The following is a 225,821-nucleotide window of genomic DNA, read 5'->3' as shown; positions in this document are numbered from 1 at the left end:
CGTCGTTGGGGGCGACGTAGGCGACGACGCCGTCCATGTCGCGGGGGTAGAAGCGCTCGTAGTAGGTCGCCGTCATGCCGCCCTTGGAGCCGCCGGTGGAGAGCCACTTGCGGTCGTACAGCGGCTTGAGGGCCTTGAAGATGCGGTGCTGGTCGCTGGCCGCCTGCCAGATGTCCAGCTTGGTCCAGTCGGCCGGGCTGGGCCGGGACGGGGTGAAGTAGCGGTACTCCATGGAGACCTGGTTGCCGTCCACGATCTGGGTCGGCTCGCGGCGGCTGGGCGTCGTGGAGACGTTGTAGCCGCCGGTGTAGAAGACCGTCGGGCGGGAGACGTCCTTGTGCAGCACGGTGATCCGCTGCTCGAACGTGCCCTCGGAGGGCCTGCGGTGGTCGACCGGCTGGGTGTAGTTCAGGACGAAGAAGCGGTAGCCGGGGTACGGCTTCTCCTCGATCAGACTCATGCCCGGTATGGCGAGGAGCCGGTCCTTGATGTCGGTGGCCTCCGGCTGGACGGCGGTGGCCGTCCCCGCCGTGCTCAGTGTGCCTATGAGCACCGTGAGCGCGAGCAGCCATCTGAGCGCCTTGCGCATGCACCCTCCCCTGTGAGAACAGATGTGCGCCGGAAGCTATCGGAGCAACCGGGTTCACACCAGGGGGAGTTCGGCAACGGCCGCCGGACCGGCGCCCGCCGGTTCAGCAGAGGATCCAGTCGGAGCTCACCGATCCCCGCCCCACCGAGCCCTCCACCCGCACACAGCGCTGCCCGGCGTAGACCGTCACCCCGGGCGTGTGTTTGCGGTGCTTGCCCGTGTACGGGACGGGGTTGTGGCCGCGCCGCTGCACGCTGACGGACATGGTCCGGCGGGGGCCGGGGTCCTTCGCGTAGGTGGCCGCGCAGACGTAGCCGCCGCTCTTGTACACGTGCACGGAGCCGGTGGGGAACGGCAGCGTCCTGACCTTGCGGCCGGGGCAGGGCCCGGCCGCCGCGTGGGCGTCGGCCGGCGCGGCGAGCGCGAACAGCCCGGACACGGTCAGTAGGGACAGCCCGAGCGCCAGCCGGCGTCGTATCGCACCCGAGTCCACAGTCGTCCCCTCCCCTGCCACGCCCCCCGGCGGCCTGAAGTACGGTTCGGCAGTTTGACGTACGGATGTACGGACGCGCGGCGTACGCCGGATGGTTGCGCCGGGAGCCGTCAGGCCCCGACGGGCGCGTCCTCCCCCACGAAGGTCCGCCACAGCTCCGCGTACCGTCCGCCGCGCGCCAGCAGCTCCTCGTGGGTGCCGTCCTCGGCGACCCGGCCGTGGTCCATGACGACGACCCGGTCCGCGCGGGCCGCGGTGGTCAGGCGGTGCGCGACCACGAGTGTGGTGCGGCGGCCCGCGAGGCGGTCTGTGGCCTGGTTGACCTGGGCCTCCGTGGCCAGGTCCAGGGCGGCCGTCGCCTCGTCGAGGAGCAGGATGTCCGGGTCGACCAGCTCGGCGCGGGCCAGCGCGATCAGCTGCCGCTGACCGGCGGAGAGGTTGCGGCCCCGCTCGGCGACCTCGTGGAGGTAGCCGCCCTCCAGCCCGGCGATCATCTCGTGGGCGCCGACCGCGCGGGCGGCGGCCTCCACCTCGGCGTCGGTGGCGTCGGGGCGGCCGTAGGCGATGGCATCGCGGACGGTGCCGGGGAAGAGGTACGCCTCCTGCGGGACGACGCCGAGCCGGTGCCGGTAGGAGGTGAGGTCGAGGGCGCGCAGGTCCTGGCCGTCGACGGTGACCCGGCCGCCGGTCGGGTCGTAGAACCGGGCCACCAGCTTCACCAGCGTCGACTTGCCGGCGCCGGTCTCCCCGACGAACGCCACGGTCTGCCCGGCGGGGATGCGCAGGTCGATGCCGGTCAGGGCCTCCTCCTCGTCCCCGTAGGCGAAGTTCACGTCCTCGAAGGCGATGTCGCCGCGCAGGGAGCGCACGGCGAGGGGTTCGTCGGCGCTCCGCGTGGAGGTGGGTTCGCGCAGGAGTTCCTGGATGCGGCCCAGGGAGACGGACGCCTGCTGGTAGCCGTCGAAGACCTGGGAGAGCTGCTGCACCGGTGCGAAGAACAGGTCGATGTACAGCAGGTACGCCACCAGGGCGCCGGTGGTCAGGGTGGCCGCGTCGACCCGTCCGGCGCCCACGACGAGCACGGCCGCCGCCGCGGCGGACGACAGGAGCTGCACGAACGGGAAGTACACGGAGATCAGCCACTGGCCGTGGACGCGGGCCTGCCGGTAGCCGTCGCTGCGTTCCGCGAACCGGCGTCCGCCGTCCCGCTCCCGCCCGAAGGCCTGCACGATCCGCAGCCCGGCGACGGTCTCCTGGAGGTCGGCGTTGACCCCGGAGACCCGCTCGCGGGCGAGCTCGTACGCCTTGACGCTGGCCCGGCGGAAGAAGAAGGTGGCGATGATCAGCGGCGGCAGCGTCGCGAACACGACGAGTGCCAGCTGCACGTCGAGCACCAGCAGGGCCACCATGATCCCGAAGAAGGTGACGACCGAGACGAACGCGGTGACCAGACCGGTCTGCAGGAACGTGGACAGCGCGTCGACGTCCGTGGTCATCCGGGTCATGATCCGGCCGGTCAGCTCACGCTCGTAGTAGTCCAGGCCGAGCCGCTGGAGCTGCGCGAAGATCTTCAGGCGCAGGGCGTACAGCACCCGCTCGCCGGTCCGGCCGGTCATCCGGGTCTCGCCGATCTGCGCCGCCCACTGGGCGAGCACGGCCGCCAGGGCGAGCGCGGAGGCCGCCCAGACCGCGCCGAGGGCCAGCTCGGAGACACCGCTGTCGATGCCGTGCCGGATCAGGACGGGCAGCAGCAGGCCCATGCCCGCGTCCACCGCCACCAGGGCCAGGCTGACCAGCAGCGGCAGCCCGAAGCCCTTCAGCAGGCGCCGCAGGTTGTACGACTCCTCCGGCCGCACCGCCCGCGCCTCGTCGACGTCCGGCGTGTCGGTCGCCGGGGGCAGGGCGTCGACCTGGGCCAGCAGCTCGGGCGTGGCCGGGGTGCCGGACAGGGCGGTGTCCTTCGGCTCGCGGTCGCCGGTCCACAGCCTCGGGGTGACGCCGCGCTCGGCGTCGAACTCGGCGTCCAGCTCCTCGCGGACGGAGGTGTCCTCGTCCTGCGGGGCGGCCTTCGGGGTGTGGCCCGGGGAGACGCCGCCCAGTTCTTCGGGGTCGGTGAGCAGCCGGCGGTACAGCGCCGAGCGCTTCTGCAGTTCGTCGTGGGTGCCGAGGTCGGCGAGCCGGCCGCCGTCGAGGACGGCGATGCGGTCGGCGAGGTTGAGGGTGGAGCGGCGGTGCGCGATGAGGAGGGTGGTGCGGCCCTCCATGACCTGCTTCAGCGCCTCGTGGATCTCGTGCTCCACGCGCGCGTCGACGGCGGAGGTGGCGTCGTCGAGGACCAGCAGCCGGGGGTCGGTGAGGATGGCGCGGGCGAGCGCGATGCGCTGGCGCTGGCCGCCGGAGAGGGTGAGGCCGTGTTCGCCCACGACCGTGTCGTAGCCGTCGGGCAGGTCGGCGATGAAGCCGTCGGCCTGGGCGGCGCGGGCGGCCTTCGCGATCTCCTCGTCGGTGGCGTCGGGCCGGCCGTAGGCGATGTTGGCGCGGACGGTGTCGGAGAAGAGGAAGGAGTCCTCGGGGACCAGGCCGATCGCGGCGCGCAGCGAGGCGGTGGTCAGCTCGCGCACGTCGTGGCCGCCGATCAGGACGGCGCCGCGCGTGACGTCGTAGAAGCGCGGGAGGAGCAGGGAGACGGTCGACTTGCCGGAGCCGGAGGCGCCGACGACGGCGAGGGTCTCGCCCGGGCGGATCTCGAAGGAGAGGCCGTCGAGGACGGGCCGGTCGGGGTCGTAGCCGAAGGAGACGTCGTCGAACTCGACGGTCGCGGGCGCGTCGGCGGGGAGTTCCTTGGTGCCGTCGGTGAGCGTCGGCTCGGTGTCGATCAGCTCCAGGACGCGTTCGGTGCCGGCGCGGGCCTGCTGGCCGACGGTGAGGACCATGGCGAGCATGCGGACCGGGCCGACCAGCTGGGCGAGGTAGGTGGAGAAGGCGACGAAGGTGCCGAGGGTGACGTCACCGCGCACGGCGAGCCAGCCGCCGAGGGCGAGCATGGCGACCTGGCCGAGGGCGGGGACGGCCTGGAGGGCGGGGGTGTACTTGCTGTTCAGCCGGATGGTGCGCAGCCGTCCGGCGAACAGCCGCCGCCCGACCTCGCGCAGCTTCCCGGTCTCCTGCTCCTCCTGCCCGAAGCCCTTCACCACGCGGACGCCGCTGACGGCGCCGTCGACCACGCCCGCGACGGCGGCGGCCTGCGCCTGGGCGTACCAGGTCGAGGGGTGCAGTCTGCTGCGGCTGCGCTTGGCGATCCACCACAGGGCGGGCGCCACGGCGAGGGCGACCAGGGTGAGCGGGACGGACAGCCACGCCATGATCACCAGGGAGATCAGGAAGAGCAGGAAGTTCCCGATGGTCATCGGGAGCATGAAGAGCAGGCCCTGGATGAGCTGGAGGTCGCTGGTGGCCCGGCCGACGACCTGCCCGGTGGACAGTTCGTCCTGGCGCCGCCCGTCGAGCCGGGTGATCGTCTCGTACATCTCGGTCCGCAGGTCGTGCTGGACGTCGAGGGCGAGACGGCCGCCGTAGTAGCGGCGGATGTAGGTGAGGACGTAGACGAGCAGCGCGGCGCCGATGAGGGCCCCGGCCCAGGGGGCCATGTCGCGGGTCTTGTCACCGATGACGTCGTCGATGATCACCTTGGTGATCAGCGGGACGACGGCCATGAGGGCCATCCCGCCGAGGGAGGAGCCGAGGGCGAGGACGACGTCCCGTGGGTAGCGCCAGGCGTAGCCCCACAGCCGTCGTGCCCATCCCCGTTGCGTGCTCACGCGGGTGCCCTCCGTGTTCTCGACAGGCCCGGTCGACCTGATCTTCCGGAAGGCACCAACGCGGGCGGATGCGGATTTCATCCCTCCGCAACAATTGGGCGGGGTCAGAGGCGGACGCGCAGGGAGTAGAAACGGGTCGTCTGGGCGGCGTTCTGGTTGTCGTCGCTGGCCAGCAGCACGTTCAGCCGGTTCCCGGTGCGGCCGGTGACCGTCATCGCCTCGATGTTGTCGAGGAGCGGGTTGGGCTGCGGCTGCTTGGCGGTGGCGCCGAGGTCGGGGCAGCCGGCGAGGTCGGCGAGCAGGGTCTTGCGGATCGGCCGGACGCCGTCCTGGCCGGTCAGGTACTCGATCCCGCCGGTGTCCGTGGCGTGCCGCGGGTCGGCCAGGTAGAGGCGGACGGTGTTGCCGACGCCGGCGGTGAAGCCGCGCTCCAGGACGAGGAGGCGGCCGTCGGGGGTCGCGGTGATCTCGGGGACACCGAGGCCGGGGTCGGCGCGGTAGGCGTACTGGGCGGCGAGCGCGAAGTCGCCGCCCGCGGTCCGCCGCCAGGTCTGCACGCGGACGGTGCCCGCGCTGTCCCCGGACAGGGCGTACTCCATGGCGGCGACGAGGGTACGGCCGTCACGCGCCAGGGTCAGGCCCTCGAAGGTGCCGTTGACGGCGGCGCGGCCGGCGGGGGTGACGCGCAGGGCGTCCGGCACGGGCAGCCGGCCGAGGACGCGGCCGTCGCGGGAGTAGCGGCGCACGGACGGCTCGGTCTCCGAGGAGACGAGGTAGGTGCCGTCCCCGTCGACGACCAGGCCCTCGGAGTCCAGCGCGGCGCCGTTCTCGTCGGCGAGCGGGCGCACGGCGCGCGGCTGGAGGGTCCCGCGGTCGAGGGAGAACAGGGCCGACCGGTCGGAGAGGGCCGCGAGCGAGCCGTCCCGGTCGGTGGCGAGCGCGGAGAAGTTGCCGACGAAGGTGCCGTCGTACGTCGTCTTGTCGAGGGCGTCGGAGAAGCCATCGATGGCGACGGACGGCGAACAGGCGTGCCGGGCCCCGGCGTGGGCGGGGCCCGCGGCGGTCAGACAGGCGGCCGCCGCGAGGGCGGCGCAGGCGGTGGCGATGACGGGTCTCAGGCGCATGGGCGTCACCGTAGGCCGGGCCGGTGACGGTCGGGAGACCGCGCGGTGAAGCGTCAGCCGGTGACGGAGGCAGACCGCGCGGTGAAGCGTCAGCCGGCGGCGGCCAGGTCGCGGTGGATCACCTTGGCGACGCCCTGGATGGTGGTGATGCCGTAGCTCATGGTGCTGTTCCCGTGGGTGAGGACGGTGATGGTGTAGTCGTGGCCGCCACCCTTGAAGGCGCCGATGCTGTGCACCCGCCAGCCGTTCGTGGCGCGGGAGAGCCAGCCGTTCTTGACGGCGACGGTGACTCCGGAGGGGACGCCGTACGGGGTGCCCCAGCGCTGGTCAGACACGACCTGGCTCATCAGCTTCATGATGTAGAAGCGGGACTTGTCGTTGAGGACGGGGTTCCGCCCGGTGATCAGCTTGAGCAGCTTCTGCTCGTCGGTCACCGTGATCTGGGTCAGCCCCCAGTAGCCGTCCGCGCCGGGCTTCGTCTGGGTCATGCCGGCGGCCGCGAGGAACGCGTTGATCTTCGACAGGCCGAGCTGCTTCCACAGGGTGCTGGTGGAGGCGTTGTCCGACTTGGTGATCATGGCGCGGGCGAGGGTGGCCTCCCGCTCGGTGAGATACCGGCCCTGCTTCTTCGCGTCCCACAGCAGCGCGGCCAGCACGGTCACCTTCACGACGCTGGCCGAGTCGAAGGCGGTGGTGGGGCGCAGGGTGCACGTGGTGTTCGTCGTACGGTCGTGGAGTCCGACGGCGACGGTGCCGCCGCGGCCCGCGAGGGCGGCGGTGATGTCCTGCTGGAGCTTCGCGGCGAGTGCGGCGTTCGAGGACGTGCAGCTGACGGCGGGGGCGGGCGCGGCGGCGGCCGGGGCGGCCGTCGCCACGCCGGATATGAGCACACCGCCGGCGAGGGCGGTGCCGAGCAGGCGGGTGGAACGGGATCTGCCGAAAGTCATGCTCGGTTGACTCGCGACCGGGGCGCACGGTTGTACGGGCGTTCGAGGGGCGCGGCGTCGGGGTAGGCACGGGCGGGAGGGGATGGGATGGGACAGAGCCGGCAGGACGTCGCCGAGCTGTGCGGGCGGCTGTACGCCACGCTGGAGGCACTGGAACGGATAGCCACCGGATCAGGCACCCTGGGCCGGCCGGGCGCGTGGCAGAAGGTGATATCCAACGGGCCCCGGGACAAGTTCCAGCGGCTGCTGCGCCATGTGGGCGAGCAGGTGCACGCGGCCAGGGCCTGGCACGGGGAGGCCCGGTCGGCGGCGGCCACGGAACTCTTCCGGGCGCTGCCCGGTTTCATCCCCGTCGGCGGCATCCCCACGGGCAACTTCGGCGAGGAGCAGCGCGAGGCGTTCGCCCGGGGGCACGCGGCGCAGAGGTCGGCCTACGAGGAGCAGTTCGGCGCGCTGCTGGACTGAGCGCGGTCACCCGTCGCCGCAGGCGGGCGCGGGCAGCCTGGCACCCCGGCTCTCGGCGATCCGGTGCACGTCGGTCAGCGCCTCGTGCATGCGGGCGAGCGTGAAGCGGAGCTGCGCGGGCGTCACGCGCCGGTCCGCGAGGATGTCGGCCGCGTGGTCGAGGAGTCCGAGGGCCATCTCCAGCTGTACGCGCTCGACGGTGTCGGCCAGGCGGGAGAGCGGGCCGGTCCCGTCCGTCACCAGCAGGCAGCGCTTGCCCTCCGCGCCGGTCCAGGGAAGCAGCCGCGGACTGATCGTGCCGTCGCTCATGCCGTTCCTCACTTGCCGCCCCTCACCTTCACCACGGGCATGCCGAGCGAGCCCAGGCCGACGCCGAGGACCGTGGCCGGATGTTCCGCCTGCGGAGGCTGGGATCCGGTGTGCTGGACGGTCGGCCGGCGCAGCGGCCTGCGCAGCGGCCGACGCAACGCGGCGACGAGACGGGCAATACGACGGGTCATCTCTCAGCTCCTCGTGTTCGCTCTGTGTGGCGATCCGTTCACAGAGTGAGAGGGGCTTGGCTAGGCTCGCCAGGGGGTGGAGTGTGACCGGGGTTTTGTCACAAGGGAGTTGAGGCGATGGGCACCATCTACGGCGATTGGCTCAAGCAGCAGCGCGAGGCGGCCGGTCTGACGCAGCAGGAGCTGGCGGAGATGGCGTTCATGACGCGTTCGCACATCGCGCACATCGAGGCGGGGCGGCGGGTTCCGTCCAAGGAGGATGCGCGGCGGCTGGACAGGGCGCTGAACACGGGGAATGTGCTGAGCAGCTTTCTGCCGCAGGACGATGACGTGTCGGTCGCGGAGTACTTCGAGAGGGTGCGCGTACTCGAACAACAAGCAGTGGAGATCCGCGAGTTCGCTGTGGCGTACTTCCCAGGCATCCTCCAGACGAAAAGGTACGCACGTGCGGTTCTGGGCGCGGCGTTCCCCCCGGTGAGTGAAGAGGAATGTGACAGGCGCGTTGTCACACGGCTTGAGCGCGCGAAGATCCTCGAAGATCCGGTGACGCCTGTGGTGTGGGCGGTGCTGGACGAGACGGTGTTGCGGCGCCCCATCGGCAGCGCCGACGTCATGGCGGAGCAGATCATGCACGTCGTACGCCTCACTGAGGCGGGACGTATCCGCGCGCACGTGATGCCGTTCGGCGTGGGCCATCACCCGCTGATGAGCAGCATGCTCACGCTGATGTGGTTTGAGGACCAGCCACCGCTGGCGTACACGGAAGGCGGGCATGTCGGGAGGCTGCACGACTCCCCTTCCGCAGTCCGGAAGTTGCAGCATCGCTACGATCTCGCGCTGAGCGACGCGATGCCGCTGAAGGACTCACTGGCCCTGCTCAGGGCCACCGCGAAGGAGTACGGGCACCATGACTGAGCACACCATCCCCAACGCGGCGAGGCTGAGCGGCTGGCGCAAGTCGTCGCACAGCGACGACAACGCCGGCAGCTGCCTGGAAGTCCTCGACCACCACCCCACCGGCGTCCCCGTCCGCGACTCGAAGAACCCGGACGGCCCCGCCGTGGTCTTCCCGGCCGCCGGCTGGTCCTCGTTCGTCACGGCGGTCAGGAACGGCGAACTCCCGGCGTGAGCGGACACGACAACGACGAGCCGATGTTCCTCCGCGAGCGCGGCACCGGCTTCGTCTACAACCCGAGGAACCCCATCGGGCTCGCGTTGATCGTGCTGACCGTTGTGGGAGTGATCGCGTACATGTACCACCTCCACGACAGCTCGCAGTGAGCGTCGAGGAGATCGACTCGACGCGGGCCCTGCTGATCCTGCCGGCGCGGACACGGACGTGCTCGTCACCAAAAGGCCGCGGATCCCGAGCCAGATTTTACCCAGAGACCTGAGTGCCCCCCCATCCGACGGCAGTTGAAGACCAGTCAGCTCGCATGTGAGCAGGTCCCGTCATCAACCCGACACCTCACCGTCACCCAATCGCTAACATGTCCATGACACTCTCCCTCTGCCGCCTTCATTCAACCCGCGTAGATGGGACCCCACATGCCGGCGACACCCCTCCGCCGCTGGAAGTCAGTGGCGCTCGCCACGGCCGCCGTTCTGGTCGGTCTGACCGCTCCCGCCCTCACCGCCGCCCCCGCCGCGGCGACGACCACGGCGTACGACGACACGTACTACGCCGACGCGATCGGCAAGAGCGGTACGGCGCTGAAGGACTCCCTGCACACGATCATCAGCGATCAGACGACCATCTCGTACTCGGCCGTCTGGAACGCGCTGAAGGTCACCGACGAGGACCCGCGGAACAGCGCCAACGTCATCCTGCTGTACAGCGGCATCTCCCGCAGCAAGTCCCTCAACGGGGGCAGCACCGGCAACTGGAACCGTGAGCACGTGTGGGCCCAGTCGCACGGCGACTTCGGCACCACCGCGGGGCCGGGCACCGACCTGCACCATCTGCGTGCGGAGGACGTGCAGGTCAACTCCATCCGCGGCAACAAGGACTTCGACAACGGCGGCAGCTCGTTCACCAACTCCGGTGGCAGCCTGACCGACTCCAACTCCTTCGAGCCGCGCGACGCCGTCAAGGGCGACGTGGCCCGGATGATCCTCTACATGGCCGTCCGCTACGAGGGCGACGACAGCTGGCCCGACCTGGAGGCCAACGACTCCATCAACGGCAGCGTCCCGTACCACGGCCGCCTCTCGGTGCTGCAGCAGTGGAACACCGAAGACCCGCCGGACGCCTTCGAGGAGCGCCGCAACGAGATCATCTACGACAGCTACCAGGGCAACCGCAACCCGTTCATCGACCACCCGGAGTGGGTCGAGGCGATCTGGTAGGTGCCGTAGCGCCTCAGCCCTCCAGATGCGTCGGCGCGAACATGCGCAGGACGGCGGGGAGTACGACGACGGAGGGGCCCGGTGCCGCGAGCGCCTTCGCCAGGTCGGAATCCAGTGTCTCGGGGGTCGTGCGGATCCCCGGAACGCCGAACGACTCGGCCAGCGCCACGTAGTCCGGGCGGGTCAGTTCCGTCGCCGTCGGCTGGCCGAAGGCGTCCGTCATGTACTCGCGGAGGATGCCGTAGCCGCCGTCGTCGACGATCAGCCAGGTGACGTTCAGGTCGTACTGGCGGGCCGTGGCCAGCTCGGCGATGGAGTACAGGGCGCCGCCGTCGCCGGAGACGGCGAGTACCGGGCGCGTCGGATCCGCCGCCGCCGCGCCGAGGGCGGCCGGGAAGCCGTAGCCGAGGCCGCCCGCGCCCTGTGCGGAGTGCAGGGTGTTGGGGCCCTTGGCGTCGAACGCGGACCAGGCCCAGTAGGCGAGGATCGTCATGTCCCAGAACGAGGGCGCGTTCGCGGGGAGCGCTCGGCGGATCGATGCCAGCAGGTCCTGTTCCAGGGTGAGTTCCTGCGACTCGATGCGCTCACGCACCCGGCGCAGCAGGTCCCGCACCCGTTCCGGGGCGGTGGGGTCGGTGCGTTCCGCCACCGTCTCCAGCAGTGCCTGCAACGCCAGACGCGCGTCCGCGTGGATGCCGAGCGCCGGGTGGTTGGACTCCAGCTTGCCGAGGTCGGCCTCGATCTGGATCACCCGGCCGCGCGGCTTGAACGTGTGGTAGTTGGAGGAGAGTTCGCCGAGTCCGGAGCCCACGACGAGCAGGACGTCGGCGTCCTCCAGGAAGTCCGTCGTGTACCGGTCCTCCAGCCAGGACTGGAGGGAGAGCGGGTGCTCCCAGGGGAAGGCGCCCTTGCCGCCGGGGGTGGTGACGACCGGCGCCTGGAGGCGTTCGGCCAGCTGCAGCAGCTTCCGGGAGGCGTCCGCGCGGACCACTCCGCCGCCCGCGATGATCGCCGGGCGGGCCGCCTTCGAGAGCAGATCGGCCGCCACGGCGGTCAGTTCGGGGCGCGGCGGCAGGTCCTCGGGGGTGGCGTCCACGGCGGTCACCACCGGCAGGTGCGTCCCGGCGAGGAGCACGTCCTGCGGGATCTCCACCCAGACGGGTCCGTGCGGGGCGGTCAGCGCGGACTTCCAGGCGGCGGCGATCGCGGACGGGATCTGGGACTGGGTGCGCACGGTGTGGACCGACTTCACCACGCCCCGGAAGGAGGCGGACTGGTCGGGGAGTTCGTGCAGGTAGCCGTGGCGGCCGCCGCCCAGGCCGGCCGTCGGGACCTGGCTGCTGATCGCGAGGACGGGCGCCGAGGCCGCCGCCGCCTCCTGGAGCGCGGCGAGCGAGGTCAGGGCGCCGGGGCCGGTGGACAGCAGCAGCGGGGCCGCCTCACCGGTGATCCGCCCGTACGCGTCCGCCGCGAACCCGGCGTTGTTCTCGACCCGCAGGCCGATGTACCGGAGGTCGGAGCGGCGCAGGGCGTCGAACATGCCGAGGGCGTGCTGGCCGGGCAGGCCGAAGACGGTGGTCGCGCCCAGCCCGGCCAGGGTCTCCACGACCAGGTCTCCGCCGTTGCGGCCGGGGGGAGGATTCAGCGCGGCCTCCGTCTGGGCGGCCGTCGGACGGAGCTCCAGGTCGTGGTCGTGGGTCACTTGCCCTCGTTCTCCTTGTTCGTCTCACGGGCCGCGGCGATCTGGCGGCTCATGATCGTCGTCAGTTCGTACGCCGTGTGGGACGCCGCCACCGACGTGATCTCCGCGTGGTCGTACGCGGGGGCCACCTCGACGACGTCCGCCGACACCAGGTTGCACGAGGCGAGGCCGCGCAGGATCTCCAGCAGTTCGCGGGAGGTCATGCCGCCGGCCTCGGGGGTGCCGGTGCCGGGGGCGTGGGCCGGGTCGAGGCAGTCGATGTCGATGGAGATGTACAGCGGGCGGTCGCCGATGCGCTGGCGCAGCTGGTCGGCGATCTCGTCGGCGCCGCGCCGGTAGACGTCGGCGGAGGTGACGATGCCGAAGCCCATCTTCTCGTCGTCGGTGAGGTCCTGCTTGCCGTAGAGCGGGCCGCGGGTGCCGACGTGGGACAGCGCCGAGGTGTCGAGGATGCCCTCCTCGACCGCGCGGCGGAACGGCGTGCCGTGGGTGTACTCGGCGCCGAAGTAGGTGTCCCAGGTGTCCAGGTGCGCGTCGAAGTGGAGCAGCGCGACCGGGCCGTGCTTCTTGGCGACCGACCGCAGCAGCGGCAGCGCGATGGTGTGGTCGCCGCCGAGGGTCATCAGGCGGGCGCCGGTGCCGAGCAGGTCGTCCGCGGCGGCCTCGACGGTCTCGACGGCCTCGTTGATGTTGAACGGGTTGACGGCGATGTCGCCGCCGTCCGCGACCTGGGCGAGGGCGAAGGGGGAGGCGTCCTGGGCCGGGTTGTACGGCCGCAGGAGCCGGGACGCCTCACGGATGGCGTTGCCGCCGAAGCGGGCGCCCGGCCGGTACGAGACGCCGGAGTCGAACGGCACGCCGACCACGGCGACATCGGCGGTGCCGACCTCGTCGAGGCGCGGCAGCCGGGCGAAGGTCGCGGGACCGGCGTACCGCGGGATGCGGGAGGAGTCGACCGGGCCGCGGGGCGTCTCGTTGCTGCTCATCGGGAAATGCCTTCTTTCCTGCGCTTTATCGCGTATGCACTACTACTGAGCGGTATCGACTCTACTGCTGAGCCGCCACCGGTTCTTCGGACACGGGTTCGGGGGCCCGTCCGGCGAGACGCTCGCGCCATGCGGCGAGCACCGCCTCGTCGGTCGGCTTCGTCGCCAGGGAGACGACGACGTAGGTGGCGAGGGAGGCCAGCAGGCCGTAGTAGACCGGCTCGTTGGCGAGGATGCCGTACGTCGCCATCAGGCCGATCACCGCGAGACCGCCGACGACGACGGAGGCGAGGGCGCCCGGCGCGGTGCCGCGCCGCCACAGCAGCCCGCCGAGGATCGGCACCAGCAGGCCGCCGACGAGCAGGTTGTACGCCACGGTCAGCGCCTCGACGACGTCGTTGAGCGCGATGGCGGTGAGGATCACGGCCACGCCCATGAGGAGGATGAAGGTCCGGTTGCCCTTGACCTCGTCGTGCTCCTCGCCCGAGGGGCGCACGACGCCCCGCAGCCGGGACCAGATGTCGTTGTTGGCGACGGTGGCGCAGGCGATGAGGGCGCCGGAGGAGGTGGACATCACGGCGGCCAGCGCGGCGGCGAGCACGAGTCCGCGCACGCCCATCGGCAGCTCGTCCTTGACGATGGTGGCGAAGGCGTCGTCGGCGCTGTCGAGGTTCGGGTAGAGCACCTTGGCGGCGGTGCCGATGACCGCGCCGCCCACGGCGTAGGCCAGACAGTAGGTGCCGGCGACGGTGCCGCCCCACTTGGCGGTCTTGTCGCTGCGGGCGGTGAAGACGCGCTGCCAGATGTCCTGACCGATGAGCATGCCGAAGGTGTAGATCAGCACGTAGGTGAAGATCGTCTCGCCCCCGATGCCCAGCGGGTCGAAGTACTCGGTGGGCAGCTGCGCCTTCATCTCGCTGAAGCCGCCCGCCTTGACGACCGCGATGGGCAGCAGCAGGAGCAGCACACCGATGGTCTTCACCACGAACTGCACCATGTCGGTGAGGGTGATCGACCACATGCCGCCGAGCGTGGAGTAGGCGACGACGATCGAGCCGCCGAGGACGATCGCGAGGGTGCGGTTGACGTCGAGGAGGACGTCGAAGATCGTCGCGTACGCGATGGTGGAGGTGACAGCGAGCATCAGGGTGTACGCCCACATGACGACACCGGAGATCACGCCGGCCCGGCCGCCGTATCTGAGGTCGAGCATCTCGGAGACGGTGTAGACCTTCAGCCGGGCGATCCGCGCGGAGAAGAAGACCGACAGGGCGAGCAGGCCGAGGCCGATGGTGAAGACCATCCACGCGCCGGACAGCCCGTACTGGTAGCCGAGGCCGACGCCGCCGATGGTGGACGCGCCGCCGAGCACGATCGCCGCCATGGTGCCGGAGTACATGGCCGGGCCGAGCCTGCGGCCCGCGACCAGGAACTCGCTCTTGGACTTGGCGCGGCGCATGCCCCACCAGCCCATGGCCAGCATGCCGGCCAGATAGACGACGATCACGATGTAGTCGACGGCCATGGGGGCCTCCTTCGCGCACTCTCGGTGGCGTGTCGTGCAGATGGGATGTGCGGTGGCTGGTCGCGGGGACATCCGCCCGTACCCGCGGCCACCGGTCCCGACCGACCCTAGGTGGCCGAAAAGCGACTGCGAAGTGTACGTTTCATCCATCCAGGCAGAACGGCATGGAGGAAACGCACATCATGTCCGAGACGCCGGCGGTTCCGCCCACCCCATCCGTCCCGCTGTCCGCCCTGCTGGCCCGCGAGGACCTCGCCCTGCGCCAGATCGCCGGACCGCCCGCCACCGGCATCGCGGTCCACTCGGCACACACGTCGGAGATGTCCGACCCCTATCCGTACATGCTGGGCGGCGAACTCCTCCTGACGGCCGGCGTGCACATCCCGGAGGCGGCGGGGTCGGGCACCTACTTCGACGACTACGTCGCCCGGGTCGTCGAGGCGGGCGGCGCGGCGCTCGGCTTCGGGCTGGCCCCGGTGCACGACACGGTGCCGCGCGCCCTGGTCATCGCCTGCGAGGCGTACCACCTGCCCCTGCTGGAGGTCCCTCCCCAGACCACCTTCTCCGGCGTGGCCCGCGCGGTCTGGCAGCTGATGGCACAGGCCCGCGTGGCGGAACTGCGCCGCGTCACGGAGGCCCAGCAGAGCCTCGCCGCCGCCGCGGCCCGCCCGGACCCGGTGCCGTCGGTCCTGCGGCAGCTCGCCCAGCGCGTCGGCGGCCGGACGGTGCTGTACGGCCCGGAGGGCACGGAGATCGCCGCCGCGGGCCGGGCCCCGGACGAGCCGGTGACGCGGATGCTGACGGACCTGGCGCACGTGCTGCTCACCCGGGCCTCCACCACCGCCACCGACACCGTCGCCGGCACCCATCTCTCCGCGTACGCCCTGGGAGCCGGCCACGGCTTCGTCCTCGGCGTGGCCTCCCCCCGCCGGGACCCCGGCGACCACACCATCGCCTCGGTCGCCGCCGTGCTCCTCTCCCTCCTCACCGGTGAACACCAGAGCGGCACCGGCGCGGCCCGCTCCTCGGCCCTGGTCCGCCTCCTCCTCGGCGCCCCGCCGCAGGAGGTGACTCCCCTGCTCGGCGGCACGGACCGCTGGCTGGTCGTCCACGCGGTCCCGCAGCCGCCGGGGGCGCCGGACCCGGTGACCGCGTCCGCCCTCGGCGCCGCCCTGGGCTCCCCGCTGGTCGACGCGGCCGACGACGTCGTACGCGTCCTGCTGCCCGCGGACCGCGATCCCGACCCGCAGCCCGGCTGGACCCTGGGCGTCAGCGCCCCCGTCACCCCCGACGCCCTGCCCTCCGCGGACATCCAGGCGGCCCGCGCCCTGTCCCGCGCCCGTGCCACGCGCACTCCCCTGCTCCGCCCGGCGCCCCGCCCGTCCCTCGCGGACCTGGTGCCGCCCGCCGAGGCGGAGTCCCACGCCCGCGCCCTGCTCGCCCCGCTCACCCCGCCCCTCGCCGAGACCCTGCGCACCTGGCTCTCCCTCCACGGCAGCTGGGACCGCACCGCCGTCGCCCTCTCCGTCCACCGCAACACCGTCCGGCAGCGGATCGCGCGGTGCGCCGCGCTGCTGGGAGCGGACCTCGACGATCCGGATGTGCGGATGGAGTTGTGGTTCGCGCTGCGGCAGGCGTGAGGGCGCGCACGGGCGGGCGTGATCCACATCCCAGCGCCCCTCACGGCAAGGACGGAGCCGGTCGTCAGCCCCCACAATGGGAGCCATGCCGATACCCGGGACACCCAGCCGCGCCGAACTCGTCGACCATCTCGTGAGGACCCGTATCTCGGGGAACGTCGCCACCCCGCGTGAGAACAACCTCTCGCACTACCGCCAACTGGCGAACGGCAACCGCAACTACTGGCTCGGCCTGGAACTCGGCGACCGCTGGACCGACGAGCAGGACGTGCTCGCGGTGATGGCGGAGCGGGTCGGCGTGAACGACGATCCCGAGCACCGGTTCGGCCAGGACACCATCGACCCGGAACTGACTGTCTCCGCGCTGGAGCGGATGGCCGGGCGGCTGCGCAAGGCGGCGGACGGGCAGCAGCGGGTGCTGTTCGCCACCGGTCACCCCGGCGGGCTCCTCGACGTGCACCGGGCGACGGCCGCCGCGCTGCGCGCAGCCGGCTGCGAGATCGTCGTCATCCCGGAGGGGCTGCAGACGGAGGAGGGCTACGTCATGCAGTTCGCGGACGTGGCCGTGCTGGAGCACGGCGCCACGCTGTGGCACACCCACTCCGGCGACCCGATGAAGGCGATCCTGACCGCGCTGGAACGCGCGGGCCGCCCGCTGCCCGACCTCGTCGTCGCCGACCACGGCTGGGCGGGCTACGCCGGACAACACGGCGTGGACTCCGTCGGATACGCGGACTGCAACGACCCGGCGCTGTTCGTCGCCGAGGCGGAGGGGACCGTACAGGTGACGGTGCCGCTGGACGACCACGTGGTCAGCCCGCGGTACTACGACCCCATGACGGCGTATCTGCTGGCGGAGGCGGGGCTGGCGTAGGCCGGTCCCCTCCAGGCCTGCTCCGGGGCTCCGGGGCGTTCCGGGGCACAGACGAACGGCGTGCCGTACGGTCCGGTCGGGACCGCACAGCACGCCGTTGTCGGTGTATCAGTTCCTTCAGTCGTGGCCTCCGTTGCCGCCACGTCCGTTGCCGTCGTGGTCGCCATTGCCGCCACGCCCGTTGTCGTGGTCGCCATTGCCGCCACGGCCGTTGTCGTCGTCGTGGTCGTCATGGTCGCCGTTGCCGCCACGGCCGTTGTCGTCGTCGTGGTCGTCGTAGTGGCCATTGCCGCCACGGCCGTAGTCGTCGTCATCGCAGTCGTCCCACCAGTCGTCGTCGCAGTAGCGACTGTCGTTGTACGACTTGGTGTCGGACGCCGTAGCGGTACCAGCAGTACCGACCGCGATACCACCAGCCAACATCAGGCCGGCAGCGGACGCCGCGGCGAGACGCTTCGCGCGTTGTGCTCGCATGGAAATACCTTTCGCTCCATCGTCTCCCGCTTCGCCTGGACGGCCCTGCGGGAATGGATGGCCGCAGCCGCAAGTGAACATTGCGACAGGGTCTCGGGCGTCACCGCATGTTTTCTGAAGCACGGGCGTGACCGCCGACGCCTCCAGGACACTCGCCTTGGTTCACGAGCGAGCGCTGTGGCCCTGGCTCACGCTCTCGGGGGCCAGGTCGACCGGCCGTGCCGTGCGTGCGGCTTTTCACTCGTTCAGCCTAGCTACGCGATCGCTGATCGGCACCTCGGGAGACACCGCACGCCACACCGTCACCGGGGGACGCGGACCACACCCTCCTGGATCACCGAGATGGCCAGGCGGCCGTCCTGTGTGTAGATCCGGGCCTGGCCCAGGCCACGGCCGCCGTACGCCGACGGCGACTCCTGGTCGTAGAGCAGCCATTCGTCGGCGCGGAACGGGCGGTGGAACCACATCGCGTGGTCCAGCGAGGCCCCGACCACGTCACCGACGGCCCAGCCGCCGCGACCGTGCGCGAGCAGCACCGAGTCGAGGAGGGTCATGTCGGAGACGTACGTGGCGAGGACGACGTGGAGCAGCGGGTCGTCGGCGAGTTTGCCGTTGGTGCGGAACCACACCTGGGAGTGCGGCTCGCGCGGCTCGCCGAACCTGCCGTACGGAGGCTCCTCGACGTAGCGCAGGTCGATCGCCTCGCGGGCCTCCAGGAAGCGGGCGACGACCTCCGGGTCGAGGTGGTCGTAGCCGCTGAACCGCTCACGGGAGGTGGGCAGCGCGGCCGGGTCCGGCGCGGGCGGCATGGGGGCCTGGTGGTCGAGGCCGTCCTCGTACGTCTGGAAGGACGCGGACAGCGCGAAGATCGGCCTGCCGTGCTGGACCGCGACCACCCGGCGGGTGGTGAAGGAGCGGCCGTCGCGCAGGCGCTCGACGTTGTAGACGATGGGCGCGCCGGGGTCGCCCATGCGCAGGAAGTACGCGTGGAGGGAGTGGGCGGGCCGGTCCTCGGGGACCGTCCGCCCGGCGGCGACCAGCGCCTGGGCCGCGACCTGCCCGCCGAAGACGCGCGGGACGACGGCGGACCGGGACTGGCCGCGGAAGATGTTCTCCTCGATCTGCTCGAGGTCGAGCAGATCGAGGAGATCCTGGAGTGCCTGGCTCACCCGTGTCCTTACAGGCCCATGTCCTTGGCGATGATCGTCTTCATGATCTCGCTGGTACCGCCGTAGATGCGGTTGACGCGGTTGTCCGCGTACAGGCGGGCGATCGGGTACTCGTTCATGTAGCCGTAGCCGCCGTGCAGCTGGAGGCAGCGGTCGATCACGCGGTGCGCGACCTCGGTGCAGAACAGCTTGGCGGAGGCGGCCTCGGCCGGGGTCAGCTCGCCGGCGTCCAGAGCCTCGGTCGCGCGGTCGGCGACCGCCTCGGCGGCGTCCACCTCGGCCTGGCAGGCGGCCAGTTCGAACTTGGTGTTCTGGAAGTGGGCGACCGGCTTGCCGAAGACGGTGCGCTCCTGCACGTACTGCTTGGCGAACCGGACGGCGGCCTTGGCCTGGGCGTAGGCGCCGAAGGCGATGCCCCAGCGCTCGGAGGCCAGGTTGTGGCCGAGGTAGTAGAAGCCCTTGTTCTCCTCGCCCAGCAGGTCCTCGACCGGCACCTTCACGTCGACGAACGCCAGCTCGGCGGTGTCGGAGGTGCGCAGGCCCAGCTTGTCCAGCTTGCGGCCGACGGAGTAGCCCTCGGACTTGGTGTCCACGGCGAACAGCGAGATGCCGTGACGGCGGTCCTCGGCGGTGGGCGCGGCGGTGCGGGCGCACACGATCACACGGTCGGCGTGCACGCCGCCGGTGATGAAGGTCTTGGCGCCGTTGAGGACGTAGTGGGTGCCGTCCTCGCTCAGCTTGGCGGTGGACTTCATGCCCGCGAGGTCGGAGCCGGTGCCCGGCTCGGTCATCGCGATGGCCCACATCTCCTCGCCGGAGACGAACTTCGGCAGGTAGCGCTTCTTCTGCTCGTCCGTCGCCAGCATCTTGAGGTAGGGCAGGGCGAGCAGCACGTGCACGCCGGAGCCGCCGAACTGGACGCCCGCGCGGGCCGTCTCCTCGTACAGGACGGCCTCGAACTTGTGGCTGTCGATGCCCGCGCCGCCGTACTCCTCGGGCACGCTGATGCCGAAGACACCCAGCTCACCGAGCTTGTAGTAGAACTCGCGCGGCGCCTGGCCGGCCGCGAACCACTCGTCGTACACGGGTACGACCTCGGCCTCGATGAAGGCCCGGATGGTCTCCCGGAACGCCTCGTGATCCTCGTTGAACACCGTACGGCGCACGCCGCCACCTCCACCGGTACGTATCTAAGCGCTTGCTCAGGCTCACCGTACCGGCGGGTAGGTCGGGGCGTCCAGAGTGGGGAGGCCGTAACGCTCGTCACGCCCGCGCGGCCCGGCGCGCACGGCACTCAGCCGGCGGCGGGGTCCGTCCCGGCCGCCTCGAACGCCCCCCTGGCCATCCGGTGCAGCAGCTCCGCCGTGGCGCCCCGGCCGGGCAGCGAGCCGCGGCGGCCCAGGTGCGGGGTGGAGTTCAGCAGGCCGAAGACCGAGTGGACGGCCGAGCGGGCGGCGGGTTCGGCGAGGGCCGGGTAGACCGCGCGGAGGACCTCCACCCACAGCTCGACGTACTGCCGCTGGAGCTGGCGGACCAGCTTGCGGTCGCTCTCCCGGAGGCGGTCCAGCTCGCGGTCGTGCAGGGTGATGAGGGGACGGTCGTCGAGCGCGAAGTCGATGTGCCCCTCGATGAGCGAGTCGAGGACCGTCTCCGGGGCCGCGCCGTCCACGCCCCCGGCCGCGGCGGCCTCCTTCAGCCGCTGCTTCGCGCCCGTCAGGAGCTGCCCGCTGATGCCGACCAGCAGCTCCGCCAGCATCGCGTCCTTGCCCGGGAAGTGGCGGTAGAGACCGGGACCGCTGATTCCGACGGCGGCGCCTATCTCGTCCACCCCGACACCGTGGAAGCCGCGCTCGGCGAAGAGCCGCGCGGCTTCCTTGAGGATCTGCTCGCGACGGGTGGGGGCGTCGGTTCTGGTGGCCATGAAGTCGATTCTAGACAGGGAGGTTAGCGGTCGTTAACCTGGAGGAAATGCGTTAACGCTCATTAACAAGGTGAGGGGATCGCAGGATGGACCAGGCACCGGAGCTGACGACCGCGGCGGACCCCGCGTCGGAGGCCTGGCAGGCCAACGAGGCGGCGCATCAGGCGCTGGTCGAGGAGCTGCGCGGCAAGCTGGCCGCCGCCCGGCTCGGGGGCGGTGAGAAGGCGCGCGCCCGGCACACCGCGCGCGGCAAGCTGCTGCCGAGGGACCGGGTGGACACACTGCTCGACCCGGGCTCGCCCTTCCTCGAGCTGGCCCCGCTCGCGGCCGACGGGATGTACGACGGGCAGGCCCCGGCGGCGGGCGTGATCGCCGGGATCGGCCGGGTCAGCGGGCGCGAGTGCGTCGTCGTCGCCAACGACGCCACCGTCAAGGGCGGCACCTACTACCCGATGACGGTGAAGAAGCACCTGCGGGCCCAGGAGGTCGCCCTCGAGAACCGGCTCCCCTGCCTCTACCTCGTCGACTCCGGCGGCGCCTTCCTGCCCATGCAGGACGAGGTGTTCCCGGACCGCGAGCACTTCGGCCGGATCTTCTACAACCAGGCCCGGATGTCCGGCGCGGGCATCCCGCAGATCGCCGCCGTCCTCGGCTCCTGCACGGCCGGCGGCGCCTACGTGCCCGCGATGAGCGACGAGGCCGTGATCGTGCGCGGCCAGGGGACGATCTTCCTGGGCGGGCCGCCGCTGGTGAAGGCCGCCACCGGCGAGGTCGTCACCGCCGAGGAGCTGGGCGGCGGCGAGGTGCACTCCCGCGTCTCCGGCGTGACGGACCACCTCGCGGAGGACGACGCGCACGCCCTGCGCATCGTCCGGAACATCGTCGCCACCCTCCCGGCCCGCCGGGCGCTGCCCTGGGAGGTGCGTCCCGCCGTGGAGCCGAAGGTCGACCCGTACGGGCTGTACGGGGCGGTCCCGGCCGACCCCCGCACGCCCTACGACGTCCGGGAGATCATCGCCCGCGTGGTCGACGGCTCCCGGTTCGCCGAGTTCAAGTCCGAGTTCGGGCAGACCCTGGTAACCGGCTTCGCCCGCATCCACGGCCACCCCGTCGGCATCGTCGCCAACAACGGCATCCTCTTCTCCGAGTCCGCCCAGAAGGGCGCCCACTTCATCGAGCTGTGCGACCAGCGCGGCATCCCGCTGCTGTTCCTGCAGAACATCTCGGGCTTCATGGTGGGCCGGGACTACGAGGCGGGCGGCATCGCCAAGCACGGCGCCAAGATGGTCACCGCCGTCGCCTGCACCCGCGTCCCCAAGCTGACCGTCGTGGTCGGCGGGTCGTACGGCGCGGGGAACTACTCCATGTGCGGCCGGGCGTACTCACCGCGCTTCCTGTGGATGTGGCCCAACGCCAAGATCTCCGTCATGGGCGGCGAGCAGGCCGCCTCCGTCCTCGCCACCGTCAAGCGCGACCAGCTGGAAGCGCGCGGTGAGGACTGGCCCCTGGAGGAGGAAGAGGCCTTCAAGGCCCCCGTCCGCGCCCAGTACGAGCGCCAGGGCAACGCCTACTACGCCACCGCCCGCCTCTGGGACGACGGCGTCATCGACCCGCTGGAGACCCGGCAGGTGCTGGGCCTGGCCCTGACGGCCTGCGCGAACGCCCCGCTGGGCGAGCCGCAGTTCGGCGTCTTCCGGATGTGAGGGGGTTCACGACTATGTTCGACACCGTTCTTGTGGCCAACCGCGGCGAGATCGCGGTGCGGGTCATCCGCACGCTGCGCGCGCTCGGCGTGCGCTCCGTCGCCGTCTTCTCCGACGCCGACGCCGGCGCCCGGCACGTCCGCGAGGCCGACACCGCGGTACGGATCGGTCCGGCGCCCGCCGCCGAGAGCTATCTGTCCGTGGAGCGGCTGCTTCAGGCAGCGGCCCGCACCGGCGCCCAGGCCGTCCACCCCGGGTACGGCTTCCTCGCCGAGAACGCCGGCTTCGCCCGCGCCTGCGCCGACGCCGGGCTGGTGTTCGTCGGGCCTCCGGCGGACGCCATCTCCCTGATGGGCGACAAGATCCGCGCCAAGGAGACGGTGCGGGCGGCCGGGGTGCCCGTGGTGCCCGGCGGACGCGATCCGGAGCTGGCCGAGGCCGCCCGCGAGCTGGGCGCGCCCGTGCTGCTGAAGCCGTCCGCGGGCGGCGGCGGCAAGGGCATGCGGCTGGTGCGGGACCTGGACCTGCTCGACGACGAGATCGCCGCCGCCCGCCGGGAGGCCCGCGCCTCCTTCGGCGACGACACGCTGCTCGTCGAACGCTGGATCGACCGCCCTCGGCACATCGAGATCCAGGTCCTGGCCGACGGCCACGGCAACGTCGTCCACCTGGGCGAACGCGAGTGCTCCCTCCAGCGCCGCCACCAGAAGATCATCGAGGAGGCGCCGAGCGTGCTCCTCGACGAGGAGACCCGCGCGGCGATGGGCGAGGCGGCGGTCCAGGCGGCCCGCTCCTGCGGGTACGTCGGCGCGGGCACGGTGGAGTTCATCGTCCCGGGCGGCGACCCCTCCCAGTACTACTTCATGGAGATGAACACCCGCCTCCAGGTGGAACACCCGGTCACCGAGCTGGTCACCGGCCTGGACCTGGTCGAGTGGCAGCTGCGGGTGGCCGCGGGCGAACCCCTGCCCTTCGGACAGCGGGACGTCCGGCTCACCGGGCACGCCGTCGAGGCCCGCGTCTGCGCCGAGGACCCCGCGCGCGGCTTCCTGCCCTCCGGCGGCACGGTGCTGAAGCTCCGCGAACCGCAGGGCGACGGCATCCGCACCGACTCCGGGCTCAGCGAGGGCACGGAGGTCGGCAGCCTGTACGACCCGATGCTGTCCAAGGTGATCGCGTACGGCCCGGACCGCGCCACCGCCCTGCGCAGACTGCGCGCGGCCCTCGCCGAGACGGTCACGCTGGGTGTGCCCACCAACGCCGGGTTCCTGCGCAGGCTGCTGGCCCATCCGGCGGTCGTCGCGGGCGACATGGACACCGGCCTGGTCGAGCGGGAGGCGGCGGGGCTGGTCCCGGCCGAGGTGCCGGAGGAGGTGTACGAGGCGGCGGCGGCCGTACGGCTGGACGCGCTGCGGCCGCGCGGGGACGGCTGGACGGACCCGTTCTCGGTGCCGAGCGGCTGGCGGCTCGGCGGCACGCCCAGGCCGCTCGGCTTCCCGCTGCGGGTCACCGACCCGGTGGAGCACACCCCGCGCGGCACCCACACCGTGGCCCCGGACCACGTCTCGGTCACCCTGGACGGCGTCCGCCACACCTTCCACCGCGCCGGCGACTGGCTGGGCCGCGACGGCGACGCCTGGCAGGTGCGCGACCACGACCCGGTGGCCGCCTCCCTGGACCGGGCCGCGCACGCGGGCGCCGACTCCCTCACCGCCCCCATGCCGGGGACGGTCACAGTGGTGAAGGTGGCCGTCGGCGACGAGGTGACCGCCGGTCAGAGCCTGGTCGTCGTCGAGGCGATGAAGATGGAGCACGTCATCTCCGCCCCGCACGCCGGCACGGTCGCCGAGCTGGACGTCACCCCGGGCAGCACGGTCGCCATGGACCAGGTGCTGGCGGTCATCACCCCTCACGAGGAGGCGGCGGAATGACAGTCGACGGGCTCCCCATGGCCGTCCCCGCGGCGGATCTGCCCGCCCGCGTCCGCATCCACGAGGTGGGCGCGCGCGACGGACTGCAGAACGAGAAGGCGACCGTGCCCACGGAGGTGAAGGCGGAGTTCGTCCGCCGTCTCGCCGGCGCGGGCCTGACGACGATCGAGGCGACCAGCTTCGTCCACCCGAAGTGGGTGCCCCAGCTGGCGGACGCCGAGCAGCTGTTCCCGCTCGTCGGCGACCTGCCCGGGGTGGCGCTCCCGGTGCTGGTCCCCAACGAGCGCGGCCTGGACCGCGCCCTGGCCCTGGGCGCGCGCCGGATCGCCGTGTTCGCCAGCGCCACCGAGTCCTTCGCGAAGGCCAACCTCAACCGCACGGTGGACGAGGCGCTGGCCATGTTCGAGCCGGTGGTGAGCCGGGCGAAGGCGGAGGGCGGGCATGTGCGGGGCTATCTGTCCATGTGCTTCGGCGACCCGTGGGAGGGGCCGGTGCCGATCCCCCAGGTGGTCCGCGTCTGCCGGGCCCTGCTGGACATGGGCTGCGACGAGCTGAGCCTCGGCGACACGATCGGCGTGGCCACGCCCGGACACGTGCGGGAGCTCCTCACCGCGCTGAACGCCGCGGGCGTCCCCACCGCCGCGCTCGGCGTGCACTTCCACGACACCTACGGGCAGGCGCTCGCGAACACCCTCGCGGCGCTGCAGCACGGGGTGACGACCGTCGACGCCTCCGCGGGCGGCCTGGGCGGCTGCCCGTACGCCAGGAGCGCCACCGGCAACCTCGCCACCGAGGACCTGGTGTGGATGCTGCGGGGACTCGGCATCGACACCGGCGTCGACCTCGGCCGGCTCACCGCCACCAGCGTGTGGATGGCCGAGCAACTGGGCCGCCCCAGCCCGTCCCGCACCGTCAGAGCCCTCTCCCACAAGGAGCAGTGAAGAACGATGGACCACCGTCTCTCCCCCGAGCTGGAAGAACTCCGCCGCACCGTGGAAGAGTTCGCGCACGACGTGGTGGCCCCGAAGATCGGCGACTACTACGAGCGGCACGAGTTCCCGTACGAGATCGTCCGCGAGATGGGCCGGATGGGCCTGTTCGGGCTGCCGTTCCCGGAGGAGTACGGCGGCATGGGCGGCGACTATCTCGCCCTGGGCGTGGCCCTCGAGGAGCTGGCGCGGGTGGACTCCTCCGTCGCCATCACCCTGGAGGCGGGCGTCTCGCTGGGCGCGATGCCGATCCATCTCTTCGGCACCGAGGAGCAGAAACGGCAGTGGCTGCCCCGGCTGTGCTCCGGCGAGATCCTGGGCGCCTTCGGCCTGACCGAGCCGGACGGCGGCAGCGACGCCGGGGCGACCCGGACGACGGCGCGCCGGGACCCGGCGACCGGCGAGTGGGTGATCAACGGCACCAAGTGCTTCATCACCAACTCCGGCACGGACATCACGGGCCTGGTCACGGTGACCGCGGTGACCGGCCGCAAGCCGGACGGCCGGCCGGAGATCTCCGCGATCATCGTCCCCTCCGGCGCCCCGGGCTTCACGGTGGCCGCCCCCTACTCCAAGGTCGGCTGGAACGCCTCCGACACCCGTGAGCTGTCCTTCGCGGACGTGCGGGTGCCGGCCGAGAACCTGCTGGGCGAGGAGGGCCGCGGGTACGCGCAGTTCCTGCGGATCCTCGACGAGGGCCGGATCGCCATCGCGGCGCTGGCGACGGGCCTGGCGCAGGGCTGTGTCGACGAGTCGGTCGCGTACGCGAAGGAACGGCACGCCTTCGGCCGCCCGATCGGCGCGAACCAGGCGGTCCAGTTCAAGATCGCGGACATGGAGATGAAGGCCCACACGGCCCGCCTCGCCTGGCGCGACGCGGCGTCCCGGCTGGTCGCGGGCGATCCGTTCAAGAAGGAGGCGGCGCTGGCGAAGCTGTACTCGTCCACGATCGCCGTCGACAACGCCCGGGACGCCACCCAGATCCACGGGGGCTACGGCTTCATGAACGAGTACCCGGTGGCCCGTATGTGGCGGGACTCCAAGATCCTCGAGATCGGCGAGGGCACGAGCGAGGTGCAGCGGATGCTGATCGCACGTGAGTTGGGCCTGGCGGGCTAGAGCGCTGCCTTGGGGCTTGGGAGCGCCCCCGTCGGCTCGACAGGCGATCCGGCGGGGGCGCTCCTAAGCTGGTGCTGTTCGGCTCGAGAGGTCCGCGCTCATGGCCACGGCCATCTCCCACCCGCCGGGAGCAGCTCATGACGTTCGCGTGCAGAGGACTTCGCAGGGGGGCCGTTGCCGCCGCCATGGCGGCGAGTCTTCTGGTGCCGGTGACCGCCGTGTCGGCCGTGGCGACGCCACGGGCCGTCGGCCCCGAGGCCGTCTCCGGTTCGTTCCCCGTTTCCGTCTCCGGGGCCGTCACGCAGACGGATCCGCCGAGTCCGACCACCGCGGACGGTGACTTCCGGGAGCTCACGCCGCAGGTGCGCCGGCAGCTCGACGCCGCCGTCCAGCGGGTCATGAAGGAAGCGAACGTACCGGGCGTCACCGTCGGTCTGTGGACCCCCGACAAGGGCGTCTACGAGCGCTCCTTCGGTGTGGCCGACAAGAGCACCGGGCAGCGGATGTCGCCGGATCTGTTCATGCGCATCGGCAGCGAGACGAAGACCTTCACCGTGACCGCCCTGCTCCAGCTGGTCGACCAGGGCAAGGTCGACCTGGACGACCCGATCAGCGCTTACGTGGACGGAGTTCCGAACGGCGACGAGATATCCCTGCACGAACTCGCCGGAATGCGCAGCGGTCTGTACAACTACTCGGAGGACCCGGACTTCTTCAAGGCGCTGACGTCCGATCCGGAACGCGGCTTCACCCCTCAGCAACTGCTGGACTACGCCTTCAAGCACCCGGTGCTGTTCCAGCCGAACGAGAAGTTCTCCTACTGCAACACCAATCTGATCCTGCTCGGCCTGGTCGTCGAGAAGGTGGCCGAGCAGCCCCTGCAGGACGTCATCAAGGAGAACATCCTCGACCCGGCCGGCATGCGGGACAGCTTCCTCGCGACGAACGCGGACTTCCCCGAGCCGCACGCACAGGGGTACACGAACCAGACCGCGACCGGCGAGGTCGAGAACTCGACGGACTGGGACCCGTCCTGGGGCTGGGCCGCCGGAGCGATGATCTCGACCCGGGACGACCTGCGCACCTGGGCGCGCACGGTGGCCACGGGCGAGTTCCCCGACGGCGGCACGATGGTCGAACCCGCCACGCAGAAGCAGCGCCTGGAGACGCCCCCGACCGGCATCAAGGGGGCCGGGTACGGCCTCGGCATCTTCGACGTGCAGGGCTGGATCGGGCACAACGGCTCACTGCCGGGCTACGAGTCCCTGACCATCTATCTGCCGTCGGCTCAGGCGACGCTGGTGGTGCTGCTGAACACCGACATCCTCCACGACGAGCAGGAGCCCAGCACGCTGTTCGGCGACGCGATCACGAGCATCGTCACGCCGGACCACGTCTTCAACCTCCCCGTGTCGCCGACGCCGAAGAAGTGACCTGGATCATCTTCCGGGAAGACGTTTCGGCCAACTCCGGTACTGGGTAGGCGCATTGAGGATGCGAACAGATGTGGGTCGCTCACGGTTCCGAACCTGGGGCTCCCCACCCCTGGACAAGATCTGAGGTTAGGCTAACCTACCTTCGAATTGTCCGGCGGGCATCCGCCCTGTTCGAAAGCAGCCACGCTCATGTCCAACGCCCGTGCCACCCACCTCACCCGTCGCGGGATCCTCGCCGCCGGCGGTGCCCTCGGCCTCGGTGCCGTTCTCGCCGCGTGCGGCGACGAAGACACGAAAAGCGGTGGCTCGGACTCGTCGGCGGCCGCCAAGCCGTCCGGCCCCTGGACCTTCAAGGACGACCGCGGCACGACCGTGAAGCTCGACAAGGTTCCCACGAACATCGTCGCCTTCGTCGGCGTGGCCGCCGCGCTGCACGACTACGGCATCGAGGTCAAGGGCGTCTTCGGCCCGACCAAGACCCAGGACGGCAAGCCGGACGTCCAGGCCGGCGACATGGACATCAGCAAGGTCGAGATCCTCGGCAACGTCTGGGGCCAGTTCAACGTCGAGAAGTACGCGACGCTCGCCCCCGAGGTCCTCATCACCACGATGTTCGACGACGCCGGCACCCTCTGGTACGTCCCCGAGGAGTCCAAGGACAAGATCACCAAGCTCGCCCCGAGCGTCGGCGTCTCCGTCTACGACCGCCAGCTGACCCAGTCGCTGGAGCGCATGTGGGCGCTGGCCGAGTCGCTGGGCGCGGACCTGAAGGCCGATCAGACCATCAAGGCGAAGCAGGAGTTCGAGGCGGCCGCGGAGCGGCTGCGGAAGGCCGCGAAGGCCCGGCCCGAGATCAAGGTGATGGCCGGGTCCGCGAGCGCGGAGCTGTTCTACGTCTCCGGCACCAACCTGTCGATCGACCTCGAGTACTTCAAGGCGCTCGGCGTGAACTTCATCGAGCCGTCGGAGAAGGCGAAGGCCCAGGGCGGCGGCTGGTTCGAGGCCCTCAGCTGGGAGAACGTCGACAAGTACGATGCGGACATCATCATGATGGACGACCGGGCGCAGGCGACGCAGCCGGACGCCATCACCGAGGCGACCTGGAAGAAGCTGCCGGCGGTGAAGGCCGGTCAGGTCATCCCCCGGTCGCCGGAGCCGATCCTGTCGTACGGCAAGTGCACGCCGCTGCTGACGAACCTCGCCGAGGCGATCGAGAACGCGAAGAAGGTCAGCTGAGGTTCGCCTACCGGGGTGCGGGCTCCTGAAGTCCGACGGCTGCGCGTGGTCGGCGGCCGGTCGCCCAGTTCCCCGCGCCCCCGGTCAGGGCCACTCACCCTCCGTCCACATCTCGGGAGCCTGCATGTCCACGGCCGTAGTCGACCCGTTCCGTTTCTTCTCTCTTCAGGTCGTGCGGACGGAGCGGCTCGGGCCGTCTCTGGTCCGGGTGACCTTCGCGGGGGAGGATCTCGCGGCGTTCCACTCGGACGGGTGCGATCAGTCCCTGTCCCTGTTCCTGCCGCACCCTGGGCAGGACGCGCCCGTCGTGCCCATCGAGCTGGGTGAGGACTGGTGGAAGGGGTGGCGCGAACTGCCGGACGACGTGCGGGCGGTGATGCGCTCGTACACGCTGCGCTCACTGCGCCGCGACCCCGACGAGATCGACATCGACTTCGTGCTGCACGGCGTGGAGCCGGGTTCCGCCACTCCCGCCGGACCCGCCTCCACATGGGCCGCGCGGGCCTCCGCCGGGGACAAGGTGCTGCTGCTCGGCCCGGCGATCGCGGACAACCGGGCGATCCGGTTCCGTCCGCCGGAGGACACCGATCTGGTGGTGCTCTGGGGTGACGAGACCGCGCTTCCGGCGGTCGCCGCGATCCTGGAGTCGCTGCCGGCCGGGCAGCGGGCCCGGGTATGGCTGGAGGCGCATGACGCCGGGAACGTGCTGGACCTGGCCACCGAGGCGGACGCCGAGGTGACCTGGCTGGTGCGGGAGGGCGACCGCGACGAGGGGTCCCCCATGGCCCTCGACGCGATCCGCGACACGCGACTGCCGCCGGCGGAGCGCCCGTACGTCTGGATCGCGGGCGAGTCCGGCTCGGTGAAGGCGCTGCGCCGGCATTTCGTCGGCGAGCGCGGCGTCGACCGGCGCCGGGTGACGTTCGTGGGCTACTGGCGCCGTGGACTGACGGAGGAGCAGTTGCGGGAGCAGGGCGAGTAATTCAGTTGAAAGTGACGGAAGTTACTCTCCGACCGCACGGAGATCAGCCAACTTAGGTTAGGCTTACCTAAGTAAGTCGGAGCCACCGGCTCCGCCCCGGCCCTTCCCGTCCGCTCGGCCAGTCCCCACCGGAGGACCCCCACATGCGCTCGCACCTGCTCAATGACACGACCGCGGAGCAGTACCGCCGCTCCGTGACCGAAGGAGTCGAGCGGGTGGCCGCCAAACTCGCCACCACCCGGCGCCCGTTCACCGGCGTCACGGTCGACGCCCTGGCTCCCGCCATCGAGCAGATCGACCTCGACCGGCCGCTGCACGACACCACGGCGGTCCTCGACGAGCTGGAGGACGTCTACCTCCGGGACGCGATCTACTTCCACCACCCCCGCTACCTCGCCCACCTCAACTGCCCGGTCGTCATCCCGGCCGTGCTCGGCGAGGCGATCCTGTCCGCCGTCAACTCCTCCCTGGACACCTGGGACCAGTCGGCCGGCGGCACCCTCATCGAGCGCAAACTCGTCGACTGGACCGCCGCCCGCATCGGCCTCGGCGAGAACGCCGACGGCGTGTTCACCTCCGGCGGCAGCCAGTCCAACCTCCAGGCGCTGCTGCTGGCCCGCGAGGAGGCCAAGACCGAGGACCTCGGCAAACTGCGCGTCTTCGCCTCCGAGGTCAGCCACTTCAGCGTGAAGAAGTCGGCGAAGCTGCTCGGCCTCGGCCAGGACGCCGTCGTGTCGATCCCCGTCGACCACGACAAGCGGATGCAGACCGTCGCGCTCGCCCACGAGCTGGAGCGCTGCGCAATGGACGGCCTCGTCCCCATGGCCGTCGTCGCCACCGCCGGCACCACCGACTTCGGCTCGATCGACCCGCTCCCCGAGATCGCCGAGCTGTGCGCGCAGTACGGCACCTGGATGCACGTCGACGCGGCCTACGGCTGCGGACTGCTCACCTCCCTCAAGCGCCGCGCGCTGCTGGACGGCATCGAGCGGGCCGACTCGGTCACCGTCGACTACCACAAGTCCTTCTTCCAGCCGGTGAGCTCGTCCGCTGTGCTGGTGCGGGACGCGTCGACGCTGCGCCACGCCACCTACCACGCGGAGTACCTGAACCCGCGCCGGATGGTGCAGGAACGTATCCCCAACCAGGTGGACAAGTCCCTCCAGACCACCCGCCGCTTCGACGCCCTCAAGCTCTGGGTCACCCTGCGCGTCATGGGCGCCGACGGCATCGGGCAGCTCTTCGACGAGGTCTGCGACCTGGCGCAGGAGGGCTGGCGGCTGCTGGCCGCCGACCCGCGCTACGACGTCGTCGTCGAGCCGTCGCTGTCCACCCTGGTCTTCCGCTACATCCCGGCCGCTGTCACCGACCCCGCCGAGATCGACCGCGCCAACCTCTACGCCCGCAAGGCCCTCTTCGCCTCCGGCGAGGCCATCGTCGCCGGCACCAAGGTGGGCGGCCGCCACTACCTCAAGTTCACCCTGCTCAACCCTGAGACGATGGTGTCCGACATCGCCGCCGTCCTCGACCTGATCGCCGGCCACGCCGAGCAGTACCTGGGAGACTCCCTTGACCGCGCTTCCTGAATCCGCCACCAAGACCTACGACTTCGTGGGGATCGGACTCGGGCCCTTCAACCTCGGCCTCGCCTGTCTCACCGAGCCGATCGACGAACTCGACGGCGTCTTCCTGGAGTCCAAGCCCGACTTCGAGTGGCACGCCGGCATGTTCCTCGAAGGTGCCCACCTCCAGACGCCGTTCATGTCGGACCTGGTCACCCTGGCGGACCCGACGTCGCCGTACTCCTTCCTGAACTACCTGAAGGAGAAGGGCCGCCTCTACTCGTTCTACATACGCGAGAACTTCTACCCGCTGCGCGTCGAGTACGACGACTACTGCCGCTGGGCCGCGAACAAGCTGAGCAGCATCCGCTTCGGCACGACCGTCACCGAGGTGACGTACGACGAGACGGACGAGCTGTACGTCGTGACGACCGCGGCCGGTGAGACGTACCGCGCCCGCCACCTCGTGCTCGGCACCGGCACGTCGCCGCACGTCCCGGAGCCGTGCCGGGGCCTGGGCGGCGACTTCATCCACAACTCCCGCTATGTGCAGAGCAAGGCGGAACTGCAGAAGAAGAAGTCGATCACGCTGGTCGGCAGCGGCCAGTCCGCCGCCGAGATCTACTACGACCTCCTCGGTGAGATCGACGTCCACGGCTACCGGCTGAACTGGGTCACCCGTTCCCCGCGGTTCTTCCCGCTGGAGTACACCAAGCTCACGCTGGAGATGACCTCCCCGGAGTACATCGACTACTTCCGCGCCCTGCCGGAGCAGACCCGCTACCGCCTGACCGCCCAGCAGAAGGGCCTGTTCAAGGGCATCGACGGCGACCTGATCAACGAGATCTTCGACCTGCTCTACCAGAAGAACCTCGGCGGCCCGGTCCCCACCCGGCTGCTCACCAACTCGGCACTGACCAGCGCGTCTTACGAGAACGGCACATACACCCTGGGCTTCCGCCAGGAGGAACAGGAGAAGGACTTCCAGCTCAGCTCCGACGGCCTGATCCTGGCCACCGGCTACAAGTACGTCGAGCCCGAGTTCCTGAAGCCGATCGACGACCGCCTGGTCCGCGACTCCCAGGGCAGCTTCGACGTGGGCCGCAACTACGCGATCGACGTCACCGGCAGAGGCGTCTTCCTGCAGAACGCCGGCGTCCACACCCACAGCATCACCAGCCCCGACCTGGGCATGGGCGCCTACCGCAACAGCTACATCATCCGGGAGCTGCTCGGCACCGAGTACTACCCGGTGGAGAAGACGATCGCGTTCCAGGAGTTCTCGGTATGACCTTCACGTTCCGCACCCTCGACCCGCTGAAGGACGCCGAGCTCCTGCACGGCTGGGTCACCCACCCGAAGGCCGCGTTCTGGATGATGCAGGACGCGAAGCTCGAGGACGTCGAGCGCGCGTACATGGAGATAGCCGCCGACGAGCACCACCACGCGCTCCTCGGCCTCCAGGACGGCGAGCCTGCCTTCCTCATGGAGAAGTACGACCCCGCCCACCGCGAACTGGTCGGCCTGTACGAGGCCCGGCCCGGGGACGTCGGCATGCACTTCCTCACCCCGCCCACGGACAAGCCGGTGCACGGCTTCACCAAGTCCGTCATCACCGCCGTCATGGCGTACCTCTTCGAGGACCCGGCGACCGCACGGGTGGTCGTCGAACCGGACGTCCGCAACAAGGCCGTGCACGCCCTGAACGCGGCCGTCGGCTTCGTCCCGGAGCGCGAGATCGAGAAGCCGGAGAAGAAGGCGCTGCTGAGCTTCTGCACCCGGGAGCAGTTCCTGGCCGCGACGGGGGTGTCCGCATGAGCCTCGCCGACTCCGTGGCCCACCTCTCCCCCGAGCGCTGGGAGCAGGCCAACCGCCTCCTGATACGCAAGGCCCTCGCCGAGTTCGCGCACGAGCGGCTGATCACGCCCGAGCGGGACGGCGACGTCTACGTCGTCCGCAGCGACGACGGGCTGACCGGCTACCGCTTCACCGCGGCCGTCCGCGCCCTGGACCACTGGCAGATCGACGCGGACTCCATATCCCGGCACCGCGACGGTGAAGAGCTCCCGCTCGCCGCCCTGGACTTCTTCATCGAGCTGAAGGACTCCCTCGGCCTGAGCGACGAGATCCTGCCGGTCTACCTGGAGGAGATCTCCTCCACCCTCTCCGGCACCTGCTACAAGCTCACCAAGCCGCGGATCACCGCCGCGGAGCTGGCGGCCGGCGGCTTCCAGGCCATCGAGACGGGGATGACCGAGGGCCACCCCTGCTTCGTCGCCAACAACGGCCGGCTCGGCTTCGGGATCCACGAGTACCTGTCGTACGCGCCGGAGACCGCGAGCCCCGTCCGCCTGGTCTGGCTGGCCGCGCACCGCTCGCGCGCCGCGTTCACGGCGGGTGCGGGCATCGACTACGAGTCCTTCGTCCGGCAGGAGCTGGGCGAGGACACCGTCGGCCGCTTCCACGGCGTGCTGCGCGAGCGCGGCCTGGACCCGGCCGACTACCTGCTCATCCCCGTCCACCCCTGGCAGTGGTGGAACAAGCTCTCCGTCACCTTCGCCGCCGAGGTGGCCCGGCAGCACCTGGTCTGCCTGGGCGAGGGCGACGACGAGTACCTGGCCCAGCAGTCCATCCGGACGTTCTTCAACACCAGCCACCCCGAGAAGCACTACGTGAAGACGGCCCTGTCCGTCATCAACATGGGCTTCATGCGCGGGCTGTCGGCCGCCTACATGGAGGCCACCCCGGCGATCAACGACTGGCTGGCCCAGCTGATCGAGGGCGACCCGGTGCTGAAGGCGACGGGCCTGACGATCATCCGGGAGCGGGCGGCGGTCGGCTACCGGCACCTGGAGTACGAGAAGGCCACCGACCGCTACTCGCCGTACCGCAAGATGCTCGCCGCGCTGTGGCGGGAGAGCCCGGTGCCGTCGCTGCGGGACGGCGAGTCCCTGGCGACCATGGCCTCCCTGCTGCACGTCGACCACGCGGGCGCGTCCTTCGCGGGCGCGCTGATCGCCCGCTCGGGCCTGGCCCCGGCGGAGTGGCTGCGCCGCTATCTGCGGGCCTACTACACCCCGCTGCTGCACAGCTTCTACGCCTACGACCTGGTCTACATGCCGCACGGCGAGAACGTGATCCTGGTCCTGAAGGACGGCGTGGTCGAACGCGCGATCTACAAGGACATCGCCGAGGAGATCTGCGTCATGGACCCGGACGCGGTGCTGCCGCCGGAGGTCCAGCGGATCCGCGCCGAGGTCCCCGAGGACAAGAAGCTGCTGTCCGTCTTCACGGACGTCTTCGACTGCTTCTTCCGCTTCCTCGCCGTCAACCTGGCCTCCGAGGGAGTCCTGGAGGAGGACGACTTCTGGCGCACGGTCGCCGAGGTCACCCGCGAGTACCAGGAGTCGATGCCCGAACTCGCCGACAAGTTCCGGCAGTACGACATGTTCGCCCCGGAGTTCGCGCTGTCCTGCCTCAACCGGCTCCAGCTGCGCAACAACAAGCAGATGGTCGACCTCGCGGACCCGTCCGGCGCGCTCCAGCTCGTCGGCACCCTGCGGAACCCGATCGCCGGGTTCTGACCCCCTGACCAGGCGGGCACCCCGGAGACGGTCCTCCGGGGTGCCCGTCGGCGTTCCGCTCGGCTCACTCAGCGGGCCACGGCACCTGTGGCGACCGGTGGTAGCCGATGCCGAGCGCGTCCCAGCGCGGCCCCTGCGCCGCGAGCCGCGTCCGGTAGGCCTCCCAGTCGTGCGTGGCGGCCGGCGACCAGCCCAGCTCGGCGACGCCGGGCAGCCTCGGGAAGGCCATGTACTCGATGTGCGCGGAGTTCTCGAGCGTCTCCGTCCACAGCGGCGCCTCCACCCCGCGGATCGCGGAGGCGGGCGTGTCGGGCAGATAGGCGCCGGGGTCCCAGTCGTAGGACCGCCGGACGTCGACGTATCCGGCCCAGGACAGTCCGAGCAGGGTGTTCCTGTCGTACTTCATGTCGAGGTAGACCCGGTCGGCCGGGGACAGGACGATCCCCGTCCCGCTCTGTGCCGCCTTCGCCACCTGCGCCTTCTCCTCGGCGCCGGTGCCGTCCAGGCCCCAGTACTGGGCGAGCGCGCCCGCGGCCGGGGTGGCGCCGGTCAGCTGGTGCCAGCCGACGACCGTCTTGCCGTACTCGGCGACGACCGGCTGCACCCGGTCCATGAACCGCACGTAGTCCGCGTGGCTGGTGGAGTGCGCCTCGTCGCCGCCGATGTGGAGGTAGCGGCCGGGGGTGAGGGCGGCCAGCTCGCGGACGACGTCCTCCACGAAGTCGTAGGTGACCTCCTTGCCGACGCACAGCGAGCTGAAGCCCACGTCGGTGCCGGTGTACAGCGGGGGTGTCACGCCGTCGCAGTTGAGTTCGGCGTACGAGGCGAGGGCCGCGTTGGTGTGGCCCGGCATGTCTATCTCGGGGACGACCTCCAGGTGCCGGGAGGCGGCGTAGCGGACGATCTCCGTGTAGTCCGCCTTCGTGTAGTGGCCGCCGGGGCCGCCGCCGACCTCGGTGGAGCCGCCGTGGGTGGCGAGGCGCGGCCAGGAGTCGACGGCGATCCGCCAGCCCTGGTCGTCGCTGAGGTGCAGATGGAGCTTGTTGATCTTGTAGAGGGCCAGCTGGTCGATGTACCGCTTGACTTCGGCGACGGTGAAGAAGTGCCGCGACACGTCGAGCATGGCGCCCCGCCAGGAGTAGCGCGGGGTGTCCCGGATGGTGCCGCCCGCGACCGGCCAGGGCCCGGGCTGCACGGTGTCCCTCTCGACCGCGGCGGGCAACAGCTGACGGAGGGTCTGGACGCCGTGGAAGAGCCCGGCGGGCTCGGCGGCGGTGATGGTGACACCGGTGCGGCCGCTGTCGAGGCGGTAGCCCTCGGCGCCGTACGGGCCCTTCGCGAGCCGGAGCCGGATGCCGCCCGCGCCCCGGTCGGTGACGGGCAGCCGGTAGCCGGTGGAGGGCCGCAGGACGTCTGCGAGGTAGTCGCCGACCCGGCGGACCTCCCGTGTGCCGTCGACGCGGATGCGGGTGCCGTCGGTGATGCGGTACGGGGATCCGCCCGGGGCGACCGAGGCCGGGGCCGGGACCACCTGGCCGAGGGGCCTCGCCTCGGCGGGGCCGGGCGCGGGCCGGGGTGCCGCGCCGGAGGTGAGGACGCCGGCCGCCGCGACCAGCAGCAGCGAACCGAGAAGGTGCAGTCTGTGCCGTCTCACACGTGCTCCCTTCGGAATGGGTATAGACCACTCTCCCGCAGAACGAGTGAAACAATCCCCGCATGGCGGAAATCCTTCAAAAGGACGGGACTTGGACCTTAGACGGCGACGCCCTGCGGCTGACTCCCGGACGGGACAAGAGCGTCGGCCTGCTGCGCCGGACGCTCGGTGAACTCGTCGTCCCCCTGGGCGCGCTGGCGGGCATATCGTTCGAGCAGGGCAAGAAGTCCGGGCGCCTGCGCCTCAGGCTGCGCGACGGCGCCGACCCGCTGCTCCAGGCGACCGGCGGGCGGCTGACGGAACCTCACGACCCGTACCAGCTGGTCGTCGAACCGGGCCGGTACGGCGTCGCCGAGTACTTCGTGGACGAGGTGCGCAACGCCCTGCTGCTGGACCGGGTGCCCGCGGAGCCGGCCACCGAGTACCTGCTGCCGGGCCCGGCCGTCCCGCTGTCGGCCGCCGCCGGGGACGGCAGCGCGAGCTTCGACGGCGACCGGGTCCGGCTGGAGTGGAACTGGAAGACGGAGGACGCCAAGGCCGCCGCCGGCACCCGCACCCTGGCGGTCGGCGACATCGCGGCCGTGGAGTGGTATCCGGCGGTCGGCCTGGAGAACGGCCATCTGCGGTTCACCGTGAGGAACGCCCCGACCAAGGCGCCGCCCAAGTACGACCCGAACGCCGTCGAGCTGTGGGGCTTCAAGAAGGACCCGCTGATGGCCCTGGTCGCGGCGGCCGTCCAGGCCCGCCTGCCGCACCCGTCGGCACCGGACGCCGCCCCCGCCCCCGCGTCGCCGCAGCAGCAGCCGGAGGCGACGCCCGCGCCCGCCGCCGAGGACGACCACGACGCCCTGCTGCGCCGGCTGCGGGAGCTGGGCGAGCTGCACCGCTCCGGGGTCCTCACGGACGAGGAGTTCACGATGGCCAAGCAGGCGGTCCTGAAGCGGATGCAATAAGGACGTACACGGCCTATACACAGGGTCCTGCCCGCAATCGGGCAGGATTCTTGCAAAACCCAGCCCCTTACTCCAGGATCTACCGGGTGCACGACGAACTTGTTGATCATCTGACGCGGTCCACGCCCCTCAGCCGGGGCGAGGCGCTGCGCGTGGTCCAGGACGTGCTCGCCTTCTTCGACGAGACGACCGAGGAATACGTCCGTCGCCGCCACCGCGAGCTCCAGGCCCAGGGCCTGGTCAACGCGACAATCTTCGAGCGGATCGAGGCGGATCTCAAATATCGCGCGGTGGCACCGCCGGAGCTCACGCTCCGGCAGCTGCGGCGGATCGTCTACGGCTAGATCTACGGCTAGGAACACCTGTATATGTGCGGAATCGTCGGATACATCGGCAAGCGTGACGTGGCGCCGCTGCTCCTGGAAGGCCTCCAGCGCCTGGAGTACCGGGGCTACGACTCGGCCGGCATCGTCGTGACCTCCCCCAAGGCCTCCGGCCTGAAGATGGTCAAGGCCAAGGGCCGGGTCCGTGACCTGGAGGCCAAGGTCCCGGCGCGCTTCAAGGGCACCACCGGCATCGCCCACACCCGCTGGGCCACCCACGGCGCTCCCTCCGACGTGAACGCCCACCCGCACCTGGACGCCGAGGGCAAGGTCGCCGTCGTCCACAACGGCATCATCGACAACGCCGCCGACCTGCGCCGCAAGCTGGAGGCGGACGGCGTCGAGTTCCTCTCCGAGACCGACACCGAGGTCCTCGTCCACCTGATCGCCCGCTCGCAGGCCGAGAAGCTGGAGGACAAGGTCCGCGAGACCGTGCGCCTGATCGAGGGCACCTACGGCATCGCCGTCCTGCACGCCGACTTCCCGGACCGCATCGTCGTCGCCCGCAACGGCTCCCCGGTCGTCCTCGGCATCGGTGAGAAGGAGATGTTCGTCGCCTCGGACATCGCCGCGCTGGTCACCCACACCCGGCAGATAGTGACCCTCGACGACGGCGAGATGGCCACGCTGAAGGCCGACGACTTCCGCACCTACACGACGGAGGGCACCCGCACGACGGCCGAGCCCACCACCGTCGAGTGGGAGGCCGCCTCCTACGACATGGGCGGCCACGACACCTACATGCACAAGGAGATCCACGAGCAGGCCGAGGCCGTGGACCGCGTGCTGCGCGGCCGGATCGACGACCGCTTCTCCACCGTGCACCTCGGCGGCCTCAACCTGGACGCCCGTGAGGCGCGCCGGATCCGCCGGGTGAAGATCCTCGGCTGCGGCACCTCGTACCACGCGGGCATGATCGGCGCCCAGATGATCGAGGAGCTGGCCCGCATCCCCGCCGACGCCGAGCCGGCCTCCGAGTTCCGCTACCGCAACGCGGTCGTCGACCCCGACACCCTGTACATCGCCGTCTCCCAGTCCGGTGAGACGTACGACGTGCTGGCCGCCGTGCAGGAACTGAAGCGCAAGGGCGCCCGAGTGCTGGGCATCGTGAACGTCGTGGGCTCCGCGATCGCCCGCGAGGCCGACGGCGGCATCTACGTGCACGCCGGCCCCGAGGTCTGCGTCGTCTCGACCAAGTGCTTCACCAACACCTGCGTCTCCTTCGCCCTGCTCGCCCTGCACCTCGGCCGCACCCGCGACCTCTCCGTGCGCGACGGCAAGCGGATCATCGAGGGCCTGCGCAAGCTGCCCGGCCAGATCGCCGAGATGCTGGAGCAGGAAGCGGAGATCGAGAAGCTGGCCAAGGCCTACGCCGACGCCCGCTCGATGCTCTTCATCGGCCGCGTCCGGGGCTACCCGGTGGCCCGCGAGGCCTCCCTGAAGCTCAAGGAGGTCTCCTACATCCACGCCGAGGCCTACCCGGCGTCCGAGCTGAAGCACGGCCCGCTGGCCCTCATCGAGCCGGCCCTCCCCACGGTCGCGATCGTCCCCGACGACGACCTGCTGGAGAAGAACCGCGCCGCGATGGAGGAGATCAAGGCCCGCAGCGGCAAGATCCTCGCGGTCGCCCACCAGGAGCAGGAGAAGGCCGACCAGACCATCGTCGTCCCGAAGAACGAGGACGAACTGGACCCGATCCTCATGGGCATCCCGCTCCAGCTCCTCGCCTACCACACCGCCCTGGCCCTGGGCCGGGACATCGACAAGCCGCGGAACCTCGCGAAGTCGGTGACGGTCGAGTAGCAGGCCTTCGAAGGCCAGACAAAGGCCGGATAAAAGGCCGGATAAAGGACAGACAAAGGACGGACCCCCACGTGTCGCCACCGGACACGGGGGGTCCGTTTCATGTGCCGGGGCAGCCCCGGTCCCCGGCATCGGCGGCTAGCCGGTGGCCGTCACCCCCCGGCCCGCCGCGCGCCGCGACAACGAGGTCGGCCAGTGGGCCAGCGCCGCCGTCGCCGCGTACCAGGCGACGGCCCCCGCAGCCACGGCGAACCAGCCCCCGGCCTTGCCCAGTCCGCCGCTGCCGGCGAACGCGGCGACCGCGAGAAGCAGCAGGGCCACGAAGAACAGCCCGTACGACACCTGCCCCAGCTGGTCCCCGCCCGCCAGCGTGAGCGACAGCACCACGAGGGCGAACAGCAGCAGGAACAGCCCCGCCGCGTTGGCGGAGACGTCACCGGAGACGGCCCAGGTGAACCAGAGCGCCCCGAGCACGGTGAAGGCGGTGCCGTTGCCGGCGTCACGGTCGCGGAAGGCCAGCAGGCCGGTGAGGAAGAGGGCGATCCCGCCCACGTACTGGGCCACGGTGGCGGCGTCGGAGGCCGTCACGCCGTCGATCACGCCGGTGTGCCCGACGCCGACGGCGAGGAGGGTGATCCCGAGGGCGAGTCGGCCGACGATCGTGGTGGTGCTTCCCGCAGAGACGTCGTTGTCCACGGCGGGCTCCCTTCATGCATGTGCAGTTGTGCGGTGACCGGTATATGCCCTTCACAAGAGCACAAACACATCTACGCGTGAGTAGATTCACCCGTCCCACAAAGGGAGTTGGCCGTACCCACGGCCCATGTCACCTGGAATGAAGGTGAGTTGCGGAATCACGTCAGGGAATCACGATGACCGGGCGCTTCGCCCGCTTCGCGAGCCGCCCGGCGACCGAGCCGAAGATCCGGCCGACGATGCCGTGCGTGGAGCCGACGACGATGGCGTCCGCCTCGTACTCCCGCCCGACCTCCTCGAGTTCGTGGCAGATGTCGCCGCCGCGCTCGACCAGGATCCAGGGCACCTCGGACAGATAGTCCGCGCAGGCCAGTTCCAGCCCCAGCACCTCGGTGCGGTGGTCCGGCACGTCGACGAAGACCGGCGGCTCGCAGCCCGCCCACACCGTCGTCGGAAGCCGGTTGGCCACGTGGACGATGATCAGGCCCGAACGGGAACGGTGGGCCATGCCGATCGCGTACGCGAGGGCGCGCTCACTGGACGTGGAGCCGTCGAAGCCGACGACGACCCCGTGCTTGAAAGCGGGGTCGCACGCATGGCGTGGCTCTTCCGCCGCCAGGGGCTCGGCCGCCGTGGGATCGGCGACGGGCCGCTTGCGGTCCGCGGGTTCGAAGAATTCGTGACCGGCCATGGCTGTCTCGGCGTTGTGATCCTTATTGGGTGGGACGACACTGTGCGCAGGCGGAGCTGTGTCCGGGAATCATCTTCCCAACCCCATACCCCCAAGGGTACGGCGGCACGCCTCCTTCGCCCAGATCCCGCGCACCGTCCGTGGCGGTTCCCCGGAGCATGCACGAGGGTGCGCCCGTAACGCAATGGTTGCTGCCCCGTACAGGCGGTTTGCGCAGGATTCAGGCCATGTCAAGGTGACCGACCGGCCGAACCGCCGTTGAACCCCCTGCAACACCCGCAACGACCCACGCAGCGCCGCAGCGACACAGCGACACAGCGACACAGCGACACAGCGTCACAGGGAGCACACACCACCATGTCCTCACGGTCCGGGCCGGACAGCGCCACCGAGATCGTCCGCTGGGCGGCCTTCAGCTGTGTCATCGTCCCGGTGGTCCTCCTCTGGTACGGCGCCTCGCTCGCCGGCGCGGCGGGCACCGCGCTCGGTCTCGCGGCGGTCACGGCCGTGTGCCGGCTGCTGCTGCGCCAGTCGGAGCGCGGGGCGGCCCGGCTGCTCGCCGAGGAGGGCACTCCGCACCGCGGCAGGCGCCAGCGGACGGGCACCGGGGCGCATCGCGGCGGGCGTTCCGGCGGGCGGGGAAATACACCGGTCGGCTGACCGGTTTTCGCGCACGCGCCCGCATCTTTTCAGCCAACTTCTGGATGTCGCGCATCCCCTGTCCGGAACACCCTCCACCCCCCGTTTGACCTGCATGGAAAGGGTCTCCGGCGGCTCGCACACCCTACGCGGTTTGGCCACTGCGACGAGGCGCACTTCCCTGCGCGGCCCGGGAGTGCAACGCTTCGTGATCGAATGCTTTACGCCAAGTTGCCAAGTCGACAATGAGCCCGGTGCGAACCGGCCATTGGGGCTCGGCGTGACGCAGTAGATTCGATCTTGACTGTCTTTACGGCGGGGGACTCGTGCAGGACCGAGGGGAAACGTGCAGGAGCGACACAACCGAGGAGCCGCGACCACCGAGGGGGGCTTAGCAGGATGAGCCACGACTCCACTGCCACGCCGGACGCCGCGGCCCGGAAGCTCTCCGGGCGACGCCGCAAGGAGGTCGTCGCGGTACTGCTGTTCAGCGGCGGCCCCATCTTCGAGAGTTCCATACCGCTGTCGGTGTTCGGCATCGACCGCCAGGACGCCGGAGTGCCGCGCTACCGGCTGCTGGTGTGCGCGGGCGAGGAAGGCCCACTGCGGACCACAGGGGGCCTGGAACTCACCGCACCTCATGGCCTGGAGGCGATCTCGCGGGCGGGCACGGTCGTCGTGCCGGCCTGGCGGTCGATCACCTCGCCACCACCCGAGGAAGCGCTCGACGCACTGCGCCGGGCGCACGAGGAAGGCGCCCGCATCGTCGGGCTGTGCACCGGCGCCTTCGTCCTCGCGGCGGCGGGCCTGCTGGACGGCCGTCCCGCGACCACACACTGGATGTACGCGCCGACGCTGGCGAAACGCTATCCGTCGGTGCACGTGGATCCACGCGAACTCTTCGTCGACGACGGAGACGTACTGACGTCGGCGGGCACCGCGGCCGGCATCGACCTGTGCCTGCACATCGTGCGCACCGACCACGGCAACGAGGCGGCCGGCGCGCTGGCCCGCCGCCTGGTGGTGCCGCCGCGCCGGAGCGGAGGCCAGGAACGCTACCTGGACCGCTCTTTACCGGAGGAGATCGGCGCCGACCCGCTCGCCGAGGTCGTCGCCTGGGCACTGGAGCACCTCCACGAGCAGTTCGACGTGGAGACGCTCGCGGCACGGGCGTACATGAGCCGGCGCACGTTCGACCGCCGGTTCCGCTCGCTGACCGGCAGCGCCCCGCTGCAGTGGCTGATCACCCAGCGGGTGCTCCAGGCGCAGCGCCTCCTGGAGACGTCGGACTACTCGGTGGACGAGGTGGCGGGCCGCTGCGGCTTCCGCTCCCCCGTCGCGCTGCGCGGCCACTTCCGCCGTCAGCTCGGCTCGTCCCCGGCGGCGTACCGGGCCGCGTACCGGGCCCGCCGGCCGCAGGGTGACAAGCCGGCCGACGTCGAGGCCACGCCGGCCCCGAGCCACGGCGCCCTCGGCATGGGTCCCGGGCAGCCGGGCGCCGGTCAGCCCGCCCACCCCGGGCACGCGGCCGCGCACCACCAGGACCACCCGGTCCCGCTCCAGGCCCGCCGCACGGCGGCCGCGAGCACCGTCGGCGCGGGTTCCCTGGACCACCGGGACCACCGGGACGCCTACATGGCGTCGCGCGCCAGTCTCCCGGGACAGCGCAGCGGAACGTGACCGTGTGATCGCGCCGCGGGGCCACGAGGAGCCTTCCTCGTGGCCCCGCGGCGTTCTCCGCCCCCGCAAGGCGCCGACGCGGGGGATCCGCGCGCGGCCGTCGGCCGTAATGTGGACGCATGAACGATCGCATGGTGTGGATCGACTGCGAGATGACCGGCCTCTCGCTGTCCGACGACGCTCTCATCGAGGTGGCCGCCCTCGTCACCGACTCCGAGCTGAACGTGCTCGGCGAGGGCGTGGACATCGTCATCCGTCCGCCGGACCAGGCGCTGGAGACGATGCCGGAGGTGGTGCGTCAGATGCACACCGCGTCCGGTCTGCTCGCGGAGCTGCCGAACGGCACGACGCTGGCGGACGCGGAGGAACAGGTCCTGGCGTACGTACGCGAACACGTCAAGGAGCCCGGCAAGGCCCCGCTGTGCGGCAACTCGGTCGGCACGGACCGGGGCTTCCTGCTCCGTGACATGCCGACGCTGGAGGACTACCTCCACTACCGGATCGTCGACGTCTCCTCGATCAAGGAGCTGGCCCGCCGCTGGTACCCCCGGGCCTACTTCAACAGCCCGGAGAAGAACGGCAACCACCGGGCCCTCGCCGACATCCGCGAATCCATCGCCGAGCTGCGCTACTACCGCGAGGCCGTCTTCGTGCCGCAGCCCGGCCCCGACTCGGACACCGCGAAGGCGATCGCCGCCAAGCACGTCCTGCCCGCTCAGCAGGCCTGACGGAGCCCGCCGGAAGCCCGCCGGAAGGGGCGCCGCGAAACACGTGCGCGAGCACCCCTTCGGACCCTGTACACTTTTTCTCGGCCGGTCGGGGAAACGACAAAGTCCACCGCCGGTCATGGTGGGTGTAGCTCAGCTGGTAGAGCACCTGGTTGTGGTCCAGGATGCCGCGGGTTCGAGTCCCGTCACTCACCCTGAGTAATCAGCCGGTGGCCCTCGGAAGAGGGTCACCGGCTGATTGCGTTTCACCGACGTCAGGGCCCCGTCCGGTGCCGCCTCGTGTACGACCAGCTCAGCGCCGTCATCAGGAACGGGATGGCGCACAGGGGGGCGAACGCCAGGGCCCAGACCGTCTGTGCCGTGCCGCTCGACATGTACGTCCGGCTCCCGACGGTGAACGCGACCACCAGCTGCCACAGCGCCACCAGGATCAGGACGCCCGAGGTGATCCAGGCCACGGTGCCGAGGGTCCGGGGGCGCAGCGGACGCCACCGGTCGCTGACGAGCAGCAGCGGTGCCAGGGCGGCCAGCTCGGCGAGCACGGAGAGGCCGACGACGTAGGCGACGCCCCAGCCCGGAATGCCGAAGACGTCGCGCAGGACCCGGTCGCTGTAGCCGACATATATCCCGGACGCCATGGCGATGCGCCACAGGCCGGACGGGAGCGCGCACAGGGCGATGGCGTGGGCGGCGCGGCGGGCCCACAGGGGCGCCGGCGCGGGGGCGGTCGCTGTCGTCATGCGGACATGCTGGCCCGGGCGGGCCGGCCGCACATCGTCCGCTGCGGCAGCGCGTCTCCGCCCCGCGGCGGAGACGGAACGGGATCCGCCCCTCCGCTATGACGACGCCCGCTCCACCAGCTCCGTGGCCAGCACCATCTGCCTGCGCTCCAGGCCGCGCGACGCCGCCGGGCGGCGGTCCGCGATCTCGGTGAGGAGGAGGTCGATCATGCGGCGGCCCATTTCCTCGATGGGCTGGCGGACGCTGGTCAGGGGCGGGTCCAGGTGCCGGGCGATCGCGGAGTCGTCGTAGCCGACGAGCGCCACGTCGTCGGGGATGTGGCGGCCGGCCTCGCGCAGGGCGTGCCGAGCGCCCGCCGCGGTGACGTCGGACGCCGCGAAGACCGCGTCGAGGTCGGGGTGGCGGGCCAGCAGGGCGGCCATCGCGCGGCGGCCGCCCTCCTCGGTGAAGTCGCCGGCCTCGATGAGCCCTTCGTCGACCCGGTGACCGGCGTCGGCGAGCGCGTCGCGGTAGCCGTCGACGCGGCGCTGGGCGCCGTAGACGTCGAGGCGGCCGGTGATGTGCGCGACGCGGCGGCGGCCGCGGGACAGCAGGTGTTCGACGGCCGAGCGGGCGCCGCCGTAGTTGTCGGAGTCCACCGACGGCAGGGTCTCCGCGGCCGAGCGGGGACCGCTGATCACCGCGGGGATCTCCAGCTGGGCGAGGAGGTCCGGGAGCGGGTCGTCGGCGTGGACGGAGACCAGCAGGACGCCGTCGACGCGGTGCGCGGCGAGGTACTGGGCGAGCCGCTGACGCTCGCGGTCGCTGCCCGCGAAGATCAGCAGGAGCTGCATCTCCGTCTCGCTCAGCTCCGCGCCCACACCGCGCAGCATGTCCGAGAAGTACGGCTCCGCGAAGAACCGCGTCTCCGGTTCCGGGACGACCAGCGCGATCGCGTCGGTGCGGTTGGCGGCGAGGGCGCGGGCCGCCGTGTTCGGGACGTAGCCGAGTTCCGCGACGGCCGCCTCGACGGCCGCGCGGGTCGCGTCGCTGACCCGCGGCGAGCCGTTGATCACCCGGGAGACCGTGCCCCGCCCGACTCCGGCGCGTGCGGCGACCTCTTCCAGGGTCGGCCGGCCGCCGCTGCGGCCCCGCGCTCCGTGGCTTGCCATGGGCTTCGCCCTCCCGTCGTACACCCGTTGGCCTGGAATGTAACAGTGCCCCGGCCATCTGGCGCCGACGGACCGGGGGTGATCCCGGTTCCCGGATTCCAGTTAACAGGCCGATAACTGAACGCAGTTCTCCGCGTCCGCTCCCTTGACACCCCCGCTCGAACCCACGAACCTTCAACACATCACCGATGGGAGCGCTCCCACACTACCTGGCACATACACAACCCGCACGTTCCCCGCCCGAGCCGCAGCGTCACACAGCACCACGGGACACCCACGCAGCACCACGCACCACGGGACCAACCAAGTATTTCTGGCCGGGGGGTCGGCACGTCAGGGCAACTGGAGGACCCAATGCGAGCATCTACCCGTACCCGCCGCAAGGCGGTCGTCCTCGCGGCCGTCGCGTCGCTGGGCGCCGGGCTGCTGGCCGGCTGTGCCGACGACGGCGAAAACGAGTCGGGCCAGTCGAACGGCGGCGACGGCGGCGGCAAGACGACGATCACGCTGGGACTCTTCGGGACGATGGGCTTCAAGGAAGCCGGTCTCTACGACGAGTACATGAAACTCAACCCGGACATCACCATCAAGGAGAACGTCACCGAGCGGAACGAGAACTACTACCCGGCGCTGGTCAACCACCTCACCACCAACAGCGGCCTGATGGACATCCAGGCCGTCGAGGTTGGCAACATCGCCGAGGTCGTCGCGACCCAGTCGTCCAAGCTGCTCGACCTGTCGAAGTACGGCAAGGAGGGCGACTACCTCGAGTGGAAGTGGAAGCAGGCCACCACCTCCGACGGCCAGACGATCGGCCTCGGCACCGACGTCGGCCCGATGGCCATCTGCTACCGCACCGACCTCTTCGAGAAGGCCGGGCTGCCCACCGACCGCGAGGAGGTCGGCAAGCTGTGGGCGGGCGACTGGGAGAAGTTCGTCGACGTCGGCCGCGACTACCAGAAGAAGGCGCCCAAGGGCACCTACTTCATGGACTCTCCCGGCGGTCTGATCAACGCGATCCTCAGCAGTGAGACCGAGCGGTTCTACGACTCCTCCGGCAAGGTCATCTACAAGTCCAACCCGGCCGTCAAGGACGCCTTCGACCTCACCGCGGCCGCCGCCGAGGACGGACTGCTCGGCAACCAGACCCAGTTCCAGCCGGCCTGGGACCAGACGATCGCCAACAGCAAGTTCGCGGCGGTCTCCTGCCCGCCGTGGATGCTCGGCACCATCAAGGGCAAGTCGAAGCCGGAGTCCAAGGGCAAGTGGGACGTCGCCCAGGCGCCCAAGTCCGGCAACTGGGGCGGCTCCTTCCTGGCCGTGCCGAAGTCCGGCAAGAACACCGAGGAGGCCGCCAAGCTGGCCGCCTGGCTGACCGCGCCGGAGCAGCAGGCCAAGCTGTTCAAGGTGCAGGGCGGCTTCCCGAGCACCCCGGCCGCGTACACGATGCCCGAGGTCACCGGCGGCAAGAACGAGATGACCGGTGACGCCCCGATCGGCGAGATCTTCGCCGAGGCCGCCAAGAACGCCCCCGTCCAGGTGATCGGCCCGAAGGACCAGATCATCCAGCAGGGCCTCACCGACAACGGCGTCATCCTCGTCACCCAGGGCAAGTCGCCCGAGGAGGCCTGGGAGACGGCCGTGAAGACCATCGACAACAACCTGGACCAGTGACCCGTATGACCACTGGGCACGACACCGCCGCCGCGGCCCCCTCCAAGGAGGGGGGCGCGGCCCCGGGCCGCCCGGCCGGCGACCCCGCGTCCGCCGAGAAGGAGCAGCGCCGACGGACCCGGCTGTCCCGCCGCTGGCAGCGGGACGTCCGCTGGAGCCCGTACGCGTTCGTCTCCCCGTTCTTCCTGCTGTTCGTGGCCTTCGGCCTGTTCCCGCTGATCTACACGGGCTGGGCCTCGCTGCACCAGGTGGAGCTGACCGCGCCCACCGACATGAACTGGGTCGGGCTGCGCAACTACACCCGGATCTTCGACGACGAGTTCTTCTGGAACGCGGCGCAGAACACCCTCACCATCGGCATCATCTCCACCGTCCCGCAGCTGCTGATGGCGATGGGCCTCGCCCACATCCTGAACTACAAGCTGCGCGCCTCGACCTTCTACCGGGTCGTGATGCTCGCGCCGTACGCGACCTCGATCGCCGCCGCCTCGCTGGTCTTCGTGCTGCTCTTCGGCCGTGACTACGGCATGATCAACTGGGCGCTGGGCATGGTCGGCATCGACAACATCGACTGGCAGAACGAGACCTGGGCCTCCCAGGTCGCCGTGTCGACGATCGTGATCTGGCGCTGGACCGGCTACAACGCGCTGATCTATCTGGCGGCGATGCAGGCGATCCCGCAGGACCTGTACGAGTCGGCGGCGCTCGACGGCGCCAACCGCTGGCAGCAGTTCTTCCATGTGACGCTGCCGTCGCTGCGGCCGACCATCCTGTTCACCACGGTCGTCTCGACGATCGGCGCCTCGCAGCTGTTCGGCGAGCCGCTGCTGTTCGACGCGAACAAGGGCGCCTCGGGCGGGTCCCAGCACCAGTTCCAGACACTCGGCCTGTACCTGTACGAGCAGGGCTGGGTCAACCAGCACCTCGGCCGGGCCTCCGCCATCGCCTGGACGATGTTCCTGATCCTCATCCTGATCGGGATCGTCAACTACGTCATCTCGCGCCGGCTGCGCGCCAGTAGTTAGGAGAACCGGCCGTGACGACGACACTGACTCCGCCGGATCCGGACATCGAGGAGCAGCCGAAGCGCTCGCGCCGGCCGCGGTCCGCGCGCGCGGGCGGGCAGATGCACGCCGGCCCGGTCGCGTACGTGATCCTCGCCCTGTTCACCATCGGCTCGCTGTTCCCGCTGGTGTGGACGGCGATCGCCGCCTCCCGCGACAACAACCGGCTGGCCGAGACCCCGCCGCCGCTCTGGTTCGGCGCCAACCTCTTCGACAACCTCGAACTGGCCTGGACCGATGCCAACCTGGGCGAGGCGTTCCTCAACACCACCATCGTGGCCGGGATCTCCGCGGTCACCATCGTCTTCCTGTCGACGATCGCCGGCTTCGCCTTCGCCAAGCTGCGCTTCAAGGGCCGCAACGCCCTGATGCTGATCGTCGTCGGCACGATGATGGTTCCGCCGCAGCTCAGCGTGATCCCGCTGTACATGATGGTTGCCAAGCTCGACTGGACCGATCAGCTCCAGGCGGTGATCTTCCCGTCGCTGGTGAGCGCGTTCGGCGTGTTCTTCATGCGGCAGTACCTGATCCAGGCGCTGCCGGACGAGATCATCGAGGCCGCCCGGATGGACGGCGCGAGCAGCTGGCGTGTGGTGTGGCACGTGGTGTTCCCGGCGGCGCGGCCCGCGATGGCCGTGCTGGGCATGCTGATGTTCGTGCAGACCTGGAACGACTTCCTGTGGCCGTTCCTGGTGCTGACCCAGACCGGCAATCCCACGGTGCAGGTCGCCGTGGCGGGCCTGGGCCGCGGTTACACCCCCGACCAGTCCCTGATCATGGCGGGCGCGCTGCTCGGCACGCTGCCGCTGCTGCTGGTCTTCGCGATCTTCGGCAAGCAGATCGTGGGCGGCATCATGCAGGGCGCGGTCAAGGGCTGACGCCTGTTTCTCCCAGGGGGCCGGGTCACCGCAGCCTCGGCCCCTCCTTCACTTCCCCCCTCTCCCCCACCTTTTCCACGTCGGTCTCCACGACCCCATTGGGAGCGCTTCCATGCCTGAGCCCGTCAATCCGGCGACCCCGGCTACCCCCGATTCCTTCCCCCCGGCCTTCCTCTGGGGCGCGGCCACCTCCGCCTACCAGATCGAGGGCGCGGTCCGCGAGGGCGGCCGGACCCCGTCGATCTGGGACACCTTCAGCCATACGCCGGGCAGGACGGCCGGCGGCGACACCGGTGACATCGCTGTCGACCACTACCACCGCTTCCGCGAGGACGTGGCCCTGATGGCGGAGCTGGGCCTCACCGCGTACCGCTTCTCCATCTCCTGGTCCAGGGTGCAGCCCACCGGCCGCGGCCCCGCCGTCCAGGTCGGCCTGGACTTCTACCGCCGGCTGGTGGACGAGCTGCTCGCGCACGGCATCAAGCCGGCCGTCACCCTCTACCACTGGGACCTGCCGCAGGAGCTGGAGGACGCGGGCGGCTGGCCGGAGCGCGACACCGCCTACCGCTTCGCCGAGTACGCGCAGATCGTCGGCGAGGCCCTGGGCGACCGGGTCGAGCAGTGGATCACCCTCAACGAGCCGTGGTGCAGCGCCTTCCTCGGCTACGGCTCCGGTGTGCACGCCCCGGGCCGCACCGAACCGGCGGCGACCCTGCGCGCCGCGCACCACCTCAACCTGGCGCACGGCCTCGGCGCGACCGCGCTGCGCTCGGTGATGCCGGCCCGCAACTCGGTCGCGGTCTCCCTCAACTCCTCCGTCGTCCGCACGGTCTCGCAGGACCCGGCGGACCTGGCGGCGGCGCGGAAGATCGACGACCTGGCCAACGGCGTCTTCCACGGCCCGATGCTGCACGGCGCCTACCCGGAGACCCTGTTCGCGGCGACGGCGTCGGTCACCGACTGGTCGTACGTCCAGGACGGCGACCTGGCGATCATCAACCAGCCGCTGGACGCGCTGGGCCTCAACTACTACACGCCGACCCTGGTCTCCGCGGCCGACCCGTCGGCGAAGGGCCCGCGGGCCGACGGTCACGGGGCCAGCGAGCACTCGCCGTGGCCGGGCGCCGACGAAGTGGCGTTCCACCAGACGCCGGGCGAGCGCACCGAGATGGGCTGGACCATCGACCCGACCGGCCTGCACGACCTGATCATGCGCTACACCCGGGAGGCCCCGGGGCTGCCGCTCTACATCACCGAGAACGGCGCGGCCTACGACGACAAGCCCGACCCGGAGGGCCGCGTCCACGACCCCGAGCGGATCGCCTACCTGCACGGCCACCTGTCGGCCGTCCGCCGGGCGATCACGGACGGCGCCGACGTCCGCGGCTACTACCTGTGGTCCTTGATGGACAACTTCGAGTGGGCGTACGGCTACGGCAAGCGGTTCGGCGCGGTGTACGTCGACTACTCCACGCTGGAGCGCACCCCGAAGTCGAGCGCCCTCTGGTACGGGCGCGCGGCCCGCTCCGGCGCGCTGCCCGAGCCGGCGACCGAGAGCGCCTGACCCGGGGGCCCTTGGGAAAGGGGGCGGGGCGCGACACCGTGGGGGGGTGTCGCGCCCCGCGTTTCTCGTGGGGGCCGGAGCCGGCTGCCGGGCGGGGGCCTGGGGCCGGGGCTTACTTGTAGGCGGCGAACGCCTTCGTGAAGGCGTACTTCTCCTGGACGATGGAGCTGCACGTGGCGTCGGCGTGGTTCTGCGCGCCGCCGGCGCACTGCTTGTCGCGGGTGCCGGACCACATCGACAGCCAGCCGAGGCCCTTGGCCTTGGCGAAGTCCACCAGCTGCGCGGCGTCGTCGACCTTGAAGATCTCGGAGGTCACGTCGTTCACGCCGATCATCGGGGTGACCGCGACCGTCTTCCACGCCGCGCTGTCGGACAGGCCGAGGACGCTCTTGATCTGGGCCTGGGTGGCGGTGGCGGCCTGCTCGGCGTAGGTGCCCATGTCGCCGCTGTACGCCGGGCCGTAGTCCATCGCCATGATGTTGACGGTGTCGATCGCGACGCCGTTCTTCTTGGCGTCGGCGAGCAGGTTCACGCCGTCCTGGGTCAGGCCCTCGGGCATGACGGGGAGGGTGAAGGAGACGTCCAGGTCCGGGTGCTGCTTCTGGAGCTTGGCGATGGCCTGCGCGCGGCGGGTGTTGGCGGCCGCGTTGGGCAGCGCGCCGCCCTCGACGTCGAAGTCGACCTTGGTGAGCGCGTAGGCGTCCACGACCTTGCCGTACGCCGCCGCCAGCGCGTCCGCCGAGGAGCAGGCGGTGGCCAGCTCGGAGCCGGCCGCGCCGCCGAAGGAGACCCGGACGTCCCCGCCCTTGGCGCGCAGCGCGCCGATCTGCGCGGCCACCGCGTCGCTCGCCAGGTCGGTGACGCCGCCCCACTTCGGGGTGCAGCCGCCGCCGTCGGTGACGAAGGCGAGGTTGTAGTCCTTCACGCCGGTGGCGTCGGCGGCGGCGAGCAGGTCGAAGGCCGGGTAGAGGGAGGTGTCGACGTACGGGGCGAAGCCGGCGGTGGCGGGGCTGCCGGTGCCGGTGCTCTCCGAGGGCTTCGGGGTGGCGGTGGGCGTCGGGGTCGAGGTGGGGGCCGGGGTCTGGGAGGGGCTCTGGGACGTTGTCGCGGTGGGCGTCGGGGACTGGGTGGGGCGGCCGGTCGGCTCCGGGGTGGCACCGCCGTCGGCGGAACACTTCGTGCCGTCGATGCGGCAGCCGGTCGGGTCCCCCGAGCCGTTGACGACGAAGCCCACGGTGACGGACTCGCCGACGGCCAGGCCGTCCGCGTCCCACTTCGGGGGCTTCACGGTGATGTGCCGGCCGCTGACGCTGGACTCGCCGTTCCACAGCGAGCCGAGCTTCGACCCGGCGGGCAGGTCGAACTCCAGGGTCCAGTCGGCCTTCGCCTTGCCGCTGTCGTTGGTGACGACGTACTGCGCGGTGTAGCCCGTCGACCAGTCGCTGGTCCTCGTGTACGCGGCGCCGACGCCGGCCGCCTGCGCGGTGCCGGTGAACAGGACGGCCCCGCCGCCCGCCACGGCCGCCGCGACCACGCCCCCGATCGCCTTGTTCCTGCCGCTGATCCTGCGCCGGTGCGTGCTCATCGCGTGCCTGCCTTAACTGTTCACGGGGTTGTGTGGTCGGGTGCGGCAGCACGCTAGCGATCCGGAATCCGGCAAATCGCCTGATCCGGACCGGGGTTGCGGATCTTAGGGTGCGCTTAAGGAAGGGATCGGGACCGGTTAAAGCCGACGGCTGTCCTGCCCGGTCTGCGCCGTCGTACGGCCCCTCGGTGACCCCGCCGCGACGGCGCCGGCTCCCGCCCGTCCAGCTGGATCCAGATCCGCACCTCCGTGCCGCCGAGCACCGAGGAGCCGATCCGCACGTCACCGCCGGTGGACTCGGCGAGCCGGCGCACGATGTCCAGCCCGAGGCCGGTCGAGCCGTCGCTGCCGGAGCCCCGGCCGCGTGCCATCGCCGCCTCGGGGTCGGGTATGCCGGGGCCCGCGTCCGAGACCAGGACGATCACCGCGTCCTCGCCGTTGTGCACGTCGACCGCGAAGGCGGTGCCCTCCGGGGTGTGCCGGAAGACGTTGCCGAGCAGCGCGTCCAGCGCGGCGGCGAGGTCGGCCCGGGCGACGGGTATGCGCACCGGCCGCTCCACGCCGGCCAGCCGCACCTTGCGGCCCTCGTCCTCGGCGAGCGCCGACCAGAACGCCATCCGCTCGCGCACCACCTCCGCCGCGTCGCATCCGGCGCCCGGACCGGCCGCGGCGGTCTGCGGCTTGGCCTCGCGGGCGGTGCGGATGATGGTGTCGACCTCGCGCTCCAGCTGGGCCACGGCGGCCCTGGTCTGTTCGGCCGCCGCGCCGTCGCCGAGCGAGGCCGCGTTGAGGCGCAGCACGGTCAGCGGGGTGCGCAGCCGGTGGGAGAGGTCGGCCGCCAGCTCCCGCTCGTTGGCCAGGAGCTGGACGACCTGGTCGGCCATCGAGTTGAACGCGACCGCGGCGAGCCGCAGTTCGGTCGGCCCCTCCTCGGGGACCCGGGCGCCCAGTTTGCCGTCGCCGAGCTCGCGCGCCCCCTCGACCAGGCGCTGCGCGGGCTGCACCATCCGCACGCCCAGCCGGTCGGCGACCGCGACGGAGCCGACGATCAGCGCGAGGCCGACCCCGGCGAGCACCGCCCAGGCGGTGCCGACGCCCTTGGTGACCGCTGTGTCGGGGATGTACACCTCGACGACGGCGAACTTCCCGGAGCTGAGCGCGACCGGCTGGAGCAGCGCCGATCCGCCGGGCACGTCCGCGGTGGAGGCCCGGCCCAGGTCGCGGGTGGTGGTGATGTCCGCGTCGTCGGCCCGCTGCCGCCCGATCTCGACGGGGGCGCTGCCGTCGGCCGCAGGTATGTGCACGGCTATCCCGGCGTCGGAGCCGGCGGAGGCGACGACGCGTTCGAGCTGGGCACGGTCGGTGGTGATGGACAGCGCGGGGGCGATCTCGGCGGCGTCGCGCTCGGCGTTGGAGAAGGCGCGGTCGCGGGCCATCTCCCTGATGACGAGCCCGAGCGGCACGGCGAAGGCCACGACGACCATCGCGGTGACGGCGAGCGACACCTTGACCAGCGCCCACCTCATCGGGACGGCTCCATGACCGGCGGCTCCACGGCCGGGGGTTCGAGCTTCACACCGACGCCGCGCAAGGTGTGCAGATAGCGGGGCCGGGCGGCCGTCTCGCCGAGCTTGCGGCGCAGCCAGGACAGGTGGACGTCGATGGTCTGGTCGTCGCCGTAGGACTGCTGCCAGACCTCGGCGAGCAGTTCCCGGCGGGAGACGACCACCCCGGGCCGGCCGGCCAGGAAGGCGAGCAGGTCGAACTCACGGCGGGTCAGGTCGAGCCGCGCGCCGTCCAGTTCGGCCTGGCGGCGCAGCGGGTCGACGGTCAGTCCGCCGACCCGGAGCACCGGGGACGGCGGGGTCTCGCCGGTGGCGGCGCGGGAGCGGCGCAGTACGGCGGCGATCCGCGCGGACAGGTGCTCGACGGAGAACGGCTTGGTGAGGTAGTCGTCCGCGCCCGCGTTGAGCAGCCGCACGATCTCCGTCTCGTCGTCCCGGGCGGTGGCGATGATCACAGGGACGTCGGTGAGGCCGCGCAGCATCTTCAGGGCCTCGGAGCCGTCCAGGTCGGGCAGTCCGAGGTCCAGGATGACCACATCGAATCGGTGATGAGCGACCTCGCGCAGCGCCTCCAGCGCGGTACCGACACTGCGCACGGTGTGTGCGGCGTCGGTGAGATGCCGGATGAGCGCGGAGCGTACGAACTGGTCGTCCTCGACCACGAGCACACTTGCCATGCGCCGCACCGTACGCCATGCGAGCGGGACCGGTCCGGCGCCTGTGGACAACTGACGCGCTGTGGAAAACCCTCCGACGCCTCATGACTGTCGTGACCGGTGGGACAGGGGTGGCGGTCGTGGTGCAGTATGGCCGCGATGCTCAGAGGAGTCGTACACGTACTGGCCTGGTCGCTCGCCACCGGCGCGGCGACCACGCTGTCGTGGTGGGGCGTCCACTCGGTGATGGCGGGCACGGCGTACGACCCGCCGCGTGCCCTGCCGGTCGTCTCGGCCGAGACCACCCCCGCGTCGGACAAGCCCCTGGCCACCTCGGCGAGCACCCGTCGCCCGGAGCCGTCGCGGAGCGCCGGATCGTCGACCGCCGCCGCGCCGGACCCGGCTCCCTCCCGCACCCCGACGGCCCGCCCGAGCGCGTCCCCCTCGCCGTCCGCCACCGCCTCCGGGCGGGTCCGCAGCTACACCACCGAGGGCGGCAGGGCCGTGTTCGACCTGGGTGAGCGCTCCGCGACGCTGGTGACGGCGACGCCGGGGGCGGGCTGGTCGATGCAGGTGTGGAAGACGGAGACGTGGATCCGGGTGGAGTTCACCTCCGGCGCGGACCGGGTCTCGGTGTTCTGCACCTGGCACGACGGCCCGCCGCGGGTGGAGATCGGCACGTACTGAGCCTCGTGGGAGGCCGGTCCGTCAGCGGAACACGGAGGCCGGGGGTGCGGGCGAGGCGACCGCCGCCGCGTCCGTGACCGGGAGGGCCCCGCCGGTGAAGTCGGTGAGCGTCCGGCCGTGCTCGACGCGCGCGGGGTGCGGGTCGGAGGCCGCGCGGCGGGTCAGTTCGGCGATCGGCAGGGGCAGGTCGGAGGCGACGAGGACGGCGTTGCCGAACCGTTTGCCGCGCAGTACGGCAGGGTCGGCGACCAGCGCGAGTTCGGCGAACCGGGCGGCCGCGGTGGCGATCTGGCCGCGCAGGTGGGCGAGCGGCGGGCCGTCGGCCAGGTTGGCGGCGTAGCGGCCACCGGGCTTCAGGGCCCTGCGGACCTCGTCCAGGAATTCCGTCGAGGTCAGGTGGGCCGGGGTCCGGGCGCCGCTGAACACATCGGCGACGATCAGGTCGGCCCAGCCGTCCGGCACCTTGGCGAGGCCTTCCCTGGCGTCCGTCGACCGAACCCGGATCCGGGCGTTCGGTGCCAGGGGCAGCTCCCGCCGGACCAGTTGGACGAGTGGCGCGTCCTTCTCGACGACCTGCTGGGTGGAGCGGGGGCGGGTGGCGGCGACGTAACGGGCCAGCGTGAAGGCGCCGCCACCGAGATGGACGGCGGTCAGCGGCTTGCCGGGCGGGGCGGCGAGGTCGATGACATGGCCGAGCCGCCGCTGGTACTCGAACGACAGGTACGCCGGGTCGTCCAGGTCGACGTGCGACTGCGGTGCCCCGTCGATGAGCAGCGTCCAGGCCCGCGCCCGGTCGCGGTCGGGTATCAGCTGCGCGAGCCCGCCGTCGACGGTCTCGACGACGGTGTCGGCGGCGGCCGGCGCCCGCCGGGGGTTCCTGGACTTTCCCATCAACCCATTATCGGGGGATACGACGGGATCAGCGCAGGCGGCCGTCCGGCCCCCGCCCGCCGGTCGTGCCGCTCAGCGGCAGCTGTCCGCGGCCTCGATCATCCGGGCCGCCTCGCCCAGGGCCCGGCGCAGCACCACGGGGTCGGTCGCGAGGTCGGCCTCACCGGGCGGGAGGAGCCAGCCGGTGCAGTCGGCGGGCTCGGCTGCGACGCTCCCCACGCCTGCCGTGCCCGCGGCCGGCGGTTCGGGGGCGAGGCTGAGGCCGCGGCCGTTCGTCTCGGTGCAGGTGCTGCCCGGTACGTCCCAGCCGGCCGCGGTGCCCGGCGGCACCAGGAAGCCGAGGGTGTCGCCGTCGTCGTCGTGCAGGACGGGGCCCACGCCGTCGCCGTCACCGCGTCGCAGGATGTCGACCGCCTCCAGCCCCTGCCGGGCCGGCACCGTCACGAGGTCCCACGCGGTGTGCGGCGCGGGCGGCGGCGTACGAGGATCGATTCTCTGGCTGGTCTCCATCCCGGCCTCCACCACGGAATCCTCCTTGGGCGAGCGGGTCGGGAGTCGGGCGGCTCCCGGTCCGTCGTGCTCAACGCGCGGCGGCGTCAACAGCTACGGCGGAAGTGCGCCGCAAAGGATGGCAGTTCATGGCAGATCGCGGATGACATATCCGGTTTGTAGCTAAACACTGCGTGCCGAAGCCGTAACAGCAGGTACGTTCTTGCCCGCCGGAAACAGGGCCTGACACCGATAAAGCCAGACATACGTCACATGGGTCAAACTCGGGTCAACTCGCCAGGCGTCCGGCATGGTTCGACGGTTCGCACGAGAGGACCCGGCCATGGCGTCGTCAACGGTGACCTCGTCTCAGCCCAGTCGGCCCCCGCGGCCGAACACCGCCTTCCGGCAGCTGCGCGGACGGCGTTCACCCGCCGAGTTCGCCGCGGCGGTCCGGCGGGCCGCGCGGGAGATCGGCGAGCGGGTCAGCTGTGACGCGCGCTACATCGGCCGGGTGGAGGCGGGCGAGATCCGCTGCCCCAACTACGCGTACGAGCGGGTGTTCCTGCACATGTTCCCCGGCCGCACGCTCACCGATCTGGGGTTCGCGCCCCGCTCGTCCGTACGCGGACGCGGGGCGCGCGCCGCCGCCGACACGCCCCCCGTGTACGACCCGGCCCCGGCGGACACCACCGGTGAGACGCGCGGGGCGTACGAGACGTATGACACGCAGGACCCGTACGACACGCACATCAACTACGAGGAGAGCGACGTGCTGCGTCGCGCATTCATGACGGGCGGAGGCGCCACCGTGGCCGCCGCCTCGCTGGGCCCCCTCGGGCTCGCATTCGACGCGCAGGCGGCACAACGCCCCGTCCGCCGCGTCGGGGCGAGCGAGGCGAGCGCCCTGGAAGACGCCGTACGCCGGATCCGGCTGCTCGACGACCGGCACGGCGCGGACGGCCTCTACCGGCGCGCGGCGGCCCCCCTGCGCGCCGCCTACGCGCTGCTGGACGCCGGCACGACCCGGCAGGCGACCGCCGACCGGCTGCACTCCGGCGCCGGTGAACTGGCCATCTCCGTGGGCTGGCTGGCGCACGACTCCGGGCGGTACGACGACGCTCGCTCCCACTACGCCGAAGCGCTGGCCACCGCGCGGATGACGGGGGACGACGCGCTGGAGGCCCACGCCTTCTGCAACACGGCCTTCCTCGCGCGCGACGCCGGGCGCCCCCGGGAGGCGGTGCGCGCCGCGCAGGCCGCGCAGCGCATCGCGCGCCCCCTCGGCTCGGCCCGGCTGATGTCGCTGCTCGCGCTGCGCGAGGCGGGCGGCTGGGCGGGGCTCGCGGACCGCGCGGGCTGCGAACAGGCCCTGACGCGCGCGCAGGCCCTCTTCGGGCGAGGCCCCTCGGACGCCGACCCCGAGTGGATGAGCTTCTACGGGGAGGCCGAGCTGGAAGGACTCGAGGCACAGTGCTGGTCGACGCTGGGCGACTGGCCGCGGGCCGCGCGGCACGCGGGACGGGCCGCGCAGCTGCAGGACCCGCACTTCACCCGGAACATCGCGCTGTACACCGCCGAGCTGGCCGACGACCTCGCGCGCGGGGGGCGGCCGGACGAGGCCGCGGCGGCGGGGATGCGGGTGCTCGATCTGCTGGACCAGGTGCAGTCGTCGCGGGTGCAGACGATGCTGGCGGGGACGGCCCGGTTGCTGGGGCCGCACCGGCGGGCGTCGGGGGTGTCGGAGTTCCTGGAACGCCACGCGGGGGCGCGGCGGACGGCGTGAGCGGGTCTATCCCGCCAGGTGCCCCACGTCGTTCCAGCTCTCGATCGCCGGTTCGCCGTACGCCCAGCCCAGTACCGACAGCGACGTCGGATTGAGGCGGATGCGGGACGCGAAGGCGATGGGGAGGCCCAGCCAGCGCGCGCCGATGGTGCGCAGGATGTGCCCGTGGGCGAAGACCAGGACGTCGCGGTCGGCCTCCCGGGCCCAGGCGACGACCTCGTCCGCGCGGGCCTCCACCTCGACCAGCGTCTCGCCCTCGGGCACCCCGTCGCGCCAGATGAGCCAGCCGGGGCGGACCGCCTGGATCTCCGCCGGGGTCATGCCCTCGTAGGCGCCGTAGTGGAACTCCATCAGCGTGTCCCAGGTCTGCGCGCGGTCCCCGAACCCGGCGAGTTCGCAGGTCTCACGCGCGCGGGAGAGCGGGCTGGTGCGTATCTCGACACCGGGCAGGCCGTCGAACGGCGCCCGGTGCAGCCGCTCGCCGAGCAGCTTCGCGCCGCACCGGCCCTCCTCGAGCAACGGCACGTCCGTCCTGCCGGTGTGCTTGCCGGACAGCGACCATTCCGTCTGTCCGTGCCGGGCCAGCAGGATGCGCGGTGCCATGGACGACCTTTCCCAGGGAAACCAGAGGCGTGACCCCTCCATCATCGCGCACCCTGTGATGGGGCAACCTGGGGGGCGATCTCTGCGTCTTGAGGGCCGGGACACCCCCTGAGAGGCGTGGCCGTGAAATGTGAGTCGAAGGGGGAGGGCGATCGGATGCCGCAGTCCGAGTCAGCAGGCATCGAGGCAGCCCAGGGGACACGGCCGCGCTGGTGGACCGAGCTGCCGCTGCTCGTCCTGGTGTACGCCTGCTACTCGGCCGGACGGCTCCTCGCCCGCGGCGACGTCTCCACCGCTGTCGACCACGGGCTGGCCATCCTGCGGATCGAGAAGGCGCTCCACCTCAACGCCGAGCACCCGCTGAACCGCCTGTTCACCCGGGAGGCGTGGATAGGGATCCCGGCGGACTTCTGGTACGCCTCGCTGCACTACCTGGTCACCCCGGCGCTCCTGATCTGGCTCTTCCGCTCCCGCACCGTGCACTACCGCGCGGCCCGCACCTGGCTGATGACCTCGACGTTCATCGGCCTGATCGGCTTCACCCTGCTGCCGACCTGCCCGCCCCGCCTGCTGTCGGCGGGGTACGGCTTCGTGGACACCATGGCCCAGTACAGCTCGTACGGCTGGTGGGGCGGCGAGGCCAGTGCGCCGCGTGGCATGGGCGGGATGACGAACCAGTACGCGGCGATGCCGAGCCTGCACGTCGGCTGGGCGCTGTGGTGCGGGGTGATCCTGTGGCGTTACGGCGGGACGCGCCTGGCGCGGATCGCGGCGGTGGTGTACCCGCTGGTGACCACGATCGTGGTGATGGGCACCGCGAACCACTACTTCCTCGACGCGGCTGCGGGCGCGGCGGTGATGGGCGCCGGGCTGCTGCTCGCGCCGCTCGTGACGCGCGGCGCGGACCGGGCCAAGGCCCGTCTGACGGCGCGGACCACACCCGCCACGGTGGCCAGCGGGACCGCACCGGCCACGATTGTCAGTGCCGGATGCCAGACTTCGGCGGGTGAGCGAATTCCACGGCAGCGCGAGTCACGGTTCGGACCGGGAGCCGAGCCCAGTGCCGCACCCTCGGACGCGGGGGGCGGAGCTCCGGCAGCGGCTCGCTGAGCTGCGCGGTCCCGACGTACCGGCCAAGACGCTCGACGCGCGTGCCCTCGCGGCGCTCGCCGCGAACCCGGGCTGCGCGCGGCGCGCGATCCTCGACGGCGCCGGGGTGGACAAGACGAGACTGGCGACCGCGCTGGGCTCGCCGTCCGGCTTCGGCCAGTCCCAGTTCGCGCTGACGCGCGGCAACGCGTTCGAGGCGCGGGTCAAGGCGGACGGCGGCGCGGAGCTGCTGCGGCTGGCGCACCGGAACCTGGACCCGGACGCCGAGCCGCCGGAGCGGGCCGGGGTGCCCGACCTGTCCGCGATCGGCCCGGCGGGGCGGGCGGCGCGTACGGCGCTGGCGCTGCGGGAGGCCGTCGAGGCCGGCGGCTGGACGCTGCTCGACCATCCGATGCTCGCGCTCGACGTCGCAGGTTCCCCTGCGTTCCTGGAGCCGGACGCGGTCGTGGTGCATCCGGACGGGAGCTGGACGGTCGTCGAGATCAAGTCCTTCCCGCTGCTGGACGGCTCCGCGGATCCGGCGAAGGTGGGCGCGGCGGCCCGCCAGGCGGCGGTGTACGTGCTGGCGCTGGAGGCGGTCGCGGCCCGGCTGGACCCGGCCCCGCGGGTGCGGCACCGGATCCTGCTGGTGTGCCCGAAGGACTTCTCCAACCTGCCCGCCGCGTCCGCCGTGGACGTGCGCAAGCAGCGCGCGGTGACCAGCCGCCAGCTGGCCCGGCTCACCCGGATCGAGGAGATCGTCGACACGCTCCCGGAGGGCACCTGCTTCTCCCCCGAGCTGCCGGCCGCCGAGCTGACCGCCGCCGTCGAGTCGGTCCCGGCGACGTACGCGCCCGAGTGCCTGTCCGCCTGCGAGCTGGCGTTCCACTGCCGCGGCCGGTCCCGCGCGGCCGGCGCGGTGACCTCCCTCGGCCGCGCGGCCCGCGCCGAGCTGGGCGGGCTGACCACGGTCGAGGCCGTCCTGTCGGCGGCCCGCGGCGAGAGCGGCGACCCGGACGACCCGGCGGTGGCCGCCCTGCGCCGGGCGGCCCGGCTCCGCGCGGAGGCCCTGTCCGAGGCGGCCTCCGGCCGGGACAGCGCCGGACAGGAGGCAGTCCCGTGTCCTTGATCGCCACGCTCGCGCGGCTGGAGGCCGTCGACAGCGGCCGGGCGCAGCCCGTCGCCACCGTCCGGCACCGGCGCGTGTCCGAGCGGCCGCTGGTGTTCGTGCCGCTGATCACCGCCGGTGAGGCCGGAGCGCCGCTCGGCGCGCTGGTCGGCACCGACCGGGACGCGCCGCGTCTGCTGGTCGTCCCGCAGCCACGCGACCGCGACCTGCGGTTCGCGTTCCTGGCCGAGCTGGCGGACGTCGTGCTGCCGTACGTCGACGCGTACACGGACGCCGTGGAGGCCGCCGAGCGCACCGAGACCGACCCGGAGACCGGCAAGCGGACCAAGGTCGAGGTCGACCTGTGCGCGGACGCCCCGCAGCTGATCGTGCCGAGCCGCGCGAGCATCGAGTTCGTCCGCCTGCTGGGCCGCTCCATGCGGTTCCGCCGCACGGCCGAGCAGGACCCGGAGACTCCGCATCCGGCCCCGCCGCGGGTGCCGCTGCTCGGCCGCTGGCTGACGCACTACGCGGAGCGCTCCCGGGTGCCGGGCTCCTCCCTGCTGCTGGCGATGACCGACGTGCTGTCCCGGCACTGGGCGACCGGCCAGTCCGGCCTGGAGGACCAGCACCTGGGCGCACTGCTCGCCTGGATCGACCCGCCCGAGGGCGGCTCCGGCGCCGAGGCGGCGCTGCGGGCCGAGCTGGCCCGGGACGAGCGGGGCCAGCTGCTGTGCCCGCCCGCCGGCCCGGCCACCGACCCGGCGTTCGACAACAAGCTGCTCGCCCCGGCGATCGAGCGCTACGACCGTGCGCGCGGCGCGCTGGCCGCCGCCGAGGACGGCCTGGAGGCGGACGACCGGCTCGGCGCCCTCACCGCCGCCGAGCGGGAGATCCGCGCCCTGGTGGAGAGCGTGGCGCGCCCCACGTGGGACGCGGTGTGGCGGGGCCTGGACCTGCTGCGGGCGCTGCCCGAGGGCGGGCGGGTCGAGGAGCGCTGGACGCGCGACCGCTGGTCGTTCACCGGCCACCGTGACCGGGTGCGGTCCGGCGAGCCGCCGCAGCCGCGCCACGACGACGCGGTGACCGCGGCGAACAAGCTGGCCACCCGCGAACGGGAGCAGGCCCGGCTGGAGGCGCAGGAAGCCCTCGACGACCCGCTGGTGATGGCGGGCCGGCGGCTGTCCGGGGAGGCGTTCGCGGGCGAGGTCGTCGAGGTGACGATGGCGTACAGCGAGGGCAGGCGCCCCAGCCCGCGCCCGCTGGTCACGGTCCGCACGGACGACCGGCCGCACCTCGGCGTGCGCGCCAAGGTGTACCGCTCGCTGGGCGGCAAGCCGCAGTCCGCCGAGTTCGTGGCGAGCGAGGAGGAGGGCGCGCTGATCGTGCTGCGCGTCCTGGACAAGATGGGCCGGGGCAAGGAGCCGGAGCCGGGTTCGGTGCCCGAGAAGGGCGACCGGCTCTGTTTCACCCTGTTCGAGCACGAGCAGCGCGGCGGCGCCAAGCTGCCCGACCCCGAGGACACCCCGTGGACGCACGGCGGGCCGCCCGGCGAGGAGGCCGCCGTACCCGAAGTCGCCGACCCCGTGACCGAGGAGGACATCCTGTGACCGCCGAGGCCGTCGCCGCCCCCGGTACCCCGTTCGACCCGGGCACCGCCGCCGCCCGGGCCACCGAGGCGATCCTCCGCGACACCCTGCACGGCCCGGACCGCGGTGTGGTCGTCGACTCCCCGCCCGGCGCCGGGAAGTCCACGCTCGTGGTCCGCGCGGCCCTCGAACTCGCCGCGGCGGGGCGCCCGCTGATGGTGGTCGCGCAGACCAACGCCCAGGTCGACGACCTGGTGCTGCGGCTCGCCGAGAAGGACCCCGAGATGCCGGTGGGCCGCCTGCACAGCAGCGACGCCGACCCGTACGACAAGGCGCTCGACGACCTGACGAACGTCCGTACGTCGGCGAAGGCGGCCGACCTGGCCGGGCTGCCCGTCGTGCTGTCGACGGCCGCCAAGTGGGCCCACGTCAAGGTCGACGAGCCGTGGCGGCACGCGATCGTCGACGAGGCGTACCAGATGCGCTCGGACTCGCTGCTCGCCGTCGCCGGACTGTTCGAGCGGGCGCTGTTCGTGGGTGACCCGGGGCAGCTCGACCCGTTCGCGATCGTCGGCAGCGAGCAGTGGGCGGGGCTGTCGTACGACCCGTCGGCCTCCGCGGTCAGCACGCTGCTGGCGCACAACCCGGGCCTCCCGCAGCACCGGCTGCCGGTGTCCTGGCGGCTGCCCGCCTCGGCCGCGCCGCTGGTCTCGGACGCCTTCTACCCGTACACCCCGTTCCGCAGCGGCACGGGCCACGGCGACCGGAGGCTGGCCTTCGCGGTGCCGTCGGACGGCTCGGGCCCGGACCGGGTGATCGACGAGGCCGCCGAGTCGGGCTGGGGCCTGCTGGAGCTGCCCGCGCGGCACACCCCGCGCACCGACCCGGAGGCGGTGCGGGCGGTGGCGACGGTGGTGCGCCGGCTGCTGGACCGGGGCGGCGCGGCCACCTCCGAGCGGTCTTCCGGTCCCACCCCGCTGACCGCCGACCGGATCGCGGTGGGCACGGCCCACCGCGACCAGGCGGCGGCCGTCCGCGCGGCCCTCGCCGAGCTGGGCGTGAGCGACGTCACCGTGGACACGGCGAACCGCCTCCAGGGCCGGGAGTACGACGTGACGGTCGTCCTGCACCCGCTCTCCGGCCGCCCCGACGCCACCGCGTTCCACCTGGAGACGGGCCGCCTGTGCGTGCTCGCCTCCCGGCACCGGCACGCGTGCGTGGTGGTCTGCCGCGCGGGCGTCGACGAACTGCTGGACGACTATCCGTCGACGGAACCGGTCCAGCTGGGAACGCTGGTGAAGTTCCCGGACGGCTGGGAGGCGAACCATGCGGTGCTGGCCCACCTGTCGGAGCATCGGGTGAGCTGGCGGCCCTGAGAGACGGGGGCGCCCCAGCTCCCCACCGAGCTCCCCCGGCGCCCCTCCAAACCCACCCCCCGACGTCCCCGCCCCCACCCCCCTATGTCCGCCCCCCGGGGAATGAACCCCCCTCCGCCTCCCGTTGACGCTCATGACCCCACCGCATGCGCGACGAGAGCAGGAGGCCCCACCGTGGCGGCAGACGACAACAGGGACGCCGGTAACCCCAGCGGCGAAGGCCACGGCATCCGAGGCACCGTCCACGGCTCCGCCCCCGTCCCCCTGTCGGTCCTCGACCTGGCCGTCGTGAGCGCCGGCCGGACCTCGAGCGACGCGATGCGCAACAGCGTCGCCATGGCCCGTCTGACGGAGTCCCGGGGCTTCCACCGGTACTGGGTGGCCGAGCACCACTCCATGCCGGGCGTGGCGTCCTCCTCGCCCGCGGTGATCCTGGCCCACCTCGCCGCCCACACCGACCGCATACGGCTCGGCTCGGGCGGCGTGATGCTGCCCAACCACGCCCCGCTGGTCGTCGCGGAGCAGTTCGGCACGCTGGAGGCGATGGCCCCGGGCCGGGTCGACCTGGGTCTCGGCCGCGCCCCCGGCACCGACGGGGCGACCGCTGCCGCCCTGCGCCGCACGGACCGCCCGGAGGAGGCCGCCGACGACTTCCCGCGGCAGCTCGCCGAGCTGACCCGGTTCCTGGACGACGACTTCCCCGACGGCCACCCGTACCGCAGGATCCACGCGGTTCCCGGCCCCGTGCAGGGCACCTCCCCGGGCGGCGTCCAGTCCCCGAACCGCCCGCCGATCTGGCTGCTGGGCTCCTCCGGCTACAGCGCCCGGCTGGCCGGTCTGCTGGGCCTGCCGTTCGCGTTCGCCCACCACTTCTCGGCGCAGAACACGATCCCGGCCCTCGATCTGTACCGGGAGTCGTTCAAGCCGTCGGAGGTGCTGGCGGAGCCGTACGCGCTGATCGGTGTCGCGGCGCTGGCCGCCGAGGACGAGCGGGTGGCCCGGCGTGAGGTGAAGGCGTCGGTGCTGAGCATGATCCGGCTGCGCACCGGCCGTCCCGGGCTGGTGCCCAGCGCGGAGGAGGCGGAGGCGTACGAACTGAGCCCGATGGAGCGGGACTTCGCGGCGTCGTGGAGCTCGAACATCATCCACGGCACCCCGGACGAGGTCCGCACCGGTCTCGACGACCTGCAGAAGCGCACCGGCGCCGACGAGCTGATGATCAACGCCAACACGCCCACCGACGACGTACGGCTGCGCAGCTACGAACTCATCGCCGACGCCTACGGCTTGCCCGCGGCCTGACCCTCCGGGCAGGCCAGCAGCTCGGAGATACGATCCGCCGCCACCGGCCGGGAGTACAGCCACCCCTGGCCGGTGTCGCAGCCGATCCGGCGCAGCCGCCCGGCCTGCGCGGAGGTCTCCACGCACTCGGCGGTGACGGTCAGCCCGAGCCGGTGCGCGAGCTGGATCATCGCCTCGACGATGACCTCGTCGGCGGGGCTGGCGTGCGCGGCGGCGTCCTCGTACTGGAAGCCGCGCACGAAGGACCCGTCCAGCTTCAGCACGGACACCGGCAGCCGGCTGAGGTAGGCGAGGTTGGAGTAGCCGGTGCCGAAGTCGTCGATGGCGATGCGGACGCCCATGTCGCTGAGCGCCTGCAGGGTGCGCAGGGGGCGGCCGGAGGAGCCCATCACGGCGGACTCGGTCAGTTCCAGTTGCAGCAGGTGCGGGGCGAGGCCGGTCTCCGCCAGAGTCTCGGCGACGTCCGCGACCAGGTCCGAGTCCCACACCTGGCGTACCGCCACGTTGACGCTGACGAAGATGGGCGGCTCGTCGGGGTGTTCGAGCTGCCAGCGGCGGGCCTGGCGGCAGGCGGTGGCGAGGACCCAGCGGCCGAGCGGGACGATCGCGCCCTCCTCCTCCGCCAATCCGATGAACCGATTCGGCGTCAGGGTTCCGAACTGCGGGTGGTTCCAGCGCACCAGCGCCTCGACACCGCTGAGCCGTCCGTCCGCCATGCCGACCAGCGGCTGGTACTCCAGGGTGAACTCGCCGCGGTCGATGGCCGGGCGGAGGGTGGAGGCGAGTGCCTGGCGGGTCATGCGGTGGGCGTTGCGCTCGGGGTCGAACAGCGTCCAGCGGGCCTTGCCGTCGGCTTTCGCCCAGTACAGCGTGGTGTCGGCGGCCTGCATCAGTCCGGTGGCGGTGGTCCCGGCGGCCTGGCGTTCGATGACGCCGATGGAGGCGGAGAGGCTGAGCCGCTGCCCTGAGAGGTCGAACGGCTCCTGGAGCGCGGTCAGGACGGATTCGGCGAGGTCGGCCAGCTGTTCGGTACCGGTGGAGTCCTCGACGAGCAGGGCGAACTCGTCGCCACCCAGCCGGGCGACCAGCGGGGTGCCGACCCGCGCGTAGCCCGCCTCGTCGGCGCAGCGGGTGAGGCGCTCGGCGACGGCGGCCAGCAGCCGGTCGCCGACGCGGTGGCCGAGGGTGTCGTTGACGGCCTTGAAGCCGTCCAGGTCCAGGTAGCACAGCCCGATCCGGCCGGTGCCGCCGCGGGCGTAGGACTCGGTGTCGAGGGCGGCCGAGAGGCGTTCGAAGAACAGGGTGCGGTTGGGCAGCCGGGTCACCGGGTCATGCATCTGCAAGTGCCGCAGCTGGGCCTGGAGTTCGCGCCGGGCGCTGATGTCGGTGATGGACAGCAGCACTCCGGGGGCGCGGTCGGCGAGCGGGGCGACGCTGATCTGCGCCCAGATCGCCTGTCCGTCGGGGTGTTTGAGCCTGCGGGTGCAGCGCAGCTTGGCCTGCCGGCCGCGCAGCACCTCGCGGTAGGCGTGCCAGGTGCGGGCGTCGGAGGCGAGGTCGAGGAGGTCGGCGGCGACCCGTCCGACGAGTGCCTCGGGGGTGCCGCCGAAGAGGGCGGCGAGTGCGTCGTTGGCGGTGACGACCTGCCCTTCGCGGCCGATGACGGCCATGGCGAGCGGGGCGGCGGCGAAGGCGGGGCGGTAGGGGTCGCCGCCCGCCGCGCCGAGGCCGGGCGCACCGCCGGCGTCGGTACCACCTGCCGCCTCGAAGTCACTCTCGGTGACGGCCGTCCGGATGAGGTCTGCCGCGGGCGTCGGCCCTTCGGAGGTTCCGCTCACCGCAAGCTCCCGCAGTGCACTCGATCGTCGTCCGCGCAGGAAAGTGTGCCGATCATAGAGGGTGTCCTCCGGCCCTTCCAGCCACTGCTCGCCACTCAAGACATACCCACTTTGCAGACGGATCGTTTCTGCCCGCAGCTGGAAGGGTTCCCAACCCCACGACCACTAGTGACGTTCCGTGAGCACCTCGGGGGTGTCGCCGTCCGCATCGCACCCCCGCCTCACTCGTCCGGGTCAGACAAACAGGGCGTAGTACGACAATCTCCCACAGGCTGGATTTGGTGTCCCTCCCCCACCGCCCCATGGGCGTGGGGCCACCCCAGCGCATCCGGAGGTTCCTGTGCCGCGTCCGCTCCCGCGCCCCCTGTTGCGCAGTACGGCGGCCGTGTTCACCACTCTGGCGGCACTCGCCGCGACCTCGCTCATCACCGGACCCTCGGTCGCCGAGTCCTTCGCGGCGGCCCCCTGCGCCCTCCAGCGCACCGAGGCGCACCACTCGGAGGGCCTGGACACCTGGAACGCCGACTACCCCCGGCCGACCCGCTCGCTGGACGCGGTGATGATCTTCCTGTCCTTCCCGGACTCCGAGCCACTGACCACCCCGGAGGACCTGACGGCCGACCACTTCCCGGCCACGAGCCAGTACTTCGAGCAGGCCTCGTACGGCCGGTTCCGGCTGCGCCCGCACACGCTGTCGAAGTGGCTCCGGATGCCGCGCCCGTCGACCTCGTACGCCATAAAGCGCGACTGGAACACCTCGCACCGGGCCGCCTATCTGCGCGACGCGCTCGCCGCCGCCGACAAGCACGTGGACTTCTCGCGTTACGACGTCGTCTACTTCGTCGCCGATCCGCACGCGCCCGGCGTGGACTCGGACGCCACGAAGGTGGTCAATCTGGACACCCCGCTGCGCGCCGACGACACCGACATCCGCAGGATCGTCACCGTGTTCGAGAACCATCCGCCGGACCGGCTGGTCCTCGCCCACGAGACCGGCCATGTGTTCGACCTCCCGGATCTCTACCACCGCCCGGCGGACGGCAAGGGCGACTGGGACACCCACGTCGGGGACTGGGACCTGATGGGCAGCCAGTTCGGGCTGGCTCCCGACCTGTTCGGCTGGCACAAGTGGAAGCTGGGCTGGCTGGAGGAGCACCAGGTGGTGTGCGTGCCGGGCAACGGGCCGATCCGGTTCACCCTGGAGTCGCTGTCGGTCGGCCCCGGCACGCCGATGACGGGGGCGGCCGGGGCGCCGCTGTTCGGCACCGGGCTCGGGACCAAGCTGGCCGTGGTGCGCACCGGCCCCGAGAGCGTGCTCGCCTTCGAGGCGCGGGGCGCGGTCGGCAACGATCACGCCACCTGCCGACAGGGCGTCCTGGTGTACCGGGTGCACAGCGGCGCCGAGTCCGGGGGCGGCCCGATCCAGGTGATCGACTCCCATCCGCGGACCGAGGCCTGCTGGGAGAACTCGGTCTACCCGGCCCTCGCCGACGCCCCGGTCGGCGTCGGGGAGCGCTTCACGCTGCCGGAGGACGACGTCCGGGTCGAGGTGGAGGGGCGCACGCTGTCGGGGGCGTGGACCGTCGAGATCTCGCCGGCGAGGATGGGTTGATCCGGCCGGCGGCGGGCCGCCTGGGGCGATCTGCTCGCCGACAAGCGAAAGGGCGTTCTCGGAACCGAGAACGCCCAGGTCAGCGACCTAATCGCTAGTGCGCCGCCAGGGACTCGAACCCCGGACCCGCTGATTAAGAGTCAGCTGCTCTAACCAACTGAGCTAGCGGCGCCTGCTGACGTCGTAGACATTAGCATCCTGGTCGGCGGGAGGCGAAATCGATATCCGCACCGCCGCCCGAGCGGCCCGGACGGCCGCCCAGAGCAGCACCTCGGGGCCCGGCAGCCAGGGGTGACGGGTGTCCGGCGCGACGATCCAGCGGGAACCGGACGCGGGGGCCGCCGCGGTGGGGCCGACCGGCGGCGGGACGGTCACGGCGTCGCCGTTGCCGTGGCAGAGAAGTGGCGGGATCTCGTCGGTCCGCCCTGAGCCCGTCCCGCCCTGGGGGCCGGTGCGTCCCCGGCAGCCCCACTCCTCCCACTCCATCAGCGAGGGCAGCCGCTGGGCCGTGCCGGGCGCCGCGAACAGCAGGGTGCGGCCGCGGTGCAACGCCACCGGCCCCGAGCCGGGCCCCTCCTCCCACAGCCGGTCCAGCATCCGGCGCCCGAACACCGCGGGGGCGCTCACCACGTCGAAGGCGGTGCCGCAGGGCAGGACGACCGGGGCGTCCGGCCGCTCCTCCCAGAGCGCGAGGGTGCTTCGCGGATACGTTCCTGCCGAGGCGAGCCAGGCGGCTCCGGCAGGGGTGACTGTACTGCTGCTCATGCACCCACTTTTACCGGGTGTGAACGTCCCGTTTCACTGAGTTGCCGGAAACCGGGACACGAAGGACCGGGACGGAGTATCTTGCCCGGCTGGCATATGCCAAGCGCCTCAGGATTCCCAAGGGCCCCCGGGGCCTCTCGGGTCGGATCCGGTCACGACCCGGCCGGGACGGGGTCGGATCAGATCGGATCGGGCCCTCGCCCGTCCGCCCCCCGCATCAGGTCCCGCCCGAACTCGACCATCTTCTTGGCGTAGTCCTCGGTCCACTCGGCCTGCTCGGCGATGTCCGCGGTCGTCAGCCGGTCGAACCGCCGGGGGTCGGCGAGCTGGGCCGCCGCGACCGCCTGGAACTCCACGGCCCGGTCCGCCGCCGCCCGGAAGGCCTGCGTCAGCTCGGTCGCCCGGGCGAGCAGCGCGCGCGGGTCGTCGATGGACTCCAGGTCGAAGAAGTGCTCAGGGTCACCGGCCGCTTCCGCGGGCTCGAACAGCAGGGGCGCGGGGCGTAGCCGCGGTTCGTTCCGACGCGGCGTGGGCTCCGCCATGTCCTGTCCTCCTCGTGGGTTCCGCGGCCCGCCCCCGACACACATCCGGCCGGGCCACCCTCCATTGTCCCCCGCCCGCGCAAGGAGGCCGTAACCCCCCGGGCACCCGCCGATCAGACCTGGACGATCGGCTCCCGGGTGAAGAGGGCGCCGAGGGTCGGGGCGTTCACCCGGCGGTCGGTCAGGCGCAGCGCCTCCCAGACGGTGACCTGGTTCCCGGTGAGGACCGGCTTGCCCAGCTCCTTCTCCAGGGCGGTGAGGTGCGAGGCGGTGTGCAGGGCGGTGTCCGGCAGCAGGACCGCGTCGGCGTCCGCGTGGTCGGCGGCGCGGGCCAGCGCGAACAGCTCGGCCTCGCCCCAGGTGCCGACCTCGGCGGCGGTGATGATCCCGGAGCCGCGCACGGCGACCACGTCCAGGCCGCCCGCGCGCAGGAACTCCGCGAAGAGCCCGGCGATGCCCTCGGGGTAGGTGGCGCCGATCGCGACCCGGCGCGCCCCGATCTCCCCGGCGGCGTGCACGAAGCCGAAGGACGTGGAGGAGGCCGGCATCCCGGCGGCGCGGGCGAGGGCGCGGACCTGTTGGTGGGCGCCGTCCCAGCCGTGCACGAAGCTGCCGCTGGTGCACGCCCACACCACGGCCTCGACGCCCGCGAGCCGCAGCTCCCGCACGCCCGCCTCCAGCCGCTCGGGGGAGCCCATCTCGCGCAGCGCGTCCTCACGGGGGGCGTCCTCGCCGATGTCCGTGTGGACCAGGTCCACCCGGATGTCACTGCCCAGCAGCTGCTCGATACGGGGATAGTCGTCCTCGGCCGAGTGGCCCGGGTAGAGGAATCCGAGTGCGGTCATGTCCAGCCTTCCTGCTGATCTTCCGGCAGTGCGGGGGGCCACGCGCGCGCCGTCTCGTCCAGCAAAGCCTGATACGGCCCCACAGCCCGGGTACCCAACCGGCGCAGCGCCGCCCACATCGTCACTTGGTTGGCCGAGACGAGGTGTGCCGGGTGGGCTGCGCGCCGGGTCCGCCGAGAACGGAGAGCTCCATGACGGCACCGGCCTCCCGGGAGTCACGGGGCGAGGGGCGGGAACGCGGAAACCGGGGAAACCGGGGAACAACGCACCGCGCGGGCGCCCGTGTTGACGGCGGTGGGTTCGGGTGCGAGCGTGGTCAATCCGCGCATGTCAGACGCCGTCGGCGCAGTCGAACCGCTCGGAGGCGCCGGCGAGACGGGAGAGACGCCCGCCCATGACCGCACCCACTCTGCTCGTCCTGGACGCCGACCCGCTCCCCCGGCTCGGCCGGCTCACCGGGCGGGCGCGGATCGTGCACACGGACGAGGCGGGGCTCGCGGCCGCGCTGCCGTCGGCCGACGTCCTGCTGGTCTGGGACTTCACCTCGCACGCGGTCCGGCGGGCGTGGCCGGGTGAGGGACCGCGGCCGCGCTGGGTGCACACGGCGAGCGCGGGCGTGGACCATCTGATGGGCCCGGAGCTGGCCGCGTCGGACACGGTGGTGACCAACGCGCGCGGGGTGTTCGAGCAGCCGATCGCCGAGTACGTGGCCGCGCTGGTGCTGGCGATGGCGAAGGATCTGCCCCGCACCTGGGAGTTGCAGCAGCGGGGCGAGTGGCGGCACCGGGAGTCGCAGCGGGTGGCCGGCACCCGCGCGGTCGTGGTCGGCTCCGGCCCGGTCGGCCGGGCGGTCGCCCGGGTGCTGAAGGCCCTGGACATCCGTACGGCGATCGTCGGCCGCGTCCCGCGCACCGGTCTCCACGGCCCGGAGGACCTGGACCGGCTGCTGGCGCGTGCCGACTGGGTGGTCGCGGCGGCGCCGCTCACCGACGACACGCGCGGCATGTTCGACGCCCGTCGCTTCGGTGTGTTCCAGCCGTCCGCGCGGTTCGTGAACGTCGGCCGGGGCGCGCTGGTGGACGAGGACGCGCTGGCGGCGGCGCTGGCCAAGCGGTGGATCGCGGGGGCGGCGCTGGACGTGTTCGCGTCCGAACCGCTCGACGGCGACAGTCCGTTGTGGCGGCAGCCGGGGCTGATCGTGTCGCCGCACATGAGCGGGGACACGGTGGGCTGGCGGGACGAGCTCGGCGCCCAGTTCGTGGAGCTGTTCGAGCGCTGGGCGGCGGGCCGGCCGCTGTTCAACGTGGTCGACAAGCAGCGGGGCTACGTGCCAGGGCACTAGGGGGTGTCTCGTCGATCAGGCCGGATCAGGGAGCGGCGTCCGGTGCCGTGCATCGCAAGGCGGAGGAGGGAGCCGATGCGATGGGGGTGCCCCCTGCTCGAGCGGAGCCGGGAGCTTGGGGAATCGGCGAAGAGCCTGGGGGAATCGGCGAGTGACGACAACGCGGCGAGGCGCGGTGCCAGACGCCGCGAGCCCGGCATGATCGGCGAGACACCCCCTAGCGGTATCCGTATCGGGGCACTCTCGGGCAGGAGGCCGTATGGAACTCACCGAACTGACCGCCGTGCAGCTCGTCGAGGGCTATCGCACCGGGGCGTTCAGCCCGGTCGAGGCGACCCGGGCGGCGTTGGCGCGGGCGGCGGAGATCCAGCCGGCCGTCAACGCGTTCGTGCTGCTGACCGCCGACGAGGCGCTGGCGCGGGCGCGGGAGTCGGCGGAGCGCTGGCGGCGCGGGGAGCCGGCCGGGCTGGTGGACGGGGTGCCGGTGACGGTGAAGGACATGCTGCTGATGCGCGGCCACCCCACGCTGCGGGGTTCGCGGGCCGTCGATCCGAAGGGCCCGTGGACGGAGGACGCGCCCTCGGTGGCCCGGCTGCGGGAGCACGGGGCGGTGTTCCTGGGCAAGACGACGACGCCGGAGTACGGCTGGAAGGGCGTGACCGACTCGCCGCTGTCCGGGATCACCCGCAACCCGCACGACCCGGCGCGCACCGCGGGCGGCTCCAGCGGCGGCAGCGCGGCGGCGGTGGCGCTGGGCGCGGGCCCGCTGTCGCTGGGCACGGACGGCGGCGGCAGTGTGCGGATCCCGGCGGCGTTCTGCGGCGTGTTCGGGCTGAAGCCGACGTACGGCAGGGTGCCGCTGTATCCGGCGAGCGCGTTCGGCACGCTGGCGCACGTGGGGCCGCTGACCCGGGACGTGGCGGACGCGGCGCTGCTGATGGATGTGATCGCGGCGCCGGACGCCCGCGACTGGTCGGCGCTCGGCCCCGCGCCGGGCTCGTTCACGGCGGGGCTGGCGGGCGGCGTGCACGGGCTGCGGGTCGCCTACTCGCCGTCGCTGGGCGGGCAGGTGGCGGTGCGCCCGGAGGTCGCGGCGGCGGTGCGGCGGGCGGTGGAACGGCTGGCGGAGCTGGGGGCGTACGTGGAGGAGGCGGACCCGGATCTCACCGATCCGGTGGACGCCTTCCACACCCTGTGGTTCAGCGGCGCGGCCCGCCTGGCCCAGCGGCTTGGGCCGCACCGGCGTGAGCTGCTCGACGCGGGGCTGCGGGAGATCTGCGCGATCGGCGCCCGGTACAGCGCCCTGGACTATCTGGCCGCGGTGGACGTCCGGATGGACCTCGGCCGCCGTATGGGCCGCTTCCACGAGTCGTACGACCTCCTGGTCACCCCGACGCTCCCGCTCACGGCGTTCGAGGCGGGCGCGGAGGTGCCGAAGGGGTCGGGGCTGCGGCGCTGGACGGGGTGGACGCCGTTCACGTACCCCTTCAACCTGACCCAGCAGCCGGCGGCGTCGCTGCCCGTCGGCGTGGACGGTGACGGGCTGCCGGTCGGGCTGCAGCTCGTGGCCGCCCGGCACCGGGACGACGTGGTGCTGCGGGCGGCGCACGCGCTGGAGGCGGCCGGGGTCACGCGCGGCTGAACCGCAGCGCCTCCCCGTCGCGGCGACCGCGCTCGGCGCGGCCGTCGCGCTCGTCCTGGCCTTGTCCTCGGCTTCATGGCGCACGGCGGGCCCGTGCTCGTGCGGGGGTGTCACGGGTCTTCGTGGAGTTCTTCCGCGGAACCTCGCTGTACGTCCAGCTGTTCTGGCTCTACTACGCCCTCCCGCTGGTCACCGGCTCCCCGCTGTTCTGCGGGGTCGTGGCGTTCGGCATGAACTTCGGCGCCTACGGCTCGGAAGTGGTGCGCGGCGCCCTGAACGCCGTACCGGAGGCCTGCCGGGCGCTGTCGCTGTCGCCGCGCCGGACCTGGCAGGCGGTGATCCTGCCGCAGGCAGTGCGCGAGGTGCTGCCCGCGCTGGGCGACTACGCGATCGCCATGTTCAACGCACGATCCTGGTGGGCGGCGTCCCGCTGACCCATATGACGACGGCGAACGGCAGGGTGAGGCCCGCCGACGAGAAGCACCGGCGGGAGATCCGCAAGAAGACCGGCATGGTGTTCCAGCAGTTCAACCTGTTCCCCAACACGAACGTGCTGCGGAACGTCACCGAGGCGCCGGTCAGCGTGCCCGGCATGGACCGGGACGAGGCCGAGGAGCGGGCCCGGGAGCTGCTGGACCTGGTGGGCCTGCGCGACAAGGTCGACGCGCATCCGACCCGGCTGTCCGGCGGCCGGCAGCAGCGGGTGGCGATCGCCCGGGCGCTGGCGATGCGGCCGGAGATCCTGCTGCTGGACGAGGTGACGTCGGCGCTGGACCCGGAGCTGGTGGCGGGCGTCCTGGACGTGCTGCGGGACATCGCGCGCTCCACGGACATCACCCTGCTGTGCGTGACCCACGAGATGAGCTTCGCCCGGGACATCTCGGAGCGCGTGATGATGTTCGACTCGGGCCGGGTGATCGAGTCGGGGCCGCCGGAGCAGATCTTCGGGGCGCCGGAGCAGGAGCGCACGCGGGAGTTCCTGAGCGCGGTGCTGTGAGGACGGAGGGACCGGCTCATGCCGCTGACATATGCCAGTGACTCAAGCCGCAGGCGGGAGGGCACAATCTCGTCAACTGCCGCTCACTACCAGCCTCTTGCCGGTTATCGTGGAGGAGGCCCGATCCCCGGGCCACGGCACATTGACTGAGCGCACAGGGGGAAACCGTGGCGCTGAAGCACGAGCCGACCGCGCCGTACCACTCGACCCAGGACGCCCTCCGCGTCCTGGAGACGGTGGCACGGCACTCCGCCGGTGTCACCGACACCGAGATCGCCCGACACACCGGCCTCGGCACGGAGCGGCTGACCACCCTCCTGCGGATGCTGCGTCGCGAGGGCTACGTCGAGCAGACCGCCGACGGGGCGTACGTCACCGGGGCGGCCCTCGCCCGCCTCGGTTCCGCGCACGGCAGGGACCAGGCCCTGCGCGACCAGCTCCAGCGCACCCTGGACCGGCTGCGCGACTCGGTGGGCGCCGCGGTCTACGTCAGCCGGTACGTCGACGGCGAGATCAGCATCACCCAGTACGCCGCCGGACCGGCCACCCCGGCGGTGAACGAGTGGGTGGACTTCCGCCACTCGGCACACGCCACCGCGATCGGCAAGAGCCTTCTCGGCCAGCTCGACCACGCCGGGCGGCGCGACCATCTGGCCCGGTACAAGATGGCCCGTCTCACCTCGCGCACGATCACCAGCGACAAGCTGCTCCTCTCCCGGCTGGAGTCACAGCCGCCGACGGTGCCGGTCCTCGACCTCCAGGAGTACGCGGTCGGCACGGTCTGCGCCGCCGTCCCGATCACCGCCGGGTCCTCGGTGGGCTGCCTCGCGCTCTCCCTGCCGGTCGAGCACGCGCACCGGCTGCGCCAGGCCGCGGACACCCTGAACCGGAACGCGGCGCCGGTGCTCCTGTCCCTGGCGATCTGACCGGTCCGCGGTCCGGTCCGCGGCCTGGCCCTCAGCCTGGTCCCCGGGTGGTCGGAGCACCCCCGAGGACCAGGTAGTATTTTCTTCGTCGCCAGCCGCGAGAAGCGGAAGGCGAGAGTCACGCGCCGCTAGCTCAGTTGGTTAGAGCAGCTGACTCTTAATCAGCGGGTCCGGGGTTCGAGTCCCTGGCGGCGCACAGAAGAGGGCCCCTCGCGAGAGCGAGGGGCCCTTGTTCGTGTCCGGGCGTCACACCCGGACTAGAACGTGACGTCCGAGCACGCGTAGAACGCGTTCGTCGTGTCCGCGACCGTCCACACCGCCACGATCACGTGCCGTCCGCTGAGCCCGGACGGCAGCGTGCCGCTGTGCGAGAGGGTCTGCGGCGGGCGCTGGCCGCCGTACGGGACCGTGAGGAACGGGGTGAGGTTGAGGTCGGACCGGGACAGGTTGTGGTTCTGGTTCCAGCCCGGCTTGGTGACGTAGTACTTGAAGTCGCTCGTGGCGTGCATCGCCGTGAACTGCCAGCGGAAGGTGTAGCTCTGCCCGCCGTTGACCCTGGTGGCCGGCCAGGCGCCGCCCGACGGGGTGCGCGGGCTGTCCAGCTCGGCGAACCGGGTGTTGTTGCCGGAGCAGATCCGTCCGTCGGCGGGCCCGGAGGCGGGGAAGCCCTTGGGTCCCTCGACGCTCTGCGGCTCCCACTGAATGGCGCCGCAGTTGGTCACCGTGCCGTTCTGGCACAGCTTCTGCCTGCTGATGGGGAGGTCGGTGTAGCCGTGGCCGCTGGCACCGCCGGAGGAGAGCATGAGTGCTCCGGTCGTCGCCAGTCCCACCGCGGCCGCGGACAACTTGGTCTTCGTGCGCATGCTGCCGCTCCTGGTGAACGTGGGGAGGTTCGGTGAGCCGTGCAGTGGTGCGGAGTAGGTCTAGACCAAGTTCAGGTTATGGGCGCTAGTTGAACATGTCCATACCAATCACGAGCCCGATTCGTTCCGCCCGGCGCAGAACGCCACCGTCAGGTCCTTCACCAGCGCCTTGCGCTCGTAGTCGTCCAGCTCCACCAGCCCCCGCATGGTCAGCCGGGTCACCGTGTCCTCCACCGAGTCCACCACCGAGGTCAGCACGGTCGCCCGCTGCTGGGCGTCCAGCGCGGCGATCCGGCGGCGGTGCATCGCGGCGGCGACCTCGGGGGCGTACTCGATCCGCACCGGCTGCACCGAGAACACCTCCAGCCCCACCGGTGCCGCGTCGGCCGTGACCAGCCGGGTCAGCGTCTCCGCGGCCACCCCCACCGGAGCCGGACCGTGCGCGCCGCCCGGCATCTCCACCGGCACCCGCGCCAGCGCCGCCTCCACGCACTCGCGCAGATAGGTCTCGTGGTCCTCCACCCCGAGCAGGGCCCGCGCGGTGTCCCGCACCCGCCACACCACCAGCACCACCACCCGCAGCGCCACCCCGCTCCCGTCCGCCGCCGGCATCGGCTCGCTGCGCCAGTGCCGCAGCCGAACATCGACCTGACGGCGCCGCAGCAGCGGGTTCACCCACATCAGACCGGTCCGCCGTACGGTCCCCCGGTACCGCCCGAACAGCCCCAGCACCCATGCCCGCCCGGTCCGCCCCCGGGCCAGCCCGCCCAGCCCGAACAGCCCCAGCGCCGCGGCCCCGGCGTACGCCGCCCACTGCGCCGGACCGAGTCCGGCCGCCGTCGAGGCGGGCAGCCCCAGCGCCTCCCCCGCGAACGGCGGCAGCGTCCCCGCCCACCACGAGGCGGCCACCGCACCGGCCGCCCCCGCCGCGCCCGCGAACACCCCCACCGCGCCGGGCAGCACCCGGGCGGGCCGCTCGCACAGCTCCGGGTCGGCCTCCGGCACCGGCCGGGTCCGCGCGGAGGCCGGCCGGAAGCGGGGCTGCTCGCCGGTGCCCTGCCGACGGCCGACCACGGCGGGCCGCAGCGGCACCGGCGAGGGGTTGGGCTCGTCCCGGAACAACAGGTGGACGGGGATCTCGGTGGTCACCTCGTTCTGGATGAGGCGGGCCTGGTGGGCCGGGCGGGGCGAGCCGCCGTCGGTGCCGCCGGGTTCCGGCGACGGTGAGGGGGTGGTGGAAGGGGTGGTACTCATACGTGCCTCCAGCCTCCGCGCCAGATGCGTCACAGAAGGGTCGTACGGGTTGTACGGGTCGTACGGTCGGGAAGGGTCGTACGGTCGTCGGTGGGTCGCGCGCCGTCAGGAGAAGAGGCGCCGCCAGGTCTCCGGCCCCGGGTAGCCGTCCGCGGCGCCGCCCCGCCAGCCCTGGGCGCGCTGGAACGCCTCGACGGCTCGCCGGTCCAGCTCGTCCCAGAGCGGTCCCGGCGCGGTCGGGTAGTACCTGCCGAACCCCTTCTTCACCAGCTGCCGGCCGAGCAGCTCGACGTGCTCGCTGTCCGCGCCCAGCCGGAACATCGCCCGCCCCGGGTACGGCGGGACCCGCGGCGCGCCGGACGCGGGCCCGGCGGCCGCCTCCGGCGGGATGCCCTTGCCCTTGCCGGTGACCAGCAGCTCCCAGGTCTGCGGCCCGGGCACCCCGTCCGCGCCGCGGCCCGACCAGCCCTGCGCGAGCTGGAACGCCCGCGTGGCCCGTCGGTCGGCGTCGGTCCAGCGCGGGCCGGGGCCCGACTTGTAGAAGCGGCCGGCGCCGCGCTCGACCAGCATCCGGCCGAGCCGGGCGACGTGCTTGTTGTTGGCGCCGGGGCCGAAGTAGGCCGTCCCGGGGAACTCGGCCGCCGTGGTGGCACCGGCCGGGCGGGCGCCCGGGGCGGTCGTCCTGAGCCCCTTGTAGCGGTAGGAGACGTACTGGTCGGAGTGGGCCCAGTAGGCGAAGGGGGTGGCCTGCCTGCGGGCGTACGGGCGGGTGGCCTCGTAGGCGGTGTAGGAGGAGCGGGTGTGGTCCGTCCAGCCGCCGAAGATCACGACGTGTGAGCCGTTCTCGGGGTCGGCCGGGTTGTGGAACAGCAGGATGTCGCCGGGCTCCAGGTCGTCCTTGCCGATCCGCACCCCGTACTCGTGGAGACTGCCGGTCCATTCGTTGCCCGGCAGCCCCCAGGCCATGGAGACGAAGCCCGAGCAGTCCTGCCGGTACCCGTCCGACCAGTACCCCGTCATGCTGTACGGCACCTTCTCCGTGACCCATGCCCGGGCCCGCCGGATGATCTCCGCCCGGCTCGTCGGGGGCGCCTTGACGGGGGTGTCCGCCGGGGTCGGCAGACCTTCGGGGCCGTGCAGCGGGGTCTGGCCGCCCTGAGGGGTCTGGGGCTCGTCACCTACGGGAACGCCGGGCCGCTCGGGGACGTGGGAGATGGCGAGGGCCGGTGCCGCATGGCCGGCGGCGAGGGCCACGGAGGCCACGGCGGTGATCACCAGGGCCCGGTGGGCGGCGGCTGGGGCAGACGGACGGGCGCGGCGTCCCATGACGCAGCCGGGACAGTCGCAGTCGCCGGGGGGATCCAGTTCGGTGAAAACCGGAGTCTCCATGCGATGCCCCTCACACTCCTGGTGCAAATGTCCACGCTTGTCCACATTGATCAGTTTCACAACCGACCCGAGGGAGCGCATGTTGACGGTCCGAATGATGTACGGCGCCACGCGACGTCCGCCCCGACGGGGCCGGGTGGTCGGGAGCACCCCCGGAGGTCATGTAGAGTTAACGATGTCAGCAGGCGCCGCTAGCTCAGTTGGTTAGAGCAGCTGACTCTTAATCAGCGGGTCCGGGGTTCGAGTCCCTGGCGGCGCACAGACATGAGAAGGCCCCCGCCTCAGGCGGGGGCCTTCTCGTCGTGCGCCCGGATGCCCTCAAGGCCTTCGCTGAACGCGTGCCCTCGTCGTCCGTATGGAGCAGGAGGCCGCGCGCGATGCCCGCCTCGCCGGGACCATGGAGTCGCCGCGGGCGGGGGAAGAGATAAGAAAGCACTTCGGCAACATTCGTGCACGAGTGATCTCAAGCGCAACATCAGAAATCAACTCTCGTCCCAATGCGCGCGCATAACCGGTAAATACCGTGTATCGCGTCTTGCGATCATGCCGAACGGCGTACAACCCTGGTTTTCAAGAGGCTGCGGATACGCGCCAATTGGGGGGGCACGGAACCGGTTGCCGGATGTAGCGGGGAGATGGGGGCCTCGTTCATGAAGCAATGCCGAGGGGGGCATGCTGCAACCGGAAGCGCGCAGTTCCATGTCTGTAGGAAATGGACGACGTGGTGACTGCGGCGCACCACTGATACGTCTGTGACGGTCGTGGGGGACCTGACCAGGCGAAGGAAACGACATACACGCGATGACCCGCGTGTGGGGGGATGACTCATGACGTCGACGCCGACGGGCGCCCGGCAGAATTCCGACCCGTCACAAACCACCCAGCTCAGGGTGTCCGGACACGCGATGAGCACCACGGGGACCTTCCGCCGGATCAAGAGGACGCTGCCGAGATACGACTACGAGCACTACAGCCGGCTGGCGGGTCCCCTCACCCAGCCCGATCCGAACAAGCCGTACAAGGTGCAGTACCGCTCCCTGATCTCCCAGGAGCCGCACCGCATACGGGTCGCCCTGATGCTGATGGCGGCGCCGGTGCTGTCCCTGGTCCTGCTGTTCTGGCTGCTCCAGCCGGAGCACTGGACGCAGCGGGACTACCCGGCGTACGACTTCCTGCCGGCCCTCGACGTCGTGATGCTGGTGTCGATCGGGCTGATCGAGTTCTTCCGCTGCATGAACGTGGTGTCGAACGCGCACGCCACGCTGGTCGCCCGCGACCCGGTCCCGGTGATCCCGGAGGCCGGCACCCGGGTCGCCTTCCTCACCTCCTTCGTGCCCGGCAAGGAGCCGCTGGAGATGGTGACGAAGACCCTGGAGGCGGCCGTGAAGCTGCGCCACCGGGGCCTGCTCCACGTCTGGCTGCTGGACGAGGGCGACGACCCCGAGGTGAAGGAGGTCTGCGCCCGGCTCGGCGTGCACCACTTCTCCCGCAAGGGTGTCGAGAAGTGGAACCAGCCCAAGGGCCCGCACCGCGCCAAGACCAAGCACGGCAACTACAACGCCTGGCTCGACGCGCACGGCGACGACTACGACTTCTTCGCCTCCGTCGACACCGACCACGTGCCGCTGCCGAACTACCTGGAGCGGATGCTCGGCTTCTTCCGCGACCCGGACGTCGGCTTCGTCATCGGCCCGCAGGTGTACGGCAACTACGACAACTTCGTCACCAAGGCCGCCGAGTCGCAGCAGTTCCTCTTCCACGCGCTGATCCAGCGGGCGGGCAACCGGTACGGCGCGCCGATGTTCGTCGGCACCTCGAACGCCGTGCGGATCAGGGCGCTCAAGCAGATCGGCGGCCTGTACGACTCGATCACCGAGGACATGGCGACCGGCTTCGAGATCCACCGCCACAAGAACCCGGCGACGGGCAGGAAGTGGCGCTCGGTCTACACCCCGGACGTGCTCGCCGTCGGTGAGGGCCCCAGCGCCTGGACGGACTTCTTCACCCAGCAGATGCGCTGGTCACGGGGGACGTACGAGACGATCCTCAAGCAGTACTGGAAGGGCTGGTACTCGCTGCCGCCGAGCAAGCTCTTCAACTACACGATGATGATCGTCTTCTACCCGATGTCCGCCCTCAACTGGATCCTGGCCGCGCTGAGCTGCGCGCTCTTCCTGGGCCTGGGCGCCTCGGGTGTGAACATCGACCCGACGGTCTGGCTGATGCTGTACGGCAACGCGTCCGCGCTCCAGATCGGCCTGTACGTCTGGAACCGCCGCCACAACGTCTCCCCTCACGAGCCGGAGGGCTCCGGCGGTGTCGCCGGCATGGTGATGTCCGCGCTGTCGGCGCCGCTCTACGCGAAGGCGCTGATCGACTCCGTGCTGCGCCGCAAGAGCAAGTTCGTGGTCACGCCCAAGGGCGACTCGGCGAGCCCGGACCGCTGGTTCGGCACCTTCCGGTACCACTGGTACTTCATCCTGATCTTCGGCGCGTCGATCACCGCCGGTTTCGCCTTCGGCAACTCCCACCCCGCGATGATCATCTGGGCCACGTTCGCCCTGCTGATCACCGCCACCCCGATCTTCGCGTGGCGGCACGGTCTGGGGCAGGAGAGGAAGCGGCCCGCCGCGTTCGCCGAGCCGCAGCAGGCCCAGCCGCAGGACGCGGCCCCGGCGGCCGCCGCACCGTCGCCGGCCTCCCACTACGCCTCGCATGCCTCACACACCCCGCGGGCCCCGCACGCCCCGCAGCAACGGCCCAGCTGGGCCGCGGCGCACGGGGGCGGGACGGCGACGGGCGGGGGCGGAGACCAGACCAGGCAGATCGCCCTTGGTGGACTTGGGGGACGTAAGGAATGAACGACCGTGCCGGCCACCGCCGTGCCCGTCGACTCGCGATAGGCACGGCGGTGGTAGTCGCGCTGGCCGGGATGAACGGGCCGTGGCTGTACCGCTTCGGGACCGAGAAGTATCACCAGTACCAGATCAACAGACCCGAGTACAAAGCGGAGAACGGCCACTGGAAGATCGTCGAATTCCCCGAGGAATACCGGCAGAACACGATTCACGCGGCGCTGCTGCGCACCGGAAAGGTGCTGCTCGTCGCGGGCTCCGGAAACAACCAGGACAACTTCGACGAAAAGAAGTTCGACACCCGGATCTGGGATCCGGTCAAGAACACCGTCAAAAAGGTGCCGACGCCGAGCGATCTGTTCTGCACCGGCCACACCCAGCTGGCCGACGGAAATCTGCTGATCGCGGGCGGGACCAAGCGGTACGAGAAACTGAAGGGTGACGTCACCAAGGCCGGCGGCCTGATGATCGTCCACAACGAGAGCCCGGACAAGCCGATCACGCTGCCCGCCGGGACCGAATTCACCGGCAAGGAGAACGGCAAGACGTTCGTCTCCAAGGACCCGGTGCTGGTGCCGCGCGCGAAGAAGGTCTTCGACCCGAAGACCGGCAGGTTCCTGCGCAACGATCCCGGCCTCGGCCGGATCTACGTCGAGGCGGAGAAGAGCGGCGCCAAGTACGAGACGGGCACGCAGGACAATTACCGCGTGCGGGGCCTTACCGGGGTGGACGCCCGCAACACCTACGGCATCGCGCAGAAACTCGCCCTGGACAAGAAGGACTTCCAGGGCATCCGGGATGCCTACGAGTTCGATGTCGTCGCCGAGAAGTACATCAAGGTCGACCCGATGAAGGAGGCCCGCTGGTATCCGACGCTCACCACGCTGAGCGACGGGAAGATCCTCAGTGTCTCCGGTCTCGACGACATCGGCCAGCTGGTGCCGGGCAAGAACGAGGTCTACGACCCGAAGACCAAGAAGTGGACGTACACCGAGAAGGTCCGGCAGTTCCCGACGTACCCGGCGCTGTTCCTGATGCAGAACGGCAAGGTGTTCTACTCGGGTTCGAACGCCGGCTACGGGCCCGACGACGTCGGGCGTGAGCCGGGCGTCTGGGACGTGGACAGCAACAGGTTCACCAAGATCCCCGGGCTGAGCCACGCCGACCGGATGGAGACCTCGGGGACGGTGCTGCTGCCGCCGGCGCAGGACGAGAAGTACATGGTGATCGGCGGGGGCGGCGTCGGCGAGTCCAAGCTGTCGAGCGAGAAGACCCGGATCGTCGACCTGAAGGCCGATCAGCCCCGGTTCACGGACGGGCCGTCGATGGACAAGGGGACGCGGTACCCGCAGGCCTCGGTGCTGCCCGACGACAGCGTGCTGGTGTCCGGGGGGTCGGAGGACTACCGGGGGCGCGGTGACTCCAACGTCCTGGAGGCCCGGCTGTACCGGACCGAGAGCAATTCGTTCGAGCGGGTCGCCGATCCGCTGGTGGGGCGGAACTACCACTCCGGGTCGATCCTGCTGCCGGACGGGTCGGTGATGTTCTTCGGGTCCGACTCGCTGTTCGCGGACAAGGCGAACAGCAAGCCGGGGGAGTTCGAGCAGCGGATCGAGATCTACAAGCCGCCGTACCTGTTCCGGGGGTCACGGCCCTCGCTGTCCGGGGGGCCGCGGACGATCGAGCGCGGCGAGTCGGGGACGTTCACCTCGCGGCACGCGTCGTCGATCAAGAAGGTGCGGTTGATGCGGCCGAGTGCGTCGACGCATGTGACGGACGTGGATCAGCGGTCCATCGCGCTGGACTTCGAGACGTCCGGGAACAAGGTGACCGTGACGGTGCCGGAGAACCGGAATCTGGTGCAGGCGGGGTGGTACATGCTGTTCGTCGACGACGACCAGGGGACGCCGAGTGAGGCGCAGTGGGTCCGGGTCCCCTAGTGTCGCCGGCGGCTGACGGGTGAGTGTGGCCGGTCGCGCGGTTCCCCGCGCCCCTAGGGGGTGTCTGACCCCTGCGCCAGTTTCAGGGCGTAGGCCGGCCACCACTCGCCCGCCTTCGGGCCGCCCTTGCACTCTCCGTCCGACTCTCCCGGGCGCTTGACCCACAGGTAGGCGTCCACGAGAGGGTCGGCGGTCTTCGTCGTCGGGGTTTCGCCGAGGGCCCGGCCCGGCGGGTTGCACCAGCGCTCGTCGGGGTTGCCCTCGGTGTAGGGGCCGTTGCCGTTGCGGCTGGTGTCGATGACGAAGGGCTTGCCGCCGACCTTCGTGGAGAGGGCCTTGCCGTAGGCGATGGACTCCTCGGTGGAGTAGAAGTTGGAGACGTTCACCGAGAAGCCGTCGGCCTCGGCGATGCCCGCTCGCTGGAGGGGATCGAAGATCTGGTCGGGGTGGCCCCAGCCGGCGTTGCCCGCGTCCAGGTAGACCTTGGTGGTCTTGAGGGACTTCAGCTTGGCGACGGCGTACTTGAGGAGGTCGTAGCGCTCCTCGTGGAACTCGCCCGGGGTGCAGCCGTCCACCAGGTGCAGGACCGCGTCCGGCTCCAGGACGACCGTGGCCGCGCGGTCGCCGATGCCCTGGGCGACCCCGTCGATCCAGGCCCGGTAGGCGTTTCCGTCGGCGGCGCCGCCGCCGGAGTACTGACCGCAGTCGCGGTGCGGGATGTTGTAGAGGACGAGGAGGGCCGTGCGGTCGGCCTTCGCGGCGGCCTCGGTGAAGCCGCGGGCCTCCTGCTCGGGGCTCTCCGGGCTGATCCACTCGCCGGTCGGCTGCTGCGCTATCTTGCGGATCTGCTCGGCCTCGGAGTCCTTGCCGGCCTTCTGGTAGTCGGCGACCTGCTCGGCCGCGTTGCCGTCCGGGTTGACCCAGAACGGGGCGATGTTCTTCGGCTGTTGAGTGATCTCGGCGCCGGCCCCGCCGTCCGGCTCCGGATCGTCCTTGTCGCCGGACGAGCATCCCGCGATCAGCAGTGCCGCCCCCAGCACCACCGCGGTCGCCCGTGCTCCGGCCGCCCCCCTGCTGCCGTACATCCAACTCCCCCTTGGGTGCACCGTTCCACCGGGGTTCAATCCTGACATAAGTCGGCGAGCCGGGTCAGAGTCCCGTTCCCGTGAGGTAGGCCGAGACGATGACGTTGGCGGTGTAGCTGCGGCTGGTCCGGTCGAAGCTGCCGCCGCAGGTGATCAGCCGGAGTTCGGCGCGGCCCTCCTTGCGCGGCCCGTAGGCCTGTTGGGCGTCGAAGCGGTCCCGGTTGACGACCTGGATGTCGTCGACGGTGAACTCGGCGACCTTGGCGTCGGCGCGGACCACCCGGATCGTCTGCCCGGCGCGCAGCGCGCTGAGCTTGTAGAAGACGGCCGGCCGGGTCTCGGTGTCGACATGACCGACCAGCAGGGCGGTGCCGGCCGCGCCGGGGGCGGTGCCCGCCGCGTACCAGCCGACGACGCCCGGCTGGTCGTACGGCGGCGGGTCGACCGCGCCCTGGCCGTCGAGGCCGCGCGCCACCACGGGCGCCGTGATGCCGAGCCCGGGGATGTCGAGGCGCTGGGGCCGCGCCGCGCCGAGCGGGGAGGTGGCGGGCGGCAGCCGGACGTCGGGGGGACGCCCGACCGCCGCCATGTCGCCGGTCTTCGGCCCGGATATCCCGTGCCGTACGTCGGTCACCTCACGGCCCCACAGCCACAGCCCGAGCAGCAGCACCGCCCAGGCCACGCCCATGACGAGCCGCCCGCTGCCGGAGGAGGGTTCCCGGTCGGACATGGTCATGGTCAGTCCGTCCTGCGGCTCCGGCGGGCGCCGCGGGCCACGACGACCACGGCGGCGCCGGCCGCGAGGAGCAGTCCGGTGACCGCGTGGGCGGCGTTGGGGCCGGTCGAGCCGGCGTCCACCGCAGAGAGCCGCGCGGTCCCGCCGCCGCCCGCGCTGACCGGGGCGGTCGGTGAGGTGAGGGCCGTGGGCAGGGCGAGGGCCGTCGGCAGGGCGGGGGCGGCTTCGGTGGTGCCACCGGCCTCGGTGGCGCCGCTGAACTCTCCGGTGCCGCTGACCTCGCCGGTGCCGCTGACCTCCGCGGCCTCGCCGGCTTCGGCGGCCTCGTCGGCCGGCGCGCTCGGTGAGGCGGGGGCGGCGGGGTGGGCGATGGTGCCGCCGCCGACGGTGAGGCGGGTCCTCAGGTACTTGTCGCCGCAGCTGATCCGGACGTCGTAGGGGCCCGGCCGGGCCGTCGAGCGGACCCGGGTCTCTCCGCTGAGGGTGCCGTCGGCGCCGGTGAGGCGGGCGTCGCTGACGAACGCGTCCGAGACGGCGGTGCCGGTCCTGCCGGTGCAGCCGGGCACCCGGAGCGCGATGTCGCCGCCGGGTGCGGGTGACGCGGGCCTGGCCTGCACACCGCCGCCGTCCGCCGCCTGGGCCGCCGCCGGGGTGAGCGCGGCGGCGGCAGCGAGGACTCCGGTACTGAGAGTGAGTCGCAGTGAACTCATCGTGAACCTCCAGACACCTGGAGACTCCCCCGCAGGACCGGGTCCCGCATCCTCAGCGAGGCCCGGACTGCTCCGAACGGGTGAGCTTCACCGCCCGGGTGGTTTAGGGCCTCGCTTTCGCCCGAGACACGCCCGAGACACCCCCTAGACCCGGTCCACGAGATCCGCGATCGAGTCCACGACCTTGGACGGCCGGTACGGGAAGTTCTCGACCTGCTCCGGCGCGGTCAGGCCGGTGAGGACGAGGAACGTCTGCATGCCGGCCTCGATGCCCGCGAGCACGTCGGTGTCCATGCGGTCGCCGATCATCGCGCTGGTCTCGGAGTGGGCGCCGATCGCGTTGAGGCCCGTGCGCATCATCAGCGGGTTCGGCTTGCCCGCGAAGTACGGCTTGCGGCCGGTCGCCTTGGTGATGAGCGCGGCGACCGCGCCGGTGGCGGGCAGCGGTCCCTCGGTGGACGGGCCGGTCTCGTCGGGGTTGGTGCAGATGAACCGGGCGCCGCCGTTGATCAGGCGGACCGCCTTGGTCATGGCCTCGAAGGAGTACGTGCGGGTCTCGCCGAGGACGACGTAGTCCGGCTCGTGGTCGGTGAGGATGTAGCCGATGTCGTGCAGCGCGGTGGTCAGACCGGCCTCGCCGATGACGTAGGCGGAGCCGCCGGGGCGCTGGTCGTCGAGGAACTTGGCGGTGGCCAGGGCCGAGGTCCAGATGTTCTCGATCGGCACTTCCAGGCCCATGCGGTTCAGCCGGGCGTGCAGGTCGCGCGGGGTGTAGATCGAGTTGTTGGTGAGGACCAGGAACGGCTTGCCGGAGTCGCGCAGCTTCTTGATGAACGCGTCGGCGCCGGGGATCGGTACGCCCTCGTGGATCAGGACGCCGTCCATGTCGGTGAGCCACGACTCGATGGGCCTGCGGTCTGCCATGTGCTGCAACTCCTGGCGTACGTGCGGATGTACTGGGGCGCCGGAACCACGGCGTACCGACGCCCCCAGCCTAGTCAGGACCGGCCGGGTCCGACCCCGTCGATCACCGGGTACCCGTGCCGGCCGCTCAGCTGCCCGTCGCCGATCCGGTGACGGCGTTGGGGCCGTCGCCCAGGCCGACCAGGTGCGGGCGGACGCACAGGGTGGCGCGGGCGCCGGGGGCGGCGTCGCCGGTGTCCACCGCGAGGCCGGTGCCGGCGAAGGTGACGCCCTTCGCGGCGACGGTCACCGGGAGCAGGTTGGCGTTGCCGACGAAGGACGCGGTGAACTCGTTCACCGGCGCCCGGTACAGCTCCTGCGGGGTGCCGCAGGCCTGGAGGCGTGCCTGGTCCATGACGGCGATCCGGTCGGCCAGGGTGAGGGCCTCGATCTGGTCGTGGGTGACGTACAGGATCGACATGTCGGGCAGTTCGCGGTGCAGCCGGGCGAGTTCGGCGAGCATGCCGGAGCGCAGCTGGGCGTCGAGGGCGGACAGCGGCTCGTCCAGGAGCAGCACGCCGGGGCGGATCGCGAGGGCGCGGGCGATGGCGACCCGCTGCTGCTGGCCGCCGGACAGCTCGCGCGGGTAGCGGCGGGCGTAGGCGGCCATGCCGGTCGTCTCCAGCGCCTCGGTGACGCGGGCGCGGATCTCGGCCCTGGGGACCTTGGGCGCCTTGCGGGCCCTCAGTCCGAAGGCGACGTTGTCCTCCACCCGCAGGTGCGGGAAGAGGGCGTACTGCTGGACGACCATGCTGATGCCCCGCTGGTGCGGCGGCAGGTCGGTGACGTCGCGGTCGCCGAGGAAGACCTGCCCCGAGACGGGCCGTACGAACCCGGCGACCGCCCGCAGCGCGGTGGTCCTGCCGGATCCGGACGGCCCGAGCAGGGCCATCACCTCGCCGGGCTAGCGCTCGGCGAGATCCCGCTCCGTGGGCAGCGGGGCGCCCTCGTCCAGCTCCTCGACGAGACGGTCGAGCCGCGCCTTGACCGCGTAGTACTTCGGGATGCGGCCGTGCTCCGGGATGCCGTAGCGGACGGGGGCGCCTGGGGCCTGGTCGTTCGGGTAGTCCACGGGGGGATCATCGCAGACGGGGGTTACAGGCTGGGGTGGAGGTGGGGACGGGCAGAGGGGTTGGGGGGTGGGACCGGCCTTACGGGCGTCTGCGGAGGACGATCAGCGCCGCGCCGGCGAGGACCAGGGCGGTGACGGCGAAGGCTGCGCGGGCGATCGGGGGGAAGCCGGTGGCGGCCAGCTCCTCCGGGCGCCCGGGGAACGTGGTGTCCCCGCGCCCGGGGGACGCGGTGGCCGCCGGCTCGCGGGAGGTGCCGGTGTCCGTACCGGTTCCGGGGGACCTACTGGTGTCGGTCCCGGTCCCGGAGTCCGCCTCGGTCTCCCCCTCGGCCTCGCCCTCGGGGCCGGTGCTGCGGCCCGTAGAGGCACCGGTGTCGGAGTCGATCGTGAAGCGGTATTCGTTCGACTGTCCGACCCAGTCGCCGTCGTCCGCCCTGCGCTGTACGACGGCGGCGGCGGCCGTCACCCGGTTGGGCACGGCGTCGGAGGTGACCGCGAGACGCACCTTCACCGTCAGCGTCCCGCCCGGTGCGACGGTGAATCCCGGGAAGCCGTCGTCGAAGGCGCCGACCAGCTCGTCCCGGTCGGTGGCTTCGAAACGTACCGGGTGCGGCTGCCCCTCACGTGAGGCGTCGCCGGGGACGTCGAAGAACTCCAGGCGGGGCTGCGCGGGCGTGAGGGCGCGCTCCTCGTCGACCAGGACGACCACCGGGTGGATGCCGGTGCAGGCGCGGTCCGTGGTGTTGGTCAGGTCCAGGTACCAGGTGGCGTACCCGCCGCCGGCGACATAGGTGCCGGGGCCGCCGTGGATCCGGGTGGTCAGCGGGAACGCCTTCGCGTCCGGCGCCGCGCAGGCGGGCACGGAGTCCGGATCCGCGTGTGCCGGCGCCGGAACGGCGAGAAGAGCTGCGGCCGCTGCGAGGCAGAGCGGGACGAGGTCGCGCGATCGCGGTCTCGCACAGTTCGTGAACAGTCCCATGAACACATGACCATGCCGGGTGGGGCGGGGAGAGCGGGGCGACGCTCCGGGTGGGTGGGGGAAGTCCGCTCGATCAGCGGAGGGTTCTTCGATCAGCGGAGGGTTTTCCTTTCGGCGCCGGACGATCGACAGCCCGTCCGGCGATCGAGGACGAGGCCGTCCAGGCCGAAGCGGGGGTCCGGGGGCGGCGGCCCCCGGAACGACGGCAACCACGGCACCGGGCAGCGGGCACCGGCTTCCGCCCAGCTCAGGCCTCCGCCCGCCCGAACAGCGGTGCCAGCAGCAGCTGGGCCGCGCCCTCGGCGACGCCGCGCTCGCCGCCGGGGGCGACCCGGACGGGGACGGTGGGCGTGCCCTCGCGCCGGGCGCGGGCGTCGAGGACGGTGGTGACGCCGCGTACGAAGGCGTCCGGCGCGGCGGCGATCGTACGGCCGCCGAGGAGCACGAGGTCGATGTCCAGCAGCCCGACGAGGTTGGCGGCGCCCGCGCCGAGCACCCGCGCCGCCTCGTCGAGGTCGCCGCCCGCCACGGCGGCCAGGCACAGGGCCTCGATGCAGCCGCGACCGCCGCAGGTGCAGGGCGGGCCGTCGAGCTGGACGACCTGGTGCCCGAACTCCCCGGCGCCGGTCCGCGCGCCCCGGTGCACGCCCCCGCCGATGACCAGCCCGGCGCCCAGGCCCGTACCGAGGTGGAGGTACGCGAACGACCCGACCCCGGGACCGGCCTGCTCCCCCACCGCCAGCCCCAGCGCGGCCGCGTTGGTGTCCTTGTCGACGACGACCGGCATGCCGAGCCGCCGCGCCAGCGCGTCCCGCAGCGGAAAGCCGTCCCACTCGGGGAATCCGGTGACGCGGTGCAGTACGCCGCGGGCGTGGTCGAGGGGCCCGGGGAGGGCGACACCGACACCGAGGACGGCGTCGGCGACGGGCCCCGTGGCAGCCCCAGCCGCCTCAGCGGTCCCAGCTGCCCCAGCTGCCCCAGCAGCCCCGACGGCCCCGGTAGCCCCGACAGCCCTGGCTGCCACGCCCAGCAACCCCGCGACCTCCCGCGCCACCCCCTCCACGACGGCCCCCGACCCCGCCCCCAGGTCCAGCGGAGCCCGACGCTCCGCCACCACCGCCCCGGTGAGATCCACCAGCACCGCCCGCAGCTCGTCCCGGTCCAGGTGGACGCCGACCGCGTGGCCCGCGTCCGGCACGAGCCGGAGTACGGTGCGCGGCTTGCCGCCGGTGGAGGCGCGGCGGCCGGCCTCCGCGGCCAGCCCGTCGGCGCGCAGCCGGGCGGTGATCTTGCTGACGGCCTGCGGGGTGAGCCCGGTGCGCTCGGCCAGCTCCAGCCGGCTGATGCCCTCCTCGCCGGCCGTGCGCAGCAGGTCCAGCACGAGGGCGGTGTTGTGGCTGCGCAGCGCCAGCAGGTTTGCGCCCGCGCCCTCCGTCGCTGCGTTCGTCCTGTTCACCCCACCCATTCTCCCCACCGCTTGCACTTTGGCAACAGCGTTGCGAAAGTGGAGCCATGACGACAGGCACCTCTGGCACCCCTCTCCGCGTGGGCCTCATCGGCTACGGCCTCGCGGGTTCCGTCTTCCACGCCCCGCTGATCTCCACCACCGAGGGCCTCGCCCTCGACACGGTGGTCACCTCCAACCCGGAGCGGCAGGACCAGGCCCGCGCCGAACACCCGGGCGTCCGGATCGCCGCCACCCCGGACGAACTGTTCGAGCGCGCCGACGAGCTCGACCTGATCGTCATCGCGTCCCCGAACAAGACGCACGTCCCGCTCGCGACGACCGCGCTGAAGGCCGGTCTGCCGGTCGTCGTCGACAAGCCGGTCGCGGGCACCGCCGCCGAGGCCCGCGAACTGGCCGCACTCGCCGACGAACGCGGTCTGCTGCTGTCCGTCTTCCAGAACCGCCGCTGGGACAACGACTTCCTGACCCTCCGCAAGCTGCTCGACGCCGGCGAACTGGGCGACGTATGGCGCTTCGAGTCCCGTTTCGAGCGGTGGCGCCCGCAGCTCAAGGGCGGCTGGCGGGAGTCCGGCGACCCCGCGGAGATCGGGGGTCTGCTGTACGACCTCGGCAGCCACGTCGTCGACCAGGCGCTGGCCCTGTTCGGCCCCGCCACCCAGGTGTACGCCGAGTCGGACGTCCGCCGCGCCGGCGCGGAGACCGACGACGACACCTTCATCGCGCTCACCCACGCGAGCGGTGTGCGCTCCCACCTGTACGTCTCGGCGACGACCGCCCAACTCGGCCCGCGCTTCCGCGTCCTGGGCTCGCAGGCGGGCTATGTGAAGTACGGCCTGGACCCGCAGGAGGCGGCCCTGCGCGAGGGGCGGCGCCCCGGCGCCGGCTGGGGCACGGAACCCGAGTCGCTGTGGGGCCGCGTCGGCTCCGGCGAGTCCCCGCTGACCGGCGGCGGCCGCCCCGAGCCCACCCTGCCGGGCGACTACCCCGCCTACTACGCGGCCGTCGCCCGTGCCCTGCTGGGGGGTGGCCCCAACCCGGTGACCGCGCTGGAGGCGGCCGCCGCCCTCGACGTACTGGAAGCGGCCCGCCGTTCGACCCGAGACGGAGTGACGGTGACCCTGTGACGCACCCGCAGAAGCACACCACGCACAGCACGCCCGCGATGACCCCGAAGATCGCCCCCGAGCTGACCCCGAGCATCGAGGAACTGGAGGCGCAGGAACGCCGCCTGGTCTTCCGCCAGTTCACCCACGACGACGCCTGGGAGCTGGGCTCCCTCCTGGTCCGGATGGCCCGGGAACGCCAGGCCCCGATCGCCGTCGACATCCACCGCGCGGGCCAGCAGCTCTTCCACGCCGCGCTCGCCGGCTCCACCCCCGACAACGACGCCTGGATCGCCCGCAAGCGCCGGGTGGTGGAGCGCTACGGCTCGGCGTCCTACCTGGTCGGCGCCCGCTTCCGCGCCAAGGGCACCACGTTCGAGGAGTCCTCCCGGCTCGACCCGGACGAGTACGCCGCGCACGGCGGCTCCTTCCCGATCAACGTCGAGGGCGTCGGCGTGATCGGCGCGGTGACGGTGTCCGGGCTGCCGCAGCTGCAGGACCACCGGCTGGTGGTGGAGGCGCTGGAGGAGTTCCTGAAGATCTGAGGAACCCTCAAGAGCTTTTCCCAGGCCGGGAATTACCTGACAGGCCCCTCCGGTTGCACAGCCGTAACAGGACACAGCACGCCGGAGGGACCATCCACATGAGCACGCCCCTGAAGCCTCTCAAGGAGCAGATCGGCCGGTACGGCGTCTGGAGCGTCGGCCTGCGCTCCGAGGACCCGGCCCGCTCCGGTGAACTCGCCGAGGCCGCCGCCGAGCTGGAGGAGCTGGGCTACGGCGCGGTCTGGCTGGGCGGCAACAGTGCCGCCCGCAACGCCGCGCCGCTGCTCGCTGCCACCTCGACGCTCACCTTCGGCACCAGCATCCAGAGCATCTGGCAGTACGAGGCCGCCGACAGCGCCGCCTCCTTCGCCGAGCTGGAGGCCGCCCACCCCGGCCGCTTCGTCCTGGGGCTCGGAGTGAGCCACGCCCAGCGGACGGAACAGTACCGGCGGCCGTACTCGTCGCTGGTCGCCTACCTGGACGGGCTCGACGAGGCGGGCGTACCGGCGGAGCGCCGGGTCCTGGCGGCCCTCGGCCCGAAGACCCTGGAGCTGTCCCGCGACCGGGCGGCGGGGGCGATCCCGTACCTGGTGACGCCGGAGCACACGGCGCGGGCGCGGGAGGTCCTGGGCGAGGGGCCGCTGCTGGCACCGGAGCTGGCGGTCGTCCTGGAGCCGGACCCCGAGCGGGCCCGCACCCTGGCCCGGGAAGCCCTCGGCTACTACCTCACTCTCTCCAACTACACCAACAGCTTCCTCCGCCTCGGCTTCACGGAGGACGACCTGGCGGACGGCGGCAGCGACCGGCTGATCGACGCGCTGTTCGCATGGGGCGAGGAGAAGGACGTCCGCGCCCGGATCGACGCGTTCGTCGAAGCGGGCGCGGACCACGTGGCGCTCCAGGTGATCGACGGCGCGGACAGGGAAACCCTCCCGAGGGAGGAGTGGAGGAAGCTGGCGTCCCTGCTGGCGTGAAGCCCCTACGCCCTCTACGCCCCCTTCAGCTCCTGCCGCTGCCGCCCAAGCCCCTCGACCTCCAGCTCGACCACGTCACCGGGCCGGAGATAGGGCTTGGGCTCGGGCTGCCCGAAGGCCACTCCGGCGGGCGTGCCGGTGTTGATGACGTCACCGGGGTAGAGGGTCATGAAGTGCGACAGGTAGCGCACGACCTCACCCACGGAGAAGATCTGCTCGGCGGTCGTCCCGTCCTGCTTCAGCTCCCCGTTGACCCACAGTTTCAGCCCGAGCTTCTGCGGGTCGGGCACCTCGTCGGCCGTCACCAGCCAGGGCCCGAGCGGGTTGAACGTCTCGCAGTTCTTCCCCTTGTCCCAGGTCCCGCCGCGGTCCATCTGGTACTCCCGCTCGGACACGTCGTGCGCCACCGCGTAGCCCGCGACATGCGCGAGCCCGTCCTCCGCGGAGTCCAGGTACCGCGCCGTACGTCCGACGACGACCGCCAGCTCGACCTCCCAGTCGGTCCGCGTCGAGCCGCGCGGCACCAGCACGGTGTCGTTCGGGCCGACCACGGTGTCCGCGGCCTTCAGGAAGACGACCGGCTCGGCCGGCGGCTCGGCTCCGGTCTCGCGGGCGTGGTCGTGGTAGTTCAGGCCGATGCACACGACCTTGCCGATCCCGCCGACCGGCGCCCCGATCCGCACCCCGGCCGCGTCCAGCACCGGCAGGTTCCCCGCGTCGGCGGCGGCCCGTACACGGCCCATCGCCGCGTCGTCGGCGAGCAGGGCGCCGTCGATGTCCGGCACGACACCCGACAGGTCCCGCAGGGTGCCCTCGGCGTCGAGCAGCGCGGGCCGCTCTGCCCCGGCCGTACCGACTCGCAGCAGCTTCATGATCACAATCTCCCTCGATCGCGGCAGCCCGCCGAGACGACGACCGGGTGCGGCGGCTCGCAGCCATCGGAGGACTTGGCCGATCCTCCAAGGTGCAGGTCCAGTCCGCAATACCCCGTTCACGTACTGGACCGGCGCACGCCTCGGCGTCAGCGGTAGAGCACGGCTCGCTCGACGGCACTCCAGGTCGTGCTGGTGACGACGTACAGCGCGGCGGCGAGCGGCACGACGGCCACGGTGACGATCGTGAAGAACGACATGAACGGCATGACCTTGGTGACCGCCCCGATCCCGGGCACCTGCTGCCCGTCGCCCGCGGCCACCGGCGCCATGGGATTGGCGGCCATCATGATCTTCGTACGTCGGTAGTTGAACGCGGCGACGGCGGTGACCAGGAGAAACAGCCCGGCGTACACGAGCCCCGCGTCACCGAAGACGCCGCCGGTCTCGAGGGCGTCGAACCACCGGCCCCCGAGCGGCGCGGCCAGCAGCTGGTGCGACAGCAGCCCATTGGGGCCGCCGCCGATCTCCGAACTGGAGAAGAGGTGGTAGAGCAGGAAGAAGGCAGGCAGCTGCAGCAGCCCGGGCAGACACCCGGCCAGCGGAGACACCTTCTCCTTCTGGTGCAGCTCCAGCACGGCCCGCTGCAGCCGCTCAGGGTCCTTGCGGTACCGCTTCCGCAGCTCGGCGATCTGCGGCTGGAGCCGGGTCCGGGCCTTCTGCCCACGCGCGGCGGCCCGCGACAGCGGATGCACCAGCAGCCGTACGAACGCGGTGAACAGGACGATCGCGGCGGCTGCCGCGGAGCCGTGGAACAGCGGCTGAAGCAGGTCGGCGAGCCGCTCGACCAGGTTGGCGAAAACGGACATGGGTGGGTGAGCCCTCCGGGGGTCTCGTCGTGCCGGGGCGGAATACAGCGGCATGACGACCCACACGCAGGGGTCAGGAGGGTGGTACGAGTGCTGTGCTGCCTGCCCTACGCTGCCCGCTGCCCTACGCGAAGGTCGCCGGGAGGGCACACCCGGGCGCTCGGGGACGCCTACGCCCCCGGGCGTCGGGATCACGTTGCGGCAGGAACGCCGTACGTCTGTCCCGGTCCCGTATCGCGGTCCGCACCCGGGTAGGCGGCACGGCGGGCGCGCTGCGGGCGGCGATCAGCGAACAGACGGCCAGCGCGGACCCGGCAGCGGCGGTCGCGGCGAGCGCGACGGTCGCCGAGAGGCTGCCCGCGTCGAGCAGCACCACTTCGAGGAAGAGGAAGAGCAGCACGGCGACGGGACGCAGATTCGTCCGGGCCTGGAACATGGGCGGCTCCTCCTTTCGACGTCGCGCGGACCGGTACGTAGATGAGGACCGGTACGTAGATGAGGACGTCCGAGACGATCAGAAGGTTCCGGCTCGTGCGGACGCTTGGCGCCGGCGGCCCCACCGGTCCGGTCGTCGCTGGTCAGTACCCGAGGCTCGGGTACCAGTCGCCGCGGCCCTGCGGGGTCAGGTCGAGGAGGTGCCAGACGGGGGCCAGGAGGTCGATACCGCGCTCGCCGATGTCGTCCGCCATGCGCGGATGGGCGGAATAGGAATGGCGGACCGTGCCGTCGCCGTCGCGCGTGAAGACGGAGACGGTGGAGTCCTGTTCGCCGTCCTCGTCCTCGCTGCCCAGGTCGTACTTGAACGTACTGTCGCCGCAGCTCAGGAGCCGTAGCCGGTGCCAGCCCCGGTTGCGGCCGTGCTGCCGGAGGGTGGGCAGGTCGGCTGCCGCGGCGATGACGAAGTCGGCGTTGCGGGCGACGTGGTGGGCGACCCCGTTGAAGCCGTCGATCCAGAGGGTGCACATCGGGCAGGGGTCGGTCTGCCGCTTGCCGTACATGAAGTGGTAGACGATCAGCGGACGGTCCGTGGCGGTGAACAACTCGCTCAGAGCGACCTCGCGGACCGGTGTGTCGCCGGCGTCCAGGTCGGCTGGCCCCTCGATGAAGACGTAGTCGTCGACAGGTGGCCCCGGGGGGAGCGCCCGCCGCTGGGCCGCGACCTTCTCGCGGTGGCGCATGAGCTCGATCTCCGCCAGGCGCAGCTGCTCGCGGGCGTCGAGGTAGTCCGACGATTCGGCGGCCAGTCTGGTGTGCCGCAACATCGCGTCCTCCTGGGGTGGCCGTCCCCCCGTTCCCCGGCCCGGAGCAGGAACACTCAGCCCCGCGTCCCGAACCGCCTCCCCGAGTCTATGGCGCTCCACGATCCGCCGACAGTCGAGCCGAAGTCCGGCGCTGCCCACTGATCCGCGAGCGGACCGAGGAAACGGAGGAGGCCGACCTCGTGTATTGGAACCGGAACTGGACCAGGCCGGGGCCAGATCCATCCGAGACGGGACAGCGCGGACAGCCCTGCCCTGAATCCGTCGGCGCAGCCTCGACCTGCAGATATCTCACCCTTGTCGGTTCCGGGCAGTACGGTGTCACCCATGCGCCCCGACACGCCCGCCGAAAACGTCGACCACCACGCCGAAGCGGCCCGCCTGGAGCGAACCGCAGGCCTGTATCCCGAGGACGCCGAAGCCCTTCTCCTGCGCGCCGCGGCCCACCGCGAACTGGCCGGCGACCGCCCCACGGCCTCCGCGCTCTACGACCGCCTGCTCTCGGCCCCGGCCGCCCTGGAGCACCCCCACCTGGTCCGGGCCCTGAAGGCCGCGAACCTCTGGGAGTACGGCCACGAGGCGGAGGCCCGCGCGATCATCGAGGGAATCAGGGTGGCCGCGCCGCGCGACCCGGCCCCCTGGGTGATCGTCGCGGAGGCCCTGGAGTCCCACGACGAGCTGGAAGCGGCGCAGGAAGCCCTGACGGAGGCGGCGACCCTGCTGCTGCCGCCCGGCACGGAACCCCCGTACTCCACCCACCCCCTCCTCTTCACCCGCCACCGCGTCCGCCGCATGCAGGGCCTCCCCCACGACGACTGGGACACCCTCGCGGACACCCTCCACTCCCTCCCCGTCTCCCTCGACGAACTCCACGACCCCAAGCGCGTCTGGTCCCTCGGCTCGGAGAACCCCGCGGAACTCCAGGCGGAGATCTCCCGCCTCCAAGCAGAACTCGGTGCCTACCGCGAGGCCCTCTCCCGCCCGTTCCCGGTCGCGATCCTCCACTGGCCGGCGAACGAACTGGCGGAACTGGTGGCCGACTACCCGACCCTGTCCGCCGAGTACCCCTCCTACGACGAACACCTGGCGACCATAGAGTCCGCCCTACGCGAACTCGCCCTCTCCGGCACCCCCAACCTGGGCATCGTCACCGGCACGGTCCCGTCCTACGAGGCCTTCGCCGCATCGGAGGGCTCGTCCCCGTCGGACCCGACACTGCTGCCCCAGTACGCGACGACGCTGGCGGCCAGGGGGCGGGCGGTTGCCTGGCCGCCGCAGCGGGGGGCTGAGTGTTGGTGTGGGGTGGGGCGGGTTTATGGGGAGTGTCACGGTGCCGAGGCCTGAGAACCGTCCTGCAGAACACACTCCACTACGGCATGGATCGTGCCCATGTTGGAATTGGCGACACAGTGGAGCCCAGCGGCTCGATCGGGGCATCGCTGATTCGGCGACCAATCGAACCGAGCCAGAATCGTGAGGCACCAGGCGCCTTGAGCAGTATGAAGCCATTGTCGCCCGCCGTCTCGGCACGCATGAGCAGGCAAGCCAGCAAGGACACGGCCTGCGAGCTGGCCGTTCGTCGTCTGCTCCACGCGGCCGGGCTGCGCTACCGCGTGGAGTACCCGGTGCCGGGCATGGCCCGCCGCCGGATTGACGTGGCTTTCACCTCCGTCAAGGTGGCCGTCCTGATCGACGGCTGCTTCTGGCACGGATGCCCCGAGCACGCCACGCAGCCGAGGTCGAACGCCGAGTGGTGGCGGCAGAAGCTGGACCGCAACATGGCCCGCGACGCGGAGACGACCGAGCACCTCAGGTCCGCCGGCTGGGAAGTGCTGCGCTTCTGGGAGCATGAGGCACCGGAGGATGTCGCTCTGCGCGTCGCCGCCGCGGTCGCACGGCGCAGAAGCGAACAGACACGGGGGAGGAATCGTTGAGCGGGCTGACCTTTGTCGACGTGTGCTCGGGAGCGGGTGGGCTCGCCCTGGGGTTGGAGCGGGCGGGCTTCGAGCCGCGTCTGCTGCTCGACGAGGACGACGCCGCCTGCCGGACCCTCCGCAAGAACCGTCCGCAATGGAAGGTGCTCCAGGCGGATCTTCTCGACTTCGATCCGAGCGAACACCCCGAGAGCTACGACGTGGATCTGTTGGCCGCGGGGCTGCCTCGGGTCAAGTCGAGCGCGACCGTCGGACGGACGGATTCGCGTGTGGAGGAGCGGCTGCTGGAGGCCACCGTCTACCTCGTCCACGCGATCCGGCCCCGGGCAGTGCTCATCGAAAACGTTCCCGGGCTCGCTCACGCGGACGAGTACCAGCCGTTCCGTGATTTCGCCCACGCCGAACTGACTCACCTGGGTTACGAGTTCAGTTGGTTCGTCGTCAACGCCGTCGATTTCGGCGTACCTCAGAACCGCAAGCAGGGTGTGCTGGTGGCCGTCGAACGAAATCGAGCCGAGGCATTCCGGCCGCCGGCACCCACGACCCGCGAGCCGAGGACGGTCGGTGACGCGCTGGTCGCGAGCATGGCGTCGCGCGGCTGGCCGGACGCCGCCCGCTGGGCCGCCCAGGCCGATCAGCCGGCTCCCACACTGGTCGGTGGCTCGAAGAACAGAGGCGGCGCCGACCTGGGCCCGACCGGGGCCAAGCGGAAGTGGGCCACCATGGGCGTCGACGCGCACACCGTGGGCAACGAGGTTCCCGGCCCGGAGTTCGTGTGGGACCCCGAGCTCGGCAGGGGCGGAATGGTGAAAATCACAGTCGAGCAAGCGGCGTTGCTGCAGAGCTTCCCCGGGGCATGGGAGATCGCCGGGCTCAAGACCGCACGGTACCGTCAGGTGGGACATGCGACACCGCCGCCGGTCGGGGAGGCGCTTGGGCGGGCGGTGGCCGAAGCGCTGGACGGCGCCCGGGTAGTGCCCGCCGCCGGCTAGACTTCCGCCACATGACCAGCACGCCGCACCATCAGCGCATCCTCGACAGGCCCTTTGTCCTGGATCTCTTCGCAGGGCCCGGCGGGCTGGACGTGGCCGCACACGTGCTCGGTGTACCGAGCCTCGGTATCGAATGGGACAGGAGTGCCTGTCTCACGCGTTATGCGGCCGGTCTGGACACCCTTCACGCCGACGTGAGCGCGATCCGCAGGGAGGCCTTCGAAGCGCTGCCCCCGGAGATCAACGTGCTCGCCGGTGGACCACCGTGCCAGACGTACTCAGTCGCCGGGAGCGGCGTCGGCCGCAAGGCCCTGGACCAGGTCAAGGGCTACATCGAACGGCTCATGGCGGGCGACCCCGACGAGAACATCGACAAGGAGCTGCAGAAGCTCACCGATCCGCGCACGGCGTTGGTCCTCGAACCGCTCAGGTACGCGATCCAGGCGACCAGGAGCCCGAACCGCGGCAACCGCCCGTACGACGTCATCGTCCTGGAGCAGGTCCCCGCGGTCGAGGCCCTCTGGGACCACTACGCCCTGGTGCTGGAGAACATCGGGCTGCCCGACGGCACCAAGTACAAGGTCAAGGTCGACGTCCTCGACACCGAGACGTACGGGGTTCCGCAGACGCGATCGCGAGCCGTGCTGATCGCTCGCCGCGAGGAGCTCGGTGAGCCCTTCCTTCCCAAGCCGACCCACCTCGCCTATGAGGCGAAGGAGTGGAACCGCAGGAGCGGCGGGGCCACCGCCCAGACGCATCAGCCTGCCCTCGACGAGGAGATCGCCCCGGTGCCGGCGCCGCGCCGGGGAGAAGACGACGCACCGAAGCCGTGGGTGTCGATGGGCAAGGCTCTGCCCGGCCGCGAGAAACCCTTTCTGGTGCGCTCCAACTACGGCAGCTCCGGAAACCCCGGGCGTCGCGGTGTGCGGACCGACCAGCAGCCCGCCGCCACCGTCACCGGGCGCATCTCCCGCTTCGTGGTCTTCGAGCACCTCGACGAGAACATCGTCTACGAGGGCCCGCGCTTCAGCATGAACGAGGCGGGGATGCTGCAGAGCTTCCCGCCCGACTACCCCTGGTCCGGCACGGCTCAGGCACAGCAGGTGGGCAACGCTGTACCGCCCCTGTTCGGTGCGCACCTCCTGGGCGCCGCTCTCGGTCTTCCCGCGCCGGGCCCGGAGGCCCTGCGGAAGCCGTGGGTGCCGGCCACTGAGGAGCAGCGGGCCAAGCTGCGTAGCCATGGTTGCGGGTCGGCGGACGACTGCACCGCCAGCTGCCCGCGCCCCGAGGACCAGGCGCCGCCGCGCTCCGCCCCGCGCAAGAAGAAGGCGGCGGCAGGGTAGCCACAGCGCGCGCAGGTTCAGACCTCGCTCTACCTGCCTCTGACCGGCGCGGTCTCGAACAGTTCCAAGAAGTAGTCGGTGAGCGCGGCCACGGACTCCTCAGGGACCGGATCCTCGTCCGGTCCTTCCGGGAGGACGTGGCGGGAGACCGGGGGTGCCATCTCCGCCTCCGCGATCCAGTCCCGCAGACGGGTCGGGTCCTTGGGCACGTCCGGTGCAAGGACGTCGTAGACCAAGGTCGCGCCGGCCGCGTTGATGGCCACGCCCAAGCCGTTGAACTCCCGCCCGCCGGTGATCTTTCCGCCTTTCAGGAGTCGGACCAGGGCTTGGGCGGTGGGTCGGTGATCGAGCAGACCTTGCCTGAGCAGGGTGTGAATGACGTCCTGCTTGCCGCAGGCCACCTCGACCGGCTCGTAGTCCGCCCCATTCCGAAAAAGTTCGGCGGCCCACCACAGGCGGGAGAAGCACTGACGGTCCGCGGGGCCTCGGAAGCGCTCCGGGGCGATGCGCCGCTCGGGATTCTTGGTGGTCGGCTCCGAAAGGTGTCGCCAGGCCACATAGTCGGGGGCGACCGCCAGCGCCAGGTGTGTCCACAGGCGCTTGTCCGCCGCCTCCCGCCGCATGAGTCGCAGCGTGGCATGGAGCCTCGGCGCGAGCCAGGCGTCGGCGCGGGTGCGATCGTCGCGGAACTCGAACATGGCGTCTTCCACCAGGCTGCGGATCGGGTCGACCGCCCACCTGGCATCGTCCTCCGGAAGCGGTTCGACGACCTTGGCGAGGTCGATGCCCCCGTGGACCTGCTCGGCCTTCAGCAGTTGCTCGGTGAGGAATCTGTCGGCGGCCGATGCGGGGAGCAGCGCCAGGCGCTCCGGTACGTGGTCGGGCTGGGTGATCACTTCTCGCTCTCCCGGTTCGCTTGTTCGAGACTGCGGATGGCATAGCCCAGCGCCCTGGAGGCCTCGGCGCGTCGGATCGCCGCGTAGTGGATACGTGTCTGAAGCTCGGCCCATCCCGAGTCGCCGGTCCGCCGGCGGTGCACCTGCCGCAGAGCCTCCTCGACATGCACGCCGGGGACAATATCCGGAAGCATTTCCCGCAGCACCTCGCCCTGCCAGTCGGTGGGGAAGACCGGGTTGCCACCGGGTTCGACCTCCAGGTCGCCGATGGCCCCGTGGAACACAGCGGTCCACACGTCCGTGGCCATCTGGGCCACGAGAAGGTCCCGGACCTTGCTCTCTACGCCGGAGCCGCTGCTGTCCAGCAGCCCGACGATCCCCTCGACATCGGTGTTCACGAAGACGGTGGGCACTCTGGCCGAGGTGTCCACGATCCATGGCGCGTCGGCGTAGGCCCGCAGCCATTCCCTGGAGCTCTTGGTGAACGATGCTTTGCGGACCTCCAGCTGGAGGCCGCTGACCGGCTCGTCGGAGACCGTGTCGACGATCCAACTCCGGTCGGTCTCGGCGATCGAGCGTCCCGCCACTCCGTCGACGGTGCCGACGGCATGGACGGCGAGGGAGGCCCGCCCCAGGTGATCGTCGCGGAGCACCTCGAGGGCGCCCGACCAGTCACGGCTGTCCTCCGCGTCACGTGTGAGGGTCGTGGAAGTGCGGATGTTCGTCTCGCCGTCCGTGAGCACGGCGAGGACGCACAGGTCGGACCAGGCCGCATCCGGCGTATCTGCCCCGGGAGGCAAAGTCGCCGAGAGGCCGACGGCGGCGCTCACCCAGTCGTCGTGTCCCGCAATGCCGAGCGCGACGGCCTGTTGCTGAGTCGAGTAGGCACTGGTGTCCAGCTGGTCTCGGGTGCCGTCCGGAAGCTTGAGGGAGACGGACGTCACCCGGAGCGTGATCGGACGGTTGAGTCGCTTGTAAGGGTAGATCTTCACGCGTCACTCCCCCTTGCCGGCACGCAGTTCGAGCACCAGGCGGGTCAGCGCGGTCCTGACCGGGTGGCTGGTGACGTCGGTCGCTCCCCGAAACATCGCGCGGCGGACACCGGGAGGGAACCGGAGGATGCCGTCCTCCACCTCGCAGCCCTCGACGGCCTCGAGTTCCGCCCAGTCCAACTTCGGGCGGCCGCCGGAGCGGACGTCCAAAAGGGCGACGGGCACCATGGGGACGATCTCGTCGCCACGCGGGATGCCGACCTCGGCGGTGATCCGCCATTCCCCCGCCTCGCCGATCGTCGCCTCAAGCCCGTTCAGCACCGGGATCACGGGTCCGATGGGCGCCCTCGCCCTGGGCCGGTTCTTCACGGTCAACGCCTTGCGCAGGGCCTCGCCGCCTTCGCGGCTGCTGCGCTTCGGGCGCGCGACGAGTTCCCGGACCGCGTTGTTGACCTCCTTGGTCAGCCCTTCGATCCGTCGGTACGCGGCGGGCGACCAGCGCAGCGTCAACTCCTCCGTCTGGCCCCAGCGGTCGTGCTCGGGCGGCTCCGCCGCACGTAGGAACTCCTCAGCCTCCAAGGCGAAGGGGGCGGTTTCCCCTGCGGCCTCACCTGCCAGGAGAACGGCCTGGAACGGGTTGGTCCCGATCGGCAGCCTCGGTACCGTGGCCTTCTTGACGGTCATGCGGTTGCCACGCAGCGAATGCACCTGATTGATCGGCCTGTCGTTGTCGCTGGCCGCCTCCGTGACCAGCAGCACCGCTTGGTGGACCCCCAGCGTGCCGCCGACAGCACCCCCTGACAGCGGCAGCTTCAGGGGAACGTTCCGAACCGCCACCTGCCCGGCCTCGGTGAGCCGATCCACCGTGGCGCCCTCGTAGTAGGCCCGCAGCGCACGGGTCCTGGAGGGCTGTTCCACGGAGGGATCAACCTTCGTCTCCTCCACCACTACCTCTCCGTCGTTGCGCAGAGCGCGGACGGACACCTCCAGAAGGGGCAGTCGGCCGCCCCCACCGGTCATGGCGGCCCAGAAGTCCCGCCCCAGCGCCTGGACGAGCCGCTTGTGCATCCTGCGGATGTCCCGGGTGTCCTCGTCGCCCTCCTCCTCGACGACTTCGTCGTCGAGGTCGGAGGCATCTGCCTCCAGGCTGGCCACGTCGTGCGCGCCGACGATGAGGAAGGACGTACCGGGTTCGTCGCTGTCACGGCTCAGGTGCAGGCGAGCCACGGTCTCCTCGTCCGCCCACCAGGAGCGGGCGACCTCGACGCCCGGCGAGTCGGGATCGGGGCGCCCGAACCAGGCAGGGCCTGCGTATTGGCGACCGTCGACTTCCCGCCACGGAAGTTCGAGGCGGCCGATCACCCGTCGTTCGGCGCGTCCCTCATGAGAAACAGAGAGAGTGGAGTTGATGAGCACGAGGCCGAGAGCGCTGGTGGCCCACAGCGTCGCCTTGCCGAGGCCGTACGAACCCCCCGCCGAACGACCGGACTTCAGGCTCTCCAGTTGACGCCGGACCACGGCGGCGAACTTGCCGTCCGCGTAGTCGTCGCCGGTGAGGCCCGAGGCGTTGTAGTCGTCGACACGCAGGAGGACCAGACGGCCCTTCTCGTACATGTCGCGCACACCGGCGTCCACAACCCGCCCGACCTTCTGGTTGCCGGCGGCTTCCGAGACGGCCGAGTAGTGCGGGAAGAGGTCGTTCCAGAGGATTGCGTCACGGAACGCGTCAAGGTGTTCACCCGTCAACTCGTGCAGGGTGTACCGCACTCGGACGGGACGGCCGTTCTCCGCCAACCGCTCGTCAAGGCTGTTCTGACACGTCTCGCGGGCGAGCACCTGTACGTCCGCGTCGAAGGCGAAGGCGGCGGCATTGCCCAGTTCGCGGCCGCCGTCGGGGTAGCCGGGACGGTGGTACCACGTCACTGGGAGGCCAGCCTGGGTATCGGTGGTGCGCGTGTGCACCGTGCCGAGATCCGTGCCGAGCGCCTTCGCGATGTCCACCATCACCGTGGGCCGCGGGGTCGACCTCCCAGTGATCCACGCGGATACGGCGGCTCGGGTCAGTCCGAGCTCCTCGGCCAGTTCCGCCTGCGTCTTCCCCGCGAGCTTGAGCTGTCGGGCCAGCCACGGCCCGAAGTCCTCACCTGTCTCCACGCGCCACCTGCTCCTCCTCGGATCGTCCCCGTGACGCTAATTTGACAACTCCAGCCCTGTCAACCGGCAGTTAACGGAGTCGCTGCACCAGGAGCACTGACACCTGCGCCCGAATTTTCCCGGCTCGCACCTTTAGTGAAGCCCTCCTTGCCCCACAAGGAGCAGGAGCAGACAACTCCCTTCTCTGGCACCCGACTTGGGCTTGCACAGCCACCCCTGGCGCCACTAGTGTGATTATCGATGGGGAATCCATCCCGCTCGCACAATCTGCATCCGGAGTGTCGGGCGGCGGGAGATAAGTACGCCCAAAACCCTCATGACGCCAGAGGGTACAGCTGTATCCACGCCCACACGCCAGCTGCAACAAGAAGCTTTCTCCAAACCGCTGGAAACCCGGGGTCTACGCCCCGTAGCGTGATCGAGGAACAGAACAATCCCACGGATTAAACAATTCCGTCTTCGCGGGGGCGTGACCCATTGCACCCCTGTACGAATTACCATAAACAACGTGACAGGGGGGTTCAGAATTGGACGACGACATTTGCGGTTTCCTGCTGCTCTCGGACCGTGAGCGCAGCGCCTTGTGGTTGGACATCCACCAGGCGGCCAGCAAGGCCGAGGTGGCCGAAGTTCTTGACCGGAACGACGTGTCCGAGGACGACTTCGTCAAGGAGTTCACAGACTTGGCCAAGGTTGTCCAGCTGCTGCCGGACTAGGGCCCGCAAGTCGACGGTTTGTAGTACGTCACCGACCCTGAAAGCCCCTGCACACCTGCGTCTTCGACTCGTACCGAGGGCGCTTTCGATCGACCCCGGAACATGCCCGACCGCCACGGGCCGGCTTCGCGCAAGCTGCTGCCGGCCCGTCCGTCGCCCACTTTCCTCCTCTTCCACACTCGGGAGCGCAGAGCATTGCCGTCCTCGTCCGCCACAGTCATAGAAACCGTTCTCGAGCAGTCCGCCCGCGTCCTTCAGACCTATGCCGTGGACCCCGGCCTCGTGGCCGAGCACGCCAACGGAGAGCGCCGCATCACGCAGGGCGGATACGGCGATCGACAGCTTTTCGAACTCGTCCAGAACGCGGCCGACGAAATCGCGGACGAACCCGGGGGACGAATCCATGTCGTCCTGACGGAAAGCCATTTGTACTGCGCGAACGAGGGAAACCCGGTGACCTCGGAAGGCGCGGAGACCATTCTCAGAATGAGCATGTCGAAGAAGCGCGGTGGCCAGATCGGGCGTTTCGGTGTGGGCGTGAAGTCCGTTCTCGTGGTGACCGACACCCCGGAATTCTTCAGCAGCACCGGCAGCTTCGGATTCAACCGGGCCTGGTCCTACGAGAAAATCAAGTCCGTGCCCGGTGTGACGGCGCGCTATGGTCCGGAGTTCGATGCCCCCGTCCTGCGGATGGCCCGTCCGCTCGACATGCAGGCGGAACGCGCCGTGGACCCCGTGCTCGACGAGCTGTTGGCGTGGGCGACCACCGTCGTTCGTCTTCCGCTGTTGCCGAAGGCCGACGAGCGGCTCGGCAGGGACATGCACGGCGGGCGGGGCAAGGACCACGGCGAACCCCGTGAGGAGTTCCCGGTCGGCTTCCAGTTCTTCTCGCCGCACGTCGCCAAGGTCGTGCTGGAGGACCGCCGGCCGCGCCCCATGGTCCGTCGGACCCTGACCACCCGTCGGTCCGGTGACCTGCACACCGTGGCCGAGGAGCGCACCGGCCGGACGCCTCACACCGAGCGGTGGCGTGTCTTCACCGTGACGCACGAGCCCGGATCGGCGGCACGCGCCGACGCCGGCGAGCTGCACGACCGCATCGCAGTCGACCTGTCGTGGGGCGTGCCCGCCCTGGAGAAGGACCCCGAGAGTGGCCTGTACCTGAGTCCGCGCTCGCGCGGCCGCGGCAAGTTCTGGTCCTTCTTCCCGACCAAGTACGAGATGTCGTTGAGCGGCATTCTCAACGGCGCCTGGAAGACCAACGAGGACCGACAGAACCTGCTCGACTCCTCACCGTTCAACCAGGAGATGATCCGCCGGGCGGCGCAGTTGGTCGTCGACTCGCTCCCCGCTCTCGCCCCGGCCGAGGACCCTGCCGCCTACCTGCCGCTGCTCCCAGGCCGTACCAAGGAGACCATCAGCTGGGCCGACGACTTCCTGACCAGGGAGATCTGGACCCGTGCCGCTCGCTGTCCCTCACTGCCGGACCAGGACGGTGTCCTGCGCGCCCCCTCGGCCCTCCGCGCCCACCCGCGGCTCGACAAGAATCCGAAGAAGCTGACCGGTTGGCTGCGGATGTGGAACGAGTGCCCCGGACGCCCCGTGAACTGGCTGCACCCGAGCGTCGAGGCCGACGCCCTGCGCTCCGGAAAGGTCGAGCACATCCTTGAGGCGGCCGGGCAGGAGCGCGCCGAGGTCCGGGAATGGCTGGAGGCCCTGGTCGAGAAGGGCACACCGGAGGCGTCGGCGGTGGCCGTCCGCATCGCGGCCGACCTGATCGAGCAGGAGTCCCCGCACGCCGGGGAGGCGCGCAAGGCACGGATCGTACTCACCGAGGAGAACGGTCTCGTCGCACCAGTGCACGGCAAGGTGTTCCGTCGGGCCGAGGGCCAGGACGGACTGCGCGAGTCCACGGTGTACGTGGTCACCGAGCTGGCCCGGGACCCGTCGCTGAGCCATGCCCTCGATGTCCTCGGCATCCGCGAGGCCGACGCGGAAGGTCGGTTCGTCAGCGTCCTCGACCAGGGCTTCGACCACTACACCGACTCGGACTGGCTGCGGTTCTGGGAACTGTTTCGCCGGGCCGGGGTCCGGAGACTGAGCCACAAGGTGCTGGAGCGGGTGTCCACCCCGTGCTCGACCCTCCGCGTCCGGACCGCCGACAAGCGGTTCCGGCCGATCGGGGACTGCATGCTGCCCGGCGTCGTGGTCGACACCGACCGGGACCCCGCCGTGGCCGTCGACATGCACTTCCACTCCGACGACACGCACTTCTTCTCCTTGGTCGGCCTGAAGGACCGACCGGCCGGCGGAGTGCAGCCGGAGGCGGGCGAGGAGTGGTTCGAGGAGTACCGGGCGGCCGTCCATGCCTCCTACCTGCGCGCCCTGGACAGCAGCGCTCCCCGGCCCTCGCTGACCCGGATGAAGGTCGAGGGCGCCGCGATCGGCGGCCAGCTCCACCTCTTCCGTCGCCTCTCGCCGGAATCCCGCGCCCGTTACTTGAAGGCGCTGCCCGACGACGCCGTGGTCGCCAACTGGACACGGCAATTCGGCGCCCAAACAAACACCCGACAAGCGGTGGTGTCGCCGATCCGATGGGTGCTGCGGAGGTACGGCAGGGTCGCCACCTCCCAGGGCCTCAAGCCGCTGACCGAGGCCGTCGGCCCCGAACTCGCCGCCTACCGCGACGTGCTGCCCGTCGCCGACATCTCCGCCGAGAAGGCCCGCAGGCTGCGACTTCCCAGCACGGTCGAGGAGGTTCCAGCCGACCGCTGGGAGGCGCTCCTCGACGAGGTGTCCCGCAGCGAGGACGACGTGTTCGTCGGCAGCACGTACGTGATGCTGACCCGCTTCGAGGCGGACTTCCCCGAGGACTCCCTGACCCGCTGCCGGATCGGCGACACCTGGGGCACCCGCCCCGACGGCGAGATCACCCTCGCCGTCGGCGACATCGAGTACCGGGCGCTACGCGCCGAGCAGCTCCCGGCTCTGCTGGTGCAGACCTCCGCGGACGCCGAGCTGATGGTGCAGAAGTGGGGCATGCTCCGCTACTCCGACGTGATCAGCAGAGAGACCCGCGAAGTACCCGAGGGCGACCCGGTGCCGCTGGTCGAGTTGTTTCCCGCCCTGCGGCCGCGTCTAAACAGCGGCCACCGGAACAGCACGGTGCAGCGGTGCATCGAGCTGGAGGAGGTCACCCGCACCCCCCACGGCACCCAGACCTCTCCCCTGGACGCCGTACGTCAGGACAGCACCGTCAAGGTCCGCGTGCCGCTCGAACCCGAGCCGATGCTGCGGCTGATCGACCGCGAACTGGGTCTCGGCCTCGGCGCAGCCGGCTGCCGTGCGGTACTGGAGCACCAGGAGCGCATGGTCCGCGACGGTGAACTGAAGGCGGCACGAAAGGCCGTGCGCGAAGCGAGCGACGTCGTGACCAAGATTGAGCTGCTGATCGGTGCTGACGCGCTAAGGACAGGCCTCCCCGAGGGATTGATGGAGGCCGAACTCCAGGCGACCGGCGGTGTGGAGCCGCCCCCTCATCGCATTGCCCAGATGGCCTTCAACGCACACGGCGACGGCGTGCTCAAGGAGCACGCCCGTGACGTCCAGGCCCGCTTTCCCGACGCTCCGATGTCGTACGGAGGTTCGCCGGCTGCCATCGCGTTCGTCTCGGATCTGAAGCTGCCGATCACGTTCGCCGGTTCGCGGACACCGTCACCGCCCCCGTTCGAGACCGTGGAGGGCCCGCGGGACTTCCCCGGCCTGCACGACTATCAGGAGGACCTGGTCCGCAACATCTCCGCCATGCTCGACCGGCTGGCCCCGCAGCGCGGCATGCTGTCGCTGCCGACCGGCGCGGGCAAGACGCGGGTCACCGCCGAGGCCGTCATCCGCTGGGTCAAGCGGGTCGGCGACCTCAAGGGTCCGCTGCTGTGGATCGCGCAGACCGAGGAACTGTGCGAACAAGCTGTGCAGAGCTGGAAGTTCGTTTGGAGCAAAGTCGGAGCGAAACGGCCGCTGACCATCAGCCGCCTGTGGAGCAGCAACGAGGTCGGGAACGTCATCGAGCACCCTCACCTGGTGGTCGCAACCGACGCCAAACTGGAGAAGTGCCTGGGCGCCGACCAGTACGCGTGGCTGCGCGAGGCCGCCCTGGTGATAGTCGACGAGGCACACACCGCCATCTCCAAGCGGTACACCGAGGTCCTTGGCCTGCTGGGGCTCACCCAGTACGAGACTCGCCGGCATCTGCTCGGTCTGACCGCGACCCCCTTCCGCAACACAAACGAGGACGAGACCCGGCGGTTGATCAACCGCTTCGGCAACAGGCGACTCGACGAAGGGGTCTTCCCGTCCGGTGACCCGTACCGTGACCTGCAGAAGTGGGGCATGCTCGCCGAGGTCGAGCACCGCACGCTCGAAGGCGGCCGTATCGAGCTGAGCCGGGACGAGAGGACGCACGCCGAGCGCATGGCGATGCTGTCCCGTGCCGCTGAGCAGCGACTCGCCGACGACCACGCGCGCAGCCTGCGCATCGTCGAGTCGGTCGCCGATCTCCCCGAGGACTGGCCGACGTTGCTCTTCGCGACTTCCGTGGACCACGCCAAGTATCTGGCGGCGATGCTCAACGACCGGGGTGTCCCGTCCGCGGCCGTCGACTCGACGACCAGTGCGCAGGACCGCCGCACGCGCATTGAGAACTTCCGAAACGGACGCATACGAGTGCTCACCAACTACGGTGTGCTCACCCAGGGATTCGACGCACCCGCCACCCGCGTGGTGGTCGTGGCGCGGCCGGTCTACAGCACCAACGTGTACCAGCAGATGATCGGTCGTGGTCTGCGCGGGCCCAAGAACGGCGGCAAGGACACCTGCCTGATCCTCAACGTCAGTGACAACATCGCCAACTTCGACACGCAGCTCGCGTTCACCCAGTTCGAGCACCTCTGGAGCCGCAAGTGACCGACGTCTACCTCGACAACCCTCCGCTCACGACCGAGCAGCGAGCTGTGGTCGAGCAGCCCTGGGACGCGCGCGTCCTGGTCACCGCGGGTGCCGGGGCGGGCAAGACGCACACCCTGGTGCGCCGGCTCGACGCGCTGTGCGGTCACGAGGACCCGGACGAGGCCCTGGAGGCATCGGAGATCCTGGTGCTCACCTTCTCTCGGGCCGCCGCCCGTGAGTTGCGTGAGCGCATCTCGCGACACGGAGAGCGGGCCCGCCGGGTGCGCGCCCAGACCTTCGACGCGTGGGCGTACGGGGTGTTGCTGCAGGCGTATCCGGATCGGGAGTGGGGTGGGGTCTCTTTCGACGAGCGGATCCGCGCCGCTGCCGAGGCGGTCGAGAAGGGCGCGCTGGAGGTCGGCGACTCCGTGCCGCCCGCCCATGTGGTGATCGACGAGGTACAGGACCTGTTGGGCGACCGGCGGGAACTGGTGGAGGCGTTGCTCGACCGCTACCAGGACAGCTGCGGCTTCACCGTGGTGGGCGACGCCGCCCAGTCCGTCTACGGCTTCCAGATCGAGGATCTGGAAGAACGGGATGCCGAGACCGGCCGGTTTTTCGAGTGGCTGCGGTATTCGTTCCCCGACGATCTCGTGAAGCTGCACCTCACGGAGAACTTCCGGGCCGTCACCCCGGAGGCGCGGGTCGCGCTGGCGCACGGCCCCCGGCTCCAGCAGGTCCGGGACGCGGACGAGGCGGCCACGCTCTACGAGGAGCTGCGCGATCTGCTCCTCGATCCGGCGAACGCGCACGGCGACCTCACCGACGAATACGCCCTGCAGGGCCTGCGGAATCTCTCCGACACCTGCGCGATCCTCACTCGCGACAACCGGCAGGCGTTGGTCGTCTCCCGTCTGCTCCACGAGAACGGCGTCGAGCACCGACTGCGCCGTCCCCTGGAGGAGCGGCCGGTGCCCTACTGGGTGGCGGAGCTGCTGCGCCGTACAGAGGCCACCGGACTGACCGAGGACCGGTTCCGTTCCCTGTTGGCGGAGATCCCGCTGCCTCACGAACCGAACGCGGCGGCCCTGTGGACGGTGCTGCGTCGCGCCACGCGATCACCCGGCCGCACCGCACTCGACCTGGACCGGCTGCGCCGCCTGGTCGGCGACGGCCGGTTCCCCGACGAGGCGGCTGACCCTGAGACCGCGCGGATCGTCGTCTCCACCGTCCACCGAGCCAAGGGCCTGGAGTTCGACCGTGTCATCGTGCTGACACCACCGGCCGTCCCTGAGCTGCAGAAGCAGTACAAGGACAACCTGGACCTGCCTGCCGAGGCCCGAGCGTTGTACGTGGCGATGACGCGCGCCCGACAGGATCTCTACTGCATGAGTCCTCCCGAGCTGCCCCTGTTCCGGAGAGCGGGCGGCCGCAAGAACGGCCGACGGTACATCGGCGGATGGCGGTCGTACGACAGGTACGGGATCGTCGCGGAGGCCGGTGACATCGGCCTGGGCGATCCGCCCGGCCACGCGTCGGACGCCGTGGCGGCCCAGGCATATCTCCTGGATCGGGTCCGCCCCGGCGACGAGGTTGTGCTGCGCAGGCAGCACGACCTGCCGATGGGTGAGTCCCAGAGTCCGCCGTACGCCCTGGTCCACGACGGGCGGGAGATCGGCGAAGCGTCGGAGCACTTCAGGGAGGAGCTCTTCCAGGTCCAGAAGGTCAACCGGACGTGGGACCCGTGGTGGCCCGACGAGATCCACGGTCTGCGGATCGACACCCTGGAGACCGCGGCGGGCGGCGTCGCGGCCAGCACAAACGCCGGGCTCGGTGACCGAGGGGTGTGGATCGTTCCCCGGATCACCGGCATCGGCATGTTTCGACGCGCTGAAAACGACGAGGAGCAGAGCGCATGACGTACGAGGCAGATCGGCACTCCGAGCACTACCGGGTGCGGGACGAGGAACTCCTCGTGGGCCTCCGCCGTGAACTCTTCGGCCCCGCCGAAGGCGCGGCGCCGGAGGAACGGGCCGAGGTCCTCGCCCAGGACGCGCCGATCGACCGCTATCTCACCGGTGTGCTGTACCCGCGTGCCTCGAAGGAGCGGAAGGGCGAGGACGCCGCCGAACAGGACGGCCTGGACGCCGCTCCGCTGCCCACCCGCGGGGACGCGGAGGAGGCCGGCGGCACCGAGGATTTCGGGGTCTCGGGGGACAGGCGGCCCTCCTCCATGGGGCTGACGTTCGCGGTCGCGCCAGGAACGAGCACGATCGTGGTCTTCCCGCGGGCGGCGGTCTACGAGCCCACCGACGCCGAGGGAAATCCGATCCCGGCGCGCCGCGCCGAGGCCCGGACCACCGCCGAACAGCGGGAACGGTGGCACCGCAAGGAACTCGACCTCCCCGACGTCCCGATCGACGTGACCACCCCTGTCGGCGACATGCGGGAGGATCTCGACGACAGGGTTCAACTGCGTGTCGTCGTCCGCCGTCCCGATCCCGACACCAGGACGGTCACGATCACGGTGACACTGGTCAACAAGCAGAAGGTGGGTGAGTGGGACCTCCAGGACGCCTTCGCTCTATTCCAGTGCGGCCTGACGGTCCGGGCCGCCGACGGCTCCAGCGCGATCGTCGAGCGCCCCGCCCCCACCGCCGCGGACGACCCCGAGATCGCCACCAGTCGGCTGCTGAACCGTCATGCCCCGACCTTCGCCGTCGGACACGGCTGCGCCGCCGTGTGGGACTGGGTGCCCTCGCCGATAGGGGTGACCGAAGCACGCGACGCCGCAGTGCCCGAGGTGCGCACCGAGTTCGTGCCCAGCGTGGAGGTGTTGCTGACCGACTCCAACCCGGAGATCGACAGCTCGTCCCTGTCGATGCTGGGTCTGGCCGAGAAGCCCGAAGCCGAGGTGCTGGCGGCGCTGGAGGCACTCGCCACGGGATACGAGGACTGGATCCACCGGAAGTCGGTCGAGGCGGACGCTCTGGTGCGCGGTCCGCACGCGGAGTCGGCGCGGGAGCAGGTGAAGGCTTGTGGCGAGGCGCTCGGCCGGATCCGTGAGGGCATCGAGCTCCTGCGCAAGAAGCCCGAGCTGATGAAGGCTTTCCGGCTCGCCAACCGCGCCATGGCCGACCAGCGGGCACGCAGCGCGTGGGTGAAGGGGGGACGCGTCGGCAGCCCCGATCCGACAGCCGGCCGTTGGCGGCCCTTCCAGATCGCCTTCCTGGTGCTCTGCCTGGCCGGCATCGACGACCCGAAGCACGACGACCGGAAGATCTCCGACCTCCTGTGGTTCCCCACCGGTGGTGGCAAGACGGAGGCGTACCTCGGGCTGATCGCCCTGACGTCCTTCCTCCGCCGCATCCGCAAGGGGCGGAACGGCGGCGGGGTCACCGTCCTCATGCGCTACACGCTCCGGCTACTCACCCTGCAGCAGTTCGAGCGAGCGGCGATCCTGCTCTGTGCCATGGAGCACATGCGGCGTCGCACGCCCGAGCTGGGCACCGAGGAGTTCTCCGTCGGCATGTGGGTGGGCCGCTCGGCCACGCCCAATACGCTGGCGGAGGCCGATGCCAGGCTCGCCGAGCTGCGCGCCGACCTCGACAAGCGGCTCGCCACCGAGAACCCCGTCCAGTTGCATGCCTGTCCTTGGTGCGGGACCCGCCTCGACGCACGGAACTACGAGGTCGACGAGATCGCCCAGCGGATGTACATCCGCTGCCCGGGCGGGGACTGCGACTTCGCCGACGGCCTGCCCGTCCACCTGATCGACCAGGCGGTGTACGACGCGCGCCCGACGCTGGTGATCGCCACGGTCGACAAGTTCGCCTCGATGCCGTGGCGCCCGTCGACCTCCGCGCTCTTCAACCGCGACGACCCGGACGACGGCACCCCTCCTCCGGAGCTGATCGTCCAGGACGAGCTCCATCTGATCTCCGGCCCGTTGGGCACCCTCACAGGCCTGTACGAGACCGCCGTGGACGCACTGGCAGAGCACCCCAAGGTGATCGCCTCGACGGCGACCATCCGGCGGGCGGCCGACCAGGGCCGCCATCTCTTCGCCCGTGACGTGCGACAGTTCCCGCCCGCCGGGCTGGACGCGCGTGACTCCTGGTTCGCCGTGGAGACCCCGCGCGAGGAGAAGGCCAGCCGCCGCTACGTCGGTCTTCTGGCCCCCGGCACGAGCCAGGCCACGCTGCTCATCCGTACATACGCCACGCTGTTGCACCGGGCCCTGCACGCCGACACCGACGACAAGGTGCGCGACGCGTACTGGAGTCTCGTCGGCTACTTCAACAGTCTGCGGCTGTTGTCCGCGGCCGAACTCCAGGTCCACGACGACGTCGTGGCCTACCTGGAGGTCCTCGCCGAGCGCGAGGGCGTCGCGGTGCGCCAGATCGCCAACTACTCTGAGCTGACCAGCCGCATCGACGCCAGCGAGATCCCCACGCGGCTCAAGGGCATCGAGAAGCGACTCCCCGACGAGGACACTGTGGACGTCCTGCTCGCCACCAACATGATCGCGGTGGGTGTGGACGTGGACCGGCTCGGTCTGATGGCCGTGATGGGCCAGCCGCAGACGACCGCGGAGTACATCCAGGCGACGAGCCGTGTCGGGCGCGCCCGTCCCGGCCTGGTCGCGGTCATGCTCAACTCCGCCCGCGCGCGGGACCGTTCCCACTACGAGAACTTCCAGCACTACCACTCGGCTCTCTACCGCGAGGTCGAGTCCACGTCTGTGACTCCGTTCTCCGCCCGCGCCCGCGAACGGGGCCTGCACGCGGTGATCGTCGCCCTCGCCCGCATCCTAATCCCGGAGGCCCGCCCTAACGAGGCTGCCGGCAGGGTCGAGACCTACGAGGGTGTTCTGCGCGGGCGTATCAAGAAGTTGCTGCTGGAGCGTGTCCGCGGGGTGGACAAGACGGAGTTGCGCGCGGTCGAAGACGGCTTCGAGGAGTTCGTCGAGTGGTGGATCGAAATGGCCGACATCCACAACCGGCTGCTCTTCGAACCGCAGAAGGGCAGCCGTGCGCCCGCGATCCTGAAGCCGTACGACGACGAGCCCGACGTGGACGCCTGGTCCACGCTGTGGAGCCTGCGCGACGTCGACGCCGAGTCCGCCCTGTTCATGGAGGGAACCCGATGACCCCGCCGCCCGCGAGGCGCCGCCGAACCGGAGCGAACGGCTCCACGCCCGCCCACAACCTGCCGCGACGCGGCACGGTCCGGCGCGCCCAGGCGATCACCACATACGGTGTCGGCTCGCTCGTCGCCGTCGACCACGAGTCCTTCATCGTCTCGGGCCTGGACGAGGCCGACCGGAGCTGGAGCGACCGCGAGGCACCGCGCATCCACGAGCGGCGTCTGGAGCGGCTGCTCGGAGTCGATCACTTCCGGCTGCCGCCGGCGTCCGACGACGACAGCAAGGACGGTCTGCGGGTGCGCCGCTTTCCGTTGATGCATTCCTGCCCAGAATGCAACGAATTGCAGAGGCACCGGGACTTCGCTCCACCACCCGGCCGAAGTGTCTGCGGCACGTGCGAGGTGGACCTCGTCCCCTCCCGTTTCGTCGTCGCCTGCGAGGCAGGACACCTCGACGAGTTCCCCTACTGGCAGTGGGTGCACCGCTCGACCGACCGTGGTTCGGGGGCATCCGGGAAGTGCGGGGGCAAGCTCAGGATGCGCACGTCGGGGCGCACTTCCTCGCTGCGTTCGATCCTCATCTCGTGCACCTGCGGGAAGGTGCACGAGGTCTCGATGGAAGGTTCCTTCCGCAGGAGCGCGTTGAAGGACCTCGGACTCACCTGCCGGGGCACCCGTCCCTGGCTCGGCTCTTCCGTCCCGGCCGGGGGGTGCGGACGCCCCCTGCGCACGCTGCAGCGCGGTTCCTCCTCGGTGTGGCAGCCGGTGTTGAAGTCGGCACTCTCCATCCCGCCGTGGAGCAGCGGTCGCTCTGATCCGCTCGCAGGCCACTGGGAGAAGCTCAGGAAGTACGACGACCCCGTGCGGGTCGAGACCTACCTCGACGCTGTCTTCGACGAGCCGTGGCCTCTCTCGCTCGACGAAGTCATGACCCTGCTCGACGCGGAACGCGAGGAGGAGGCCGAGGGCGACGCAGCCCCGTCCTTTGACCATCGCTACCGCGCCCTGCGCAACAAGGAGTACGAACGCCTGCGCGCCGGCAACGACGAGAGCGAACACTCCCGTGAGGAGGAATTCGTCTGCGAGTCGCCGCTCGGTGACCAGAGCCTGCTCGATCCGCTGGGTGTCACCGGCCCGATGCTGGTCAAGAAGCTTCGTGAGGTGCGGGCCCTGAAGGCGTTCACCCGGCTCGTCGACACCGAGTCGACGACCGACGCCAAGGAGATGCCGCTGTCCGAAAAGTCCCTGCGCTGGCTGCCGGCCATGGAGGTCCGCGGCGAGGGCGTCTTCCTGCGTCTGAACGAGGAGCGACTGAGCGTCTGGGAGAAGGCACCGGCGGTGGCGGCCCGGGCCGAACGCATCAGGACGGCCCACCAGCGGGTGCTGGAGCAGCGCGCCGACGACCCGAGCCGTGCCGTGCTGTCCCCGGCGACACCGCGCATGGTACTGCTGCACACCTTGGCCCACGTCCTCGTCAACGAGTGGAGTCTGGAAGCCGGTTATCCGGCGGCGTCCCTGCGGGAGCGGCTGTACGCGGCCGACGACATGGCCGGCGTGCTCGTCTACACGGCGACGAGCGACTCGGCGGGCAGCCTCGGCGGTCTTGTAGCGCAGGGCGAACCGGAGCTTCTCGACCGCACGGTGCGATCGGCGATACGCCGCGCCGAATGGTGCTCCGCCGACCCACTCTGCATGGAGGCCGAGGCGTCGGGTACCGCCAGGACGAATCTCGCCGCCTGCCACGTCTGCGCGATGCTCCCCGAGACGAGTTGCGAGCACAACAACATCCTTCTCGACCGGGCACTGCTTGTCGGCACCCCGGACGACCCTGATCTGGGGTTCTTCGCCCACATACTGGGCGGCTGACCTCCGACCGGCCCGTGGGGGCAGCCGTCACTGCTGTCCCCCACGCCGAAGGTCACGCATTCACGCGAGGTGGTGTTCCCACCGCAGCTCGGACTTCTCCCCGATCCAGTGGGAGCGGTGGCCTGTGGTGATCTGCCGACTGCCGATCCAATACACGTGCGCCCGATCGGTGATGTGGAGCCGTACGTCACTGATGTCCGCTTCTGCCTCCTGCCAAGCGGTGAGCGTCTGCTCGACGGTGTCCCACAGGGCGACCGGCCCGCCCTGTCGGACGACCCACTCTCCGGCATCGTCTTCGGTGAAGGCGGCGAAGGACTCACGGTCGATGTCGAACAGGTACAGAAGCTGGGTGCCGTCGACGGCCATGGCTCGGACGAGTTGGATGCCGGGTGCTGTCAGTTAGGCGGTGCGGGCGGTGAGGTCGCCGGACACGGGAATCGCGGCTTGTGAGCGGGCCTGCATGAAGGAGGAGCGGCCGATGATGCGGCCTTCGGCCGTGCCGTCCTCGTTCACGGTGACTTTGGCGAGTCCGGTGCCGTAGGGCCAGGAGCCGAGGGTGGCCAGGATGATGCCGCCCGGCTTGGTCTGGCGGACCCAGGTGTACGGGATGCGGCGTACCGCGCAGGTGGCGATGACGCGGTCGTACGGGGCGCGGAGCGGGTGGCCCAGGAGGCCGTCGCCCGTCACCGTCCAGGTGGAGAAGCCGATCTCCTCCAGGGCCGCGTCCGCGCGGGCCGCGACCTGCGGGTCGACCTCGATCGTGGTGACGTTGTCCTCGCCGAGGCGGTGACAGAGCAGGGCGGTGGAGTAGCCGGTTCCGGTGCCGATCTCCAGAACCTTCTGTCCGTCGGTCAGGTCGAGGTCCTCGATCATGCCGAGCACGGTGACCGGTGTGGTGGAGGAGGACGTGGGTGTACCCGTGACGAGCTCGGCCACCTGATCCGCGGTCCGGTGGCCGTCCAGTTGCGTGGCCAGTGATCGGTCGCTGTACGCGATGTCCAGCCACTCCTCCGGAGCTGTTCCCAGAGCGGTGACCGGGCGCCAACGGCCACCTTCAGCAGGCAGGAACACGCCCGGGTTGAGGAACAGTTCCCGCGGCACGGACTCCACCGCCGCTCGCAGCCTTGGGTCTTTCAGCGCGCCGGCCGCCTCCAGCCGGTCGGCGAGTGCACGCCGCTGTGGGGCGCTATCGGGCATCAGCATCGGCTCCTCCTTCGGCGAGCAGGTCGGCGAACGCGGCTGCCATCTCGAGTCCGGTCCTCTCCTCCAACCAGCCCCACTGACCGTTCGGGTTCAGCTCCAGCCAGTGGGGCTCACCGTCGCGGTCCACAGCGAGGTCGAAGGAGCCGGAGCTGAGGCCGTAGTGGTCCAGGTAGGTGCGCAGGGCTCCCGCCAAGCGGTCCGGCAGGTGTACCACGTCGTACGTGTGACTGCTGTAGTCCTTGCGCCAGTCCAGGAGGTCGCACGTGATGCGTACGGCGAAGACGCGGCGCCCGACGATCAGCACCCGCAGATCCGCGACCTTGTCGACGCGGGCCTGGAAGAGGTGCGGGGTGACGCTCACCGTGTCGTCCAGTTCCTCCTCCCGGACTGGTTCCGCCCAGGACGTGAGGCCGACGCCGTCTCGCTCGTACGAGGTCCAACGCAGCGTCTTGTGGACCACCTGTCCGTGTTCATGGATGAACCGACGCGCCTGACCGAGGTCGTTGGTCACGAGCGTCGGCGGCACCCGAAAGCCAAGACGGCAGGCGACCTCGAGTTGCGCCGGCTTGTAGTCGGCCGCGGCGTTCCTGAGTGGATGGTTCACCCAACGGCAGCCGCGTAACGCGTAAAGGGCGCCGCCGAGGCCGTGGCGGACCTGTGCGGCGGCGAATCGGGCGTCGACGTCCGACAGACTCTCGAAGCCCGGCCACACGGGGCGACGCCAGTAGATCGCTCGTACGTCGTCCAGGTCGACGCTTCGTGACGACGTACGGAGCCGGCCGGTCGAGCCGTCTCCGAAGCGGGCCGTCAGCGTCAGGCCGGCACCGATGTCGGCCGGGTTGAAACGGACCACCGGTGCGGCGCGTCGGTTCAGGTGGCTGATCACCATGTCCGCGGTGACGTCGTGCGGTTCGGTGGCCACCAACACGGGTCCTTTCTCCGTCACGGTCGTCAGTCCTGCTGGCTGTCCTGGTCGTGTCCCTGGTCGGGCTGGGAGTCGAGGTTCGTGGCCGTGGCGGTTTCCGTGCCCGAGCTGGTGCCGTGCTTGCCCATGTCGACGACCTCGCCATGGTGGTCTCGGAAGATGCCGATCTGGGTGGTCGGATCGATCGTGACGGAGGCGTACGGCAGCTTCACCGTCGTGGGGTACGGGGCGAGGCGGCCGATGCCCCACGGGCGTACGGGGGTGAGGTCGTCGGCCGGAGTGGTCGATGCGTGCATTGCGTCTCTTTCATTCGGTTTCGGTGTTCGGTGCTCGGTGAGCAGTCGCTTCGTGCAAGGCCACCCGCGTCAGGAGGTCACCCAAGTCGCCCTCGCCGGTGCGTAGCTGAAGCGCGCGCTCCTCGCGAAGTGCCTCGCAGTCGGGGCAGCCGGCTCTCACCGGCTACGGGCCTCGACGTCGATGAACGCTTCCGTGCAGCGCGCGAGGTTCACGAGGTGCTGCCAGGCGGAGTACGCGGTCGCCTCGCCCTTCGGCCCCTCGGAGAGGAGCCGCGTGCCCAGGCGCCGCATCACCCGCACCGCCTCCCGCTCGTCGTCCCGGTACTCCGCGAGGAGGGAACGGAGGATGGCGGAGACGGCCTCGGTCCGCTGGAGTGTGCTGGGGAGCGAGGGGACGTCGAGGCGAGGGCAGGTGATGGGGCGGATCTCGGCGAGGATGTGCGTACGGTCGGGCTGATGGGCATGGGTTGGTTGAGTCACCGTCTCCACAACTGGGCTCCAGAGTGCGCGTTCGTCCTGTGACACACAGTGAACGGTCAGCAACGCTGTGATCGGTAGGAAATTCCGCCGCCGAGTCGCCCGCGCGCGACCGGAAAAACTGACCCGCTCTTTGCTCGGCGGAGGAGGGGCAGCCCATCTCGCCGTTACGGTGGACAGCGTGGCGGCCAGCAATCAGCAGCTCACGAAACGGATGCGTGAAGTCGGCCTCACGCAGGAGGAATTAGCCGAGGCCATGAACAGGGCGATCGAACAGGTCACGGGTAAGCCCGGCACCGTCTCCGCCCGTACGATCCACAACCTCACATCCGGAAAGACCCGGTGGCCGCAGGCCAAGCAGCGTATGGCGCTGGAGGCGGTATTCGGGTGTTCCGCTATGGAGCTGGGGTTCGTGCCTCATGCACGATCCGCGGTTGACTACCCGATGTCCAGAGCTCAGCAGACCAAGGAGGAGCCTGTGCTCCGCCGAAGCTTCCTGACCGCCACATCCATCGCCGCTCTCAGCCCAGCCGCGCTTGGCGCCGCCAGCTCCTCCGGCAGGGTGGGCCAGTCGGACGTCAATATGCTCGCCGCCCAATTCGCGCTGATCATCGCCGACGACAACAAGTCCGGTGGCACTCATCAGGTCGAGCAGGATGCGATCGGCTGGGCTCAGCGGGCGTTGCATCTTCAGAAGACCAGGCCTGCCTCCCAGCGAGTGCGCGGCCGGCTCTATGGGTTGGCAGCGGCGTTCACCGGCTCGGCGCTGTGGGCCGCCATCGACGGCGGACGTCTCGACCAGGCCCTGCGGCACCTGAACGAAGCGGTCGCCCTGGCCGGCCTGTCCGGAGACGCTTCGATGCAGTTTCGGGTCTGGGGACATGCCGGAGCGCTGTACCGGCACATGGGTCAGTACACCAGCGCTCTCGCAGCCGACGAGGCGGCGAAGCGGACCAGGGCGGCTCGGGACCCGCTCTACGCCTCCCTCGTCCACGCCCGTACAGCCGTACATCACGCAGACCTGCACGACCGCCAGGCCACTCTGCGGTGTCTGGGGCTCGCCGAGACGGCGCTGAGCCGCGCGGACACCGAAGCACCGCGTCCGGCGTGGCTGAGTTTCTACGACTCCGCCGAGCTCCATCTGCTCGCCCTGACCGCCACGACCACACTCGGCTTGTGGGAGGAAGCGGAGGCGCATGCGCATCACACACTTGCGAGGCTGCGGCCCGACATGAAGCGCAACCGAGCCCTCACACTGGCCTACCTCGCCCATGCCCAGCTGGGCCAGCGGGAGCCTGAGCTCGCCGTTGCCACCGCGCACAAGATCCCTGACGCGGCACGGCACGGACGCACGGCCCGCCTCCTCAACACCTTCGGTCACCGGCTCCACACCCTCGCACCTCATGCGCCCGCCACCCGCGAATGGTTTGAAAAGGAACTTCTGTGAACCTAGAGCTGCGGCACTACACCGACGTCGAGCCGGTGCGGCAGGCCATTGTGGGCATCCATGTGGAGGTCCGTCAGCGCGACTTCGGCCTCGTCGGCCCCTTCTATTCCGCCGAGCGATTCGGTGAGCGGCTTTCGGCACACAGTTCGGTGGCGGGGTGGGAGGCGGTCGTCGCGTACGACGGCGGCGAGCCCGCCGGGTTCGCGTACGCCACCCCGCTCGGGGCCGGTACGCGCTGGTGGGCGGCCATGACGAGGCCGTTGCCCGAGGGGTACACCGTCGAGACTGGCAAGCGGACGCTCGCGCTGAACGAGATCGTGGTGCGGCGGGCATGGCGGGGTACCGGGGTCGCTCACCGCATTCATGAGGAGCTTCTCGGTGGGAGGGGTGAGGAGCGCGTCACTCTGCTGGTCAATCCCAGGGCGGGTGATGGGAAGGTTCAGGCCGTTTACGAGCGGTGGGGGTACGAGAAGATCGGTGAGCAGCAGCCGTTTGCCGACTCGCCTGTGTTCGCCTCGATGATGCGGGAGCCTCTGCGCAGGGGGTGAACGCGCCACGGCTACTTCGTTGCCAGGAACTCCGCGATCGCCTCGTACAGACGTCTCGGCTGGTCCAAGTGGACGTCATGGGCCGCCGCAGGGATCACCGTGGTTTGTGTGGCCGGGCGGTGGGTCTTCATCTTCGTGAACTCAGCAGCCGGGATGGTGCCGTTCTCGCCTCGGATGGCGAGGGTCGGGCAGGTGATCCGGGCCCATTCCTGCCAATAGGAGTGGGTGGCCAGTTCCTGTACCGCTGCGGGCATCTGGTCCGGGTCGAAGCGGGGGTGCCAGCCGTCCTCCCGGTGTTCCAGGCCGTTCGCCCAGGCCTTGTGGCCCAGGAAGGCTTCCGCTTCGGTGAGGGACTTGAAGGGGGTTGGCCAGGTGGACAGCCAGGCCGAGATCTCCTCCGGGAGTCTGGGGTTCGGGCCGCCCGGGCCGGCCTCGATGAGGATCAGGGAGGCGACCAGGTGGGGGTGGGTGGCTGCGGTGAGCATGGCGGTGTGGCCGCCCAGGGACTGGCCGATCAGGGTCACCGGGGACAGGGAGAGTTCCGTGATCAGGGTGGCCGTGTCCGCCACGCAGGCCGCTCGGGTCATGGAGACCGGGCGGCGGGTGCTCGCGCCGTGGCCTCTCGCGTCGTACTCGACGACCGTGTGGCCGTCCCGTAGGAGAAGCTCTGTCAGGGCGTCCCACTCCGCCATGTGGCCCGCCAGGCCGTGGAGGAGGAGTACGGGTGGGCGGGTGGCCGCGGTCGGGGTGTGGGTGCGGTAGGCGATCCGGGTGCCGTCCGGCATCGTGAGGTGGGGCAATTCTGCCTCCGTTCCTCCGGGTTGCTGGTGTGTGCTGTGGCGATTCTGTTGCCGGAGATGTGGGTTCCGCCACTGCCGCCGGGCGAGCGGGCTGTTGGACTCCGGGGATGTTTCTGCTGAGTCTGCTGTTCGTCGTGGTCTGTGTGATCGCCGTCTTCGGGTTTCTCGGGTACGGCGGGCAGACCCTCGCCGGCAGTGGGATGCGGCCCGAGAACACCCCGGCCGTGTTGCGCGGGTTCGCCGGGGTCGCCGCGGCTGTCGCCTTCGGGATGTACGGGTGGGGGCTTCTCGGGGTCACCGGGGCGCTGATGGAGGCGGAGGACGGGGGGACCGATTCCGCGCCGGTGCGGCCGTGTCGTACGGGCGGCTGGCAGCAGGCGGCCGCCGGCATCGTCGACTACGAGGTGCGGTTGCTGCCGCTCGGGTTCGTGTGTGAAACCAGTGACGGGGGGACGTACCGCACCGACGACGTGCCCGGGTACGTCAATCCCGTCGTCTTCGGGTTCGGGCTCGCCGCTGCCGGGAGTGCCATCTCCTCCGCGTACGTGGTGGAGTTGCGGGCCCGGCAGCGGCGTCGGCAGCAGTCCTAGTGCGTGCCGCCCCGGGTGCCGGTGGTGCCGCCCGTGGCTCCGTTGGCCGGCTTGCGGCGCGCGGATCCGCGGGCGGCCTTGCCGGAGGCGGTGCCGTTCGCCGCGCGGACCCCGGACCGGCGGTCGGAACCGCGGCCGCCCGTGCCGGCGGAAGCGGCGCCCGTGGCACCGCCGGATCCCGTCCGGCGGGCAGCGCCGCGCCCGCCGGTCGCGGAGGTACCGCCGGATGAGCGGCTGGGTGAGTCACCGGTTGGCGTCGCCCCTGCCGTCTTCCGGGTGGAGGCACGTGACGCGGTTTCAGCCCCCTCGGCGTTTCCGCGTCGGCGGCCCGATCGCCTTCCGGGCTTGCTGCCGGGCTTCCGGTCCGGGCGGGACGCCTTCGGCGTCGCCTGCTGGGGCACCTCGATGGTGACGGCCACGCCGGAAGGCTCGCGGGCACCGGTGATGGCGGCCAGTTCGGCGTCGCTCGACGCGACGCGGGTCGCCCGGGGGCGGATGCCCGCGTCCGACATGAGCCGGGTGACGTCCCGCTTCTGGTCGGGCAGGACCAGGGTGACCACGCTGCCGGAGCCGCCGGCGCGGGCCGTGCGGCCGCCCCGGTGGAGGTAGTCCTTGTGGTCGGTGGGGGGATCGACGTTCACGACGAGGTCGAGGTCGTCGACGTGTATGCCCCGGGCCGCGACGTTCGTCGCCACCAGGGCGGTGACCTGGCCGTTCTTGAACTGCTCCAGAGTGCGGTTGCGCTGCGGCTGGGAGCGGCCTCCGTGCAGTGCCGCCGCGCGGACGCCGACGGCCAGGAGCCGCTTGGCGAGCCGGTCGGCGGACCTCTTGGTGTCGAGGAAGAGGATGACCCGGCCGTCACGGGCGGCGATGCGCGTGGTGACGGCCTTCTTGTCGGTCTCGTCCTGGACGTGGAGCACGTGGTGCTCCATGGTGGTCACCGCTCCCGCCGACGGGTCCACGGAGTGCACCACGGGGTCGGTCAGGAACCGCTGCACGAGGCGGTCGATGTTGCGGTCCAGGGTGGCCGAGAAGAGCATGCGCTGGCCGTCGGGCCGTACTCGCTGGATCAGCTTGGTGATCTGCGGCAGGAAGCCCATGTCGGTCATCTGGTCGGCCTCGTCCAGCACCGTGATGCGTACGTCGTCGAGTACGCAGTCCCCGCGTTCCACGAGGTCGTTGAGCCTGCCGGGGGTCGCCACCAGGACCTCGGTGCCGCGCCGGAGCGCACCGGCCTGCTTGGTGATGGAGAGTCCGCCGACCACGGTGGCCAGGCGGACGTTCACCGCCGTCGCGTAGGGGGTCAGCGCGTCGGTCACCTGCTGGGCGAGTTCACGGGTGGGCACCAGCACGAGGGCGAGGGGTGCCTTGGGTTCCGCGCGCAGTCCGGCCGTTCGGGCGAGGAGCGCCAGCCCGAACGCGAGGGTCTTGCCCGAACCGGTGCGCCCCCGTCCGAGCAGGTCGCGGCCGGCGAGGGAGTTGGGCAGCGTGGCGGCCTGGATGGGGAAGGGGGTGGTGACGCCCTGCGCGGTGAGGGTCTTCAGCAGCCCCGCGGGCATGTCGAGCGCGGCGAATTCCTCGACGGCGGGGAGTGCGGGTGTCGTGCTCTCCGGCAGCCGGAACTCCCTCGGCGACGACGCGGACGGTGGGGGTGACGAGGCGCGCCGGTTCGACTTCTGGGGTCTGCGGGACATGCCGTTATCTGCCTTCCTGGAAACAGCACAAACCGGGGTCCGCACCATGACGGTGCGGACCCCGGTGAGCGGAATACGCGTCCGGCGATCAGGCGGGGACGATGTTCTCCGCCTGCGGGCCCTTCTGGCCCTGCGTGACGTCGAAGGTGACCCGCTGGCCTTCCTGGAGCTCGCGGAAGCCCTGGGTCGCGATGTTCGAGTAGTGGGCGAAGACGTCGGGGCCGCCGCCGTCCTGCTCGATGAACCCGAAGCCCTTTTCAGAGTTGAACCACTTCACGGTTCCCTGTGCCATGACATTCTCCTTCTGTAGGCAGAGGCCCCATCCGGAGATGCCGGAAAACAACTAATGCGCCTGAAGGAGAAACATTCCCGTCAGGCGCACATAGGTTCATGGGTACCACAACTGCAACACCAAGACCGTAGCACAGGTCGGCCGCCCGAGGGGGATCATCGAGGCCGCGCCGGTGTCAGTTGCGGGCGGCCGAACAGCAGGGCGTAGCCCGGCGGGAGTTCGGACAGGATGCGTGTCAGCAGGTCGTCGCCGATCAGGGGCGGCAGGACACTCAGGACCGAACTGACGTCCCAGCGGGCCGTCGCGGGGGTCGCGCCCTCGATGCGGGTGGCCACCGAGTCCACGAACTCCGCGGCGGTCAGCGGACGGGTCGCCGGGATCTGGGCGGCGATCACTCTGGCCGCCTCGGTGGGGAGGGCCCGGGCCAGCTCCACCCGTTCCTCTCCGACGACGTGGCCGCCCAGGGCCGAGAGGACCGTTCGGGTGACGCGTTCCGCTTCCGCCCGGGTGGGGTACTGGCCCGCCTCCCGCACCCCGTCGATCAGCTCCGGCCAGCCGTCCGTGCCCGCGGCGAGGGGGGTGGTGGACGTGGTCCGGTCCAGTGTCGTCGTCACGGTCATCGTCGCGTTGTTCCTCCTGTCCTGCTGGGTTCCGCCGCCCCGCGGGCGTGCGGTGTCCGGGCCCGCGGGACGTTTCCGGTGAGTGGTGGTGCTCAGCAGCTCGGCCGCTCGGCGAGTGGTGGTGCTCAGCAGCTCGGCCGCTCAGCGAGTGGTGGTGCTCAACCGCTCAGCTGCTTGCGACCGCCGCTGTCGCCGCCCGTGATCGGGATGCGGCGCGGCTTGGCCGTCTCGGCCACCGGGAGACGCAGCGTGAGCACGCCGGCCTCGTACGAGGCGTCGATGCGTTCCGTGTCGAGGGTGTCGCCGAGGAAGAGCTGGCGGGTGAAGGTGCCCGTGGGGCGCTCGGCGGCGATCAGCTCCGCGTCCTCGGGGGCCGGGGAGCGGCGCTCGGCGCGGACGCTGAGGACGTTGCGTTCGACGTCCAGCTCGATCGTCTCGGGGTCGATGCCGGGGAGGTCGAAGTGGACGATGAAGTCGTCCCCGGACCGGTAGGCGTCCATCGGCATCGCGGCCGGGCGGGCGGTGCTGCCGAACACCTGCTGCGCGAGGCGGTCGAGGTCACGGAAGGGGTCGGTACGCATGAGCATCACAGGTCACTCCTTTCGCAGGCGCTGTCCGTGGTGTGCGATGCCCTACGACTTTTTATATAACTCCGGAGAGGAAACTTGACAAGCCTCGGCTCAGGTTCGGGCCCGTTTCCCGCCCCCGCGTTAGGGTCGGAGCATGGCCGACCTCTCCAGTGTTCCCAGCTCCCTCATCGCCGCGTCCGGGCTCGTCGGTGGCTACGGCGTCGCCCGCTGGACCAAGAAGCGACCGCTCGGCGGGGCCGTGCTGGCCGTCGCGGGGGCCGCGGCCGCGCAGCAGTGGCGGCAGCGGGCCGGCGGGAAGGCCGCGGGCGCGCTGACGGCCGCGTACGTCGCCGCCTTCGCCGGTTCGCACCCGCTGGCCAAGAAGGTGGGCGCCTGGCCCGCCGTGTTCGGGGTGGCCGGGGCCGTCGCCCTCGCCTCCTGGGCTGTCGCCGACCGGCAGGGCTGAGCCCGTACGCGAACGCGTGACGCGGACGCCTGACGCCGCGCCTTTGCAGGGCCCCCTTACACCGACCCTGACCTGAACGCCTTCCGGTACCCCTGCGGGCTCGTCCCCACCACCCGCCGGAAGCGTTCCCGGAAGGCCGTCGGGGAGCCGAAGCCCGCCTGGGCGGCGATGCGTTCCACCGGGTGGGACGTCGTCTCCAGCAGGTACTGGGCCCGCCGCACCCGCGCCCGGTGCAGCCACTGCAGCGGCGTCGTCCCGGTCTGTTCGCGGAACCGGCGGTTCAGGGTGCGGGTGCTCATGCCCGCCCAGCCCGCGATGTCCTCCAGCGTCAGGTCCTTGTCGCAGTTGTCCTCCAGCCAGTTCAGCAGCGGCTCGAACGTGGCGCCGGACGGGGCCGGCGGGCGGTCGTGGACGATGAACTGGGCCTGGCCGCCCTCCCGCTCCAGCGGCATCACGGACATCCGGGCGGTGTGCGCGGCTACCGCCGAGCCGTGGTCCATGCGGATCATGTGCAGGCACATGTCCAGGGCCGCCGCCGCGCCCGCCGAGGTCAGGAACTGGCCGTTGTCGACGTAGAGGACGTTCGGGTCGACCGTCACCCGCGGGTAGCGCGCCGCCAGGTCCGGTGCCGCGATCCAGTGCGTGGTCGCGCGCAGGCCGTCCAGCAGGCCCGTCGCCGCGAACAGGAACGCGCCGACGCAGACCGACGCGATGCGCGTGCCGTCGGCCGCCGCCGCGCGCAGGGCCTCCGTGACGCCCGGCGGCAGCGGGTCGGGCGGGTCCTCCACGCCTGGCAGGATGATCGTGTCCGCCTCGGCCAGCGCGTCGAGGCCGTACTGGGCCCGGATCGTGAACGAGCCCGCGTTCACCTCCTCCCGGTCCGAGCAGACCCGCACCCGGTACGCCTCCCTGCCGTCGGGCAGCCGGGCCCAGCCGAACGCGTCGATAGGGGCGGACAGGTCGAAGGGGATCACCCGGTCCAGGGCCAGTACGGCGACGGTGTGCATGGCGGGATCGTAGGGGTACGACGGTATGCCGCCAACGTGCCTGCCTTGCCCCGTGCCCTGGAGCTGCCCCTGACAGCCGGGCAGATGCCGCTGGCGAGAATCCGTTGGACCCTGGCACTATCGCCACTTCTTCGCGATCGCCGGGCCCGCCTACCGTCACCGGCGTGACCAAGTTCCTTCTCGCCGTCCACGTCATCGCCGCGATCCTCGCGATCGGGCCCGTCACCGTCGCCGCCAGCATGTTCCCGCCCGCCGCGCGCCGGGCCATGGCGTCGCCCGACGATCCGCGGGCCACCGAGACCGTGCGGCTGCTGCACCGCATCTGCCGGGTGTACGCCACGGTCGGTGTCGTCGTCCCCGTCTTCGGGTTCGCCACCGCGAGCAGCATGGGCGTCCTCGGCGACGCCTGGCTGATCGTGTCCATCGCGCTGACCGCGCTCGCCGCGCTGGTCCTGGTGGCCCTGGTGCTGCCCCGGCAGAGCGCGCTGCTCGAAGCGGGCGGCGGCAGCAGCGGCGTCGCCGGTGACGGGGCTGGTGACGGGGCCGGTGACGGGTCTCGGGAGGCGACCATGCGGCTCGCCATGTTCACCGGGATCTTCAACGCGCTGTGGGCGGTGGTGACCGTGCTGATGATCGTACGACCGGGGTCCACGACCGGGGCCTAGGGGGTGTCTCGCACGGCGGGGCTTACGGCGTGACCGTCCCCGACCGCACCCCCACCGCCGGGGACTTCTCCTCCGTGGCCGACAGCGGCAGCGCGATGTCCTCCAGGGAGCGGCGTTCCGCCTTCACCGCCAGGAAGGCCGCGACCAGGCCGGCGGCGCACATCAGGCCGGCGCCGATCTGGAAGGCGAGGACGGTGTCGCCGACCACGCCGGACTCGGTGAGGTCGGCGAAGAGCAGGGGGCCGCTGATGCCGCCGGCGGCGGTGCCGAGGGCGTAGAAGAAGGCGATGGCCATCGCGCGGGTCTCCATGGGGAAGATCTCGGAGACCGTCAGGTACGCGCTGGACGCGCCCGCGGAGGCGAAGAACAGCACCACGCACCAGCAGGCCGTCATGGTCGCGGCGGTCAGCGCGCCGCGGTCGAAGAGCCAGGCGGTGCCGAACAGCAGCAGGCCGGAGAGCAGGTAGGTGCCGGAGATCATGATCCGGCGGCCGACCGTGTCGAAGAGCTTGCCGAGGACCAGGGGGCCGAGGAAGTTGCCGGCCGCGATGACGGCGAAGTAGTAGCCGGTGTGGCCGGTCGGCACGTCGAAGAAGGTGATGAGGATGGCGCCGAAGCCGAAGGTGATGGCGTTGTAGAGGAACGCCTGGCCGATGAAGAGGGACAGGCCGAGGACCGCGCGGCGGGGGTACTTGCCGAAGACGGTCTTGGCGATCAGGCCGAAGCCGATGCTCTTGCGCTGGTGGATGGTGATCTCACCGGCGGGCGGCGGCAGCTTCTCACCCTTCTCCTGCTCGATCTCCCGTTCGACGGAGGTGACGAGTTCCTCGGCGTCGTCGCCCTTGCCGTGGATGAACTGCCAGCGCGGGCTCTCCGGCACGTGCCGCCGGACCAGCAGGATGACCAGGCCCAGGACGACGCCGAGCGCGAAGCTGAGCCGCCAGCCGAGGTCCTTGGGGAAGATGTCGGTGTCCAGCATCACGATGGACAGCAGCGAGCCGCCGATCGCGCCCAGCCAGTAGCTGCCGTTGATGATCAGGTCGACGCGTCCCCGGTACTTGGACGGGATCAGCTCGTCGATCGCGGAGTTGATGGCCGCGTACTCGCCGCCGATGCCGAAGCCGGTGAGGAACCGGAAGAGGAAGAACCACCAGGTCTCGAAGGACACCGCGGTCAACGCGGTCGCCGCCAGATAGACGGCGAGCGTCGCCATGAACAGCTTCTTGCGGCCGTAGCGGTCGGTGAGCCAGCCGAAGAACAGCGCGCCCGAGCAGGCTCCCGCCACATAGAGCGCGGCGGCCATGCCGGTGACCTGGGCGGCCGAGATGTCCAGGCCGCTGCCTTCCTCGGCGATACGGCCGGCCACGTTGCCGACGATGGTGACTTCCAGGCCGTCCAGGATCCAGACGGTGCCGAGACCGATGACGATCATCCAGTGCCAGCGTGACCAGGGAAGTCTGTCCAAGCGGGCGGGGACGGCGGTGGTGACGGTACCGACGGACACGGGCTCCTCCTCGTCGAGTCGGCCGACCGGACGCCGCGACCGGCGAAAAGGCCGCGACAGTTTCAGCCGAGTGCCCCGTCAACCGCGCTTTTACGCCCCCAGTGCCCGCGACACCGTGTAGATCAGCAGGCCCGCCAGGGAGCCCACCACCGTGCCGTTGATGCGGATGAACTGCAGGTCACGGCCGATGTGCGCCTCGATCTTCCGCGTGGTGTGCTCGGCGTCCCAGCTCGCCACGGTGTCGGTGATCAGGGAGGTGATCTCCTTGCGGTAGGTGGTGACGACGTGCACCGCCGCACCCTCGATCCAGCCGTCGACCTTGCTCTGGTGCTTGGGGTCCACCGCCAGCCGGGCGCCCAGGGACAGCAGGGAGGCCCGGACCCGCAGCCGCAGCTCGCTGCGCTCGTCCTCGGCCGCGGAGACGATCATGGCCCGTACGGCCGTCCAGGCGGACGCGATCAGGTCCTGGACCTCGCCGCGCCCCAGCACCTCCCCCTTCAGCCGCTCCACCCGGGCCCGGGTGTCGGTGTCGGACTGGAGGTCGGAGGCGAAGTCGGTGAGGAAGCGGTCGAGGGCGCCGCGCGCGGGGTGGCCGGGCATGTCGCGCATCTCGGCGCAGAACCGCAGCAGCTCCTTGTAGACCCGCTCGCCGACCTTGCGGTCGACGAACCGCGGGGTCCAGCCGGGCGCGCCGCCCTGCACGGCGTCCATGACGTCGTCGCCGTGCAGGACCAGCCAGTCGTGGGCCCGGGTCACCACCAGGTCGACGACGCGTCTGTGGCCGCCGTCGGCGACGACCCGCTCCAGCATCTTGCCGATGCCGGGCGCGATCTCCTGGGCCTCGGCGCGCCGGGTGATCGCCTCGCCGACCACGGCCTGCACGTCGGAGTCGCGCAGCACGGTCAGCGCGCCGCGCAGTGCGGTCGCCAGCTCGGCGGTGACCCGGTCGGCGTTGGCGGGTTCGGCGAGCCAGGTGCCGAGGCGGCTGCCGATGCCGACGGCGCGCAGCCGCTGCCGTACGACCGCCTCGGAGAGGAAGTTCTCGCCGACGAACTCGCCGAGGGACACCCCCAGCTGGTCTTTCTTGTTGGGGATGATCGCGGTGTGCGGGATGGGCAGGCCGAGGGGGTGGCGGAAGAGGGCGGTGACGGCGAACCAGTCGGCGAGCGCGCCGACCATGCCGGCCTCGGCGGCGGCGGCGACATAGCCCGCCCAGGCGCCGGCGCCGTGGTGGGAGGCCACCTTGGCGAGGACGTAGATCAGCGCGACGAGCAGCAGCAGGCCGGCCGCGGTGAGCTTCATCCGGCGTACGCCGCGTTGCTTCTCCTCGTCGGCGGCGCTGAAGGTGGTCATGGCGCGGGCGGCGGAGGCGGGGACGCCGGCGGCGGTGGCCGCCTGCCCTGCCGGGCCCGCCCCTGCCACTTCTTCGGTCTCTTCGGTTTCTTCCGGTTTCGTGCGATCCATCCGCTCCACCCGTTCCCGATGCCCCGCTATGACATTGTCCCTTCCTGACCTACTCCTGGAACGGAACAAGAGTTCCCGGCGTCTGTCCGGTCGGGGAAACGTACGCGTGAACGCCATTGGCCCAAAGGGGGGTCCCGTTCAACCGCCCCCCGCCTCATGACGCATCATGAGGTGATCACATCGGAGCCTCGGGGGCTCCGCACGCCCGAGGAGACCCACACCCGCATGACCAGGCGTCACGGTTATGCCCTGCTCGCCGCGATCACCGCCCTGATCGTGGCCCTTTCCACCGCGATATACGTCGGCGTCTCGTCCGATGACGGCACCGGCCGGCAGACCGTCGCCGCCGGACGCGCCCCGCGCAACTCCGCCGCACCCGCCTCCACCGGCACCTGGGTCGGCTCCTGGTCGGCGTCGCCGGCGGCGGCCGAGCCCGGCACGGAGACCACGGGACTGGCGAACCGCTCGGTGCGCAACGTCGTGCACGCGAGCGTCGGAGGGACGAGTGCCCGTATCACGCTGTCCAATCTCTACGGCCAGCGCCCGCTGACCATCACCCACGCCTCGATCGCCCTCGCCGCCGCCGACGACAGCGCGGCGGCCCTGCCGGAGTCGATGCGGCGGCTGACGTTCAACGGCGACACCACGGTGATCGTCCCGGCCGGCGGGCAGGTGCTCAGCGACGCGGTCACCCTCCGCGTCCCGCACGACAGCGACGTCCTGGTCACCACCTACTCCCCCACCTCCTCCGGCCCCGTCACCCACCACCCGCACGCCCGGCAGATCTCCTACGCCGCCGAGGGCGACCTCACCGAGGACGTCACCGGCACGGGCTACACCGAGCAGGTGGAGTACTGGCGCTACCTGACCGCGCTGGACGTGCTGAGCAACGAGTCCGACGGGACCGTCGTCGCCCTCGGCGACTCCCTCACCGACGGCATCACCTCCACCGAGGGCGCCAACCTCCGCTATACGGACGTCCTTTCGCAGCGCATCCGCGACGCCCTCGCCGACCGGCGGGACGTGCCCCGCTACAGCGTCGTCAACCAGGGCATCAGCGGCAACCGGGTCCTCGACGACGGCCTGGGCCGCCCCGCCGACAACCCCAGCGGGCTGAACCGCTTCTCCCGCGACGTCCTCGGCCGCACCAACGTCAAGATCGTCGTCATCGACCTGGGCGTCAACGACATCCTGCGCAACCCGCAGCTCGCCGACCCGGAAGAGATCGTCGACGGCCTGCGCACCCTGGTCCGCCAGGCCCACGCCCGCGGCATCAAGGTCATCGGCGCCACCCTGATGCCCTTCTACGGCCACCGCGGCTACACCGACGCCCGCGAGGCGGTGCGCCAGGAGATCAACGCGGAGATCCGCTCCGGCTCGGTCTACGACGCGGTCGCCGACTTCGACCAGGCGCTGCGCGACCCGTACGACCCCCGCCGCCTGCGCTCCGACTACGACTCGGGCGACCACCTCCACCCCAGCGACAAGGGCTACGCACGGATGGCGGAGGCGATCGACCTGGACGACCTGAAGGGCGCGGCCCCGGCACGGCTGTAACCCCGGCACGGCCGCGGGAGCCCGGCGACGGCCCCAAAAGGGGCGTCTCAGTCCTCCAGCTCCCCGCGCCCCGCCCGGCGCTCCAGCTTCTCCTGGCGGCGCTCCTCCTTCAGCCGCTTCCGCTCGGCCCGCGGCAGCTTGCGCTCGACGCCGACGCCGCCCCAGAAGGCGAACCCGGAGACGATCACGCGCGGGGCGCCGGGATCGCCCGGCACCCCCTCCTCGCTGTGGTCGAAGCCGCCCATGAGCCCGAAGCCGCGCACCTCGACCTCGACCCCCGGCGGCACGACGATGTTCATACCGCCCATGATCATCACGCAGTTGATCCGCACCTCGCCCGCCGCGAAGTTCGCCTCGCGCAGATCGAGCTCGCCGCCGCCCCAGAAGGCGAAGCAGGTGAAGGCGCGCGGCACGGTCCAGCGCCCCTTGCGCTGGAAACCGGACATCACGGCGACCGCCGCCCGCGACGTGCCCTCGCCGCCGACGATCCGGCCGGCCCAACTCCCGCCGCCCGCCGCGTCCTTCGCGAGCGGCACGGAGGGAGCGGCGACCCCGGCGACCGGCAGATCCCGGGTGATCGGGGCCAGTTCCCCGTACGTCCGCGCCCGGTACGTCGCGTCCAGCCGCTCCTCGAACTCCGCCATGTCGAGCCGGCCCTCCGCGACGGCGTCCCGCAGGACCTCGGCGACTCGTTCACGATCGGCGTCGGAGGCGCGCAGCTCCGGGGCATCGTCGGTCATACACAGCAGCCTACGTACTCGCCCCGCGCCGCACTACGCGCTCGCCCGCTCCTCGTACATCTTCGCGATCACCGCCTCGATGTCGGGCTCCCGCACCGACAGGTCGACCAGCGGGTAGTCCTGCGCGATCCGCGCCACCAGCGGCGCCGCCGACTGGGCCGCCGGGAAGGCGAGCCACTGCCGGGGCCCCTCCACGCGGACCACCCGGGCGGGCGGCGGCGCGTCGATCGGCGGGAGTTCCCGCTCCAGGTCCACGACGAGGGTCCGTTCGCTCTCGCCCGCCTCGTGCAGGCCGGTGAGCGGGCCGTCGTACATGAGCCGGCCGTGGTCGATGACCATCACCCGGGAGCACAACTGCTCGATGTCCTGGAGGTCGTGCGTGGTCAGCAGCACGGTGGTGCCGCGCTCGGCGTTCAGGTCCCGCAGGAAGTCCCGCACCTTCGCCTTGGAGACGACGTCGAGGCCGATCGTCGGCTCGTCCAGGTACAGCACCTCCGGGTCGTGCAGCAGCGCCGCCGCGATGTCGCCGCGCATCCGCTGGCCGAGGGAGAGCTGCCGCACCGGCACGTCCAACAGCTCGCCCAGCTGGAGGAGTTCGACGCAGCGGTCGAGGTTGGCGCGGTAACGGGCGTCGGGGATGCGGTACATGCGGTGCATCAGCCGGTAGGAGTCGATCAGCGGCAGGTCCCACCACAGCGTCGTACGCTGCCCGAACACCACCCCGATCCGGTGCGCGAGCCGCGACCGCTCCCGGGACGGGTCGATGCCCGCGACCCGCAGCCGGCCGCCGCTCGGCGTCAGGATCCCGGTCAGCATCTTGATCGTCGTCGACTTTCCGGCGCCGTTCGGCCCGATGTACCCGACCATCTCGCCGCGCGGCACGGTGAAGGAGATCGAGTCCACGGCCCGCACCTCCCGCCGCTCCCGCTTGAGGAAGCCGGTCTTCCTGCGCACGTCGAAGACCTTCTCGACGCGGTCCACCTCGATGAAGGCACCGTCCATGGCCGTCATGGGCTTCACGGCTTTCATGGGCTTCATGGGTTCCATGGGCTCCTCAGCTCCCCGTGCTCCGATACGTCCGCAGCCCCGCCCGCCACGCGAGCCCCGCCAGCGCCCCGCACGCCACCGCCACCAGCGGCGGCGTGAACGCCACCCACTGCGGCAGCCCCAGCGGATACGGCTGGTCCAGGACGTACGCGGCGGGCAGCCAGTTCACGAAGGCCAGCGGCAGGACGAAGGTCACCCCGCGCACCAGCTCCTTGCCGAAGATCGTCGGCGGGTACTGCAGCAGCGTGGTGCCGCCGTAGGTGAACGCGTTCTGCGCCTCCGACGCGTCCTGCGCCACGAACTGGAACGCCGCGCCCGCCACGAACACCGCGCAGAAGATCCCCGCCCCGCTGACCAGCATCACCGGCATCAGCAGCAGCTTCGGCACGGACCAGTCGATGTCGACCGTCCACAGCGCGTAGCCCAGCACCAGCGCGCCCTGGGTGACCCGGCCGAGACGGCGCAGCCCGAAACGGTCGGCGGCGACCTGGGCGAGCACCGGCGCCGGCCGCACCAGCAGGGTGTCGAGGGTGCCGTCGCGCACCCGCCGGCCCAGCCGGTCCATCGAGCCGATCGCCAGGTCGGCCAGGCCGAAGGAGACGCTGGACAGGCCGTAGAGGAAGGCGACCTCGGGCAGCGCGTAGCCGCCGAGCGCGTCCACCCGGGAGAACATCAGCAGGATCGCCACGAAGTCCAGCGCGGTCGCCGCGAAGTTGCCGAAGGTGGTCATGACGAAGGACGCCCGGTAGGCCATCGTGGAGCGGATCCACATCGCGGCGATCATCCGGTAGGCGCGCAGCCCGTCGAGCACCCGGCTCTCCCCGGCGCCCCGCGCCGGCACCGCGCTCTCCCGCACCCGGCTGTCACCCACCCTGCACCACCACCCGCCGCGTCGCCGCCGACTGCACCAGCCGCCCCGCCGCCAGCAGCGCCACCGCCCACGCCGCCTGGAAGGCGAACACCGGCAGCGGATCCGCCTTGCCGAGCAGGACGTCGGCGGGCGCCTGGAGCAGCGACGACCAGGGCAGCGCCCGTACGACCTCCCCCAGCTCCCCCGGGAACACGTTCAGCGGCAGCAGCATCCCCGAGCAGAAGACACCGGCGAGCCACGCCATCTGCACCACACCCGTGCCGTCCATCAGCCAGAACGCGCTCAGCGCCACGAGGTACCGGATCCCGAAGCTGACCAGCATGCCCAGCGCCACGGCCACCACGAACGCCACCCAGGCCAGCGGATCACCCGGCAGGGCGACCTCGAACACCAGCGCCCCGGACGCGAACGGCAGCACGCCCCGCCCGAGCAGCTGGAACCCGGCCCGGCCCAGGTCCGCGGCGAGCCACCACGCCTGCAGGTCGGCCGGCCGGTACAGGTCGATCGCGACATCACCCGTACGGATGCGCTCCATCAGCTCGTCCTCGAAGCCACCGCCTCCGATCGCGACGGCCGCCAGCAGCGCCTGCCCCAGCCACACATAGGTGACGGCCTGCGCCTGGTCGTACCCGCCGAGCTGCGGTCTTTCGTCCCACAGGGCCAGGTAGGTGTAGACGAGAACCAGCCCGAAGACGGTGTTCGTGAAGACCCCGGCGGCCGTCGCCGCCCGATACGTCGCGTACCGTCGAAAACCCCCGGCTGCGACGGCCGCGTACAACCGTCCCGCACCCACGCCAACCGCCTCCAGGCCCGCCCGACACGAAGCGCAGGAGCCTAGCGGGCGGCCGACCGGGCTGTCAGGCGAATTCCGCCGCGACAGGTGCGGCGATCCGGGAACGGAACGCGCGGTGCGAGAGTCTCTATCGGGGGGCGCAGAAGACGTACGAGGCGTACGACAACGTACGCGGCTAAAACAGGAGTCCGTGCACGACATGAGCGACGAGCCGCAGGCGCAGCAGCCGACCGAGGGCGGGCCGGGGGGCGAGAAGGCCAAGAAGCCCAGGCGCACCGGCTGGCGCCGGATCATCCCCACCTGGCGGATGGTGCTCGGTACCTTCGTGATCGGCCTCCTGCTGCTGGCGGGCCTGTTCTTCCTCGGCTACTCGCTGGTCAAGATCCCGCCGGCCAACGCCCTCGCCGTCAAGCAGAGCAACGTCTACCTCTACGCCGACGGCACCGTGCTCGCCCGCGACGGCGAGGTCAACCGGGAGAACGTCACCCTCGGCCAGATCTCCAAGGACGCCCAGCACGCCGTGCTGGCCGCCGAGGACCGCGACTTCTACTCCGAGTCCGCCGTCGACCCCAAGGCGATGCTGCGGGCCGGCTGGAACACCGCCACCGGCAAGGGCAAGCAGTCCGGCTCCACCATCACCCAGCAGTACGTGAAGAACTACTACCTGGCCCAGGAGCAGACCCTGACCCGCAAGGCGAAGGAGTTCTTCATCGCGATCAAGCTGGACCGCGAGAAGAGCAAGGACGACATCCTCCAGGGCTACCTCAACACCAGCTACTTCGGCCGCAACGCCTACGGCATCCAGGCCGCCGCCCAGGCCTACTACGGCGTCGACGCCACCGAACTCGACGCGGCCAAGGGCGCCTACCTCGCGGCACTGCTGAACGCGCCCAGCGAATACGACGTGGTCGCCCACCCGCAGAACCGGAAGGCCGCCGAGGCCCGCTGGAACTACGTGCTGGACGGCATGGTCAAGGAGGGCTGGCTGACGGAGTCCAAGCGGGCCGGGATGAAGTTCCCGATGCCGAAGGAGACCACCGTCTCCACCGGCCTGTCCGGGCAGCGCGGCTACGTCGTGCGGATCGCGCAGGACTACCTGATCGAGAACGGCATCGTCGACGCGGACGCCCTCGACGCGGGCGGCTACCGCATCACCACCACCCTGGAGAAGCCCCGGCAGGACGCCTTCGTCAAGGCCGTCAACGACCAGCTGATGGACAAGCTGGACAAGAAGAACAACAAGGTCGACACCTACGTCCGCGCGGGCGGCGCCGCCGTCGACCCGCAGACCGGCAAGGTCGTGGCGATGTACAACGGCATCGACTACGTCAAGCAGTACACGCCGAACGCCACCCGCCGCGACTTCCAGGTCGGCTCCACCTTCAAGCCGTTCGTGTTCACCTCCGCCGCCGAGAACGACTCCACCACCCAGGACGGCCGCCCCATCACCCCGAACACGATCTACGACGGCACCAGCGAGCGCCCCGTCCAGGGCTGGGACGGCGGCCACTACGCCCCCGAGAACGAGGACCACTACGACTACGGCGACATCACCGTCCGCGAGGCCACCGACAAGTCCGTGAACTCGGTGTACGCGCAGATGGCCGTCGACGTCGGCTCCGACAAGGTCAAGCAGACCGCGATCGACCTCGGCCTGCCGAAGGACACCCCCGAACTGCACGCCGGCCCGTCCATCGCGCTCGGCACGGCCACGGCCAGCGTCCTCGACATGGCGGAGGCGTACGCCACCCTCGCCAACCACGGCGAGCACGGCACGTACACCATGATCGAGAAGGTCACCAAGGACGGCGCCGACGTCCGGCTCCCCGAGCGCAAGACCCACCAGGCGATCAGCCGCGCCGCCGCCGACACCACCACCTCGATCCTCCAGAGCGTCGTCGAGAACGGCACCGCGACCGCCGCGCAGGCCGCCGGCCGCCCCGCCGCAGGCAAGACCGGCACCGCCGAGGAGGACACCGCCGCCTGGTTCGCGGGCTACACCCCCGACCTGGCCACCGTCGTCGCCGTCATGGGCCAGGACCCGGTCACCGCCGCGCACAAGTCGCTGTACGGCGCGATGGGCGAACCGCGCATCAACGGCGGCGGCGCACCCGCCGACATCTGGGCGCAGTTCACCAAGGACGCCCTCGAGGGCACCCCGGTCCGCGACTTCAGCCTGACGCTCCAGGACGGCGCCGAGGAATGGGTCTACCCGAGCGTCCCGCCCGCCTCCCCGGACCCGAGCACCAGCGAGCCCACCGACGAGACCAGCGACGAGCCCGACGACACCGAGGGACCGACCGAGGGCCAGACGCAGGGCGGCACGACGGACGGCGGCACCACCGGCGACGGCGGCACGACCACCGACGGCGGCACCACCGGCGACACGACGACCGGCGGCACCCCCACCGACGGCGGCACGGCCACGGACGGCGGCACCACCACCGACGGCGGCACCACCGGCGACACGACGACCGGCGGCACCGCGGACGGCGGCACCACCGGCGACACCGACGGCGGGGTGGTGGCCGGGACGGCCGCGGGGGCGACGGGCGGAACCCGCAGGCAGTGAGCAGCCGGGTCGGCTGACTCAGTGCCCGGAGGTCACCTTCAGACCCACCACGGCCACCAGCAGCAGACAGACGAAGAAGATCCGGGCGGCGGTCGCCGGCTCCCCCAGCACCACCATGCCGAGCACCGCCGCACCGGCGGCACCGATCCCGACCCAGACGCCGTAGGCGGTACCGATGGGAAGGGAACGGGACGCGTAGGACAGCAGCAGCATGCTCGCGACGATGCCGGCGCCGGTGAACAGGCTGGGGACGAGACGGGTGAAACCGTCGGTGTACTTCATCCCGATCGACCAGCCGACTTCGAGCAGACCGGCGATGATCAGCAGAACCCAGGCCATGGGAGGCACCTCCGAGAGACAGGCGGACTGACGGGGGTGCGTCGTCTTTGCCTTCAACCCGGTACGGCGCGTCTCGTCGGGTGCGTTTCCACCGTAGCAAAGCCGGAAGACGAGGAACGGGCTGGTGACAAGCGTCACCAGCCCGTTCGCCTTCCGCTCCCGCGCTCCCGGTCTACAGGTAGAGCCCCGTGGAGTCCTCGGACCCCTCGAACCGGTCCGCGGCCACGGCGTGCAGGTCGCGCTCGCGCATCAGCACGTACGCGACACCGCGCACCTCGACCTCCGCGCGGTCCTCCGGGTCGTAGAGCACGCGGTCACCCGGCTCCACAGTCCGTACGTTCTGCCCCACCGCGACGACCTCCGCCCAGGCCAGCCGACGGCCCACGGCCGCCGTGGCGGGGATCAGGATGCCGCCACCGGAACGCCGCTCGCCCTCACTGGTGTCCTGCCGGACGAGCACGCGGTCGTGCAGCATCCGGATGGGCAGCTTGTCGTGCGCAATGCTCTGGTCGTCTCTCTTGGCGCTCACGCCTTCGAACCTACCTGTCCTGCCTCAGCCCTTGCGTCGCCGGGTCCCGAGCACGAGGACCCCGACGAACGCGACGGCGACCACCGCGACGGGCACGACCCGCTCCAGGCGCGGTGCCCCCTGGTCGTCCACGAACGAGGCCTTCACATCGCTCACGACCCGATTGACCTCGACGTACGCCCGGCCGAGGGTGCGATCGACATTCGATACGACCCTGGCCTTGGCGTCCCCGACGATGGTCTTCGGATGCACCCGCACCCCGATCTCGTCGAGCGTCTCGGCCAGCAGCTCGCGGCGGCGCTTGATGTCCGCCTCGATCTGCGCCGGGGTTCTGGTGTCCGACGTATCCGCCACCGTACGGCCTCCGAAGTCTGCGTTTGCCTGTTCCGGACAGTCTGTCAGCTCTGCGGCCCGGCGCACCGCCAGCACCCCCGGTTACGCTAGCCGGATGAGCGAGCGACTTCAGCCCGGGGACGAAGCTCCCGGCTTCACCCTGCCCGACGCCGACGGCAACCAGGTGTCCCTGGCCGACCACAAGGGCCGCAAGGTCATCGTCTACTTCTACCCCGCCGCCCTCACCCCCGGGTGCACCAAGCAGGCCTGCGACTTCACCGACAACCTGGAACTGCTGGCCGGCGCGGGCTACGACGTGATCGGCATCTCCCCGGACAAGCCGGAGAAGCTGGCCAAGTTCCGCGAGACGGAATCCCTGAAGGTCACCCTCCTCGCCGACCCCGACAAGCAGGTCCTGGAGTCCTACGGCGCCTTCGGCGAGAAGAAGCTCTACGGCAAGACGGTCGTCGGCGTCATCCGCTCCACGGTCGTCGTCGACGAACAGGGCAAGGTCGAACGCGCCCTGTACAACGTCAAGGCGACCGGCCACGTGGCCAAGATCATCAAGGATCTGGGGATCTGACGCCCCTGCCGCCTCCTCCGACCCCACGGCCAGGCGTGACCACTCCCCGACCGGATCGTTGATCCGTGCGAGGGGGGAACGCTTGATCCAGCTGGAGGGGGCATGGGCGCCAGGTACACCCGCGAGCTGCTCGAAGAGGCAGCCCGCCTGACACGACACATCGACGACGCGGTCCGGTGGTGCGGAGGACAGCCCACACCCGGCACACGCAGATACCTGCGCAGCAAGATGGCCGAGGCTGGGATAGACATCGCCCACCTCGCGACCAACCAGGTACGCCACTCCGAGGAGCGCCTGCGTGCCGTGGTCGCCGACTCCCACAGCATCCGGGACGTCGTACGGCGCCTGGGCCTCGACCAGGTGGGCGGCAACCAGGCCCACATCGCGCGCCGGATCGCGGCGCTCGGCATCGACACCTCCCACTTCACTCCACCCCGCGGCCCCTCCCCGAGGGGAGGGGCACGCCGCGCCGGCCTCTCCATGGGCACCCGCGACGACGGCAGGGTCTCCGGGCAACGGCTACGGCGGGAGTTGCTGCGACTCGGGCACGAGGAGCGATGCGCCATGTGCGGCACCGGCCCGGAGTGGAATGGCAGGCCCCTGACCTTGGAGGTCGATCACGTCAGCGGGGAATGGTGGGACAACCGACCGGACAACTTACGTTTGTTGTGCCCCAACTGCCATGCGGTGACCGACACCTACCGCGGACGCAAGCGGAGGCGGACATGAGCCGGGCACGATTTCCCCGCGAGACCCTCGCCGCCGCGGCTGCCGCTTCCACAAGCCTGGTGGACTTGCTGCGCCGCCTTGACGCGCCGCTGTGCAGCCAGGCGCTGCGCTACCTGCGCAAGCGGCTCGAGCACTACACGATCGACATCTCCCACTTCGTCCACGAGCCTCTGCCCACCCGTGAGAGGCGCTTCTACACCCGCGAGGCCGTTGCGGAAGCGGCGGCCCGCTCGACCAGCATCCGTGAGATGTTCGACCACCTCGGCGTTCCGCCCAGCGACAGCCTGTACGGCCATCTCCGGAAGAAGCTCACTCTGTGGAACATCGACACCACACACTTCACGGCCGGTCGAGGCAGCAGCACACGACTCATCCCCGCCGAACCGCTCAAGGCCGCGGTCGCACACTCCCGCGGTCTGGCCGGTGTCCTCAGGACACTCGGGCTGTCGGACAACGGCAGCAACCGGGCACGGGTGAAGCAGAGTCTGGAGGAGCATGGCATCTCCACGGGCCACTTCACCGGCCAGGGACACCGTCAGGGAGCCACGTCGCCGCGTCACAGACCAGCCGACGAGATTCTTCGACGGCAACCGCCGGGATCACCTCGGACGAAGACCGTGCTGCTGCGCCGAGCCCTCGACGACCTAGGTGTGCCGCACGTCTGCGCCGAGTGCGGCATCGGTGACACATGGCAGGGCAAGCGGCTCGTGCTGGAGATCGACCACGTCAACGGCGATCGGCTGGACAACCGGCGGGAGAACCTGACGTACCTGTGCCCGTCCTGTCACAGCCAGACGCGGACTTACTCCCGACCACGTCGCATGAACGCGCCGCGCGACCAGTAAAGTAACGGCGTTGGGCCCGTACCCCAGCTGGCTAGAGGGCGCCGGTTTAGGTCCGGTGTGTCGTGGGTTCGAGTCCCACCGGGCCCACCCAACGCCCCCCATTCACCTTGCTCAGGCCCCGAGCAGCTCCCGCACCACCGGTACGAGTGCCCGGAACGCCTTGCCGCGGTGGCTGATGGCGTTCTTCTCCTCGGGGGTCAGTTCCGCGCAGGTGCGGGTCTCGCCGTCGGGCTGGAGGATCGGGTCGTAGCCGAAGCCGCCGGTGCCGGCGGGGGTGTGGCGGAGGGTGCCGCGGAGTTGGCCCTCGACCACGCGTTCCGTGCCGTCGGGGAGGGCCAGGGCGGCCGCGCAGGCGAAGTGAGCCGCGCGGTGGTCGTCGGCGATGTCGGAGAGCTGGGCCAGGAGCAGGTCGAGGTTGGCCCTGTCGTCGCCGTGGCGGCCGGCCCAGCGGGCGGAGAAGATGCCCGGCGCGCCGCCCAGGACGTCCACGCAGAGGCCGGAGTCGTCGGCCACGGCGGGCAGGCCGGTCGCCTGGGCCAGGGCGTGGGCCTTGAGCAGGGCGTTCTCGGCGAACGTGACGCCCGTTTCCTTGACGTCGGGGATGTCGGGGAAGGCGTCCGCGCCGACGAGTTCGTGGGGCAGCCCGGCGTCGGCGAGGATCGCCTTCAGCTCGGTGATCTTTCCGGTGTTGCGGGTGGCGAGGATCAAGCGGGTCATGGGGACCAGTATTCCGGTCCCCGTGAGCCGTGGGCCTACGAGGTGCAGACCTTGGTCAGTTCGCCGGCCGCGTCGGTGACGCCGCTGATGTCGGGGGTGGCGTCGCCGTTCTCGACGGCGGTGGTGACGTCGGTCAGGGCGCGCCGGAGGTCCGCGGTGGCCTTGTCGAGGTCGGCGTCGCCCGTCTCGCTGTCGATCTTGTCGAGGCTGTCCCCGACGGCGTCGATGGCTTCCCGGGTCTTCGTGGGGTCGTCGGCCGCGCTGTCCACGGCCTGCTGGAGGTCGGTCACGGCGTCGGCGACGGCGTCGGCGGTCTCGACGCAGTCGAGTGCCTTGTTGACGGCGTCGCAGCCGGTGGTGAGGCCGAGCGTCAGTCCGACGGCAGCCACGGTGGCGGCTATGACGGTACGGCTACGACGGCGACGGCTCACGGCCATGTTTCGTTCCCTCCCTGACGCAGGCCCGCGGGGCCCGAACTGGCCGGGCGCACGGAGTCGATGCCGTGCGCCCGTACCTCTCAAGACGCGGCGGCGGGCGGTGCGGTTGCCCGCGCCGACCACCGCGCTTTGTGCGTCCTTTACTTTTCGTCGACCGTATCAAGTGCCGCGCGCTGCGCCGCCGCCAGTTCGCCGCATCCGGCGACCGCCAGGTCGAGCAGGGCGTTGAGTTCGTCGCGGGCGAAGGGCTCGGCCTCGGCGGTGCCCTGGACCTCGACGAAACGGCCGTCGCCGGTGCAGACGACGTTCATGTCGGTGTCGGCGCGCACGTCCTCCTCATAGCAGAGGTCGAGCAGCGGGACGCCGCCGACGATGCCGACGGAGACGGCCGAGACGGTGCCGGTCAGGGGCTGCCGGCCCGGCTTGACCAGCTTCCGGCCCCGGGCCCAGGAGACGGCGTCGGCGAGGGCGACGTACGCGCCGGTGATGGCGGCCGTGCGGGTGCCGCCGTCGGCCTGGAGGACGTCGCAGTCGAGGACGATGGTGTTCTCGCCGAGCGCCTTGTAGTCGATGACGGCGCGCAGGGAGCGGCCGATGAGGCGGGAGATCTCGTGGGTGCGGCCGCCGATCTTGCCCTTGACGGACTCGCGGTCGCCGCGGGTGTTGGTGGAGCGGGGCAGCATGGCGTACTCCGCGGTGACCCAGCCCTCGCCGCTGCCCTTGCGCCAGCGCGGGACGCCTTCGGTGAAGGATGCGGTGCAGAGGACCTTCGTGTCGCCGAAGGAGACGAGGACGGAGCCCTCGGCGTGCTTGCTCCAGCCGCGTTCGATGGTGACCGGGCGGAGTTGTTCGGGGGTACGGCCGTCGATTCGAGACATGAGGCGAGCCTAGCCGCATACGGAAGGGGCCCTTCCCGGGCGTGGGAGGGCCCCTGGCGTCGGCGAGCCGGACTCACATGAGGTCTTCGATCTCCGCGGCGATCGGGTCGGCGTCGGTGCCGATGACGACCTGGATGGCGGTGCCCATCTTGACGACGCCGTGGGCGCCCGCGCTCTTCAGGGCCGCCTCGTCGACCAGCGAGCCGTCGCCGACCTCGACCCGCAGGCGGGTGATGCAGCCTTCGATCTCCTCGATGTTGTCGATGCCACCGAGCCCGGCAACGATCTTCTCAGCCTTGCTGGCCATGTTCTTTCTCCCTGATCCGACAGGACCTGATCCGACTGGATGTGTGCCGCATATGCCGCTTTGTCGCAGTAACCCACAGTCAGCCCAGCTTCGCGAGCGTTTCAACCGTATGGATCGCAGGATGACGTCACGGCAACACAATCGTCCATGACTGGTCTACACCACCTGACAGACGGTCGCCAAACCGCCCGGAGGGACACTCATGAGTGCCGATGCCGTCAGTCCTGCCCGGGCCCGGTGGAATTCCCTGTTCCAGGGCTTGCAGAAGATGGGCCGCAGCCTCCAGCTGCCGATCGCCGTCCTGCCGGCCGCGGGCATCCTCAACCGGCTGGGACAGCCGGACGTGTTCGGGGACGAGGGGCTCGGCTGGACCGACGTTGCCAAGGTGATGGACGGTGCCGGCGGCGCCCTGCTGGACAGCTCGCTCGGGCTGCCGCTGCTGTTCTGCGTCGGCGTGGCCATCGGCATGGCGAAGAAGGCGGACGGGTCGACCGCGCTCGCCGCCGTGACCGGCTTCCTCGTCTACTACAACGTGCTGCGGCAGTTCCCGGAGGACTGCGGGGACGGGGCGGTGGCGGTGGAACTCGGCTGCCAGGCGGCCGACGGGACGCTGGAGGCGTTCACCTACCAGAACCCCGGCGTCTTCGGCGGCATCGTCCTGGGCCTGCTCTCCGCCTGCTTCTGGGCCCGCTTCCACCGCACCAGGCTGGTGGACTGGCTCGGCTTCTTCAACGGCCGGCGGCTGGTGCCGATCATCATGGCGTTCGCGGCGATCGCGTTCGCCGTGCTGTGCCTGTGGGTGTGGCCGCCGATCGGCCGGGGCCTGGAGAGTTTCAGTGACTGGCTGAGCGACCTGGGCGCCTGGGGCGCCGGCGTGTTCGGCGTCGCCAACCGCGCCCTGCTGGTGATCGGCCTGCACCAGTTCCTGAACGTGCCCATCTGGTTCCAGTTCGGCACGTACACCACGCCGGACGGCGAGGAGGTGCACGGCGACATCAACATGTTCCTCGCGGGCGACCCGAGTGCCGGCCAGTTCACCTCGGGCTTCTTCCCGATCATGATGTTCGCGCTGCCGGCCGCGGCGCTCGCGATCGCGCACTGCGCGCGGCCCGACCGCCGCAAGGAGATCTCCGGGATGATGGTGTCGGTGGCGCTGACGTCCTTCGTGACCGGCATCACCGAGCCCCTGGAGTACTCGTTCATGTTCATCGCGCCGGTGCTGTACGCGGTCCACGCGGTGCTCACCGGCGCCTCGATGGCGGTGACGTGGGGGCTGGGCGTGCACGACGGGTTCACGTTCTCCGCGGGCCTCATCGACTACGTCATCAACTGGAAACTGGCGACGAAACCGTGGCTGATCATTCCGATCGGGCTGGCGTTCGCGGTCGTGTATTACGCGGTCTTCCGTTTCGCGATCATGAAATTCGATCTGAAGACCCCTGGCCGGGAGCCGGAAGAGGAGGTCGAGGACGTCACGAAGGTCTGAGTTCCGGACACCGCCGGTAGCGGCGTCGTAGCAGGAATCGCGGGTTCCTTATCCGTCCTTCATCGTGCTACAACAGGTCTACACCACTGGTGGTGTAGACCTGTTCTGGACGCCGCCGTCCCCTTCCATTGTCCCCGGGCGGCGCCATGCCCTCTGGAGGAAGTTGTGTCCACGGCCAGCGCCGCCCCCGCGGCCCAGAAGAAGAAGGGCTCCGGCGTGATGGCTGTCCTGCAGCGCATCGGCCGGAGCCTGATGCTGCCGGTGGCCGTCCTGCCCGCCGCCGCCCTGCTGGTGCGCCTCGGCAACGACGACATGCTGGGACGCCCCGAGTTCCCCGCCTTCCTGACGAAGATCGCCGGTTTCATGGCCGCGGGCGGCAACGCGATCCTCGACAACATGGCGCTGCTGTTCGCGGTGGGCATCGCGATCGGCTTCGCGAAGAAGTCGGACGGCTCGACCGCGCTCGCCGCGGTCACCGGCTACCTGGTCTTCCAGCGGGTGCTCGGCACCTTCACCGACCCGAACCAGCCGAAGGTCGAGACGGCCGTCGACGGCAAGGTCGTCATGGTGGAGAAGGCGGTCAACGCCGGCGTCCTCGGCGGTGTCGTCATGGGCCTCGTGGTCGCGCTGCTCTACCAGCGCTTCCACCGCACCAAGCTGCCCGACTGGGCGGGCTTCTTCGGCGGCCGCCGTCTGGTCCCGATCCTCTCGGCCTTCGCCGGTCTCGTCATCGGCGTCGTCTTCGGTTACATCTGGCCGGTCCTCGGCGCGGGTCTGCACAACTTCGGCGAGTGGCTGGTCGGCTCCGGCGCGGTCGGCGCGGGCATCTTCGGTGTCGCCAACCGTGCGCTGATCCCGGTCGGCATGCACCACCTGCTCAACTCCTTCCCCTGGCTCCAGGCGGGCGAGTACGAGGGCAAGAACGGCGACATCGCGCGCTTCCTCGCCGGTGACCCGACCGCCGGCCAGTTCATGACCGGCTTCTTCCCGATCATGATGTTCGCCCTCCCGGCGGCCTGCCTCGCGATCGTGCACTGCGCCCGCCCCGAGCGCCGCAAGGTCGTCGGCGGCATGATGTTCTCCCTCGCGCTGACCTCGTTCGTCACCGGTGTCACCGAGCCGATCGAGTTCACCTTCATGTTCATCGCGCCGGTGCTGTACGCCATCCACGCGGTGCTCACCGGTGTCTCGCTGGCGCTGACCTGGGCGCTCGGCATGAAGGACGGCTTCGGCTTCTCGGCCGGCGCGATCGACTTCCTGCTCAACCTGGGCATCGCGACCAACCCGTGGGGCCTGGCCCTGGTGGGCCTGTGCTTCGCGGCGGTCTACTACGTGGTCTTCCGCTTCGCGATCACCACGTTCAACCTGCCGACGCCGGGCCGCGAGTCCGACGAGGAGCTGGCGGAACTGCAGAAGGCCGAGGCCAAGTAACACCCCGGCCCGTCATACGCCGAAGGCCCCCGGAGCGCGTTCACTCCGGGGGCCTTCGCGTACGTACCGCCCGAGATCCCGTACGACCTAGATCTCGTACGACCTCCCGGCCACCGCCAGCTCCACCGGCCCGTCGTACACCGCGCGCGCGTCGGTCAGGTTGACCTGGGGGTCGGTCCACGGGGGGATGTGGGTGAGGACCAGGCGGCGGGCGCCTGCCCGGGTCGCCGTCTCGCCCGCCTCGCGGCCGTTGAGGTGCAGGTCGGGGATGCTCTCCTTGCCGTGCGTGAACGCCGCCTCGCACAGGAACAGGTCGGTGTCCCGGGCGAGTTCGTCCAGCACCGGGGTCACACCGGTGTCGCCGGAGTAGGTCAGGGAGCGGCCGCCGTGCTCGATGCGGATGGCGTACGCCTCCACGGGGTGCGCCACGCGTTCGGTGTGCACGGTGAACGGGCCGATCTCGAAGGTGGACGGCTTCACCGTGTGGAAGTCGAAGACCTCGCTCATCGACGAGGCGGACGGGGTGTCGGCGTACGCGGTGGTGAGGCGGTGTTCCGTGCCCTCGGGGCCGAAGACGGGGAGCGGGGCGCAGCGTCCGCCCTCGTGCCGGTAGTAGCGCGCCACGAAGTAGGCGCACATGTCGATGCAGTGGTCGGCGTGCAGATGGCTGAGGAAGATCGCGTCGAGGTCGTAGAGACCGCAGTGGCGCTGCAGCTCGCCCAGGGCGCCGTTGCCCATGTCGAGGAGCAGCCGGAAGCCGTCGGCCTCGACGAGGTAGCTCGAGCAGGCCGATTCCGCGGACGGGAACGACCCCGAGCAGCCGACGACGGTGAGCTTCATGAAGCAGAAACCTCCGCTGGCGGATGGTGAGAGACGGGGGTCGTGCGGTCCGTCGAGCGTAAGGCGCAAAACGGCTGGTCGCTCCTCCGGCAGTCGCCGTTGTGGGCGAACTCACCTGTGCTGTCACCGGTTCGGCTGGACGCGGGGCGCGGACAGCGCAGCGGAGGGCGCGCGGGTGTGAACGCGCGCCGGTAACGTCGTCGGTATGGACACGTCCTGGTGGCTGGCGCTCGCGGCGGTCGTACTGCTCGCGCTCGTCGCCGCGCTCGTCGACGGCTGGGGTGTGCGGCGTCCGCGGGGGCGCAGGACGCGGCCGCCGGGCCGCTCGGACTCGGTCCGGCCGCGGCCGGCGGAGATCTGGTGGGCCGATGTGCCCTTCGAGGACGGGCCGGGGGCCAAGGACCGGCCCTGTCTGGTGCTGTCGGTGCGGGGGCGGCGGGCCACCGTGGCGAAGATCACCAGCAAGTACCGCGACGAGCGGGCGGGGGTGATTCCGCTGCCGCCGGGTTCCGTCGGAGACACCCGGGGGCGGGCGAGCTTCCTGGAGACGGACGAGCTGCGTGAGGTGTCCGTCGGGGATTTCCGGCGGCGGGTGGGTGTGGTGGACCCGGTCCTGTGGGACCAGGTCCGTCACCTCGCGGGTTAGGTCGTCCGTCGGCTGCGGGTCAGTGGGGGCCGTTCGCGCGGTTCCCCGCGTCCCTGAGCGGCGTCGCTCACGCCCAGAGCTGGCCTTGCAGCGTCTCGATCGCTTCCTCTGTGGTCGCCGCGGTGTACACGCCCGTCGACAGGTACTTCCAGCCGCCGTCGGCCACGATGAAGACGATGTCCGCGCTCTCGCCGGCCTTGACCGCCTTCCTGCCCACGCCGATCGCCGCGTGCAGGGCAGCGCCGGTGGAGACGCCCGCGAAGATGCCCTCCTGCTGGAGCAGTTCCCGGGTGCGGGTGACCGCGTCGGCCGAGCCGACGGAGAAGCGGCTGGTCAGCACGGAGGCGTCGTACAGCTCGGGGACGAAGCCCTCGTCGAGGTTGCGCAGGCCGTACACCAGGTCGTCGTAGCGCGGCTCGGCGGCGACGATCCTGACGTCCGGCTTGTGCTCGCGCAGGTAGCGGCCGACGCCCATGAGGGTGCCGGTGGTGCCGAGGCCGGCGACGAAGTGGGTGATCGAGGGCAGGTCCGCCAGGATCTCCGGGCCGGTGGTGGCGTAGTGCGCGCCCGCGTTGTCCGGGTTGCCGTACTGGTAGAGCATCACCCAGTCGGGGTGCTCGGCGGCCAGTTCCTTGGCGACCCGTACGGCGGTGTTGGAGCCGCCCGCGGCGGGCGACGAGATGATCTCGGCGCCCCACATGCCGAGCAGGTCCCGGCGTTCCTGGGAGGTGTTCTCGGGCATCACGCACACCATGCGGTAGCCCTTGAGCTTGGCCGCCATGGCGAGGGAGATGCCGGTGTTGCCGGAGGTGGGCTCCAGGATGGTGCAGCCCGGGGTCAGCCGGCCGTCCTTCTCCGCCTGCTCGATCATGTGCAGGGCGGGGCGGTCCTTGACCGAGCCGGTCGGGTTGCGGTCCTCGAGCTTGGCCCAGATCCGGACGTCGGCGGACGGCGAGAGCCGCGGCAGGCGCACCAGGGGGGTGTTGCCCACCGCGGCCAGCGGGGAGTCGTAACGCATCGGTGGCGGGGCCTCAGGCCATGCCGCCGGCCACGGCCGGCAGGATCGTGACGTTGTCGCCGTCGGCGAGCTTGGTGTTGATGCCGTCCAGGAAGCGGACGTCCTCGTCGTTCAGGTAGACGTTGACGAACCGGCGGAGCTGGTCGCCGTCCACGATCCGGGCCTGGATGCCCGCGTGCCGGGTCTCGAGGTCGGCGAACAGGTCGGCGAGGGTGTCGCCGCTGCCCTCCACCGCCTTCTGACCGTCGGTGTACTGGCGGAGGATGGTGGGGATGCGGACCTCGATGGCCATGGCAGGGGGCTCCTGTCGGGAGGGTTGAGGGTCTCTGGTCGCTCTGGTCGATGGGCGCGCGGAGAACGCGCGCGCCGCGGCACACACGGCCGTACGGCGGCAGCGCGGTGTCAACAGATGGCGCTGCTCAGCCTGCACAGGTCGACGTGCAGCCGCGCCACGAGCAGCGTGCCCGGCGCCTTGTCACTCACGTCGAGGAGAACCATGGGCTCATCGTATCGATTCCCGGTCCGGTTCCTGGAATGTGATCTCAGATACTGGATGAATTCTGCCCGAACTGCGGTCAGGGCCCGTCGGCGCGGGTCAGTACGCCTCCACGACCTTGACCTCTTCCTCCGTGACCTCGCCGTCGACGATCCGGAAGGAGCGGAACTGGAACTCGCCCAGGCCGTCGGTGTCGGCGGTGGAAACCAGGACGTAGTGGGCGCCGGGCTCGTTGGCGTAGGAGATGTCGGTGCGCGAGGGGTGGGCCTCGGTCGCGGTGTGGGAGTGGTAGATGACGACCGGCTCCTCGTCGCGGTCGTCCATCTCGCGGTAGAGCTTGAGCAGGTCGCCCGAGTCGAACTCGTAGAAGGTGGGCGACATCGCCGCGTTCAGCATGGGGATGAAGCGCTCGGGGCGGTCCGAGCCCGCCGGGCCCGCCACCACGCCGCACGCCTCGTCGGGGTGGTCCTTGCGCGCGTGGGCGACGATCTGGTCGTACAGGGCCTGGGTGATGGTCAGCATGTCCGTCAGGATAAGCAGAAGGGCCGTTCCGTACCGAGGGTTGGTACGGAACGGCCCATATGCCGGACGCCCTGAGCGGCAGCCGCAGGGGGTGCCACGAGTACTCCCTGCGGCTGGGCGTCCTCGGTGAGGGTCAGCGCTTGCGGAAGGCCGCCGCCTCCGGGTTGCGGCGCTTGAGCAGCCAGTAGGAGACGCCGAGGATCGCGGCCCACAGCGGCGCACAGTAAAGCGAGATCCGGGCGTCCTTGTCGATACCCATGAACACGATCACCATGGCGATGAAGGCAAGCGCGAACCAGCTGGTGAACGGGGCGCCCGGCGCGCGGAACTCGGAGCGGGGCAGTTCGCCGCGGTCCGCCTTGGCGCGGTAGCGGATCTGGGAGATCAGGATCATGATCCAGGCCCACATACCGGAGATCGTGGCGAAGGAGACGACGTAGTCGAACGCCTTGCCCGGCCACTGGTAGTTGATCCAGACGCCGACCATCATCAGCGCGGCCGAGAACGTGGTGCCGATCAGCGGCAGGCCGTTGGCGGTCAGCTTGGTGAAGACCTTCGGGCCCTGGTGGTTGAGCGCCAGGTCGCGCAGCATCCGGCCGGTGGAGTACATGCCGGAGTTGCAGGACGACAGGGCGGCGGTGAGGACGACGAAGTTCACGATGCCCGCGCCCGCGGCCAGGCCCATCTTCTCGAAGGCGGCCACGAAGGGGCTCACGCCCGGCTGGAAGTGGGTCCACGGCACGACCGACAGGATCATGATCAGCGCGCCGACGTAGAAGACGGCGATACGCCACGGCACGGTGTTGATCGCCTTGGGCAGCACGGTCTTCGGGTCCTTGGACTCGCCCGCGGTGACACCGACCAGCTCGACGGCGAGGAAGGCGAACATGACCATCTGGAGGGTCATCAGGGACTCGCCGACACCGTGCGGGAAGAAGCCGCCGTCGCTCCACAGGTGGGTGACCGAGGCGGTGTCGCCGGCGTCCGAGAAGCCGAGCGTCAGGATGCCGAGGCAGATCAGGATCATGCCGATGATCGCGGTGACCTTGACCATCGAGAACCAGAACTCCAGCTCACCGAAGAGCTTCACGGAGATCAGGTTGGCGCCGTACAGGACGATCGTGAAGATCAGCGCCGAGACCCATTGCGGGATGTCCCACCAGTACTGCATGTAGGCAGCCGCGGCGGTGACCTCGGTGATGCCGGTGACGACCCAGAACAGCCAGTACGTCCAGCCCGTCACGAAGCCCGCGAAGGGGCCGATGAACTCGCGCGCGTACTCCGAGAAAGAGCCGGACACGGGGCGGTACATCAGCAGTTCGCCGAGCGCCCGCATGATGAAGAAGATGACGAGGCCGGCGACGGCGTACGCCAGGATGAGGCTGGGCCCGGCCTTCGAGATGCCCTTGCCCGCGCCGAGGAAGAGACCGGTGCCGATGGCGCCGCCGATGGCGATCATCTGGATCTGCCGGCTGCCGAGGCCCCGCTCGTATCCCTCTTCCGAGGTGGTGTTCTCGTTGTCGACCTGCACAGAGGTCATGTGTGGTGCGCCTTTCTCCATACCGACCCGGGCCTCTCGTCGGCCTCGGATCGGGTCACGATCCCCCCGGATTGATGGAGCTGAGCGGGTTTCGCGAGCCCGCTCGTGCCTGGCCGACGGTCGTCGGCTCGGTGGCGCACCCGGCGCACATGGGTGGTGTTCGCCGGGCGGTCGTGAAGATTTATCACGGCCGCAACAATGATCGCCCCGACCTCATGTGGCGCACACCACAGGGAGAAGCGGACAAAAAGCACCGCAGCGGCGCATAGGCCGCTACATAGGTGACAGGATCGTTATCCGGATTTGAGCGTCCGCTGAGCGAACACTTCTTGGTGCGAATCAGGGCATCAGGGTCGCGACGAGCGTCTCCTGCAGGCCGCCCAGCCACAGATACGCCATCACCATCGGCTTGCGCGGGTCCTCGTCCGGCAGCCGGTACAGCAGATCGCTGTCGTCCTCGTCGGTGATCTCCAGCCGGGAGCCGATGGCGAGCCGCAGGTCGTTGAGGGCGCCGAGCCACTGCCGGGACTCCTCCGGGGACAGCTTCAGCACCGCCCCGCCGTCACCGGCCGACGACAGCGCGTCCAGGGAGCGGATCACCGCGAGGGCGTTCTCGCGCTTGCCGGCCCGCAGGTCGTTCTCGGTGTAGCGGCGGAACTCGGCGGAGTACGCCTTGCGCTCCTCGGCCTCGCGTGGCCCGGGGGTGCCCTCCGGGTCGCTGTAGGCGTCCGGGAAGAGGCGCCGCAGGACCGGGTCGGAGGGCGGCTCCGTCGGACCGTCGGCGAACAGCTCGGCGAGCGGGTCGGCCGGGGCGTCCTCGGCGGGCCCGGGTCCGATGAGCTCCAGCAGCTGGACGGCCAGCGAGCGGATGATGGAGATCTCGACGTCGTCGAGGGCGACGGCCGCGCCGCCGCCGGGGAGCGGTTCGAAGGTTCCTGACATGGAGGCGATTCGCTACTTCCGACCGGCTACTTGCGGTCCTGCTGGAGGGTGGCCCACAGACCGTAGCCGTGCATGGCCTGCACGTCGCGTTCCATCTCCTCGCGGCTGCCGCTGGAGACGACCGCCCGGCCCTTGTGGTGGACGTCGAGCATGAGCTTGGTGGCCTTGTCCTTGGGATAGCCGAAGTACGTCTGGAAGACGTACGTCACATAGCTCATGAGATTGACCGGGTCGTTGTGGACGATCGTGACCCAGGGGACGTCCGGCTCGGGAACGGCGGAAACCTCTTCCGCCGATTCGGTGCGTTCGATCTCGATGGGAGCGGCTGACGTCACATGACCATGCTGCCACGCCCTCCAGAAATCGTCACACTGACGAAATAGGAGTAGCATGCGTGGGCATGGACACAGCAGACCTTGGGCTGCCGGTGGAAGTTCCCTCGACGGCGCTCTTCACGGACCAGTACGAGCTGACGATGCTGCAGGCCGCCCTGCGTGCGGGCACGGCGGAGCGGCGGAGCGTGTTCGAGGTCTTCACCCGGCGGCTGCCCGACGGACGCCGTTACGGCGTGGTCGCGGGGACCGGACGGGTACTGGACGCCGTCGAGAACTTCCGGTTCGACGACGCCGTCCTCGGCTTCCTGCGGGAGCGCGGCATCGTCGGCGAGGACACCCTCGAGTGGCTCTCCGGCTACCGCTTCAGCGGCGACATCTGGGGCTACCCCGAGGGCGAGGTGTACTTCCCGGGCTCGCCGATCCTGCGGGTCGAGGGCAGTTTCGCCGAGTGCGTGCTGCTGGAGACCGTGGTCCTCTCCATCCTCAACCACGACTCGGCGATCGCTGCGGCCGCCTCCCGGATGACCTCGGCCGCCGGGGGCCGCCCGCTGATCGAGATGGGCGCCCGCCGCACCCACGAGCTGTCCGCGGTCGCCGCCGCGCGCGCCGCGTACGTCGGCGGCTTCGCCTCCACCTCCGACCTGGCGGCCGGCTTCCGCTACGGCATCCCGACCGTCGGCACCTCCGCGCACGCCTTCACCCTGCTCCACGACCGCGAGCGCGACGCCTTCCAGGCCCAGGTGGACTCCATGGGCCGCGGGACGACCCTGCTGGTGGACACCTACGACGTCGCCGAGGCCGTCCGTACGGCGGTGGAGGTCGCCGGTCCCGAGCTGGGCGCCGTGCGGATCGACTCCGGCGACCTGCTGCTGGTCGCGCACCGGGTGCGGCAGCAGCTGGACGAGCTGGGCGCCACCGATACGAAGATCATCGTGACGTCGGACCTCGACGAGTACGCCATCGCCTCGCTGGCGGCGGCGCCGGTGGACGCGTACGGCGTCGGAACCCAGCTGGTGACCGGCTCGGGGTACCCGACGGCCTCCATGGTCTACAAGCTGGTCGCCCGCGCCGAGTCCGCCGACCCGGAGGCGCCGCTGGTGCCGGTGGCGAAGCGGTCCACCGGCGGCAAGACCTCCATCGGGGGACGCAAGTGGGCCGCCCGGCGGCTGGACTCGTACGGCGTCGCCGAGGCCGAGGTGATCGGCACCGGGCCGGTTCCCGAGGAGCTGGCCGATCGGCAGCTGCTCGTGGAGCTGGTCAAGGGCGGTCAGGTGGTCGCACGGGAGCCACTGGACGCCGCGCGCGAGCGCCACACGGCCGCACGAGCCGGTCTGCCGATGTCCGCGACCCAGCTCTCCCGCGGGGAACCCGTCCTTCCGACCGAATACCTGCACGACGAGTCGGGCACCTGAGCGAAGGCCGCCCGTACGCCCCCGATGCCCCCTCCCACACGGCAACCGAAGTCTCTAGGCTCGGAAGTTCATCCTGTGGACGCCGAGCCCTATAGCCGAAGGACACCGACCATGCGCCGCGCCTTGATCGTCGTAGACGTGCAGAACGACTTCTGCGAGGGAGGCAGCCTCGCGGTGGCCGGAGGGGCCGACGTGGCCGCCGCGATCACCGAGCTGATCGGCCAGGCACCCGCCGGGTACCGGCATGTGGTGGCGACCCGCGACCACCACATCGCGCCCGGCGGCCACTTCGCCGACGACCCCGACTTCGTCCACTCCTGGCCCGCGCACTGCGTGGCGGGCACGGAGGGCGTCGGCTTCCACCCGAACTTCGCGCCCGCCGTCGCCTCCGGGGCGATCGACGCCGTGTTCGACAAGGGCGCGTACTCGGCCGCGTACAGCGGGTTCGAGGGGACCGACGAGAACGGGGTGCCGCTCGCCCGGTGGCTGCGCGAGCGGGAGATCGACGAGGTCGACGTGGTCGGCATCGCGACGGACCACTGCGTGCGGGCGACCGCGCTGGACGCGGCCCGCGAGGGCTTCCGCACGCAGGTCCTCCTGGACCTCACCGCCGGAGTGGCCCAGGAGACCACCGAGCGGGCCCTGGAGGAGCTGCGCGAGGCGGGCGTGGAGCTGACCGGCAAGCCGGTCGTCTCCGGCAACCCGGGATAGGCCCCCGCCGTGCTACGCCGGTGCCGTCGGCCGGCGCAGCAGGGCGCGGATCGGGTGCCACAGCTCCATGATCGCGACATCGTTGCCGGGGGCCGTGCGCCATATGAGGCCGTCGGGGTGGTGCAGGACCGCCGTGATCTCGTCCGGGGTCGGCGGGGCCGCGTTGCCCCGCAGGTAGACCGCGCGCAGACCCAGGTTGCGCAGCCTGGTCAGGGCGCGCGCCCGGTTCTGGGCGTGGACGAGTACCCGGACGCAGCCGTAGCCGTCGGCGGGGCTGGGCAGGTTCAGCGCCACCACCACCGTCCCGTTCGGCAGCTTGCAGAAACCTCCTGCGGCCATGCGGTCACATCCCCGTGTCAGCGTGTGTCAATAAGAGAACCACAGGACGCATCTGAACACGATCGGCGGCAACCCGCCAAGGGGTTACCGCCGATACGCGTCTGACCTGGGGAAATACCGACTACTTCACCGCGGGGCCGACCTCGACCGAGATCGTGGAGCCGTTCTTGGCCTCCTTGACGATCTTGATCTTGGTGTTGGTGTCAGTGATCTTCACGCCCGCGGTCGGGGTCGACTCGTCGTAGTAGCTGTTCGTGTGGTCGTTGAAGACCGGCACGCCCTTCGACGACGGGATCCGGGTCGCGGCGTCCGCCTTGTGCAGCGTGATGCCGTCCGTGCGGTACAGGCTGAACGGCGAGTCGTAGGCCTGGATGCGGTTGCGCATCAGGCTGCCGTCGGACCACTTCAGCGGCTTCGGGTGGGAGTCCACCGGGAGCAGCAGACCGACACCCGGGTGCTCGCTGGTGTTGTTGTTGGTCTGGCTGGTGTCCCACTTCCAGACGAGCAGACCGTTCTGGTACGGGAAGTGCTCGACCCAGTCCGGCCGGCTCGCGAACCCGAAGTTGTACGGGCCGGTCTTCAGGGTCTTGTCGTACGACACGTACTGCCGGTTCTCGGCGATGTAGTACTGCGCGTAGTCCTTGGTGAAGGAGGCGCCGACCCGGTCGAACCCGGTCTTCCTCCAAGCCGTGTCCTCGGACTCGGCGTTGTCGGTGAACAGCGCGGTGCCGTCGGCGACGACGGAGATGTTGTCGGCCGTGAAGCCCTTCATCGCCAGACCGCCGTCGGTGGTGTAGCGGAAGCGCACGTCGATCTTCTTGCCGGCGTAGGCGTCGAGGGAGTACGCCAGCTTCTTGTGGCCGTCGACCGTGCCGGTCAGGGCGGGCTTGTCGCTGCCGTCGCGCGGGACCGGGTTGCCGTCCACCGTGCCGTCGAGGGCGGTCCAGTTGGCGCCGCCGTCCGTGGAGACCTCGGCGTACAGGAAGTCGTAGCCGGACTCGATCTCGTACCAGCCGTCGAAGGTGAGGGCGGCGGAGGTCTTGCCGGTGAGGTCGACGGAACGGGTCAGCGTGTTCTTCAGGTTGTTGGCGCTGCCGCTCCACCACTGGCTGGCGCCCTGGGCCGGGGTGACGATCTCGGTGGTGACCGCCTTTTTCGGCAGTTCGACCACGAGGGCCTGGGCGTTCTTGGTGTTGTACTCGGCGAGGCCCAGCTTGTGCTTGGACTTGGTGGCCGCCTTGGCCTTGTCGAAGTCGAGCCAGCCGAGCTGGAGCTTGTCCCAGGCGGTCATGTCGCCGGGCAGGTCGCCGATGGTGCCCTGGCCCCGGCCGAGCCAGGAGCCGGAGGACATCAGGGTCCAGTAGCCGGTGGAGTTCTCGCCGCCCTGGGTGTCGTAGTGGTCCGGCAGACCGAGGTCGTGGCCGTACTCGTGGGCGAAGACGCCGAGTCCGCCGTTCTCCGGCTGGATGGTGTAGTCGCCGACCCAGATGCCGGAGTCACCGATCTGGGTGCCGCCCAGCTTGTTGAAGTCGGGGCCGGTGGCGCCCTGGTCGGTGCCGAACGCGTACCAGCGGTGCGCCCAGATCGCGTCCTCGCCCTGCGCGCCGCCGCCCGCGGACTCGTCCTCGCCGGCGTGCACGATCTGGAAGTGGTCGATGTAGCCGTCGCGCTCGTTGAAGTCGCCGTCGGCGTCGAAGTCGTAGCGGTCCCACTGGTCGTACTCGGCGAGCTTGGCCTTGATCTCGACGTCGGTCCTGCCGGCGGCCTTCTGCTGCTCGACCCAGGCGGTGACGCCGTCCTGCACCGCGTACCAGGCGCAGTTGTCGGGGTCGCACTTGTTGGAGCCGTAACGGGCCTCGTTGTACGGGACCTTGACCCAGTCGGCGACCTCGCCCTCGATGGAGTAGCGGCCCGAGGACTGCTTCTCGTAGTAGGTCTTCATCGATTCGGTGCCGTCACCGAAGTACAGGTCCTGGAAGTGCTCGCGGTCGTAGTCCGCCTGCCAGGCCGTGCTGTTGTCCTTGGTGCGGTCCGGCGCGGCGATCTGGTTGTGCAGCGGGCCGGGGGTGCCGCCGTAGCGGGGGTCGGTCTTGTCGCCGAACTCGACCAGGATGGTGAAGATCTTGTCCGTCTTCTCCCGGCCCAGCTCGACGTACTTGCTCTCGCCCTTGCGGCTGGCCAGCTCGACGACGCTGGAGCCGTCGCGCTTCTGTATCTCGGCCTTGCCGGATATGACCTGCTTCAGGGCCTCTTCGCGCTGGGCTTCCTGGGTCTTGCTGAGCGGGCCTTCGAGGTCGTGCTCCTCGTTGGCCTTGACGGACGCCGGGTCCTGCCGGTCGACGGCGGCGGGCTTGCCGGGGCCGGCCGGGTCGGCCTGGGCCACGGTGTAGGTGGAGACGGTGGCGGTGGCCGCCGCGAACGCGACCGCGGTCGCGGCCGCTCTGAACGTCCAGGGTCTGCTGGTCACTTGAGGTCCTCCCCCGCGTCCGGGCGCGCGGAGGGAAGGGTCCTGGGTCATGGGTGTCCGCGCGCGCGTGATCAACGCGTGTAGTCAAGTGACGACATTGGACTAGAGGTTGAGCAGAAAAGACAGGTCTTGACTTGCTCAGGTCAACTGCATTATGCGGTGTTCCGCTTCCGCTCAGCGAACAGGCGGGAGTTCGCCCGACATGACTCGATGCGCCCCCCGTGCTCCGGCACTGTTGGTCATCTCACGCTTACTCATCGCTCCACTCGGGCATGCAGCCGAATAGATTGACGAACACATATGCCTGTCCGCACCTCCCCCACGGCGAGAGGCACGGGGGGAGACCCCCATTCTCCGAGGACACGATTGCCATGCGTCGTCCGACCGCCGCACAGCTCGCCTACGGTTCCTGCACCGTGATCCTCTCGACCCTCGTCATGCTGCTGCTGTCGCAGACGAGTTCGGTCGTCGGGATCTCACTCATCGCCGTCGGGGCACTCGTCCTGGGGCTGCTGGTCGCCCTGACGGTCCCGGCGAGGACCCCGCGGACCGCGCCGGCCTCCCCCGCGGCGCGGCCCGCCGCACAGGAGCCGGTCGCGGCCGCGTCGGTCAACGACAACTGAGGCACCGGTCAGTCGGTGGCGACCACCACCGTCTTGGCCGCCTTGTCGTGCAGGCCCTGCTTGTAGGGCTTGTCGAAGTAGCTCCAGCCGCCCGAGATCGCCGTCCAGATGCAGGCGCAGCAGAAGGCGAACGGCAGCCAGAGCACGGCCGCGCGGATCAGCGCGGTCTGGACGGAGGGCGTGGCTCCGTTGTCCAGGTTGGCGACGCGCATCTTCAGCCATTTCTTGCCGAGCGTCTGACCCGACCTGGAGATCATGAGGGTGTCGTACGTGATGTAGAGGACGGCCGCGATCGTGGACTGACCGAAGGACGCCGCCGTGTCGATGTCGTCGCCCGCCAGGTCGTACTCGCCCACCCCTAAGGCCCAGCTGAGCAGCACGACGACCGCGCCCACCAGGATCATGTCGATGATCCGGGCGAGGGTGCGTTTGGCGCTGTCGGCGAGCGGGGGCATGCCCGCGAGCGGGTCCTCGGGGCCGCCGTGGCCGCCGTACGGACCGCCGCCTCCGTACGGGGGCGGCGGGGGGCCGCCGTACGGGCCTCCGCCGCCGGGCGGGGTGCCGCCGCCGGGCGGGGTGCCGCCGCCGGGCGGGGTGTCGTACGGCGAGCCCGAGCCCGCGCCGGACGGGGGCTGCTTTCTGAACGGGTCGTCTTCCGGGGGCCGGTCGCCGGAGCCGGGGGGCGGTTCGGTGGTCATGGCCCGAGTGGACCCCGAAGGCCCCGGCGGCGCATCCTCCGGACGGCCGTCCGGGCTACCCCCTACGGCGAGCGCGTCCCCGGGCCGGTCAGTCAGCCGCCACGAACGTACGCGCCGCCTTGTCGTGCCAGCACTGGCGCCACGGCTTGTCGAACAGGCACCACAGCACGCCGATCAGACCCACGCAGAGCAGTCCCGGCACGCTGTAGACCAGCCAGCGGCGCAGCGCGGCGCCGAAGGACGGCGGCTCGTGCGCCTCGATGTCGCGGACCTCCAGGCCGAGCAGCCGCTTGCCCAGGGTGCGGCCCCACTTGGCGGTCGGCAGCGCCTCGTAGAGGACACCGGCCACCAGGAGGACGGCCACCACGATGCCCAGGTACGTCGACGTCGTGCCGTCCAGCAGCCACACCGTCACCGTCTCGCCGGACAGCTTGGCCTGGTCGACCTTGCCCTGGACGTGGTCCAGCGCCTTCCCGCCGAGAGGCACGGCGGCCACCGCGGTGACGCCCGCGACCACGACCGTGTCGATCAGCCGCGCCGCCAGCCGCTTGCCGAAGCCGGCCGGGCGGGCCGCCGCCTGACGCCGGGCCGCCGCCTGGAAGGGGTCCTCGACCGGGGGCTTCCACGGGGCGACCGGCTGGTCGTCGCCGCCCGCGCCGCCCGCGCCTCCGGCGAGCTGGTGGACCTGCTGCGCCCAGGAGGACTGCCCGCCGCCGGGGCCGGACGTCACCGGGGCGGGGGCGGCGGCCTGCTGGGGCACCTGCGCGGCACGCGGCGGGAAGCCGGCGCCGTGGGGGCCGGCGGAACCGGCCTGGGCGGGAGGTGCGGAGGCCGCCTGCGCCGAGGGGGCCGACGCGGCCTGGGCCGCCTGGGCCGTCGCGGCGCGGGCGGCGGCGGCCTTCCCGGCGCCGAAGCCGGGGGCGCCGGAGGCGGGGTCGGCGGCGCTCGCCGGAGCGGAGGCCGCCGTACCGGACGCGGCCGCGCGGGGGCCGCCCACGGCACGGAAGGTCATGGTGCCGTCGTCCCTACGGGCCCCTGCGCGGGCGTCGGCGGGGGAGCCCGCGTCGCCGGGGGTTGCGGCGCCGGGGCCCGCAGCGCCGGGGCCGGCGGCACCGGGGCCGGACGCACTGGCGCCCGCGGGACTCGAGCCCGCGCCGCCGTAACCCGCAGCGCCGGAACCGGCCGCACCGGGGCCCGCGGCGCCGGAGCCTGCGGCACCCGAACCCGCACCGCCATAACCCGCCGCGCCGGAGCCCGCAGCGCCAGAACCGGCGGCACCCGACGCCATGACCGGCCCGAAGCCCGCGCCATGGCCCGGCACCGCACCTTGCCCCGCCGCACCAGCGCCCTGCCCCGGCACCGCACCCTGGCCCGCCGAACCAGCGCCCTGCCCCGGCACCGCACCCTGGCCCGCCGCACCGGCGCCATGCCCGGGCGCACCGCCCTGGCCCGTGCCCCCGGTGGAGTCGGGCTCCGCTCCCCCGTCGGCCGGCGTCGGGCGGCGGAAGACGAATGTGCCGCCGGGGTCCGGCGTGGCCGTCCGGTCGGCGGGCTGGTGGGCCGCGCGGGGGTCGGCGGTGGCGTCGGGCGCGCCCCAGGAGACCCTGCGGTCCTGGTCGCCGCCGAAGCCGGACTGGTGGGCGCGGTCGGCGCCCCACGCGGACGCCGGTTCCTGCGGGGCGGGTTCGTCGAGCGGGTCCTCGTCGAAGAAGTGCGGGCCGGTCTCCTCGACGGAGGGCTGCGCCGGGCGTACCCCGGGCGGCGGGGCGAGCGGTTCGCCGTCGGCCGGTGCCGGACGGCTGGTGCCCGGGACCCACGCGGCACCGTTCCAGTACCGGACATATCCGGGGATGGAGGGGTCCGGGTAATACCCTTCGCGGGGCCTGTCGTCGCCGGGGGCCGGGGTTGGGGCGCTCATGTCCGTCGTCCCGTATCTGCTCGGGGGTGTGATGGGGGCCTCCACATCTATCAGACGGGCGCAACCCGCATCGCCTGTCCCGCCGTACCCGCCCCTTTCGAGCACGCTTGTGCTACCCCGGCGGCACGGACGGCACCACCGCCATGCGGAAAAAGTTCCGCGAACCCGCGTAATGGTCGAGCACCTTCCCACTCTCACCCCGTACCGAAGCAGTGCGGCATGAGAGAGGAAACGCCATGTACACCGTCGTGGAGCGCGAACTGGAGCTGCGGCTCGTCCTGTCCCCCGAGCGCGGCGTCCCCGTCCCGGCCCGGCTGAGCTACCGCACCGACGACCCGTACGCCGTCCACATCGCCTTCCACACCGACTCCGAGTACCCGGTGCACTGGACGTTCGCCCGGGAGCTGCTGGTGGAGGGGGTGTTCCGGCCGTGCGGGCACGGCGACGTGCGGGTGTGGCCGACGAAGGCGGAGGGGCGCAGTGTCGTGCTGATGGCGCTGACCTCACCCGACGGGGACGCCCTGCTGGAGGCCCCGGCGGCGCAGGTGTCGGCGTGGCTGGAGCGGACGCTGCGGGTGGTGCCCCCGGGCACGGAGGGCGAGCAGCTGGGGATCGACGACGATCTCGCCGAGCTGCTCGCCCAGTGATCCGGGGCGGGTCAGAACAGCTTGCCCGGGTTGAGGATGCCCAGCGGGTCGAAGACCTGCTTGACCGCCCGCTGCATCTCCAGGCCCACCGGGCCGATCTCCCGGGCGAGCCACTCCTTCTTCAGGACGCCGACGCCGTGTTCGCCGGTGATGGTGCCGCCGAGTTCCAGGCCGAGTGCCATGATCTCGTCGAAGGACTCGCGGGCGCGCCGGGACTCGTCGGGGTCCTGCGCGTCGAAGCACACGGTGGGGTGGGTGTTGCCGTCGCCCGCGTGCGCGCAGAGCCCGATGGTCAGGCCGTACTTCTCGGCGATGCGCTCGACCCCGTCGAGCATGTCGCCGAGCCGGGAGCGGGGCACGCACACGTCGTCGATCATCGTGGTGCCCTTGACGGCCTCCAGCGCGGTGAGCGACAGCCGGCGGGCCTGCAGCAGCAGTTCCGATTCGGCGGTGTCCTCGGCCGGCACCACCTGGGTGGCGCCGGCGGCCTCGCACAGCGCGCCGACGGCGGCGAGGTCTGCGGCGGGGTCGGGGGTGTCGAAGGCGGCGAGGAGCAGGGCCTCGGTGGTCTCCGGGAGGCCCATGCGCGCCATGTCGTTGACGGCCTTGACGGTTGTACGGTCCATCAGTTCGAGGAGTGACGGGACGTGCCCGCCGGCCATGATCCGGCACACGGCGTCGCAGGCCGCGGCCGCCGACGCGAACTCGGCGGCCAGCACGAGCTGCCGGGGCGGCTGCGGCTTGAGGGCGAGGACCGCGCGCACGACGATGCCGAGCGAGCCCTCGGAGCCGACGAACAGCCGGGTCAGGTCGTATCCGGCGACCCCCTTGGCGGTGCGGCGGCCGGTGGACATGAGCCGTCCGTCGGCGAGCACGACGTCGAGGCCGAGGACGTACTCGGCCGTCACCCCGTACTTCACGCAGCACAGCCCGCCCGAGGCGGTGCCGATGTTGCCGCCGATGGTGCACATCTCCCAGCTGGACGGGTCGGGAGGGTAGGCGAGACCGTGTTCGGCCACCGCGCGGGAGAGGGTGGCGTTGACGACGCCGGGTTCGACCACGGCGACGCGGTCGACCGGGTTGATCTCGATGATCCGGTCCATCTTGGTCAGGGACAGCACGATGCAGCCGTCGGAGGCGTTGGCCGCGCCGGACAGGCCGGTGCGGGCGCCCTGCGGGACGACCGGGACGCGCAGCTCGGTGGCGGTGCGCATGACGTGCTGGACCTGTTCGACGGTGCGCGGCAGGACCACCACGGCGGGCGTGCCGGACGGGCAGAAGCTCGCCATGTCGTTGGCGTAGGAGACGGTGACGTCCGGGTCGGTCAGGACGGCCTCGGCCGGCAGTCCCGCGAGCAGCCGGTCGGTGAGGTCGCCTCCGGCTGCGCGACCCTCGTGGGGCGCGGCTTCGATACGGCTCATGATCACAGCGTCGCACCGGCGGCCATCGGTGTGAACCCCGTCGGCGGCGCCCTACGGCTGCCGGGATGACTCGTCGTATTGACGCACAGTGAGCGGCATGAAGACGCAGGAGAGCAGCGGAGCCAGGCCCAGTCCCGAGCAGGAGGCCGAGACGCGCAGGCGCCGGGTCCATGTCGTCCTCAAAGGGGCGATGATCGCCTCGCTCACCGGGTGCCTGGTGCTCGGCGGGGTGCTGATGCTGTGGCCGCCCGACGAGAAGACCGCCCCGCCGCCCGCTCCGGGGGCGGCGGCGCGGGCGGTGAGCAGGGGTGTGCCGCCCGAGCTGCCGGATCTTACGGCCCTGATCGGCGACCGGGAGGCGCGGGTGCGCAGGCATCCCAAGGACGCCGGGGCGTGGGCGGTGCTGGGGACGGCGTACGTGGAACAGGCGCGGCGGGACGCCGACGCCGGTCACTACCCGAAGGCGGAGCGGGCGCTGCGCACCTCGCTGAAGGTGCGGCCGAACGGGAACGCGGCGGCGCTGGACGGCATGGCGGCGCTGGCCAACGCGCGGCGGGACTTCCCGGCCGCGCGCAAGTGGGGCGAGGCCGCGCTGAAGGTGGACCGGGCGCGCTGGACGACGTATCCGCTGCTGATCGACGCCTACACCGGGCTCGGCGACTACAAGGCGGTCAAGCGGACGCTGGACCGGCTGCTGACCCTGCGCACCGGGCCCGCGGTGATGGCCCGCGCGGCCGCCGTGTACTGGGACCGGGGCCGGCCCGAGGACGCGGCCGCCGAGCTGTCGGACGCGGCGGCGGCCGCCCGGTCCCCCGCCGAGCGGGCGGCCTGGCTGGAGCGGGGCGGGCAGCTGGCGTGGGAGCGCGGGGACCGGGAGGCGGCCCTGCGGCTCTTCCGGGAGGCGTTGCGCAGCGACCCGGGCCAGCGAGCCGCGCAGATCGGGGAGGGCAGGGCGCTGGCGGCGCTGGGCCGGACGGCGGAGGCGCTGGGCGCCTACCGCGCGGCGCTGGCCGAGCAGCCGGCGCCGGAGTACGCGCTGGAGCTGGGCGAGCTGTACGAGTCGCTGGGGCTGAAGCCGGAGGCGCGGGCGCAGTACGACCTGGTGCGTGACCTGGTGCGGTCGGCGGCCGCGGGCGGCGTGGACGAGGAGCTGGTGCTGGGCCGTATGGAGGCGGACCACGGGGACCCGAAGTCCGCCGTGCGGCGGTTGCGCGCGGAGTGGCGGCGGCAGCCGTCGATCGCCGTCGCCGACGCCCTGGGCTGGGCGCTGCACCGGGCGGGCGACCACAAGGGGGCGTGGACGTTCGCCGTGCGGGCGACGGACCGGCAGAAGGGCGGCACGATGCGCAGCGCGCTGTACGCCTACCACCGGGGGATGATCGAGCGGGACCTGAGGCTGCACGGCCCCGCTCGACGGCATCTGGAGGAGGCGTTGCGCCTCAACCCGTACTTCTCCCCGCTGCACGTGCCGCTCGCCCGGACGGCGCTGAAGGCGCTCGGCGAGCCGCCCGACAAGCTGCCGCCGGACGTGCGGCCGCCGGCCGAGCGCACCCCGGAGGACCGGCCGACGGGCGACCGGGCTCCCGGGGTCCGGCGGCTGCCTGAGCAGCCCTAGAGGTTGCCGCGCTTGGCCTGCTCGCGTTCGATCGCCTCGAACAGAGCCTTGAAGTTGCCCTTGCCGAAGCCCATCGAGCCGTGCCGTTCGATGATCTCGAAGAACACGGTCGGGCGGTCCTGGACCGGCTTGGTGAAGATCTGCAGCAGGTAGCCGTCCTCGTCGCGGTCGGCGAGGATCTTCAGCTCGCGCAGGGTCTCCACCGGCACCCGGGTGTCGCCGACCCACTCGCCGAGGGTGTCGTAGTACGAGTCGGGGGTGTCCAGGAACTGCACGCCGGCCGCGCGCATGGTGCGGACGGTGGCCACGATGTCGTTGGTGTTCAGCGCGATGTGCTGGACACCGGCGCCGCCGTAGAACTCCAGGTACTCGTCGATCTGGGACTTCTTCTTGGCGATCGCCGGCTCGTTGATCGGGAACTTGACCTTCAGCGTGCCGTCGGCCACGACCTTCGACATCAGCGCGCTGTACTCGGTCGCGATGTCGTCGCCCACGAACTCCTTCATGTTCGTGAAGCCCATGACCTTGTTGTAGAAGCCGACCCATTCGTTCATCCGGCCGAGTTCCACGTTGCCGACGCAGTGGTCGATGGCCTGGAAGGTGCGCTGCGCGGGCGGTTCGACGATCGGCGCGGCGGCGACGTAACCGGGCAGGTAGGGGCCGTCGTAGCCGGTGCGCTCGACGAGGGTGTGCCGGGTCTCGCCGTAGGTGGCGATCGCGGCGAGGACGACGGTGCCGTGCTCGTCCTTCAGCTCGTACGGCTCGGCGACGGAGCGCGCGCCGTGCTCCAGGGCGTACTCGTAAGCGGCCCGCGCGTCCGGCACCTCGATGGCGAGGTCGACGACGCCGTCGCCGTGCTCGGCCACGTGCTCGGCCAGGAAGTGGCCCCAGGTGGTGGCGGGCTTGATGACGGAGGTGAGGACGAAGCGCGCCGAGCCGTTCTCGAGCACGTAACTGGCCGTCTCGCGGCTGCCGTTCTCCGGTCCGGAGTACGCGACCAGCCTCATGCCGAAGGCGGTGGAGTAGTAGTGCGCCGCCTGCTTGGCGTTGCCCACGGCGAAGACGACCGCGTCCATTCCCTTGACCGGGAAGGGGTCGGCCTGCCGGGCGGTGTCGGGAGTCTGGTGTGTGGTCTGCGTCATAGCCGAAGCCTGGCCCCGCTCTGCAAGGTGCGCAATAGTTTGCGTATTCACTGGGCAATCTGCCCAGCTGTGAAGCAGCGAGTACGACACTTCTGTACAGGATGACCACTACGGGAGAGCCGGGAGGGCTCGGCATGGCGATCGATCATCTGGACGGGCGGATCATCGTGCTGCTCGCGCGGGAGCCCCGGATCGGGGTGCTGGAGATGTCCCGGCGGCTGGGGGTGGCACGCGGCACCGTGCAGGCGCGGCTGGACCGGCTTCAGTCGAACGGAGTCATCCGCGGATTCGGTCCTCAGGTGGACCCCGCGGCCCTCGGCTACCCCGTCACGGCGTTCGCCACGCTGCAGATCCGGCAGGGGCAAGGAGCCGATGTAAGGGCCCACTTGGCGACCGTTCCGGAAGTGCTGGAGCTGCACACCACCACCGGCACCAACGACATGCTGTGCCGTCTGGTGGCCCGCTCCAACGCCGATCTTCAGCGGGTGATCGACCGGGTTGTCGGTTTTGATGGCATCGTCCGGGCCTCCACCGCGATCGTGATGGAAAACCCCGTTCCGCTGCGGATCATCCCGCTCGTGGAGCAGGCGGCCGAGGACCGGGAAAGGACGTCCTAGCTTGGGGTGAGGCGGTGTGAACTTCTGGGAGTACCTGGGCAGTCGCCATCAGCAGCTGCTCAGCGACGCCGCACAGCACGCCAGCGTCGTCTTCCAGTGCATCGTCGTGGCCACCGTGCTCGGCGTGCTGATCGGCGTCGCAACCTACGGCAGCGCCTGGGGCGGCAGCATGGCCACCGCCACCACGTCCACCATCCTGACCATCCCGTCGCTGGCCATGATCGGTCTGCTGATCCCGATCGTCGGCCTCGGCGTGGCCCCCACCGTGATCGCGCTGATCCTGTACGGGCTGCTGCCGATCGTGCGGAACTCGATCGTCGGCCTGCGGGGCGTCGACCCGGCGCTGCTGGACGCCGCGACCGGCATCGGGATGTCCCGGTCGATGCGGCTGGCGCGGGTGGAACTGCCGCTGGCCTGGCCGCCGATCCTGACCGGCATCCGGGTCTCGACCCAGATGCTGATGGGCATCGCCGCCGTCGCGGCGTACGCCTCCGGGCCCGGCCTCGGCAACCTGATCTTCCGCGGGATCGCCTCGCTGGGCAGCAAGAACGCGCTGAACCAGGTGCTCGCGGGCACCCTCGGGATCATCGTGCTGGCCCTGCTCTTCGACGCCGCCTACGTCCTGCTCGGACGGCTGACCATTCCCAGGGGGATCCGTGCCTGAGAACAGTGCCGGTGGCGGCGCCACCATCGAGCTGGAGAACCTGACCAAGCGCTACCCCGGCAACCCCGCGCCCTCGGTGGACAACGTCAGCATGGAGATCGGGGCGGGCGAGACGGTGATCTTCGTCGGGCCGTCCGGCTGCGGCAAGTCCACCACCCTGAAGATGATCAACCGGCTGATCGAGCCGACCAGCGGCCGGATCCGGATCGACGGCGAGGACGTCACCGACATCGACCCGGTGAAGCTGCGCCGCAAGGTCGGCTACGCCATCCAGTCCGCGGGACTCTTCCCGCACATGACCGTCGCGCAGAACATCGGCCTCGTACCGAAGATGATCGGCTGGCCGAAGACCCGGATCCGCGACCGGGTCGAGGAGCTGCTCGACCTCGTCGGTCTGGACCCGGGCGAGTTCCGCGGCCGCTATCCGCGCCAGCTGTCCGGCGGGCAGCAGCAGCGCGTGGGCGTGGCGCGGGCGCTGGCCGCCGATCCCCCCGTGCTGCTGATGGACGAGCCGTTCGGCGCGGTCGACCCGATCACCCGGGACCACCTCCAGGACGAGCTGATCCGGCTCCAGCACGAGCTGCACAAGACGATCGTCTTCGTCACCCACGACTTCGACGAGGCGATCAAGCTGGGCGACCGGATCGCGGTGCTGCGGGAACGCTCGCACATCGCCCAGTTCGACACCCCGGAGGCGATCCTCACCAACCCGGCGGACGACTTCGTCTCCGGCTTCGTCGGCGCGGGCGCCGCGCTGAAGCGGCTGAACCTGACGCGTGTGCGCGAGGTGGAGATCACCGAGTATCCGACGGTGACCGTGGACGAACCGCTGCAGAACATCTTCAACAAGCTCCGCCGCGGCGGGACGAACGAGATCCTGCTGCTGGACCGGCGGGGCCGCCCCTACAAGTGGCTGCGGCGCGGCGACCTGATGCGGGCCAGGGGGTCGCTGGCGCGCGCGGGCACCCTGGTGCACGACACGGTGACCCGGGACGCCACCCTGCGGGACGCCCTGGAAGCCGTCCTCACCGACAACGCCGGCCGGGTCGCGGTGACCGGCCGGCGCGGCGAGTACACCGGCGTCGTCGACATGGAGACGCTAATGAACTCCGTGCACGAACTGCTGGAGGCCGACCGGCTGGACGCGATCGAGCACCAGCAGGAGCTGGAGGAGGCGAGGGAGGAGCTGACCCGCGCGGAGCAGGAGGGTGCCCCGGGGGAGACGAAGGCGTGACGACCTCACCGGAGCGCGAGCGCCGCCCCGAGGGCGAGCACGAGGTCAGGGGGCTGCCCTTCCGGGACGACGGCGAGGCCGAGCTGGAGCCCGTCCCGCATCTGCACCGCCCCGCGCCCCGCCGGATCGGGTGGAAGAAGCTGACGTTCCTGCCCGCGTTCCTGGTGCTGCTGCTGCTGGGGACCTGGCTGTGGTTCCAGCAGGCCGAGCTGGACACCATCTCCGAGAACGCGCTGTCGGGCGGGCGGGTCTCCAAGGCGCTGTGGCAGCACATCCAGCTGTCGTTGATCTCCACCTTCTTCGTGCTGATCATCGCGATCCCGCTGGGCATCCTGCTGACCCGGCAGCGGTTCCGCAGGGCCACCCCGTTCGCGATGGCGCTGGCCAACATGGGCCAGGCGACCCCCGCGATCGGCCTGCTCGCGCTGCTGGTGATCTGGTTCGGCATCGGCCGCCGGTCGGCCCTGATCGGCATCACCGTCTACGCCGTGCTGCCGGTGCTGTCGAACACCATCGCCGGGCTCAAGGCGAACGACCCGACGCTGCTGGAGGCGGCGCGCGGCATCGGCATGTCCCCCATGGGGGTACTCACGAAGGTGGAGCTGCCCCTGGCGGTCCCGCTGATCCTGGCGGGCGTCCGGACCGCGCTGGTGCTGAACGTGGGCACGGCGACCCTGGCGACCTTCGGGGGCGGCGGCGGCCTCGGCGTCCTGATCACCACGGGCATCACCAGCCAGCGCATGCCCGTGCTGGTACTGGGCTCCATCCTCACCGTCGCCCTCGCCCTGCTGGTGGACTGGGCGGCGTCACTGGCGGAACTGGTGCTGCGGCCGCGGGGACTGGAGAGCGGGACATGAGGCGCGGGGCCATGGGACGCGGGGCCATGGGACGCGGGGCCGGGAGGCGTACGGGCCTGCTGCTGGCCGGCGTCCTGGTCGCGGCCGCGGGCTGCGGGCTCACCAGCGGCTCGCCGATGGTCGACGACGTGAAGCCGGGCTCCATCGGGCAGGGCGAGCCCCTCAAGGGTGCCGAGCTCACCGTGACGTCCAAGGAGTTCACCGAGCAGCTCGTCCTCGGCGCGATCATGGGCATCGCCTTCCAGGCGGCCGGCGCGGAAGTCCTCGACCGCACCGGCATCCAGGGCTCGATCGGCTCCCGCGAGGCCGTCGTCAACGGCGACGCGGACGCCGCGTACGAGTACACCGGCACCGCCTGGATCACGTACATGGGCAACAGCGAGCCCATCCCCGACCCGCAGCAGCAGTGGCAGGTGGTGCGCGACGCCGATCTGGAGAACGGCGTGACCTGGCTGGCGCCGTCCGCGCTGAACAACACCTACGCGCTGGCGACGAACCAGGCGAACTTCGAGAAGTACGGCACGAAGACGCTGTCGGAGGTGGCCGAGCTGGCCGAGAAGGACCCGGGCGCGGTGACGCTCTGCGTCGAGGGCGAGTTCGCCAACCGGGCGGACGGACTGCCGGGGATGGAGAAGGAGTACGGGATGGACATCCCGGCGGGCCGCATCACCCAGATGGACACCGGGATCATCTACACCCAGGTGGCGAAGGGCACCTGCACGTACGGCGAGGTCTTTACCACCGACGGGCGGGTCAAGTCCATGAACCTGGTGGTCATGGAGGACGACAAGGAGTTCTTCCCCAACTACAACGCCGCTCCGGTGATCAACACCGACACGCTGAAGGAGTGGCCGGCGATCGCGGGCATCCTCGACCCGATCACGCAGAAGCTGAACAACGAGGTCGCCCAGACCCTCAACGCCAAGGTCGACGTGGACGGCGAGGACCCGCACCAGGTCGCGCTGGACTGGCTGGTGCAGGAAGGGTTCGTCAAGGAAGGCTGAACCCGCTCAGCAACTGGGCACGGAGCCCTTGCCGCTCTGGAGGGCGACCAGGGACTGCACGGCCCCCTTCAGCGTGGTCACCGGGATCAGCCGCAGCCCCTTCGGCAGCTCCGACTTCGCGTCCGGGCACTCGGCCTTCGGCACCAGGAAGACGGTGGCGCCGTCACGCTTGGCGGACTGCGTCTTGAGCGCCACCCCGCCCACCGGTCCGACCTCGCCGTCCGGGGTGATCGTGCCGGTCCCGGCGATCGTACGGCCGCCGGTCAGGTCGCCCCCGCTGCCGTTCCCGTCGAGCTTGTCGACGATGCCGAGCGAGAACAGCAGCCCGGCGCTGGGCCCGCCGACGTCCTCCAGCTCCAGGTCGACCTCGATGCCCTCGTCGACACGGTCGAGGTAGTTCAGCGCGGCGGCGGTCGCGTCGTCCTGCGACTCCCGCATCTGCTTCTCGTTGTACTCCTCGATCTCCTGCTCGCTGTCCCCGCTCGGGTACACGGCGTCCCGCGGCAGCACGGCCTCGTCGCTGCGGAACCAGCCGTCGACCACGTCCGCGAACGACACCGGCGCCTCCGGACCGGACGCCTCGATGGTCGTCATCCGCAGCTCGCCGCTCGTCTTCAGGGTCGGCGCCCCGGTGATGGTGATCACCGGCGTCCCCTTGTCCTTGCCGAGCACGTCCGCCGTCATCCCCGGCTCCGCCACGACGAACGGCAGCGGCGCGAACGCCGCGGTGGCGAGAAGCGCCACGACGGGCAGCGCGCAGACGGCGAGGGCCTGGGGGCGAGAGAGACGAGAGAGCACGGAGTCAATCTAACGGAGGACCCACCGGCTCAGCCTGCGGGCAACCGTGCCACCTGGCTCGCACAGCTCAGCGCAGCGCCTCCGCGACCTCCCGGGCCGCCTCGACCACCCGCGTGCCCACCCGCTCCGGCACCGCGTCGGCCAGCATCACGACACCGACGCTGCCCTCGACCCCGGTCACGCCCAGCAGCGGCGCCGCGGCCCCGCTCGCGCCCGCCTCCAGCTCGCCGTGGGTCAGCGTGTACCCGGGGTCACCGGACGGCTTCTGCCGCGCGGACAGAATCGCCTTGCCCGCGGCCCCCCGGTCCAGCGGGTGCCGGAACCCCGCCCGGTACGCCACGTGATAGTCGGTCCACGTCGGCTCGACGACGGCCACGGCCAGCGCCTCCGCCCCGTCGACCAGCGTCAGGTGCGCCGTGGCGCCTATGTCCTCCGCCAGCGACCGCAGCGCCGGCAGCGCCGCCTCCCGTACCAGCGGATGCACCTGCCGTCCGAGTCCCAGCACGCCGAGTCCCACCCGGGCGCGGCCGCCCAGGTCCCGGCGTACGAGTGCGTGCTGTTCCAGCGTGGCCAGCAACCGGTACACAACGGTCCGGTTCACGCCCAGTTTGGTGGATAGCTCGGTGACGGTCAGCCCGTGGTCCGTGTCGGCCAGCAGCTTGAGGACCCGCAGTCCCCGGTCGAGCGTCTGAGAGGTCTCCGCGGTCACGACGCCCACTCCTTAAGTGGTGAGGTCGGCAGCCCCCTCGCGGCGGATGCGTCGCCGAGTCCCGTCAGCGACGCGCTTCAGAGGCTGCCGATCGGCCGGCGGCCCGGCCTGTACCGAGCCGCGTCGCTTCACGGCTGCGCTCCGCGGCGGCGCTGCCACGGGGCGTGTGCGTAGCGGGACAGTAGCGAGCCGGTTCGCTCAGCGGAAGGCTCCGTCCAGAATCCGGTCAGTGGCCGATATGACCTGCCGCGATATGTCCTGATACGTACGGCGCACGCCGCCGTGGCTCGCGCCCTGCCGGGCGGGCCCGGCGCTATCGCATCCGGGTGGCCCACTCCTGCACCTTGGCGATCCGCTGCCGCAGCTGACCGGCGGTCGCCTCGGCGGCCGGCGGCCCGCCGCAGACGCGGCGCAGCTCGGTGTGGATGACCCCGTGCGGCTTGCCGCTCTGGTGGACGTACGCGCCGACCATCGTGTTGAGCTGCCGGCGCAGCTCCATCATCTCCTTGTGGGAGACCACGGGCCGCCGCTCGGCGGGCAGCTCCAGCAGGTCCGCCTCGCTGTCCGGCTTCTTCTTGCTGTGCGCGATCTGCCGCGCCTGCCGCTTCTGCAGCAGCAGCTGCACCTGCTCGGGTTCGAGGAGGCCCGGGATGCCGAGGTAGTCCTGCTCCTCCTCGCTGCCGGGGTGGGCCTGCATGCCGAACTCGGCGCCGTTGTACATGACCCGGTCGAAGACGGCGTCGGACTCCAGCGCCTCGAAGGGCAGCATGTCCTGCTCGCCGGTGTCCTCGTCCTGCTGCTTCTCCGCCTCCTGGAGGAGCTTGTCCTCCTCGGCGTACGGGTCCTCCTCGCCGTCCTTCTTCGGCTTGTCGAGGACGTGGTCCCGCTCGCGTTCCATCTCGTTGGCGAAGCCGAGCAGGTCGGGCACGGTCGGCAGGAAGACCGACGCGGTCTCGCCACGGCGCCGCGACCGCACGAATCGTCCGACGGCCTGCGCGAAGAACAGCGGGGTGGAGATCGTCGTCGCGTACACGCCGACCGCGAGGCGCGGCACGTCGACGCCCTCGGACACCATGCGGACGGCGACCATCCAGCGGTCGGTGCTGTTGCTGAACTCGTCGATCCGGTCGGACGCGCCGGCGTCGTCGGAGAGGACCAGCGTCGCCTTGTGCCCGGTGATGTCCCGGATGAGCTTGGCGTAGGCGCGGGCCGAGTCCTGGTCGGAGGCGATGACCAGCGCTCCCGCGTCCGGGATCGCCTTCCTGACCTCGGTCAGCCGCTGGTCGGCGGCGCGCAGCACGGCGGGCATCCAGTCGCCGCGCGGGTCCAGCGCCGTACGCCAGGCCTGGCTGATGGCGTCCTTGGTCATCGGCTCGCCGAGCCGGGCCTCGATCTCGTCGCCGGCCTTGGTCCGCCAGCGCATGTTGCCGCTGTAGGAGAGGAAGATGACCGGGCGGACGACGTTGTCGGCGAGCGCGGAGCCGTAACCGTAGGTGTAGTCGGCCGACGAGCGCCGGATGCCGTCCGCGCCCTCCTCGTACGTCACGAACGGGATGGGGTTGGTGTCGGAGCGGAACGGCGTACCGGTCAGCGCGAGGCGCCGGGTGGCGGGCTCGAACGCCTCCAGGCAGGCCTCGCCCCACGACTTGGAGTCGCCGGCGTGGTGGATCTCGTCGAGGATGACGAGGGTCTTGCGCTGCTCGACGCGGTTGCGGTGCAGCATCGGGCGGACGCCGACACCGGCGTAGGTGACGGCGACGCCGTGGTACTCACGGCCCAGCGGTCCGGCGCTGTACTCGGGGTCCAGCTTGATGCCTATCCGCGCGGCGGCCTCGGCCCACTGCTTCTTCAGATGCTCGGTGGGGGCGACCACGGTCACCTGCTGCACGACGTGGTGGTGCAGCAGCCAGGACGCCAGGGTGAGCGCGAAGGTGGTCTTGCCTGCGCCCGGGGTGGCCACGGCCAGGAAGTCTCGCGGCTGCTCCTGGACGTACTTCTCCATCGCACCCTGCTGCCAGGCACGCAGCTTGCTGGCGGTACCCCAGGGGGCGCGGCCGGGGAAGGCGGGCGAAAGGTGGTGGGAGGAGGAAGCGGCGGTGGTAGTCACGGTCTCCGTACGGGGGGTAGGGCGGCTCGGCTACGTAGGACAACCGGGCCACCCTACCGGCGGCCCGGCACCGTCAACGCGCGAACGAGGCCGGGTCGCCCGTGGGTGGGACTCACGTCACAACACCCTCTGTGACGCCGCCGATTCACTCACCGCTCACGCAGCCGTGTCGTCACCCACGCGCCCGCCAGTGCCACCAACGCCATCGGCAGGAAGACGGCGGCGAAGGCGGCCGGATGGGAGGCCGCGTCCGCCGCGCCGGTCGTGGCGTGGGCCACTGTCCCGCCGCCGAGAGCGGCGAAGGCGGCACCGCCCGCCGCGAGGAGGATCACATTCGACAGGCCGTCGGAGATCTGGAGGGCGGCGGAGTTGGTGCCCGCCTCCTCGGGGGCGGACAGGTGGAGCATCAGCACGCTGGTCGAGGCGATCACCAGGCCCATGCCGAAGCAGCCGAAGCCCCAGGCGACGGCCACCGTCCACACCGGCACGGCGTCGATCAGCACGCTCGGCGCGGTCGCGACGGCCGCCGCCACCAGCACCATGCCCAGCGTCATCAGCCGCTCCCGGTACGGCTCCAGGCGGGGCCGCGACTGCACCCAGGAACCGAGCGCCCACGTCCCGCCGCCGGCGGCCAGCGAGAACCCCGCCATCGTGGGTGACAGGCCCCGCTGGGTGACCAGCATCAGCGGCACGAACGACTCCGCCGCGATGAACGAGCCCGCCGCCACGCCGCGCAGCAGCACCACCGAGGGCAGGCCTCGCGCCGCCCGGTAGGTGCCGCGCGGCAGCAGTCCGAGCGCCGCCGGCACGAGCAGCGCGGCGCCCGCCACGCCGGGCAGCAGGGAGATCCAGCGCAGGTCCTGGGCGGCGTACTGGAGCAGTCCGGCGCCGAGGGAGATGCCGAGCGCCAGGCGGATACGGCGGCCGTCGAAGGAAGCGCCCGCGCCGGAGCCGCCGTCCGCCCCGACCGCTCCGGACGCCCGGCGCCGGATCTGCGGCAGGGCCAGCGCCAGCGGGAGGACGACGAGGAGCGGTATGCCGACGAACACCCAGCGCCAGCCCAGCCGCTCGGTGACCGCGCCCGCGGCGAGCGGGCCGACGATCGACGGGACGACCCAGCTCGCGGCGAACGCGGCCATGATCGCGGGCCGCAGCCGCTCGGGGTAGGCCCGGCCGACGACCACGTACAGCGCGACGATCACCAGGCCGCCGCCGAGGCCCTGCACGGCCCGCCCGAGGATGAACAGCCACATCACCCCGGCCGTGCCGGACAGCAGCAACCCCGCGGCGAAGGCGGCGATACCGCAGGTGACCGGTCCGAGCGGGCCTCGCCGGTCGGACCACTGGCCCGAGAGCACCATCCCGGACAGGCTCGTCGTGAAGTACCCCGAGAACGCGAACGCGTAGAGCGACACCCCGTCCAGCTCCCGCGCCGCGACCGGCATCGCGGTCCCGACGGCGGTCGCCTCGAAGGCGATGAGGAGGACGACGGAGACGATCCCGATGCTGAGGGCCCGGTACGGCCGGGCGAGGACGCCGTCGCGCTCGACGGGGCCCGCGGGTTCGGGGGTGACTTCTGTGTCCGCGACCACGGCGTCGCGGGGTTCAAGGGCGGCCATGCACGTCAGAGTAAGGGGCACGAGGGTGTTTGACCCCTGTCGATAGGTGGTGATCTCCTCCGCCGTTGGTCCTACGCCGTCCTGCGGCACCCGTTCATGAACGGCGTGTGGCGGTCATGTTGCAGCGCGCCCGGATCCCTTGAGCCCGCGTTCCGGCCCGCCGTACGGTCGACGCGACACGTTGGCCGTGTGCCCGAGTGGTTCAGGGGCCAGACTGCAAATCTGGTTACGCGGGTTCGATTCCCGCCACGGCCTCCAGGCCCGTCATCGCCTCGCTGTTGTTCGTGCGCAACAGGCAGAGCGCGAGGACCAGTTCTGACACGTCCCGGTTCAGCGGGTCCAGACGGGCTTGCGGCTCGGTCCAGCGGAGGATCTCGCCGCTCGTGCCGTCGACCACCAGGCCCGCGTCGCCGGCCAGGCGGCCGAGGCGTATCAACTGGTCGGCGTCCCGCGGGAGTCGGTCGAGCGGGAAGCCGCCCGTGTACTCCTCGTCGGTGTAGAACTCGGTGAGCGTCGGCAGCGGCAGGTCCGTGTCCAGCGAGAACAGGACCTCGTCCGCCGGCAGACCGGTCTCGCGGAGGAAGCGGCGGGTCGGTTCATGGGTGAGCGTCACGGGGAAGTCGACGTCCTCGAAACGCGCCACGCGCCCCCGGCCGAACTCCTGGTCCAGCAGGCGCGAAGGCAGGTCGAGGGCGAGGCCGGACTCCGTGGCCGGGGTGCTGATCGCCGCGATGACGGCGCCGGTCGTGCTCATGGGAAGAACACTACGCGGCACCACTGACAATCGCCCCGACCAGCCGCGACGATCAGAACCGGCCGCTCACTGCGCGGTCACCACCGCCGCCTGCGGCCGGATCGGCAGCCGGTTCACCGGGCGGCCCGTCGCCGCCCGAACCGCCGACGCGACCGCCGCCGGCGACGCCACCACCGGCACCGCGCTGACCGCCTTGGCGCCGAACGGCGCGACCACGTCCCGCTCCTCGACGAGCTTGACGATCCGGATGTCCGGCGCGTCCAGGGCCGTCGGCAGGGCGTACCCCGTGAGGTCCGGGTGCCGTATCACCCCGCGCGGGGCCCGCAGGTTCTCGGTGAGCGCGATGCCCACGCCCTGGGTGACGCCCGCCTCGATCCGGGCCGCCAGCTGTGCCGGGTTCAGCACCCGGCCCACGTCCTGGGCGACCGCCAGCTCCACCACCCGTACCGAGCCCAGCTCGATGTCGACGTCCACCACCGCGCGGATCGCGCAGAACGCCATGCCCACGAAGGCGTCGCCCTGCCCCGCGCCGTCCAGCGGCTCGGTCGGGTGCGGGCGGCACTGCGCGGTCGCCCAGAGTTCCTTGCCCTCCAGGGCCTCGACGACGGTCGTCGACAGGACCCCGTCGTAGGAGGTGATCTTGCCGTCGGCGATCTGCAGCAGCTCGGTGGACATGCCGAACTTGTGGGCCAGCGGCTGCAGGAGCTGCGTGCGGACCATCTTCGCCGCGCGCTCCACCGCGCCGCCCGACACCCACGTGTGCCGGCCCCGGCAGCCCGCCCCGGCGGGCGGCTGGTCGGTGTCCACCGGAGCCACGTGGACCTCGTCGACGCCGAGGATCTCCTGCACGATCTGCCGGGCCAGCGTGGTGAAGCCCTGGCCGGTCTCGACGGCCGCGCACAGCACCGTCGCCACCCCGTCCTGCACCTTCACCGTGGCCGTGGAGACCTCGTCGGCGCCCTCCGCGCCGAGCATGTGCACCATGCCCAGGCCGTAGCCGACGCCCCGGCGCACCGCGCCCGGTTCGCCCGCGCCCTCGGGGCCGCCGGGCAGCAGCCACTCCTCCTCGGGGGTGTCCTTGGGCAGCGCGGGGAGGGGGAAGTCCCTTACGGCCTGGAGGAGTTCGGCGACCGGCGCGGGACAGGTCACCGTCTGGCCGGTGGGCAGGACGTCGCCCGTCGCCATGACGTTGCGCAGCCGCAGCTCGGCCGGATCGACGCCGAGCTTCTTGGCGAGCTTGTCCATCTGCGCCTCGTAGGCGGCGCACACCTGCATCGCGCCCTCGCCGCGCACATGGCCGGAGGGCGGGTTGTTGGTGCGGACGGCCCAGCCCTCGATGAAGGCGTTGGGGACGACGTACGGCCCGCAGGCGAACGCCACCGCCGCCGCGAGCGCCTCCGACGAGGTGTCCGCGTAGGCGCCCGAGTCCAGCAGGATCTGCGCCTCGACCTTGACCAGCCGGCCCTCGGCGTCCGCGTGGTGGCGGTAGCGCAGCAGGGTGGGGTGCCGGTGGGCGTGGCCGAGGAACGACTCCTCACGCGTGGCCGTGAGCTTCACCGGGCAGCCGGTCCTCAGGGCCAGCAGGCCGAGCGGCAGATGGAAGCTCTGGTCCTCGCGGTCGGCGGTGGCGCCGGGCACACCGGTGACGACGATCTTGACGCGTTCCGGTTCCAGGCCGTAGCAGGCGGCGGCCGTGTCACGGTCGGCGTGCGGGTCCGTGGAGGCCAGGTACAGCTCGACGCCGCCGTCCGGGCGCGGCACGGCGAGACCGGCCTCCGCGCCGATGGGGGCGGGGTCCTGGCGGCCGATGCGGTACAGGCCCTCGACGACGACCTCGCCGGCCGCCTCGGGGTCGCCGTGCCGCAGCGGGATGTGCCGGATCAGGTTGCCGTCGGGGTGCAGCGGCGCGGCTTCGAACGCCTGCTCGGGGTCGGTCACCGGGTCGAGCACCTCGTACTCGACGATGACGGCCGCGGCGGCCATCCGCGCGGTGTCCGGGTGGTCGGCGGCGACGGCGGCGATCGGCTCGCCGTGGTGGCGTACGACGTCGGACGCGAAGACCGGCCGGTCGGCCTTGCCCCGGCCGTAGAGCGCGCTCCCCGGCACGTCCTCGTGGGTGACGACGGCCCGGACGCCCGGCATCGCGCGCGCGTGGGTGGTGTCGATGGACGTGATCCGCGCGTGCGCGTGCGGGGCGCGCAGCACGGCCGCCCACAGCAGTCCCTCGGCCCACAGGTCGGCCGCGTACGGGAACGTGCCCTCCGTCTTCGCGCGCGCGTCGGCGGCGGGCAGCGAGGACCCGAGGCCGTGCGGGATCGGCTCCGGGGCGGGGCCGGCCTCGGCGGTGCCGGCCGCGGTGGCGGTGCTCGCGGTGACGGCTTCGTTGCTCACACCTGGCCTCCGTCCTGTCCCTGTCCCTGTCCGTCTCCGGGTCCTTGCCCGAACGACGGGTCGTGCGGCTGGAACGCCTCGAACGCCGACGGGTTGACGCCCCCGGCGCCCGGACCCGCCTGGTGCGGGATGCGGGCCTCGTCGGTCTCGGCCGCGTCGGACGCGGCGTGCGCGTCGCGTTCTGCGACGACCTCCTGGACCGCGTCGACGACGGCCCGGTAGCCCGAGCAGCGGCACAGGTTGCCGCACAGCGCCTGGCGGGTCTCCAGCTCGGTGGGCGCCGGGTTGCCCTCCAGCAGGTCGTGCACGGTCATCGCCATGCCGGGCACGCAGAACCCGCACTGCACCGCGCCGCACCGCGCGAGCGCCCGCTGCACGTCCGACGGCTGCCCGTCCACGGCCAGGCCCTCGACGGTACGGACCTCGCTGCCGGCGGCGGTCACGGCCGGGACCAGGCAGGAGGCCACGAGCCGCCCGTCGACCTGCACGTTGCAGGCCCCGCACTCGCCCTGCGAGCAGCCGTCCTTGGCGCCCGCCAGCCCGAGCCGTTCCCGCAGCACGTACAGCAGCGACTCGCCGATCCACGCGTCGGTGACGGGGCGGTCGCCGCCGTTGACGCGCAGCACGTAGGAGGCGAGGGGGTGCTCCTCGCCGGGGAGCGCGGGGGGGTCCTGCGCGGCGTCGGGCGCCGCGGCGGGCTCGGCGGCGTGCTCCTGCTCGGGGGCGGCGTCCGAGGGTGACGGCGGGGTGTCGGCGGCCTGCGCGGGTTCCGCGTCCGGCAGCCCCTCGGCCTCCGGGAGGCGCCCGGCCTCCGGGGGGGCCTCCGCGGGGCCCTCAGCGGGGCTCTCGCCGCCTGTGGAGGCGTCCGGAGCCATTCCGGTGGGCTCGGTGCCGTCGGGAGTCTCCACGCCCCCGGAGACGGCCTCCACGGCCTCTCCTGCCCCTGCCGTCTCCGGGGCTTCCGGGGCTTCCGGCGCTCCCCCGGCCTCCCCGGCCTCCGCGGCCTCCGCGGCCTCCGCGGCCGGTGCCTCGGCCGACTCAGCCTCCGTCTCCGCCTCCGGGAGGTGCCCCACGTACATGCCGTGCGCGGGCGTCGGCTCCGAGTGGGCCTGCGAGTGAGACTGCGAGTGGTCCTGCGGGTGCGTACCGCCGTCCGCGGCCGTCGCCTGCTGCGCCCACGCCTGCCCGGCGCCCTCCGTCGCCCAGGGCGCGGGCGCGCCGCCGGGCAGGGTGGCGGGCGGGGTACCGCCCCACTGCTCGACCAGGGCGGACGTGGTGAACTCGCCCGACTCGTCCGGCAGGTCGCCTCCGGCGACCGGGATCGACCACTGGCCGGTGACGTCGTGGCCGGGCGCGGGCAGCGCCTCCGGCTGCTCCTCGTACGTCTCCGGCGGCTCGGCGTACGTCCACTGCCCGGTCGCCCCGGGGTCGTAGGTGAACCGGTCGTGCGCGGCGTCCTGCTGCGGCACCGCCTCGGGGTCGGGCCACTGGGCGCCTTCGGCGGGCATGCTCCAGGCGCCGGTGGCCGCCGGGTCGGTGCCGGCGGTGGTGGCCGGGGCGACCGTTATGGGCGGGGGCACATAGCCGTGGCCGGGCGCGGCGAGCGGGCTCTCGGAGGCGGCGAGGAGCGCGTCGATGCCGCCTTCGGGCAGCTGCACGAACGCGGTGGCGCCGTCGTCGTAGTCCCCCTGGGGCAGCGGGTCCCAGCGGCCGCCGCCCTGGGGCGTGCCCTCTCCGTGCTGGTCGTCGGTCACGACAGCGCCCTCCCCAGTGCTCGTCGGGCCAGCGCGGCGACGGTGCGCCGCAGGTGCAGTACGGCGGGCGGCAGCGGCACCACGGAGCCGTCCTCGGCCGGCGCCGGGTCGGGGATGCAGGCCGCGGCGACGTACTCGCCGAAGGCGTGCAGCGCCTCCGGGACGATCGCGCGGTCGTTGTCCCAGTCGATGAGCTGGGCGACCCACTGCTCGGCCTCCAGGGGCCTGAGCGGCATCGGCGCAATGGCGCCCACGGCGCACCGCACGCCGCGCCGCGCGGGGTCGAGGACCAGGGCGACGGAGGCCGCGGCCCGCCCGGGGCCGGTCCGGCCGGTCGCCTTCAGGAAGACCTGCGGGGCGTGCAGCAGCGGCACGCGCACGTAGCCGATGAGTTCGCCCGCGCGGAGCATCTCCATGCCGGCCAGCAGGTGCGACACCGGGATCTCCCGACGGGCCCCGCCCTGGCCGGCGACGATCAGCGTCGCCTCCAGGGCGGCCAGCACCGGCAGCGCGTCGCCGGTGGGTGCGGCGGAGGCGATGTTGCCGCCCAGAGTGCCCGCGTTGCGGATGTGCGGCGGGCCCGCGGCGCGCGCGGCGGCGGCGAGCGCGGGGATCAGGGCGGCGAAGTCGGGACGGCCCATGCGCGCGTGCGTGAGGCCCGCGCCGAGCAGGGCGTGACCGTCCTGGTACTGCCAGCCACGGATCTCGCTGATCCGGCCGAGGCCCACCAGTCCGGCGGGTCTGAGCTGACCGGAGTTGACGGCGGTCATCAGATCGGTGCCGCCCGCCACCGGGACCGCGGCGGGCATCGCGGTGAGCGCCGCCACGGCCTCGTCGAGAGTGGCGGGCAGGGTGACGGCCTGCGCCGCCTGCGGTGCGTGCGTGGTCAAACCGGCTGCCCCTTCCCGCTGCCCCACCTGGTCCCGCCTGTGCTGCCGTACGGTACGTGCTGACAGGGCGGACGTGGCAACTCTGGCACATCTTCGCAGGGCCCGGACGCGGGGGTCCGCTAGGAGGCATTCGCCCACCTCATCGGGTAGATGGTCCGTTTGGGACGTACTTCACCGATTCAGCAGGATTGCCGCTCTTCGGGGAGACCGGGGGCCTTTTCCGTCACCTGTTCGGTGGCGGACCGTCGATCGGACGTCCCGGGACCCCGGGCCGCCGCTGCCACGGCCGCGGCCCCGACGGCGGCCGGTAGGCCACGCCGAGGGCGTCGAGGCGCCGGTAGTGGGCGGCCATCCGCCGTTCGAATCCGGCGAAGTCCCGTTCGTGCGGGGCGGGCAGGGCGCTCCAGGCGACCTCGGCGAAGGCGGCGAGACGCGGGAAGGCCTGGTAGTCCACGCGCGCGGGGTCCTCCATCACCTCCGTCCACAGGTTGGCCTGGGTGCCCAGCACGTGCCGGGCCTCCTCGGGCGTCAACTCCGGGGGAACCGGCTCGAACCGGAAGACGTCCTCCAGGGTGCGGACGTAGCCGATGGGGACCGGCTCGTCCGCGCCCGCGTCCTGCCGGTGATCCAGGTAGACCTGCTGCTCGGGGCACATGACCACGTCGTGGCCCGCCCGCGCGGCGGTCACCCCGCCCGCGTACCCGCGCCAGGACGACACGGCCGCGCCCGCCGCGAGGCCGCCCTCCAGGATCTCGTCCCAGCCGATGAGCCGGCGCCCCCGCGCGGTCAGCCACCGGTCGAAGTGGCCGATGAACCACGCCTGGAGCCCGTCCTCCCCGGCCAGTCCCAGTTCCCTGATGCGCGCTTGGGCCGCCGGGGAACTCCGCCACTGCTCCTTGGGGCATTCGTCGCCCCCGATGTGCACGAACTCCGACGGGAACAGCTCCAGCACTTCATCGAGGACGCCTTCGTAGAAGCGCAGGGTGTTGTCGGTGGGGGCGAGTACGTTGGGAGAGATCCCCCAGTTGTCCCAGACGGTGAGGGCGGTGGTGTCGATGACGTCGGTGTTCCCGAGTTCCGGATACGCGGCGATGGCGGCCTGCGAGTGGCCCGGTACGTCGATTTCCGGGACGACGGTGATATGCCGCTCGGCGGCGTAGGCGACGATCTCGCGGATGTCGTCCTGGGTGTAGTGGCCACCGTGCGGCTTCTCCTCCCACAGCGGCGAGGCCCGGTGACCGAATTTCGTCCGCGCCCGCCAGGAGCCGATCTCGGTCAGCCGGGGGTACTTTCCGATCTCGACGCGCCAGCCCTGGTCGTCGGTCAGATGGAAGTGGAAGACGTTGAGTTTGTGCGCCGCCATGAGATCCAGGTAGCGCAGGACGCCTTCCTTCGGCATGAAGTGCCGGGCCACGTCGAGCATGAGGCCGCGCCAGCGGAAGCGCGGGGCGTCCTCGATCGTGACGTGCGGCACGGACCGGGCGCGGTCCCGGCCGATCGGGGCCCTGCGGTACGCGTCGGGTCCGAGGAGCTGCCGCAGCGTCTGGGCGCCCCAGAAGGCACCGGCCGCGTCGCCGCCCTCGATCAGCACGCCGCTCCGGTCGCTGACGAGGCGGTACGCCTCCGGGCCCAGCTCGGGGTCGAGCCGCAGCGTGACGCCATCGCCGGCGGTGCCGTCGGCGTCCGGCGCCTCGGGCAGCGGCAGGCCGGTGGCCTGCCGGAGGTCGGCGCCCAGCCGGCGGCCGACGCCCTCCGTCCCGGTGCCGGCGCGGAGCCGGGAGCGCTCCGTCAGCCGCACCTCGCCGGAGCCGGCGACGACGCCGCGGGGTGCCGGAATCAGTTCCATCACGTCAGTCCTTGACCGCTCCGCCCAGCCCCGAGACCAGGCGTCGCTGTACGAGTACGAAGAACACCAGCACCGGAATCGTCATCACCGTGGACGCGGCCATCACGCCGCCCCAGTCGGGATCCTCCGGCTTGAAGAAGACCAGCAGGGCCATCGGCAGGGTCGACTGCGAGGTGTCGCTGACGATGAACGACCTGGCGAACAGGAAGTCGTTCCAGGCCGAGATGAAGGAGAACACACTCGTGGCCACCAACCCCGGGAAGACCAGCGGGAAAAGGACCTGCCACAGGAATCGCGCCCGGCTCGCCCCGTCGATGTACGCGGCCTCCTCCAGGGCCTCCGGGACCGCCTTCACAAACCCCCGCAGCATCCAGATCGCGAACGGCAGCGAGAAGGCGATGTGCGGCAGTATCAGCGACCCCAGAGTGTTCAGCTGGCCGAAGTCCCGCATGACGAAGAACAGCGGGATCGTGAGCGCCTCGACCGGCACCATCTGGGCCACCAGAAACATGATCAGCAGGGTGGTCCGGAAGCGGAACCGGAATCGGGTCACGGCGGTCGCCGCGAGAAACGCGACAAGCGCCGAGACGATCACCACGGAGCCCGCGACGATCACGCTGTTGAGGAAGTAACGGCCGAATTCCTGCTGCCCGAAGACCCGCCGGAAGGAATCCAGCGAGGGCGCGAGCGTCCAGGGCCGGGGCTCGCCGGACTCGATCTCCCCGGCCGGCCGGAAGGCGCTGAGCACCATCCAGTAGAGGGGGAAGGCGACGACGACCGCGATCAGCAGGGCCGAGCACTCGGCGGCCAGCCGCCACGGACGCCGCACACGCCACCGTGAAAGATTCACCGTTCCTCCCCCTGTCGGCGCAGCAGCCGCAGGTACACCAGCGTCACCGCGAGCAGGATCAGCAGCATCACCACGCCGATCGCCGAGCCGAGGCCGTACTCGGACGAGGCGAACGCCCGCTGGTATGCGTAGACGTTCAGCACCAGGTTCTGGCCGGCGATGCCGCCGCCGCCCGTCATGACGTAGATCTGGGTGAAGACCTTGAAGTCCCAGATGACCGACTGGATGGTGACGATCGCCAGGATCGGCCGGAGCATCGGCGCGAGCACCGACCGCCAGATCCGCCACTGCGAGGCGCCGTCCAGCGCGGCGGCCTCCAGTACCTCGGACGGCACCGCGCGGATCCCCGCGTACACCGTCACCATCACGAACGGGAACGAACACCAGACCACTTCGAGCAGGACCAGGAAGAACGCGCTGAACCGGCCGTACGTCCAGGAGTGGTCGCCGAGCCCGAGCAGCCGGTTGACCGGCCCGAAGTCCGGGTCGAACAGCAGCAGCCAGACCGTGGAGCCGGTGACCGCCGGGGTCGCCCACGCGCCCAGCGCGGCCAGCATCAGCGCCAGCCGGGGCAGCGCCCGCACCCGGGTGAGCAGCACGGCGAGCGCGCAGCCCACGGCGAGCGTGGCCACCACGCAGGCGGCGGCGAACAGCACGGTGGCCAGCAGTACCCTCCAGAACTGCCTGTCCCCGAACAGCTCGGTGTAGTTGGCCGGCCCCCGGAAGACCGTCGGCTCACCGCCACTGACCTGTGCCTGCGTGTACTCGAACAGCGAGATCAGCCCGAGCTGGTAGATCGGATAGACGAGCAGCCCGCCGAGAACGACGAGCGCGGGGGCGAGATACAGCCATGGGGTGGTCTGACGCCGGGCGGGGCGCGGGGCTGTGTCGAATCCGCGGCTACCGCCGCGCGGGCGCGGGAGACCACTGCGAACCCGCACCCGCCCGCGCTCCGCGGCCCCCGCCCCGGTAGGTACCCCGCTCACCCGGCGGAGCCGAACGCGTCGTCCATCTTCCTCGCCGCGTCCTGCGACGCCGCGGCCACGTCCTTCCGGCCGCTGACGATCTCCTGGAACATGGTCGGCAGCACCAACGAGGAGTCGATGCGCGCCCAGGCCGGCGAGGCGGGCACGAACTTCGCCCCGGCGGCCAGCGTCCGCACGAAGGGCCGCACGAACGGCTCCTTCTCGGCGGCCTCGCGCCGTACGTCCGTGAACGTCGGCAGGAAGCCCATCGCGTCGAAGAGTTCGCCCTGGGTGCGCTTGCCGGCGAGCCGCTTCATCAGGTCGACGGCGAGGGTGCGGTGCCCGGTGCTCTTCAGGACGCCGATGTTGTTGCCGCCCGCGAAGGCGGGCGCGATCTCCCCGGCCTTCACCCCGGGCAGCGGTACGACGGCGTACTTGCCCTTCACCGCGCCCGCCTCCACGGCCGCGTGGCTGAAGTCCCCGCCGATCGCCATGGCCGCCTTGCCGGACGCGAAGGCGGTGACCGTGTCGTTGCCGCCCATGCCGGCGCACTTGGGGGCGGGGCAGTTGTCGTCGCCGAAGAGGGAGGTGTAGGCCTCGATGCCCCGCCGGGCGGCGGCGCCGTCGACGGCGGAGACGTAGGAGCCGCCCTCGCGGGTGGCCAGCTCGCCGCCGTGGGCCCAGACGAACGGGAGCGCGCCGTAGGTGTAGGCGCCGCCGACGGCGAGGCCGTACAGGTCGGGCCGGGCGGCCCGGATCTCCTTGGCCGTCTCGATCAACTCGGACTGGGTGCGGGGCACTTCGAGTCCGAGGTCGTCGAAGACGTCCGTCCGGTAGTAGAGCGCGCGGACACCGACGAAGAACGGGGCGCCGTAGACCTTGCCGTCGACCGTCACCGACTGCCGGGCCGTCGGGTCGGTGTCCTCGGCCTCGGGCCAGGCGGCGAAGTCCCCGGTGACGTCGGCGAGCCCGCCGTCCTTCACATAGCCGGCGGTGTCGGTGTTGCCGTACTCGATGACGTCGGGCGCGGAGGCGGGGTCGTTGAACGCGGCCTTGATGCGCTGGGCGCGGCTCTCGACCGGGATGTACTCGACGGAGACCTCGGCGCCTTCGTGGGCCTTCTCGAAGCTGTCGACGACGGCGTCGACGACTCGTTCCTTCGGCTTGTTGCCGACCTCCTGGAAGAGCCAGACCCGCAGGGTGCCGCTCTTGTCGTCCTTGTCGGAGCCGCTGGTGTCGGTGGTCTGGGGGGCGCAGGCGGTGGCGGCCATGACGGCGAGGAGCACGGCCAGACGGGCGGGGAGCTTCATGAAGCGTTCCTCCGGCGTTTCGTTGCAACATGCGCAATGACTGTTTTGCTCTGCACAACACCACGGAGGCTAGGTACTACCCGAACACGCCGACAAGAGGTCTCAACCACTTCGTGACACACTTCGCGGCACACGTAAGGCCCCCCGTGCGCGCACCGAGCGCGCCCCGGGGGGCCTTACGCAGATCCGTGAGGCAGGCGGACTACGGCCTACTTGTCGCCCTTGCCCTTGTCGTCACCGCCGGAGCCCATGGACTCGTAGATCTCCTTGCACATGGGACACACGGGGTACTTCTTCGGGTCGCGACCCGGCACCCAGACCTTGCCGCACAGCGCCACGACGGGGGTGCCGTCGAGGGCGCTCGCCATGATCTTGTCCTTCTGGACGTAGTGGGCGAAGCGCTCGTGGTCGCCGTCGCCGTGGGACACCTGCGGCGTCGGCTCTACGAGGGTCCCCGTACCAGTCCCGCGCTCGGGCTCGAGAGTGCTCATAGAACCCAAGAGTACTGAAGCTCACATGGTTCAGTTGAGCGAAGGGTCGTCCGGGTACGTGGCCACCATCGCCAGCTCGTTGCGCTGGCGGCGGAGCACTTCGCGCCAGAGTCTCTCGGGCACCGGGCAGGACACGTCGCCGGGTTCGGACTCGACCACGTACCAGGCGCCGTCCACCAGCTCGTCCTCCAGCTGACCGGGCCCCCAGCCGGCGTACCCGGCGAAGATCCGCAGCGAGCCGACGGCCGAGGCGAGGAGTTCCGGCGGGGCCTCCAGGTCGACCAGGCCGATCGCGCCGTGCACCCGCCGCCAGCCCAGCGGCGCCGCCTCGCCGGACGCCCCGCCGGGGACGACCGCGACACCGAGGGCCGAGTCCAGGGACACCGGGCCGCCCTGGAAGACCACGCCGGGCTCGCCGGCCAGGTCCGCCCAGCCCTCCAGGATGTCGCCCACCCCGACCGGCGTCGGACGGTTGAGGACGACACCGAGGGAGCCCTCCTCGTCGTGGTCGAGAAGGAGCACCACCGCACGGTCGAAGTTCGGGTCCGCCAGGGCGGGCGTTGCCACGAGCAGCCGCCCCGTGAGCGAGGACACCTCGGTCATGCCAGACATGATCCCGCATCTTCCCCCGGTGTGGGGAGGCAATCGTGACGCCCGGGTGAACGCCCGGCGGGGCGCACCGGTGCACCCCGCGCGCACGGCGGCAGTGGTGACCCCATGTGCCCGATTGGGAACGGTTCGTGTTGTGACACAGCTATGACGTCGCTGGGCGGTACTTGGGCTTACGGAAGGGGGGTCCGGGGCCATTAGTCTGTCTCTCCGGCCCTGCCCCACACTCCCATACGGAACGCGAGATTCATGACCGTCAACGACGATGTCCTGCTTGTCCACGGCGGAACCCCGCTGGAGGGCGAGATCCGTGTCCGCGGTGCGAAGAACCTCGTACCGAAGGCCATGGTGGCCGCGCTGCTGGGCAGCGCTCCCAGTCGGCTGCGCAACGTCCCGGACATCCGCGACGTGCGGGTGGTCCGCGGGCTGCTGCAGCTGCACGGCGTGACGGTCCGTCCGGGCGAGGAACCGGGCGAGCTGGTGCTGGACCCGACGCACGTCGAGAGCGCCAACGTGGCCGACATCGACGCCCACGCGGGTTCCAGCCGCATCCCGATCCTCTTCTGCGGCCCGCTGCTGCACCGGCTCGGGCACGCCTTCATCCCCGGCCTCGGCGGCTGCGACATCGGCGGGCGGCCGATCGACTTCCACTTCGACGTGCTGCGGCAGTTCGGCGCGACGATCGAGAAGCGCGCGGACGGCCAGTACCTGGAGGCCCCGCAGCGGCTGCGCGGCACGAAGATCCGGCTGCCGTACCCGTCCGTCGGCGCGACCGAGCAGGTGCTGCTGACGGCGGTGCTCGCCGAGGGCGTGACGGAACTCTCGAACGCGGCCGTGGAGCCGGAGATCGAGGACCTGATCTGCGTCCTGCAGAAGATGGGCGCCATCATCGCGATGGACACCGACCGCACGATCCGCATCACCGGTGTGGACAAGCTCGGCGGCTACACGCACCGCGCCCTCCCGGACCGGCTGGAGGCCGCCTCCTGGGCGTCCGCGGCGCTGGCGACCGAGGGCGACATCTACGTCCGCGGCGCCCAGCAGCGCTCGATGATGACGTTCCTCAACACCTACCGGAAGGTGGGCGGCGCCTTCGAGATCGACGACGAGGGCATCCGTTTCTGGCACCCGGGCGGGCAGTTGAAGTCCATCGCCCTGGAGACGGACGTGCACCCCGGCTTCCAGACGGACTGGCAGCAGCCGCTGGTCGTGGCGCTCACCCAGGCCACGGGCCTGTCGATCATCCACGAGACGGTCTACGAGTCCCGGCTCGGCTTCACCTCCGCGCTGAACCAGATGGGCGCGCACATCCAGCTGTACCGCGAGTGCCTGGGCGGCTCCGACTGCCGCTTCGGCCAGCGCAACTTCCTGCACTCCGCGGTCGTGTCCGGCCCGACCCGCCTCCAGGGCGCCGACCTGGTCATCCCCGACCTGCGCGGCGGCTTCTCGTACCTCATCGCGGCGCTGGCGGCCCAGGGCACGTCCCGGGTCCACGGCATCGACCTGATCAACCGCGGCTACGAGAACTTCATGGAGAAGCTCATGGAGCTGGGCGCGAAGGTCGAGCTGCCGGGCAAGGCCCTCGGCTGACACTTCTGCTCCGACACGCCGATGGGGCGGCCACCCGAGTCCGGGTGACCGCCCCATCGGCGTTCAGCAAGGCTTCACGTAAACGCGCCCTTACTTGCCCTTGGCCGCTTCCTTGAGCTTGGAGCCCGCGGAGACCTTCACGCTGTAGCCGGCCGGGATCTGGATCGGCTCGCCGGTCTGCGGGTTACGCGCGGTGCGAGCGGCACGGTGGGTGCGCTCGAAGGTCAGGAAGCCGGGGATGGTGACCTTCTCGTCCCCCTTGGAGACGATGTCGCCGACGACGTCGGCGAACGCGGCCAGCACGGCGTCGGCGTCCTTGCGGGTCACCTCGGCGCGGTCGGCCAGCGCGGCCACCAGCTCACTGCGGTTCATGTTGTTACTCCCGTGTTCTTCTTGCTGTTGGGGCGTGCCACGCGGCGAAGCCGCATCTCGGGCACAGCGAAGCCGATGCTGCCAGGGCCCTCGGACGGGTCCCGGACCCGGGTCCGTCGTCAGACGCTCGCGCCCAGGACCGCATCCTGCCCCTACCTGCGGCGGGAAAGCCAATCCGGCACCCATTGGAGTCGTGAGAACACCCTTGGGAGTCACACGAGGAGCGCCCCTGACCGGCCGTCCACCCGGATGGCGGCGGCCGACGGCCCGCCTACCCTAGAGGGCGCCCGGGGTCGCTCGGTTCCACGACGCGCCGTGGCGGCGGCTCATCGTGTCGATCCTCACAGCCCCGGCACAGTCCCGCCAGGGATTTTGCGCGCGGTGCTACGCGGTGGCGCCCGCCGCCTTCGCCGCGTCCCGCACGGCGCCGGCGACGGCGCCCGCGACCTTGTCGTTGAAGACGGACGGGATGATGTAGTTCGGGTTCAGCTCGTCCTCGGTGACGACGTCCGCGAGGGCCTTCGCGGCCGCGAGCATCATGTCGGTGTTCACCGTGCGGGACTGGGCGTCGAGCAGGCCGCGGAAGACGCCCGGGAAGACCAGCACGTTGTTGATCTGGTTCGGGAAGTCGGAGCGGCCGGTGGCCACAACTGCCGCGGTCTGGCGGGCGATTGCGGGGTCCACCTCGGGGTCGGGGTTCGCGAGCGCGAACACGATGGCGTCGTCGGCCATGGCGGCCACGTCGTCGCCGTCGAGGACGTTCGGGGCGGAGACGCCGATGAAGACGTCGGCGCCGCGCACGGCCTCCTTGAGGGTGCCGGTGATGCCCTCGGGGTTGGTGTTGTCGGCGATCCAGCGCAGCGGGGAGTCGGGGGCGGCCTCGACCAGGTCCTCGCGGCCGGCGTGCACGACGCCGTGGATGTCGGCGACGACGGCGTGCTTGACGCCGGCGGCGATCAGCAGCTTGAGGATGGCCGTACCGGCCGCGCCGGCGCCGGACATGACCACGCGGACGTCGCCAACTCCCTTGTTCACCACGCGCAGTGCGTTGGTGAGGGCGGCGAGCACGACGATGGCGGTGCCGTGCTGGTCGTCGTGGAAGACGGGGATGTCCAGGGCCTCGCGCAGCCGGGCCTCGATCTCGAAGCAGCGCGGGGCGGAGATGTCCTCGAGGTTGATGCCGGCGAACCCGGGGGCGATCGCCTTGACGATCTCGACGATGGCGTCGCTGTCCTGGGTGTCGAGGCAGATCGGCCAGGCGTCGATGCCGGCGAACCGCTTGAACAGGGCCGCCTTGCCCTCCATGACGGGCAGCGCGGCCTTGGGGCCGATGTTGCCCAGGCCGAGCACGGCGGAGCCGTCCGTCACGACCGCAACGGAGTTGCGCTTGATGGTCAGACGGCGGGCGTCCTCGGGGTTCTCGGCGATCGCCATGCAGACGCGGGCGACGCCGGGCGTGTAGACCATGGAGAGGTCGTCACGGTTGCGGATGGGGTGCTTCGACGCCATCTCGATCTTGCCGCCGAGGTGCATCAGGAACGTACGGTCGGAGACCTTGCCCAGCGTGACGCCCTCGATGGTGCGCAGTTTGCCGACGATCTCGTCGGCGTGCGCGGTCGAGCTGGCCGCGATGGTGACGTCGATCCGGAGCTTCTCGTGGCCGGACGCGGTGACGTCGAGGCCGGTCACCGAGCCTCCGGAGGACTCCACGGCGGTGGTGAGCTGCGAGACGGCGGTTCCGCTCGCGGGCACCTCCAGCCGGATGGTCATCGAGTAGGAGACGCTGGGCGCCGTTGCCATGGCCGACTTCCTCTGCTTTCACCGTGTCGCGAAGTTGTGCCGTCCGATCGTCGCACCTACCCCTGAGTACGCGGTAGCCGCCCCGAATTGCGGACGTTTTGTTCACGGGTGGCCGCGAACTTTGGAAAACATCTTCCACGATACGAGATTCAATCAGCCAGGGATACGACAACAAAGAGGCCCACGTCACATCGGACGTGGGCCTCTTCGAACGTTCATGACACCGACCCGCCATGCTCGCCTCGCGGCAAGTGGTCGCTCGTAGCGACGAAGGTTGGGCCCGGGGGCTTGGATCGAGCCGGTGTCACACCCAGGCTAACAAACGATCCCGGAAGGCCATTCCCGTCCGGGGAAAACTCCCCCGGTCAGTCCCTCAGCAGATCCGGGACCCCGGCCGCGTCCGCCTCGTCCCGCTCGCCGGAGACCACCGTCAGCTGCTGGGTCGCCCTGGTCAGGGCCACGTACAGCACCCTGAGGCCCGCCGGGGACTCGTCGGCGATCTCCGCCGGGGAGACGACGACCGTCGCGTCGTACTCCAGGCCCTTCGCCTCCAGGCTGCCCAGCGCCACCACCCGGTCGCCGAGCCCGGCCAGCCAGCGCCGCGCCTCCTCGCGCCGGTTCATGGCGACGACGACGCCGATGGTGCCGTCGACCCGCTCCAGCAGTCGCGCGGCCTCCTCCCGGACGGTCTCGCCCAGGGACTCCCCCACGACCGTGAAACGCGGCTCCACGCCCGTCGAGCGCACCGCCGACGGCGACTCGGACCCCGGCATCGCCAGCGCCAGCACCTTCGACGCCAGCTCGGCGATCTCCGCGGGGTTGCGGTAGTTCACGGTGAGCCGGAAGCGGCGGCGCGGGCGGGTGCCCAGGGCCTCGTCGCGGGCCTCCGCCGCCTCGTCGGGGTCGGACCACGAGGACTGGGCCGGGTCGCCGACGATCGTCCAGGTGGCGTGCCGGCCACGGCGGCCGACCATGCGCCACTGCATCGGCGTGAGGTCCTGGGCCTCGTCGACGATGACGTGCGCGTACTCCACCCGCTCCTGCGCCAGCCGCTCGGCGCGCTCGCGCTGCGACTCCTCGCGCACCGGCATCAGCTCCTCCAGGCCGGTGAGCTGGTCCAGCGGGTCCAGCTCCCGCTTCCTGCGGGGCCGGGCGGGGGCGCCGAGGACGGCGTTCAGCTCGTCGAGCATCGCGATGTCGTGCACGGAGTGGCCGTCCCGCTTCAGCGAGCGGGCCACCTTGCGCACCTCGCCCGGGTTGAGCACCCGCCGGGACCAGCGGCCGAGCCGCCGCTCGTCGGCCATGGCGGCGAGCACGCCCGCCGGGGTCAGCTCGGGCCACCAGGCGTCGAGGAAGGCGATGAACGCGTCCTCGCTCGTCACGTCCTCGTCGAAGGAGGAGCGCAGCTCGGCGGCCAGCTCCGGGTCGGTGTGCCGGCCGGCGGCGCCGGACTTCTCCCAGAGGGCGTCGAGGAGCAGCTTGCGGGCGCGCGGGCGGAGCAGGTTGACCGGGGCCGTGCCGCCGAGGGCGGCCTGGCGGATCCGGCCCAGCTCGTCGGCCTCCAGTTCGAGGCGGCGGCCGAAGGCGACGACCCTGAGCCGGTCCGGTGAACCGTTCGGCTCCAGCGCGCCGCGCGCGGCCTTGCGCAGCACCTTCAGCATCCGGGACGAGCCCTTGGCGCGGGCCACGGCCGGGGAGTCGTACAGCGTGGCCTCGGCGCCGTCGACGAGCGAGCCGATCGCCCGGATGGCGACCTGGCCCTCCTCGCCGAGGGAGGGCAGGACGCCCTCGGTGTACGCCACCAGCAGCGGGGTCGGGGAGACGATCAGGATGCCGCCCGCGTACCGGCGGCGGTCCTGGTAGAGGAGGTAGGCCGCGCGGTGCAGGGCGACGGCCGTCTTGCCGGTGCCGGGGCCGCCCTCGACGTACGTCACGGAGGCGGCGGGCGCGCGGATCACCAGGTCCTGCTCGGCCTGGATGGAGGCGACGATGTCCCGCATGGTGTGGCTGCGGGCCCGGCCGAGGGCGGCCATCAGGGCGCCGTCGCCGATCACGGGCAGCTCGTCGCCGTCCAGGAACGCCTTCAGCTCGGGACGCATCAGGTCGTCCTCGACGCCGAGGACCCGGCGGCCCTTGGAACGGATCACCCGGCGCCGTACGACCCGTCCCGGGTCCACCGGGGTGGAGCGGTAGAACGGGGCGGCGGCGGGGGCCCGCCAGTCGATGACCAGCGGGGCGTAGTCCTGGTCGAGGACGCCGATGCGGCCGATGTGCAGGGTCTCGGCGATGTCGGCGGTGCTGTCGGGGCGTACCGCCCCTTCGGCGGGCTCCACCGCCGTGTAGGCGCCGTCGGGGCCCTTCTTGCCGTCCTTGCCGAGCAGCAGGTCGATCCGGCCGAACAGGAAGTCCTCGAACTCGTTGTTCAGCCGGTTCAGGTGCACGCCCGCCCGGAAGACCTGCGCGTCCCGCTCCGCGAGCGCGCCGGGTGTGCCGACCTGGCCGCGGCGGGCCGCGTCCTCCATCAGGAATTCCGCCTCGTGGATCTTCTCCTCCAGGCGGCGGTAGACCTTGTCGAGGTGTTCCTGTTCGACGCCGATCTCGCGATCGCGTACGGAGTCGTGACCGGTGTCCTGAACCGAGTCGACCGCGGAATCCTGCTGAGCCTGTGCGGCCACCGGGCCCCCTTCTGACGTGCTGGGCAGCCGTCAACCGTACGCGAAGAGGGCGGCTCGCGGCTACGGGGCGCCTACTGAAGAGGGGGTTCCGTCCGCCGGCGGGTGCGGGTCCGTCGTGCCCGGTCGCGCCGTTCCCCCGCCCCTGGGGGCGCGCCCCCAGGGGCGCGGCCCCGCCGGGCCGGTCGCTAGGCGTCGACCTCCACCAGCCGCTTGCCGTCGAAGGTCATGATCTCGAAGTGGTCGATCTCGTCGGGCGTGAACGCGGCGCCGCCGTGGACGTACAGCGGTTGCTTGGCCTGTTCGGTGGTGGCGCCCGGGATGCCGTAGCCCCAGTTCGGGACGGACCAGGAGGTGACCGTCTCGCGTTCGCCGTTCTTGCCGACCGCGATCAGGGCGCACTTCTGCGGACCCTTGACGTTCTTCAGCTCCAGGACGGCATGGGTGCCCCACGCCTTCTTCTCCAGCGCCACGGTCGCGCTGACCTGGGTGCCGGGGTCGGTGGCGGTGACCTTGTCGTCGATGTCGTCGAACGACGCCTTGGCGGGGCTGCCGGCGTGCGCGGACACCTTCGGGCCGCCGTCGTCGCCGCCCCCGCTGGTCGCCACGGCGACGAACGGGCCGCCGACGATCAGCGCGGCCGCCGCCGCGACCATGTAGAAACCGCGCCGGCGCTTCTGCGCGCGGCGCTCGGCGACCTCGTCGACCAGTCTCTCCGCGAGCCGCGGGCTGGGCTTCGCCGACAGGGACTCCCCGATCGCGGGCGTGCTGCCGGTGCCGGGCAGGTCGGCGAGCGCGGCCAGCATCGGCTCCATGCCGGCCAGCTCGTCGAGCTGCTCGGCGCACCACTCGCAGCTCGCGAGATGCGCCTCGAAAGCGGTTGCTTCGGCGTCGTCGAGAATCCCGAGGGCGTAGGCGCCGACGGTCTCGTGTTCGTTCGGGCCCGTGGGTCCCTGTGCCCCCTGAGATCCCTGCATGGGGCCAGACATACCCGGACCCCCCGCGTCGTATCCCCCGTATGCACTCATCACGCCGTCACCCCCCGCTCCTCCAGTGCCAGCTTCATCGAACGCAGCGCGTAGAACACCCGGGAGCGCACCGTGCCACTCGGTATCCCCAGTTTCTCAGCCGCCTCATTGACGGTACGCCCCTTGAAGTACGTCTCGACGAGCACCTCCCGGTGAGCCGGGGTCAGGTCGTCGAGCGCGTCCGACAGCGTCATCAGCCACAGCGCCTTGTCGATCTCGTCCTCCGCGGGGATGACCTCCAGCGGCGACGGGTCGACCTCCTGCGGCCGGGCCTGCCGGCTGCGGTGGCCGTCGATGACGATGCGCCGGGCGACCGTCACCAGCCAGGGGCGTACCGATCCGGTCGCTCGGTTGAGCTGACCGGCGTTCTTCCAGGCACGGATGAGCGTTTCCTGCACCACGTCCTCGGCGCGCTGCCGGTCTCCGGCGACCAGGCGCAGCACATAGGCGAGCAGGGGTCCGGCGTGCTCGCGGTACAGCGCGCGCATCAACTCCTCGTCGGGCTCCGGAGGCTGGGCGGACATGCGATGTCGGGCCCTCGTTCCACGTTCCTTGGCCACGACGGAATCCTTGCGCACGCCCACCTCCGATGTCCGGGGGTTCCCCCGACCGGTCGCTCGACGACGTGTACGCGCGCCGGGCGCGAGGTGTTCAAAGCGAGGCGACAGATTTCTTCGAGACGGCGTGACGAGGGGGACATGAATGCACAATCCCCTCGTAGCGTCTTCACATTTCCCCCACGAAGGCAAAGGCGGCGGCTCCTGCGGCGTGCCTGCCAGGTGACTGCCGTGCCGCCTGCCGTGTTGCCTGAATCACTTCACCGGGGCCGCACTTGTGAGGGCCGCCCGGCGCCGGTGCCGGGCCACCCGCACCCGGTTCCCGCACACCTCGCTGGAGCACCAGCGCCTGCGCCGCCCCCGTGAGGTGTCGAGGTAGACGATGGGGCAGTCGTCGCCCGCGCACTGGCGCAGACAGGCCCGCGCGAGCGGGTCGGTGAGCAGGTCCACGGCGTCCCGGGCGACGGCCGCGAGGAGCGCGGGGCAGTCCGGGGGCCGGTCCAGCCGCCGTACCAGCGTGCCGTCGTCGGCGCGGACCGCGCGCGGCGCCGGGGGCGCGGTGCGGGCCAACTCGTTGACGCGGGCGAGCGCGTGGTCGTACGACGTGCCGGGCGCGGCGACGCGCAGCGTGCCGCGGACCAAGGGGTCGATACGGCCGCGCAGTTCGCGGAAGCCGAGCAGCCAGGAGGCGTCGGCGTGGCCGAGCAGAGTGCCCGGCGGCACCAGGCCGGCCCCGGCGATCCAGGCGCACAACATCCCGACGGAGTCGAGCCGTTCCCCGGGGTGAGTGGTCGCCAGCAGGTCGAGACAGTGGCGCCCGGCGTCGAACCGCAGCTCGGGGGCTTCCGTGGCCGTACCCAGTGCCATGCGCCTGTCACCGCCTAGGAGGAGTCTCCTGTTCCCTCCTACAGTGCCTGCCCGGCTTCCCGGCCGGAACCCCTCGGGACGCCCACGGGCCGCCGGGTCAGGCGTCGGCGTACTTGGCGTCGGCCGCCGGGTCGAGGGCCAGCCGGTAGCCGCGTTTGACGACGGTCTGGATGAGCTTCGGGGCGCCGAGGGCCGTCCGCAGCCGGGCCATCGCGGTCTCGACGGCGTGCTCGTCGCGGCCCGCGCCCGGCAGGGCCCGCAGCAGCTCGGCCCGCGCCACCACCCAGCCCGGCCTCCGGGACAGCGCCCGCAGCAGGGACATCCCCGCGGGCGGCACCGGACGCAGCTCCCCGTCCACCAGCACGGCGTGCCCGCGGATCTCCACCCGGTGCCCGGCGACCGGCAACGACCGTGCGCGGCCGGGCAGTTCCTTGCAGAGCAGCTGGACGAGCGGGCCGAGCCGGAAGCGTTCGGGCTGCACGGTGTCGACGCCGTGGGCCTGGAGCGGCAGCGCGGTCACCGGGCCGACGCAGGCCGGCAGGACGTCGTGGCCGAGGGCGGCGAGCACGTCGGGCAGCAGTCCGCGTTCCTCGGCGCGGTTCAGCAGGGACTGGGCGGCCGGCGCGCTGGTGAAGGTGAGCGCGTCCACGCCCCGGGCGACGGCGGCGTCCAGCAGCCGGTCCACGGGCGTCAGGTCCTCCGGCGGCAGCCAGCGGTACACCGGCACCCCGACCACCTCGGCGCCGCCCGCCCGCAGCGCCTCCACGAACCCGGGCAGCGGCTCACCGTGCAGTTGTACGGCGATCCGGCGCCCGTCGACGCCCTCCGCCAGCAGCCGGTCCAGCACCTCGGCCAGCGACTCGGAGCACGGCGACCAGTCCTCGGTCAGCCCGGCGGCCCGGATCGCGCCCTTGACCTTGGGGCCGCGGGCCAGCAGTTCGACCCCGCGCAGCCGCTCCAGCAGCGGCTCGCCGAGTCCCCACCCGTCGGCGGCCTCGATCCATCCGCGGAACCCGATGGCGGTGGTGGCCACCACCACGTCCGGCACCTTGTCGAGCAGTTCCTTGGTCGCGGCCAGCAGCTCGCTGTCGTCGGCGAGCGGCACGATCCGCAGGGCCGGGGCGTGCAGGACCGCGGCTCCGCGCCGCTGGAGCAGGGCGCCGAGTTCATCGGCGCGGCGCGCGGCGGTCACACCCACGGTGAACCCGGCGAGGGGCCCGTGTTCGGCCCGCTCTGGGGTCCCGTTGTCCGGCTGCTGTTCGTACATCACTCTCGTCCCGCACTCGAGTCGTGGACCTACATGCCGCCGAGCCTGTCAACGCCGCGTGACAGGCTCGGTTCGGCTTGATGTCGCCGGTGTTACGTCACACCTCGGCGTAGCTGAGCTGCGTGTTCTTCTCGGTGGCCGATTCGGCGGCCGGCTGTGGGGCGGCCGGGCGGCGGCGAAGGTATACGGACCAGGTGACCACGAAGCACGCCGCGTACCAGACCAGGAAGGCGACGAACGCGCCGGTTCCGGAGCCATAGGAGAGGAACGACTGCCGGAAGGCCATGTTGATGCCGACCCCGCCGAGCGCGCCGACCGCGCCGATCAGCCCCATCGACGCACCCGACAGCCGCCGCCCGTAGGCCGCCGCCTCCTCGCCCTTCAGCCCCTTGGCGAGGGCCTTGGCGTGGAAGATGCCGGGGATCATCTTGAAGGTGGAGCCGTTGCCGAGCCCGCTGAGCACGAACAGTACGACGAAGACGGACACGAACAGCGCGAGCGACTTCTGCACGCTGGCGTAGATGAGGACGGCGGTGGCGGCACCCATGCCGACGTAGTTGTAGAGGCTGATGCGCGCCCCGCCGTAGCGGTCGGCGAGCCAGCCGCCGAGGGGCCGGATCAGGGAGCCGAGCAGCGGGCCGATGAAGGTCAGGTAGGCCGCCTGGAGCGGCGTACGCCCGAACTGGTTCGTCAGCACCTGGCCGAAGGCGAAGCTGTACCCGATGAAGGAGCCGAACGTCCCGATGTAGAGGAAGGACATGATCCAGGTGTGCCCGTCGCGCGCGGCGTCCTTCGCGGCCCCGGTGTCGTTCTTCACGTTCTCCAGGTTGTCCATGAAGAGCGCGGCGAGGACGGCGGCGACGAGGATCAGCGGGATGTAGATCCCGAGCAGGACGCGCGGCCCGCCGCTCGCCCCGATGATGGCGAGGGCGGCGAGCTGGATGACGGGCACGCCGATGTTCCCGCCGCCGGCGTTCAGCCCGAGCGCCCACCCCTTCTTCTTCAACGGGAAGAAGGCGTTGATGTTGGTCATGGAGGAGGCGAAGTTGCCGCCGCCGACACCGGCGAGGAGACCGACGAGGACGAACGTGGAGAAGGAGGTCCCCGGCTCCATCACGGTGAACGCGGCGATCGTCGGGATGAGCAGCATGGCCGCGGAGATGACCGTCCAGTTCCGCCCGCCGAAGATCGCGACGGCGAAGGTGTACGGCACCCGGACCACGGCCCCGACCAGGGTGACCACCGAGGTCAGCAGGAACTTGTCGGCCGGCGTGAGCCCGTACTCCGGCCCCATGAACAGCACCAGCACCGACCACATCGTCCAGACCGAGAAACCGATGTGCTCGGACAGCACGGAGAAGAACAGGTTCCGCCGGGCGACGCGCTCCCCCGTCTCCTTCCAGAACGTCTCGTCCTCCGGATCCCAGTGCTGGATCCAGCGTCCGCCCCTGCCGGGGGACGGGGGTGCGGGGGCTGTACTAGGGGCCGTCATGACGCCTCCACGGGGCTCCGGGCTCAGGTTCATCCCGAAGGTAGGGAGGGCGCGTTTCCGGACTGTGGCTGTGGGTGACCGGAAAGGAACTTTGCTCTCACCTTGGGGGGAGGCGGGGTGAGAGGTCGCTCCGGATCAGTGGGTCGGGGGCTGCCAGTAGGGGTTCTGCTGGGGGGCGTACGGCTGGGGGGCGTACGGCTGGGGAGGCGCCTGTGGGTAAGGCTGCGGCTGGGGATACGGCTGCTGGCCGAAGGGGTTGCCGTGCCCCGGCAGCTGCCCGCCCGGCGGCAGATACCGCACCCGCCCGCTTTCGTCGGCGACCGGCGTGAACCCGGCGGCCTGGAGGCGGGCCGCGAACTTGGCGTTGCGCCGCCGGTTGACGACGAACCCGATGGCGAGGATGCCCATGAGGACGACCCAGAGGACACCGGCCCAGAGCAGCGCGCCGCCACCGTCCTGCACGGCGACGGCACCCGCACCCACCGTGGCGCCGACCCCTGCGAAGAGCATCCGCTTCTCGGTGCTCTTCCCGGTGAGATCGAAGTTGATCCGAGCCTTCAGCAGCTCCAGCGCGTCCGGCACGAACGGCGGCAGGGAGACCCCGTCCCCCGCGTTCGGATACTGCGCCCAGTTCTGCGCGGCCCGCGCACGGGCGTACGGGCTCGGGTCCGGGACGATCAGCATGACGAGCGAGCTGTTGTTGGCGCCGCCCTGCCGTACGTCCGCGTACTCGTACCCGAACTGCTGCGCCACGAAGGCGAGTCTGGCGAGCTTCTTCACGGACGCCATGGCACTGGTGACCTGCACGGGCTCCCCGCCGGCCATCAGCCGCAGCATCTTCTGTATCTGCCGCTTGCTCACCCGCGACCACTCCCCCAACGACGCTCGCGCCACTCTGTTCACTTCAGCAACGCGGGGCAGTTTTCCACACCACCACCGGCGCCGCCGCGGTCAGGGAGCGATCGGCAGCTGACGCTTGTGCTCGGTGAGCCGGTACCGGCCGACGATCGCCTCGAAGGCTGGCTCGGCGACCGGCTTGCCCTCCAGGAAGTCGTCGATGTCGTCGTAGGTGACGCCGAGGGCGTCCTCGTCGGGCTTGCCCGGGTCGAGGGTCTCCAGGTCGGCGGTCGGGGTCTTCCAGACCAGCGAGTCCGGCGCGCCCAGCTCGGCGGCGATGGCCCGCACGCGCCGCTTGGTGAGACCGGTCAGCGGAACGACGTCGGCGGCACCGTCCCCGAACTTGGTGAAGAACCCGGACACGGCCTCGGCCGCGTGATCGGTCCCGACCACCAGCCCGTTCTCCGCGCCCGCCACCGCGTACTGGGCGATCATCCGCTGGCGCGCCTTGATGTTGCCGTGCACGAAGTCCTGGTGGTGCGCGTCCCGGAACACCGTGCCGCCGGCCACCACGGCCTCCAGCGCGGCGTCGCTCGCCGGCTTCACGTCCACGGTCAGCACCCGGTCCGCGCGGATGAACTCCAGCGCCCGCTGCGCGTCCGCCTCGTCCGCCTGGACGCCGTACGGCAGCCGCATCGCGAAGAACACCGCCTCGTGCCCGGCGTCCCGCGCCCGCTCGACCGCCAGCTGGCACAGGCGGCCCGCGGTGGAGGAGTCCACGCCGCCGCTGATGCCGAGGACGAGGGAGCGCAGGCCCGTCGAGGTCAGCCGCTCGGCGAGGAAGGCGACCCGGCGCTCGATCTCCTGCCGGGCGTCGAAGGACTCGCTCACCTGGAGGTCGCGGGCGATCTCCTGCTGCACGTCGGTCACGGTTGCTCCTCTGGTGCCTTGGGGGGACGGGAGAACTCTAGAAGACCGACGTGCCGGGGCCGCCTCCGCCCGGCGTGGGGGCTCGCCCCGCAAGGCGAGCCCCGGCGACCGTCCGCCACCGCCCCGGTCAGGTGCGGTACGCGTAGTACGCCGCGTTCGGGTACGACGCGATGACGCTCGCCACCGAGCGGCGGTAGGTGTTGGTGGAGTGGTACGTCAGGTACGGCACGCCCTGGGGGCTGCGGTACGTGACGATCATCGTGTGGTCCTTGGAGCCGTCCTTGTCGAAGTCGACCTGGAGGACGTCGCCGACGTCCATCTGGTAGACGTTCGCGAGGCTGGTGACGCGCTTGGAGTTCAGCGCGAACCAGGACCACTCGTTGACGCCGACGAACGAGTGCGACTGGATGTCGGCGTTGCCGAACCACCGGGTGTAGTCGTACACGTAGCCCGGCACGTGCTTCCAGCCGCCCGCCTTCAGGGACTGGCTGACGAAGTTGGTGCAGTCGCCGCCCGCGCCCTGGCCGTTGAAGTCCGGGTAGGCCGTGTTGTAGGTGCGCCAGTACTTCTCCGCGTAGGCGGCCATCGCCTTGTAGTCGTAGCCGCCGGCGGTGAAGTTCTTCGGGTTGGACGGCGCGGGCCGGGTGATGGCCGCGCGCGGGGCCGACGGCATGGTGTCGTCGGTGGTGGTGGCGGCGGTCCTCGACTTGGCGAGCTGGTTGACCGCGAAACCGCCGTCGTCGGTCTCACGGATGCCCGTGAGCCGCCAGTTGCCGCGCTTGTCGGCCTTGAAGGTCAACTCGTGGTGTGCCTGGAACCCGGTCGACTTCGGCTCGTCGCCGCGCACCTTGTCGTACGTCAGCGTCGTGGTCTCGGTGACCGCGACGACGGCCGTACGGCCGCGCACCTGGGTGCGGTCCAGGGTGACGGAGGTGTTCGCCGCGCTGTACTTCTCGCCGAGACGGGCCAGCCGGTCCTTGCGGTCGCCGAGCTGGTCCAGGGCGCTGTCCTCGGTACGGGCCGCACCGGAGGAGAGCGCGACCCGGCCGGAGAAGCCGTCGGTCCGCGGCTGGTCGGCCGCCGGCTCGTCGACCAGGGCGTTGGTGCGGTCGGTGAAGACCGCGTCGGCCAGTTTCTGGAACGTGGCCTTCGTCTTGGCGTCCACCTCTGGTTCGGTCGTGGTGGACGCTCCGGCGCTCCAGTTGGGCAGCAGTGCCACGCCCGCGACGACGGAGGCGGCGGCTGCCGTGAGTATCGTCGCGCGACGCCGCGTACGACTCACTTTCCTTGACTTCACTGAACTTTCCCCTCTTTCCCCGGCTGAGGAGTGCCGAGGCAGCGGAATCCTCCCATGCCATGTGTGGCTGCTGTGAAGAGGGTTGCAGGACCAACCGAGCGGCTGTTATCGGACCGTCATCGCCGCCCGCCGCAACGGGGGTTGGGTCACTGGACGACCGTCGACCAGTCGGGTGCCTGCGCCGGATCAAGGGTGCGCAGCCGCTCCAGGGTGGCCGGCTTCTGGGCGTCCATCCAGTCGGCGAGTTCCTTGAAGGACACGCACTTGACGTCCTTCTTGGTGCACACGGTCTTGATCATGTCGTCGACGGCGTTCATGTAGATGCCGCCGTTCCACTGCTCGAAGTGGTTGCCGATGAACAGCGGGGCCCGGCTGCCGTAGTAGACGCGGTTGAACCCGGCCATGTAGGCGTCGTAGGTCTCCTGCTGCCACTGCGGGTACATGGCCGGGTCGCCGTCGGTCTCGCCGTCGGACTGGTTGTAGAGGAAGTTGAAGTCCATGGACAGGCCCTGGTACTTGCCGCCCTCGTACGGGAGCATCTGCAGCGGGAAGTCCCAGATGCCGTTCTTCTTCGTCGGCCAGATCTGGAAGTCGCCGGCGGAGCTGGCGTCGTAGCGCCAGCCGTAGCTCTCGGCCGCCTTCAGCAGGTTGGCCTGGCCCTCGAGGCAGGGGGCGCGGCCGCCGGCGACCTCCTTCTTGATGTCGAAGGGCAGCGGGTCGAGGTCGGTGTAGCCGGTGTTCGTCTTCCACTTCTCGACGAACTCGTAGAACTGGTCGATCTCGCTCTTCCACTCCTCGACGCTCCAGTCGCCGCCGCCCTTGGCGCCGCAGAAGTGGCCGTTGAAGTGGGTGCCGATCTCGTTGCCGTCCTTCCAGGCGCCGCCGAGCTGCTCCAGGGTGGTGCGTATGTGTTCGTCGGTGGGGAAGCTGATCGCCGCGGTGCCCTTGGGGTGCTGGGGCGGGGAGTAGAGGTCCTTCTTGCTCTTGGGCAGCAGGTAGATGCCGGTGAGGAAGTACGTCATGTGGGCGTCGTACTGCCTGCCCATCTCCCGGTAGTGGGAGAAGAGGCCGTCGTCGCCCTGGAGGGCGCCGTCCCAGGAGAAGACCACGAACTGGGGCGGCTTCTGGCCGGGCTTGAGCGGCTCCGGCTTCAACTGGTCCTTCTGCGGGCCGGTGTAGGAGGTCGAGCCGTCGCCGAGCACCTTCGTCTTGCCGTCCCACTCCGGTTCCTCGCTCGCCCGCGCGGTCGGCTGCGACGACTTCGGGCCGTCCTGGGCGGACGCGGTCGGGGCGGTGTCGTCAGTGCGGGAGAGCACCAGGTAGCCGGCGACGAGGGAGGCGACGACGAGGCACGCCGCCAGGGTGAGGAACCCCGGGCGGGCGGCGGCGGGGCGGCGGCGTGCACGGGCCTTGCGGCGGCGGCCCGACGGTTGTTTCATCTGCGGCTCGATCTCTCGGGGACAGGGGCTGGGCGGTGCCGGTGGTCGCGCCGGGTGCTCAGCCGAGCGGTCTCACGGCACTGGACCAGATGCCGTACGGGACGCTGTCGGCGGCCGTCCCGGCCAGACCTTCCAGCGGCAGGGGTTCCAGGCTCTTGCCGAGGTCCATGCGGTAGACGACGACCGCGGTGGACACCTTCTCGGCGGTGCCGACGTACCAGGCGGCCTTGTCGTTCTCGGTCGTGCCGGCCTTCCCGGCGACCGTGGCGGAGGCGGACGCGGCCTCCGGGTGTGCGGCGCGGAAGGCGTCGACGAGGGCGGACTGGACCTCTCGGGCGGTGTCGGCGCCCATCGCGCGGCGGGTGGCAGGCTTGTCGAGGGCGACCGTGCGGCCGTTGTGGGTGATCTTCCGCACCGAGTACGGCTCGGTGTGCCTGCCGTCGGCGGCGAAGGTGGAGTAGCCGCTGGCCATCCGGATGGCACTGGGGGTGGAGCTGCCGGTGGACAGGGTGGGCACCTGGGCGCCGATGCTGGAGGGCAGCAGCCCGGAGGCCTCGGCGGTGGAGCGCACCTTCTCCAGCCCGGTGTCCATGCCGAGCTGCATGAACGGGGTGTTGACGGACAGCGCGAGCGCCTGGTGCAGGGAGATCTGCCCGTAGGACTTGCCGCCGTCGTTGCGTGCGGCGACCTTGCGGCCGCTGCGGTCCCAGTAGGGGCCCTCGGGGGTGGTGACGGGCACTTCGTCGTCGCCGTTGTAGAGGGTCTCCCCGGTCACCGGGGTGGGTTCGCCGTCGCGGCTCTTGCGGACACCGTGTTCCAGTCCGGCGGCGTAGACGAACGGCATGAACGCCGATCCGGCGGGGACGGTGGTCGCGTTGGACTCGTTGTAGCCCTGTTTGCGGTGGTCGGGGCCGCCGTAGACGGCGAGGATCCGGCCGTCGGCGGCGATGGAGGCGGCGCCGTAGTGGGCGGTCCTGGCGGCCTTCGGGTTGTCCTTCTTCGCCTGCTTCCGGGCCTTGGTCACGGCGTCGGTGAGCTGGTCCTCGCGGCCCTTCTCGAAGGTCGTGTAGATCTGGTAGCCGCCGCGGTCGAACTCCTGGTCGGAGATGTGCGCGGTCTTCTTGGCGTACTGGGCGGCGAGTTCGACCAGGTAGTCGCTCTGCTCACCGGTGTCGTACAGCGGGTTGCTCTCCAGCGGCTCCGGGAACTTCGTGTACTTGGCGCGTTCCTGCGGCGACAGCTTGCCGATCGCGACCATCCGGTCGAGGATCCACGACCAGCGTTCCACGGCCCGCTCGTGGTTGGCCTGGCTGAGCGTGGGGTCGTAGAGGCCGGCGCCCTTGAGCAGGGAGGCGAGGAAGGCGGCCTCGCTGACGTTCAGCTCGCTGACGTCCTTGCCGTAGTAGGCCTGGGCGGCGCGCTGGATGCCGTAGGTGCCGCGGCCGAACCAGCTGGTGTTGAGGTAGCCCTCGAGGATCTCGTCCTTGCTCATCCGGTTGTCGAGCTTGAGAGCCATCATCGCCTCGGTGAACTTGCGGCTGACGGTCTGGTCCTGGTTGAGGTAGACGTTCTTGACGTACTGCTGGGTGATGGTCGAGCCGCCCTGGGTGTCGCCCTGGCCGAGGGTGCGGAACACGGCGCGGGTGATGCCCTTGAAGGAGATGCCGGGGTCGCTGTAGAAGCTCTCGTTCTCGGCGGCGAGGACCGCCCAGCGGACGTCCTCGGGGATGTCGTCCAGCGACATCGACTGCCGCAGCACCCAGCCGGTACGGGCCATGGGGGTGCCGTCGGCCCAGAAGTAAACGTTGTCCTGCTGGGTGGCGTAGGTGTTGAGGTCCTCGGGGATGTCGGTGGCCGCGTAGGCGACGACCAGGAGGAGGCTGCTGAGGCCGAGGGTGGCGAGGAAGCCGCCGACGCTCTGCCGCCAGGACGGGATCCAGCGCCGCCAGCCGGTGCGGCCGGGCCGGGGGTACTGCGGACGCATCCGGCGGAGGTAGGGGCCGAGGAAGGCGGTGACGGGGCCGAGCACGGGGGCCAGCCGGGGGCCGAGCGCCGCGGTCAGGCCTGCGGTGAGGCGGGCGGCGGGAGAGGGGCGGGCGGCTTTGCGGCGGCGCCGGGAGGGCGTACCGGACGTCTCTGACTCACCGGAACCGGATCCGTCGGCTGTGCCGGAGTCGTCGGCTTTGCCGCCCTTGGGTATTCCACCCTCGGGTATTCCACCCTCGGGTATGCCGCCCTCGGGTATGCCGCCTTCGGGTACGCGCAGCTGCATGGTCTCGTCGGCGGCCGCTCGCTGCTGCGGCGCCGGGACCTTCAACTGCATGGTCTCGTCCGGCGAAAGGGGCACCTTGTCGCCGCCCCGATCGCGTCCCCCCTGCCCTGCCTGGGTCACGACTGTGCCTCCCTCCGCACTCCATGTTGCTCGCGCAGGCAGACGTACAGACGTACGAGAGTTTGCTGTCGGTTGCCGCAGCAGCGACCGCAAACCCTGAATCCCCCCGGACCTCGCGGGTCACCGCGGCGCTCTCAAGTTACCAGCGCTCTTCGCAAAGTCTCCACACAAAGTCGGGCGGAACAGGTCACATCTGAAGCGAAGGGCGGCTGGCCTGAGCCCGCGCGGCCGATCCGAGCATATGCCTACCGGATTTCTGTATACGCATTGTCAGTTGTGGAGGTTCATGAGCGAGATGTCCATGGCCGGAATCCATCCCCCGGCGGGCCGGTGGAGCCACCTCTCCTCGGCCGCCACCTCCGCCGCGGCCCGCCGCAACGCGTCCAGTCCCGGATGAACCAGCCCTTTCCGCCACACCAGCGACACCGGGGACAGCGGAACGGGGTCGACCAAGGGCCGCATCACCCGGTCGCGCATCCCCGGGAAGTCCACCACGGCGAGCACCGGATACCCGGTCTTCGCCATGATCCGCTCGAACTCCTCGTCACCGACGGCCAGCGGAACGGGCGGCGCCACCTCGATCCCCCGCCCCTCGAACAGGCGGCTCGCGAGGTCGGTCCACTCCCGCGTACGCGGGTTCCCGGCCCCCGCGTACACCCGCTCGCCCGCGAGCGCGGCCAGCGGCACGGCCTCCAGCCGGGCCAGCGGGTGCCCCTCGGGCAGCGCGATCACCATCGGCTCGAACCGCACCGGCTGGTGGGCCAGCCGGCCGCGCAGCGCCGGGCCGAGCCCCGCGTACCGTCCGAACGACGCGTCCAGCCGCCCCCCGGCCAGTTGCTCCGCCGCACCGGTCAGCCCGCTCTCGTAGCGGGCCATCAGCTCCAGCCCGGGGGCGAGTTCGCGGGCCCGGCGCAGCACCCGGTGCGCGGTGCCGAGGCCGGGGAAGTTGAGGTCGACGAGGAGCGGCCGGGCCTGCCCGAAGGCGGCGAGCAGGTCGTCCTGCGCCTGGAGCGCCCGGCGCGCGTGGGGCAGCAGCCGCTCGCCGTCGCCGGTCAGCGTCACCTGGCGCGTGGTCCGCACGAACAGCTCGGCGCCCAGCTCCCGCTCCAGCCGCCGTACGTCCCGGCTGAGCGCCTGCTGGGCGACGTAGAGCCGGGCCGCGGCCCGGGTGAAGTGCAGCTCCTCGGCGACGGTCACGAAGGCGCGCAGGAGCCGGGGGTCGATGTGCGGGGCGGACATCCGGGCAACTTACAACACAGGCGCGTGAATCCGCGCCGAACCGGTGTTGGACCCCTTGATCACTTCCGGGCGACGGTGGACCCATGCCGTACCGACAGCTCTTCGCCCACCCGGGCGCCAAGGCCTTCACCGCCGGAAACCTGATAGCCCGCCTGCCGATGGGCATGTTCAGCGTGAGCGCGGTCGTGATGATCGCCGGGGCGCGGGACTCCTACGCCCTCGCCGGCGCCGTCACCGCGACCGGCCTCGCCGCGACCGCGCTGGTCGCGCCCTGGACCGCCCGGCTCGTGGACCGGTACGGCCAGGCCCGGATCGCCGTACCGGCCACCCTCGTCGCCTCCCTCGGCAGCATCGCCCTGATCCTCTGCGTCCGCCGGGGCACCCCCGACTGGACCCTGTTCGCCGCCTACGCCGCCACCGCGACCACCCCCAACACCGGTGGCATGTCCCGCGCCCGCTGGGCCCACCTGCTGAAGGGCGACGCGGCCGCGCTGCACACCGCGAACGCCTTCGAGCAGGCGGCCGACGAGCTGTGCTTCATGCTGGGCCCGGTGCTCGCGGCCTTCCTGTGCGGGACCTTCTTCCCGGAGGCGGGCACGCTCGTCGGCGTCGTCCTGCTGCTGTCCGGCGTCCTGCTGTTCGCCGCGCAGCGGTCCACGGAGCCGCCCGCGCGGCCCGCCGTGCGCGGGAGGTCGCCGCTGCGCGCGCCCGGCATCCCGCCGCTGCTCGTGGTCTGCCTCGCCATGGGCGTGGTCTTCGGCGCGCTGGAGGTCGTCACGATCGCGTTCGCGGACGCCCACGGCATGCGGACGGCGGTCGGCGTGGTGCTGGGCCTCCAGGCGGCCGGGTCCTGCGCGGCCGGGCTGGTGTACGGCCGGTTCCGGCCGCGCGGACGGGCCGACGTCCGGTACGTGTGGTGCATCGCCGCCATGACCGGGGCGCTGACCCTGCCGCTGCTCGCCGCGACGCTCACCGGCTCCCTGCCGGTGCTCGCGGGCGCGCTGCTGGTCGCGGGGATGGCGACCGCGCCGACGATGGTGACCGGCATGGCCCTGGTGCAGGAGCGCACGCCTGCGGGGCGCCTCAACGAGGGCATGACGCTGGCGGTGACCGGCCTGCTGGGCGGGATTGCGGGCGGCAGCGCGCTGGGCGGCTGGTCGGTGGAGCACCTGTCGGTGACGGCGGGCTACGCGGTGCCGGTCGCGGCGGCGGGCACGGCCCTGCTGACCGCTCTCGCGCCGCTCGCGCTCGGCCGGCGCGAAGGAAGGCTCGTCCACTCCGTTGAACCGCTCCACTGAATCCTTCCGACCCCATTGACCGGTCCGCTGATCCGCCTTTACCGTCGCTCGTCGAAGCGCTTCGACAACGAGCGGTGGAGCCCGCCTGATGGTGAAGATCACGGACGTGGCCCGGCACGCCGGCGTCTCCCCCAGCACCGTGTCGTACGCCCTCAGCGGCAAGCGCCCGATCTCCGAGGAGACCCGGCGCCGCGTGCACGCCTCCATCCGCGCCCTCGGCTACCGCCCGCACGCGGGCGCCCGCGCCCTGGCCGGCGGCGAGCCGAACGTCATCGCCCTGGTGCTCCCGCTGCGGGCGGGCGTCCACGTGCCGACGGCCATGCAGTTCGCGGTGTCGGTGGTGACCACGGCACGGGCGTACGGCCACGACGTCCTCGTCGTCACCCAGGACGAAGGCGCGGACGGCCTGCGCCGGGTTGCCGACACGGCCCTGGTGGACGGGCTGATCCTGATGGACGTACAGCTGCGCGACCCCCGGCTGCCGCTGCTGCGGGCCCTGGACCGGCCGGCCGTGCTGATCGGCCTCCCGGCGGACCACGCCGGACTCACCTGCGTCGACCTCGACTTCAGGGCGGCGGCCGAGACCTGCGTGGACCACCTGGCGGAGCTGGGCCACCGGGTGGTGGCCCTGGTGGGCTCCCCGCCCGAGGTCTACGTCCGCCGGACCGCGTTCGCCCAGCGCGTGGTCCAGGGCTTCACCGCCGCAGCCGACCACCACGGCCTCGTCTCCGCCGTCCACCCCTGCGAGCCGACGCCCGCGGCGGCCCTCCGGCTCGCCGAGCGACTGCTGCGCGAACACCCGGCGCTGACGGGGCTGGTGGTCCACAACGAGGCCGCCCTGAACCCGCTCCTGGACGCCTTCGAACGGCTGGGCCTGCGCGTCCCCGGAGACCTCTCGGTCACCGCCATCTGCCCGCCCGGCCTCGCGGAGTCCACCCGCGTCCCCCTGACGTCGGTCACCCTGCCCGCCGCCGAGATCGCCGGCCGCACGGTGGAACTCCTGCTGCGCGAACCGGCCGGCGGCCCGGTACCGGCGACGACGCTCCTGCCTCCGGCCCTGACGGTCCGGGGCAGCACGGCACGGCGAACGGCACGGTGACACCCCTCAGGTGTGCGGCAAACCGCGCGAGAGGCCACGACGTACCCGCACCCGCCTGATCCCCGGACCCCCGACGCGCACACGCGCCCGCTCAGCAGCGCACAGGCTTACGCCACGCGCACTCCAGGCCGTCGGCCTCGGCCTCCGCCTGCCCGCCCCGGTCCCGCCGAGGAGTGACCAAGGTGGCCGCCTCCGCGCTGGACCGGGCGAGGGTGGTGACGATGGCGTCCTCCAGAGGCTTCACCGACGATGCCAGATGGTTGTTGAGCACGATGGCGTACGCCAGCTCACGGCCGCCCGCGTCGGTGACGTACCCGGCCAGGGCGGAAGCGCCGGTCAGCGAACCGGTCTTGGCGCGGGCGTTGCCCGCCGCGGGCGTCCCGCACATCCGGGTGCGCAGGGTGCCGCCGGTGAACCGGCCGGGGTCGCAGGCGACCGGCAGGGAGCGGTACCAGTCGGCGTACCAGGGCTCCGCGCGGGCGGCGAGCAGGAGCGCGGTGAGCTGGGCGGCGGGGAAGTTGTCCATCCGGGACAGCCCTGACCCGTCCACCTGGCGGAGCTTCGCGGTGTCGACGCCGACGCCCTTGAGGTAGCCGCCGACGGCGGCGAGCCCGGCGGACCAGCTGCCCTTGCCGGAGACCTCGTAGCCCATGGCCTTGGTCAGCACCTCGGCGTGCATGTTGTTGGACAGCTTCATGAACGGGATGAGCAGGTCCTTCAGCGGCATGGACCGGTGCTCGGCCAGCCGCCGCGCGCCCTCCGGTGTCTGGCGGCCCGGCCGGGTCGGCCCGGTGACCCGCACGCCGTGCGCGGCGAGGGCGTCCCGGAAGACGGCGGCGGCGTAGCCCGTGGGCTCCCAGACACTGATCCACGCCTTGCCGCCGCTGCCGCCGACGGGGGTGGTGCCGGTGACGACGACGGTGTTGGTGCCGTGCTCGCGGTCGACGGAGAGGGCGTTGGCGCCCCCGGCGGCGACGGTGGTGGCGCGGACGTCGACGTCCACGTACTCGGTGTCGGGTGTGAGCGTGACGACCGGCTCGTCCCCGGCCTCCGCACCCGGCGTGACCTGCACGAGCACCGTGCCGGTGTCGTAGTCGGTGTCCGGGGCGACGCTCAGCGCGCTGATCTGGGCGGCGTAGTAGGCGGCCTCGTCGTCGGCCGCCCAGCCCCGTCCGACGCGCTCGGCGTCGAACCTGGTGTCGTCGGCGACGAGCCGCCCCTCGACCCGCTTGATCCCGGCCTCGGCGACCCGGGCGGCGAGCCGGTCGTAGTCGGCGGCGAGGAGGGTGGGGTCACCGGTCCCGCGCAGATACAGATCGCCGCGGAGCACCGAGCCGTACTGCCGTCCGCCGGCCAGCACATCCGTGCCGAAGCGGTACTCCGGGCCCAGGATCTCCAGGGCGGCGGCGGAGGTGGCGAGCTTGGTGGTGGAGGCGGGCATCAGCCGCGTCGAGCCGTTGCGCTGGTAGAGCACCTCGCCGCTCTCGGTGTCGGCGATCACCACACCGGCCACGCCGCCCTCCATCCGGGCGTCGCCCAGCACGGTGTCGATGGCCTCGGCCAGCCCGCTGCGATCCCCGTCGGCCCCGGCGAACGCCCCCGGCCCCAGCAAACCGGCGACCAGCCCGCCCACCAACACCCAACGCCACGCCCGTCCGGGCGAGTTGACCCCGAATCTCTTCATGCCACCGCAGCATCCCGGATCCCCGGGCCCCACAACAGACCGCCTCGCACGACGCCGCACATGACAAAGGCCCCGGCGCTCGGAAGCGTCGGGGCCTTGCCCACATGGGAGTGAGTGGAGATGGCGGGAATCGAACCCGCGTCCAACGGTGCGGAACCAGGGCTTCTCCGTGTGCAGTCCGCTCTGATTTTCTCGGCCCCGGAGATCACGCGGACAAGTCTCCGACGGGCTCAGTCACTGTTTGGTTTCCCTCTTCACCCCGTGACCGGGATCGAGGTTTAGTCCCCTAGCTGATGCCAGGATCCGGGTCGGGAACAGCCCCGGGCTGACACTCCCTTAGTAGGAGGCTCGCTCTGCTACCTGAGATCAGGCAGCGAGGGCGAAGGCCTGCTGGGAGGAATCGCGCTTGGTGTTGGCGATTATTTTTTTCGGCCTGTGGTTTACGAGATCATGGCCGCTTCCTCGACACGCTTCCCCTGCTTCGACAGCCGCTGTCGAAACCGATCATCCCCATGTTGATTTTTCAAATCCGCCGGAGGTAACCCCCGGACAGGATCGCGCACCCGCTTGCGGTGCAGATGCCATCGTACGTGACCAACGCGGACGTGTGCCAGCGTATTCCCGGGGGTCAGGCCCGCTGCTTGCGCCGGACCGCGGACATCGCGCGCTCCGCCTCGCGCCGGTCCTGCTTCTCCCGCAGGGTCTGCCGCTTGTCGTACTCCTTCTTGCCCTTCGCCAGCGCGATCTCGATCTTCGCCCGGCCGTCCTTGAAGTACAGGGCGAGCGGCACGATCGTGTGGCCCGTCTCCTGGGACTTGGACTCCAGCTTGTCGATCTCCATGCGGTGCAGCAGCAGCTTGCGCTTGCGGCGGGCGCTGTGGTTGGTCCAGGTGCCCTGGCTGTACTCGGGCACGTGCACGTTGTACAGCCACGCTTCGTGACCGTCCAGCTGCACGAAGCCGTCGACCAGCGAGGCGCGCCCCTGACGCAGTGACTTCACCTCGGTGCCGGTGAGGACCAGTCCGGCCTCGTAGGTGTCGAGGATCAGGTAGTCGTGCCGCGCCTTCTTGTTCTGCGCGATCAGTTTGCGCCCTTTTTCCTTAGCCATAGTGCCGACCATTTTCGCACTACGGAGGGGGTGTGCGGGAAGTCATTAAGGGAGGGTCCTGCTGAGTCCCGTTGGGTTGCCCTCTAGTCGCCGAGACCCGTCAGCACGGTCTCCGCGCGGGGCAGCGCGTCCTCGTCGGCCTCCAGGTCGGGCGTGATGCCGTGGCCGTCGACCGCGCGGCCGGAGGGGGTGCGGTAGTGGCCGACGGTCAGCTCGGCGACGGAGCCGTCGGGCAGCCGGGTCGGCATCTGGACCGAGCCCTTGCCGAAGGTGCGGGAGCCGACGACGACCGCGCGGCCCCGGTCCTGCAAGGCGCCGGTCAGCAGCTCGGCCGCGCTCATCGTGCCCCCGTCGACGAGCGCGACCAGGGGTCTTTCGGTGTCGCCGCCGAGCTCGGCGTGCAGCGCCTGCTGATCCCCGTCGACGTCGTAGGTGGCCACGAGCCCGCCGTCGAGGAAGGCGGAGGCGGCGGTGACGGCCTCGGTGACCAGGCCGCCGGGGTTGCCACGCAGGTCGAGGACGATCCCGGCACCGCGCGGGGCCTTCCGTACGGCGGCGCGGACGGTGTCGCCGGAGCCCCTGGTGAAGGCGCCGATCTTGATGAGGGTGTCCCCCTCGGGGAGCTCGCGGACGCTCACCGTGTCGGTCGAGAGGCGGGCCCTGCGCAAGGTGACGTCCCACTCGCGCGTGCCGCGCTCCAGGCCGAGCCGGACGGTCGTGCCGGCGGGCGCGTCGGTGGCGTCACCGCGCAGTAAGGAGACCACCTCGGTGACGGGCCGCCCGTCGACCGCGCGGCCGTCGATGCTGCGCAGCCGGTCGCCCGCGCGGATCCCGGCGGCGTCCGCCGGCGACCCGGCGGCCACCTCGGTCACCTCGATCCGCCCGCCGCGCTCGCGCCGCGCCCCCAGCCCGACGCCCGTGTAGGCGCCGTCCAGGGTCTCCTCGAACTCCTCGTACTCGCCCTCGGAGTAGACGGCGCCCCAGCGGTCCCCGCTGCGGCTGACGGCCCGCTCGGCGGCCTCCAGGGGCGACTTGCCGTCGGCCATCGCCTCTACGGCGGCCTCCGTCACCTCGTCCGGGCGGGCCACGGAGGCCGCCGTACGGGACGGGCCGGGCGCGGGCCTGCGCTCGGTGCCGGGCAGGGAGCCCGTGGCGGCGCCGGTGACGACCACGCTCGCGAAGAGCAGTGTCAGGGCGGCCCCGCGGCGCATGCGGCGGGGCTGACAGAACAGGTCACGACCTGACATGCCGGTGAGTCTAGGACAACGGAAAGGGCCGTACGGTCGGTTGACCGCACGGCCCCTCTTGGCGTGCGTCACACCTTCAAGTACTTGCGCAGCGCGAAGAACGCGGCCAGCGCGGGCATCAGAAGGCTGGTGGCGAGGATGAGCGGCAGCTTCGTCAGCACGGCGTCCCAGCCGATGAAGTTGATCAGCGCCAACTGGTCGGCCAAGGCCAGTCCGTGGTCGATGAGGAAGTACCGGGCGGTCACCAGGAACGCGCACGCGACCACGCCGCCGATGAGTCCGGCGACCGCGGCCTCCATGATGAACGGCGCCTGGATGTAGAAGCCGGAGGCGCCGACCAGGCGCATGATCCCGGTCTCGCGCCGCCGGCTGAACGCCGAGACGCGCACCGTGTTGACGATCAGCATCAGCGCGACGACCAGCATCAGGGCCATCACCGCGCGCGCGGCCCAGTTCATGCCTTCCAGCAACTTGAAGAGGTTGTCCAGGGTCTCCCTCTGGTCCCGCACGGACTGCACGCCGTCCCGGCCGTTGAAGGCAGTCGTGATGACCTGGTACTTCTCCGGGTCCTTCAGCTTGATGCGGTACGACTCCTGCATCTGGTCCGGCGTCAGCGAACTGGCCAGCGGGGAGTCGCCGAACTGGTCCTTGTAGTGCTTGTACGCCTCATCCTGCGACTCGTAGGTCACGGTGTCGACGACCGGCATCTTCTCCAGGTCGGTCTTGATCTGGTCTTTCTGCTCCTTGGTGACCGCGCCCTTGGCGCAGGCGGGGTCGGACTCGGCGTCAGCCTTGTTGCAGAGGTAGATCGAGACGTTGACCTTGTCGTACCAGTAGCCCTTCATGGTGTTGACCTGGTCGGACATCAGCAGCGAGCCGCCGAACAGGGCCAGGGACAGGGCGACGGAGACGACGACGGCGAAGGTCATCGTCAGATTGCGGCGGAGACCGACACCGATCTCCGACAGAACGAACTGGGCGCGCATGGCGTCTGGTTAAGCCTTTCCGTCGTGGATCGTCAGTGCTGGTAGCCGTAGACGCCACGGGCCTGGTCGCGGACGAGGCGGCCCTTCTCCAGCTCGATGACGCGCTTGCGCATCTGGTCCACGATGTTCTGGTCGTGCGTGGCCATCACGACGGTCGTACCGGTGCGGTTGATCCGGTCGAGCAGCTTCATGATGCCGACGGAGGTCTGCGGGTCGAGGTTGCCGGTGGGCTCGTCGGCGATCAGCAGCTTGGGCCGGTTGACGAAGGCGCGCGCGATGGCGACGCGCTGCTGCTCACCGCCGGACAGCTCGCCCGGCATCCGGTCCTCCTTGCCGCCGAGGCCGACCAGCTCCAGCACCTGCGGCACGGACTTGCGGATCTCGCCGCGGGACTTGCCGATGACCTCCTGCGCGAAGGCCACGTTCTCGGCGACGGTCTTGTTCGGCAGCAGCCGGAAGTCCTGGAAGACCGTGCCCAGCTGGCGGCGCATGTGCGGCACCTTCCAGTTGGACAGGCGTGCGAGGTCCTTGCCCAGAACGTGCACCTGTCCGTGGCTGGCCCGCTCCTCGCGGAGGATCAGCCGCAGGAAGGTGGACTTTCCGGAGCCGGAGGACCCCACGAGGAACACGAACTCGCCCTTCTCGACCTCCAGGGAGACATCCCTGAGGGCTGGGCGGGTCTGCTTGGGGTAGACCTTGGAGACATTGTCGAATCGGATCACGGATGCACCACGGGTCGCCGGGGGTAGATGAGCGTGACCATACGCGAAGCGAGTGGGCAACCGCAGTCACCGGTCGGGGTTGCGCGTCACATGTACGTTTTGTGCACGCGTCCGCAGTCCCCTTCGAAGGGCCCCGCGCACCCTTCCGGAGAACCTGGCACAGTGGAGGGGGAACGTTCTCACCCCGGAGAGCGTTGTTCAGGCAGAACCGGCGCTAGGAGGGCGAGCACATGACGTACGACCGGCTGGTGTGCGCGAACTGTGCCGCGCCCGTGAGCGAGGGCCGCTGCCCCGTGTGCCGGGCGAACCGCGAGCGGCTGCAGCAGGAGAACCCCCTCGCGGGCCTGAACCCGATGACGCTGATCGCCCTGCTGGCGGTGCTGGTCGCCGCGGTGGCACTGCTGGCGCACCAGACCGCGTGACCCCTGCCTGACACGGACACGGAAAGGGCCCGGAGCATAACGCTCCGGGCCCTTTCAGCTACCGTCGGCCACCTCTCAGGCGGCCGCACCGCCACGGCCGCCCATGAGGCGCGGCAGCACGCGGAAGCCGATGCCGCCGGCGATCATCGTCGCGGCGCCGACCAGCAGGAACGTGGTCTCCGCGGCACCGGTCTCGGCCAGCTCGTCGCCACCGCCCTGGGCCGAGGTGTCGGCCGGGGCGTCGGCGCCGGTGTCGGTCAGGGCCGAGGAGCCCTCACTCTGGGCGGAGTCGTTGGAGCCGCCGTCGGGGTTGGTGTTGTTGCCGCCACCGTTCCCGTTGCCGCTTCCGTTGCCGTTCCCGTTGCCGTTGCCGTTCCCGTTGCCGTTCCCGTTGCCATTCCCGTTGCCCGGCTCCTCCGGCTCCTCGGGCTCGGTCGGGTCCTCGGTCGGGTCGGTCGGGATCTCCGGGTCGGTGCCCGGGTCGGTGGGCGTACCCGGGTCGGTCGGGATGCCCGGGTCGGTGGGCGTGCCCGGGTCGGTCGGGATGCCCGGGTCGGTCGGGTTCGGGTCCGTCGGGATCTCCGGGTCGGTCGGCTCGGGGTCCGGGCTCGGCGTCTCGCAGCCGATCCCCAGGAACCCGCAGTCGTCCGGGGCGGCGGAAGCGGCGCCCGCGGCGGTCAGCGAGGCACCGGCGGCGATCACCGCACCGGCCGCTATACGCGCGAGACGGATCCGCGTCTTCTTGGTCATATGGTTGCTACCCCCAGTAGCTGATCGTCAATGAGGCGGCGCTCGGGGGCCGTGATCGACGGAGGGTGGTAGCCATTTACTCAATCCCCCCGGTTCACATGCGCCCCAGAAGTACGCATGCCGCGCTTCAGCCTTCCGATTTTTCAAAGCAACGTCAAGGCCGTTGCGTACGCAATGTCCTTATGTAGCGCGCTTTGTCGGCTCTGGAGACTGTGAGTGTGATGTAAAACCCGGACAAACGACAACCGCCCCTGATTCAGGGGCGGTTGGCTTTGTCGACAAACTTACTTCTCTTGCTGCTTGCGCCAGCGAATACCGGCTTCCAGGAAACCGTCGATCTCACCGTTGAAGACGGCCTCGGGGTTGCCGACCTCGTGCTCGGTCCGCAGGTCCTTGACCATCTGGTACGGGTGGAGGACGTACGAACGCATCTGGTTGCCCCAGGAGTTGCCGCCGTCGCCCTTGAGGGCGTCCATCTTGGCCTGCTCCTCCTGGCGGCGCCGCTCCAGCAGCTTGGCCTGGAGGACGTTCATGGCGGTGGCCTTGTTCTGGATCTGCGACCGCTCGTTCTGGCAGGAGACGACGATGCCGGTCGGGATGTGCGTGATGCGCACCGCGGAGTCGGTGGTGTTCACACCCTGGCCGCCGGGCCCGGAGGACCGGTAGACGTCGATGCGCAGGTCGGACTCGTCGATGTCGACGTGGTCGGACTGCTCGACGACGGGGAGCACCTCGACACCGGCGAAGGAGGTCTGGCGCCGGCCCTGGTTGTCGAAGGGCGAGATGCGCACCAGGCGGTGGGTGCCCTGCTCGACGGAGAGGGTGCCGTAGGCGTAAGGCGCCTGCACGGAGAAGGTGGTCGACTTGATGCCGGCCTCTTCCGCGTAGGACGTCTCGATGAGCTCCGTCTTGTAGCCGCGCTGCTCGGCCCAGCGCAGGTACATGCGCTGGAGCTTCTCCGCGAAGTCCGCGGCGTCGACACCGCCGGCCTCGGCGCGGATGTTGACGAGCGCCTCACGGGAGTCGTACTCGCCGGAGAGGAGGGTGCGCACCTCCATCTCGTCCAGCGCCTTCCTGACGGCGGCGAGCTCGGACTCGGCCTCGGCACGCGTGTCCGGGTCGTCCTCCTCCTCGGCCATCTCGAAGAGCACGGCGAGATCGTCGATCCGCGAGCGCAGGGCCTCGGCCTTCCTCACCTCCGCCTGGAGGTGGGACAGCTTGCTGGTGATCTTCTGCGCCTCGTCCGGGTTGTCCCACAGGGACGGCGCGGCCGCCTGCTCCTCGAGCACGGCGATGTCTGCCCTCAGCTTGTCGAGGTCCAGAACGGCCTCGATCGACTCCATGGTCGAGGAGAGGGACTTGAGCTCTTCGGATACATCGACGACTGCCACGCATCCAGCGTAACGGCTCTGTCGAGCGCTCGGCGCCGGGCGGCGCGGCCCCGCCCGGCAGGCCAGGGGACGTCAGGGCGTCTCCGGTGCCGAGTTCCTCGTGTCCTGCGGTGCCGACCCCTCGTCGTCCCCCGACGCGGCCAGCCATGCGCCGGTGCCGACCGCCGCGGCCAGGACCACCGCGGCGGCACCGAGGGTGATGCGGCGGCGCCGGGTGGCGGCGCGGTTGCGGGCCGAGCCGGGACGGGGGGCGCCGGAGGCGCGGGGCGCGCGGGCCGTTCCGTGGGCGCCGCCGGCCAGCTCGTCGGGGGCGGGGACGCGCATCGAGGTGTGGGTGTCCCGGTTGGAGTCCGGCTTGGCGCCGGGGACCAGCGAGACCGCGCCCCGGCGTTCCCGGGCCGGGGGCGCCGGCTCGCCCTGCTGGGGCCGCGGGGCGTCGTCGGCGGGTTCGGCGGCGTCGGCGTCCGGCTCGTCCACGTCCAGCGGCGGCATCCCGGCCAGCGTCGGCAGCTGCTCCCGCAGCCGGGCGGCCAGCTCGGAGGCGCGGAGCCGGGAGGCGGGAGCCTTGGCGAGGCACTGCACGATCAGCTGCCACAGCTCGTCGGGGATGCCGGGGAGCGGGACGACGGTCTCGGTGACGTGGCGGCGCAGCACGGCGCCCGGGTGTCCGCCGCCGAAGGGCGTGAAGCCGGCCAGCAGCTCGTAGAGGACCGTGGCGAGGGCGTAGATGTCGACGGACGCCCGCGGGGGGAGGCCTTCGACGATCTCGGGCGCCAGGTAGTCCGGGGTGCCGATGACCTTGGTCGCGCGGGTCCGCTGCGGGGTGTCGATCAGCTTGGCGACGCCGAAGTCGGTGAGCAGGGCGCGGTGCGAGCCGCCGGGTCCGAGCGGGCCCTGCATGTCCAGCAGGACGTTCTCGGGCTTGACGTCCCGGTGCACGACCCCGGCGGCGTGGGCCGCGGCGAGTCCGTCGGCGACGTCGGCGACGATCGCGACGGCCGCCTCGGGGGCCAGCCGCCGCTCTCGTTCCAGCCGGGTGCGCAGGTCGGTGCCGCGGACCAGGTCCATGACGAGCGCGAGGTCGTTGCCGTCGACGACCAGGTCGCGGACGGAGACCACGTTCGGGTGCTCGAGCCCGAGCAGGGCGGTGCGCTCCTGGACGAAGCGTCCGACGAGTTCCTGGTCGGACGCCAGATCCTCGCGCAGCAGCTTGATGGCGACGGGGCCCTCAGGCCCCTCGCCCAGCCACACCGTGCCGGCGCTGCCCCGTCCCAGGATCTGGTTCGCGGTGTACCGGCTGCCGATCTTCCGTGCCAAGACTGCTCCTACAGACGCGTGTTGTCGCTAAAACTACGCGTCCGGCGAGCCGACGTTCACCGGGGAGGCCGAAATCACCCCCCGGGTGTCGACAAAGCGACAGACTCGCCGCCCGACGGACTCGCCGCCCGAGGGACTCACCGCCGTGGAGCGCTACTGCGTCGAGCCGCCCCCGCCGGCGGATCCGCCGCCGTCCGATCCGCCGCCGAGGTCGCTGATCCATCCGGTCACCGTGCCCACCCAGTCCGTGAGCTGGTCCCAGTAGCCCTTGCCGGTGCCGATCCACTCCTGGAGCGGGCTCAGCTCCCAGACCAGCCAGCCGGCCACGAACAGGATGACGATCGTGAACAGGCAGCCCTTGAGGCAGCCCAGACCGGGGATGCGCATCGGGTTGGCGCTGCGCTGCCGCGGCTGTCTCGGCTCCCGCGTGGGCTGCTGCGGCTGCGGCGGGGCGGGCGGCGCGTACCGCTGGGGCTGCTGCTGCGGTGCGTACTGCTGCGGCTGGTGCTGCTGCGGGTAGCCGTATCCGGGCGGCGGGCCCTGCTGGCGCCGGGGCTGCGGGCGCTGCTGGGGCTGGGGCCGCTGAGGCTGCTGGGGCTGCTGCTGCGGGCGGGCCACCTGCCGCTGGGGGCGGCGGCGCAGCGGGTCCTGGCTGGGGTCGAGGTACTGGACCTGCGTCTGCTCGTTGCGGTCCCGCGCGGCGCGCAGCTGGTTCTGCCAGGGGTGCTCGCCCTGCTGACCGGGGTCCTGGCCGTGCTGTCCGGGCTGGTTCGGGGGCACCGGCGGCAGCACGGCCGTCGGGTCGGCGGCCCCGGTGTTCGGGAGTACGGCGGTGGGGTCGGCGGCGCCGGCCGGGCCGCCGGTGTGCGGGAGGACGCTGGTCGCGCCGTTCGGGTCGTACGCGCCCGGCGCGGAGCCGTGCGGCAGCACCTGCGTCGGGTCGGCCGCGTCCGGGGAGCCGGGGACGGCGGCGGGCGCCGGGTCCGGGGCGAGCAGGGCGCCCACGTTCTCGGCGGCGGCGATCTGCGCGGAGTTCGCGTGCACGCCGACGCCCTCGGCGACGACCCGCAGGCCGCGCGCGAGGTTCTCGGCGCTCGGCCTTTCGTCCGGGTTCTTGCGCAGACAGCGCTCTATGACCGTCCACAGCGGTTCGGGGACGGTGGAGGGGCGGCGCGGCTCGGCGCTCAGGTGCTGGTGCAGCACCTCCAGGGCGGAGCTGCCGGCGAACGGCGGGCGGCCGGTGACCAGCTCGTACAGCAGGATGCCGGCGCCGTAGATGTCGACGGCGGAGGTCTGCGGGCGGCCCTCGGCGGACTCCGGCGCGACGTACGCGGGCGTGCCGACGAACTCGTGGGTGCGGGTCAGGCCGGGCGAGTCGGCGAGGCGGGCGATGCCGAAGTCGGTCAGCAGCGGGTGCATCTGGCCGCCGTCCTGCTTGAGCAGGACGTTCGCCGGCTTCAGGTCGCGGTGGACTACGCCGTCGGCGTGACTGGCGGCCAGCGCGTCGGCGATCTGCGCGGTGAGCAGGGCCGCGGCGACCGGGGTGAAGGGGCCGTTCTCGCGCAGGTAGCGGTGCAGGTCCGGACCGTCGACGAGGTCCATGACCAGGGCGAGGAGATCGCCCTCCACGACCAGGTCGCGCACCCGGACGATGTTCGGGTGGGTCAGCCGGAGCAGCACGGAGCGCTCCCGGAGGAAGCGCATCACGACGTCGGCGTCGTTCGCCAGCTCCTCCTTGAGGACCTTGATGGCGACGGTCTCGCCGGGCTGTCCGGGTACGGCCGCCTCGGCACCCGCGGTCTCCCGCTGGCGGGCTCGCCAGACGGTGCCCGTGGCGCCGCGTCCGAGCGGCTCCTCGAGCAGGTACTTGCTGCCGACTGGCCGCACGTCACGCGCTCCCTGTTGCTTGCCTTGCCTGCTTGTCGTTCCGAACCACTGTAGTGCCGGGTGTGCGGGACCGGGCTGTCCTCTTTCTGTGGGTGCTACGTACACACCCCCGCCCGCGTTCGAAGGGAAGACGCTCACCCCGGTCCCAAGGTTGCCGAAAGCGGGCGTGACCGATCTCAACCGGTCGGCGGCAACGCTTTGGGCAGGCACTTTTGCGGGCAGAGCCGACCAATCAAGATCACTTCTGCCGGAGCGGCGGGCGCGTTGCCGGTGACAGGTGCGAGGATGCGTGCAGTACTGGCCGACGTGCTCGTGCGCTCTTGGGGGCCGCCCCTCCGCGCCCACGCAGAAGGGACCGCTGACGGCGATGCAGATCCGGCTGACCGTCGTAGACCCGCTGGGTCCGCCCTCGGCCGAGGCGCGTGGCCGCGCCGCGAGCCGCGACCTGCTGGTCACCGCGCCCGCCGGCACGGCCCTCTCCGCGGTCGCCTCGGCACTGGCCTCCGCGGTCACCGGCGACGGCGCCGCCCAGCCCGGCCCGGTCGTGCTGTACGCCGGCGCGGAACGCCTCGACGACCGCCGCTGCACGCTCGGCGAGCCCCCGCTGGTGGACGGCGCGGTGCTGTCCCTCGGCGCCCCCGCCGACCCCGAGCCGCACCCCGAGGTCGGTGACGCCCCGGCCCGCCTCGACGTGGTCGCCGGCCCCGACGCGGGCGGGGTGCATCTGCTGCACGGCGGCCGGATCGACATCGGCCGCTCCGCCGACGCCGACGTCCCGCTCGACGACCCGGACGTCTCCCGGCTGCACTGCGCGGTGACCCTCGACGCCGACGGCCGCGTCACCGTCGCCGACCTCGGCTCCACCAACGGCACCACGCTGGACGGCTCCCGCGTCGGCTCCCACCCGGTCCGGCTCGCGCCGGGCGCGCTGCTGCGGCTCGGTGAATCGGCCCTGCGCCTCGCCCCCGCCGGGGGCCTGGGCGCACGGCGGGCCACGGCACCGGACGGAGAGGGCTTCGTCCGGGTGTCCCCGGCCCCCGCCGACGGCCCCCAGGCCCCGGACAGCCACGCCCGCGCGGAGGGCACCGCCGACGGGCGGCGGCCGGGCTGGGACACCGCGCACGCCGTGCGCCCCCCGGTCGTGCCGGGGCAGGCCGGGGCGCCGCGGATCGAGGACCGAAGCACGCGGACCGAGGACCGAAGCACGGGGATCGAGGACCGAGGCACGGGGATCGAGGACCGAGGCACCGGAGGACGCTCGCCCGGCGCCCGGCTGGTGTCGCCCGCGCAGCCGCCGTCCGACGGCGGCACGCACGGCGGGCGCCAGGTCATGATCGGCGGCCTCCACGGCACACCCGCCGACGCGACCGTCCCGGAACCGGCACGGCCGGGCACCGCCGGCACACCGGCCGCCCCGCGCCGACGCGGCGGCCTCGGCGCGTGGGCCCGTCGGCTGGCCGGCGGGCGGGGCGAGCAGCCGACGCCCGGACCGCAGACGTACTACGGCGAGACGGCCGCCGCGGCCGCGCCCGCGCTGTCGCCAGGACCCCGGCTGCCGGAGACCTGGCCGGACCCGGCGGCCCTGCTGCTCACCGCGCTCGGCCCCGGCCCCCGGCTGTGGGAGCGCGGGCCGGGGCACCCGGAAGCACTGACCGTGCGGCTCGGCACGGCCGACCGCGCGGCACCCGACGGCTCCGGGCTGCTGCCCGCCGTGCCGGTGACCGCCGATCTGCGCGAGGTGGGTGCGCTGGGCCTGGCCGGGCCGCGCCCCCGGCTGTCCGGGCTGGCCCGGGCGATGCTGGCGCAGCTCGCCGCGCTGCACTCCCCCGCCACTCTCGAGATCGTGCTGATCAGCACCGACCGCTCCCGCTCGATCGCCGAGCGCACCACCGAGTGGTCCTGGCTGGGCTGGCTCCCGCAGGTGCGCCCCGGCCACGGCCAGGACTGCCGCCTCCTCCTCGCCTACGACCGCGAACAGGCCGCCGCCCGCGCCGAC

At 71.3% G+C, this 225,821-nt stretch carries 200 protein-coding genes, 6 tRNA genes, 1 other RNA gene, 5 pseudogenes and 1 riboswitch (2 of these 213 cut by a window edge); of the genes and pseudogenes, 88 read left to right on the top strand and 124 right to left on the bottom strand.

From position 1 onward, the window contains the following. The 5 genes from ACSU6L_RS23745 to ACSU6L_RS23725 form a co-directional block, all read right to left on the bottom strand. Positions 1-589, bottom strand: partial view of a S28 family serine protease gene (locus tag ACSU6L_RS23745; RefSeq protein ID WP_437059826.1) — the 5' end (the start) only. Its footprint begins 830 nt before the window's first position; only the first 589 of its 1,419 coding nucleotides appear in the window; the start codon lies at positions 587-589; its stop codon lies off the left edge, out of view. A gap of 103 nt (positions 590-692) precedes the next feature. Beyond that, entirely contained in the window at positions 693-1,082 is a 390-nt protein-coding gene (locus ACSU6L_RS23740; protein WP_437059824.1) for a hypothetical protein, read from the bottom strand. 110 nt (positions 1,083-1,192) lie between these two features. Continuing rightward, complete coding sequence (locus ACSU6L_RS23735) at positions 1,193-4,900, bottom strand: ABC transporter ATP-binding protein (protein WP_437059822.1); 3,708 nt, start codon at positions 4,898-4,900, stop codon at positions 1,193-1,195. A gap of 104 nt (positions 4,901-5,004) precedes the next feature. Then, the gene (locus ACSU6L_RS23730) at positions 5,005-6,024 is read right to left on the bottom strand and encodes an esterase-like activity of phytase family protein (RefSeq protein WP_437059820.1); all 1,020 of its coding nucleotides are present in this window, start codon (positions 6,022-6,024) and stop codon (positions 5,005-5,007) included. 89 nt (positions 6,025-6,113) lie between these two features. Further along, the gene (locus ACSU6L_RS23725; RefSeq protein WP_437059818.1) at positions 6,114-6,971 is read right to left on the bottom strand and encodes a serine hydrolase; all 858 of its coding nucleotides are present in this window, start codon (positions 6,969-6,971) and stop codon (positions 6,114-6,116) included. Positions 6,972-7,058: 87 nt separating this feature from the next. Here ACSU6L_RS23725 and ACSU6L_RS23720 point away from each other — a divergent pair, with 87 nt between their 5' ends. Next, positions 7,059-7,436: a hypothetical protein gene (locus ACSU6L_RS23720; protein ID WP_437059816.1), complete on the top strand. Its 378-nt coding sequence runs from the start codon at positions 7,059-7,061 to the stop codon at positions 7,434-7,436. Positions 7,437-7,442: 6 nt separating this feature from the next. Here the strand turns inward: ACSU6L_RS23720 and ACSU6L_RS23715 are convergent, their stop codons facing one another. Then, the gene (locus ACSU6L_RS23715) at positions 7,443-7,745 is read right to left on the bottom strand and encodes a hypothetical protein (RefSeq protein WP_437059814.1); all 303 of its coding nucleotides are present in this window, start codon (positions 7,743-7,745) and stop codon (positions 7,443-7,445) included. A gap of 8 nt (positions 7,746-7,753) precedes the next feature. Further along, the gene (locus ACSU6L_RS23710) at positions 7,754-7,936 is read right to left on the bottom strand and encodes a hypothetical protein (RefSeq protein WP_073938382.1); all 183 of its coding nucleotides are present in this window, start codon (positions 7,934-7,936) and stop codon (positions 7,754-7,756) included. 117 nt (positions 7,937-8,053) lie between these two features. Between ACSU6L_RS23710 and ACSU6L_RS23705 the strand changes: the two genes are divergently transcribed. The 4 genes from ACSU6L_RS23705 (at position 8,054) to ACSU6L_RS23690 (ending at position 10,285) form a co-directional block, all read left to right on the top strand. After that, positions 8,054-8,851: a helix-turn-helix domain-containing protein gene (locus ACSU6L_RS23705; RefSeq protein ID WP_437059812.1), complete on the top strand. Its 798-nt coding sequence runs from the start codon at positions 8,054-8,056 to the stop codon at positions 8,849-8,851. Beyond that, positions 8,844-9,065, top strand: a complete 222-nt coding sequence (locus ACSU6L_RS23700) for a DUF397 domain-containing protein (RefSeq protein WP_437059810.1) — start codon at positions 8,844-8,846, stop codon at positions 9,063-9,065. Before ACSU6L_RS23705 ends, ACSU6L_RS23700 begins: the two co-directional genes overlap by 8 nt. Continuing rightward, positions 9,062-9,217, top strand: coding sequence for a hypothetical protein (locus ACSU6L_RS23695; RefSeq protein WP_437059809.1), 156 nt, complete (start codon positions 9,062-9,064; stop codon positions 9,215-9,217). The genes ACSU6L_RS23700 and ACSU6L_RS23695 overlap by 4 nt, the downstream gene beginning before the upstream one ends. Positions 9,218-9,484: 267 nt before the next feature. Further along, positions 9,485-10,285 (top strand): endonuclease I family protein, encoded by an 801-nt coding sequence (locus ACSU6L_RS23690; protein WP_437059807.1) that lies wholly within the window; start codon positions 9,485-9,487, stop codon positions 10,283-10,285. Between the two features lie 13 nt (positions 10,286-10,298). On the opposite strand, the gene ACSU6L_RS23685 is transcribed toward ACSU6L_RS23690, so the two are convergent. From ACSU6L_RS23685 to ACSU6L_RS23675, 3 genes are all read right to left on the bottom strand, one after another. Next, positions 10,299-11,987 carry a thiamine pyrophosphate-binding protein gene (locus ACSU6L_RS23685; protein WP_437059805.1) on the bottom strand — a complete coding sequence of 563 codons (1,689 nt, stop codon included), beginning with the start codon at positions 11,985-11,987 and terminating at the stop codon, positions 10,299-10,301. Continuing rightward, positions 11,984-12,973 (bottom strand): agmatinase, encoded by a 990-nt coding sequence (speB, locus tag ACSU6L_RS23680; RefSeq protein ID WP_073938373.1) that lies wholly within the window; start codon positions 12,971-12,973, stop codon positions 11,984-11,986. Before speB ends, ACSU6L_RS23685 begins: the two co-directional genes overlap by 4 nt. 61 nt (positions 12,974-13,034) lie before the next feature. After that, complete coding sequence (locus ACSU6L_RS23675) at positions 13,035-14,498, bottom strand: sodium:solute symporter (protein ID WP_437059803.1); 1,464 nt, start codon at positions 14,496-14,498, stop codon at positions 13,035-13,037. 164 nt (positions 14,499-14,662) lie between these two features. Here ACSU6L_RS23675 and ACSU6L_RS23670 point away from each other — a divergent pair, with 164 nt between their 5' ends. Beyond that, positions 14,663-16,138, top strand: coding sequence for a PucR family transcriptional regulator (locus ACSU6L_RS23670; protein WP_437059801.1), 1,476 nt, complete (start codon positions 14,663-14,665; stop codon positions 16,136-16,138). 85 nt (positions 16,139-16,223) lie between these two features. Continuing rightward, a complete protein-coding gene (locus tag ACSU6L_RS23665) occupies positions 16,224-17,012 on the top strand; it encodes a phosphatase (RefSeq protein WP_437059799.1) in 789 nt (262 codons plus the stop codon). A 117-nt stretch (positions 17,013-17,129) separates the two neighbouring features. On the opposite strand, the gene ACSU6L_RS23660 is transcribed toward ACSU6L_RS23665, so the two are convergent. From ACSU6L_RS23660 to ACSU6L_RS23645, 4 genes are all read right to left on the bottom strand, one after another. After that, positions 17,130-17,486, bottom strand: a complete 357-nt coding sequence (locus ACSU6L_RS23660; protein ID WP_437059797.1) for a hypothetical protein — start codon at positions 17,484-17,486, stop codon at positions 17,130-17,132. Positions 17,487-17,788: 302 nt separating this feature from the next. Continuing rightward, a complete protein-coding gene (locus ACSU6L_RS23655; protein WP_437059795.1) occupies positions 17,789-18,655 on the bottom strand; it encodes an acyl-CoA thioesterase in 867 nt (288 codons plus the stop codon). An 8-nt stretch (positions 18,656-18,663) separates the two neighbouring features. Then, positions 18,664-19,821 (bottom strand): acyl-CoA dehydrogenase family protein, encoded by a 1,158-nt coding sequence (locus ACSU6L_RS23650; protein WP_437059793.1) that lies wholly within the window; start codon positions 19,819-19,821, stop codon positions 18,664-18,666. Between the two features lie 128 nt (positions 19,822-19,949). Next, the gene (locus ACSU6L_RS23645; RefSeq protein ID WP_073938366.1) at positions 19,950-20,576 is read right to left on the bottom strand and encodes an SACE_7040 family transcriptional regulator; all 627 of its coding nucleotides are present in this window, start codon (positions 20,574-20,576) and stop codon (positions 19,950-19,952) included. Positions 20,577-20,662: 86 nt separating this feature from the next. Between ACSU6L_RS23645 and ACSU6L_RS23640 the strand changes: the two genes are divergently transcribed. The 11 genes from ACSU6L_RS23640 to ACSU6L_RS23590 all read left to right on the top strand — a co-directional run bounded on the left by ACSU6L_RS23640 (position 20,663) and on the right by ACSU6L_RS23590 (position 35,118). Continuing rightward, positions 20,663-22,279: a carboxyl transferase domain-containing protein gene (locus ACSU6L_RS23640; RefSeq protein WP_437059791.1), complete on the top strand. Its 1,617-nt coding sequence runs from the start codon at positions 20,663-20,665 to the stop codon at positions 22,277-22,279. Positions 22,280-22,293: 14 nt separating this feature from the next. Then, positions 22,294-24,210, top strand: a complete 1,917-nt coding sequence (locus ACSU6L_RS23635) for an acetyl/propionyl/methylcrotonyl-CoA carboxylase subunit alpha (protein WP_437059789.1) — start codon at positions 22,294-22,296, stop codon at positions 24,208-24,210. Then, the gene (locus tag ACSU6L_RS23630) at positions 24,207-25,151 is read left to right on the top strand and encodes a hydroxymethylglutaryl-CoA lyase (protein ID WP_437059787.1); all 945 of its coding nucleotides are present in this window, start codon (positions 24,207-24,209) and stop codon (positions 25,149-25,151) included. The genes ACSU6L_RS23635 and ACSU6L_RS23630 overlap by 4 nt, the downstream gene beginning before the upstream one ends. 6 nt (positions 25,152-25,157) lie before the next feature. Beyond that, entirely contained in the window at positions 25,158-26,318 is a 1,161-nt protein-coding gene (locus ACSU6L_RS23625; protein WP_437059785.1) for an acyl-CoA dehydrogenase family protein, read from the top strand. Positions 26,319-26,503: 185 nt separating this feature from the next. Further along, a complete protein-coding gene (locus ACSU6L_RS23620) occupies positions 26,504-27,751 on the top strand; it encodes a serine hydrolase domain-containing protein (protein ID WP_437059783.1) in 1,248 nt (415 codons plus the stop codon). Between the two features lie 192 nt (positions 27,752-27,943). After that, positions 27,944-28,990, top strand: coding sequence for an ABC transporter substrate-binding protein (locus ACSU6L_RS23615; RefSeq protein ID WP_437059781.1), 1,047 nt, complete (start codon positions 27,944-27,946; stop codon positions 28,988-28,990). 124 nt (positions 28,991-29,114) lie between these two features. Beyond that, complete coding sequence (locus ACSU6L_RS23610) at positions 29,115-29,972, top strand: siderophore-interacting protein (protein WP_437059779.1); 858 nt, start codon at positions 29,115-29,117, stop codon at positions 29,970-29,972. 143 nt (positions 29,973-30,115) lie between these two features. Then, positions 30,116-31,558, top strand: coding sequence for a lysine decarboxylase DesA (gene desA, locus ACSU6L_RS23605; protein ID WP_437059777.1), 1,443 nt, complete (start codon positions 30,116-30,118; stop codon positions 31,556-31,558). After that, the gene (locus ACSU6L_RS23600; RefSeq protein WP_437059775.1) at positions 31,542-32,825 is read left to right on the top strand and encodes a lysine N(6)-hydroxylase/L-ornithine N(5)-oxygenase family protein; all 1,284 of its coding nucleotides are present in this window, start codon (positions 31,542-31,544) and stop codon (positions 32,823-32,825) included. The genes desA and ACSU6L_RS23600 overlap by 17 nt, the downstream gene beginning before the upstream one ends. Then, entirely contained in the window at positions 32,822-33,352 is a 531-nt protein-coding gene (locus ACSU6L_RS23595) for a GNAT family N-acetyltransferase (protein ID WP_437059773.1), read from the top strand. The genes ACSU6L_RS23600 and ACSU6L_RS23595 overlap by 4 nt, the downstream gene beginning before the upstream one ends. Then, entirely contained in the window at positions 33,349-35,118 is a 1,770-nt protein-coding gene (locus ACSU6L_RS23590; protein WP_437059771.1) for an IucA/IucC family protein, read from the top strand. The genes ACSU6L_RS23595 and ACSU6L_RS23590 overlap by 4 nt, the downstream gene beginning before the upstream one ends. A gap of 64 nt (positions 35,119-35,182) precedes the next feature. On the opposite strand, the gene ACSU6L_RS23585 is transcribed toward ACSU6L_RS23590, so the two are convergent. Beyond that, on the bottom strand, positions 35,183-36,772 hold the full coding sequence (locus ACSU6L_RS23585; protein WP_437059770.1) for a beta-N-acetylhexosaminidase: 1,590 nt from the start codon (positions 36,770-36,772) through the stop codon (positions 35,183-35,185). Positions 36,773-36,834: 62 nt separating this feature from the next. On the opposite strand from ACSU6L_RS23585, the gene ACSU6L_RS23580 reads away from it, so the two are divergent. The 3 genes from ACSU6L_RS23580 to glmS all read left to right on the top strand — a co-directional run bounded on the left by ACSU6L_RS23580 (position 36,835) and on the right by glmS (position 39,911). Further along, on the top strand, positions 36,835-37,725 hold the full coding sequence (locus tag ACSU6L_RS23580; RefSeq protein WP_437059768.1) for a DUF4429 domain-containing protein: 891 nt from the start codon (positions 36,835-36,837) through the stop codon (positions 37,723-37,725). An 86-nt stretch (positions 37,726-37,811) separates the two neighbouring features. Next, positions 37,812-38,069: a hypothetical protein gene (locus ACSU6L_RS23575; RefSeq protein WP_073938352.1), complete on the top strand. Its 258-nt coding sequence runs from the start codon at positions 37,812-37,814 to the stop codon at positions 38,067-38,069. 24 nt (positions 38,070-38,093) lie between these two features. Further along, the gene (gene glmS, locus ACSU6L_RS23570) at positions 38,094-39,911 is read left to right on the top strand and encodes a glutamine--fructose-6-phosphate transaminase (isomerizing) (protein WP_365510765.1); all 1,818 of its coding nucleotides are present in this window, start codon (positions 38,094-38,096) and stop codon (positions 39,909-39,911) included. A gap of 138 nt (positions 39,912-40,049) precedes the next feature. Here the strand turns inward: glmS and ACSU6L_RS23565 are convergent, their stop codons facing one another. Both ACSU6L_RS23565 and ACSU6L_RS23560 read right to left on the bottom strand, forming a co-directional pair. Further along, positions 40,050-40,607 carry a GPR1/FUN34/YaaH family transporter gene (locus ACSU6L_RS23565; RefSeq protein ID WP_437059765.1) on the bottom strand — a complete coding sequence of 186 codons (558 nt, stop codon included), beginning with the start codon at positions 40,605-40,607 and terminating at the stop codon, positions 40,050-40,052. Between the two features lie 163 nt (positions 40,608-40,770). Continuing rightward, complete coding sequence (locus tag ACSU6L_RS23560; RefSeq protein WP_073938349.1) at positions 40,771-41,298, bottom strand: universal stress protein; 528 nt, start codon at positions 41,296-41,298, stop codon at positions 40,771-40,773. A gap of 357 nt (positions 41,299-41,655) precedes the next feature. Here ACSU6L_RS23560 and ACSU6L_RS23555 point away from each other — a divergent pair, with 357 nt between their 5' ends. From ACSU6L_RS23555 to ACSU6L_RS23540, 4 genes are all read left to right on the top strand, one after another. Next, positions 41,656-41,958: a hypothetical protein gene (locus ACSU6L_RS23555; RefSeq protein ID WP_437059763.1), complete on the top strand. Its 303-nt coding sequence runs from the start codon at positions 41,656-41,658 to the stop codon at positions 41,956-41,958. 378 nt (positions 41,959-42,336) lie between these two features. Further along, positions 42,337-43,617, top strand: coding sequence for a helix-turn-helix domain-containing protein (locus ACSU6L_RS23550; protein WP_437059761.1), 1,281 nt, complete (start codon positions 42,337-42,339; stop codon positions 43,615-43,617). A gap of 119 nt (positions 43,618-43,736) precedes the next feature. After that, entirely contained in the window at positions 43,737-44,345 is a 609-nt protein-coding gene (orn, locus tag ACSU6L_RS23545) for an oligoribonuclease (protein WP_073938346.1), read from the top strand. Between the two features lie 121 nt (positions 44,346-44,466). After that, positions 44,467-44,539: transfer RNA gene (locus tag ACSU6L_RS23540), tRNA-His, on the top strand. 60 nt (positions 44,540-44,599) lie between these two features. On the opposite strand, the gene ACSU6L_RS23535 is transcribed toward ACSU6L_RS23540, so the two are convergent. Both ACSU6L_RS23535 and ACSU6L_RS23530 read right to left on the bottom strand, forming a co-directional pair. Next, positions 44,600-45,085 (bottom strand): hypothetical protein, encoded by a 486-nt coding sequence (locus ACSU6L_RS23535; protein ID WP_437059758.1) that lies wholly within the window; start codon positions 45,083-45,085, stop codon positions 44,600-44,602. 96 nt (positions 45,086-45,181) lie between these two features. Beyond that, positions 45,182-46,237, bottom strand: a complete 1,056-nt coding sequence (locus ACSU6L_RS23530) for a LacI family DNA-binding transcriptional regulator (RefSeq protein WP_437059756.1) — start codon at positions 46,235-46,237, stop codon at positions 45,182-45,184. 354 nt (positions 46,238-46,591) lie between these two features. Between ACSU6L_RS23530 and ACSU6L_RS23525 the strand changes: the two genes are divergently transcribed. The 4 genes from ACSU6L_RS23525 (at position 46,592) to ACSU6L_RS23510 (ending at position 51,417) form a co-directional block, all read left to right on the top strand. Then, positions 46,592-47,911: an ABC transporter substrate-binding protein gene (locus ACSU6L_RS23525; RefSeq protein ID WP_437059754.1), complete on the top strand. Its 1,320-nt coding sequence runs from the start codon at positions 46,592-46,594 to the stop codon at positions 47,909-47,911. 5 nt (positions 47,912-47,916) lie between these two features. After that, positions 47,917-48,936 (top strand): carbohydrate ABC transporter permease, encoded by a 1,020-nt coding sequence (locus ACSU6L_RS23520; RefSeq protein WP_437059752.1) that lies wholly within the window; start codon positions 47,917-47,919, stop codon positions 48,934-48,936. An 11-nt stretch (positions 48,937-48,947) separates the two neighbouring features. Then, positions 48,948-49,853, top strand: a complete 906-nt coding sequence (locus ACSU6L_RS23515) for a carbohydrate ABC transporter permease (RefSeq protein WP_437059750.1) — start codon at positions 48,948-48,950, stop codon at positions 49,851-49,853. Positions 49,854-49,965: 112 nt separating this feature from the next. Beyond that, positions 49,966-51,417 carry a GH1 family beta-glucosidase gene (locus ACSU6L_RS23510; protein ID WP_437059748.1) on the top strand — a complete coding sequence of 484 codons (1,452 nt, stop codon included), beginning with the start codon at positions 49,966-49,968 and terminating at the stop codon, positions 51,415-51,417. 112 nt (positions 51,418-51,529) lie between these two features. Here the strand turns inward: ACSU6L_RS23510 and ACSU6L_RS23505 are convergent, their stop codons facing one another. The 3 genes from ACSU6L_RS23505 to ACSU6L_RS23495 all read right to left on the bottom strand — a co-directional run bounded on the left by ACSU6L_RS23505 (position 51,530) and on the right by ACSU6L_RS23495 (position 55,244). Further along, the gene (locus tag ACSU6L_RS23505; protein WP_437059746.1) at positions 51,530-53,002 is read right to left on the bottom strand and encodes a glycoside hydrolase family 18 protein; all 1,473 of its coding nucleotides are present in this window, start codon (positions 53,000-53,002) and stop codon (positions 51,530-51,532) included. Between the two features lie 116 nt (positions 53,003-53,118). Next, the gene (locus tag ACSU6L_RS23500) at positions 53,119-54,528 is read right to left on the bottom strand and encodes an ATP-binding protein (protein WP_437059744.1); all 1,410 of its coding nucleotides are present in this window, start codon (positions 54,526-54,528) and stop codon (positions 53,119-53,121) included. Continuing rightward, complete coding sequence (locus ACSU6L_RS23495; protein ID WP_437059743.1) at positions 54,525-55,244, bottom strand: response regulator transcription factor; 720 nt, start codon at positions 55,242-55,244, stop codon at positions 54,525-54,527. Before ACSU6L_RS23495 ends, ACSU6L_RS23500 begins: the two co-directional genes overlap by 4 nt. A 138-nt stretch (positions 55,245-55,382) precedes the next feature. Between ACSU6L_RS23495 and ACSU6L_RS23490 the strand changes: the two genes are divergently transcribed. Continuing rightward, positions 55,383-55,910 (top strand): hypothetical protein, encoded by a 528-nt coding sequence (locus ACSU6L_RS23490; RefSeq protein WP_437059741.1) that lies wholly within the window; start codon positions 55,383-55,385, stop codon positions 55,908-55,910. A 21-nt stretch (positions 55,911-55,931) separates the two neighbouring features. Here the strand turns inward: ACSU6L_RS23490 and ACSU6L_RS23485 are convergent, their stop codons facing one another. Next, the gene (locus ACSU6L_RS23485; protein WP_437059739.1) at positions 55,932-56,801 is read right to left on the bottom strand and encodes a spermidine synthase; all 870 of its coding nucleotides are present in this window, start codon (positions 56,799-56,801) and stop codon (positions 55,932-55,934) included. A 72-nt stretch (positions 56,802-56,873) separates the two neighbouring features. Next, positions 56,874-57,311, bottom strand: coding sequence for a hypothetical protein (locus ACSU6L_RS23480; protein ID WP_437065020.1), 438 nt, complete (start codon positions 57,309-57,311; stop codon positions 56,874-56,876). Positions 57,312-57,633: 322 nt separating this feature from the next. On the opposite strand from ACSU6L_RS23480, the gene ACSU6L_RS23475 reads away from it, so the two are divergent. After that, positions 57,634-59,076 carry a tetratricopeptide repeat protein gene (locus ACSU6L_RS23475; RefSeq protein WP_437059737.1) on the top strand — a complete coding sequence of 481 codons (1,443 nt, stop codon included), beginning with the start codon at positions 57,634-57,636 and terminating at the stop codon, positions 59,074-59,076. 6 nt (positions 59,077-59,082) lie between these two features. Here the strand turns inward: ACSU6L_RS23475 and ACSU6L_RS23470 are convergent, their stop codons facing one another. Next, positions 59,083-59,679, bottom strand: coding sequence for a histidine phosphatase family protein (locus ACSU6L_RS23470; protein WP_437059735.1), 597 nt, complete (start codon positions 59,677-59,679; stop codon positions 59,083-59,085). A gap of 156 nt (positions 59,680-59,835) precedes the next feature. Between ACSU6L_RS23470 and ACSU6L_RS23465 the strand changes: the two genes are divergently transcribed. The 5 genes from ACSU6L_RS23465 to ACSU6L_RS23445 all read left to right on the top strand — a co-directional run bounded on the left by ACSU6L_RS23465 (position 59,836) and on the right by ACSU6L_RS23445 (position 66,143). Beyond that, complete coding sequence (locus ACSU6L_RS23465) at positions 59,836-60,789, top strand: phosphatase PAP2 family protein (RefSeq protein WP_437059733.1); 954 nt, start codon at positions 59,836-59,838, stop codon at positions 60,787-60,789. After that, positions 60,740-61,897: a hypothetical protein gene (locus ACSU6L_RS23460; protein ID WP_437059731.1), complete on the top strand. Its 1,158-nt coding sequence runs from the start codon at positions 60,740-60,742 to the stop codon at positions 61,895-61,897. The genes ACSU6L_RS23465 and ACSU6L_RS23460 overlap by 50 nt, the downstream gene beginning before the upstream one ends. After that, complete coding sequence (locus ACSU6L_RS23455; protein WP_437059729.1) at positions 61,888-63,486, top strand: hypothetical protein; 1,599 nt, start codon at positions 61,888-61,890, stop codon at positions 63,484-63,486. Before ACSU6L_RS23460 ends, ACSU6L_RS23455 begins: the two co-directional genes overlap by 10 nt. Further along, positions 63,483-64,841, top strand: coding sequence for an AAA domain-containing protein (locus ACSU6L_RS23450; protein ID WP_365510814.1), 1,359 nt, complete (start codon positions 63,483-63,485; stop codon positions 64,839-64,841). The genes ACSU6L_RS23455 and ACSU6L_RS23450 overlap by 4 nt, the downstream gene beginning before the upstream one ends. A gap of 102 nt (positions 64,842-64,943) precedes the next feature. Next, positions 64,944-66,143 (top strand): LLM class flavin-dependent oxidoreductase, encoded by a 1,200-nt coding sequence (locus ACSU6L_RS23445; RefSeq protein WP_079186672.1) that lies wholly within the window; start codon positions 64,944-64,946, stop codon positions 66,141-66,143. Here the strand turns inward: ACSU6L_RS23445 and ACSU6L_RS23440 are convergent. Next, on the bottom strand, positions 66,122-67,981 hold the full coding sequence (locus ACSU6L_RS23440) for a putative bifunctional diguanylate cyclase/phosphodiesterase (protein ID WP_437059726.1): 1,860 nt from the start codon (positions 67,979-67,981) through the stop codon (positions 66,122-66,124). The genes ACSU6L_RS23445 and ACSU6L_RS23440 overlap by 22 nt on opposite strands. 340 nt (positions 67,982-68,321) lie before the next feature. Here ACSU6L_RS23440 and ACSU6L_RS23435 point away from each other — a divergent pair, with 340 nt between their 5' ends. Further along, positions 68,322-69,593 (top strand): M6 family metalloprotease domain-containing protein, encoded by a 1,272-nt coding sequence (locus ACSU6L_RS23435; protein ID WP_437059724.1) that lies wholly within the window; start codon positions 68,322-68,324, stop codon positions 69,591-69,593. A gap of 98 nt (positions 69,594-69,691) precedes the next feature. Here ACSU6L_RS23435 and ACSU6L_RS23430 read toward each other — a convergent pair. From ACSU6L_RS23430 to ACSU6L_RS23410, 5 genes and pseudogenes are all read right to left on the bottom strand, one after another. Beyond that, a tRNA-Lys gene (locus ACSU6L_RS23430) sits at positions 69,692-69,765 on the bottom strand. Next, positions 69,756-70,358, bottom strand: a complete 603-nt coding sequence (locus tag ACSU6L_RS23425; RefSeq protein WP_437059722.1) for a bifunctional DNA primase/polymerase — start codon at positions 70,356-70,358, stop codon at positions 69,756-69,758. The genes ACSU6L_RS23430 and ACSU6L_RS23425 overlap by 10 nt, the downstream gene beginning before the upstream one ends. Before the next feature lie 179 nt (positions 70,359-70,537). Continuing rightward, the gene (locus ACSU6L_RS23420; protein WP_437059720.1) at positions 70,538-70,900 is read right to left on the bottom strand and encodes a hypothetical protein; all 363 of its coding nucleotides are present in this window, start codon (positions 70,898-70,900) and stop codon (positions 70,538-70,540) included. A gap of 113 nt (positions 70,901-71,013) precedes the next feature. Further along, positions 71,014-71,745 (bottom strand): maleate cis-trans isomerase family protein, encoded by a 732-nt coding sequence (locus ACSU6L_RS23415; RefSeq protein WP_437059718.1) that lies wholly within the window; start codon positions 71,743-71,745, stop codon positions 71,014-71,016. Beyond that, positions 71,742-71,888 (bottom strand): annotated as a pseudogene (locus ACSU6L_RS23410) (decarboxylase); the annotation flags it as partial. The gene ACSU6L_RS23415 and the pseudogene ACSU6L_RS23410, both read right to left, overlap by 4 nt. A 251-nt stretch (positions 71,889-72,139) precedes the next feature. Between ACSU6L_RS23410 and ACSU6L_RS23405 the strand changes: the two are divergent. The 6 genes and pseudogenes from ACSU6L_RS23405 to ACSU6L_RS23380 all read left to right on the top strand — a co-directional run bounded on the left by ACSU6L_RS23405 (position 72,140) and on the right by ACSU6L_RS23380 (position 76,848). Further along, positions 72,140-73,087 (top strand): D-2-hydroxyacid dehydrogenase, encoded by a 948-nt coding sequence (locus ACSU6L_RS23405; protein WP_437059716.1) that lies wholly within the window; start codon positions 72,140-72,142, stop codon positions 73,085-73,087. Positions 73,088-73,346: 259 nt separating this feature from the next. Beyond that, entirely contained in the window at positions 73,347-74,729 is a 1,383-nt protein-coding gene (locus ACSU6L_RS23400) for an amidase (protein WP_437059714.1), read from the top strand. Positions 74,730-74,836: 107 nt separating this feature from the next. After that, positions 74,837-75,163, top strand: a complete 327-nt coding sequence (locus tag ACSU6L_RS23395; RefSeq protein WP_437059712.1) for an ABC transporter permease subunit — start codon at positions 74,837-74,839, stop codon at positions 75,161-75,163. Then, positions 75,139-75,726, top strand: a pseudogene (locus ACSU6L_RS23390) (amino acid ABC transporter ATP-binding protein); the annotation flags it as partial. The gene ACSU6L_RS23395 and the pseudogene ACSU6L_RS23390, both read left to right, overlap by 25 nt. Positions 75,727-75,893: 167 nt before the next feature. Further along, positions 75,894-76,652, top strand: coding sequence for an IclR family transcriptional regulator (locus ACSU6L_RS23385; protein WP_437059710.1), 759 nt, complete (start codon positions 75,894-75,896; stop codon positions 76,650-76,652). A gap of 122 nt (positions 76,653-76,774) precedes the next feature. Continuing rightward, a tRNA-Lys gene (locus ACSU6L_RS23380) sits at positions 76,775-76,848 on the top strand. Positions 76,849-76,909: 61 nt separating this feature from the next. Here the strand turns inward: ACSU6L_RS23380 and ACSU6L_RS23375 are convergent. From ACSU6L_RS23375 to ACSU6L_RS23365, 3 genes are all read right to left on the bottom strand, one after another. After that, positions 76,910-77,515 carry a lytic polysaccharide monooxygenase auxiliary activity family 9 protein gene (locus ACSU6L_RS23375; protein WP_437059708.1) on the bottom strand — a complete coding sequence of 202 codons (606 nt, stop codon included), beginning with the start codon at positions 77,513-77,515 and terminating at the stop codon, positions 76,910-76,912. A gap of 108 nt (positions 77,516-77,623) precedes the next feature. Then, positions 77,624-78,769, bottom strand: coding sequence for an SPFH domain-containing protein (locus tag ACSU6L_RS23370; RefSeq protein WP_437059706.1), 1,146 nt, complete (start codon positions 78,767-78,769; stop codon positions 77,624-77,626). A gap of 105 nt (positions 78,770-78,874) precedes the next feature. After that, on the bottom strand, positions 78,875-80,158 hold the full coding sequence (locus tag ACSU6L_RS23365; RefSeq protein ID WP_437059704.1) for a peptidoglycan-binding protein: 1,284 nt from the start codon (positions 80,156-80,158) through the stop codon (positions 78,875-78,877). Positions 80,159-80,343: 185 nt separating this feature from the next. Between ACSU6L_RS23365 and ACSU6L_RS23360 the strand changes: the two genes are divergently transcribed. From ACSU6L_RS23360 to ACSU6L_RS23350, 3 genes are all read left to right on the top strand, one after another. After that, a tRNA-Lys gene (locus tag ACSU6L_RS23360) sits at positions 80,344-80,417 on the top strand. Between the two features lie 568 nt (positions 80,418-80,985). Next, positions 80,986-83,019 carry a glycosyltransferase family 2 protein gene (locus ACSU6L_RS23355; protein ID WP_437059702.1) on the top strand — a complete coding sequence of 678 codons (2,034 nt, stop codon included), beginning with the start codon at positions 80,986-80,988 and terminating at the stop codon, positions 83,017-83,019. Further along, complete coding sequence (locus tag ACSU6L_RS23350; protein WP_437059700.1) at positions 83,016-84,953, top strand: galactose oxidase-like domain-containing protein; 1,938 nt, start codon at positions 83,016-83,018, stop codon at positions 84,951-84,953. The genes ACSU6L_RS23355 and ACSU6L_RS23350 overlap by 4 nt, the downstream gene beginning before the upstream one ends. Positions 84,954-85,006: 53 nt before the next feature. On the opposite strand, the gene ACSU6L_RS23345 is transcribed toward ACSU6L_RS23350, so the two are convergent. The 8 genes and pseudogenes from ACSU6L_RS23345 to ACSU6L_RS23310 form a co-directional block, all read right to left on the bottom strand. Beyond that, entirely contained in the window at positions 85,007-86,038 is a 1,032-nt protein-coding gene (locus tag ACSU6L_RS23345) for a glycoside hydrolase family 6 protein (protein WP_437059698.1), read from the bottom strand. 64 nt (positions 86,039-86,102) lie between these two features. Continuing rightward, a complete protein-coding gene (locus tag ACSU6L_RS23340) occupies positions 86,103-86,768 on the bottom strand; it encodes a class F sortase (RefSeq protein WP_437065019.1) in 666 nt (221 codons plus the stop codon). An 8-nt stretch (positions 86,769-86,776) separates the two neighbouring features. After that, positions 86,777-87,484: a hypothetical protein gene (locus ACSU6L_RS23335; protein WP_437059696.1), complete on the bottom strand. Its 708-nt coding sequence runs from the start codon at positions 87,482-87,484 to the stop codon at positions 86,777-86,779. A gap of 144 nt (positions 87,485-87,628) precedes the next feature. Continuing rightward, positions 87,629-88,408, bottom strand: a complete 780-nt coding sequence (locus tag ACSU6L_RS23330; protein WP_073938929.1) for an HAD-IIA family hydrolase — start codon at positions 88,406-88,408, stop codon at positions 87,629-87,631. A gap of 142 nt (positions 88,409-88,550) precedes the next feature. Beyond that, positions 88,551-89,351, bottom strand: a pseudogene (locus ACSU6L_RS23325) (ABC transporter ATP-binding protein); the annotation flags it as partial. Between the two features lie 3 nt (positions 89,352-89,354). Beyond that, a pseudogene (locus tag ACSU6L_RS23320) lies at positions 89,355-89,519 on the bottom strand (GntR family transcriptional regulator); the annotation flags it as partial. Positions 89,520-89,598: 79 nt separating this feature from the next. Next, entirely contained in the window at positions 89,599-90,498 is a 900-nt protein-coding gene (locus ACSU6L_RS23315; protein ID WP_437059694.1) for a hypothetical protein, read from the bottom strand. A 247-nt stretch (positions 90,499-90,745) separates the two neighbouring features. Beyond that, on the bottom strand, positions 90,746-91,963 hold the full coding sequence (locus ACSU6L_RS23310) for an ROK family protein (RefSeq protein WP_437059692.1): 1,218 nt from the start codon (positions 91,961-91,963) through the stop codon (positions 90,746-90,748). 47 nt (positions 91,964-92,010) lie between these two features. Between ACSU6L_RS23310 and ACSU6L_RS23305 the strand changes: the two genes are divergently transcribed. The 3 genes from ACSU6L_RS23305 (at position 92,011) to ACSU6L_RS23295 (ending at position 94,588) form a co-directional block, all read left to right on the top strand. After that, the gene (locus tag ACSU6L_RS23305; RefSeq protein WP_437059690.1) at positions 92,011-93,090 is read left to right on the top strand and encodes a Gfo/Idh/MocA family protein; all 1,080 of its coding nucleotides are present in this window, start codon (positions 92,011-92,013) and stop codon (positions 93,088-93,090) included. 38 nt (positions 93,091-93,128) lie between these two features. Continuing rightward, positions 93,129-93,614, top strand: coding sequence for a heme-degrading domain-containing protein (locus ACSU6L_RS23300; protein ID WP_437065018.1), 486 nt, complete (start codon positions 93,129-93,131; stop codon positions 93,612-93,614). Between the two features lie 98 nt (positions 93,615-93,712). Continuing rightward, positions 93,713-94,588 (top strand): LLM class F420-dependent oxidoreductase, encoded by an 876-nt coding sequence (locus ACSU6L_RS23295; protein WP_437059688.1) that lies wholly within the window; start codon positions 93,713-93,715, stop codon positions 94,586-94,588. Positions 94,589-94,602: 14 nt separating this feature from the next. Here the strand turns inward: ACSU6L_RS23295 and ACSU6L_RS23290 are convergent, their stop codons facing one another. From ACSU6L_RS23290 to ACSU6L_RS23275, 4 genes are all read right to left on the bottom strand, one after another. Next, positions 94,603-95,460, bottom strand: coding sequence for a fumarylacetoacetate hydrolase family protein (locus ACSU6L_RS23290; RefSeq protein WP_073938927.1), 858 nt, complete (start codon positions 95,458-95,460; stop codon positions 94,603-94,605). 149 nt (positions 95,461-95,609) lie between these two features. After that, positions 95,610-96,329, bottom strand: a complete 720-nt coding sequence (locus ACSU6L_RS23285; protein WP_437059685.1) for a YidC/Oxa1 family membrane protein insertase — start codon at positions 96,327-96,329, stop codon at positions 95,610-95,612. Positions 96,330-96,453: 124 nt separating this feature from the next. Further along, on the bottom strand, positions 96,454-96,765 hold the full coding sequence (locus tag ACSU6L_RS23280; RefSeq protein ID WP_365510869.1) for a DUF6412 domain-containing protein: 312 nt from the start codon (positions 96,763-96,765) through the stop codon (positions 96,454-96,456). A gap of 142 nt (positions 96,766-96,907) precedes the next feature. Beyond that, on the bottom strand, positions 96,908-97,591 hold the full coding sequence (locus ACSU6L_RS23275) for a DUF899 family protein (RefSeq protein ID WP_437059683.1): 684 nt from the start codon (positions 97,589-97,591) through the stop codon (positions 96,908-96,910). Between the two features lie 324 nt (positions 97,592-97,915). Here ACSU6L_RS23275 and ACSU6L_RS23270 point away from each other — a divergent pair, with 324 nt between their 5' ends. The 4 genes from ACSU6L_RS23270 to ACSU6L_RS23255 all read left to right on the top strand — a co-directional run bounded on the left by ACSU6L_RS23270 (position 97,916) and on the right by ACSU6L_RS23255 (position 101,857). Continuing rightward, positions 97,916-98,932 carry a hypothetical protein gene (locus ACSU6L_RS23270; RefSeq protein ID WP_437059681.1) on the top strand — a complete coding sequence of 339 codons (1,017 nt, stop codon included), beginning with the start codon at positions 97,916-97,918 and terminating at the stop codon, positions 98,930-98,932. A gap of 188 nt (positions 98,933-99,120) precedes the next feature. Continuing rightward, positions 99,121-99,522 carry a very short patch repair endonuclease gene (locus ACSU6L_RS23265; RefSeq protein WP_437059679.1) on the top strand — a complete coding sequence of 134 codons (402 nt, stop codon included), beginning with the start codon at positions 99,121-99,123 and terminating at the stop codon, positions 99,520-99,522. Next, positions 99,519-100,514, top strand: coding sequence for a DNA cytosine methyltransferase (locus tag ACSU6L_RS23260; RefSeq protein WP_437059677.1), 996 nt, complete (start codon positions 99,519-99,521; stop codon positions 100,512-100,514). The genes ACSU6L_RS23265 and ACSU6L_RS23260 overlap by 4 nt, the downstream gene beginning before the upstream one ends. A gap of 11 nt (positions 100,515-100,525) precedes the next feature. After that, the gene (locus ACSU6L_RS23255) at positions 100,526-101,857 is read left to right on the top strand and encodes a DNA cytosine methyltransferase (RefSeq protein ID WP_437059675.1); all 1,332 of its coding nucleotides are present in this window, start codon (positions 100,526-100,528) and stop codon (positions 101,855-101,857) included. A 29-nt stretch (positions 101,858-101,886) separates the two neighbouring features. Here ACSU6L_RS23255 and ACSU6L_RS23250 read toward each other — a convergent pair whose 3' ends face one another. The 3 genes from ACSU6L_RS23250 to ACSU6L_RS23240 are packed head-to-tail and all read right to left on the bottom strand — an operon-like array spanning position 101,887 to position 105,899. Continuing rightward, positions 101,887-102,753 (bottom strand): DUF6339 family protein, encoded by an 867-nt coding sequence (locus tag ACSU6L_RS23250; protein ID WP_437059673.1) that lies wholly within the window; start codon positions 102,751-102,753, stop codon positions 101,887-101,889. Then, the gene (locus tag ACSU6L_RS23245; protein WP_437059671.1) at positions 102,750-103,745 is read right to left on the bottom strand and encodes a hypothetical protein; all 996 of its coding nucleotides are present in this window, start codon (positions 103,743-103,745) and stop codon (positions 102,750-102,752) included. Before ACSU6L_RS23245 ends, ACSU6L_RS23250 begins: the two co-directional genes overlap by 4 nt. A gap of 3 nt (positions 103,746-103,748) precedes the next feature. Further along, positions 103,749-105,899 (bottom strand): helix-turn-helix domain-containing protein, encoded by a 2,151-nt coding sequence (locus tag ACSU6L_RS23240; protein ID WP_437059669.1) that lies wholly within the window; start codon positions 105,897-105,899, stop codon positions 103,749-103,751. A gap of 527 nt (positions 105,900-106,426) precedes the next feature. Between ACSU6L_RS23240 and ACSU6L_RS23235 the strand changes: the two genes are divergently transcribed. The 5 genes from ACSU6L_RS23235 (at position 106,427) to drmB (ending at position 118,573) form a co-directional block, all read left to right on the top strand. After that, positions 106,427-106,615, top strand: coding sequence for a hypothetical protein (locus tag ACSU6L_RS23235; protein ID WP_437059667.1), 189 nt, complete (start codon positions 106,427-106,429; stop codon positions 106,613-106,615). A 195-nt stretch (positions 106,616-106,810) separates the two neighbouring features. Beyond that, positions 106,811-111,577 (top strand): DEAD/DEAH box helicase, encoded by a 4,767-nt coding sequence (locus ACSU6L_RS23230; RefSeq protein ID WP_437059665.1) that lies wholly within the window; start codon positions 106,811-106,813, stop codon positions 111,575-111,577. Next, entirely contained in the window at positions 111,574-113,478 is a 1,905-nt protein-coding gene (locus tag ACSU6L_RS23225) for a UvrD-helicase domain-containing protein (RefSeq protein WP_437059663.1), read from the top strand. Before ACSU6L_RS23230 ends, ACSU6L_RS23225 begins: the two co-directional genes overlap by 4 nt. After that, the gene (locus tag ACSU6L_RS23220; RefSeq protein ID WP_437059661.1) at positions 113,475-116,711 is read left to right on the top strand and encodes a helicase-related protein; all 3,237 of its coding nucleotides are present in this window, start codon (positions 113,475-113,477) and stop codon (positions 116,709-116,711) included. Before ACSU6L_RS23225 ends, ACSU6L_RS23220 begins: the two co-directional genes overlap by 4 nt. Then, entirely contained in the window at positions 116,708-118,573 is a 1,866-nt protein-coding gene (drmB, locus tag ACSU6L_RS23215) for a DrmB family protein (RefSeq protein ID WP_437059659.1), read from the top strand. Before ACSU6L_RS23220 ends, drmB begins: the two co-directional genes overlap by 4 nt. Positions 118,574-118,633: 60 nt before the next feature. Here the strand turns inward: drmB and ACSU6L_RS23210 are convergent. From ACSU6L_RS23210 to ACSU6L_RS23195, 4 genes and pseudogenes are all read right to left on the bottom strand, one after another. Continuing rightward, a pseudogene (locus ACSU6L_RS23210) lies at positions 118,634-119,770 on the bottom strand (rRNA adenine N-6-methyltransferase family protein). Beyond that, a complete protein-coding gene (gene tgmB, locus ACSU6L_RS23205) occupies positions 119,760-120,722 on the bottom strand; it encodes an ATP-grasp ribosomal peptide maturase (protein ID WP_437059657.1) in 963 nt (320 codons plus the stop codon). The pseudogene ACSU6L_RS23210 and the gene tgmB overlap by 11 nt, the downstream one beginning before the upstream one ends. Before the next feature lie 5 nt (positions 120,723-120,727). Further along, on the bottom strand, positions 120,728-120,997 hold the full coding sequence (tgmA, locus tag ACSU6L_RS23200) for a putative ATP-grasp-modified RiPP (protein WP_437059655.1): 270 nt from the start codon (positions 120,995-120,997) through the stop codon (positions 120,728-120,730). A gap of 156 nt (positions 120,998-121,153) precedes the next feature. Then, positions 121,154-121,477 (bottom strand): hypothetical protein, encoded by a 324-nt coding sequence (locus ACSU6L_RS23195; protein ID WP_437059654.1) that lies wholly within the window; start codon positions 121,475-121,477, stop codon positions 121,154-121,156. A gap of 178 nt (positions 121,478-121,655) precedes the next feature. Between ACSU6L_RS23195 and ACSU6L_RS23190 the strand changes: the two genes are divergently transcribed. Together ACSU6L_RS23190 and ACSU6L_RS23185 are read left to right on the top strand one after the other, a co-directional pair. Then, positions 121,656-122,921: a hypothetical protein gene (locus tag ACSU6L_RS23190; RefSeq protein WP_437059652.1), complete on the top strand. Its 1,266-nt coding sequence runs from the start codon at positions 121,656-121,658 to the stop codon at positions 122,919-122,921. Continuing rightward, positions 122,918-123,469: an N-acetyltransferase family protein gene (locus tag ACSU6L_RS23185; protein ID WP_437059650.1), complete on the top strand. Its 552-nt coding sequence runs from the start codon at positions 122,918-122,920 to the stop codon at positions 123,467-123,469. Before ACSU6L_RS23190 ends, ACSU6L_RS23185 begins: the two co-directional genes overlap by 4 nt. An 11-nt stretch (positions 123,470-123,480) precedes the next feature. Here the strand turns inward: ACSU6L_RS23185 and ACSU6L_RS23180 are convergent, their stop codons facing one another. After that, a complete protein-coding gene (locus ACSU6L_RS23180; RefSeq protein ID WP_437059648.1) occupies positions 123,481-124,269 on the bottom strand; it encodes an alpha/beta fold hydrolase in 789 nt (262 codons plus the stop codon). Between the two features lie 107 nt (positions 124,270-124,376). Here ACSU6L_RS23180 and ACSU6L_RS23175 point away from each other — a divergent pair, with 107 nt between their 5' ends. Beyond that, the gene (locus ACSU6L_RS23175) at positions 124,377-124,859 is read left to right on the top strand and encodes a hypothetical protein (RefSeq protein WP_437059646.1); all 483 of its coding nucleotides are present in this window, start codon (positions 124,377-124,379) and stop codon (positions 124,857-124,859) included. Here ACSU6L_RS23175 and ACSU6L_RS23170 read toward each other — a convergent pair. The 4 genes from ACSU6L_RS23170 to ACSU6L_RS23155 form a co-directional block, all read right to left on the bottom strand. After that, entirely contained in the window at positions 124,856-126,553 is a 1,698-nt protein-coding gene (locus ACSU6L_RS23170) for a DEAD/DEAH box helicase (RefSeq protein WP_437059644.1), read from the bottom strand. The two genes, ACSU6L_RS23175 and ACSU6L_RS23170, sit on opposite strands and share 4 nt — an antisense overlap. Positions 126,554-126,641: 88 nt before the next feature. Further along, the gene (locus ACSU6L_RS23165; RefSeq protein ID WP_031013754.1) at positions 126,642-126,845 is read right to left on the bottom strand and encodes a cold-shock protein; all 204 of its coding nucleotides are present in this window, start codon (positions 126,843-126,845) and stop codon (positions 126,642-126,644) included. Between the two features lie 155 nt (positions 126,846-127,000). Beyond that, the gene (locus ACSU6L_RS23160) at positions 127,001-127,465 is read right to left on the bottom strand and encodes a DUF2267 domain-containing protein (protein ID WP_437059642.1); all 465 of its coding nucleotides are present in this window, start codon (positions 127,463-127,465) and stop codon (positions 127,001-127,003) included. A gap of 158 nt (positions 127,466-127,623) precedes the next feature. After that, positions 127,624-128,052 (bottom strand): Hsp20/alpha crystallin family protein, encoded by a 429-nt coding sequence (locus ACSU6L_RS23155; RefSeq protein WP_437059640.1) that lies wholly within the window; start codon positions 128,050-128,052, stop codon positions 127,624-127,626. A 136-nt stretch (positions 128,053-128,188) separates the two neighbouring features. On the opposite strand from ACSU6L_RS23155, the gene ACSU6L_RS23150 reads away from it, so the two are divergent. Continuing rightward, positions 128,189-128,500, top strand: coding sequence for a hypothetical protein (locus ACSU6L_RS23150; protein WP_437059638.1), 312 nt, complete (start codon positions 128,189-128,191; stop codon positions 128,498-128,500). A 56-nt stretch (positions 128,501-128,556) separates the two neighbouring features. Here ACSU6L_RS23150 and ACSU6L_RS23145 read toward each other — a convergent pair whose 3' ends face one another. Then, entirely contained in the window at positions 128,557-129,507 is a 951-nt protein-coding gene (locus ACSU6L_RS23145) for a GlxA family transcriptional regulator (protein ID WP_437059636.1), read from the bottom strand. A gap of 164 nt (positions 129,508-129,671) precedes the next feature. On the opposite strand from ACSU6L_RS23145, the gene ACSU6L_RS23140 reads away from it, so the two are divergent. Beyond that, positions 129,672-130,172 carry a hypothetical protein gene (locus tag ACSU6L_RS23140; protein ID WP_437059634.1) on the top strand — a complete coding sequence of 167 codons (501 nt, stop codon included), beginning with the start codon at positions 129,672-129,674 and terminating at the stop codon, positions 130,170-130,172. A gap of 22 nt (positions 130,173-130,194) precedes the next feature. Here the strand turns inward: ACSU6L_RS23140 and ACSU6L_RS23135 are convergent, their stop codons facing one another. Both ACSU6L_RS23135 and ACSU6L_RS23130 read right to left on the bottom strand, forming a co-directional pair. Then, positions 130,195-131,676: an MFS transporter gene (locus ACSU6L_RS23135; protein WP_437059632.1), complete on the bottom strand. Its 1,482-nt coding sequence runs from the start codon at positions 131,674-131,676 to the stop codon at positions 130,195-130,197. A gap of 90 nt (positions 131,677-131,766) precedes the next feature. Further along, positions 131,767-133,140: a DUF445 domain-containing protein gene (locus tag ACSU6L_RS23130; RefSeq protein WP_437059630.1), complete on the bottom strand. Its 1,374-nt coding sequence runs from the start codon at positions 133,138-133,140 to the stop codon at positions 131,767-131,769. A 225-nt stretch (positions 133,141-133,365) separates the two neighbouring features. On the opposite strand from ACSU6L_RS23130, the gene ACSU6L_RS23125 reads away from it, so the two are divergent. Beyond that, the gene (locus tag ACSU6L_RS23125) at positions 133,366-134,697 is read left to right on the top strand and encodes an SGNH/GDSL hydrolase family protein (RefSeq protein WP_437059628.1); all 1,332 of its coding nucleotides are present in this window, start codon (positions 133,366-133,368) and stop codon (positions 134,695-134,697) included. 47 nt (positions 134,698-134,744) lie between these two features. Here the strand turns inward: ACSU6L_RS23125 and ACSU6L_RS23120 are convergent, their stop codons facing one another. Genes ACSU6L_RS23120 through ACSU6L_RS23105 form a run of 4 tightly spaced genes read right to left on the bottom strand, consistent with a single transcriptional unit; the run spans position 134,745 to position 138,148 of the window. Next, the gene (locus ACSU6L_RS23120) at positions 134,745-135,437 is read right to left on the bottom strand and encodes a DUF1707 SHOCT-like domain-containing protein (protein WP_437059626.1); all 693 of its coding nucleotides are present in this window, start codon (positions 135,435-135,437) and stop codon (positions 134,745-134,747) included. A 33-nt stretch (positions 135,438-135,470) separates the two neighbouring features. Then, the gene (locus tag ACSU6L_RS23115) at positions 135,471-136,484 is read right to left on the bottom strand and encodes an ABC transporter ATP-binding protein (RefSeq protein ID WP_437059624.1); all 1,014 of its coding nucleotides are present in this window, start codon (positions 136,482-136,484) and stop codon (positions 135,471-135,473) included. 7 nt (positions 136,485-136,491) lie between these two features. Further along, entirely contained in the window at positions 136,492-137,355 is an 864-nt protein-coding gene (locus ACSU6L_RS23110) for an ABC transporter permease (protein ID WP_437059622.1), read from the bottom strand. Next, positions 137,348-138,148 carry an ABC transporter permease gene (locus tag ACSU6L_RS23105; RefSeq protein WP_437059620.1) on the bottom strand — a complete coding sequence of 267 codons (801 nt, stop codon included), beginning with the start codon at positions 138,146-138,148 and terminating at the stop codon, positions 137,348-137,350. The genes ACSU6L_RS23110 and ACSU6L_RS23105 overlap by 8 nt, the downstream gene beginning before the upstream one ends. A gap of 199 nt (positions 138,149-138,347) precedes the next feature. On the opposite strand from ACSU6L_RS23105, the gene ACSU6L_RS23100 reads away from it, so the two are divergent. Beyond that, positions 138,348-140,720: a transglycosylase domain-containing protein gene (locus ACSU6L_RS23100; RefSeq protein ID WP_437059618.1), complete on the top strand. Its 2,373-nt coding sequence runs from the start codon at positions 138,348-138,350 to the stop codon at positions 140,718-140,720. Positions 140,721-140,738: 18 nt separating this feature from the next. Here ACSU6L_RS23100 and sugE read toward each other — a convergent pair whose 3' ends face one another. From sugE to ACSU6L_RS23085, 3 genes are all read right to left on the bottom strand, one after another. Then, positions 140,739-141,059, bottom strand: a complete 321-nt coding sequence (gene sugE, locus ACSU6L_RS23095; protein WP_073938281.1) for a quaternary ammonium compound efflux SMR transporter SugE — start codon at positions 141,057-141,059, stop codon at positions 140,739-140,741. 35 nt (positions 141,060-141,094) lie between these two features. Continuing rightward, positions 141,095-141,162, bottom strand: a riboswitch (guanidine-III (ykkC-III) riboswitch). A 69-nt stretch (positions 141,163-141,231) separates the two neighbouring features. Then, on the bottom strand, positions 141,232-141,534 hold the full coding sequence (locus ACSU6L_RS23090) for a GroES family chaperonin (RefSeq protein WP_125517739.1): 303 nt from the start codon (positions 141,532-141,534) through the stop codon (positions 141,232-141,234). Positions 141,535-141,612: 78 nt separating this feature from the next. Next, positions 141,613-141,942: a DUF3618 domain-containing protein gene (locus tag ACSU6L_RS23085; protein ID WP_073938279.1), complete on the bottom strand. Its 330-nt coding sequence runs from the start codon at positions 141,940-141,942 to the stop codon at positions 141,613-141,615. Positions 141,943-142,036: 94 nt separating this feature from the next. Here ACSU6L_RS23085 and bcp point away from each other — a divergent pair, with 94 nt between their 5' ends. The 4 genes from bcp (at position 142,037) to ACSU6L_RS23065 (ending at position 144,165) form a co-directional block, all read left to right on the top strand. After that, positions 142,037-142,504 (top strand): thioredoxin-dependent thiol peroxidase, encoded by a 468-nt coding sequence (gene bcp, locus ACSU6L_RS23080; protein WP_073938278.1) that lies wholly within the window; start codon positions 142,037-142,039, stop codon positions 142,502-142,504. 102 nt (positions 142,505-142,606) lie between these two features. After that, entirely contained in the window at positions 142,607-143,233 is a 627-nt protein-coding gene (locus ACSU6L_RS23075) for an HNH endonuclease (RefSeq protein ID WP_437059615.1), read from the top strand. Beyond that, the gene (locus ACSU6L_RS23070) at positions 143,230-144,078 is read left to right on the top strand and encodes an HNH endonuclease (protein ID WP_437059613.1); all 849 of its coding nucleotides are present in this window, start codon (positions 143,230-143,232) and stop codon (positions 144,076-144,078) included. The genes ACSU6L_RS23075 and ACSU6L_RS23070 overlap by 4 nt, the downstream gene beginning before the upstream one ends. 12 nt (positions 144,079-144,090) lie before the next feature. Next, a tRNA-Leu gene (locus ACSU6L_RS23065) sits at positions 144,091-144,165 on the top strand. A gap of 24 nt (positions 144,166-144,189) precedes the next feature. On the opposite strand, the gene rdgB is transcribed toward ACSU6L_RS23065, so the two are convergent. The 4 genes from rdgB to ACSU6L_RS23045 form a co-directional block, all read right to left on the bottom strand. After that, entirely contained in the window at positions 144,190-144,795 is a 606-nt protein-coding gene (rdgB, locus tag ACSU6L_RS23060; RefSeq protein WP_437059611.1) for an RdgB/HAM1 family non-canonical purine NTP pyrophosphatase, read from the bottom strand. Between the two features lie 35 nt (positions 144,796-144,830). Beyond that, complete coding sequence (locus ACSU6L_RS23055; RefSeq protein WP_437059610.1) at positions 144,831-145,232, bottom strand: hypothetical protein; 402 nt, start codon at positions 145,230-145,232, stop codon at positions 144,831-144,833. 140 nt (positions 145,233-145,372) lie between these two features. Continuing rightward, positions 145,373-146,110: a ribonuclease PH gene (gene rph, locus ACSU6L_RS23050; protein ID WP_437059608.1), complete on the bottom strand. Its 738-nt coding sequence runs from the start codon at positions 146,108-146,110 to the stop codon at positions 145,373-145,375. 73 nt (positions 146,111-146,183) lie between these two features. Beyond that, positions 146,184-146,417 (bottom strand): glucose PTS transporter subunit EIIB, encoded by a 234-nt coding sequence (locus ACSU6L_RS23045; protein WP_073938274.1) that lies wholly within the window; start codon positions 146,415-146,417, stop codon positions 146,184-146,186. Between the two features lie 202 nt (positions 146,418-146,619). On the opposite strand from ACSU6L_RS23045, the gene ACSU6L_RS23040 reads away from it, so the two are divergent. Together ACSU6L_RS23040 and ACSU6L_RS23035 are read left to right on the top strand one after the other, a co-directional pair. Beyond that, a complete protein-coding gene (locus tag ACSU6L_RS23040; protein ID WP_437059606.1) occupies positions 146,620-147,903 on the top strand; it encodes a PTS transporter subunit EIIC in 1,284 nt (427 codons plus the stop codon). A gap of 165 nt (positions 147,904-148,068) precedes the next feature. Beyond that, complete coding sequence (locus ACSU6L_RS23035; RefSeq protein WP_437059604.1) at positions 148,069-149,334, top strand: PTS transporter subunit EIIC; 1,266 nt, start codon at positions 148,069-148,071, stop codon at positions 149,332-149,334. Between the two features lie 87 nt (positions 149,335-149,421). Here ACSU6L_RS23035 and ACSU6L_RS23030 read toward each other — a convergent pair whose 3' ends face one another. Then, entirely contained in the window at positions 149,422-150,174 is a 753-nt protein-coding gene (locus ACSU6L_RS23030; protein WP_437059602.1) for an MBL fold metallo-hydrolase, read from the bottom strand. Between the two features lie 205 nt (positions 150,175-150,379). On the opposite strand from ACSU6L_RS23030, the gene ACSU6L_RS23025 reads away from it, so the two are divergent. After that, positions 150,380-150,820 carry a type II toxin-antitoxin system PemK/MazF family toxin gene (locus ACSU6L_RS23025; RefSeq protein ID WP_073938270.1) on the top strand — a complete coding sequence of 147 codons (441 nt, stop codon included), beginning with the start codon at positions 150,380-150,382 and terminating at the stop codon, positions 150,818-150,820. A 67-nt stretch (positions 150,821-150,887) separates the two neighbouring features. Here ACSU6L_RS23025 and ACSU6L_RS23020 read toward each other — a convergent pair whose 3' ends face one another. The 7 genes from ACSU6L_RS23020 to clpS all read right to left on the bottom strand — a co-directional run bounded on the left by ACSU6L_RS23020 (position 150,888) and on the right by clpS (position 155,730). Continuing rightward, positions 150,888-151,838, bottom strand: a complete 951-nt coding sequence (locus tag ACSU6L_RS23020) for a PLP-dependent cysteine synthase family protein (RefSeq protein WP_073938269.1) — start codon at positions 151,836-151,838, stop codon at positions 150,888-150,890. A gap of 13 nt (positions 151,839-151,851) precedes the next feature. Beyond that, on the bottom strand, positions 151,852-152,130 hold the full coding sequence (locus ACSU6L_RS23015) for a MoaD/ThiS family protein (RefSeq protein WP_437059599.1): 279 nt from the start codon (positions 152,128-152,130) through the stop codon (positions 151,852-151,854). Between the two features lie 110 nt (positions 152,131-152,240). Then, complete coding sequence (locus ACSU6L_RS23010; RefSeq protein WP_019056721.1) at positions 152,241-152,336, bottom strand: putative leader peptide; 96 nt, start codon at positions 152,334-152,336, stop codon at positions 152,241-152,243. A gap of 97 nt (positions 152,337-152,433) precedes the next feature. After that, positions 152,434-152,856: a Mov34/MPN/PAD-1 family protein gene (locus ACSU6L_RS23005; protein WP_073938267.1), complete on the bottom strand. Its 423-nt coding sequence runs from the start codon at positions 152,854-152,856 to the stop codon at positions 152,434-152,436. Positions 152,857-152,989: 133 nt separating this feature from the next. After that, positions 152,990-154,396 (bottom strand): amino acid permease, encoded by a 1,407-nt coding sequence (locus tag ACSU6L_RS23000; protein ID WP_437059596.1) that lies wholly within the window; start codon positions 154,394-154,396, stop codon positions 152,990-152,992. A 339-nt stretch (positions 154,397-154,735) separates the two neighbouring features. Next, positions 154,736-155,338, bottom strand: a complete 603-nt coding sequence (locus ACSU6L_RS22995; protein WP_437059594.1) for a DUF2017 domain-containing protein — start codon at positions 155,336-155,338, stop codon at positions 154,736-154,738. Positions 155,339-155,364: 26 nt separating this feature from the next. Further along, a complete protein-coding gene (clpS, locus tag ACSU6L_RS22990) occupies positions 155,365-155,730 on the bottom strand; it encodes an ATP-dependent Clp protease adapter ClpS (protein ID WP_073938264.1) in 366 nt (121 codons plus the stop codon). Between the two features lie 8 nt (positions 155,731-155,738). Between clpS and ACSU6L_RS22985 the strand changes: the two genes are divergently transcribed. Together ACSU6L_RS22985 and ACSU6L_RS22980 are read left to right on the top strand one after the other, a co-directional pair. After that, complete coding sequence (locus tag ACSU6L_RS22985; RefSeq protein WP_437059592.1) at positions 155,739-157,085, top strand: nicotinate phosphoribosyltransferase; 1,347 nt, start codon at positions 155,739-155,741, stop codon at positions 157,083-157,085. Positions 157,086-157,196: 111 nt separating this feature from the next. Then, positions 157,197-157,796 (top strand): nicotinamidase, encoded by a 600-nt coding sequence (locus ACSU6L_RS22980; protein WP_073938263.1) that lies wholly within the window; start codon positions 157,197-157,199, stop codon positions 157,794-157,796. Positions 157,797-157,808: 12 nt separating this feature from the next. Here the strand turns inward: ACSU6L_RS22980 and ACSU6L_RS22975 are convergent, their stop codons facing one another. Then, positions 157,809-158,135 (bottom strand): hypothetical protein, encoded by a 327-nt coding sequence (locus ACSU6L_RS22975; RefSeq protein ID WP_437059590.1) that lies wholly within the window; start codon positions 158,133-158,135, stop codon positions 157,809-157,811. 121 nt (positions 158,136-158,256) lie between these two features. Then, positions 158,257-160,602 carry an immune inhibitor A domain-containing protein gene (locus ACSU6L_RS22970; protein ID WP_437059588.1) on the bottom strand — a complete coding sequence of 782 codons (2,346 nt, stop codon included), beginning with the start codon at positions 160,600-160,602 and terminating at the stop codon, positions 158,257-158,259. Positions 160,603-160,973: 371 nt separating this feature from the next. Here ACSU6L_RS22970 and ACSU6L_RS22965 point away from each other — a divergent pair, with 371 nt between their 5' ends. Beyond that, a complete protein-coding gene (locus ACSU6L_RS22965; RefSeq protein ID WP_437059586.1) occupies positions 160,974-161,225 on the top strand; it encodes a hypothetical protein in 252 nt (83 codons plus the stop codon). 8 nt (positions 161,226-161,233) lie between these two features. On the opposite strand, the gene ACSU6L_RS22960 is transcribed toward ACSU6L_RS22965, so the two are convergent. Beyond that, positions 161,234-161,923: an RDD family protein gene (locus ACSU6L_RS22960; RefSeq protein WP_437059584.1), complete on the bottom strand. Its 690-nt coding sequence runs from the start codon at positions 161,921-161,923 to the stop codon at positions 161,234-161,236. A gap of 88 nt (positions 161,924-162,011) precedes the next feature. Beyond that, positions 162,012-163,841, bottom strand: coding sequence for an RDD family protein (locus tag ACSU6L_RS22955; protein ID WP_437059582.1), 1,830 nt, complete (start codon positions 163,839-163,841; stop codon positions 162,012-162,014). A gap of 236 nt (positions 163,842-164,077) precedes the next feature. Here ACSU6L_RS22955 and ACSU6L_RS22950 point away from each other — a divergent pair, with 236 nt between their 5' ends. Next, entirely contained in the window at positions 164,078-164,488 is a 411-nt protein-coding gene (locus ACSU6L_RS22950) for an SsgA family sporulation/cell division regulator (protein ID WP_437059581.1), read from the top strand. 11 nt (positions 164,489-164,499) lie between these two features. Here ACSU6L_RS22950 and ACSU6L_RS22945 read toward each other — a convergent pair whose 3' ends face one another. Next, complete coding sequence (locus ACSU6L_RS22945; protein ID WP_437059579.1) at positions 164,500-165,915, bottom strand: FAD-binding oxidoreductase; 1,416 nt, start codon at positions 165,913-165,915, stop codon at positions 164,500-164,502. Positions 165,916-166,006: 91 nt separating this feature from the next. On the opposite strand from ACSU6L_RS22945, the gene ACSU6L_RS22940 reads away from it, so the two are divergent. Next, positions 166,007-167,524: a tetratricopeptide repeat protein gene (locus ACSU6L_RS22940; RefSeq protein ID WP_437059577.1), complete on the top strand. Its 1,518-nt coding sequence runs from the start codon at positions 166,007-166,009 to the stop codon at positions 167,522-167,524. On the opposite strand, the gene hppD is transcribed toward ACSU6L_RS22940, so the two are convergent. After that, positions 167,521-168,666 carry a 4-hydroxyphenylpyruvate dioxygenase gene (gene hppD / locus ACSU6L_RS22935; protein ID WP_437059575.1) on the bottom strand — a complete coding sequence of 382 codons (1,146 nt, stop codon included), beginning with the start codon at positions 168,664-168,666 and terminating at the stop codon, positions 167,521-167,523. The genes ACSU6L_RS22940 and hppD overlap by 4 nt on opposite strands. Positions 168,667-168,800: 134 nt before the next feature. Here hppD and ACSU6L_RS22930 point away from each other — a divergent pair, with 134 nt between their 5' ends. From ACSU6L_RS22930 to ACSU6L_RS22910, 5 genes are read left to right on the top strand one after another with little or no spacing between them, the layout of a single operon-like run. Continuing rightward, entirely contained in the window at positions 168,801-169,283 is a 483-nt protein-coding gene (locus tag ACSU6L_RS22930; protein WP_437059573.1) for an Lrp/AsnC family transcriptional regulator, read from the top strand. Between the two features lie 16 nt (positions 169,284-169,299). Further along, positions 169,300-169,947 carry an ABC transporter permease gene (locus ACSU6L_RS22925; protein ID WP_073938253.1) on the top strand — a complete coding sequence of 216 codons (648 nt, stop codon included), beginning with the start codon at positions 169,300-169,302 and terminating at the stop codon, positions 169,945-169,947. Next, positions 169,940-171,181, top strand: a complete 1,242-nt coding sequence (locus ACSU6L_RS22920; protein ID WP_437059570.1) for a betaine/proline/choline family ABC transporter ATP-binding protein — start codon at positions 169,940-169,942, stop codon at positions 171,179-171,181. Before ACSU6L_RS22925 ends, ACSU6L_RS22920 begins: the two co-directional genes overlap by 8 nt. Next, on the top strand, positions 171,178-172,038 hold the full coding sequence (locus ACSU6L_RS22915) for an ABC transporter permease (protein ID WP_437059568.1): 861 nt from the start codon (positions 171,178-171,180) through the stop codon (positions 172,036-172,038). Before ACSU6L_RS22920 ends, ACSU6L_RS22915 begins: the two co-directional genes overlap by 4 nt. 11 nt (positions 172,039-172,049) lie before the next feature. After that, positions 172,050-173,042, top strand: coding sequence for a glycine betaine ABC transporter substrate-binding protein (locus tag ACSU6L_RS22910; RefSeq protein ID WP_437059566.1), 993 nt, complete (start codon positions 172,050-172,052; stop codon positions 173,040-173,042). A gap of 6 nt (positions 173,043-173,048) precedes the next feature. On the opposite strand, the gene ACSU6L_RS22905 is transcribed toward ACSU6L_RS22910, so the two are convergent. From ACSU6L_RS22905 to ACSU6L_RS22890, 4 genes are all read right to left on the bottom strand, one after another. Continuing rightward, complete coding sequence (locus tag ACSU6L_RS22905) at positions 173,049-173,840, bottom strand: YlbL family protein (protein ID WP_437059564.1); 792 nt, start codon at positions 173,838-173,840, stop codon at positions 173,049-173,051. 67 nt (positions 173,841-173,907) lie between these two features. Then, positions 173,908-174,549 carry an IclR family transcriptional regulator gene (locus tag ACSU6L_RS22900; protein WP_073938248.1) on the bottom strand — a complete coding sequence of 214 codons (642 nt, stop codon included), beginning with the start codon at positions 174,547-174,549 and terminating at the stop codon, positions 173,908-173,910. Between the two features lie 313 nt (positions 174,550-174,862). Beyond that, positions 174,863-176,656, bottom strand: a complete 1,794-nt coding sequence (locus tag ACSU6L_RS22895; RefSeq protein WP_073938247.1) for a DEAD/DEAH box helicase — start codon at positions 176,654-176,656, stop codon at positions 174,863-174,865. 149 nt (positions 176,657-176,805) lie between these two features. After that, the gene (locus ACSU6L_RS22890; protein ID WP_437059561.1) at positions 176,806-178,275 is read right to left on the bottom strand and encodes an MFS transporter; all 1,470 of its coding nucleotides are present in this window, start codon (positions 178,273-178,275) and stop codon (positions 176,806-176,808) included. Between the two features lie 183 nt (positions 178,276-178,458). On the opposite strand from ACSU6L_RS22890, the gene ACSU6L_RS22885 reads away from it, so the two are divergent. Then, positions 178,459-178,533 (top strand) — tRNA-Cys (locus ACSU6L_RS22885). Here the strand turns inward: ACSU6L_RS22885 and ACSU6L_RS22880 are convergent. The 10 genes from ACSU6L_RS22880 to ACSU6L_RS22835 form a co-directional block, all read right to left on the bottom strand. Next, positions 178,502-179,029 carry an SUKH-4 family immunity protein gene (locus ACSU6L_RS22880; protein WP_073938245.1) on the bottom strand — a complete coding sequence of 176 codons (528 nt, stop codon included), beginning with the start codon at positions 179,027-179,029 and terminating at the stop codon, positions 178,502-178,504. The two genes, ACSU6L_RS22885 and ACSU6L_RS22880, sit on opposite strands and share 32 nt — an antisense overlap. Before the next feature lie 66 nt (positions 179,030-179,095). After that, a complete protein-coding gene (locus tag ACSU6L_RS22875) occupies positions 179,096-181,420 on the bottom strand; it encodes a xanthine dehydrogenase family protein molybdopterin-binding subunit (RefSeq protein WP_437059559.1) in 2,325 nt (774 codons plus the stop codon). Next, positions 181,417-183,174 carry a 2Fe-2S iron-sulfur cluster-binding protein gene (locus tag ACSU6L_RS22870; RefSeq protein ID WP_437059557.1) on the bottom strand — a complete coding sequence of 586 codons (1,758 nt, stop codon included), beginning with the start codon at positions 183,172-183,174 and terminating at the stop codon, positions 181,417-181,419. The genes ACSU6L_RS22875 and ACSU6L_RS22870 overlap by 4 nt, the downstream gene beginning before the upstream one ends. Continuing rightward, a complete protein-coding gene (locus ACSU6L_RS22865) occupies positions 183,171-184,064 on the bottom strand; it encodes an FAD binding domain-containing protein (protein WP_073938242.1) in 894 nt (297 codons plus the stop codon). Before ACSU6L_RS22865 ends, ACSU6L_RS22870 begins: the two co-directional genes overlap by 4 nt. Before the next feature lie 223 nt (positions 184,065-184,287). After that, complete coding sequence (locus ACSU6L_RS22860; protein ID WP_437059554.1) at positions 184,288-185,910, bottom strand: beta-N-acetylhexosaminidase; 1,623 nt, start codon at positions 185,908-185,910, stop codon at positions 184,288-184,290. Positions 185,911-185,914: 4 nt separating this feature from the next. Further along, a complete protein-coding gene (locus ACSU6L_RS22855; RefSeq protein WP_437059552.1) occupies positions 185,915-186,760 on the bottom strand; it encodes a carbohydrate ABC transporter permease in 846 nt (281 codons plus the stop codon). After that, positions 186,757-187,701, bottom strand: coding sequence for a carbohydrate ABC transporter permease (locus tag ACSU6L_RS22850; RefSeq protein WP_437059550.1), 945 nt, complete (start codon positions 187,699-187,701; stop codon positions 186,757-186,759). The genes ACSU6L_RS22855 and ACSU6L_RS22850 overlap by 4 nt, the downstream gene beginning before the upstream one ends. Before the next feature lie 41 nt (positions 187,702-187,742). After that, the gene (locus tag ACSU6L_RS22845; protein WP_437059548.1) at positions 187,743-189,035 is read right to left on the bottom strand and encodes an extracellular solute-binding protein; all 1,293 of its coding nucleotides are present in this window, start codon (positions 189,033-189,035) and stop codon (positions 187,743-187,745) included. A 209-nt stretch (positions 189,036-189,244) separates the two neighbouring features. Beyond that, entirely contained in the window at positions 189,245-189,526 is a 282-nt protein-coding gene (locus ACSU6L_RS22840; RefSeq protein WP_073938237.1) for a DUF3039 domain-containing protein, read from the bottom strand. Positions 189,527-189,556: 30 nt separating this feature from the next. Then, positions 189,557-190,129 carry a YqgE/AlgH family protein gene (locus tag ACSU6L_RS22835; RefSeq protein ID WP_073938236.1) on the bottom strand — a complete coding sequence of 191 codons (573 nt, stop codon included), beginning with the start codon at positions 190,127-190,129 and terminating at the stop codon, positions 189,557-189,559. A 255-nt stretch (positions 190,130-190,384) separates the two neighbouring features. On the opposite strand from ACSU6L_RS22835, the gene murA reads away from it, so the two are divergent. Next, entirely contained in the window at positions 190,385-191,725 is a 1,341-nt protein-coding gene (gene murA / locus ACSU6L_RS22830; RefSeq protein ID WP_437059546.1) for a UDP-N-acetylglucosamine 1-carboxyvinyltransferase, read from the top strand. Between the two features lie 90 nt (positions 191,726-191,815). On the opposite strand, the gene ACSU6L_RS22825 is transcribed toward murA, so the two are convergent. The 14 genes from ACSU6L_RS22825 to ACSU6L_RS22760 all read right to left on the bottom strand — a co-directional run bounded on the left by ACSU6L_RS22825 (position 191,816) and on the right by ACSU6L_RS22760 (position 209,914). Then, positions 191,816-192,097 carry an HU family DNA-binding protein gene (locus ACSU6L_RS22825; RefSeq protein ID WP_003990598.1) on the bottom strand — a complete coding sequence of 94 codons (282 nt, stop codon included), beginning with the start codon at positions 192,095-192,097 and terminating at the stop codon, positions 191,816-191,818. 384 nt (positions 192,098-192,481) lie between these two features. Continuing rightward, positions 192,482-193,897 carry an NAD-dependent malic enzyme gene (locus ACSU6L_RS22820; RefSeq protein ID WP_437059544.1) on the bottom strand — a complete coding sequence of 472 codons (1,416 nt, stop codon included), beginning with the start codon at positions 193,895-193,897 and terminating at the stop codon, positions 192,482-192,484. Positions 193,898-194,262: 365 nt separating this feature from the next. Beyond that, positions 194,263-196,572, bottom strand: coding sequence for a HelD family protein (locus ACSU6L_RS22815; RefSeq protein ID WP_437059542.1), 2,310 nt, complete (start codon positions 196,570-196,572; stop codon positions 194,263-194,265). A 185-nt stretch (positions 196,573-196,757) separates the two neighbouring features. Further along, positions 196,758-197,546, bottom strand: a complete 789-nt coding sequence (locus tag ACSU6L_RS22810; RefSeq protein WP_073938232.1) for an anti-sigma factor family protein — start codon at positions 197,544-197,546, stop codon at positions 196,758-196,760. A gap of 50 nt (positions 197,547-197,596) precedes the next feature. Beyond that, positions 197,597-198,181: a sigma-70 family RNA polymerase sigma factor gene (locus ACSU6L_RS22805; protein WP_437059540.1), complete on the bottom strand. Its 585-nt coding sequence runs from the start codon at positions 198,179-198,181 to the stop codon at positions 197,597-197,599. Between the two features lie 228 nt (positions 198,182-198,409). Continuing rightward, on the bottom strand, positions 198,410-199,021 hold the full coding sequence (locus tag ACSU6L_RS22800; protein WP_437059538.1) for a CGNR zinc finger domain-containing protein: 612 nt from the start codon (positions 199,019-199,021) through the stop codon (positions 198,410-198,412). 97 nt (positions 199,022-199,118) lie between these two features. Continuing rightward, positions 199,119-200,288 (bottom strand): uroporphyrinogen-III synthase, encoded by a 1,170-nt coding sequence (locus ACSU6L_RS22795; protein ID WP_437059536.1) that lies wholly within the window; start codon positions 200,286-200,288, stop codon positions 199,119-199,121. Positions 200,289-200,385: 97 nt separating this feature from the next. Further along, entirely contained in the window at positions 200,386-201,780 is a 1,395-nt protein-coding gene (locus tag ACSU6L_RS22790; protein WP_437059534.1) for a nitrate/nitrite transporter, read from the bottom strand. Between the two features lie 135 nt (positions 201,781-201,915). After that, positions 201,916-202,641, bottom strand: a complete 726-nt coding sequence (locus tag ACSU6L_RS22785) for a hypothetical protein (RefSeq protein WP_437059532.1) — start codon at positions 202,639-202,641, stop codon at positions 201,916-201,918. A gap of 90 nt (positions 202,642-202,731) precedes the next feature. Then, positions 202,732-203,547, bottom strand: coding sequence for an ammonia-dependent NAD(+) synthetase (gene nadE, locus ACSU6L_RS22780; RefSeq protein WP_437059530.1), 816 nt, complete (start codon positions 203,545-203,547; stop codon positions 202,732-202,734). A gap of 127 nt (positions 203,548-203,674) precedes the next feature. Further along, on the bottom strand, positions 203,675-204,844 hold the full coding sequence (locus ACSU6L_RS22775; RefSeq protein ID WP_437059528.1) for an amidase domain-containing protein: 1,170 nt from the start codon (positions 204,842-204,844) through the stop codon (positions 203,675-203,677). A 146-nt stretch (positions 204,845-204,990) separates the two neighbouring features. Further along, positions 204,991-206,283, bottom strand: coding sequence for a hypothetical protein (locus ACSU6L_RS22770; protein WP_437059526.1), 1,293 nt, complete (start codon positions 206,281-206,283; stop codon positions 204,991-204,993). 58 nt (positions 206,284-206,341) lie between these two features. Beyond that, the gene (locus tag ACSU6L_RS22765) at positions 206,342-208,606 is read right to left on the bottom strand and encodes a transglycosylase domain-containing protein (RefSeq protein WP_437065015.1); all 2,265 of its coding nucleotides are present in this window, start codon (positions 208,604-208,606) and stop codon (positions 206,342-206,344) included. A gap of 339 nt (positions 208,607-208,945) precedes the next feature. Continuing rightward, the gene (locus tag ACSU6L_RS22760; protein WP_437059524.1) at positions 208,946-209,914 is read right to left on the bottom strand and encodes a LysR family transcriptional regulator; all 969 of its coding nucleotides are present in this window, start codon (positions 209,912-209,914) and stop codon (positions 208,946-208,948) included. Between the two features lie 83 nt (positions 209,915-209,997). On the opposite strand from ACSU6L_RS22760, the gene ACSU6L_RS22755 reads away from it, so the two are divergent. Beyond that, positions 209,998-211,212, top strand: a complete 1,215-nt coding sequence (locus ACSU6L_RS22755; protein ID WP_437059522.1) for an MFS transporter — start codon at positions 209,998-210,000, stop codon at positions 211,210-211,212. 88 nt (positions 211,213-211,300) lie between these two features. Further along, the gene (locus ACSU6L_RS22750) at positions 211,301-212,311 is read left to right on the top strand and encodes a LacI family DNA-binding transcriptional regulator (protein WP_437059520.1); all 1,011 of its coding nucleotides are present in this window, start codon (positions 211,301-211,303) and stop codon (positions 212,309-212,311) included. Positions 212,312-212,402: 91 nt separating this feature from the next. On the opposite strand, the gene dacB is transcribed toward ACSU6L_RS22750, so the two are convergent. The 6 genes from dacB to ftsE all read right to left on the bottom strand — a co-directional run bounded on the left by dacB (position 212,403) and on the right by ftsE (position 218,058). Beyond that, positions 212,403-213,995 carry a D-alanyl-D-alanine carboxypeptidase/D-alanyl-D-alanine endopeptidase gene (gene dacB / locus ACSU6L_RS22745; RefSeq protein ID WP_437059518.1) on the bottom strand — a complete coding sequence of 531 codons (1,593 nt, stop codon included), beginning with the start codon at positions 213,993-213,995 and terminating at the stop codon, positions 212,403-212,405. Positions 213,996-214,107: 112 nt separating this feature from the next. Further along, positions 214,108-214,507: a transfer-messenger RNA gene (ssrA, locus tag ACSU6L_RS22740) on the bottom strand. Between the two features lie 116 nt (positions 214,508-214,623). Further along, entirely contained in the window at positions 214,624-215,103 is a 480-nt protein-coding gene (gene smpB / locus ACSU6L_RS22735; protein ID WP_437059516.1) for an SsrA-binding protein SmpB, read from the bottom strand. A gap of 83 nt (positions 215,104-215,186) precedes the next feature. Next, entirely contained in the window at positions 215,187-216,350 is a 1,164-nt protein-coding gene (locus tag ACSU6L_RS22730; protein WP_437059514.1) for a S41 family peptidase, read from the bottom strand. A 68-nt stretch (positions 216,351-216,418) separates the two neighbouring features. After that, positions 216,419-217,336: a permease-like cell division protein FtsX gene (gene ftsX, locus ACSU6L_RS22725; RefSeq protein WP_437059512.1), complete on the bottom strand. Its 918-nt coding sequence runs from the start codon at positions 217,334-217,336 to the stop codon at positions 216,419-216,421. Positions 217,337-217,368: 32 nt separating this feature from the next. After that, on the bottom strand, positions 217,369-218,058 hold the full coding sequence (gene ftsE, locus ACSU6L_RS22720) for a cell division ATP-binding protein FtsE (RefSeq protein ID WP_043501321.1): 690 nt from the start codon (positions 218,056-218,058) through the stop codon (positions 217,369-217,371). A 230-nt stretch (positions 218,059-218,288) separates the two neighbouring features. Here ftsE and ACSU6L_RS22715 point away from each other — a divergent pair, with 230 nt between their 5' ends. Then, the gene (locus tag ACSU6L_RS22715; protein WP_073938212.1) at positions 218,289-218,480 is read left to right on the top strand and encodes a hypothetical protein; all 192 of its coding nucleotides are present in this window, start codon (positions 218,289-218,291) and stop codon (positions 218,478-218,480) included. A gap of 75 nt (positions 218,481-218,555) precedes the next feature. Here ACSU6L_RS22715 and ACSU6L_RS22710 read toward each other — a convergent pair whose 3' ends face one another. The 4 genes from ACSU6L_RS22710 to ACSU6L_RS22695 form a co-directional block, all read right to left on the bottom strand. Then, on the bottom strand, positions 218,556-219,230 hold the full coding sequence (locus ACSU6L_RS22710; RefSeq protein WP_437059509.1) for an LPXTG cell wall anchor domain-containing protein: 675 nt from the start codon (positions 219,228-219,230) through the stop codon (positions 218,556-218,558). A gap of 284 nt (positions 219,231-219,514) precedes the next feature. Next, complete coding sequence (prfB, locus tag ACSU6L_RS22705) at positions 219,515-220,621, bottom strand: peptide chain release factor 2 (RefSeq protein WP_437059507.1); 1,107 nt, start codon at positions 220,619-220,621, stop codon at positions 219,515-219,517. Between the two features lie 72 nt (positions 220,622-220,693). Continuing rightward, complete coding sequence (locus tag ACSU6L_RS22700) at positions 220,694-221,938, bottom strand: serine/threonine-protein kinase (protein WP_437059505.1); 1,245 nt, start codon at positions 221,936-221,938, stop codon at positions 220,694-220,696. 153 nt (positions 221,939-222,091) lie between these two features. Further along, complete coding sequence (locus ACSU6L_RS22695) at positions 222,092-223,825, bottom strand: serine/threonine-protein kinase (protein ID WP_437059503.1); 1,734 nt, start codon at positions 223,823-223,825, stop codon at positions 222,092-222,094. A 367-nt stretch (positions 223,826-224,192) separates the two neighbouring features. Between ACSU6L_RS22695 and ACSU6L_RS22690 the strand changes: the two genes are divergently transcribed. Continuing rightward, a protein-coding gene (locus ACSU6L_RS22690) for an FHA domain-containing protein (RefSeq protein ID WP_437059501.1) crosses the window boundary here: on the top strand, positions 224,193-225,821 show its 5' portion. 2,385 nt of this gene lie beyond the right edge of the window; the window shows 1,629 of its 4,014 coding nt (coding positions 1-1,629); the start codon lies at positions 224,193-224,195; the stop codon falls past the right edge of the window.

Source organism: Streptomyces sp. enrichment culture, from assembly GCF_964272855.1.
GTDB lineage: Bacteria > Actinomycetota > Actinomycetes > Streptomycetales > Streptomycetaceae > Streptomyces.
The sequence above is the reverse complement of the archived record's forward strand: the minus strand, read 5'-3'. Positions and strand labels throughout refer to the sequence as shown.

What these genes read in the sequence shown, in the direction of transcription:
- ACSU6L_RS23730 (WP_437059820.1), bottom strand. Translation starts at nt 6,024, where the DNA reads ATGCGCCTGAGACCCGTCATCGCCACCGCCTGCGCCGCCCTCGCGGCG.
- ACSU6L_RS23725 (WP_437059818.1), bottom strand. Translation starts at nt 6,971, where the DNA reads ATGACTTTCGGCAGATCCCGTTCCACCCGCCTGCTCGGCACCGCCCTC.
- ACSU6L_RS23720 (WP_437059816.1), top strand. Translation starts at nt 7,059, where the DNA reads ATGGGACAGAGCCGGCAGGACGTCGCCGAGCTGTGCGGGCGGCTGTAC.
- ACSU6L_RS23715 (WP_437059814.1), bottom strand. Translation starts at nt 7,745, where the DNA reads ATGAGCGACGGCACGATCAGTCCGCGGCTGCTTCCCTGGACCGGCGCG.
- ACSU6L_RS23710 (WP_073938382.1), bottom strand. Translation starts at nt 7,936, where the DNA reads ATGACCCGTCGTATTGCCCGTCTCGTCGCCGCGTTGCGTCGGCCGCTG.
- ACSU6L_RS23705 (WP_437059812.1), top strand. Translation starts at nt 8,054, where the DNA reads ATGGGCACCATCTACGGCGATTGGCTCAAGCAGCAGCGCGAGGCGGCC.
- ACSU6L_RS23700 (WP_437059810.1), top strand. Translation starts at nt 8,844, where the DNA reads ATGACTGAGCACACCATCCCCAACGCGGCGAGGCTGAGCGGCTGGCGC.
- ACSU6L_RS23690 (WP_437059807.1), top strand. Translation starts at nt 9,485, where the DNA reads ATGCCGGCGACACCCCTCCGCCGCTGGAAGTCAGTGGCGCTCGCCACG.
- speB (WP_073938373.1), bottom strand. Translation starts at nt 12,973, where the DNA reads ATGAGCAGCAACGAGACGCCCCGCGGCCCGGTCGACTCCTCCCGCATC.
- ACSU6L_RS23675 (WP_437059803.1), bottom strand. Translation starts at nt 14,498, where the DNA reads ATGGCCGTCGACTACATCGTGATCGTCGTCTATCTGGCCGGCATGCTG.
- ACSU6L_RS23670 (WP_437059801.1), top strand. Translation starts at nt 14,663, where the DNA reads ATGGAGGAAACGCACATCATGTCCGAGACGCCGGCGGTTCCGCCCACC.
- ACSU6L_RS23665 (WP_437059799.1), top strand. Translation starts at nt 16,224, where the DNA reads ATGCCGATACCCGGGACACCCAGCCGCGCCGAACTCGTCGACCATCTC.
- ACSU6L_RS23660 (WP_437059797.1), bottom strand. Translation starts at nt 17,486, where the DNA reads ATGCGAGCACAACGCGCGAAGCGTCTCGCCGCGGCGTCCGCTGCCGGC.
- ACSU6L_RS23645 (WP_073938366.1), bottom strand. Translation starts at nt 20,576, where the DNA reads ATGGCCACCAGAACCGACGCCCCCACCCGTCGCGAGCAGATCCTCAAG.
- ACSU6L_RS23640 (WP_437059791.1), top strand. Translation starts at nt 20,663, where the DNA reads ATGGACCAGGCACCGGAGCTGACGACCGCGGCGGACCCCGCGTCGGAG.
- ACSU6L_RS23635 (WP_437059789.1), top strand. Translation starts at nt 22,294, where the DNA reads ATGTTCGACACCGTTCTTGTGGCCAACCGCGGCGAGATCGCGGTGCGG.
- ACSU6L_RS23630 (WP_437059787.1), top strand. Translation starts at nt 24,207, where the DNA reads ATGACAGTCGACGGGCTCCCCATGGCCGTCCCCGCGGCGGATCTGCCC.
- ACSU6L_RS23625 (WP_437059785.1), top strand. Translation starts at nt 25,158, where the DNA reads ATGGACCACCGTCTCTCCCCCGAGCTGGAAGAACTCCGCCGCACCGTG.
- ACSU6L_RS23620 (WP_437059783.1), top strand. Translation starts at nt 26,504, where the DNA reads ATGGCGGCGAGTCTTCTGGTGCCGGTGACCGCCGTGTCGGCCGTGGCG.
- ACSU6L_RS23615 (WP_437059781.1), top strand. Translation starts at nt 27,944, where the DNA reads ATGTCCAACGCCCGTGCCACCCACCTCACCCGTCGCGGGATCCTCGCC.
- ACSU6L_RS23610 (WP_437059779.1), top strand. Translation starts at nt 29,115, where the DNA reads ATGTCCACGGCCGTAGTCGACCCGTTCCGTTTCTTCTCTCTTCAGGTC.
- desA (WP_437059777.1), top strand. Translation starts at nt 30,116, where the DNA reads ATGCGCTCGCACCTGCTCAATGACACGACCGCGGAGCAGTACCGCCGC.
- ACSU6L_RS23595 (WP_437059773.1), top strand. Translation starts at nt 32,822, where the DNA reads ATGACCTTCACGTTCCGCACCCTCGACCCGCTGAAGGACGCCGAGCTC.
- ACSU6L_RS23590 (WP_437059771.1), top strand. Translation starts at nt 33,349, where the DNA reads ATGAGCCTCGCCGACTCCGTGGCCCACCTCTCCCCCGAGCGCTGGGAG.
- ACSU6L_RS23580 (WP_437059768.1), top strand. Translation starts at nt 36,835, where the DNA reads ATGGCGGAAATCCTTCAAAAGGACGGGACTTGGACCTTAGACGGCGAC.
- glmS (WP_365510765.1), top strand. Translation starts at nt 38,094, where the DNA reads ATGTGCGGAATCGTCGGATACATCGGCAAGCGTGACGTGGCGCCGCTG.
- ACSU6L_RS23560 (WP_073938349.1), bottom strand. Translation starts at nt 41,298, where the DNA reads ATGGCCGGTCACGAATTCTTCGAACCCGCGGACCGCAAGCGGCCCGTC.
- ACSU6L_RS23555 (WP_437059763.1), top strand. Translation starts at nt 41,656, where the DNA reads ATGTCCTCACGGTCCGGGCCGGACAGCGCCACCGAGATCGTCCGCTGG.
- ACSU6L_RS23550 (WP_437059761.1), top strand. Translation starts at nt 42,337, where the DNA reads ATGAGCCACGACTCCACTGCCACGCCGGACGCCGCGGCCCGGAAGCTC.
- orn (WP_073938346.1), top strand. Translation starts at nt 43,737, where the DNA reads ATGAACGATCGCATGGTGTGGATCGACTGCGAGATGACCGGCCTCTCG.
- ACSU6L_RS23535 (WP_437059758.1), bottom strand. Translation starts at nt 45,085, where the DNA reads ATGACGACAGCGACCGCCCCCGCGCCGGCGCCCCTGTGGGCCCGCCGC.
- ACSU6L_RS23530 (WP_437059756.1), bottom strand. Translation starts at nt 46,237, where the DNA reads ATGGCAAGCCACGGAGCGCGGGGCCGCAGCGGCGGCCGGCCGACCCTG.
- ACSU6L_RS23525 (WP_437059754.1), top strand. Translation starts at nt 46,592, where the DNA reads ATGCGAGCATCTACCCGTACCCGCCGCAAGGCGGTCGTCCTCGCGGCC.
- ACSU6L_RS23520 (WP_437059752.1), top strand. Translation starts at nt 47,917, where the DNA reads ATGACCACTGGGCACGACACCGCCGCCGCGGCCCCCTCCAAGGAGGGG.
- ACSU6L_RS23510 (WP_437059748.1), top strand. Translation starts at nt 49,966, where the DNA reads ATGCCTGAGCCCGTCAATCCGGCGACCCCGGCTACCCCCGATTCCTTC.
- ACSU6L_RS23505 (WP_437059746.1), bottom strand. Translation starts at nt 53,002, where the DNA reads ATGAGCACGCACCGGCGCAGGATCAGCGGCAGGAACAAGGCGATCGGG.
- ACSU6L_RS23500 (WP_437059744.1), bottom strand. Translation starts at nt 54,528, where the DNA reads ATGAGGTGGGCGCTGGTCAAGGTGTCGCTCGCCGTCACCGCGATGGTC.
- ACSU6L_RS23495 (WP_437059743.1), bottom strand. Translation starts at nt 55,244, where the DNA reads ATGGCAAGTGTGCTCGTGGTCGAGGACGACCAGTTCGTACGCTCCGCG.
- ACSU6L_RS23490 (WP_437059741.1), top strand. Translation starts at nt 55,383, where the DNA reads ATGCTCAGAGGAGTCGTACACGTACTGGCCTGGTCGCTCGCCACCGGC.
- ACSU6L_RS23485 (WP_437059739.1), bottom strand. Translation starts at nt 56,801, where the DNA reads ATGGGAAAGTCCAGGAACCCCCGGCGGGCGCCGGCCGCCGCCGACACC.
- ACSU6L_RS23480 (WP_437065020.1), bottom strand. Translation starts at nt 57,311, where the DNA reads ATGGAGACCAGCCAGAGAATCGATCCTCGTACGCCGCCGCCCGCGCCG.
- ACSU6L_RS23475 (WP_437059737.1), top strand. Translation starts at nt 57,634, where the DNA reads ATGGCGTCGTCAACGGTGACCTCGTCTCAGCCCAGTCGGCCCCCGCGG.
- ACSU6L_RS23470 (WP_437059735.1), bottom strand. Translation starts at nt 59,679, where the DNA reads ATGGCACCGCGCATCCTGCTGGCCCGGCACGGACAGACGGAATGGTCG.
- ACSU6L_RS23465 (WP_437059733.1), top strand. Translation starts at nt 59,836, where the DNA reads ATGCCGCAGTCCGAGTCAGCAGGCATCGAGGCAGCCCAGGGGACACGG.
- ACSU6L_RS23445 (WP_079186672.1), top strand. Translation starts at nt 64,944, where the DNA reads ATGAACCCCCCTCCGCCTCCCGTTGACGCTCATGACCCCACCGCATGC.
- ACSU6L_RS23425 (WP_437059722.1), bottom strand. Translation starts at nt 70,358, where the DNA reads ATGAGCAGCAGTACAGTCACCCCTGCCGGAGCCGCCTGGCTCGCCTCG.
- ACSU6L_RS23420 (WP_437059720.1), bottom strand. Translation starts at nt 70,900, where the DNA reads ATGGCGGAGCCCACGCCGCGTCGGAACGAACCGCGGCTACGCCCCGCG.
- ACSU6L_RS23415 (WP_437059718.1), bottom strand. Translation starts at nt 71,745, where the DNA reads ATGACCGCACTCGGATTCCTCTACCCGGGCCACTCGGCCGAGGACGAC.
- ACSU6L_RS23405 (WP_437059716.1), top strand. Translation starts at nt 72,140, where the DNA reads ATGACCGCACCCACTCTGCTCGTCCTGGACGCCGACCCGCTCCCCCGG.
- ACSU6L_RS23400 (WP_437059714.1), top strand. Translation starts at nt 73,347, where the DNA reads ATGGAACTCACCGAACTGACCGCCGTGCAGCTCGTCGAGGGCTATCGC.
- ACSU6L_RS23375 (WP_437059708.1), bottom strand. Translation starts at nt 77,515, where the DNA reads ATGCGCACGAAGACCAAGTTGTCCGCGGCCGCGGTGGGACTGGCGACG.
- ACSU6L_RS23370 (WP_437059706.1), bottom strand. Translation starts at nt 78,769, where the DNA reads ATGAGTACCACCCCTTCCACCACCCCCTCACCGTCGCCGGAACCCGGC.
- ACSU6L_RS23365 (WP_437059704.1), bottom strand. Translation starts at nt 80,158, where the DNA reads ATGGAGACTCCGGTTTTCACCGAACTGGATCCCCCCGGCGACTGCGAC.
- ACSU6L_RS23355 (WP_437059702.1), top strand. Translation starts at nt 80,986, where the DNA reads ATGACGTCGACGCCGACGGGCGCCCGGCAGAATTCCGACCCGTCACAA.
- ACSU6L_RS23350 (WP_437059700.1), top strand. Translation starts at nt 83,016, where the DNA reads ATGAACGACCGTGCCGGCCACCGCCGTGCCCGTCGACTCGCGATAGGC.
- ACSU6L_RS23345 (WP_437059698.1), bottom strand. Translation starts at nt 86,038, where the DNA reads ATGTACGGCAGCAGGGGGGCGGCCGGAGCACGGGCGACCGCGGTGGTG.
- ACSU6L_RS23340 (WP_437065019.1), bottom strand. Translation starts at nt 86,768, where the DNA reads ATGTCCGACCGGGAACCCTCCTCCGGCAGCGGGCGGCTCGTCATGGGC.
- ACSU6L_RS23335 (WP_437059696.1), bottom strand. Translation starts at nt 87,484, where the DNA reads ATGAGTTCACTGCGACTCACTCTCAGTACCGGAGTCCTCGCTGCCGCC.
- ACSU6L_RS23330 (WP_073938929.1), bottom strand. Translation starts at nt 88,408, where the DNA reads ATGGCAGACCGCAGGCCCATCGAGTCGTGGCTCACCGACATGGACGGC.
- ACSU6L_RS23315 (WP_437059694.1), bottom strand. Translation starts at nt 90,498, where the DNA reads ATGGGACTGTTCACGAACTGTGCGAGACCGCGATCGCGCGACCTCGTC.
- ACSU6L_RS23310 (WP_437059692.1), bottom strand. Translation starts at nt 91,963, where the DNA reads ATGGGTGGGGTGAACAGGACGAACGCAGCGACGGAGGGCGCGGGCGCA.
- ACSU6L_RS23305 (WP_437059690.1), top strand. Translation starts at nt 92,011, where the DNA reads ATGACGACAGGCACCTCTGGCACCCCTCTCCGCGTGGGCCTCATCGGC.
- ACSU6L_RS23300 (WP_437065018.1), top strand. Translation starts at nt 93,129, where the DNA reads ATGACCCCGAAGATCGCCCCCGAGCTGACCCCGAGCATCGAGGAACTG.
- ACSU6L_RS23295 (WP_437059688.1), top strand. Translation starts at nt 93,713, where the DNA reads ATGAGCACGCCCCTGAAGCCTCTCAAGGAGCAGATCGGCCGGTACGGC.
- ACSU6L_RS23290 (WP_073938927.1), bottom strand. Translation starts at nt 95,460, where the DNA reads ATGAAGCTGCTGCGAGTCGGTACGGCCGGGGCAGAGCGGCCCGCGCTG.
- ACSU6L_RS23285 (WP_437059685.1), bottom strand. Translation starts at nt 96,329, where the DNA reads ATGTCCGTTTTCGCCAACCTGGTCGAGCGGCTCGCCGACCTGCTTCAG.
- ACSU6L_RS23280 (WP_365510869.1), bottom strand. Translation starts at nt 96,765, where the DNA reads ATGTTCCAGGCCCGGACGAATCTGCGTCCCGTCGCCGTGCTGCTCTTC.
- ACSU6L_RS23275 (WP_437059683.1), bottom strand. Translation starts at nt 97,591, where the DNA reads ATGTTGCGGCACACCAGACTGGCCGCCGAATCGTCGGACTACCTCGAC.
- ACSU6L_RS23270 (WP_437059681.1), top strand. Translation starts at nt 97,916, where the DNA reads ATGCGCCCCGACACGCCCGCCGAAAACGTCGACCACCACGCCGAAGCG.
- ACSU6L_RS23265 (WP_437059679.1), top strand. Translation starts at nt 99,121, where the DNA reads ATGAGCAGGCAAGCCAGCAAGGACACGGCCTGCGAGCTGGCCGTTCGT.
- ACSU6L_RS23255 (WP_437059675.1), top strand. Translation starts at nt 100,526, where the DNA reads ATGACCAGCACGCCGCACCATCAGCGCATCCTCGACAGGCCCTTTGTC.
- ACSU6L_RS23220 (WP_437059661.1), top strand. Translation starts at nt 113,475, where the DNA reads ATGACGTACGAGGCAGATCGGCACTCCGAGCACTACCGGGTGCGGGAC.
- drmB (WP_437059659.1), top strand. Translation starts at nt 116,708, where the DNA reads ATGACCCCGCCGCCCGCGAGGCGCCGCCGAACCGGAGCGAACGGCTCC.
- tgmA (WP_437059655.1), bottom strand. Translation starts at nt 120,997, where the DNA reads ATGCACGCATCGACCACTCCGGCCGACGACCTCACCCCCGTACGCCCG.
- ACSU6L_RS23175 (WP_437059646.1), top strand. Translation starts at nt 124,377, where the DNA reads ATGTTTCTGCTGAGTCTGCTGTTCGTCGTGGTCTGTGTGATCGCCGTC.
- ACSU6L_RS23170 (WP_437059644.1), bottom strand. Translation starts at nt 126,553, where the DNA reads ATGTCCCGCAGACCCCAGAAGTCGAACCGGCGCGCCTCGTCACCCCCA.
- ACSU6L_RS23165 (WP_031013754.1), bottom strand. Translation starts at nt 126,845, where the DNA reads ATGGCACAGGGAACCGTGAAGTGGTTCAACTCTGAAAAGGGCTTCGGG.
- ACSU6L_RS23160 (WP_437059642.1), bottom strand. Translation starts at nt 127,465, where the DNA reads ATGACCGTGACGACGACACTGGACCGGACCACGTCCACCACCCCCCTC.
- ACSU6L_RS23155 (WP_437059640.1), bottom strand. Translation starts at nt 128,052, where the DNA reads ATGCTCATGCGTACCGACCCCTTCCGTGACCTCGACCGCCTCGCGCAG.
- ACSU6L_RS23150 (WP_437059638.1), top strand. Translation starts at nt 128,189, where the DNA reads ATGGCCGACCTCTCCAGTGTTCCCAGCTCCCTCATCGCCGCGTCCGGG.
- ACSU6L_RS23145 (WP_437059636.1), bottom strand. Translation starts at nt 129,507, where the DNA reads ATGCACACCGTCGCCGTACTGGCCCTGGACCGGGTGATCCCCTTCGAC.
- ACSU6L_RS23130 (WP_437059630.1), bottom strand. Translation starts at nt 133,140, where the DNA reads ATGGATCGCACGAAACCGGAAGAAACCGAAGAGACCGAAGAAGTGGCA.
- ACSU6L_RS23125 (WP_437059628.1), top strand. Translation starts at nt 133,366, where the DNA reads ATGACCAGGCGTCACGGTTATGCCCTGCTCGCCGCGATCACCGCCCTG.
- ACSU6L_RS23120 (WP_437059626.1), bottom strand. Translation starts at nt 135,437, where the DNA reads ATGACCGACGATGCCCCGGAGCTGCGCGCCTCCGACGCCGATCGTGAA.
- ACSU6L_RS23115 (WP_437059624.1), bottom strand. Translation starts at nt 136,484, where the DNA reads ATGGAACCCATGAAGCCCATGAAAGCCGTGAAGCCCATGACGGCCATG.
- ACSU6L_RS23100 (WP_437059618.1), top strand. Translation starts at nt 138,348, where the DNA reads ATGAGCGACGAGCCGCAGGCGCAGCAGCCGACCGAGGGCGGGCCGGGG.
- sugE (WP_073938281.1), bottom strand. Translation starts at nt 141,059, where the DNA reads ATGGCCTGGGTTCTGCTGATCATCGCCGGTCTGCTCGAAGTCGGCTGG.
- ACSU6L_RS23090 (WP_125517739.1), bottom strand. Translation starts at nt 141,534, where the DNA reads ATGCTGCACGACCGCGTGCTCGTCCGGCAGGACACCAGTGAGGGCGAG.
- bcp (WP_073938278.1), top strand. Translation starts at nt 142,037, where the DNA reads ATGAGCGAGCGACTTCAGCCCGGGGACGAAGCTCCCGGCTTCACCCTG.
- ACSU6L_RS23075 (WP_437059615.1), top strand. Translation starts at nt 142,607, where the DNA reads ATGGGCGCCAGGTACACCCGCGAGCTGCTCGAAGAGGCAGCCCGCCTG.
- ACSU6L_RS23070 (WP_437059613.1), top strand. Translation starts at nt 143,230, where the DNA reads ATGAGCCGGGCACGATTTCCCCGCGAGACCCTCGCCGCCGCGGCTGCC.
- rdgB (WP_437059611.1), bottom strand. Translation starts at nt 144,795, where the DNA reads ATGACCCGCTTGATCCTCGCCACCCGCAACACCGGAAAGATCACCGAG.
- ACSU6L_RS23055 (WP_437059610.1), bottom strand. Translation starts at nt 145,232, where the DNA reads ATGGCCGTGAGCCGTCGCCGTCGTAGCCGTACCGTCATAGCCGCCACC.
- rph (WP_437059608.1), bottom strand. Translation starts at nt 146,110, where the DNA reads ATGTCTCGAATCGACGGCCGTACCCCCGAACAACTCCGCCCGGTCACC.
- ACSU6L_RS23045 (WP_073938274.1), bottom strand. Translation starts at nt 146,417, where the DNA reads ATGGCCAGCAAGGCTGAGAAGATCGTTGCCGGGCTCGGTGGCATCGAC.
- ACSU6L_RS23040 (WP_437059606.1), top strand. Translation starts at nt 146,620, where the DNA reads ATGAGTGCCGATGCCGTCAGTCCTGCCCGGGCCCGGTGGAATTCCCTG.
- ACSU6L_RS23030 (WP_437059602.1), bottom strand. Translation starts at nt 150,174, where the DNA reads ATGAAGCTCACCGTCGTCGGCTGCTCGGGGTCGTTCCCGTCCGCGGAA.
- ACSU6L_RS23025 (WP_073938270.1), top strand. Translation starts at nt 150,380, where the DNA reads ATGGACACGTCCTGGTGGCTGGCGCTCGCGGCGGTCGTACTGCTCGCG.
- ACSU6L_RS23020 (WP_073938269.1), bottom strand. Translation starts at nt 151,838, where the DNA reads ATGCGTTACGACTCCCCGCTGGCCGCGGTGGGCAACACCCCCCTGGTG.
- ACSU6L_RS23015 (WP_437059599.1), bottom strand. Translation starts at nt 152,130, where the DNA reads ATGGCCATCGAGGTCCGCATCCCCACCATCCTCCGCCAGTACACCGAC.
- ACSU6L_RS23010 (WP_019056721.1), bottom strand. Translation starts at nt 152,336, where the DNA reads ATGGTTCTCCTCGACGTGAGTGACAAGGCGCCGGGCACGCTGCTCGTG.
- ACSU6L_RS23005 (WP_073938267.1), bottom strand. Translation starts at nt 152,856, where the DNA reads ATGCTGACCATCACCCAGGCCCTGTACGACCAGATCGTCGCCCACGCG.
- ACSU6L_RS23000 (WP_437059596.1), bottom strand. Translation starts at nt 154,396, where the DNA reads ATGACCTCTGTGCAGGTCGACAACGAGAACACCACCTCGGAAGAGGGA.
- ACSU6L_RS22995 (WP_437059594.1), bottom strand. Translation starts at nt 155,338, where the DNA reads ATGTCAGGAACCTTCGAACCGCTCCCCGGCGGCGGCGCGGCCGTCGCC.
- clpS (WP_073938264.1), bottom strand. Translation starts at nt 155,730, where the DNA reads ATGCTACTCCTATTTCGTCAGTGTGACGATTTCTGGAGGGCGTGGCAG.
- ACSU6L_RS22985 (WP_437059592.1), top strand. Translation starts at nt 155,739, where the DNA reads ATGGACACAGCAGACCTTGGGCTGCCGGTGGAAGTTCCCTCGACGGCG.
- ACSU6L_RS22980 (WP_073938263.1), top strand. Translation starts at nt 157,197, where the DNA reads ATGCGCCGCGCCTTGATCGTCGTAGACGTGCAGAACGACTTCTGCGAG.
- ACSU6L_RS22975 (WP_437059590.1), bottom strand. Translation starts at nt 158,135, where the DNA reads ATGGCCGCAGGAGGTTTCTGCAAGCTGCCGAACGGGACGGTGGTGGTG.
- ACSU6L_RS22965 (WP_437059586.1), top strand. Translation starts at nt 160,974, where the DNA reads ATGCGTCGTCCGACCGCCGCACAGCTCGCCTACGGTTCCTGCACCGTG.
- ACSU6L_RS22960 (WP_437059584.1), bottom strand. Translation starts at nt 161,923, where the DNA reads ATGACCACCGAACCGCCCCCCGGCTCCGGCGACCGGCCCCCGGAAGAC.
- ACSU6L_RS22955 (WP_437059582.1), bottom strand. Translation starts at nt 163,841, where the DNA reads ATGAGCGCCCCAACCCCGGCCCCCGGCGACGACAGGCCCCGCGAAGGG.
- ACSU6L_RS22950 (WP_437059581.1), top strand. Translation starts at nt 164,078, where the DNA reads ATGTACACCGTCGTGGAGCGCGAACTGGAGCTGCGGCTCGTCCTGTCC.
- ACSU6L_RS22940 (WP_437059577.1), top strand. Translation starts at nt 166,007, where the DNA reads ATGAAGACGCAGGAGAGCAGCGGAGCCAGGCCCAGTCCCGAGCAGGAG.
- hppD (WP_437059575.1), bottom strand. Translation starts at nt 168,666, where the DNA reads ATGACGCAGACCACACACCAGACTCCCGACACCGCCCGGCAGGCCGAC.
- ACSU6L_RS22930 (WP_437059573.1), top strand. Translation starts at nt 168,801, where the DNA reads ATGGCGATCGATCATCTGGACGGGCGGATCATCGTGCTGCTCGCGCGG.
- ACSU6L_RS22910 (WP_437059566.1), top strand. Translation starts at nt 172,050, where the DNA reads ATGGGACGCGGGGCCATGGGACGCGGGGCCGGGAGGCGTACGGGCCTG.
- ACSU6L_RS22890 (WP_437059561.1), bottom strand. Translation starts at nt 178,275, where the DNA reads ATGGCCGCCCTTGAACCCCGCGACGCCGTGGTCGCGGACACAGAAGTC.
- ACSU6L_RS22880 (WP_073938245.1), bottom strand. Translation starts at nt 179,029, where the DNA reads ATGAGCACGACCGGCGCCGTCATCGCGGCGATCAGCACCCCGGCCACG.
- ACSU6L_RS22860 (WP_437059554.1), bottom strand. Translation starts at nt 185,910, where the DNA reads ATGGAACTGATTCCGGCACCCCGCGGCGTCGTCGCCGGCTCCGGCGAG.
- ACSU6L_RS22845 (WP_437059548.1), bottom strand. Translation starts at nt 189,035, where the DNA reads ATGAAGCTCCCCGCCCGTCTGGCCGTGCTCCTCGCCGTCATGGCCGCC.
- ACSU6L_RS22840 (WP_073938237.1), bottom strand. Translation starts at nt 189,526, where the DNA reads ATGAGCACTCTCGAGCCCGAGCGCGGGACTGGTACGGGGACCCTCGTA.
- ACSU6L_RS22835 (WP_073938236.1), bottom strand. Translation starts at nt 190,129, where the DNA reads ATGACCGAGGTGTCCTCGCTCACGGGGCGGCTGCTCGTGGCAACGCCC.
- murA (WP_437059546.1), top strand. Translation starts at nt 190,385, where the DNA reads ATGACCGTCAACGACGATGTCCTGCTTGTCCACGGCGGAACCCCGCTG.
- ACSU6L_RS22825 (WP_003990598.1), bottom strand. Translation starts at nt 192,097, where the DNA reads ATGAACCGCAGTGAGCTGGTGGCCGCGCTGGCCGACCGCGCCGAGGTG.
- ACSU6L_RS22820 (WP_437059544.1), bottom strand. Translation starts at nt 193,897, where the DNA reads ATGGCAACGGCGCCCAGCGTCTCCTACTCGATGACCATCCGGCTGGAG.
- ACSU6L_RS22810 (WP_073938232.1), bottom strand. Translation starts at nt 197,546, where the DNA reads ATGCAGGGATCTCAGGGGGCACAGGGACCCACGGGCCCGAACGAACAC.
- ACSU6L_RS22800 (WP_437059538.1), bottom strand. Translation starts at nt 199,021, where the DNA reads ATGGCACTGGGTACGGCCACGGAAGCCCCCGAGCTGCGGTTCGACGCC.
- ACSU6L_RS22795 (WP_437059536.1), bottom strand. Translation starts at nt 200,288, where the DNA reads ATGTACGAACAGCAGCCGGACAACGGGACCCCAGAGCGGGCCGAACAC.
- ACSU6L_RS22790 (WP_437059534.1), bottom strand. Translation starts at nt 201,780, where the DNA reads ATGACGGCCCCTAGTACAGCCCCCGCACCCCCGTCCCCCGGCAGGGGC.
- ACSU6L_RS22770 (WP_437059526.1), bottom strand. Translation starts at nt 206,283, where the DNA reads ATGAAACAACCGTCGGGCCGCCGCCGCAAGGCCCGTGCACGCCGCCGC.
- ACSU6L_RS22765 (WP_437065015.1), bottom strand. Translation starts at nt 208,606, where the DNA reads ATGCAGTTGAAGGTCCCGGCGCCGCAGCAGCGAGCGGCCGCCGACGAG.
- ACSU6L_RS22760 (WP_437059524.1), bottom strand. Translation starts at nt 209,914, where the DNA reads ATGTCCGCCCCGCACATCGACCCCCGGCTCCTGCGCGCCTTCGTGACC.
- ACSU6L_RS22755 (WP_437059522.1), top strand. Translation starts at nt 209,998, where the DNA reads ATGCCGTACCGACAGCTCTTCGCCCACCCGGGCGCCAAGGCCTTCACC.
- ACSU6L_RS22750 (WP_437059520.1), top strand. Translation starts at nt 211,301, where the DNA reads ATGGTGAAGATCACGGACGTGGCCCGGCACGCCGGCGTCTCCCCCAGC.
- dacB (WP_437059518.1), bottom strand. Translation starts at nt 213,995, where the DNA reads ATGAAGAGATTCGGGGTCAACTCGCCCGGACGGGCGTGGCGTTGGGTG.
- smpB (WP_437059516.1), bottom strand. Translation starts at nt 215,103, where the DNA reads ATGGCTAAGGAAAAAGGGCGCAAACTGATCGCGCAGAACAAGAAGGCG.
- ACSU6L_RS22730 (WP_437059514.1), bottom strand. Translation starts at nt 216,350, where the DNA reads ATGTCAGGTCGTGACCTGTTCTGTCAGCCCCGCCGCATGCGCCGCGGG.
- ftsX (WP_437059512.1), bottom strand. Translation starts at nt 217,336, where the DNA reads ATGCGCGCCCAGTTCGTTCTGTCGGAGATCGGTGTCGGTCTCCGCCGC.
- ACSU6L_RS22715 (WP_073938212.1), top strand. Translation starts at nt 218,289, where the DNA reads ATGACGTACGACCGGCTGGTGTGCGCGAACTGTGCCGCGCCCGTGAGC.
- ACSU6L_RS22710 (WP_437059509.1), bottom strand. Translation starts at nt 219,230, where the DNA reads ATGACCAAGAAGACGCGGATCCGTCTCGCGCGTATAGCGGCCGGTGCG.